The sequence below is a fragment of the Nocardioides sp. NPDC092400 genome (assembly GCF_040684155.1).
In the GTDB taxonomy this organism is placed as follows: Bacteria; Actinomycetota; Actinomycetes; order Propionibacteriales; family Nocardioidaceae; genus Nocardioides.
Window position 1 is genome coordinate 1 of record NZ_JBFBFJ010000007.1, and the last position, 213,233, is coordinate 213,233.

Genomic DNA, 213,233 nt, shown 5'->3' on the forward strand with positions numbered 1-213,233 from the left:
CCCCAACACTCTTTCCCCCCCCCCCGCTCTCCCTATCCCGAGCGCCAGCGAGCCGTCGTCGAGACCCGGCGACCGTCCCCAGCACCGTGGGCACCTCACCGGGTCTCGACGACGCTCGGCGCTGGCGCGCCTCCCTGCTCGACCAGCAGGGCGCGGGGTCAGGCGGGGACGGGGGCGCCGGCGGGGGCGTAGGTGCGACCTCGCTCCTCGCGCACCCACAGCTCGCCGTCGCCGGGCGTGGGGCCCTGGGCGATCAGCTCGCGCTTGACGACCTTGTTGGTGGCGGTGGAGGGCAGGTCGGGGGCGACGCGGACGTAGCGCGGCCAGGCCTTCGGCGAGAGGTCCTGCTGCTCGGCGAGGAACGCCTCGAGCTCGGCCGGGGTCAGCACGGCGTCGTCCTGCAGCACGATCGCGGCCATCACCTGGTCGCCGACGTTGCCGTCGGGGACGGCGTACACCGCGACCCGGTTGAGCTGCGGCAGGCGAAGGAAGATCCGCTCGATCGGGGCGGCGGCGAGGTTCTCGCCGTCGACCCGCATCCAGTCCGCGGTGCGGCCGGCGAGGTAGATCCAGCCGTCGGCGTCGCGGTAGGCCAGGTCCCCCGACCAGAACATCCCGTGGCGCATCCGCTCGTCGTTGGCCGCCTGGTCGTTGTAGTAGCCGGAGAAGTAGCCGGCGCCCTGGGTGTTGACCAGCTCGCCGACGGCCCGGTCGGCGTTGGCCAGCGCGCCGTGCTCGTCGAAGACCGCCGGCTCGCACTCGGTGACGGTCTCGGGGTCGTAGATCGCGACGCCGTCGAAGCCCTTGCCGATCGAGCCCTTGGGCGTCCCCGGCTCGCGGGTGATGATCACCGCGCTCTCGGTGGAGCCGAAGCCGTCCCAGACGGTGCAGCCGAACCGCCGCGAGAACTCCTCGATGTCGCGGTCGCTGGCCTCGTTGCCGAAGGCGACCCGCAGCGGGTTGTCGGCGTCGTCGGACTGCTCGGGCGTCGCGAGGACGTAGGCGAGCGGCTTGCCGACGTAGTTCATGTACGTCGCGCCGTAGTGGCGCACGTCGTCGAGGAAGTGCGAGGCCGAGAACTTCGCCGGCGCCATCGCGGCACCGGACCCGATCGCGACCGACCACCCGGCGAGGACCGCGTTGGAGTGGAACAGCGGCATCGAGAGGTAGCAGGTGTCGTCCGCGGTGACGGCGTACTTGTCGATGAGCGTGATGCCGGCGAAGAGCACCATCAGGTGCGCCACCTGCACGGCCTTGGGGTCACCGCTCGTCCCGGAGGTGAAGATCATCATGAAGGTGTCCATCGCCTCGACCTCGCGGTGCGGCACGAGCGGCCCGGCGCCGGCGACGAGCTCGTCGTACTCCGGCGTGCCCACCTCGAGCACGCGCACGCCGTCGAGGTCGAGCCCCTCGAGCAGCGGCCGGTGCTCGGCGTCGGTGAGCAGCACCTGCGCGTCGCAGCGGCGTACGTCGGCGGCCAGCCCGGCCCCGCGCCGGGTGTTGTTGACCCCGCACAGGACGTAGCCGCCCAGGGCGGCCGCGGCCATCGACCGCAGCATGTCGGGGGTGTTGCCGAGCAGGACCGCCACGTGGACCGGGCGCTCGGGGTCGACGAGCCCCAGCAGCGCCGACGCCTCCGCCGAGGCCTCCGCGACGTGCTCACGCCACGTCCAGGTGCGGTCGCCGTGCTTGACCGCGACCCCGTCGTCCTCGGCCCGCTCCCGCACCAGCTGCTGCACGTTCTCCGCCATTGCCCTCGCCCTCCGGCTCGCTTCTGCTCCCACCGAACTGGAACGTGTTCCAGATCACTCGACGCGCGTCAACATGTCCCCTGGTGTGACGTACGTCAACCGTTTCCGGGCAAAGAGTCCGAACTGTCAACACTGTTGACACCTCGGCGGTGGTGGCTGACGATGCCCGCATGACCAGCCGGTACGCCGACCTCTCGCGCGCCCAGCTCGCGACGCTCGTGCGCGAGCTGCTGCTGATCGGCCAGCTCATCGACCGCTCGGGCATGGCGTGGTGCATCGCCGCGTTCGGCCGCGAGGAGATGGCCCAGATCGCCATCGAGGAGTGGGCGGCGTCCTCGCCGGTCTACACCCGCCGGATGCAGCGGGCGCTGGGGTACGCCGCGGAGCCCGGCGAGGGCGACGTCGTGACGATCTTCAAGGGCCTGCAGCTCGACATCGGCGCTCCCCCGCAGTTCATGGACTTCCGCTACACCGTCCACGACCGGTGGCACGGCGAGTTCCACCTCGACCACTGCGGCGCGCTGATGGACGTCGAGCCGATGGGCCCCGACTACGTCCGCTCGATGTGCCACACGATCGAGGACCCGACCTTCGACGCCACCGCCGTCGCGACGAACCCGCGGGCGCAGGTGCGACCGGTCCACCGGCCCCCGCGGGTCCCCGCCGGGCGCACCCCGCACTGCGCCTGGACGGTGCGGATCGACCCGTCGTACCCGCCGGTCGAGGGCATCCCCGCCCTCGCCCTCGTCGAGCGCTCCCGCGCGGCCACCACGGAGCTGGACCCGGTGGACCCCCTCGACGAGGGGGCGGCCGACTACGCCGGGCCGCTGCTCGCCGACCTCGACCTCACCGCCTTCAGCCGCTCCGCGCTGGTGCGGATCGCCGACGAGGTCTGCCTGCAGATGCACCTGCTGAACCTCGCGTTCCTCCTCGCGCTGCGGGCGCGCACCCGGGACGACGGGGCCGGCGCCGCCCAGCACCGCACCATCGCGACCAAGCAGCTCACCGGCATCGCCGGTGTCGCCGCGGACCGGATCCGGCGCGCGCTCGACCTGCCCGCCGACGCCGACGGCGCCACCGAGGTGCTCCGGCTGCACCCGCTGCTCAACCCGGCGGCGTACGTCGAGGCGTCGGTCGGCACCCGGTCGGTCACCGTCGCCCCGTCGGCCGCGCACGCGGACAGCGCGTGGGTCACGCTGGTCGGCCCGGGCAGCACCGGTCCGCTGCAGGCGGCCGTGCGCGCCGTCAGCCCCTACCTCGACGTCGAGGTCACGGGCACCGCCGAGCACTGGACGGCCACCGTCGTCACCCGCGAGGAGCCGGCCGAGGAGCCCGACGAGGTCGCGGTGACCCGGATCAGCACGGGCGCCTCCTTCGAGTTCCAGCCGCGGCGCTCGCTGCCGATCACCCCGGTCCACCCGGCGCACGCGTGAGCCACCCGGTCTTCGTCCACGAGGACGTCCCCACCGCCGAGGTCGACCGGCTCGAGGCGCTGCACCGGCCGCTCGCCGACAGCGTCCGCGAGCTCGTCGACGCCACCATCCGCACCACCGTCGACGACGAGGAGGTGCACGCGGTCCGCGCGGAGGTCGACGCCCTCGTCGCCCGGTTGCGCGCCCGCCAGCTCGACGGCCCCGCCGGCGTCCGCTACAACTCCGAGGCCCGCAGCTGGAGCTGGGGCAACGCCGTGGTCGGCCAGCGCAACGCGGTCGCGCCGCCGCTGCGGGTCGTCCACGAGCCCGACGGGCTGGCCCACGCCGAGACCGTGCTCGGCGCGGCGTACGAGGGACCGCCCGGCATGGTCCACGGCGGCGTCGCCGCGATGCTGCTCGACCACGTCATGGGCGAGACGGCGAGCGCGTTCAAGCGGGTGACCTTCACCGGGACGCTCACCATGCGCTACGTCCGGAGCACGCCGCTCGGGCCGGTGCGGATCGAGAGCCGCATCGCCCGCGAGGAGGGACGCAAGGTGTTCGTCGTCGCGACGATCGGCGACCCCGACGGGGTGACCGTCGAGGCCGACGGCGTCTTCATCGTCCCCCGCTGGGCCACCTGAGGCTCACCCCCGCAGCGCCTCCTCGACGAGGTCGGGCCGGGCCTCGGCGAGCACCTCGTCGCGGTCCTCGGCGAGGACGAACCCGGCCGCGACCGCGGCGTCGGTCGCCCGCTCGTACGCCGCGAGGTAGCCGGCCACGTCGGGGTACGCCGCCGCCAGCCGCTCGGGCTCGACCGGCAGCGTGCTGCCGAACAGCTCGCAGATGACCGGCGCGCCCGGCTCGGTGTCGCCGGAGAGCACCTCCACGGCCGCGTCGACCGCGGGCGTGCGGACCCCGCCGCGGGCGTTGCCGACCTCGTCGGTCACGAACCGGCCGTCCTCGACCTCGAGCCGCTCGGCCGCGGGTGCGGCCGGTCCGCCGCGCGCCCACGCCTCGAGGTGCCGGACGGCCGCGCGGACGACGTAGGCCTGCTGGCCGCGGTTCACCGGCCGCGGGCAGGCGAGGTACTGCTCGCAGTCGCCGATCTGGAACTTGTCGGCGTGCGCGGTGCCCGCGACCTCCCACAGCCGCACGCGGTCGGCGTCCGGCTGCCGCGCGGGCAGGTAGGCCAGGCGGCCGGTCAGGTCGGTCTCGGTCTGCACCATGACGACCGGCACGTCGAGGTCGTCGCGGACGCGCACCGGCGGGTCGCAGCGGAAGACGCCGATGTCCACCGCGGCGCCCGGCTCCCCCAGCGGCATCGCGGCGCCGCCGCGGGAGTGCACGAGGAACCCGTCGAACCGGCCGGTGAGCGGCTGAAGGCCGTTGGCGTAGGTCGTCAGCGCGTACGCCGACTGCGACTCCCCCACCGCGAGCAGGCAGGTGACCGGGCCGGGCCCGCCGGCGAGGTGGTCCACCAGCGCGCCGGCCACCTCGGTGTAGACGTCGTAGGCGTACGCGTCGCCCGGGTGGTGCAGCGCGGCGTACCGCTCCTGCCCGCGCAGGCCCGCGCTCGGGGCTCCGAGCCCGACCGCGGAGACCCCGCCCATCACGCCGATGTGCTGGGCGGAGACCCCGGCCCAGGCGTGGCCGCGACGGACGACCTCCTCGGCCAGGTAGGTCCAGTCCGGGGCGGCGTCGGTGCCGGAGCTGACGTTGAGCCACTCCACCAGCAGGGTGCCGCTGAACGTCGCCGGGTCGGCCGGCGCGCGCAGCACGACCCGGGTGGCGAAGTCGGCGCGGTCGCGCTCGGCCAGCGCCCACCGTCCGTCCTGGGGCAGCTCGGCCGCGCTCCACGAGCGGGCGGTGCCGCTCGCGACCAGCTCGGACTCGACGTACCCCGCCGCGGCGAGGTCGGGGCCGGGCCGGGCGGCCAGCAGGCCGTGCTCGCCGGGCGGGAGGGGCGTCAGCGTGGTCACCCGGCCGATCCTGCCCGGTCGCGCCGCGCGCGTCCGGCGATCAGACCGACCGCTCCAGGACGACGGTCGTGCCGCTCTCGCTCGGGACCACCCGGACCTCGCCGGCGGCGCTCATCAGCGCGGCGCCGTGGCCCCGGTCCATGCTCGCCCGGCGCTCGCGCCAGCGGCCGAAGTCCTGCACCTCGACGCGGACCCGGCGCTGGACGTCGTCGACCTCGACCCGGACGAGCACGCGGTCGCGCGTCGGCGCCACGGCGTGCTCGACGGAGTTGTTGACCGCCTCGGAGAGGCTGATCAGCACCTCGAACACGTCGCGCTCGGTCAGCCCCGCGGCCAGCAGGCGGGGACCGACCTCGCGCCGCGCGCGGCCGGCGGCCTCGAGCGCCAGCGGGAGGTCGAGCTCGAGCTCCATCGGCACCAGCACCGACTGCGGCGGCGCGCCCGGCGGTCGCTGCAGGACCAGCACCGCGACGTCGTCGGTGCGCTCCCGGCCGGCCACCAGCCCGAGCACGTCGTCGACGATCGCGTGCACGTCGTCCCCCGCCCGGCTCGCGAGCAGCTGCACGAGCCGCTCGGGGCCGCCCTCCAGCTGGGTCGCGCGGTCCTCGACCAGCCCGTCGGTGTAGGCGACCAGGGTCGCGCCGGCCGGCACCTGCGTGCTCCCCGCGGACGGGGCCAGGCCGAAGGCCGCGCCGAGCGGCGGGGTGACCTCGCCGCCGAGCAGCTCCGCGCCGCCGTCGGGGCCGAGCAGCACCGGAGGCGGGTGCCCGGCGTTGCACCAGCTCAGCGTGCCGGAGACGACGTCGAGGTGACCCAGGAACATCGTCGTGAACGACGCACCGGGCATCCGGTCCATCAGCTCGTCGAGGGCGGCGACGCTCTCGGTGGGGCTCAGCCCCTCCAGCGCGTAGGCGCGGACGGCGGTCCGCAGCTGGCCCATGACCAGCGCGCTGGTCAGCCCCTGCCCGGCCACGTCGCCCATGCACAGCGCGACCCGGCCGTCGGGCAGCGCGAGCACGTCGTACCAGTCGCCGCCGACCTGGACCGAGCGCTCGGCGGGGCGGTACGCCGCGGCGAGCCGCAGCCCGGCGACGTCGGGGAGCCGCTCGGGCAGCAGGGCCCGCTGCAGCGTGGAGGCGACGACCACGTCGCGCTCGGCGTGCCAGCCCTCCTCGACGACCGCGGCGAGCACGCGGGTCACCGGCTCCAGGAGGGCCCGGCTCTGCGGGCGCAGCGCCGCCGCGGCGGGCAGCCGGACCTCGAGGGTGCCGAGCCGGTGGTCGCCCCGGCCCCGCACGGTCGCCGACAACAGCTCGGCCGACGCGCTCGGCGCACCGGCGCGGAAGGTCACGTCGGGCCCGCCGTCCTCGGCGGCCAGCGTCAGCACCACCTCGTCGGCCGGGAGCAGCGCCCGGACCTGCTCGACCAGGCTGCCCAGGGCGTCGTCGAGCCGCCGGCCGGAGGTGATCAGCGCCGCGGCGTCGGCCAGCTCGCGCAGCTGCGCGACGTGCTGGGTGCGCTGGCGGGCCAGGCGCAGGGTGGTGCGCAGCCGCGCGAGCAGGTCGGAGCTGGCGAACGGCTTGACGACGTAGTCGTCGGCGCCCAGGTCCAGGCCCTCGGCCGACGCGCCCTCCCCGGCCCGCGCGGAGAGCACGACGATCGGGAGCGTCGCGGTGCGCGGGTCCGCGCGCAGCGCCCGGACCAGCTCGAACCCGTCGAGCCGGGGCATCATCACGTCGGTCAGCAGCAGGTCCGGGACCTCGCGCAGGGCCAGGTCGAGGGCCACCCGGCCGTCGGCCACGGCCGTCACCTCCCACCCCTCGCCCTCCAGGAGCCGGGTGACGTGCTCGCGCATGTCGGCGTTGTCGTCGGCGACCAGGACGCGCGTCCGCTCGCCGGGAGGTACGTCGCCGGCCCGGCCGGCCGGCTCGGCGGACCGCTCGAGCGACACCCACGACTCCGCCTCCTCGACCGCGGCCGCCAGCCGCGGGCCGGACGGGCCGGGCCTGCCGTCCGTGCCGTGCGCACCTCGGGTCGGCGCCGGAGCGGAGCGGACGGGCAGCCGCACGGTGAAGGTCGTGCCGGCGCCGACCCGGCTGTCGACGTCGACCGTGCCGCCGTGCAGCGCCACCAGCTCGCCGACGAGCGCCAGGCCGATGCCCGAGCCCTCGTGGCTGCGGGAGCGGGCGCCGCGGGCGCGGTGGAACCGGTCGAAGAGCCGGGGCAGGTCCTCCTCGGCGACCCCGACGCCGGTGTCGGCCACGACGAGCCGGACCTCCTCCGCGTCGCCCTCGAGCCGGACCGTGATGCCGCCGGTGAAGGTGAACTTCAGCGCGTTGGAGAGCAGGTTCGTCACGATCGTCTCCCAGTGCACCGGGTCGACGAGCGTCGGCGGCAGGGCGGCGCAGGCGACGTCCAGGGTCAGCCCGCCGCGCTCGACCGCGGCCCGGAAGCCGCTGGCGACGTCGGAGGTGAGCGCCGGCAGGTCGACGACCTCGGGCTCGCTCGCGGCGGCCCCCGCCTCGAGGGAGGAGAAGGTGAGCAGGTTGTTGACGAGCTTGAGCAGCCGCCGCGAGGCCCGCAGGGCCGTGCCGACCCGGTCGCGCTGCGCCGGAGCGAGCGGTTCCTCCTGGTCCTCCAGCGCGTCGCCGAGCGGTCCGAGCATCAGCGTCAGCGGGGTGCGGAACTCGTGGCTGACGTTGGTGAAGAACTCGGTCTTCACCCGGTCCAGCTCGGCCAGCGCCTCCGCGCGGGCGCGCTCCTCCTCGTAGGCCAGCGCGTTGCGCAGCGCCGTCCCGACCTGCTGGGCGAGGAGACCGAGGAAGGAGCGGTACAGGTCGTCGAGCGCCCGGCTCGGCGAGACCCCGGCGACCAGGACGCCGAGCGGGGTGCGGGGGTCCGCCGACGGGATCGGGATCGACACCGCCTCGGTGACCGGCTCGGAGAACGCGCCGCCGAGGACCTGCGTGCCGGGCGGCACCGCGACGGTCGTGGCGGCGCCGCGGCCGGCGGCGCCGAGGCCCCACGGGTCGTCGTCCCCGGCCAGGTCGGCCGCCTCGGGCAGGCCGTCGATCGAGGCGGCGACGCGGCGCAGGCGGTCCCCCGAGCGCAGGTAGAGACCGACGAACGGCACGTCGAGGGGCCGCTCCTCGACCGCGGCCAGGATCCGGCCGGCGACCTCGTCGACGGGCACGGTGGTGTCGTCGGCCAGCGTGACGGCCTGGAGCAGGCGCAGCCGCCGCTCGCCGACCACCTGCTCGGTCACCTCCGAGCAGACCGTGAGCACGCCCCGGGTCACGCCCTCGTCGTCCTCGGCCGGTGCGTGGCTGACGCTGAAGTACGCCTCCTCGCGGTAGCCGGCCCGCTCGAGCAGCAGCTGCAGGGCCGGCACCCAGCTCGCGACCCCGGTCGCCATGGCCTCGGCGATGAGCGGGCCGAGGACGGGCCAGCCCTCCGAGAGGGTCACCCGGCAGTCGCCGCCCATCGCGGCGGGGTGGCGGTCGCCGATGAGCGCGGAGTAGGCGTCGTTGTAGATCTGGGTGAACTGCTCGCCCCAGAGGATCAGCATCGGGTAGCGCGAGGACTGCGCCGTGCGCACCAGCACCCGCAGCGTCTCGGGCCAGGTGTCCGGCTCGCCGACCGGTGTCGCGGACCAGTCCGTGCGCGCCATCAGGCGCCCGACGGGGGTGCCCTCGTCGAACAGGTCGCGCCGCTGGCCCACCAGGCCTCCTTCCGCCGTGCCGCGGCGGGAGCCTACGCGACGGGCACGACGCTCATTCCTCCCCGGCGCCCAGCGCGTCGAGGGCGGCCACCAGCGGGCGCCAGGCACCGGTCGCGTCGTGCTCGCCGGCCGCGGCCCGCAGGCGTCGTACGTCGGCGGCGAGGGCCTGCCCGTCCTCGTCGAGCAGGCCGGAGAAGCGGGGGTCGAGCAGCCACCGGGCGTCGTCGGAGGCGCGTGCCGCGACCGCGTCGAGGAAGATCTCGAGGTTCCGGGCCCGCTCCTCGAGCCGCCCGCCCGGGAGCGTCAGCCAGGACAGCTGCCCGCCCCACAGCTGCCCGCGCGCGGCGTCGTCGTCGACGTCGAGCACCGTGCCGACCTCGCCGACGACGCCGTGCTGCTCGCGGTGCACCTGGACCTCCTGGGCCAGCCGGACCACGTTGTCGTCGGTCATCGAGGAGCCGACGACGAGCAGGTGCCGGGTGAGCAGGAGGTTCTGCAGCATCGCCCCCGTCGGCCCCACCTCGGCGGTGAACCGGACGACGTCGCGGCGGGTCAGCACGATGCTCTCGGGGTGGTCGACGTCGCCGTGCAGCTTCAGCACCCAGCCGGCCGCCTCGAGCGGGCTGGCCCACGGCAGCACCGCCACGTCCCCGCCGGCCGCACGCACGGCGGTCTCGTAGAGCCGGTCGTAGTTCGTCGTCACCGTCGCCCGGCACCCCAGGCCGGCCAGCAGCCCGTGGGCCAGCGACCCGCGCTCCGCACCCCCGCACAGCTCCGCGACCCGCTCGCCGAGGTCGGGCACCCGCTGCTCGAGGAGCTGCGCCCGGTCGAGGAGGGTGAGCCGGTCGACCGCCGGGCCGTCGTGCCCGCCGGTGCGCTCGGCGAGCAGCCGCAGCATCCGGCCCCACGACGGCAGGCCGGCCGGGACGCTGACGCCGGCCCCCAGGAACAGCGCGAGGTCCCCGCGACGGGCGAGGGCGCCGAGCCGGTCGGCCTCGGCGGCCAGCCCCTCCTCGAGCGGCGGCGCCGCCAGGCCGGCCCGGACGTGCTGGGCCGCGGCGTGCACCGCGGCGTCCGGGACGACGACGGCGACGTCGAGGTCGACCCGCTGCACGGCGTCGAGCAGCCCGGCCAGCAGCTCCTGGAGCACCTCGCCGCGGTCCCGGTCGTGGCCGCCGCCCTCGAGGCCGAGCACCGGCACCGCGAGCACGGGCTTGACCCGTCCGCCGGCCGGCGGGAGGTCGCTGGCCGCCACCTCCTCGACGACGGCCAGCACGCGGCGTACCAGCTCCGCGGGCGGGACGCCGTCACCGGAGCCGACGCTGACGAACCAGACCGACGGGCCGCCGTCGAGCACGGGGCGCCAGCTGTCGGCGACCTCGCCGGAGTCGTTCGTGGGCACGACGGCGGCGTCGTGGACGACCGTCTCGATGCGGCCGCGGACGAGGAACAGGTGGCCTGGGTACGTCGTCGGCATCTCCGCCGCTCGGTCCCCCGCCCCGGCCGGTCGCAGACCCGGCGGAGCCGTCAGCGGCGTGGCCGGGCCACCCGGGTCAGGTGCCGCAGGGCCGGTCGGAGCCGGCCAGCGCGAGGACGCGGCCGACGTGGGCGGGCAGCAGGTCGACCGGTGCCGCACGGCCGGGGAGCCCGGGGTTCGGCTCGGTGAACCAGCCGGCGATCGCGTCCAGGTCGTAGCCCTGGTCGGCCAGCACCGCGGCCACGGCCTCGACGTCGTCACGTGGCGTCCCCGCGTCGTCGTACCAGAAGGCGGGACGGTCGCGCCGCTCCCCGCGCTCGACGGTCCGCAGCGCGACCGTCCCAGCTCCGCTCGAGGCCAGCCCCATGTCCATGCTCCTACGGTGCCTGCCGGCGCCTGTGACCATGCTCACCCCAGGGGGTGACGCGCGTTGGTGGAGCGGGTACGGGGCCAGACGATGTCCCCCTCCCCCGCCGCCCACCCCTGGCGACGACTGCGGACCGCCTCCTGGGAGCACCCCCGATGGCTCCTGGCGGTCAAGACAGCTCTCGCCGCGGGCGCCGCCTGGCTGCTCGTGCAACCGCTCGACGGCCCGATCGGCGACTACCCCTACTACGCGCCCATGGGCGCCGCCGCCGTGATGTCGACGACGGTCGCCGGCTCCATCCGCACCTCCGTCCAGGCCGTCGGCGCGATCGCGCTCGGCGCCCTCATCGCCGCCGGGGCCGGCCTCCTCGACGCCCCCGGCTGGCTCGCGCTGACCCTGACCATCGCGGTCGCGACGCTGCTCGCCGGGATCCGGCTGCTCGGCGCGATGGGTGGCTGGGTCTTGGTCGCGGCGTTGTTCGTGCTGATCATCGGCGGCCACGACCCGGAGGCGTACGTCGCGGCGTACGTCGGCCTGACGGCGTTCGGCGCCGTCGTGGCGACCGTCGTCAACGCGCTCGTCCCGCAGCTGCCGCTCGCCCCCGTGGCGCGGGCCCAGGCGCGCCTGCGCCACCGGCTCGCCGACGAGCTGGACGGCCTGGCCGACGGCCTGCTCGCCGAGGAGCTGCTCGACACCTCGTTCTGGGAGGAGCAGCGCCGCCGGCTCGAGCCGCACGTCGAGGAGCTGCGGGCGCTCGTCGCCGAGGCCAACGACGCGCGGCGGGCGAACTGGCGCGCCGGCCACTGGACCCAGACCGCGGACCGGCGCTACGACCAGGCGCGGGCGCTGGAACGGCTGGCCGGCTGCGTGGACGAGGTCTCCGCGCTCGTCACCGACCAGCGCGCCGCCGTGCACCGCGACGACGAGCCGTCGCAGGACCTGCGCGACACGATGGCCCGGGCGATGCGCGCCGTGGCGACGATGCTGCGCAGCGCCGAGGAGGACCCGCGCGAGGAGGACGCCGCCACCGTCCCCACCGCCGACGCCGAACGTGCCGTCGAGGAGCTCGGCCTGCTCGTCGCCCGGCTCGCCACCACCGATGACAAGCACCTGTCCGCGGCTGCTGTGTGGGTGAACCTGGAGCGGGCCGTCGAGGCGTGGTCGTGACCGGTCCGGCGGGGCCGGCGGGCGGGTGTCGCGGCATGTAACGCGCTGTTCGGTGATCTACCCACCCGTTGCAACGTGCGGGTAGTGCACCGAACGGCGCGTTACATGAGCCCGTACGCCGCAGCCGCGGTCAGCGGCCCCGCCACACCGGGTCGCGGTGCTCGGCGAAGGCGGCGATGCCCTCGGCGGCGTCCTCGGACATGACCGCGACGGCCGCGAGGTCGCTCTGCCGGGCGAAGGCCTCCTCGGGCGACCAGCCGGGCGACTCGAGCACGATCCGGCGGCTCGCGGCGACCGAGAGCGGGGCGTTGGCGACGATCTCGTCGGCCAGGGCGAGCGCCGTGTCGAGGACGGCGCCGGGCGCGGCCAGCCGGTTGACGAGGCCGAGCTCGGCCATCCGCGTCGCCGGCATCGGGTTGCCGGTGAGCGCGAGCTCCATGGCGACGTTCCGGGGCAGCCGCTCGGCCAGCCGCATGACGCCGCCGGCGGCCGCCACGAGCCCCCGCTTGGGCTCCGGGACGCCGAACTGGGAGTCGTCGGCGGCCACGATCAGGTCGGCGACCAGGGCCAGCTCGCAGCCGCCGGCGAGCGCGTGCCCCTCCACCGCGGCGATGACCGGCTTGCTGATCGGCAGCCCGGCGATGCCGAGCGGCCCGCGCCGGTCGGTCAGCGCGAACGAGCCGCCCGCCGCGGCCTTGAGGTCCATCCCGGCCGAGAACGTCCCGCCCGCCCCGGTCAGCACCGCGACCCGCGCCTCGTCGTCGGCCTCGAAGGCGTCGATGACCCGCTCGAGCAGCTGGGCGGTCTGCAGGTCGATGGCGTTGCGGCGGTGGGGGCGGTTGATCGTGATGACCAGCACCGGGCCGCGGCGCTCGGTCAGCAGCGGCGGCTCCGGCGGCTCGGGCAGCTCGTGGCGCTCGGCGCCGGTGAAGCGCACGTTCTTGGCGTCGGCCACCTCGACCGGGCGGCGCAGCGGGTCGCCGCCCACGACCTGCTTCAGCACCTCGGGCTGTGCGGAGCGCACCAGCACCCGGGAGCCGTCGGGGGTCAGCACGCTGAGGATCGCGTGCTCGGGCGCACCCGACCGGTCGTACTGCGCGGTCGCCGCCTCCACGACGCCCGGACCGGACCAGGTGTCCAGCGCCGGGCGGGAGCGCTCGGGGAGCAGGACCGGGGCGAGCGCGCGGTACGGCGCGCGCGGCGGCGTCGCGGAGTAGATGCCCAGCGCGTGCTTGGTCACGAACCAGCCGAGCGAGGTCGACAGCCCGTAGGCCTCGGGGTCCTCGCGCAGCCGGCCGACGAGCGTCGCGACCGCGTGGGTGCCGTAGTTGTTCCCCGGGCCCCCCGCGAAGGTCAGCCCGCCGGTCACCGACAGCGGCCGCCGCGGGTCGTCGAGCGGGAACCCGAGCTCGCCCGCCGCGATCTGCACCGCCGCCGGGAAGCAGGAGTAGAGGTCGACGTGGTCGACGTCGTCGGGACCGATGCCGGCGTGCGCGAACGCCGCCTCGCCGATCGCCCGGATCGCCGGCGAGGCTGCGAGGTCGCGCCGCTCGGAGACGAACCACTCGTCGTACGCCGCGGCCCCGGCGTGCAGGAAGACCCACTTGTCCTGGGGGATGCCGAGCGCGTCGGCGGCCGCGACGCTGGTGACGACGACGCCGGCGGCGAGGTCGACGGTGAGGTTCGCGCACAGCAGCTTCGGGTAGGGCTCGCTGATCATCCGGTTGCCGCCGCCGGGCGTCGCGAGCTCCTCGGGCGTGAACGCCTTCGGGAGCCAGGCGTGCTCGTTGCCCGCGGCGACCTCGGAGAGGCGCGACCACAGGCCCGTGATGGTGCGCAGGTGCTCCTCGGGGGACTCGCCGGCCTTCGCCCGCACGGCGGACTCCATCAGCGCGTAGGTGTAGACCGGCACGGTCAGGCCGGCCGCCGACTCCGGCCCGTTGTTGGCCTCGCGGTCGCTGCCGATCACCCGGTCGGGCGCCACGTCGGCGGGCTGGGTCGGCCAGTCGAGGTCGATGCCCTGCTTCTGCGCCGCGGCGAGGGTGGCGCCGGCCTCCGCGCCGCAGACCAGCACGACGTCGGCGCGCCCCTCGGCGACCGCCTGGCCGGCGGTGTTGACGAGGACCTGGCCGGCGTCGCCGCCGTACGGCGCGGACATCGCGGTCTCGCCCGGCTCCGCGCCGAGCGCCTCGGCGACCAGGGCAGCGGCGTCGCGGTAGGTCCACGACGCGCTCGCGACGGCGTACACCGCGTCGGCCGCCGCCAGCAGCTCCGAGCCCGCGCCGCTGTCCACGCCCGCGCGGCGCAGCGCCTCGACGGCGAGCGCGACCGGGTCCTCGGGCGCGCCGAGGTCGGGCTCGCGCTGGGCGACCTGCCCCACGCCGACGAGGACCGGCGTGCTGGGGTCGAGGCGGGCGCCGGTGCGCTCGTGGACGACGGTACGGCGCGGGAACCGGCCGCCCGCGGCCACGGCCGGGTCCGCGGCGAGCTCTGCGGCGAGCCCGGCGAACCGGGTCGCGGACTCCGTCAGCGCCTCCTCGACGCTGGCCGCGACCGTCGCGCCGAGCGGGCCCTCGACCGGGTCCCCGCCGATGCCGGCCTCCACCGCGACGCGGACCGACCCGTCGGTGCCGGTGACGCTGGTCCGCAGCCCGAGCACCAGGTCCATCGGGCCGGTGCCCTCGAGGCCGACCAGGCCGTCGTCGGCCGCGACGACGGTCCAGGCGATGTCGGCCGGGATCCCCATCAAGGTGACCTGCTCCTCGAAGGTGTCCCCCACGCTGGCCACCTCCGGCGGCGACCCGCGGAACGACGCGTGCAGGCTCAGCCACGCGGCGTACTGCGAGAGGTCGGCGACCAGGCCCTGCGCCAGGGCGAGCGGCGCGGCGACGTCCGCGGACGCGCGCACCACGCGCGGGTAGCCGGCGGGCTGGGTGGGCAGGTCGGACTCGCTCATGCGGACTCCCGGGGGCAACAAACAGTCAGGCGTGACTGTTTGTTGGGGAGGGTAGCGGAATCCCCGCTCCCTGGCCGCCGATGAGTCCGGCGTCCGGCCACGGTCTCCTCCGGCAGCCACTCACCCCGACCCGCAGGAGACCCCGATGAGCCGCATGATCTTCCTGAACCTCCCCGTCGCCGACGTCCAGCGCGCACGCGACTTCTGGACCGCTCTCGGCCTCACCTTCGACGAGCAGTTCAGCGACGGCAAGGCCGCGTGCCTGGTCCTCAACGAGCAGTGCAGCGCGATGCTGCTGCAGGAGGAGTTCTTCCACTCCTTCCACGGCACCACCTCCGCGGGCGGCACCGAGGTGCTGGTCTGCCTCGCCGCCGGGAGCCGCGAGGAGGTCGACGAGCTGTGCACCCGCGCCGCCGCGGCCGGCGCCACCGACGCCGACGCGCGGACCGGCGAGGGCCCGATGTACGGCGGCTCCTTCCGCGACCCCGACGGCCACGTCTGGGAGGTCATGCACATGGACATGTCCGCGATGGGCTGAGCCGTCCCGGCCGGCGGCGCTCCCCCGGCCACCAGCGACGACGCCGGGCGGGTCAGGCGGGGTCGACGACGACCACGTGCAGGGTGCGCGGGCCGTGGACGCCCTCGACCCGGTCGAGCTCGATGTCGCTGGTGGCCGAGGGGCCGCTGATCCAGGTCATCGGGCGCAGCGGGTCGAGCCGGGCGAGCGCGTCGGGCACGTCGGGCACGACCTGCTCGGCGCGGACGACGCACACGTGCCGGTCGGGCACCAGCGTGACCGCGCGCCGGCCCTGGCCGGGGCCGTGGTCCAGCACGATCGTGCCGGTCTCGGCGACGCCGACCGCCGCCTCGGTGACCACGGCGTCGACCCGGTCGAGCTGCAGGGCGGTGTGGCCCGTGTCGACCACGGCACCCGCCACGTCGAACGACAGGCCCGCCGGCACGACGACCGTGCCGGACCCGCCCGGCAGGTGCCGGGCGAGGGCGGCGGCGACGGTCGCCTCGACGTCGGTGGGGGCGCAGCGCTCGACGACGGCGCGGTAGTGCTCGACGCGGTCGGCGAAGTGCCCGACCAGGTCCGCCACCGGAGTGATCCGCGGCGCCGGGGCCTCGGGCGCCGTCCGGTCCACCCCGTCCAGCGCCGAGCGCACCCGGCCCAGGATCTCGTCGCGTGCGCTGGTCATGAGCGTCCTCCATCGGCCCGGCCACCATCGGCCCGGCCACCATCGGCCCGGCCACCATCGGTCCGCCGCCACCACGCACGGAACGACTCCCGCGGCGGCGCGGGCAGGTCCCGCGCACCGGTCCAGGCGGCGGCACCCGGGCCGGGGATGCGCCCGGCGGCGGAGCGGCCGCCCGGCAGCGTCGTGCGTCCGAAGCGGGTGAGCAGGCGCCCGGCGACGCCGGAGGCCCTCTCGACCCAGCCCAGCCGGCGGCTGTCGCCGAAGGACCAGGCCGCCGCCTTCATCGCCACCGCCTCGGCCTTGGGGACGGTGTCGTCGCGGTGGCTGTCGACCACCTTCGAGCGCAGGTGGACCAGCACCTCCGGGATGTCGATGCGCACGGGGCAGACCTCGAAGCACGCGCCGCACAGCGAGGAGGCGTACGGCAGCGAGTCGGTCTGGGGGTCGCCGGTCCCCTTCATCAGCGGGTTCAGGATCGCGCCGATCGGGCCGGGGTAGACCGAGCCGTAGGCGTGGCCCCCGGTCCGCTCGTAGACCGGGCAGGCGTTCAGGCAGGCCGAGCACCGGATGCAGCGCAGCGCCTGCCGCCCGACGTCGTCGGCCAGCGCCCGGGTGCGCCCGTTGTCGAGCAGCACGACGTGCACCTCCTGCGGCCCGTCGCCGGGCGTGACGCCGGTCCAGGTCGAGGTGTAGGGGTTCATCCGCTCACCGGTCGAGGACCGCGGCAGCAGCCGCAGCAGCGGGTCGAGCTCGGCGAACGTCGGCACGACCTTCTCGATGCCGACGACGCTGATGAGCACCTCGGGCAGGGTCAGGCACATCCGGCCGTTGCCCTCGGACTCCACCACGACCAGCGTGCCGGTCTCGGCGACCGCGAAGTTCGCCCCCGAGACCGCGACCTTGGCGCGCAGGAACTTCTCGCGCAGGTGCTCCCGGGCGGCGCCGGCCAGGACGGCCGGCTCGTCGGTGAGGTCGGCCGGCGCCGGTCGCCCGACCTCGCCCATCGCGCGCAGGAAGATCTCGCGCACCTCGGCCCGGTTGCGGTGGATCGCCGGGACCAGGATGTGGCTGGGCAGGTCGTCGCCGAGCTGCACGATGAGCTCGGCGAGGTCGGTCTCCCACGCGGCGATGCCGTGCTCGGCCAGCGCCTCGTTCAGGCCGATCTCCTGGGTGGCCATCGACTTGACCTTCACGACCTCGTCGGCGCCGTGGTCGCGGGCGACCCGGGCGACGATCTCGTTGGCCTCCGCGGCGTTGCGGGCCCAGTGGACCGTCGCGCCGCGGGCGGTCAGCGACTCCTCGAGCCGCACCAGGTGGGTGTCGAGGTCACGGAGGGCGGCCTCCTTGACCGCCGCGCCCGCGAGCCGCAGCTCCTCCCACTCCTCGACCTCGCCGACGACGGCGGCCCGCTTGGCGCGGATCGTCGAGGTGGCGTGGGCCAGGTTGTGGCGCAGCTGGGTGTCGGCCAGCGCGGACCGCGCGGCGGTCGGGAACGCCGGCATCCCGACGAACGTCGCGCTCACCGCTGCTCCCCCCGTGCCAGCTCGACCTCGGGATGAGCCGAGGCCCCACCAGGCGGTCCGCTCGCGCCCTCCTCGGTCGAGGCGAGGATCTCGGCGAGGTGCACGACGCGTACGCCGGCCTGCTGGCGCGACAGCACGCCGCCGACGTGCATCAGGCAGGAGTTGTCCCCGGCCACCAGCACCTCCGCACCGGTCTCGCGGACGTGGCGCGCCTTGTCCGCGCCCATCGCCACCGAGGTGTCGGCGTTCTTGACCGCGAACGTCCCGCCGAAGCCGCAGCACTGCTCGGCCTGCGGCAGGTCCAGCAGGCGCAGGCCGCGGACGTTCTCCAGCAGCTGCCGGGGCCGGTCGCCGACGCCGAGCATCCGCAGCGAGTGGCAGGTCGGGTGGTAGGTCACGGTGTGCGGGAAGTAGGCGCCCACGTCGACCACGCCGAGCACGTCGACGAGGAACTCGCTCAGCTCGTAGACCTTCGGCGAGGTCTCCGCGACCGCGGCGGCCAGCCCGGCGTCACCGGAGCGGCGCGCCACGAGGCCGTGCTGGTGCCGCGCGGACCCCGCGCACGACCCGCTGGGGGTCACGACGGCGTCGTACCCGGCGAACGCGTCGACGAAGGTCCGCACCACCGGCACGGCCTCGTCGAGGTAGCCGGTGTTGACCATCGGCTGCGCGCAGCAGGTCTGGGCCGCGGGGAACTCCACGTCCACCCCGAGCCGGCGCAGCAGCCGGACGACCGCCTTGCCGGTCTCGGGGAACATCGCGTCGTTGACGCAGGTGACCATCAGTGCGACGCGCATGGCTCCACCCTCGCACTCCCGTGGGGATCCATCAGGTGGTCAGCTTCCTCTCGACGTAGGGGACGAGCCGGACCGGGCCGACGAGGCCGTAGTCCTGCCGCGCTGCGACGCCGTACACCTCGGGCGTGACGGTGCGCAAACGATTGATCAGTGTACTCGCCACCTCGACCTCCACCACGTTGCGACCGGCTCGCAGCGTGTGTCCCAGGTCGACGGTGGTGTCGAGGACGTCGCACGGCGGCAGCGCCCGGCCGTTGACGGTCACCCGGAAGGTGTCGTTGACCTCGCCGAGCTCGAGCAGGGCGCCGTCCTCGGGCCCCCAGGACCTGTCGAGCTCGACCACGGTGCGGTAGCGGCCGACGCCGGAGACGTCCTCCAGCCCCGGGACGCGCGACCACGGTACGAGGGTCGTGAGCTCGGCGCGGCGCAGCGGCCGGACGGTCTCGGTCGCCGTCCGGCCCGGCTGCCAGTCCTCGACGACCAGCTCCCACCTGGCCGGGACGACCGGCTCGTGCACCCGGGCGACCGCGGTGGCCACCTGCCGGCCGCCGGCGAGCGTCGCGGTGTGCCGGCCGGGCGTGGCCGCCCGCAGCAGGAGTCCGCGGTCGTCGCGCCGCACGTCACCGGTCGAGGCGACCACGGCGGGGGTGCGGTCGCCCGGGTGGGGCGCGCCGAGCGCGACGACGGTCGACTGGCCGGGGAGCAGGTCGACGCGGACCCGGACGCGCCGGCCCTGGCGCTCGTGCGCCGCCAGCGGCGTGATCGTCCCGGTCCAGGCGTCGAGGAGGTACGGCACCGCGTCGCCGCGGGTGCTGGTGAGCCAGACGTCCTGGGTGACCCGCACCAGGCGCCGGTTCTCGGCGTGCTTGGCGTTGGCCAGGTAGTACAGGTCGGTGTCCCCGACCACCCGGCGCACGTGCGCCACCGTCGAGCGCTCGTGCTCGACGTCGCGGACCACCCCGAGCGCGGCCAGGGCGAGCGGGATGTCGGCGTCGGTGGCGGCGGCACGCGTGGTCGGGAGGGCGGCGAGCTCGGCGACCAGGCGCCGGACCTCCGCGGTCTCGCCGTCCTGCGGCAGCCCGACCGGCTCGGCGGTCGTCCAGTCCCCGCGGAGCACGACGGGCAGGCCGGCGCGGCCCAGCTCGAGGAGCCGGCGCGCGGTGGCCACGGCGATGGTGCGCTCCTGGCCGCGGAACTGGTCGGGACCCACGACGACGGCCTTGTACGCCGGCCCGTCGGGCGCGAGCACTCCCCCGCGGACCGTGGCCAGCGGGAGGTCGAGCAGCGCCGGGGTGGCGAAGGAGTGGGTCCAGCCGAGCGGGATGCCGTCGTTGGTGGCCCACGGGGCGCCGATTCCGGTGGAGGTCCAGCCCTTCTGCCGCAGGAAGACCACGTCGTACTTCGGCACGCCCGTCTGCAGGACCAGCTGGGTGCGGGCGAGGTACGCCGCGACGTCGGGCACGTGCCGCCACTGCGGGGTCCGCGGGCCCCAGGCCTCGCCGTACCCCACCGCACCGTCGTAGTACGGCGAGAACGCGGCGAAGCCCGGCCAGGTGACGCCCGGGGCGTCGGCGTAGGCGAAGCCGTGCAGGACGGCGGAGTTCACACCGGCGGCGAAGATGCTGTTGAGCGTCTGCAGCGCACGGTCCCACGTGGTGTTGTAGGCCGCGCCGAAGTAGCAGGCCGCCTCGCAGGAGAGCAGCGTGTGGCCGGCCATGTCCCGGCCACCGGCCATGACGCGGTAGTCGTCGAGGTTCTTGAAGCCCAGCGACTCGGTCTCCGGGACGTCGAGCAGGGCGGCGTGCTCGACGGTGTCGGTCTCGAGCCCGTAGGGCTGCACCCGCAGCCCCAGGCCCAGGCTGCGCGCGAACCGCTGCAGCGGCAGCAGGTGGTGGTCGCGGTAGAGGTCGCTGAGCACCTGGTTGAAGTCGTCGCGCACCCGCGTGGTGGCGACGGCGTCGGTGAAGGCGAACAGGTACTTCTCGTGGGCCTCGACGACGGCGGGCAGGTGCGGGAGCAGGTCGTAGCCGGCCCGCTCGCGGAACTCCGCGAGCATGCGCGGCGTCCAGATCGTCGCGTCGGTCTCGATCTCGAGGGAGTCCTCGAAGAGGTAGCCGCCGGCCTCGGCCAGCAGGCGGCGCATCTCCTTGTCGAGGACGCGGTCCTGCCACAGCTCGACGACGGCGTCGGAGCCGGCGGCGCTGAAGTGGTCGACGACCCACGAGCGCGGGTTGGTGTGCGGACCCGCCTCGGGCTCCTGCGCGGAGCCGCGGCGCCAGTACGACAGCACGGTCCAGGCACCGTCGGCGGGCGGGGTCCAGGTGAGCCGCCCGTCGCGGACCTGATCGGTGAGGTCGACCAGCGAGGACCGGTCGAGGGTCGTGACGGCCTTGACCGTGCCGAGGTCCCGGAAGGCCTGGACGGCGACCAGCTCGCGGCGGGTGGCGGCGCTCGCGGCCGGCACAGCCGGCTCGGGGACCGGGCCGTCGTACGACGAGCCGGCCGCGACGTCGGCGCGCCCGTGGGCGAGCTCGGTGCAGGCGGCGTCGTCGTCGGGGGTGATCGTGGGGACGGCGGCGGGCCAGGACGGACCGACGGTGATGTCGATGCGCACGTCGCGCTTCGCGCCCCGCTCGAGCGCGGCCTTGACGCCCGCGACCCACGAGGGGCTCCCCCAGCCGTGGCGCTCGAGGTCGATCTCTATGTCGCGCGCCCGCAGCGAGTGGGTGACGTCGGCGACCTCGAGGATGCCGAAGCCGGCGTCGGCGACCTGGTCGACCTCGCGGGCGACCTCGCGCGGGTCGACGAGGCCGTGCGGCCACCACCAGCGGAAGCCCGCGGCCGTCCCGGTGCCGGGCTCGGCGAACGCGCGGACCAGGTCCCGGGGCAGGGAGCCCGGGTGCGGCTTGCCGGGCGCCGCCGAGGCGGCGGAGGCGAGGGGGTCGGCGAGGGCCGCGACACCGGCGGCCGCGGCGGCGGCACCGAAGAGCGAACGACGGCGGACGGCGAGTGTGGGGGGCTGGCTCATGGTTCTCCGAGAGGTGAGGGGTGGGGGGAGGTGCCCGGCGGGGTCAGGCGCTGGTGACGCGCGCCTCGGCGCCGTCCCAGTCGAGCCCCGGGCGCGGCTCGAAGCGGTGGAGCTCGTGGGTACGCCGCACGAGGTCGCGCATGGCGGCCAGGTCCGGCAGCCCGGCCCCCAGCGAGCGGGCCTGCACCAGCACGTTGCCGAGCGCCGCGGCCTCCGACGGCCCGGCGAGCACCGGCAGGCCGGTGGCGTCGGCGGTGAGCTGGCAGAGCAGGTGGTTCTGCGAGCCGCCGCCGACCACGTGCACGACGGTCGGCGCCCGGCCGGCGAGGTCTGCCGCGACGCGCAGGTGGCGGCGGTAGGCCAGGGCGAGGCTGTCGAGGATGCACCGGGTCACCGCGACCGGCGTGCGCGGGACGGGCTCGCCGGCCTCCTCGGCGAGCCGGGCGATCCGTGCCGGCATGCTCGTGGCGGCGGAGGTGCCGGGGGGCAGCAGGCGCGGGTCGTTGATGTCCACGACGGTGCGCAGGGCCGGGGCGTCGGCGGCGCCGGCCAGCAGGGAGGGCAGGTCGGCGCCGGCGATCCGCTCGTCGGCCCAGGCGCGGACCGACTCCGAGAGCACCCACATGCCCATGACGTTCTTGAGGAACCGCACGGTCCCGTCGACGCCGCCCTCGTTGGTGAAGTCGGCCAGCCGGGCCGCCTCGGTGAGCACCGGCTCGTCCAGCTCCAGCCCGACCAGCGACCATGTGCCGGAGGAGATGTAGGCGAAGTCGTCCTCGGTGGCCGGCACGCCGACGACCGCGGAGGCGGTGTCGTGCGAGCCGACCGCGACCACCGGCAGGTCGGTGGTGGTCCCGAGCTGGGCGGCCACCTCGGGCAGGACCCGGCCGACCAGGTCGCCGGGGTCGCGCAGCGGCGGCAGGACCGCCCACGGCAGGCCGACCCGGGCGGCGAGGTCGGTGGCCCAGCCGCCCGAGCGGACGTCGTACAGCCCGGTGGTGGAGGCGTTGGTGCGCTCGGCGCCGACGTTCCCGGTCAGCCAGTAGCCGAGCAGGTCCGGCAGCAGCAGCAGCGTCTCGGCCGCCTCGAGGGCCGCGGTCCCCCGGGCCGCGACCAGCTGGTAGACGGTGTTGAACGGCAGCTGCTGGAGGCCCGTCGTCGCGTACATCTCCGCCGCGCCCACCTGCTGCAGCACCCGCGCCGCGACACCGTCGGAGCGCGCGTCGCGGTGACTGTAGGGGTTGCCGAGCAGGTGGCCGTCGCGGTCCAGCAGGCCGTAGTCGACCGCCCAGGAGTCGATGCCGATGCCGTCGAGCGGCCCGGTGCGGGCCACCTCCCGGACACCCGCGAGCAGCTCGCGGTGGATGCCGAGCACGTCCCAGAACAGCGAGCCGTGCGCGCGCACTCCCCCGTTGGGGAAGCGGTGCACCTCCTCCAGGTGGAGCGAGCGCGGCCCGACCCGGCCGGCCATCACGCGGCCGCTGGTGGCCCCGAGGTCGACGGCCGCGACGCGCACCGGCCGGGTCGGAGCCGTCACCGCAGGAACGCGGCGGCGACGCCGGCGTCGACCGGCACGTGCAGGCCGGTGGTGTGCGACAGGTCGGAGGTGCACAGGACGAACACCGCGTTGGCGATGTTCTCCGGCAGCACCTCGCGCTTGAGGATGGTGCGCTGGGCGTAGAACTTGCCCAGGTCCTTCTCCTCCACGCCGTAGACCGCGGCCCGGTTGGCTCCCCAGCCGCTGGCGAAGATGCCCGAGCCCTGGACGACGCCGTCGGGGTTGACGCCGTTGACCTTGATCCCGTGGGCGCCCAGCTCGGCGGCGAGCAGGCGCACCTGGTGGGCCTGGTCGGCCTTCGCGGCGGAGTAGGCGATGTTGTTGGGGCCGGCGAAGATCGAGTTCTTGCTGGAGATGTAGACGATGTCGCCGCCCATCTCCTGCTCGACCATCACCCTCGCGGTCGCCTTGGACACCAGGAACGAGCCCTTGGCCATCACGTCGTGCTGCAGGTCCCAGTCGGCCTCGGTCGTGTCGAGCAGCGCCTTGGACAGCGAGAGCCCGGCGTTGTTGACGACCAGGTCGAGACCGCCGAAGGCGAGCACGGCCGCGTCGACCATGGCCTGGACGGCGTCGGCCTTGCTGACGTCCGCGGCGACGCCGACGGCCACGTCCGGGCCGCCGATCTCCGCCGCGGCGGCCTCGGCCTTCTCCAGCGACAGGTCGGCGACGACGACGCAGGCGCCCTCGGCGGCGAGCCGCTTGGCGGTGGCCTTGCCGATGCCGCCGGCGGCACCGGTGACCAGCGCGATCCGGGTGGCGAGCGGCTTGGGCTTCGGCATCCGCTGGAGCTTGGCCTCCTCCAGCGCCCAGTACTCGATGCGGAACTTCTCCGCCTCGTCGATCGGCGCGTACGTCGAGAGGCCCTCGGCCCCGCGCATCACGTTGATGGCGTTGACGTAGAACTCGCCGGCCACGCGCGCGGTCTGCTTGTCCTTGCCGAAGGAGAACATGCCGACGCCGGGCACCAGCACGATCAGCGGGTCCTTGCCGCGGATCGCCGGGCTGTCCGGGGTCGCGTGCCGGTCGTAGTAGGCCTGGTAGTCCTCGCGGTAGGACACCGCGAGCTCCTGGAGCCGGGCGATGCTGTCCTCGACCGAGGCGCCCGCGGGCAGGTCCAGCACGAGCGGCTTGACCTTGGTGCGCAGGAAGTGGTCGGGGCAGGAGGTGCCCAGCGCGGCCAGCCGCGGGTGCTCGGCGTGCGCGAGGAAGTCCAGGACGACGTCGGCGTCGGTGAAGTGGCCGACCATGGGCCGGTCCGCCGAGGCGATGCCCCGGATGGTCGGGGCGAGGGCGGCGGCCTTGGCGCGGCGCTCGGCGTCCGGCAGCGCGGCGTACCCCTCCAGCGCGGGGCCGAACGGCTCGGCCGCGCTGTTCTCGGCGATGTAGTCGGCCGCGGTGTCGATGATCCACAGCGAGCGGGCCTCGGCCTCCTCGCTGGTCTCGCCCCACGCGGTGATGCCGTGGCCGCCGAGGATGCAGCCGACCGCGTTGGGGTTGGCCGCCTTGATCGCGGCGATGTCGAGGCCGAGCTGGAAGCCCGGTCGGCGCCACGGGACCCAGACGACCTTCCCGCCGAAGATCTCCTTGGTGAGCGCCTCGCCGTCGGCGGCGGTCGCGATCGCGATGCCGGAGTCGGGGTGCAGGTGGTCGACGTGCGCGGCGTCGACGAGCCCGTGCATGGCGGTGTCGATCGACGGCGCGGCGCCGCCCTTGCCGTGCAGGCAGTAGTCGAAGGCCGCGACCATCTCGTCCTCGCGGTCGATGCCGGGGTAGACGTCGACGAGGGCGCGCATCCGGTCCAGGCGGAGCACGGCGAGGCCGGGCTCCCGGAGGGTGCCGAGGTCGCCGCCGGAGCCCTTGACCCACAGCAGCTCGACCGGCTCGCCGGTCACCGGGTCGGTCTCGGTGCCCTTGGCGGAGGTGTTGCCGCCCGCGTAGTTGGTGTTCTTGGGGTCCGCGCCGAGGCGGTTGGACCGCTCGATCAGCGCGGCGGCCGCGGGGTTGGTCTGCTTCGCGGTGCTGGAGTCGGTCATGTCCTCAGTTCCATCCTGCCTGCGTGCCGCCGATGCGGTCCGCCTCGATCTGCTGCTGGTGGCCCGACTCGGCGTACGCGCGCATCGGGTTGGCGGGGAGGCCGCGCTGCTCGCGCCAGGCGGCGAGGTCGGCGCGGACGTCGGTGGAGAAGGCGTCCATGAAGATCTCGTTCGCGCCGAGCACGTCACCGGCCTCCTGGGCGACGGTGAGCGCCGCGCGGTCCACGAGCAGCGCGCGCGCCGTCATCTCCTGCACGTTGAGCACCGAGCGGATCTGGCCGGGGATCTTCGCCTCGATGTTGTGGCACTGGTCGAGCATGAACGCGACGTCGCTGTGCCCGTCGGGGTTCGCGGGGCCGTAGCCGCCGCCGCGGATCACCTCGAACAGGATGCGGAAGAGCTGGAAGGGGTCGGCCGACCCGACGATGAGGTCGTCGTCGGCGTAGAAGCGGCTGTTGAAGTCGAAGGAGCCGAGCCGCCCCAGGCGCAGCAGCTGCATGACGATGAACTCGATGTTCGTGCCCGGCGCGTGGTGGCCGGTGTCGAGGCAGACCACGGCGCGGTCGCCGAGAGCCGCGACCTGGACGTACGACGTGCCCCAGTCCGGGACGTCGGTGTGGTAGAAGGCCGGCTCGAAGAACTTGTACTCCAGCACCAGCCGCTGGTCCTCGCCGAGCCGGTCGTAGATCGCCGAGAGCGACTCGTGCAGCCGGTCCTGGCGCCCGCGCAGGTCGGCCTGGCCGGGGTAGTTGCTGCCCTCGGCGAGCCAGATCTTCAGGTCGCGCGATCCGGTGGCGTCCATGACGTCGATGCACTCGAAGTGGTGGTCGATCGCCTTCTGGCGGATCTTGGCGTCGGTGTGGGTCAGGGCGCCGAGCTTGTAGTCGTCGTCCTGGAAGGTGTTGGAGTTGATCGTCCCGAGCCGCACGCCGTGGTCCTCGGCGTACCGGCGCAGCGCGGCGTAGTCGTCGACGAGGTCCCACGGGATGTGGAGGGCGACCGACGGCGCGAGGCCGGTGAAGCGGTGCACGGTCGCGGCGTCGGCGACCTTCTCCTCCACGGTGCGGGCCGTGCCGGGCGAGCCGAACACCTTGAACCGGGTGCCGGAGTTGCCGAACGCCCACGAGGGCAGCTCGATGGCCTGCCCCTCGAGCTGGGGGGCGATCTGGGCGAAGTCAGTCATCTCATCTCCGATTGAAACGTTTCATGCCGAACGGCGCGAAGGCCCGCGGGTGGCGGGCAGGCCACGGGGGCTGCGGGGGTGGTGCGGGCGGAGCGGGGATCAGGCCTCGGGCTCCCCGAGCCGGTCGAGCTGGTCCTCGAGGTGGAAGACCTCCTCGAGCTGCAGGAAGCCCTGGTCGGGCGGGACGCCGTCGAGCTCCTCGAACAGCTCCCCCATCTCGGCCTGCCACCGGGCGTTGACCTCGGTGGCGTCCATGCCGGCCTGGGCCTGCTCCAGCGACGGCGTCTCGAGGTAGCCGACCAGGAGGCCGTCGGGGCGCAGGAAGAGCGAGTAGTTGTGCCAGCCGGTCTCGTGGAGCGCCCGGAGCATGTCGGGCCACACGGCCCGGTGGCGCTCCTTGTACTCCTCGATCCGGTCGGGCTTGACCTGGAGCTGGAAGCACACGCGGTGCACGGCGACTCTCCTCGACTGCTGGCTGGCTGGCGGTTGCTTGCTGCGGGGGCCGCCGGGGCGTGGGTCGCACGCCCCGGCGGACCTCAGGTGCTGCTCGTGGAACGGGTGCTGCCGGTGGTGCCGTCGACCTCGAGGATCAGAAGTCGAAATCGGCGATGTTGGACTTGTCGAAGACGAAGGGCTCGCCGAGGAGCACGACGCCGTCGGCGCCGACCTCGTAGTCGCCCAGCTCGCCGGCGGTGAAGGTGTCGCCCTCCGCGCCCTCGATGTCACCGGAGGCCAGCGCGTCCGCGGCGAAGGCCGCGAGGTAGCCGAGGTCCTCGGGGTTCCACAGGGCGAAGGCGTCGACGGTGCCGTCCTCGACGTACTGGCGCATCTGGTTCGGGGTGCCCAGGCCGGTCAGCTTGACCTTGCCCTTGGCGTCCGAGGTGGACAGGTAGCGCGCGGCGGCCGCGATGCCGACGGTGGTCGGCGAGACGATGCCCTTGAGGTCGGGGTGCGACTCGAGGAGCGCGGCGGTCTTGTCGAACGACGTCTGGTCGTCGTCGTCGCCGTAGACGGTGTCGACGAGCTCGATGTCGGGGTGGTTGGCCTCGAGCTCCTCCTCCATCAGCTTGATCCACTCGTTCTGGTTGGTCGCGTTGGCCGCGGCCGAGAGGACGGCGATCTCGCCCTGGTCACCGATCTGCTCGGCGATCAGGTCGACCTGCGCCTTGGCGATGCCCGCGGCGTCGGCCTGGCTGATGTAGAGGTCGCGGCACTCGGGGTCGGTGTCGGAGTCGAACGTGACGATCTTGGTGCCGGCGCCGCTGGCCTCCTCGAGCGCGTCGCAGATCGCGGTCGGGTCGTTCGCCGAGACGATCAGCGCGTCGACGCCCTGCTGGGCCGCGGTGTTGATGAACGGCACCTGGGCGTCGGGGGTCGCGGTGTCGGGGCCGACCTCCTCGAGGGTGGCGCCGACCTCCTTCGCCGCGGCCTCCGCACCCTTGGTGGAGGTGTCGAAGTAGGGGTTGCCGAGGTTCTTCGGCAGCATCGTGATGGCGACGTCGCCGCCACCACCGCCCGAGCCGGAGCCCGAGCCGGAGTCGCCGTCGTCGCTGCCGCACGCGGTCAGGGAGAGGCTGGCAGCCAGGCCGACCGCCGCAAGGGCGGAGAGCCGTCGGTTGAGGAGCTTCATGCTTGTGCCTTTCGTGGTTCGGTCGCCGACTGCCGGCGCCTGACGAGGGCCCGTGGGCCCCCCTTCCCTCCAGTGCGTGCCGAGACCCAGGAGAGGAGGCTGGTGGACATCACCGAGGCCACCAGGAGGAGGCCGATGACGATGTTGATGACGTTGACCGTCTGGCCCTCCAGGCGCATCGCACTGGAGAGGACACCGATCAGGACGACGCCGGCGACGACGCCGTGGAGCGCGCCGCGGCCGCCGAAGATGGACACCCCGCCGAGGAGCACCGCCGCGATGACCTGCAGCTCCATGCCGGTGGCGTTGTCGCCGCGGGCGCTGCCGTAGCGGAGGGTGAAGTAGATCCCGGCGAGCGCCGAGACCGCCCCGGAGAGGACGAAGAGGATGAGCTTGGTGCGCGCGACGTCGACGCCGGTGAAGTGCGCCGCCTCGTCGTTGAGCCCGATCTCGAAGACGCCGCGGCCGAACGGGGAGAAGTGGAGCAGCAGCGCGAACACCGCGATCAGCACGATGATCGGCAGCAGGACGAGCGGGTAGCTCGACCCCTCCTGGATCCGCTCGGTGGCCAGGTCGGTCCACTTGTCGGGGAAGTCGGTGATCGCCGTCGTGCCCAGCAGGCCGACCGCGATGCCGCGGTAGAGCGCGAGCGTGCCGATGGTGACCGCGAGCGAGGGCAGCCCGACGTACCCGACCAGGAAGCCGTTGAAGGCGCCGCACACCGCGCCCACCACGACGGCGAGCAGCGCGGCGGCCGGCAGCGACATGCCCGCGTCCTGGTGCAGGACGCCGGTGAGCACGCTGGTCAGCCCGACGGTGCTGGCGACCGACAGGTCGATCTCGCCGGTGATGATGATCATCGTCATCGGCAGCGCGATCAGCAGGATCGGCGTGATGTCGAGGAAGAGGTAGTACAGCGTCAGCGGGCCGTCGAAGTTCGGCACCTGCGCGTTGGAGTAGAAGAAGACCACGAGCAGCAGCGCGATGACGGCGAACTCGCGGGTCATCAGGGCGCGGCGCCACAGCGGCTTGGAGTACGCCGCGTAGCTGCGGGTGGGCGCGGGCGTGGCCGCCTCGGCCGGGGTGCGCGTGTCGACGCTCATGCGCTCTTCCTCGCTTCGTCTCGGGCGGCCACCAGCCGGCGCTCGCGTCGGGCGGAGAGGACGCGGTCCAGGACGATGGCGGCGATGATCAGGGCGCCGACGACGGCACGCTGCCAGAAGTCGGAGATGCCGACGATGGGCAGGGCCCGGTTGATGGTGACCAGCAGGAACGCGCCGATGGCCGCGCCCCACACCGTGCCGCTGCCGCCGAAGATCGCGACGCCGCCGATGACGGCCGCACCGACGGCCTGGAGCTCGATGGCGGAGCCGGCCCCGGAGCTGACCGTGCCGTAGCGGGCGGCGTACACGACGCCGGCGAGGCCGGCGAGCGCGCCGCTCACGACGAAGGCGGCGACCACGCGGCGGGTGACGGTGAGGCCGTAGAGCTTGGCGGCGTCGGGGTCGGAGCCGATGGCGTAGAGCTCACGGCCGCCACGGGCGGTGTGCAGGTAGTAGCCGACCGCCGCCAGCACGACGAGCGCGATGATCGTGAGGACCGGGATGGTCAGCACGGTCTTCGTGCCGAGGTCGAGGAACCCTGCGGGCAGGTCGGAGGCGTTGATCCGGTCGCTGCCGGCCCAGCTGAGGAAGACCCCGCGGTAGATGTAGAGCGTGCCCAGCGTGATGACCAGCGCCGGCACCTTGCCGAAGGCCACCAGGACGCCGTTGACCAGCCCGAGCACCGCACCGAAGGCGATCCCGGCGAGGAACACGACCGGGATCGGCAGACCGGGGTTGTCGGAGAACAGCTTGCCGGTGAAGTACGCCGTGAGGCCGAGCACCGAGCCGACGGACAGGTCGACGTTGCGGGTGACGATGACGACGGTCTGCCCGACCGCCAGGAGCAGGAGCAGCGACGGGGTCACCAGCAGGTTGCGCCAGCCGTCGGAGCTGAAGACGAAGCCGGTGCTCTTGACGGTCGTGAACGCGATCAGCGCGAGCAGCACGACGGCCACCGCGATCTCGCGCGAGCGCAGGACCGTGCCGAGGAGGCGGCGACCGCGCGGGACCGAGCTGGGGTTGACGTCGCTCGGGGACGCGCTCGGGGGCGTGAGGACGGCGCTCATGCCGGCACCTCCTGGGAGTCGGGCGTCGCGGACCCGGTGGCCGGGCCGGTCGCGGCGGACGTGGCGTGCGAGGCGGTCGCCGCGCGCATGACGTTCTCGGGCGTCGCCTCGCCGCGGTCGAGCTCGGCGGTGATCCGGCCCTCGCAGACGACGAGGACGCGGTCGGCCATGCCGAGCACCTCGGGCAGCTCGCTGGAGATCATCAGGATCGCCAGGCCCTGGCCGGCCAGCTCGGAGAGCAGGCGGTGCACCTCGGCCTTGGTGCCGACGTCGATGCCGCGGGTGGGCTCGTCGATGATCAGGAGCTTGGGGTCGGTGGCGAGCCACTTGGCGATGACGACCTTCTGCTGGTTGCCGCCGCTCATCGTGGTGGCGTGCATGTCCAGCGCGCTGGTCTTGACCTCGAGCTTGGCGGCCCACGGGCCGGCGGCGCGGTTCTCGGCACCGGAGGTGAGCAGCCCGGCGCGGGTCAGCCCGCGCCGGATCACCCCGGCGACGTTGCGGGCGACCGAGCCCTCGGTGACCAGCCCCTGCTTGCGGCGGTCCTCGGGCACGAACGCCATGCCGGCGCGGATGGCGGCCCGCGGGTTGCGCGGCCTGACCGCCCGGCCGGCCAGGCGCACCGAGCCGGCGTCGTACGCGTCCACGCCGAAGACGGCGCGGGCGATCTCGCTGCGGCCGGCGCCGACGAGGCCGGCGAGACCGACGATCTCCCCCGCCCGGACGGTGAGGCTGACGTCGTGGAAGACGCCGGCGCGCTGCAGGCCCTCGACCTCGAGCACCGGCTCGCCGATGGTGGCTGCGGTCTTGGGGAACAGCTCGGCGACCTCGCGGCCGACCATGCGGGAGACGATCTCGTCGGGCGTGGTCGTGGCGATCGCGTCGGTCGAGACGTACTCGCCGTCGCGCATCACGGTGACGGTGTCGCAGAGGTCGAAGACCTCGTCGAAGCGGTGGGAGATGAAGACCAGCGCCCGACCCTCGTCGCGCAGGCTGCGGGCGACGGCGAAGAGCCGCTCGACCTCGACGCCGCTGAGCGCCGCGGTGGGCTCGTCCATGATCAGCAGGCTGGCGTCGAGCGAGATGGCCTTGGCGATCTCGATGATCTGCTGGTCGGCGATCGAGAGCCCGAGGGCCGGACGGCGCGGGTCGATGTCGACCCCGAGGCGCGCGAACAGCTCGGTGGCCTCGCGGTGCATCGCCGCCCGGTCGATGCGGCCGAGCCGGCCACGCGGCTGGCGGCCCATGAAGATGTTCTCGGTGACCGAGAGGTCCGGGAAGAGCGTCGGCTCCTGGTAGATCACCGCGACGCCGGCGGCCTTGGACTCCGCGGTCGAGCCGAAGTCGACGTCCTTGCCGTGGAGCCGGAAGGTGCCCGAGTCGCGGCGGTGCACGCCGGCGACGATCTTGACCAGCGTCGACTTGCCGGCGCCGTTCTCGCCGACGAGGGCGTGGATGGAGCCGCGCTCGACGACGAGCGTGCCGCTGCGCAGCGCGACCACGGCGCCGAAGGACTTGCCCACGTCGCGCAGCTCGAGGGCCACGCGGGACGACTGCTCGACCACGGAGCCTCCTGTCAGTGAAAGGTTTCAAAAAGCGATGCCGGGAACGTACGTGGCTGTCGTCACAGACGTCAAGCGTTTCCGGAAAGTTTCCGCCCCGTGTCTGATCCGGCGAGACGGCGTGCGGCCCCCGGGGCGGAATGTGTGTACCGTTTCACTCCGCTTTACTTTCCCGGCCGCCGAGGAGGACTCCGATGCCCGTGCGCAGTGCGTCGGTCAAGGACGTCGCGGCCGCGGCCGGCGTCTCCCTCGGCACGGTCTCGAACGTGCTCAATCGCCCCGACCGGGTCAGCCCGGCCACCCGCGAGCGGGTCGAGCGGGTGATGCTGGAGCTGGGGTTCGTCCGCAACGAGTCGGCCCGCCAGCTCCGCGCCGGCGGCAGCCGGACGCTGGCCTACGTGATGCTCGACGCCGGCAACCCGTTCTTCACCGACGTGGCCGCCGGCATCGACGACGCGGCCGACGACGCGGCGCTGTCGCTGTTCCTGTGCAACAGCGCGAACCGGGCCGACCGCGAGGCCGCGCACCTGACCCTCCTCGAGCAGCAGCGGGTCCAGGGCATCCTGATCACCCCCGTCGACGCCGACGCCGCCGCCCTGGAGCAGGTGGCGCGCCGCGGGACGCCGATCGTCGTGGTGGACCGCACGCGCCGGCTCGAGGACTTCTGCACCGTCGCCGTCGACGACGTCCTGGGCGGCCGGCTCGCCGTGGAGCACCTCGTCGACCGCGGGCACCGCCGGGTCGCGGTGGTCGGCGGCCCCGCCTCCATCGGCCAGGTCAGCGACCGGTACGCCGGGGCGCGCGCCGCCTGGGCCGACGCCGGCCTGCCCGCCGAGGACCTCGTGGTGGTCGCGACCGAGGCGATGACCGTCGCGGAGGGCCGCTCGGCCGGCGAGCGGCTGGTCGGGATGCCCTCGAAGCGGCGCCCCACCGCGGCGTTCTGCGTCAACGACCTGCTGGCCCTCGGACTGCTGCAGCAGTCGATCGGCAGCGGACGGTCGGTGCCCGGCGACCTGGCGATCGTGGGCTACGACGACATCGAGTTCGCCGCCGCCGCGGCGGTGCCGCTGACGTCGGTCCGCCAGCCGCGCCACCAGCTCGGCCGCACCGCCGCCGCCCTGGTGCTGGAGGAGTCCACCGACCCCGACCACGTGCACCAGCAGGTCACCTTCACCCCCGAGCTCGTGGCGCGCGCCTCGACCCTCTGAGCACCGCGTCCCCGGCGCTCGCACTCAGCGCGGCGCCCGGGACTCCCGTCGAGCCGTCCACACCGCGCCCGCGCCGGTGAGCGCGAGGCCGGCGAGGAGCACCGTGGCGGCCGCGACCACCTGCGTGGAGACGCGCTCGGGGAAGATCGCCGCGCCCACGCCGAAGAGGAGCCACAGCGGCGTCGCCCCCACGAGCGTCGCGCGCAGCCGGGTGCCGAGCGGGACGCCGGGCGTGGCGCGGCGCCGCAGGTACGCCGTCGCCGGCTGCATCCCGCCCAGCGCGAGCCCGCCCAGGCCCACCCAGAGCATGGCCGTCCAGGCGCCGTCGCGGCCGCTCGAGGTGCGCAGCGGCCCCTCCTGAGTCACGAACGCGACCGGCTCGGCGCCCCAGTAGCGCGCGGTCACCGGCTCGCCGGCGAAGAGGTGGCGCTGCGCCGCCGACCAGTCGTCCTCGTCGGACGTGCCGCGGAAGTCGACCCACGCGGCAGGGAACGCGGGGTCGTCCGGCGCGAAGTGCCAGTCCGGGCTCCGCGCGCCGCGCCCCGAGGACCGGCGTACGTCGTCGACGGCGCCGCCCACCTCGGCCAGGCAGGTCGGGTCCTGCTGCGGCGCGGTCGGCGTGGGCTCGCAGACCGGGGCGTCCGCGATCGCGCTGCTCTCCGCGTACGCCCCCGGCAGCAGCGCCAGCGCGACGACGCCGACGACGGCGCAGAGCACCGAGAACACCCCCATCGCGACCGCTCGCCACCCGCGCAGCGGCGGGGTCTCCCCGGGACGGCTGGGGCGGGTGGTTCGGTCTGCCATGGTCCTCGCGTTGTGCTCGCCCGGGCCGACCCGCAAACCTCCTCTGCCGTGGTCCGCGAACGGGCCTGGCCGCATGTAACGCGCTGTTCGCTGCTCTGTCGGCACGTTGCACCAGGCGGGTAGAGCACCGAACAGCGCGTTACATGGGACGTCGACGCCCGGGAGCGGTCTCAGGCGGCGGTGGCGTGCTCGACGGCGGCCGGGGCTGCCGGGGCGGCCGGAGCGTGCTCGGGGGTCGGCACCGCGGCGACGGCGGGCCGGACGGAGGTCGCCTGGCTGGCGCGGAAGGCCATGAGGACGGCGAGCGACATGCAGACCACCGCGGCGGTGGCCATGCCGCCCAGGAACAGCGCCCAGGTCACCGGGCTCCAGTCGAGCTGCGCGTAGTTGGTGGTCATCGGATCTCCTCGTCCTCGGGTGTGCCACCAGCCTGGCCCGGGCGAGGAGCACGAGGCAGGTCCCGAGGTCCTCCGACCCCGGGACCTTGGTCCTCTCGCTGCGCGGCGTCAGCTGCCGGCGGTCTTGCGCAGCACCTGGTGGTCGGCGTCGAGCTCGACGTCCCACTCGGTGCCGTCGGTGTCGCGGACCTCGACCTCGTAGGCCTCACCGCGGTCGTCGCCGGCGTCGACGTCCAGCACCGTGCCGCCGCCGACGGCCGCCACGGCCGCCTTCTCGGCCGCCCGGCGCTCCGCCGTGCCGAGAGCGCGGTCGTCGGCGTCGGACCCGTCGGTCCCGTCGACGTCGTCCCTGTCATCGGTTTCGTTCGCGTCGTCCACGTCGTCGGCGTCGTCTGCGTCGTCGGCGTCGTCGGCGTCGTCCCGGTCCTCGCTGACGACCTCCAGCGCGTCGTCGAGCGTCACGTCGACCTCGGAGCCGTCCTCGAGGCGGACCTCGACCTCGTAGGCCTCGCCGGGGTCGCCGCTCTTCTCCACGTCGACGGCCTCGCCGCCGCCGACGGCCTCCACGGCCGCGGCGGAGACCCGGTCACGGTCGCCGCCACGGACGTCGTCGTTCGCGGTGGCGGTCCAGACCGTGCCGCCCACGCCGAGGACGGCGACGACGGCGACGGCAGGGACGAGGACGCGCTTCGTGCGGAGCTTGGCGGTGTTCACAGGAGTGCCTTCCGGTTCGGTTGCGGGGTGTGGTCCCACCCTGCGCCCCGGTCGCTGAAGCCCACCTGAACGCACCTGAAGGCGCGTTCAGCCACGCCGTACGGCGCCACCCGGACCGCCGTCCGGACCACCATCGGCGGGGAGCCGGACCACCACCCGCGCGCCGCCGAGCCCGGAGGACGACACGACGACCGAGCCGCCGTGGGCCTCGACGATCTCCCGCACGATCGCCAGCCCGAGACCGCTGCCACCGGTGTCGCGGGCACGCGCCTCGTCGAGGCGCACGAACCGCTCCAGGACGCGTTCGCGGTCCTCCTCGGGGATCCCGGCGCCGTCGTCCTCGACGGCCAGCTCGACCCAGGGACCGTCCTCGCGGAGCGAGACGGCCACGGCCGAGCGCGCGTGCCGGGCGGCGTTGTCGACGAGGTTGCGCACCACCTGCGCAAGCGCCGGAGCGTCACCGCGCACCCGCGCGACCCCCGAGGCCTCGACGTCCAGGCCCGCCCGCCGCACCCGGCGGGCCTCGGCCAGCACCAGGTCGTCGAGGTCGACCTCGTGGTCGCCGCGCGCGAGCGCGCCCTCGTCGGCCCGGGTCAGCACCAGCATCTGCTCGACCAGCCGCTGCATCCGCGCGGACTCCTCGAGCACGGCCTCGGCCAGCTCGCCCTCCGGGAGGGCGCCCGGGTGGGCCCGCGCCACCTCCGCGGTCTGCCGGATGCTCGCCAGCGGGGAGCGCAGCTCGTGGGAGGCGTCGCCCACGAAGCGCTGCTGCCGCTCGCGGGACTCCTGGAGCCGCCCGAGCATGTCGTTCATGGTGCGCGCCAGCCGCCGCACCTCGTCGCGCGACCGCGGCTCCGGCACCCGCCGGTCCAGCCGGTCACCGGTGATCTGCTCGACCTCGCGACGGATCCGCTCGACCGGCGCGAGCGCCCGGCCGGCGACCACCCACGTCGTGCCGCCGACCAGCAGCAGGACGAGCGGCAGCCCGAGCGCGAGCGGCGGGACCAGCGCGTCGGTGGAGTCGTCGACCTCCTCCAGGGACGCGGCGACGACGACGTCGTACGACGCTCCGCCCGCCTGGGCGTCCTCGGTGACCACGAGGTAGGCGTGGTCGGCGCCCGGCAGCCGCACCTCCTCGCCGTCCTCGGCCGGGACGGTCCCGGCGAGGGGCTGGGAGGCAGCCACCACGGTGCCGTCGGCAGCGACCACCTGCCAGACGAGCTCCCCGGGCTCGTCATCGGGCTCGTCGTCGGGCTCGTCGTCCGGCTCGTCATCGGGATCGTCGCCGGCGTCGTCGGGAGCGACCCCGGACGGGCCGGACCTCTCCACCTGGTCGGCCAGCTCGGAGGCGCGCTGCTCGGCGGTGCTCTCCAGCCCGTCGCGCAGCGAGCCGCGGACCAGGGCCACCAGCGCGAACGCCCCGACCAGGAGGGCGACCGCGACCACCAGCACCGCCGCCGCGGTCGTCCGCAGCCGCACCGACGCCCGGCCGCCGCCCACCTCAGCCACCGTCGCTCGCCAGTCGGTACCCAGCGCCGCGGAGGGTCTGGATCGCCTGCCGGTCGAAGGGGCGGTCGAGCTTGTTGCGCAGGTGGCGGACGTAGACCTCGACGATGTTCGGGTCGCCGTCGAAGTCGACGTCCCAGACCGCGTCGAGGATCTGCCGCTTCGAGACCACGTCGCCGGGGTGCCGGGCCAGGAAGGCCAGCAGCGAGAACTCCCGCGCCGTCAGGGCGACCTCCACCTCGCCGCGCCACACGCGCCGGGCGGCCGGGTCGACCCGCAGGTCCCCCACCCGGAGCTCGGTGGGCCGCTCCCGGGCGCCGCGCCTGGCCACCGCGCGCAGCCGCGCCACCAGCACGGGGAACGAGAACGGCTTGGTCAGGTAGTCGTCGGCGCCGGTGTCGAGCCCCTCCACCTGGTCCCACTCGCCGTCCTTGGCCGTCAGCATCAGGATCGGCGTCCAGTCCTCCTCGGCGCGCAGGGTCGCGCAGACCTGGTAGCCGTTGATGCCCGGCAGCATCAGGTCCAGCACGATCGCGTCGTAGGTGTTCTCCCGCGCCAGCCACAGGCCGTCGGTGCCGTCGTGCGCCACGTCGACCGCGAACCCCTCCGCCTCCAGGCCCACCCGCAGGGATCGGGCCAGCCGCCTCTCGTCGTCGACGACGAGCACACGCATGACGGCCTCCGGAGGGTCGGGGACCGCCATTGTCGGGCACCGGACCTGAAGCCCCGCTGAACGCCCGAGCGACCGGCTGCCCCGCTACGCGGCCGCCGCCTGCCGTCCGGCCACGAGCAGCGCCGCGGCGAGCAGGGAGCACCGCGCGGTCACCGACGCGCTCGCGGTGCGCAGGGCGGGGTCGCCGGTCGGGTCGCCTGCGGAGTGCCCGGCGATGTCGATCAGCGCGGCGGCGCACCCGCGGTACGTCGCGTGCGCCTCGGGGGTGACGGCGCCGTCGATCAGCTGGCGCAGGCGGCGGTCGCCGACGTCGAGGAGCACGGTCAGCTCGAGCTGCGCCGTCGGGGTGAGGGCGTGCAGCGCGCCGTCCGCCACCGCGGCGGCGAGGTCCTCGACCAGCTCGCCGATGCGGTCGACGCCGTCGACGAAGGCGCGCTCGCGCTCCAGCTGCGGAGCCGGCACCCAGCGGCGGGCGGTGAGCATGGCGTGGGCGGCGTCGGCGAGCCCTCGTCGCCCCCCGGTGCCGTCTGCCACCTCGCGCGCACCGTCGCGGTCGCCGTCCAGGGTGGCGTGGAGGGTCGCCCGGAAGGCGTCGGCGACGTGGCGCAGCAGGGCATCGACCTCGGCGGTTCTGTTCACGTCCCGAGCCTCTCCCCCGCCGACCCCGGCCGCGGCCGTCCTGACGAGGGCTTGACGCCTGCTGACGCCGACTTGACGCCCCGCTGGGCCGAGCGGTCTGGTTGAGTGCTCGGCGTGAAGCGGCGGACGGCAGGCAGTCTCCTCGGTGCGGTGGGTGGTCTCGTCTTCGTCCTGGTCAACGCCGGCGCCCTGCCCGGTGCGTGGGCGCTGCGCACGGCCGCGGTCGTCGTGCTCGTGGCGGTGGTCGTCGCGGGGCGGCGCCCGACGGTCGACGTCGCTCCTCCCCCACGGTCCGCGGTGCGGACCTACGGCTGGTGCGTGACCCTCATGGTCGTCGCCATCGTGCTCGGGGCGCGGCTGCTCGCCCTCCTCGACTCCTCCGACCTCACGCTCCCCTGGGTGGTGGGCGTGGTGGGCCTGCACTTCTGGCCCTTCGCCCGCGCCTTCGCCGCGCCGGTGTTCGCCCGCCTCGCCGTCGCCCTGGTGGTCGTCGCCCTCGCCGGTGCGGCAGCGGTCCTCGCCGACGTCGGCGACGCCGCCCCGGCGACCGGCGTCGCCGCCGGGTTCGTCCTCCTCGCCGCCGCCCTCGCCGGCGAGGTCACCGCGCCCGTTCCCGCGACGGCCGGAGGGCGCAGGTGACCCGGTAGGGGTCAGCCCCCGGCGGCGGTCACCGCGCCGCCGGACGGCAGGAGACCGACGAGGCCCCCGGAGAGGGTCGTGCCCAGCCCGGAGCCGCTCCCCGAGCCGTCCCGCGCCTGCAGGACCAGCAGCACCACGACCGCGACCAGGGCGAGCGCGGCGAGGACCGCGCACGCGATCTTGACCGCGGAGTACGGCCGGGCGCCGGTGACCTCGCCGGTGCCGGCGTTGACCATCACCTGCCACTGCTTGCCACCGTGGGTGTAGGTCGCCAGCCACAGCGGGAGCAGCACCAGCTTGAACATCACCTGCGCGTAGGCGGTGTCCACCTGGCCGACACGCTGCTCGTCCCCGCCGATGTCGCGGCGTACGTCGTCCTCGATGACCTCCGCCATCTCGGCGCGCGCCGCCTGCGCCCCGTCGTGCGGGTCGACGTCGTAGCGCAGTGCGGAGTACCCCGCGAGGTACTGCGGCTGGTAGGGCACCGCGGTCTCGAGCCGCCACGGCCCCATCTCGTCGAGACGGTCGGCGTCCAGCCGGCCGGTCGCCCGCACGAGCACGTCGTCGAAGTCCCGCGCGACCTGCCCCGACGCCCGGGACCAGCGCGTCTGGCGCTCCTGGTAGGTCTCCGTGCGCGTGCCGCCGTTGCCGTCGGAGACGGTCCGGGTGCGGGTGACGTAGTAGTGGTCGCCGCGCTGGCCGGTGTAGTCGCTCCGGGTCCGGGCGTCGAAGGTCCAGTGCGGCACGTAGGTGCCCTGGAGGGAGTGGGCCGTCCCGACCTCCTTCAGCGAGCCCGGCGCGAACCAGCGCGAGGTGACCCACGTCCTGAACGCCGCCTGGGCGCCCTCCTGCCCCACCGCGAAGGGCACGACCGCCTCGGGCGGGACCAGGCCGTCGGGCGTGGAGAGCACCACGAGGTGGCCGGTGCAGAACTGGCACTTCTGGGCCAGGTCGGCGGTCTCGACCTGCGCGCCGCAGCCCTCGCAGCGCAGCACCTGCCCGCTGAGCGCGCTCACCCGGACGTCCGCGTTCGCGGCGACCCAGGCGTCGAAGGAGTGCTCGTCGACGGTGGTGTCCGCACCGGCCTCGATCTCGCGGGAGGCCCCGCAGGCCCCGCAGGTCACGCTGGCCGTCCCCGGCGCATGGGTGACCTGGGAGCCGCAGGAGCGGCAGGACGCGAACAGCACGTCCGCCGGTGCCGGCCCGCGTGCGGGTCCGGCGTCGGCGAGCGACGTCGGGGGCAGCGGCGGCGGGCCACCGGGCCCGGCCTGCGGGACCGGCGGTGGCGTGCTCGTCATCTCAGGCCTGCGGCGGTAGCGGCGGCGGGGTCGCGGCGAACAGCGACGCGAGGTCGGGGACCTGCGCGGCGGGCTGCCACGCGGCCATCCCGTCGCGCCACACGAGCGTGTCCGCGCCCATCCGCCCCGAGGCGACTTTCTCGGGCAGGCTGGCGACCGCGAAGGGGCCGGCCTGCTGTCCGTCGATGGCGACGTACCACTGGGCGCCCGGCAGCGGCGGCGGCGCGGCACCGGCACCGGCCGCAGGCGCCTGCCCGGCACCCGCGACGGCACCGGCGGCGGCCTGGCCGAGCCCCATCCCGATGACCATGCCGGCCCCGGAGCCGGCGGCCCCGGGGTTGTTCGCAGCGGCCTCGAGGGCGGTCGCGGCCTGGAACTGCGTGTAGGCGCCGAGGTCGCCGACGATGCCCATCCGGCTCCGCTTGTCGAGGGCCTCCTCGACCTCCGGCGGGACGGAGATGTTCTCGATGACGAAGCGCGGCAGCGCGATGCCGTACTCCGCGAGGCTCGCGGACAGCGTCCCGACGAGCTTCTTGGAGATCTCGCCCTGGTTGGCGGCGAGGTCGAGCATCGGGATGCCGGCTCCGGCGAGCGCGGTGGTGACCGCCTCGACGATGACCTGGCGCAGGAACTCCGCGACCTCCCCGGTCACGAAGTCGGGGTCCGTGCCGACGAGCTGCCGCAGCAGGGTCGCGGGGTCGGTCACGCGCAGCGCGTACGTCCCGAACGCGCGGAGCCGCACGAGACCGAACTCCGCGTCCCGGACGGCGAAGGGGTTCTGGGTGCCCCACTTGAGGTCGGTGTACTGGCGCGTACCGACGAAGTAGACCTCGGCCTTGAACGGCGAGCTGAACCCGTACTTCCAGCCCTTGAGCGTGCTGAGGATCGGGATGTTCTCGGTGGTGAGCTCGTAGGTGCCGGGGGTGAAGACGTCGGCGATCTGGCCCTCGTCGACGAACACCGCGACCTGGCCCTCGCGGACGACGAGCTGGGCGCCCATCTTGATCTCGTTGCCTTGGCGCGGGAAGCGCCACACGATCGTGTCCCGGGTGTCGTCGAGGAACTCGACGATGTCGATGAACTGTCCGCGGACCTTGTCCATGAAGCCCATGTGCCGAGCACCCTTCTGTCTCGGCCGCGACAGCCGCCGGTGGGACGCCGCGGGCCAGGTCCGCAGACCTGCGCGCAGCGTGCGTGCCTCGGATGCTACGGCGCATCGGGACGGCCGGCCGGGAATCCGGGAATGCCTGTGGACCCGGTCCAGCCCCCGGCACCGGGGCCCAGAGCGCCTCTGGAATGCCGAACGGCCCGTGGTCTGCGTCTCCGCAGGCCACGGGCCGTTCGCCTTGTAGCGGGGGCAGGATTTGAACCTGCGACCTCTGGGTTATGAGCCCAGCGAGCTACCGAGCTGCTCCACCCCGCGTCGGTGAACCCAACGTTACGACACGGGGTGGAGACCCACCAAATCGGGGTCTACTCGGCGGGCTCCGGCGCCTCCGAGCCCGACCCCGAGGGCGCCTCCGAGGCGCCCCCGCCCGCGCCCGCGTCGCCGCCTCCGCCCGCGGTGGCACCGGACTGCCCGGAGAGCGCAAGCGCCCGGGCCACGGCGTCCTCGGCGATCTCGACCTGCTCCTGGTACGTCGCGAGGTCCTGGTCGGCCAGCGCGTCCTGGGCGGCCGCGAAGGCGTCCTCCGCGGTGGCCAGCAGCTGCGCGATCTGCTCCTGCCGGCTGCCGGTCGGGGCGCCGTCACCGTTGCCGTTCCCGTCGCCGTTTCCACCGTCGCCGCCGCCGGTGCCCCCGGTCGAGGGTCCGCCGGCCTCCGCGCCGAGCAGGTTGCCCAGGGACTCGGTCAGCGTGTTGCCGACGCCGACCTCCTCGCCGTACTTGGTCAGCACGTACTGGAGGATCGGGTAGCTGGCGTCGGAGAGCTCGCGCGTGGTGTACACCGGCTGGACGTAGAGCAGGCCGTCGTCGACCGGCAGCGTCAGCAGGTTGCCGTACACGGGCTTCGCGCCACCGGACTGCAGCGGGAGCAGCGCCTGCCGCACGCCCTCGTCGGAGGTGAAGGCGTTGGCGACCAGGCCGGGGCCGTCGGTCTGCTCGTTGGGCAGCTGGAGCACCCGGATCCGGCCGTAGTCGTCGCTGGTGGCGTCGGCGTTCACCGACACGAACGACGCGAGGTTGTTCTTTCCGAACGGCACGAAGGTCGAGGTGAGCGAGAACGTCTCCTCGGCGTCGCCCGGGTTGCGGACGAAGAGCCGGTACGGCGGCTGGAGCTTGGCAGCAGCGCCGGAGTACGGGTCCTCGGGGACCTGCCAGCGGTTGTTGCCCTGGTAGAAGTCCCGCGGGTCGGTGACGTGGTAGCGGGCGAACTGGTAGCGCTGGACCTTGAACAGGTCCTCGGGGTAGCGCAGGTGCTCCTCGAGCTCCTCGGGGATCTCGCTGCGGGGCTCGACGGTCCCGGGGAAGGCGTTGCTCCACGCTTCGAGGATCGGGTCCTCCTCGTCCCACGCGTAGAGGACGACGTCACCGGTGTAGGCGTCGACGGTCGCCTTCACCGCGTTGCGCATGTAGTTGATCTCGTCGGTCGGGATCGCCCGCAGCGCGCTCGGGGAGTCCAGCGAGTCGTCGGTCATCGTGTCCAGCGACTCGCGCTGCGCCTGCGGGTAGCGGTCGGTGGTCGTGTAGCCGTCGAGGATCCACTGGATCCGCCCGTCGATGATCGCCGGGTAGGCGTCGGCGTCGACCGTCAGCCACGGCGCGACCTTCTGGACGCGCTCGCGCGGCTCGCGGTTGTAGAGGATCTTGCTGTTCTCGTTGACCCGGCCGGAGAGCAGGAAGTTCGGCTCGCCGTACTTCACCGCGTACATCAGCTGGTTGAAGAACCCGCCGATGGCGACGTCGCCGTCGCCGTCGTAGGTCGTCGAGGTGGTGCCGGCCTCGTCCTCGCCGGTGGGCAGGTTCAGCTCCACGTCGGGGTCGTCGCTCTCGGCCTTGCCGACGATGGAGTACTCCGGGCTCTCCTCGCCGTAGTAGACCCGCGTCTCGAACCCGCCGGTCGCGGCGGTGAGCTCCCGCTCGGTGTCGCCCTCGGCCCACTCGATGCCGGCGTCCTCGGCCTCGGTGCCCTCGGCCTCCTCCTGCGCGGAGTTGTCCTGCGGGCGGGCGTTCGCGTACGCCGCGATGATGCCGTTGCCGTGGGTGTAGACCGTGTGCAGGTTGCCCCAGTTGCGGTCGCCCTCGTTGATGCCGGACTGGTCGAGCTCGCGCACGGCGAGCACGAGGGCGCGCTCCTCCTCGTCGATCGGGTAGCGGTCGACGTCGAGGACGTCGGCGACCGAGTAGTACGCGCGGACCTGCTGCTCCTGCTCGAAGGCGGCGCGCACGAGCTGCGGGTCGACGAGCGGGACCGACGAGGTCTGGTCGTCGAGCGCGGCCAGGCTCGTGGAGAGGTCGGCGCTGGCGGTGTAGTCCTCCATCTCGACGTCGGCCACGTCGTACGCCGAGCGGGTGGCGTCGATGTTGGCCTTGAGGTAGCTCTCCTCCTTGTCGGCCTGGGAGGGGTTGACCTGGAACTGCTGGACGATGCCGGGCCAGATCAGGCCGAGCAGGACCGCCGACAGCGCGAGCAGCGCGAGGCCCATCGACGGCAGCAGCCAGGTGCGGCGCCACACGTTGAGGAAGAACAGCACCGCGCAGATGACCGCGATGCCCATGAGGATGTTCTTGGCCGGCAGCACGGCGTGGTCGTCGGTGTAGCTCATGCCGGTGAACAGCTCACCGCTCTGGGTGACCAGGTCGAACCGGTCGAGGTAGTAGTCGACGCCCTTGGCGAGCACGAAGACGCCCAGCAGCACCGAGAGCTGGACCTGCGCCGCGCCCGAGAGCCGGTCCTGGGGGACCTGCAGCCGGATGCCGCCGTACAGGTAGTGCACGACCGCCGCGGCGAGCAGCGCGACGACGACCATCGCCATCGTGAAGTCGACGAGGAAGTGCAGCCAGGGCAGGTCGAAGACGTAGAAGCCGATGTCGCGGCCGAAGTACTCGTCCTCGTCACCGAACGAGGTGCCGTTGCGCCACAGCAGGTAGTTGCGCCACTCCCCCGAGCCGGAGGTGCCCGCGAAGACGCCCATGACCAGCGCGATGCCGGCGAGCAGCCAGGTGCGGACGGGGGTGACCGCCTCGCGGTAGCGGTCCAGGCCGCTCTGCTCGGGCGACGGCATGCGGAAGACCGGCCGGTGGCGGTAGGCCAGCCACATGTTCAGCCCGACGACGATCGCCATGATGGCGCCGAAGACGAGGAAGAGCCCGGCACGCGTCCAGAACAGGGTGGTGAAGACCGACCCGAAGCCCGCGCCGCGGAACCAGAGCCGGTCGGTGTAGAACGACGCGAACGTCGTGAGCCCGAAGAAGGCCAGCACGACGATGACGGCGGTGATGATCAGCGCCCGCGACCGGCGCGGCACCTCCCGTCCGGGGGGCGGGGTGTCCCGCGGATCGTCGTCGAACAGCTCGCTCACGCGTCGTCTCCTGTGTGGTCCATCGGGTTCTCCTGGTCGCTCGGGCCGGGGGTCCCGGCCATCGCGTCGTCGTCCTCCAGCGTCGCGCGCAGCAGCGCGACCAGCCCCGGCACGAGGTCGGCACCGCCGACGACCGAGAGGTCGTCGTCGTGCGCCCTCATCCGCAGCGCGCAGTACGTCGACCCGTCGCGGGTGGCGCCCGCGACGATGCGGACCTCCTGGCGGTCCGGGTGCTCGCGGGCGAAGGCCTCGGCCTCGGCCGGGTCCTCCGGCACCTCGCCGTCGACGCCGGGCGGCAGCACGAGCCGCTCGACGACCGCCGCGCACCCGGCCACGCCGTGCGGCCACAGGATCGTCTCCAGCACCTGCTCCAGCGGTACGTCGGGCGGCAGCTGGTCCTGCTCGACGGCGGTCAGCGAGCCTCGCTCGGAGGACGCGTCCAGGCCCATCTGCGCGGCGAGCGCGGGCTCCTGGCGCACGAGCGTCCCGGTGTCGACCAGCGCGTAGAGGCGCGAGGGCTGGTCCCAGCCGTCGCCGGCCAGGTGCTGCTCGATCTCGAGGACGGCCGCCGCGAGCGCCGGGTCGGTGTCAAGGTCGTCGAGCAGCCCGTCGCCCTCGGCGTCGGTCGCCGGCGCGGGCAGGTCGTCGGCGGGCAGGCCTGCGGTGGTCCGGCCCTCGGTGGGCTCGTCGGGGGTGGGGTCGGTCACTTCACGTCCTCGCAGCTCGGGAGCTTCGCATCCGGGTCCTCGACCCAGTCCTGGATCGCCTCGACGGCGTCGTGCATGGTGTCAGCGCGGACGAGGCGCATGTCCTCGTTGGGGGCGCCGAGGGCGTCCGCGCAGTTGTCGGGCGGCACGAGGAACAGCCGGGCGCCGGCGTCACGGGCGCCGACCACCTTCTGCTGGATGCCGCCGATGGGTCCCACGTTCCCCTCGGGGTCGATCGTGCCGGTGCCGGCGACGACCTCGCCGCCGGTCAGCGAGCCCTCGGTCAGGGTGTCGTAGATCGCCAGGCTGAACATCAGCCCGGCGCTGGGGCCGCCGATGTTCGGGTCGATGTTGACCGAGACGTCGAAGGGGAAGGTGAAGCCGGTTCCGAGCCGGACGCCGACCTGCGGGGAGCCGTCGACCTCCTCCGGCACGACCTGCACGGTGCGCTCCTCCCCCTTGCGCAGCACGCGGAAGGTCACCGGCTCGCCGGGCTCGGTCGCCTGCACGACGTCCACGAGGTCCTGCGGCTCCTCGATCGGGGTGCCGTTCGCGGAGAGGAACACGTCCCGCGCCTGCAGCCGGCCGTCGGCGGGGGTGTCCTCGGTGACGTAGAGGACCTCGACCGCCGGCTCCACGTCGTACCCCAGCTCGGTCAGCGCGATGGCGGTGGCGGCGTCCTGGGAGGTGACCATGTCGACCGCGCCCTCGGTCTCGTTCTCCTCGTCGGTCGTCCCCTCCTCGTAGACCGCGTCGTAGGGGTAGACCGCGTCCTCGTCGCTGAGCCAGTCCTTCATGACCTCGAGCAGCGACACGTCGGCGTTGGGCCGGGAGACGAAGACCGTGGTCATCCGCAGCTGCCCGTCGTCGCGGTAGGTCTGCTCCCCGTCGACCTCGACGATCTCGCCGCCGTCGCTCTCACCGAGGACGTCGACGGTCAGTCCGGGCTCGTAGGTGACGTACGGCAGCGGTTGGGTACCGGCGGCGACGAGGAGCGCCACCACCAGCGGCACCGCCAGGAGGGCGGCGATCGTGCGCTGCGTCATGCCGCCACCTTCTCAAACGCCTGCAACCGCCGCCGCGCTGCCCGGCGGCAGCGGTGGGCGCAGAGCAGGCGGCGGCGTGGGCGGTCGCGAGGTCAGGAGGCGCGGCGCGAGGGCCGCACGGCGACGCCGGTGCTGCGGTCGGGCTCACGCGGCGGGGCGGCGTACGTCGCGCGGTGGCCGCGCTCCATGGCCGCACCCATCCGGCGCACGGCGACCTCCCGGTCGACCTCGCCGCGCCCCTCGCGGCCGAGCCACGACGCCCACGCCATCGCCACGGCCGCGACGACGGCGGGCGGCACGAGCCAGAGCAGGATCTCCACGTCGCCCACGGTAGGCAGCCGGGCGCCCCGCGTCGGGGAGCCACGCCCACGGCGTGCCCGAGAGGGGCTCAGGGAGCGCCGACCCACTCCTCGGTGCCGTCGCCGAAGCGCTGGTGCTTCCAGATCGGCACCTCGGCCTTGAGGGTGTCGATGAGCGCGCGGGAGGCCTCGAAGGCGGTGCCGCGGTGGGAGGAGGCGGTCGCGACGACGACCGCGGCGTCGCCGATGGCGAGCGTCCCCACCCGGTGGACCGCGGCGACGCCGTGCACGTCGTGGTCGGCGGCCACCTGCTCGCAGACGGCGGTGAGCCGGTCGAGCGCGGTCGGGTGGGCGGAGTAGTCCAGCCCGGTCACGCCCTTGCCGCCGTCGTGGTCGCGCACGCGTCCGACGAAGAGGACCAGCCCCCCGGCGGCGTCGTCGTCGAGGGAGCGGAGGACCTCCTCGACGTCGAGGGGCGTCTCGCGCAGGCCGACGAGGCGGACGGCCGGATGGGTCATGGGGCCGACCCTAGCCCTGGACCCGCCGCGTACCGTTGACCCATGACCAACAACCCGTCGGACGGTCCCGACGACGGCCGGGACGACGGCCCGGACCGCGGCCAGAACCCCTTCCAGGGCACGCCCTTCGAGGCGTTCTTCTCCGGTGGCGCCGGCGGCTTCCCGGGTGGCCTGCCGGGTGGCTTCCCCGGCGGCCTGCCGGGCGGGATGCCCGACCTGAACCAGCTGTTCGGCCAGATCCAGGCGATGATGCAGCCCTACGACGGCCCGCTGAACTGGGACCTCGCGCTCGACACCGCCCGCAAGGCCGTCGCGCAGCCCGACCCCTCGCCGACGCAGCGGCAGAAGGACGCCGTCGCCGACACACTCCGGCTCGCCGACCACTGGCTCGACGAGACCACCACCTTCCCCTCCGGCGTCACCTCGACCGCGGCCTGGAGCCGCGCCGAGTGGGTCGTCGGCACCGCCGAGGTCTGGAAGGTGCTCGTCGAGCCCGTCGCGCTCCAGTCCACCCAGGGCATCGCCGACGCGCTTCCGCCCGAGGCCAAGGCCCAGGCGGGGCCGATCCTCGGCATCCTCGGCAAGGCCGTGGGCGCGATGCTTGCCAGCCAGGTCGGCTCCGGGCTCGGCGCCCTCGCCGGGGAGGTGCTGAGCGGCTCCGACGTCGGGGTGCCGCTCACCCGACCGGGACAGGCTGCTCTGCTGCCGGCCAACGTGGCGGCGTTCGCCGAGGGCCTCGACGTCACCGAGGACGACGTCCTGCTCTACCTCGCGCTGCGCGAGGCCGCCCATCAGCGGCTCTTCGCCCACGTGCCGTGGCTGCGCGAGCACGTCATCGCGGCGGTCACCGACTACGCCAAGGGCGTCGAGATCAACGCCGAGGCCATCCAGTCGCGCATCGAGGAGCAGATGCGCGGGATGGACCCGACGAACCCCGAGTCGATGCAGCAGCTGCTCGAGGGCGGGCTGTTCGACCTGCCGCGGTCCCCGCGCCAGGAGGCCGCGCTGCAGCGACTCGAGACCGTGCTCGCGCTCGTGGAGGGCTGGGTCGACGAGGTCGTCGGGCAGGCCACCACCGAGCGGATGCCGGCCGCGGCCAAGATGCAGGAGGCGGTACGCCGCCGCCGGGCCGCCGGCGGTCCGGCCGAGCAGACCTTCGCCACCCTGGTCGGGCTGGAGCTCCGGCCGCGCCGCCTGCGCGACGCCTCCACCCTGTGGGGGTCGCTGCGCAGCCGCCAGGGCATCGAGGGCCGCGACGGGGTTTGGATGCACCCCGACCTGCTGCCCTCGGCCGCCGACCTCGACGACCCGCTGGGCTTCCGCGAGGACGCCGCGGCCCCGGAGTCGCTGAGCGAGGAGGACTTCGACGCCGAGCTCCGCAAGCTGCTCGATCCCGGGTCCTCCGCGGAGTGAGCCTGCACGCCGACGCGCTCGCGCTGCTCGACGGCTGGTCGGCACCGGGGGCGGAGCAGGAGGCGCTGCGCGAGCGGTACGTCGCGCACCTGCGCGCCCGCCCCGACGGGCTGGAGCGCTCGTGCCGGCCCGACCACGTCACGGCCAGCACGCTCGTCCTCGACGGGGCCGGCGAGCGGGTGCTGCTGACCCTCCACGCGAAGGCACGTCAGTGGTTCCAGCTCGGCGGGCACTGCGAAGCAGGTGACACCACGTTGGCCGGCGCCGCGCTGCGCGAGGCCACCGAGGAGTCGGGCATCGCGGGGCTCGTCGTCGACCCGCAGCCGGTGCACCTCTCCGAGCACGCCGTGCCGTTCTGCGGCGGGCCGCTGCCGGACGGCCGGCCGGTCCACCACCTCGACGTGCGGTTCCTGGCCCTCGCGCCCGCGGGCGCGGCGCACGCCGTGAGCGAGGAGTCGGTCGACGTGGCCTGGTGGCCGGTCGACGCGCTGCCGAACCCCGAGCTGGCCGAGCTGGTCGCCCGGGGCCTCGCCCGCGTCCGCCGGGGTCAGTCGACGACCTCGCCCGGCGGTGGGTCGAGCCGGGCGGCGGCCGACCAGCCGAGCAGGTAGCCCTTCGCCCGCTCGGACTGGGGGTAGCGGTCGACCCAGGCCCAGAACCGGGCGTCGTGGCCCGGCTCGATCAGGTGGGCCAGCTCGTGGACGACCACGTAGTCCAGCACCCACGACGGCATCCCCTGCAGCCGCGTCGAGACCCGGATGGTCCGGTCCAGCGGCGTGCACGACCCCCAGCGCGAGGTCTGGTTGTCGACCCAGCGGACCGACTCCGGAGCGGCGATCCCCCCGAGGTAGCGGTCGCTGAGCTGGCGCGCCCGGGCCAGCAGGTCCTCGTCGGTGGGCCGGCGGCGCTGCTCGGAGCGCTCCAGCCGGGCGACCATCTTCTCGACCCAGTCCGCCTCCTCGGTGCGGCTGAGGGTGGCGGGCACGAGGACGACGATCCGCTCGCCGTCACGGTACGCCGAGACGGTGCGGCGCCGCCGCTTGGAGCGACGCACCTCCACGTCCGGCCGGGCACCCATGGCGGGAACCTACTTCGTCGCCCACCCCAGCAGGCGCTCCTTGGGCCACGTGTTGACGATCCGCTCCGGCTCGATCCCGGCGGCGGCGGCCCGCTCCGCGCCGTACCAGAGGAAGTCGAGCTGGCCCGGGGCGTGGGCGTCGCTGTCGATGGAGAAGACGCAGCCGACGTCGCGGGCCAGCTCCAGCAGCTCGGTCGGCGGGTCGCGCCGCTCCGGGCGGGAGTTGATCTCGACCGCCACGTCGTGCTCCGCGCAGGACTCGAAGACCGCCCGGGCGTCGAACTCCGAGGGCGGTCGCGTGCCCCGGCCGCCCGTGACCAGCCGACCGGTGCAGTGCCCCAGCACGTTGACGTGGCGGTTGCGCGTCGCCGCGACCATCCGCCGGGTCATGGCGTCGCGGTCCATCCGCAGCTTGGAGTGGACGCTCGCGACCCGGACGTCGAGCCGGTCGAGCATCTCCTCGGTCTGGTCCAGTCCCCCGTCGTCGAGGATGTCGACCTCGATGCCCTTGAGCAGCGTGAAGGACCCGCCGAGGTGCTCGTTGACGGCCTCGACCACGCCGAGCTGCCGGGTCAGCCGCTCCGCGCTGAGCCCGCGTGCCACCTTCAGCCGCGGCGAGTGGTCGGTCAGCACGAGGTACTCGTGGCCGAGCTCCATCGCGGTCACCGCCATCTCCTCGATCGGCGAGCCGCCGTCGGACCAGTCGGAGTGGGAGTGGCAGTCCCCGCGGAGCGCGGCGTGCAGGTCGTGACCCTCGTCGGTCAGCGGACCGGCGTGCTCGGCCTCGAGCTCGGCCAGCCGGCGCGGGGTCGTGCCGGCCACGGCCTCCGCGATCACCCGCCCCGAGGACTTGCCGACCCCCGGCACGTCGGTCAGCGTGCCGTCCTCGACCATCCGGGCCACCTCGGCGTCCGGCAACGGCAGGATCGCGGCGGCGGCCCCGCGGTAGGCCTTGACCTTGTAGGTGTCCTCCCGCGCCCGCTCCAGCAGGAACGCGATCCGCCGCAGCGCGGCGACCGGCCCCGCGGCGTACGCGCTCCCGATCCCGCCACCCGCTCCGTCGCCCACAGCCCACCTCTCGGAAGTCATTTCCGTCCACAGCCGGTGGACGGACATCGGTGCTGGTCAGACCGGTGCCCACTGCCGGGCCCGGGCGTGTCCTCCACAGGGCTGTCCCGGTGCGCACCGCGTGTCCTCCACGGGTACGACGCCTGCTCCACAGGTCTGTCCACAAGCTTGTCCACAGGCTGGGGGTCGCCGCCGTTGACCGCGTCCCCGCCCGAACCTAGCGTGGAGGCAGACGAGGCCCCCGGGTCCGGCGCACGACATCCGCAAGGGGAAGGCGGGTGTCACGCGGCGGCCGGGGGCCTCGCCACGTCACCCGCCGTCACTCGCCGTCACTCGCCGGTGAAGACCGGCGACCGCTTCTCACGGCTGGCGCGGATCCCCTCCTGCAGGTCGGCCGTCGCCAGCGTGATCGGCTGGGCCATGGCCTCCCACTGGATGCAGGCCTCGAAGTCGCGGTGCCCGCCGTCGAGGAGCGCCAGCTTGGTCAGCCTGCTGGCGATGGGGGCGGTGGCGGCGATGCCGTGCGCGGTCCCGAGCACCTCTTCGAGGAAGCCCTCGGGCTCGATGACGCGGGAGACCATGCCCATGCCCAGCGCCTCCTCGGCGCCGACGACGCGGCCGGTGAGCAGCAGGTCGCGGGCGTGCGCCTCGCCGACCACGTTGGGCAGCAGGTAGGTGCCGGCCATGCCGGCGTGCATCCCGAGCTTCACGAACGGCGCCCCGAGCTTCGCGCCACGCGCGGCGTACCGGATGTCGCAGGCCAGGGCCAGGCACAGCCCGGCCCCGATCGCGGCGCCGTTGACCGCGGCGATCGTGGGGACCTCGAGCCTCCGGATGGACAGCCAGGCCCGGTAGAACGCCATCATCCGCGTGCGCAGGTAGTCCACCGACGCGTCCGGCTCGCTGGCGATCCAGCCGGTGTTGCCGCCCGAGCAGAACGCCGTCCCCTCGCCGGTCACCACGACCGCGCGGACCGACCGGTCGGCCGCGAGCTCGTCGATCGCGGCCACCCAGGAGGCGGTCATCTCGTCGGACATGGCGTTGCGCATGTCGGGGTTGTCCAGGGTCAGGACGGCCACGCCGTCGTCGGTGCGGTCCAGGCGCAGGTGGGTGAGGTCAGCCATGGGCGGCAGGCTACCGACGGCCGGCGCGGGCGCCGCGGAGCGCCTGCGGGCCGGGAACGGCCGCCTGTCGTAGGGTCGAGCCGCCCGGCGGCGACCGCCACCGGGCTCCGGCGGGCCCCCTGCATCCCGTCGCGACGTCCGGAGCGAAGATCAGAAGGAGGCCGTCATGGCGGAGACCTGGAGCGGCGAGTTCTACTGCGTCAAGTGCAAGGAGAAGCGCGAGGCGGAGGGCGAGGTCAAGGTCAACGACAAGGGCACCCGCATGGCCAAGGCCGTGTGCCCCGTCTGCAGCACGAACCTCAACCGCATCCTCGGCAAGGCCTGAGCCGGCCCGACCGACTGCCCACGACTGCCCGGCGGCGTCCCCTCGACGGGGACGCCGCCGGAGTCGTCTCCCGCCCGCGGCCTGTGGATGAGCGGCTGCACGCCGGCGGCCCCCGTGTGACGCTGCTGGACATGAGCCGCACGCTGCGTCCCGGAGTGCTGGTGGTGCGCCGCGACGACGGGCACCTGCAGGTCGGGGTCGACCCGCCCCGCCGGGTGGTGCTGCGCGAGGCCCCGGACGTACGTCGCGTGCTCGCCTCGCTCGTGCGCGGCGAGCCACCAGCCCCCGGCGGGGCCACCGCCCGCGTGGTCGCGGCGCTGACCGCCGCCGACCTGCTGGTCGACCTGCCCGCGCCGCGGCCGCGGGGCTCCTCCCCCGCGACCGGGGCCGCCTGGGCGCGGCACGGCGACGACGCCGCCCGCCGCCTCGCGGCCCGAGCCGCCGCGACCGTGTCGCTCGACGCCCCGCGGGACGTCGCCGACCACCTCGCCCCGCTCCTCGCCGGGTCCGGCCTGCGGGTCACCGGCGCCGGGCAGGGCGACGTCCACCTCGCCGTCAGCCACGGCACGCTCGGCCGCGACCGGTTGGACCCCTGCCTGCGCGCGGGTGTCCCGCACCTCCCGGTCGCCGGCCACGAGGGGGCGTACGTCGTGGGGCCGTTCGTGCTGCCCGGGGTGACCGGGTGCCTGCGGTGCGACGACGCCCGCCGCGCCGAGGCCGACCCCCGCCGAGCGGTGGTGCTCGAGCAGCTCGCCCGAGCGGCCCCGCCGGCCGGGGACCCGGTGCTGCTGGCGCTGGCGCTCGCCTGGGCGGTCCGCGACCTGCTGGCGTGGCTCGAGGGCGACCGGCCGTCGACCTGGGGCGCGGCGTACTCGCTCGGCGCGGGGGACCCCGTGCGCACGCCCGTCCCCCGGCACCCGCACTGCGGGTGCTCCTGGGCGGACCTCGTGCCCGCGTGCGCCGGCTAGTCCGGTCGGGACCTCAGCGGTCGGCAGTCACCAGAACTCGCTGTCGAGCTTGCCCTCCATCGCGCGCAGGTGCTCGCGCGAGCAGCCGTCGCAGAACGTCACCGACCGGCCGCGCTCCACCGCGGTCGTCCAGGCGAGAGTCCGGGCGGGGTCGGACTCCTGCCGACCGCACCAGGCGCAGGTCCGCGCCTGCTGCTCCTCGGACCGGTCACGCTGCTCCATCCGGCGAGGGTAGCCGGGCCGGCGGGAGGAGCGGGCGGCCGGAAGATTCAGCGGCCAGCCGATGGACCTGTCGGTTGGCCGCTGAAGCTTCATCGGCCAACCAGGAGCTCCAGCGGCCAGCCGATGAAGCTCCCGGTGGGCCGCTGGAACGCACGCCACCTCGGGGATCGGCCCGCCGGCGCGAGCGGGACGTGAAGGAGCCCGACACCACTGCTGTGGTGCCGGGCTCCTCCTGCATCACCCGCGATCAGGGTGAGCTCGGGTCCGCCTCAGAGTGCACGGGCCAGGGCGAGACGCGCCTGCTGCGCGGCCCGCTCGGCCTTGCGGCTCAGGCGGAGGGCACGGGCCAGCTCGTGGCCGCGGCGGGACTGTTGCGCCTCTCCCAGGCGCGCGGCCATTTGTGCGCGGGCCAGTTCTTCGTGCATCAGATTCATGTCGGTGCTTCCGTTCGGGGTGTGGGTGGTGGGGCTCGAGGTCTTCATGGGTCGGTGTCCGGTCCTTCGTGTGGGCGGCGTCAGAGCGCTCGGGCGAGGGCGGTCCGGGCCTGCTGCGCGGCCGTCTCGGCCTTGCGGTGCATCCGGATGGAGCGGGCCAGCTGGTGGGACCGGCGGGCCTGCTTCGCCTCGGCCAGGCGCGCGCTCGTGTGCGCGCGGGCGAGATCGACGGTGAGGGTGTTCATCGCGACGTCCTTGTCGTGAGTGATGGAGATGGTCGGTCGTGCTGGTGCTGCTGTGCTGGTCGGGCGCGCGCCGGTCAGGCGGCGTCGTTCTTGCGGGGACGGCCACGGGGCCGCTTGCGGGGGATCACCACTCCCTGGAGGAAGAGCTGTCCGCCCCAGACACCCCAGGGCTCCCGGCGGTCGAGGGCCCCGTCCAGGCACAGGGCCTGGACCGGGCACTCCTGGCAGAGGGCCTTGGCGTGCTCCACGTCGGACGGGGACTCGGCGAACCACAGCTCGGGGTTGTTCGCCCGGCAGGGCAGCAGCTCGTCGTCGACCTGGGCCGCCTGGTCGTGCAGGGAGCCGAGGGTGGACTCCGGTGCCGGACTGCGGTCGAGAACGCTGATGGTCATGTTTCACCTCCTCGGTTTCCTTGATCGCGGGTGTGCGGGAAATCAGAAAGGCCGCGGATCCCGGGTGTCGGGTTCCGCGGCCTGGAGGCTGCCGGTGCTGAGTGGTCTCAGCAGATCGGTGGTCTCCAGGCGGTGGTACCCGGGAAGTAGGCCGTGGTGCGGGTCGTGCGCTTGTCGGCGGCGGCGGCGCGGATCGCGGTGTCGGCCTGCCGATCACGCACGACGACCTCGGTGGCGCCGAGGACGACACCGGTGGCGCGGAACGAGGCGCGGGCGGAGGCGTGGCCGCACATGGGCAGGGCGAAGCCGGACGGGATCTGAGCCGTCGAGATCGTCAGGTTCGTGAACATGCGGGACACCTCCTCGGTGCGTGCGGGCGCCGGTCGTGTCAGGACCGTGGTGCGCGTTGACTGGTGACAGGAAGTTAGCGCCCCCGCTCGGTAAGGGGCAAACCATTTACTGGTCATTTCGCCGATTTCTTTTTCAAGGGCCTGCGGGCGGGCCCGCCGAGCGCCCGGACCGGCCGCCCGCGGTCCTCCGTCGCGACCGGCCCCGACCCGTGCTGACCTGCGAGAACTCAGCCGACGAGGCCGAGGACGTCCTCGCCGTACTTCTCGACCTTGGAGCGGCCTATACCAGCGATGCGCAGCATCGCCTCGGGCGTGCGCGGCTTGTGCTCGGCGATCAGCTGCAGGGTGGCGTCGGTGAAGACGACGAACGCAGGCACCGACTCGGTGTCGGCGCGCTCCTTGCGCCAGGTGCGCAGCCGCTCGAACAGCTCCTCGTCGTACGACGCGGGGCAGTCGTGGCAGCGGCCGCGCTTCTTCTCGACGGCGCTGGTCAGCGGCTTGCCGCACTCCCGGCACCCGGCGACCTTGCGACGCCGCGGCTGGTCCTGCGCCCGGGTCTCCTCGGGCAGCAGCGGGTCGAGGAACCGCGAGGGACGGCGCGACGCCCGGCCACCGGGGTTCCGGGCGGCCGCCCACGACAGCGCGAGGTCGAGCCGCGCGCGGGTCATGCCGACGTAGAGGAGGCGACGCTCCTCCTCCACCGCCGCGGGGGTGTCGGCGTAGGTGATCGGGAGCGTGCCGTCCTGGAGGCCGCAGAGGAACACCGAGTCCCACTCCAGGCCCTTGGCGGCGTGGAACGTCGCGAGCGTGACCCCGTCGGCGACGGGCGCGTGCTGCTCGGAGGCGCGGCGGTCGAGGTCGGCGACGAACGCCTCGAGGTCTCCCCCACCGCCCTCGAACTCGGTCGCCTGGTCGACCAGCGCCTGCCAGGACTCCCACCGGTCCCGGGTCTGGCCGCGGGCGCTGGGCGCCTCGGACGTCCAGCCCATGCCGGCCAGCGTGGCGGTCACGGTGTCGACGACGCCGACGCCCTCGCCGGACCGGGCGGCGCCACGGATACGGGTGACCGCCTCGCGGACCTCGGGCCGGTCGAAGAACCGCGCCGCGCCGCGGACGACGTACGGGATCCGGCGCGCCGACAGCGCCTCCTCGAAGGCCTCGGACTGGGCGTTGATGCGGAACAGGATCGCCACCTCGCCGAGCGGCCGGCCGGCGTCGCGGAGCTTGAGGATCCGGGCGGCGACGTCCTCGGCCTCGGCGACCTCGTCGGGCCGGGCGGAGTAGGTCACCGGAGGGCCGGACGGACGCTGGGCGCGCAGGTCGACGCCCTGGCTGGTGGTCCCGGCGAGCAGGGTGTTGGCGGCGTCGACGACCTGCGGGGTCGAGCGGTAGTTGCGGACCAGCTCCACCGAGGTGGTGCCGGCGTAGCGCTTCGGGAAGTCGCGCAGGTAGTCGGCGTTGGCGCCGGCGAAGGAGTAGATCGTCTGCGCCGGGTCGCCGACGACGCAGAGCTCGTCGCGCCCACCCAGCCACAGGTCGAGCAGGGCCGACTGGAGCGGGGAGACGTCCTGGAACTCGTCGACGACGAACCACTTGTACTGCCGGCGCACCTGCGCCGCGACGCGCTCGTCCTCGGCGAGCATGCCGGCGGTGAGCAGCAGCACGTCCTCCATGTCCATCCGGCCGGACTCGCGCTTGGCGTCCTCGTAGCTGCCGAACAGCCGCCCGACGGTGTCGTGGTCGAGGTTGGTCACGCTGCGGCCGCGGGCCGCCGCGACCCGGGCGTAGTCGTCGGGGTGGACGTTGCTGACCTTCGCCCACTCGACCTCGGAGGCCAGGTCGCGCAGGAGTGCCTGGTCGGCCGAGATCCGCTGCCGGCGGGCGGCGCTGGCCAGCAGGCCGATCTTGGACTCGATCAGCTGGGGCAGCTCGGTGCCGTGGACGTGCGGCCAGAAGTAGCGCAGCTGGCGCAGCGCGGCGGAGTGGAACGTGCGCGCCTGCACGCCGCCGGCGCCCAGAGTGCGCAGCCGGCCGCGCATCTCGCCGGCCGCGCGGGTGGTGAACGTGACCGCGAGGACCTCGGTCGGGGCGTAGGTGCCGGTCGCCACGCCGTACGCGATGCGGTGGGTGATCGCCCGGGTCTTGCCCGTGCCCGCACCGGCCAGCACCCGCACCGGCCCGCGGAGCGCCTCGGCGACCCGGCGCTGCTCCGGGTCGAGGGCGGTGAGCAGGTCGTCGGGGCGGGACATGCGGGGAACAACTCCTGGGGACCGGTGGTTGGATCGGTGACGGTTCCAGACCCTAGACGCCGGAGGCGACAGTCCAGATGAGCGGCCAGTTCACGATGTACACGACCCCGTGGTGCGGCTACTGCCACCGGCTGAAGAGCCAGCTCGACCGTGAGGGGATCGCCTACGACGTCGTCGACATCGAGCAGGTGCCCGAGGCCGCCCAGCTCGTCGAGTCCGCCAACAACGGCAACCAGACCGTCCCCACCCTCGTGTACTCCGACGGGACCGCGCAGACCAACCCCTCGCTGGCCCAGGTCAAGGAGAAGCTGGCGGCGCTGGCCTCCTGAGCCGGCGCCCGCGCCCGGTCACCACTGACCGGGCAGCGGGCCGCCGTACCAGTGCTCGACGAGCGAGCGGCTGATGGAGACGCCTCCGGGCAGCACGAGCCGGCCGGACTCGGCCTGCTCTCGCATCTCGGCGCGGGTGAACCAGCGGGCGTCCTCGATCTCGTCCTCGTCGACGGTGATGTCGGTGGAGGTCGCGCGGGCGACGAAGCCGAGCATCAGGCTCGCCGGCAGCGGCCAGGGCTGGTTGCCGAAGTACTCCACCTCGCCGACCACCACCCCGGTCTCCTCAGCGACCTCGCGACGTACGGCGTCCTCGAGCGTCTCGCCCGGCTCGCAGAAGCCCGCGAGCGTCGAGAAGCGCCCCTCCGGCCAGATCGCCTGCCGGCCGAGCAGGCAGCGTTCGTCCTCCGCCCCGGGCTCCCCCGAGGCCACCACCATGATCACCGCCGGGTCCGTGCGCGGGAACTGCGCCTTGCCGCACTGTGTGCAGACCAGCTCGTGCCCGGAGGCGCGCGCCTCGAGCGTCCCTCCGCAGCGCGGGCAGTAGCGCGTCACGAACAGCCACTCGGCCAGGCCGAGCGCGTGGAAGACCAGCGGCGCGGCCGCCAGGTTGTCGTCCGACAGCGTGGGCAGGAGGCCCCGGAGCGGCAGCCAGTCGCCGCCCGCCTTGGCGACCTCGGGACCGGTGACCACCGCGAACCAGGCGCGGCCGTCGCGCTCCCCCAGCAGGACGCGCAGCCCCTCCGGCGCCTGCGACGGCGCCACCCACTCCACGGCCCCGTCGCGCGGACGGATGCGCGTGCCGGAGACGACCAGCACGCGGCTCTCCTCGTCGGCCCACCGCTGCGCCAGCCAGGCGTCGTCCTTGCGCCGCAGCGCAGCGCGGTCGTGGGCCTCCTGGGCCATCCGGAGGTGCGGCGGGAGCGGGGCGGTGCGGTCGGACGAGGTCACGTCCGGAGGCTAGACGCGGCCTCCTGAGCCGGACCGGCCGGTGCGCCCCGCGGCCGCGCCGACCACCCGCGACGGGACGCGGACTATCCCGGGCCGGTGCCGCGTTGTGCCGGCGTGAGGACGTACGACGCGGTGGTGGTCGGGGCCGGGCAGGCCGGCCTGTCCGCGTCGTACCACCTGCGCCGGCTGGGGCTCGACCACGTCGTCCTCGACGCGGACGCCACCGCGGGCGGTGCCTGGCAGCACCGCTGGGACTCCCTGACGATGCACGACGTCCACGGCGTCGCGGCGCTGCCCGACTCGGCCGCTCCCGCCGGCGACGCCGGCCGCGCCAACGTCGTGGTGCCGGCGTACTTCGCCGCCTACGAGCGCGAGCACGACCTCCCCGTGCTGCGGCCGGTGGCCGTGGAGACGGTCGAGGACGGGCCCGACGACCTGCTGGTCGTGCGGGCCGGGGCCCGGTCCTGGACGGCCCGCACGCTCGTCAACGCCACCGGCACCTGGCGCCGGCCGTTCGTGCCGCGGTACCCCGGCACGGAGACGTTCCGCGGCGAGCAGTGGCACACGGTCGCCTTCCCCGGCCCCGAGCACTTCCGCGGTCGCCGGGTGGTGGTCGTCGGTGGCGGCGCCTCGGCGGTCCAGCACCTCGGCGAGCTTGCGCCCGTCACCGACACCTTCTGGGTGACGCGCCGGGAGCCGGTGTGGCGCAGCGACGACTTCACCCCCGACCGTGGACGCGAGGCCGTCGCGCTGGTCGAGGAGCGGGTACGCCGCGGGCTGCCGCCGGCCAGCGTGGTCAGCGTGACCGGGCTGGCGCTGCGGCCCCAGGAGCAGGAGGCGGCCCGGCTGGGCGCCTACGAGCGGCACCCGATGTTCCTCGCCGTCGAGCCCGACGGCGTGCGGATGCCGGACGGCACCCTCGAGCCGGCCGACGCGATCCTGTGGGCCACCGGCTTCCGGCCGGCCGTCGCCCACCTCGCGCCGCTCCACCTGCGCTCGGAGCTCGGCGGCATCCGCCTGGACGGCACCACCGCCGTGGCCGACCAGCGGGTGCAGCTGGTCGGCTACGGGCCGTCGGCGAGCACCATCGGTGCCAACCGGGCCGGCCGCGTGGCCGCCCGCTCGGTGCAGCGGTACCTCACCTCCGCTCAGAGCCGCAGCAGCGCCGCCAGCTCCTGACGGTCCGGCAGCCCGGCCGGCTCGACGACGCGGCCGCTGCGCACGAAGTAGAAGGCAGCCCGCACCCGCTCGACCGGGAGGTCGTGCAGCTCGGCCCACGCCTGGCGGTATATCGCGAGCTGGAGCGGGTCGGCCTCGCCGGAGCGGCCGGTCTTCCAGTCCACGACGAGGTAGCCCTCCCCCTCCTCGGTGTCCTCGCGGTAGACGGCGTCGATGCGGCCCCGGACCACCTGTCCCTCGACGACCAGCGCGAAGGACGGCTCGACCGCGTGCGGGACCCGCTCCGCGAAGGGGCCCTCCTCGAAGCGCGCGACCAGCTCCTGCAGGTCCGCGTCGTCGTCGATGTCGAGGTCGGCACGGCCCGGCAGCTCGTCGGGGTCGAGGAGCAGCTGCTGGCCGAACCGGGTCTCCACCCAGGCGTGGAACCGGGTGCCGAAGCGCGCCGCCGACGACGGTCGTCGCGGCATCGGCCGGGCCAGGTCGCGGGCCAGCTCCTCGGGGTCGTCCCGGAGCCGGGCCAGCGAGGTCGCCGAGAGGCTGCTGGGCAGCTCGACCTCGACGTGGGGTGAGCGGTCCCGCCGGGCCTCCTCGAGCAGGCGGGCGATCTCGTCGTCCCACTGCTGGACGCGCTCGAGCTCCAGGACGTCCTCGATCCGGTCGTCGAAGCCGCCCTCCAGCTCGGCCGGGGTCACCGGGTCAGCCTCCCGCACCCGGCGCGCCGCCTCGATCCGCCGCTCGACCTCGGCGGTGCGGTGCGAGATGGGCCACGGCAGGTCGGGCGAGGCGTCGGCGTAGGGGTTGGTCTCGCCCTTCGCGACGCAGTCGGCCCACCGGTCCGGCTCGGCGCCCCAGGTCGCCATGGCCTCACGGGTGGCGCAGAGGTACGCCGAGGGCCCGAGGCCGCTCTTGAGGTGCGGCGCCCAGCGCCAGGCCGAGACCCACATCTGGTGACGGGCGCGGGTCCAGGCGACGTACCCGAGCCGGAGCTCCTCGAGCGCCTCGTGGGCCTTGACCGCCTCGCCCAGCGCCTTGATGTCCTCGGGGCCGTGGCCGGCCAGCTGCGGCAGGTCGCGGGCGTCGCCGCGCAGCGCGGTCGGCATCACGAACGGCACGGTCAGCCAGCTCGACCGGGTCCGGTTGGTCGGGAACTTCCGCTCCGTCACCCCGACGAGGAACACCGCGTCCCACTCCAGGCCCTTGGCGCGGTGCACCGTCAGCAGCTTGACCGAGTCGGCCTCCGACGGTGTCGCCACGTCGAGGCCCTGGCCGAACTCGTCCTCCGCCTCGAGCCACGCGAGCAGTGCCGGCAGCGTGACCTGGCCGTCGACGGCCTGGAACTCCGCCACCGCCTGGACGAACAGGTCGAGGTTGTCGCGGCGCGCGGCGGCGGCGGGGCTGACCGAGGAGGCCAGCTCGACGTCGATGCCGGTCGTGTCGACGATGCGTCGCACCAGGTCGAGGATCGGCTCGCCGAGCGCTCCGCGGAGCCGGCGCAGCTCGGTGGCGAGCAGCGCGAACCGCTCGCGCGCCTCGGGTGAGTACTCCAGGTCGCCCGGGTCCTCCAGCGCGTCGCACAGGGAGGCGATCTCGGTGGGGTCGGCGCCCTCGACGGCGGCGGCCAGCTGCTCGCGGACGTCGGTGAACGTCGCCCCGCCCGAGGTGTCGCCGGCGAGCTCCCGGGCCCGCCGGCCGAGCAGCGCGAGGTCGCGCGGCCCGATCGCCCAGCGCGGCCCCGCCAGGAGGGTCAGCAGCGCGGCGTTGGCCGTCACGTCCTGGACCAGGGTCAGCGTCGCGACCACCTCCGAGACCTCGGGCAGGCGGAGCAGGCCCTTGAGACCCACGATCTCGACCGGGACCTCCCGCTCGCTCAGCGCGTCGAAGACGGCTGCGGCGTGGGCGTTGTCGCGGGTGAGGACCCCGATCTCCTTCCAGCACGGACCGTCGGTGGTCGCCGACAGCGCGGCGTGGGTCTCGAGCACCCGGTCCCCCAGCCAGGCCAGCTCGTCGTCCCACGTCTCGTGCACGACCGCTCGGACCTCGCCCGGGTCGGCGCCCGGCTTGGCCTCGAGCGGCAGCAGGTCGGGCCGGCTGGCGTACAGCTCCTCGGCCAGGTGGTTGGCGGTGGCGAGGATGCGGGCGTCGGAGCGGCGGTTGACCGTGAGCGGGTACGTCGTGCCGGGGGCGCCGTCCGCCGTCGGGAACTCGCGGGTGAACTCCAGGATGTTCGAGACCGACGCGCCGCGCCACCCGTAGATCGCCTGGTTCGGGTCGCCGACCGCCATCACCGGGTGGCCGCGACCGGCCCCCGGCTCGGGCCCGGAGAAGAGCCGGCGCAGCATCAGCGCCTGGGCGACCGAGGTGTCCTGGTACTCGTCGAGCAGGACGATCCGGTACTTCGCCCGCTCGGCCTCCCCCACCTCCGGCCGCTCCTCGGCCAGCCGGGCGGCCAGGGCGATCTGGTCGGAGAAGTCCATCAGCCCGTGGTGCCGCTTGAGGGCGCGGTAGGCCTCGACCAGCCCGAGGAGCTCGGCCCGCTTGTCGATCGCGGCGACGGCCTTCTCGTTCAGCGCGCGGTAGGTCTTGCGGTGCTCGGTGGCCATGCCGTCGACCAGCAGCGGGCGCAGCCGCTCGTCGTGGGCCCGGACGTCCGCGGGGCCCACGAGGTGCTCGCTCATCTCCGCGTCGAGCGCGAGGAGGTACTGGACGACGTGGCGCGGGGAGTCGGTCAGCTGCTCGACCGGAGCCGCGTACCGCTGCACGGCGCGGGCCGCCAGCTGGAAGCGGCTGGCGTCGGCGACAAGACGGGTGTCGGGCTCGTGGCCGATGCGCAGCCCGTGCTCGGAGAGCAGCGCCGAGGCGTAGGAGTGGTACGTCGCGACGGTCGGCTCCTCGACCTCCTGCTCCTCCCCGTCCGGCCCGGGGGCGCGGGTGCCGCGCTCGGGCAGGAGGCCGGCCTGGCGCAGGCTCTCGCGGATCCGCGTCTGCAGCTCGGCGGTCGCCTTGGTGGTGAACGTGAGGCCGAGGATCTCGCCGGGCGCCACGCGGCCGGTGGCCACCAGCCAGACGACCCGGGCTGCCATCACCGTCGTCTTGCCGGACCCCGCACCCGCGATCACGACGGCCGGCTCCAAGGGAGCGGTGACCGCGGCGAACTGCTGGTCGCTGAAGGTCCAGTCGACACCCATCAGCTCGCGCAGCTGCTCCGGCGTCGAGATCTCGCGGGCCGGCACCGCGGTCCGGTCGGGCATGGTCGAGGTCATGAGAGCACCGTCCCTGAGGCCTTGGTGGGGCAGATCGCCTGGAAGGCGCAGCGGTCGCAGTGCGAACCCGGCCGCGCCACGAACTCCTCGGCGCGCAGGGCGGCCGCGGCGGCCGCCAGCTGCTGCTCGACCAAGCGGGGCCCGTCGTCCGCGGCGGGCGGCTGGTGCTGCACCTTGGGCAGCACCTCACCGAGCCGGAGCTGGACGAGCTCGGCCCCGCCGGAGACGCCCGGCCCCTCCATGCCCGCCTCGCGCAGGTGCTCGTCCGCGGCGCCGTGGTCGACGGCGAGCTGGTAGAGGCCCAGCTGGGAGTGGCGCTGGACCTCCGGCCCGGTCGGGGCGTACTTGCCGGTCTTGAGGTCCACGACCACGACCCGGCCGTCCTCGTCGAGCTCCAGGCGGTCGGCGTACCCGTGCAGCCGGACGACCTGGCCGTCGGGGAGCTGGACCTCGGCGCGGATCTTCGGCTCCACGGCGAGCACGGTCCGGGCGCCGGGCCGTCGGTGCCAAGTGAGGAAGCGTTCCAGTGCTGCGGCCACGGCCTCCCGCTCGCGGGCACGTGACCACGGGGTCCGGAACTCCATCCGTCCCCAGACCTCGTCGACCAGCGGCATCAGGTCCCGCTCGACGTCGACCTCGTCGATGCCCTCGCCCGAGGCGGCGCCGAGCGAGCCGTTCGCGAGCCGCTCGGCGACCGCGTGGACGACCTTGCCGAAGCCCTGGCCGCTCGAGCTGACGACCTCGCCGCCGGCCTCGCGCTGGAGGAACCACTGGGCCGGGCACGTGAGCAGGCCGTCGAGAGCGCTGGCGGAGAGGGTGAGCGGCTCCTCGCCGGGACGGATCGGGCGCTCGGAGCGGCTGGGCGCCCGCAGCCCCCACCAGGTCGCGGGGTCCGCCTGCGGCGCGACGGGGCGTCCGTGCACGTCGAGCTCGGAGAGCGCGCGCAGCCGGCGCGCCGCTGCGCGGCGCAGCGGCTCGGGCTCGCCGGGGTCGGCGAGCGTGCGGCGCAGCTCCGAGACCAACCCGGCCATCGAGAGCGGCCGGCGGGGCCGGCCGATGCGGTGCACCGGCTCGCGGCCGAGCTCGGAGAGGAACCGCGAGGGCTGCTCGCCCTCGTCGTCGGGCGACTTCACGGCGGTCACGACGAGCCGCTGCTTGGCGCGGGTGGCCGCGACGTAGAACAGCCGGCGCTCCTCGGCCAGCATCGCCCCGCGGGTGAGCGGCGGGAGCAGCCCGTCGCGGCCGATCCGGTCGGCCTGCAGCAGCGAGTCGCGTCGGCGCAGGTCGGGCCAGGCGCCCTCCTGCACGTGCGCGACCACGACCAGGCGCCACTCCAGGCCCTTCGAGCGGTGCGCGGTGAGCAGCCGCACCGCCTCGCCCCGGACGCCGCGGTCGGCGAGGGTGTCGGCGGGGATCTCCTGGGCACGCAGCGTCTCCAGGAAGCTGCGGACGCTGCGGTGGCCCTGCTGCTCCTCGGTCCGGGCGGCGACCTCGAACAGCGCGCAGAGCGCGTCGAGGTCGCGGTGGGCCAGCCGGGCGGCCTGTCCGCCGCCGGCCGTGCCCTGGCGCAGCCGCCGGCCCCAGTCGGTGCCGTCCCAGAGCAGCCAGAGCACCTCCTCGGCGGTCGCCCCGTCGGCGAGCGCCTCCCGGGCAAGCGCCAGCAGGTCGGCCAGCCGCAGCGCCCGGCGCGCCGGCTCCCCGTCGATGCCGGCGAGGACGCCGGGGTCGAGCACCGCGCTGCGGACGAGCTCCCGCGCCGGGGACCCCGGCGCGGCGGCGCGCAGGGCGCGGGTCAGCGAGCGCACGTCGGTCGCGTCGAGACCGCCGAGCGGGGAGGTCAGCAGCGCCTCGGCGCGGTCGGCGCCGACGTGGTCCTCGTCGGCGGGGTCCTCGACCCCGGCGTCGACGACCACCGCGAGCGCCGAGAGCAGCGGCAGCACGGCCGGCTCCCGGACCAGCGGCGTCTCGTCGGCGGCCACCTCCACCGGCACCCCGGCGGCCGCGAGCGACCGGCGCAGCCCGGGGATCGAGGCGCGGCCCGAGCGCACCAGCACGGCCATCTCCGACCACGGCACGCCGTCCTCGAGGTGGGCGCGGCGCAACAGGTCGGCGGTGTGCTCGGTCTCGGCGCGGTGGGTGTCGAAGGTCAGCACCTCGACGCTGCCCGGCCCGTGGGCGTTGTCGGCGGGAACCGGGTTGCGGAACGCGGCGTGCTGCTCGACCGGGATGGAGCCGGTCACGCCGATCGACGCGGCGATCGAGCGGGAGGCGCGCAGCAGCCGGGAGCCGAAGCGGCGGGTGGTGCCGAGCGCGACCACCGGCGCCGGGTCCCCGCCCAGGGTCGGGAACTCCCGGGGGAAGTCGAGGATCCCGCGGACGTCCGCGCCGCGGAAGCCGTAGATCGACTGGTCGGGGTCCCCCACGACCGTGAGGTCGCGTCCGTCGCCGGCGATGGCGCGCAGCAGCGCGACCTGGCTGGGGTCGGTGTCCTGGTACTCGTCGACGAACACGTAGCGCAGCTGGGCGCGCAGCTCGTCGCGGTGCACCTGTGCCTCGATCACGGCCCGTGCCACCAGGTCGGGGTAGTCGATCGCGGACTGGTCGCCCAGGACGTCGAGGTACTGCTCGAGGAACAGCCCGGCCGCCTCCAGCTCCGGCACCCGCTCCGCGCGCCCCAGGGCGGCGAGGTCGACGGGGTCCAGGCCCCGCTCGCGTGCGCGGGACAGCACGGCGTGCACCTCGCGGGCGAACCCGCGGGTGCCGACGGCGGCCTTGAGGTGGTCGGGCCAGCGCACCGACTCCGGGGCGTCGGTCAGCAGCTCCTGCAGCACGACGTCCTGCTCGGGCGCCGACAGCAGCCGCAGCGGAGCGGCGTACAGCTCCGCGGGCGCGTAGCGGCGCACCAGCGCGTAGGCGAAGGAGTGGAACGTCGAGGACAGCCCGGTCGCCATCGTGCGGCCCAGCCGCGCGGTGACCCGGTCGCGCAGCTGCTCGGCGGCCTTGCGCGAGAAGGTCAGCGCGAGCACCTCGTCGGGCCGCGCACCCTCCTCGACACGGCGCACGATCGCCTCGACGAGCGTCGTGGTCTTGCCCGTCCCCGGGCCGGCCAGCACGAGCAGCGGCCCACCGGCGTGGTCGACGACGCGCTGCTGGTGCTCGTCGAGGACCGGGACCGCACCCGCCACCGGACGGCGCGCGAGGCGGTACGTCGTGCCCGGCGTCCTCGCAGCGGTGGTGGTCATGGACCCATCACAACATCGAGCACCGACAGCGCGGGGACGGACACCGGATCCGGCACGGGAAGACGCGCAAGACCAGGGTCGGACGTCACGCGGCGCCGGCCGGCCGGTGCTGCCAGGATGTGGCCCGTGAGCCCGCGGACCGTCGCCATCCTCGCCTTCGACGACATGGAGGTGCTCGACTACGCCGGCCCCTACGAGGTGTTCAACGTGGCCGGCGAGCTCGGCGCCGGGACCCCGTTCGAGGTGCGGTCGGTCGGCCTGACCGGCGCGCCGGTCGTCGGCCGCGGCGGGTTCACCGTCCTGCCGACGCATGCGCTCGAGGAGTGCCCGCCGCCGGACGTCCTCGTGGTCCCGGGCGGGGCCGGGGTCCGCCCGCTGCTCGAGGACGAGCGCCTGCTCGCCTGGCTGCGCGAGCGCGCGGCCGAGGTCGAGCTGCTGATGTCGGTCTGCACCGGTTCGCTGCTGCTGGCCCGTGCCGGGCTGCTCGCGCGCCGGCGCGCGACGACGCACCACACGGCGTTCGACGAGCTGGCCGCGCTGGACCCGACCCTGACGGTCGAGCGGGGCCAGCGCTTCGTCCGCAGCGCCGAGCGGCTGTGGACCTCCGCCGGCGTCTCCGCGGGGGTCGACCTCGCGCTCAAGGCGGTCGACGAGCTGGCCGGCACGGCGACCAAGGACGTCACCGTGGCCGAGATGGAGTGGATGTGGCGGTCCTAGCGGCCTGACCGGGCGCCGGTGCCTGCCCCCGCGCCGGCGGGCAGCGCGGCGTACCAGCCGGCGAGGCGCCCGTCCTGGCTCACCATCCGCAGCCGCTCCTCGATGTCGGGGACGTGGGCGCGGTCGGTCGCCAGCAGGGCGTGGTCGCCGGCGCGCAGCGCGGTCGACGGCGAGGGCACGAACAGCCGCCCGTCGCGCATCAGCAGGGTCACGACCGCACCGGCCGGAAGCCGCAGCTCGGCGACCTCGACCCCCGCCAGCCGGGACTCCGGCGCGACAGTGAACTGCAGGAGGGTGGCGTCGAGGGCCTCCAGCGGCGCCGACTCCAGCTCGACGGCGCGGGGGTTCTCCGCCGCCGTGGCCCCGGTCCGGCGGGCGACCCACGGCAGGGTCGGCCCCTGGACCAGGGTGAAGACCACGACCAGCAGGAACACCACGTCGAAGATCCGCTCCGCCCCCGGCAGGCCGACGCTCATCGGGATCGTGGCCAGCACGATCGGCACGGCTCCGCGCAGGCCCGCCCAGCTGATGAATACCTGGTCGCGGGGCGGCACCCGGAACGGCGTGAGGCAGGCCAGCACCGACAGCGGCCGGGCCACGAGCGTGAGCGCCGCGCCCACCACGATCGCGGTGGGGAGCGCCTCGAGCAGCCGGCCGGGGCTGGCGAGGAGCCCCAGCAGCACGAACAGCCCGATCTGGGCCAGCCAGGCCATGCCCTCCACGAAGCTGCCGGTGGTGGTCCGGTGCGGCAGCTCGGAGTTCCCCAGCACCAGCCCGGCGACGTAGATCGCCATGATCGGGCTCGCGCCGAGCAGGCCGGAGGCCGCGAAGGCGAGGAACGCGATCGCGAGGGTGGCCAGCGGGTAGAGGCCGCTCGCCGGCAACGCGCTGCGGGCCAGCAGCCAGACGCCCGCGAGCGCGACGCCCACCCCGACCAGGATGCCGACGACGAGCTGGTAGCCGATCTGCCCGGCGATCGAGAGGGCGCCCGCGCTCTCCCAGGCATCGCTGGTGACGACCGTGACCAGGATGATCACGGGCGGGTCGTTGAACCCCGACTCCGCCTCCACCAGGGACCGGAGCCGACCGCGCACCGGCATCGACCGCAGCACCGAGAAGACCGCGGCCGCGTCGGTCGAGGACGCGACCGCGCCCAGCACGATCGCCGTGCGCAGGTCGACGTCGAGGACCAGGAGCACCAGCCCGCTGGTCACCGTCACGCTGATGAGGACGCCGACGGTGGCCAGCACGGCCGCCATCGGCGCGACCGGCCGCACCGTGGACCAGCGGGTCGTGAACCCGCCGTCGGCGAGGATCACCGCGAGCGCGACGTTCCCGAGGAGCTGGGTCAGCTCCGCGTCCTCGAACCGCAGCCCCGACCCCGACTCCCCCAGCGCGAGCCCGATGCCGAGGTAGAGCAGGAGGCTGGGCAGCCCGGCGCGCGTCGCCACCCGGACCGCGGCCGCGGCGGCCAGCACGACCAGCGCGCCGATGCCGAGGACGAGGTTCAGGTCATCGGGACCCACGCGCGTGCCCCCGCCCCAGGACGGCGTCCACCTCCACCAGCTCGACCCCGGCGGGCAGCACCGCCGGGAGGCCCTCGACCTCGTCGAGCAGGACCGCGACGTCCCGCGCGCCCACCGCGGCCACGACCCGCTGCTCGACGTACCGCTCGGCCGCGGCGACGGGGTCGACGTACGCCGTGCCGATCAGCGGGGCAGCCAGCCGGGTCCGCAGCTCGGCGAGGACGCGTACGTCGGTCCCGTCGCGGGTGGTGCCGCGCGCGAGGAGCGGCAGCACCACCTCACCCGTCGGCCAGCCGCGCACCTCCTCGAGCACCGGCACGTGCGGCACCGGCCCGCGGTCGCCGACCCGCACGACGCGCCCGCGCCGCAGCACCGCGACGCCCCGGCCGGCGCCCGCCCAGGCGAGGGTCGCCCAGCCGACCAGGCCGACCACGGCCAGGGCGAGGACGAGGCCGACGGGAGTGGTCACGCCTCCAGCGTGACCGGCACGAGGCCCGGACCGAATGGGTGCTGCCACCCATTCTGCGAGGCTGGGTCCGTGCGCGAGCTGCCCCTCTACTGGAAGGTCTGCCTGACCAACGGCGCGGTGTTCCTGGTCGGGACGCTCGTGCTCGCCCTCTCGCCGGCGCGCGTGTCCGAGGACGTGCTGGCCTCCGAGGCCGTCGTGCTCGCCGTCGGCCTCGCGGTCATGCTGGCGGTCAACGCCGCCCTGCTGCGGCTGAGCCTCGCCCCTGTCGACGCGGTGATCCGCGAGATGGCGACCGTCGACCTCGCCCGTCCCGAGCGCCGCCTCCAGCAGCCCTCGTCGGGCCCCGGCGCCCGGCTGGTGGCGGGGTGGGACGCGCTGCTCGACCGGCTGGAGGCCGAGCGCGGCGCCGGTGCGGCGAGGGCGCTCGCCGCCCAGGAGGCCGAGCGCCACCGGATCGCGCAGGAGCTGCACGACGAGGTCGGCCAGAGCCTCACCGTGGTGCTGCTGGGGCTCAAGCGGCTCGAGGACCGGCTGGTGGCGGGTGCCGCGGCGCCGGGTACGGCCGAGGACCTCGCCGAGGAGCTGGCGCTGGTCCGGGAGAGCGCCCGCACCGGGCTCGACGACGTACGCCGTGTGGCCCGACAGCTGCGGCCGGGCGTGCTCGAGGACCTGGGCCTGCACAGCGCGCTCGCGGCCCTGGCCAGCGACGTCGCGGGCCTCGGCGGCGCCCACCTGACCCGGACGACCACCCCGGGGCTGCCGCAGCTCTCGCACGAGGCGGAGCTGGTCGTCTACCGGGTCGCGCAGGAGGCGCTGACCAACGTCGCCCGGCACGCCGGCGCCACCGAGGTGGAGCTGTCGCTGACGCGCGTCGGCGACACGGTGGTGCTCGTCGTCCGCGACGACGGCCGCGGCACCGCGGACCTCGTCCCCGGCTCCGGGGTGCTCGGCATGCGCGAGCGGGCGGCGCTGGTGGGCGGCGAGCTGCACGTCGACAGCGCCCCCGGCGCGGGCACGGTCGTGCGGCTGGTCGTGCCGACGTGAGCGCGACCCGCGGGACGCCCACCCGGATCCTCCTCGTCGACGACCACACGCTGGTGCGGCGCGGCGTCCGCCTCATCCTCGACGCCGAGCCCGACCTGCACGTCGCGGCGGAGGCCGGCGACGGGGCGGAGGCGGTGGAGGCGCTGCGCGACCTCGAGGTGGACCTGGTCGTGCTGGACATCGCGATGCCGCGGATGACCGGGCTGCAGGCCGCGCGGGAGATCTCCCGCCGGCCCGACCCGCCGAAGCTCCTGATGCTCTCCATGCACGACAACGAGCAGTACTTCTTCCAGGCCCTCAAGGCCGGCGCCAGCGGGTACGTCCTGAAGTCGGTGGCCGACGAGGACCTGGTGAGCGCCTGCCGCGCGGCGGTGCGCGGCGAGGCGTTCGTCTACCCCGGCGCCATGCGCACCCTGGTCCGCGACCACCTCGACCGGGTCCGCCGCGGCGAGCGGGTCCCCAACACCGTGCTCACCGCGCGCGAGGACCAGGTGCTCAAGCTGGTCGCCGAGGGCGCCTCGACCCGCGAGATCGCCCGGATGCTGACCATCAGCCCTAAAACCGTCGAGCGGCACCGGGCGAACATCCTGGCCAAGCTCGGGATGAGCGACCGCACCCAGCTGACCCGCTACGCGATCCGCGCGGGCCTGGTCGAGCCCTGAGCCGCCGGCCCGACGGGGCGTCCGGTCAGCGCCCGCCGCCGACGCGCAGCGTCGTGCCGGTGACGTACGACGCCTCCGCCGAGAGCAGCCAGGCCACGGCGTGGGCGACCTCGGCGGGCTCGCCCGCGCGCCCCAGCGGCACGGTCGGGCCCACCCGCGCCAGCCGACCCGGCTCCCCGGCGTCGGCGTGGATCGTGGTCTCGATGATCCCCGGCGCGACGGCAACCACCCGCACCCCGTCCGCGGCGACCTCGTGCGCGAGCCCCACGGTCATCGCCTCCACCCCGGCCTTGGCCGCGGCGTACTGCACGTACTCCCCCGGCGCGCCCGTCGCCGCGGCGACGGAGCCGATGGTCACCAGCACGCCGCCGGAGCCGCCGCGGCTCACCGCCATCGTCCGGACGGCCGCCCGGGCGACGTACAGCGCGGCGGTGAGGTTGAGCTCGACCGTCCGCGCCACGACCTCGACCGGGGTGTCGGCCAGCGGTCCGATGTGCAGGGTGGCGCCGGCGTTCGACACGACGCCGGTCAGCGCACCGGCCGCCGCGAACAGCTCCTCGACCTGGCCCGGGTCGACCACGTCCGCGCGCACCGTCGCGCAGGCGGCGCCGAGGGCCTCGACCTCGGCCCGCGTGCGCGCGGCGGCCTCGTCGTCGGCGCGGTAGGACAGGACCAGGTCGTGGCCCGCCTCGGCGAGGCGGCGGGCGACGGCCGCACCGATGCCGCGGGTGCCGCCGGTGACCAGGGTGCGCGGACGGGTGGTCGGGTTCGTCTCGGTCGTCGGGGCCATGGGCGGCATCCTGCCCTCACCTCCGGGGCCGCAGGACCCCGCTCGCCTGCTGCACCCCGTCGAGGCCGAGGGTCATCATCCCGATCGTGAACGGCGTGCGCCGGACGCGGACCACCGCCGGCATCCCGGCCGGACGGGTCTCCCACAGCCGGGAGCCGTCCGCGGCGTCGGCCGACCGGGCGGCGAAGTCGCGCAGCTCCAGCTCCACCCGGTCCGGTCGCACGTCGGCCCGCAGGTAGTTGGTGAGCCCGAACTGGAAAATCCCGCCGTGCGTCACCTGCACCACCCCGTCGCGCTCGGCGACGGACACGTCGTGCACCTCACCGCACAGGTAGAGGTCGACCCCGAACCGGGCGAAGATCCGCCACAGCGCCGAGCCGGCGCCGCCGCGGACGTGCAGGCCGCTCGACCCGCGCGCCCGGTCGGTCCGCAGGACGGGCGCATGGCCCTGGACCACCACCCACGCGACCCCGTCGCGCCGGGCCCGGCGCAGGACGTCGCGCAGCCAGGCCAGCTGGGCCGGGTCGACCTGGACCCGGGCGCGACCGGGCGTCACGTCGAAGACGTTGATGGTGACGACCTGGAGCTCGGGCGTGGGACGGACGGCGTACGCGCTGAGCTCGTGGCGCGAGCGCCGCGGGCGGTCCGCGAACCGCGGGGAGCCGTCGGCGCGGCGGCCGAACCACCGGCTCCACGCCCGCTCGAACACCGGCGCGAGCGCCCGCTTGCGGCTGGTCCACGGGTCGTCGCCCAGCTCGTGGTCGCCCATCGCCGGAAGGACCGCCAGGCCGCGGGAGCGGAACCGCTGCAGCCACTGGGGGTAGTAGGTGTCCGCCGCCCGGCGCAGGGCCGCCCGCCGCTCGGCCGGCGTGCCGACCGGTCCGAAGGTCCCGGTCCGGCCCGGGTCGGTGCCCCACCAGCCCTCGACCAGGTCTCCGGCCACCAGGACCGAGCCGGGTGCCTCGTCCGCGAAGGCGCCGAGCACGTGGTCGAGCGCCGAGCGGTAGGCGGCGTTGATCGAGTTCGGCGAGCGCCGCGGGTCCCACGCGCCCGGTCCCCGACGCAGGTCCGCGACGTCGCCGTTGAGGAAGTCGGGGCTGGACAGGAAGCGGTACGCCGGCGCCGCCGACGGGCCACCCAGGGAGGTCAGCCGCGGCGCAGCCGCCTGCGCCCGGCCCAGCGTCGCCACCACGCCGACCGCGCGACCCGGCCCCGCGGTCACCTCCAGCGGGGCCCGGAGCACCCGGGGGCCGGGCCGCACCAGGCAGCGCAGCCGCGTCCCGTCGGCGGAGATGCTCGACCGCCGGCGCACGATGGAGCTCGGGACGCAGCCTCGGGGCAGGGCCGTGAAGCGGCCTCCCCGCGCCGACACCCGCAGGACGCCCGCGTCGGGCACCGAGTCCACAGCGACCTGCGCGACCAGGGTGTCCCCGACCGCGACCCGGGCGGGCTCCACGGGCGCGTCGCGCCAGGCCACCGAGACGGCCGGCGCCTCGGCCGTCGCGGGACCGACGTGCCGTGGCGTCGCTGCCGCGGTCACCGGGACCGCCGCCAGCAGGGCGAGCGCAGGGAGCAGCAGGCGGGGGTGGTGCGGCACGGGAGTCTCCATCTCGAGGGGCGACCCCGGTGAGGGGCCGGCTCGTGTGACGCCCGGAGCGGCTTCGCGGTTCGCGGCGGAGCACGCGACGAGGGCCGGCACCCCCCAGGGGCGCCGGCCCTCGTGCTCGTGACGAGCTCGTCAGCGGACCCGGACGGTCACCGAGTCCCGGCTGCCGAGCGCACCGCTGTTCCCGGCGTACGTCGCCCGCAGGGTGTGCACGCCGCGGCGCAGCCGCACCTGGACGACCGCGCGGCCGTCCGCCGCGGCCCTGACCTTGACGGTGCGCAGCGTCCGGCCGCCCTCGGCGAGGACGACCCGCCCGGTGGCGGGCCGGCCGGCGACCTCGAGCGCGACGGTCAGCCGGACCGTGGCCTTGCCGCCGCGGACCACGCCGACCTTGCCGGCGGTCAGCCGCGTGCGCGACTGCTGCGGCGCCTCCACGCCGTCACCGGCCGGAGCGGCCCAGAACAGCCCGCGAGCCGCCTGGGTGAGCCCGCCCTTGGGGTGGGTGCGGAAGAACACCGCGGTGCCGAGGACGAACGCCCGGGCACCGGACGCCGCCTCCGCGGAGACCGCCGAGGGCTGGCCCGCGGCCGCGTCGGGGCCGTCGCCGCCGGTCTCCGTCGGCAGCCAGTGGCCGGCGAGGAACGGCTTCGCGGCGTCGTAGCGCTGCTCGACGGTGACGGCCTCGCCCAGCCCGGTGAACCAGGTGGCCGGGTAGATGAACGAGGTGTCCTGGGCGTACGGCGCGAGCACCCCGGTGGCCGGGGTGTCGACCGCCACGATGCCGTTGGCCGAGCGGTTGCCGGTGACGGCCGTGCCCTCCAGCAGGCCGAACGCCTTGGCCGCGTCGAACCCGGCGGCGCCGCGACCGGCGATCGAGCCGCCCGCGTCGACCCACGCCTGCACCGCGGTGCGGGCGGCGGACCCGACCGCCGGTGCGAAGCTCGAGCCGATCCAGAGCACGTCGACCCCGGCGAGGGCCGAGGCGTCGGTCTCGAGGCCGGCGGCGGTGAGCGCCGTGAGGTCGTCGAAGCCCAGCTCGGTCAGCGAGAGCCGGTCGTCCTGCGTGCCGACGTACCCGACGGTGAGGTCCTCGAGGCCCTTGGCGGTGCGCAGGGCCCGCAGGTCCTTGCGCTCGGCGGCGGCGAAGCGGACACCGGTCTGCTTCGCCACGGCCTTCGCCTCGTCCCAGCCGGCTGCCTCGACGACCGCGGAGCCGTCGGCGAGCATCGAGACCGCGACGTCGTCCTCGAGCAGCGCGTTGAGGGCCTGGAAGTCCGGCACGCCGGCGACGTCGAAGGTCAGCGGCCCGCGGGCGGCCGGCACGCGGCCGGGCAGCGGGAGCGCCTTCAGCGGCGTCACCTTCCCGATCGGGCGGCCGGTCGTGGACCCGACCGGCTCGACCGTCGCGCCCCAGAGCTCGCCGAGGCTCCAGGCGGAGATGTCGTACATCGACGGCACCTTGTCGGAGATGTCGTCACCGACCGCGAGGAGCGCGTTGGCGAGGCCGCGGAGCGGCTGGTGCAGGTCGACGACGTAGGAGCCGCGGGGGTACGTCGTGCCGCCGATCCGCGCGGGCGCGCGCAGCGTGCCGACCTCGATCTCGTGGTCGATCAGGTGCCGCACCAAGCGGGTCGCGTCGCTGGTCGAGCGCTGGCCGGCACCGACCGGGATGACGTAGGCGCGCGGCAGCGAGACGGGCTCCTGGTCGTCGGCGACGTCCCAGTGCTCCTTCCACTGCGAGGGGCCCGGCACGGCGGCGACGTCCTCGGTCGTCAGCGACTCCTTGGCCGCGCCGGTGGTGCCGCGGCGGAAGACCTCGATCTGGTTGCGCAGCATCTCGCGGGCGTTGGTGCCCTCCTCGAGGTAGCCGACGATGCTCTCCATCGTCTGCTGCGCCACCGCCACGTTGACCTTGGCGTTCGCCGGGCTCTGCCGCCCGCCCGGGGCGTTGCGCGACAGCGGCAGCTCGACCGTCGCGGTCGCGGCGCCGTAGTAGGCGGCGTACTGCGCGGTGAAGATCGGCGGGAAGTCGTCCCAGCCGTCGGGGGTGTCGCGGTAGGGGATCTTGATCCTGCCGGTGTTCTCGGTGACCGCGTCGTCGGTGGCGGCGTCGTAGTAGGTGTTGCCGGGGATCTCCGCGGCGACGACGTCCTGCTCGACCTTGAGCGCGAGCGCGTAGTTGTGCGGGAGGTACAGGTCGTACTCGTAGTTCGAGCCGTGCGGCGGGCCGCAGGGCTCCATCTGCAGCACGCCGGTGTAGCCGTGGAAGTCGGCGGCGTAGATCGGCTGGATCGCCTGCGCGGTCCGCACGAACGAGCGGGACTCCGGAGTGGTGCTGGTGATCATGTCGCGGTTGGGGTCGAGGCCGAGCGCGGTGGCGCGGGTGGCCTTCGTGCGGCCGTCGGGGTTCAGCGACGGGGAGAAGTACAGCCGGTGGCTGCTGAGCACGTCGCCGACCTCGGCCAGCGGCGCGGTGGCGAGGTGCTCGATGTACCGCATCGCGGCGTCGGTGCCCTCCCACTCGTTGCCGTGGATGTTGTTGCTGATCCACACCGGCGTCTTGTAGCCGGCGAGCAGCGCCCGGTCGGCCGCCGCCGCGGCTGGGGCCTCCTTGATCTTGCGGCGCCAGGCCGTCTGCTCGGCCGTCTGGGCCGCGGTCTCCGGGGCGGTCAGCGTGACCAGGTACAGGTCGCGGCCCTCGGTGGACTGGCCGACGACCTGGACCGAGATCCGGTCGCTGCGCTCCATCAGCGCCTGGAGCCGGGGGGCCAGGTCGGGGTGGCCCAGCAGCTCGGCGGTGTGCGCGGCGTCGTCGGGGTTGGCGTCGTAGACGCGCAGCTCGGGCTGGAACGGGTACGACGTGGGCATCTGGACCGGCTCGCCGACGGCCGGGGCCGCGGCGGCCGCGCGGGCCACCTGGGCCCGCTCGACCGGACCGACCCGCTTCGCGGTGCCGGGCCCGCGACCGGCGTCGCCGCCGGCCTCGGCGCGGGTGGGGGTGGGGGTGCCGGGCTCCGCCGCGGCGGTGGTGCCCGACCAGGCCAGCACCGTTGCGGCGAGACCGAGACCGGTCGCGCCCGCGACTACGCGTGTGTTCCTCAAGGACGTCCTCTTATCCGGTGGGGGGCGACGCCGCGGAGAGACGGCACCGTGAGGGCTGAATATGGCGCAGATCCGGCCCGAGCGGCAGGGGCCGAACGGACTGTCACCTGCCCGCAACACGTCCGAGGCGGTGCGGTGACCTCTCGAGGGGGCCCGGCGGGAACCCCACGGCCCGCACCGCTCGTTGGTCGGGCGTGACCACCGCAGGAGACGTGTACGTCGTCGGGCTGGAGCGCCACGAGCGGCACCGCTGGCGCCGCCTCGCCGTCGCGGCCTGGTCGCTGGCGAGCGCCGCGACCCTGGGCCATCTCGACGCCCCGTCGGTCGGGCAGTGGGTGGTCCGGAGGCGCGACGACGGCACAGAGGTCCTGCGCGTCGAGGCCGGCGGCGAGGAGGAGGCCGCGATCACGCGCCAGGCCCTCGACGACCAGCTCGCGACCCTCCCCGTCGAGGAGTTCCACGACCGGTGGGGGCTGGGCGCTGCCTGACGGCCGCCCGCACGGCGTCGGTGGCCTCAGGGTCAGGCGTCGGGTGCCCGGTCGTTGTAGACGCCGCTCTGCTCCTGCCCCGACAGGCGCTGCACGGCCGCCATCACCTCGTCGGTGAGCAGCCGCCGCGCCCGCCCGAGGGGTACGCCGTCGTACCGCCCGCGCGGGTCGATCGGCTCGCCGAAGGCGACCGAGACGCGGGCCAGCCGCGGCCAGCGGGCCCCGACCGGCTGCAGCTGCTCGGTGCCCCGGAGCCCGACCGGGACGACCGGGACGCCGGCGGTGAGCGCGAGGTGGGCCGCCCCGGTGCGCCCGCGGTGGAGGCGGCCGTCGCGCGAGCGGGTGCCCTCGGGGTAGATCCCGAACGCCTCGCCGCGGGCCAGCACGCCGAGGGCGACGTCGAGGCTGGCCATCGCGGCCTTGGTGTCGTCCCGGTCGACCGGCAGCATCCCGAGCCCCTCGAACCACGCCCGCTGCAGCCGGCCCCGCACGCCGGTGCCGGTGAAGTAGTCGGACTTGGCGAGGAAGACGACCTTGCGCGGCACCACGACGGGGATCACCACGGAGTCGGCGAAGCTGCGGTGGTTGCTGGCCAGGATGACCGGGCCGGTCTCCGGCACGTGCTCGAGACCCGTGATCGTCGGCCGCCAGACGGCTCGCGCGAGGGGCGGCACGACCGCGTGGAGGACGCCGTACACCGACGGTGTGCTGGGCATGACCGCCAGCATGGCGGTTACCCGCGGGTCAGCCTCATCGGCTCCCGCGGACCGGTCGGCGGGAGCCGGGGCGGGTTCAGCCGTGGTGCAGCACGAGCAGCGCGACGTCGTCCTCGACGTCGTCGCCGACCAGGTCGAGCAGGTGGTCGCAGACCTGCTCGGGGGTGAGGTGGGCGCACCCGGTGAGCTCGGTCTCGAGCCAGTCCAGGCCCTCGGTGATCGGCGCCCCGCGACGCTCGACGAGCCCGTCGGTGTAGAGCACCACGCTGTCGCCCGGCTCGAGCACCGTGCGGTGGTCGGTGCGGTCGGTGGCGTGGTCGATCCCCAGGAGCAGGTCGGGCTTGCGCAGCAGCACCTCCGCGCGGCCCTCGGCGCGGACGTGCACCGGCGGCGGGTGGCCCGCGCTGGACCAGGTGAGCACCAGCCGCTCGCCGTCCCGCTCGGCCTGGACCAGCTGGGCGGTCGCGACCACGTCGAGCGCGAGGCCGTCCATCGTGCTGTCCAGCCGGCGCAGCACCTCCGCGGGCGTTCCGTGGGCCGTCCACCCGATGCCCCGGACCAGGTTGCGCAGCTGCGCCATCGACGCCGCCGCGCCCTCGTCGTGCCCGGCCACGTCGCCCACCGCCACCAGCAGCGACCCGCCGGGCAGCACGAAGGCGTCGTACCAGTCTCCGCCCACCTGCGCGTCGTTGGCGGCCGGCTGGTAGCGCACCGCGACGGTCATGCCGGGCCGCTGCGGCGGGTCCGCGAGCAGGCTGCGCTGCAGGGCTGCGGAGATCGAGCGCTCCGCCTGGATGCGTGCGACCTGCTCGAGCGAGCGGCTCAGCGTCGCACCGACGAGGCGGAGGAAGTCGAGGACCGGCGCACCCAGCGGGACCCGCGGGCTGAGCACCACCTCGAGGACCGACCCGGCGTACGGCGTGCCGGTGCCGATGCCGAGCCGGGCCCGGTGACCGTCCTGGTCCTCCTGCACGACCATGTCGTGCTGGCCCAGCGACTGCCCGGCGCGGGAGCCGGCGCCGCCGTGGGCCGCCACGACCTCGATGCGCACCGCGGCGAGGTCGGCCGTGGCGTCCGCGAGCAGGGCGTGCGCCCGGGAGCGCACCTGGTCGGCGGACTCCACGGTGCCCAGCGCGTCCTTGAGCCGCCCCAGCAGGCGCAGCCGGCGCTCGGCGACCACCTGCCCGGTGGTCTCGCTGACGATGTCGAAGGCCCCTTGCACCCGGCCGTCGGGGCCGTGCACCGGCGAGTAGGAGTAGGTGAAGTGGCACTCCTCGAGGAAGCCGGCCCGGACCAGGGGCAGCGGCTGGTCGCGCACGTACGTCGGGCCCTCGCCGTCCAGCACCGACTGGAGCATCGGCCCGATGACCGACCACGCCTCGGGGAAGACCTCCTGCGCGGGTCGGCCGAGCGCGTCGGGGTGCTTCTGGCCGATCAGCTCGACGTATGCCTCGTTGTAGAGCAGCACCATCTCCGGGCCCCACATCAAAGTGACGGCGTACCGCGTGTTCAGCGCGATGTCGAGCGTCGCGCGCAGCGTCGGCGACCAGCCCGACGGATCGCCCAGCGGCGTCGCCGCCCAGTCCACCGCGTCGTACGTCGCGCGCAACGAGCCCGCGTCGCGGTACGGCAGGTCCTCGAGCACCGTCCCATCCAACCGCACCCGGCGGGCGCGGCCGTGATCGCGGCGGGCGGCGGCCGCTAGCCCGAGCGCTCGGCCGCCTCCTCCTCGTCGGCCTCCTCCTCGGCCGCCCGGTCGCGGTCCCGCCCGATCCGCGACATGACCGGTGTGGCGAGGACCCCGTGGACGAAGACCGAGGCGACCACGGTGAACCCGACGGTCGACCACAGCCAGTCGGTGCCGAGCTCGTCGGCCTCGCCCGCGGCGTAGGCCAGGTAGTAGATCGAGCCGATCCCGCGCACTCCGAAGAAGGCGGCCGCCCACTTCTCGCCCTTGGTCAGGCCGGGCCCCGACGCCGCTCGCCACGCGCCGAGCGACAGGGCCCCCGCGAGCGGGCGGATGACGAAGATCAGGCCCAGGCCGATGGCGACGCCGCGCAGGTCCAGGCTCTCCAGCAGGCCGCGGGTCAGCGCGATGCCCAGCACCAGGAGGACGAAGAGGGTGAGCAGCCGCTCCAGCCGCTCCGCGACGTCGTGCATGGCGGCGTGGTAGTCGTGCGAGCGCTCCGCGGAGCGGAACGTCATGGCGCACGCAAAGACGGCGAGGAAGCCGTAGCCGTGCGCCACCTCCCCCACGCCGTACGCCGCCACCAGCGCCGCCAGCGCCAGCAGCGACTCCCCCCGCTCCGCGACCCGCAGCGAGGCCGACTGCGACCGGAAGGCGAGGTAGGCCAGCACCCGTCCCACCAGGATCCCGGCGGCCACGCCGATCACGATCTTGCCGACCAGGTAGAACCCGACCCAGGTCGGGACCAGCGCCAGGCTGAGCCCCTCGGTGGCGATGAGGATCGCGAGGTAGACGAACGGGAACGCCAGCCCGTCGTTGAGGCCCGCCTCCGAGGTGAGGGTGAACCGCAGCTCGTCCTCCTCGTCGACCTCGTGCTCCTCGCCGGTCCGCGGACCGGCGACCTGCACGTCCGAGGCGAGCACCGGGTCGGTCGGTGCCAGGACGCCGCCGAGCAGGACCGCGGCGGCCAGCGGCAGCCCCGCCCACCACCAGCCCAGCAGCGCGACGCCGGCGATGGACAGCGGCATCCCGATGCCCAGCAGCCGCCAGGTCGGCCCCCACGGCCGCCACGAGCGCACCCGCCGCACGAGCAGCGGGCGGTCGATGGCCAGCCCGACACCCATCAGCGCGACGATCACGACGAGCTCGGTCACGTGCTCGATCACCGCGCGGTTGGCCTGCGGGTCCAGCGGCAGCCCGTCGGGCAGCGACGTCAGCCCGAGGAGCATCCCGACCCCGACCAGCACCATCGGCGAGGAGACCGCCCAGCGGCTCAACAGCTCCGGGAGGACGATCGCCAGGAGCAGGGCCCCGCCGGCGACGACGTAGACGAGATCGGAGGTCACGCCGTCAGGTACCCGGCATCCCCCGATCGCGGACGCTCCGCCCGAGCGCCGGTGAGTACCCGTGCTCAGCGCGGTTGAGCCGTCGTCCCGATCCGGCCGACCCGCCCGCCGCGGTCCGATGGGCGGCATGACCCCGACCGTCCTCGGCACCTGCCCGACCTGCGGCTCGCGCGTGCCGGTCCAGCAGCACGTGCAGCCCGTCCAGCAGCCCGCGCCGCTGCCGACGTACCCCGTCGCTCCCCCGCCGGCCGCCCCCGCACGGCCGGCCCGACCCGCGCGCGGCCTGCCGGTCCCCTCGGTCCCCGCGCTGCTCCTCGGCCTCGGCGCGCTCTGCCTGCTCGTCGCGGCGGTGGCCTTCCTCGCGGTGGCCTGGTCCGCGCTCGGGGTCGGTGGGCGCACGGCGGTGCTGGTCGGGCTGACCGGCGCGACCGCCGCGCTCGGCGCCGTCCTCGCCGGGCGCGGGCTGCGGGTGGCCGGCGAGTCCCTGTCGGTCGTCTCCCTCGGCCTGCTGGTGCTCGACCTGGTCGGTGCCGCCGGCGCCGGCTGGCTGGGCGAGGCCTCCGGTGCGGGCCTCGCGTGCGTCGTCGGCGTCGTGGTCGCCCTGGCCTCGCTCGCGTGGCTGCGCACCAGGCTGGGCGCTCCCCAGCTCGTCGCACCCCTGGGCCTGGGCCTCGCGGCGGTCGCCGCGGTCGAGCTCACCGCCCACCCGCACGTCGTCGCCACCACCGCCACGCTGCTGATGGCCGCCCTCGTCGCGCTCGGCGTCGTCGCCGGCGCGCGCCTGCTGCCCTGGGCCGCGGGCTCCGGCGCCGCGCTGTGCTGGGGCTGGCTCGCGCTGGGCGGGCTGGTCGACGCCGCGTCGTACCCGACCCTGGCCGGGCTGTGGGCCGAGGGCCACGCCCTCCCCCTGCTGACCGCGGCGCTCCTGCTCGCCGCGGTGGCCGTGCTGTGGCGGCCGGCGCTGGCCGGCACGACGAGCATCCTGACGCTCGTCGCGGTGCTGCCCGCGCTCGACGAGGGCGGCACGTCGTTCGGTGCGGCGGCACTCGCCGCCGTGCTCGGGTGGGCGCTCCTGGGGCTGGCGACCCGTTCCGGCGGCGCCACCGTGGTCCGCGTGCCCCTCGCCGCCTCGGCGGTCGCCAGCACCTGCGTCCTGGTGGTGCTGGTCGCCGAGGCCCTGGACCGGCTCCTGCTGGTCGCGGCACCGGGCACCGCCGGCGCCGCGGTCCGCCTGCCGGCCACGACGGCCCTCGCGCACCCCGCGCTCGCGGCCGCCTCGGCGCTCGCGCTCGTGGTGGCGTACGTCGCCGGGACGGGCCGCCCGGTGCCGCCCGCCGCCTGGGTGGCGGCCGGTGTCCTCGGCGCGACCACCACGGCGGCCCTGCTCCCGGTGCCGCTCGCCGTGGTGGTCGCCGTGCTGGCGGCCGCCGGGCTGGTGGGCATCGGGCTGGTGGGCATCGGCTCCCGGCCGGTCGCCGGGGTGCTGCTCCTCGCCGCGGTGCTCGTGGCGCTGCCGAGCCAGGTCCTCACCCTGGGCGCCCTGGTCGCGCTCGTCGGGGGCTGCTGGCTCGTCCGGGACCGCACCGAGGCCGCCGCCGTGCTCCCCGCCGCGCTCGGCGCGTCGGTCTGGACGGCGCTCGCCGTCGCGGACGTCGACCCGGCCGTCCGCGGCGTGCCGGTGCTCCTCGCCCTCGCGGCCCTCGCGCTGCTCCGCCCCCGCCCGGAGCTGGAGGCCGTCGCCGCCGTGACCGGCACCCTCGCCGCGGCCCTCGCGGTCACCGAGCCGACCTCGTTGGCGGTCCACCTCACCGTCGGTGGCGCGCTCGTCACCGTCCACGCCCTGCTGGTGGCGCAGCGACGGGTGGTCGCGTGGGCCGGCGGGCTCCTGCTCGCCGCCGCCACCTGGGTCCGACTGGCCGAGCTCGGCGTCAGCCAGCCCGAGGCCTACACGCTCCCCTCGGCCCTCGCGCTGCTGCTCGTCGGCGTGGCGACGCTGCGCCGCGACCCCGCCGCGCCGACCGGGCCCGCCCTGACCCCCGGCCTCCTGCTCGCGACCGTGCCGACGTTGCTGTGGGTGCTGGCCCTGGACCCGGTGTCCCTGCGAGCGGCCCTCCTCGGGCTGGCGTGCCTGGCGATGGTGCTCGGCGGCACGGCGCTGCGGTGGAGCGCACCGGTCGCCGTCGGCTGGGTCGTCGGTCTCCTGCTCGTGGTCCGCGAGCTCGCGCCGTACGCCGCCGCCACCCCGCAGTGGATCCTCATCGGCGCCGCCGGCACCGCTCTCACCGTCGTGGGCGTCACGTGGGAGCGCCGGCTGGGCGAGCTGCGTCGCGCGCAGGCGTACGTCGGCCGGCTGCGCTGACGTTCGGCCCGGTCGGGGGCACACCCATCGTTCAATTGCTGGGTTGCGACGGTGCGCAAGCGCTTGCCCACCACCGTTTCCGCGCAATTGAACGATTGCGACGGCCCGCGACCACCCGCCGACCCGCCGACCCCGCCGGCTCAGGCGAGCGGCGGCGGCTGGAAGAAGGCCGCGACGATGTCGACGTTCCCCGAGGGACGCAGCGGCGTGCCCTCCTCGAGGTAGGCCTGCCGTGCCTCACCCTGGTGGCTCGGCGGCAGCGAGCCGTCCGCCCGCACGACCCGCCACCAGGGCACCGCGGCACCGTGCTCGGCCATCACGTTGCCGACCCGGCGGGGACCGAACCGGCCCACCGCGTCGGCGACCGCGCCGTACGTCGTGACCCGGCCGCGCGGCACCGACTCGACGCACGCCAGCACCGCCTCGACGTACTCCTCGGGATGCCGCACGGGCCCGACGCTAGCCGCGGACGGCGTCGCGTCGGGCCCGTGGCCCATCCCCACCCCCGAGTCGGTGAGGTCAGGCAGTCAGAGGACCGGCGAGAACGGCTCGGTGCCCTCGACCAGGCGAAGGCCGTCGATGCCGGAGTGCTGCTGGGCGAAGGCGAGCTCCCGGGCGAGGTCGCCGATGTTGTTGGAGGCCGGCAGCGGCGCCAGGCCGAGGGTGGACAGCGTGCCGATCGCCTCGCCGTCCCGGTCGACGAACGCCGAGCCGGAGTCGCCGGGGACGCCCGGGGTCAGCGTGTAGAGCGGGTGGCTCCAGCCGCCGTCGTCCGCGGCGTCGCCGAGGCTGATGCCGGTCTTCGGCGAGAGCAGCTCGACGCCGAAGCGCAGGCTGGAGTTGCCGTAGGAGTAGACCCGCTCGCCGGCGGTGGTGCCGTCGGTGTCGATGCCGGTCGGGCCGCCCCACAGCGGGATCGAGGGGTTGACCTTGCCGGTGTCGGCGGCGTCGACCTGCACCAGCGCGAAGTCGTTGTAGGCGCAGGTGTTCGGGTCGGTCGTGCCGACCTCGTCCATGGCGGCCCACGAGGAGTAGACGAGGGTCCCGCCGCCGACCCGGGTGCCCTCGGAGAGCAGGCTGCCGCCCTCGTTGAACGAGACGCGCGTGCCGAGCGGAAGGGAGTCGGAGAGGCAGCCGTCGGTGTCGGTGGCCGCGCCGGTGCCGGCGCAGTGCGCGGCGTACCCGACGTAGACGTTGCTCGCGGCGTCGGTGAAGACGAAGTTGCTCGTGCACTGGGCGCCCTCGGTGTACATCTGCACGCCCGGGTGGATCGCCGCCTCGCCCGCGGGCGCCCACTGCGGCGCCGCCGAGGCAGGGGCGCTGGTGATCATCGCCGTGCCGAGGACCGCGCTGGCGAGGACGGCGAGCGCGCCGGTGAGCCGTCGGGCGGACCGGACCGTGGTGGGACGAGCCTTCATCGAGTTCTGCCTTTCCGAGAGGGACCGGCGACGCGGGAGGGCGCCGGTGTGACGACAGGCACAACGCGGGTGCAACCGACGGGGTTACGTCGGCATGGCCCGAAATGACCGGACGACCCGAGGTTTTACCTCGGGTCGTCCGGTCGGGACCGGCGGGACGCCGGTCAGGAACGCCTCAGTACGACGGCTGGCTGGGGTCGATCTGGTTGACCCAGGCGACCACGCCGCCGCCCACGTGCACCGCGTCGGCGTACCCCGCGCCCTTGACGATCGCGAGCGTCTCGGCCGAGCGGACGCCCGACTTGCAGTGCATGACGACCTGCTTGTCGGCGGGCAGCTTCTCCAGGGCCGAGCCGTTGAGGAACTCGCCCTTGGGGATCAGCACCGAGCCGGGGATCTTGTTGATCTCGTACTCGTTGGGCTCGCGCACGTCGACGAGGACGAAGTCGCGGGTGCCCTCCTCGCGCTCCTTGAGCATGTGCTCGAGCTGGGTCACCGAGATGGTCGACCCGGCGGCGGCGTCGGCGGCCTCGTCGGAGATCGCGCCGCAGAAGGCGTCGTAGTCGATGAGGCCGGTGACGGTCGGGTTCTCGCCGCAGAGCGCGCACTTGGGGTCCTTGCGGACCTTCAGCTTGCGCCACTCCAGCTCGAGTGCGTCGTAGATGACCAGCTTGCCGATGGCCGGGTCGCCGATGCCGGTGAGCACCTTGATGGCCTCGTTGACCTGGATCGAGCCGATGGCCGCGCACAGCACGCCCAGGACGCCGCCCTCGGCGCAGCTGGGGACCATGCCCGGCGGCGGGGGCTCGGGGTAGAGGCAGCGGTAGCACGGCGCGTCGTCGGCCATGGTCGGCGCGAAGACCGAGGCCTGGCCGTCGAAGCGGTAGATCGAGCCCCACACGTAGGGGATCCCGAGGAAGTACGCCGCGTCGTTGACCATGTAGCGGGTCGCGAAGTTGTCGGTGCCGTCGACGATGAGGTCGTAGCCCCGGAAGACGTCCATGACGTTGTCGTTGTCGAGGCGCTCCTCGTGCAGCACGACCTCGACGTAGGGGTTCGCCTCGGCGATCGACTCCTGGGCCGAGACCGCCTTGGACTTACCGATGTCGGACTGGCCGTGGATGATCTGGCGCTGCAGGTTCGACTCGTCGACCTCGTCGAACTCCGCGATGCCGAGCGTGCCGACACCGGCAGCGGCCAGATAGAGCAGGGCGGGGCTGCCGAGGCCGCCGGCGCCGATGACGAGCACCTTGGCGTTCTTCAGCCGCTTCTGCCCGGTCATGCCCACGTCAGGGATGATCAGGTGGCGGCTGTAGCGCCGTACCTCGTCGATGGTCAGCTCGTCGGCCGGCTCGACCAGCGGGGGAAAGCTCACGTCACGCTCCTCGTAGCGGTTCGTCGATCAGTCCCCGGTCAACACCGGGGCACCTCACGATGTTCCCTCCATGGTCCCTCCGCGACGGCACGGCGCCGGCGCGGCGTCCCGTCATCCGGACCGGGGTGACCGACGGGTAGAGTCCCGGCACGCAGCGCCGGTCCGCCGGTGGGTGCACCGGAGGGACGGGAGGAGAGCGGGATCGTGAGCGCAGGCCAGTACGACGTCGACAACGCTCGGCCCCGGGGCGGGCGGATGCCGCGGCGCGAGCGACGCGCCCAGCTGCTCGAGTCCGCTCTCGAGGTCTTCGTGGCCCAGGGCTACCACGCCGCTGCGATGGACGACATCGCCGACCGCGCGGGCGTCTCCAAGCCGGTGCTGTACCAGCACTTCCCCGGCAAGCTCGACCTCTACCTCGCGCTGCTCGACAGCTCCTGCGACGCGATCATCGACAGCTGCCGCCAGGCGCTGGCCTCCACGCAGGACAACAAGCTCCGCGTCGCCGCCGCGGTCGACGCCTTCTACGCGTACGTCGCGCAGGAGTCCGGGGCGTTCCGCCTGGTGTTCGAGTCCGACCTGACCAACGAGCCGGCCGTGCGCGAGCACGTCGACCGCGTCACCAGCGAGTGCGCCGCGATGATCGCCGAGGTCATCCAGCAGGACACCGGCCTCTCCGACCCCGCCGCCCGCCTGCTCGCCGTCTCGCTCGTGGGAATGGCCCAGGTCAGCTCGCGGTTCTGGCTCTCCGAGGGCGGCGGCATCAGCCGCGCCGACGCCGCGGCACTGGTCTCCGGGCTGGCGTGGCGCGGCATCGGTGGGTACCCGCTCGACCACTGACCCTCGTCCCTGCACCACCTCGTACGACCCGCCCCCGCACCCGCTGCGGGACCTGACTGAAGGAGGACCTCGTGGAGGTCAAGATCGGTGTCCAGCACGCCCCCCGTGAGCTCGTCGTCGACACCAACGAGTCCGCCGACTCCGTCCAGCAGCTCGTCGCCGAGGCCGTCGAGGCCGGTACGGTGCTGACGCTCTCGGACAGCAAGGGCCGCAAGCTCGTCGTCCCGGCCGCGAAGATCGCCTACGTCGAGATCGGTGGCGGCGTCGTCGGCCAGGTGGGCTTCCGGAGCTGAGCTTGCTCACGCTGCTGTGGGCGCTGGTCGGCGGCGCGGTCGTCGGCCTCCTCGGCAAGCTGCTCGCGCCGGGCGACCCCGACGACGTCCCGGTGTGGCTGACGGTGCTGTGCGGCGTCGCCGGGGTCTACCTCGGCGACTGGCTCTACACCCGCGTCTGGGACGCCTACACCCCCGGCCTGGACTGGTGGCGCCACGCCTGGCAGATCGCCGTCGCGGCCGCGCTCGTCGTCGCGGTCGCGAACCTCACCGCCAGTCGGCGCGCGCACTGATCCTCCGCACCCTCGGTCGCTCGCGCCCCGGCACCGGGCACTCCCCGAACAGGAGCGGTCAGGGTCAGTGCGCGAGGCCGAGCTCGGCCATCCGGTCGGCGTGCCGCTCGGTGATCCGGGCGAACATCCGGCCGATGGCAGCGAGGTCCAGACCGGGCCGGTCGACGCCGCCGGCCAGCAGCGCGGAGAGCGCGTCCCGCTCGGCGGCGACCCGCTGGGCCTGGGTGAGCGCCTCCCCCATCAGCCGGCGGCCCCACAGGGCCAGCCGCCCGCCGAGCCGGTGGTCCGCGGCGATCGCGGCGCGGACCCGCTCGACGACGAACGCCGAGTGGCCGGCGTCCTCGAGCGAGGACACGACCAGGTCGCGGGTGGTGGCGTCGAGGTAGGCCGCGATCTCGCGGTAGAAGTCGTTGGCGAGCCCGTCGCCGACGTACGCCTTGACCAGGCTCTCGTACCAGTCGGCGGGCGCCGTGTGCTCGTGGAAGCGGTCGATCGCGGAGCGGAACGGCGCCATCGCGGCGAACGGGTCCGAGCCGAGCTCGGTGATCCGGGCGTGGATGCCGGCGACCTTGCCGAACTCCGCGCTGGCCATCCCGGCGATGGCGACCTTGTCCTCCAGCGAGGGGGCCAGCCCGGCGTCCTCGGCGAGCCGCTCGAAGGCGGAGATCTCGCCGTAGGCGATCGCACCGAGGAGGTCGACGACGGCCTCGCGGTACTCCGGGTCCTGCAGCGCCAGCGGCGCGTCGTCCTCCACCGGTCCGTCCGTCGATGCCGTCACGTGCGCACCCTACCGATAAGGTGAAGGAGTACGAGGCTGCCTCCGGCGCTCGTCCCGCTCGGTCGAGCGCCCCGCCGGCGGCCCGCAGTATGTGCGCGGCTGACCTCCTGACAGCGTCCCCGGACCTCCGTGAGACCGCCGCACTCGAACCTTCTTCGGTCGAACCGGCTGAACTCACGAAAGCGACAAGACTCTGACCACCACCTTCCGAGAGCTCGGGGTGCTTCCCGAGATCTGCGACGCGCTCGAGCGCGCCGGCATCACCACCCCGTTCGCCATCCAGGAGATGACCCTCTCCGTCGCCCTGATGGGCACCGATCTGATCGGGCAGGCCCGCACCGGCACCGGCAAGACCCTCGCCTTCGGCATCCCGGTGCTGCAGCGCAGCGTCGCGCCGAGCGACCCGGCGTACGCCGACCTGCCGCAGGGCAAGCCCCAGGCGCTCATCGTCGCCCCGACCCGCGAGCTGGCCCTCCAGGTCTCCAACGACCTCCACCTGGCCAGCAAGGACGTCGGCCTCCGTGTGCTGACGGTGTACGGCGGCGTGGGGTACGACACCCAGCTCGACGCGCTCGAGGAGGGCGTCGACATCGTCGTCGGCACCCCGGGCCGGCTCATCGACCTGGCCAACCGCAAGGCGCTGGACCTCTCCCACGTGCACGCGCTCGTGCTCGACGAGGCCGACGAGATGCTGGACCTGGGCTTCCTGCCCGACGTCGAGCGGATCCTCAAGCTGACCCCCGAGACCCGGCAGACGATGCTGTTCTCGGCGACGATGCCCTCGGCGATCGTCGCGCTGGCCCGCATGCACATGCGCCACCCGATGAACATCCGCGCCGAGTCGTCCTACGACACCACGATGGTCCCGGCGACCGCGCAGTTCATCTACCAGGCCCACGACCTCGACAAGCCCGAGATCATCGGCCGGATCCTGCAGGCCGAGGACGCCGAGAAGATCATCGTCTTCACCCGCACCAAGCGGCAGTCGCAGCGCGTCGCCGACGACCTGGCCGAGCGCGGCTTCAGCGCCAGCCCGCTGCACGGCGACATGGCCCAGGTGGCCCGCGAGAAGGCGCTCGCGAAGTTCCGCGAGGACAAGATCCGCGTCCTGGTCGCCACCGACGTCGCCGCCCGCGGCATCGACGTCCGCGGTGTCTCGCACGTCATCAACTACACCTGCCCCGAGGACGACAAGACCTACGTCCACCGCATCGGCCGCACCGGCCGCGCGGGCGCGACGGGCACCGCGATCACCTTCGTCGACTGGGCGGACCTGCACCGCTGGAAGATGATCAACAAGACCCTCGACCTGCCCTTCGACGAGCCGGTCGAGACCTACTCCACCTCCGAGCACCTCTTCACCGACCAGGGCATCGCCCCAGGCACCAAGGGCCGCATCGTCGACCCCAAGCCGGTCGAGAAGAAGGAGCGCTCCGACCGCCCCGAGCGCGGCGGTCGCGGGGGCGAGCGCGGGGGCGAGCGTCCCTCGCGGAACCGCAACCGCAGCCGGACGCGCACCCGCAGCGGCGAGACCGTCGCCGAGGGCGCCGAGACCACCGCACCGGCCGCTGCCCCCGCGAGCGGCGAGGGTGACGCGGCACCGAGCCGCAACCGTCGCCGCCGCCGCCGTGGCGGCTCGGGCGGCGGGTCCGGCCAGGGTGCGGGCGAGGGCCAGCCGGCCACCGCCGGCAGCGGCGCCGAGGACTGACCTCCGCTCCCCGGCGCCAGCCGCAGGACCAGCACGACGCAGGGCCGCACGATCTCAGATCGGGCGGCCCTGCGTCGTACCCGGCGCCTCGGGCGGGGGCTCAGCCGGCGACCCGGCCGGTGACCAGGTGCTGCGGGCGCACCTCGTGGCCCGGCGCGACGCCGTGGGCCCGGTCGAGGTCGAGCACGGCGGTGAGCGGGGTGACGGTGACGTCGAGGAGCCCGGCGGCGCGCAGCACGTCGGCTGTGGCGTCGATGCTGCGCGCCTCGGCCAGCGGGAGGGCGGCGACCACGTCGTCGTCGTACGCCGCGGTGAAGGCCTCTCCCCCGGTCGCGACGCCCTCGGGGAACCACGTGCTGTCCACGACCGCCACGACGCCGCCCGGCCGCAGCAGCGCGGCCCAGCGCCGCACGGCGGCCACGGGCTCGCGGAGCGTCCACATCACGTAGCGGCCGGTGACGGCGTCGACGGAGCCGGCCGGCAGGTCGGGGTCGACGGCGTCCCCGCGCAGGAACCGCGGCGGCTGCGCGACGCCCAGGGACGCGGCGTGCTCCCGGGCCCGCTCGAGCATCCCCTCCGCCAGGTCGATCCCGGTCACCCGGTGGCCGAGCGCGGCGAGCAGGCAGGCGACGTGGCCGCTGCCGGTGCCGACGTCGAGCACGTCGGCGGGCGCCGGGGGCAGGGCCGCCGTCCACACGTCGGCCCACGCGGCCCGGTCGAGCTCGCGGCGGTCCGGCCGCTGCTGGTGGTCGTCGTACGCCGGCGCGCGACGCGTCCAGTAGGCGTCGATGCGGTCCTGGACGGACGGGACGGTCATGCGGGCTCCTCGGTCAGGTGGGTGAACGGTTCGAACAGCAGGTGCAGCCGGTCCTCGAGCCGGACCGGGCGGACGCCGATGCCGTAGACCGGCTCGAGCAGGGCCGGGTCGAGGACCTCCTCGGCGGGGCCGGCCGCGACGACGCCGCCGCCGTGGGGACCGCCGCCCAGCAGGACCAGGTCGTCGCAGTACCGGGCGGCGAGGTTGAGGTCGTGCAGGACAACCACGGCGCAGGCCTCGGAGCGGTGGGCCAGGTCAGCGACGAGGCGCAGGACCTCGTGCTGGTAGCGGATGTCGAGGTGGTTGGTGGGCTCGTCGAGCAGCAGGTGCGTCGCCTCCTGCGCGAGCGCGCGGGCGATCAGGACCCGCTGCCGCTCGCCGCCGGAGAGTCCCGCGAAGGACCGTCCGGCCAGGTGCGTCGCGCCCACCCGTTCCAGGCACGCCGCGGCGACGGCGTGGTCGCGCGCCCCGGTGCGCTGGAAGGTGCCCAGGCGCGGGCTGCGGCCGAGCAGGACCATCTCCGCGACCGTCAGGGTGGACTCCCCCGCTCCCTCCTGGACGACGACGGCGAGCCGGCGGCCGGCCTCGCGGGGCCCGAGTCCGACGAGGTCGTCGCCGTCGACGCTGACCCGCCCGCTCCGGCCGCGCAGGGCGCCGTGCAGCAGCCGGAGCAGGGTGGTCTTGCCGCTGCCGTTGGGACCGATCAGGCCCAGGACGCGGCCGGGCTCGGTGCGCAGGTGCACCCCGGCGACGACCGGCGTGGCGCCGTACGACCAGGACACGTCCTCGGCGGTGATCACCGCTCGAGCTCCGCGAGCCGGTCGACGAGGCGCTCGAGACCGGTGACCGACAACGGGGTCGGCGGCTCGGTGAAGTTGAACAGCTGGGTGACGATCCTGCCCTCCCGGACGGCGGTGAGCCGCTCGGCGCCGGGCAGGTCGGTCAGTGCGCGCTCCACCTCGGCGGGGTCGCCGTCGCCGTGGAGCAGGACCAGGACCTCCGGGTCGCGACCGAGCAGCTCCTCCAGCGTCACCTCGAAGACCCGCTCGTCGACGTCGTCGAAGACGTTGACCAGGCCCGCCGCCTCCAGCTGCGGCTGGGCCATGCTGCGGGTGCCGTAGGCGTACGTCGTGCCGCCGCCGACCGTGGGGTAGAGCACCGCGGCGCGCAGACCCGAGCCCTCGCCGACGCGCTCCTCGACGGCCTCGACGCGGTCGCGCAGCGAGGCGACCGCGCGGTCGGCCTCCTCGGTGCGGCCGAAGACCCGGCCGTAGGTGCGCATCTGGTCCTCGACGTCGTCGAAGCCCGGGTCGGCCAGCCCCTCGTCGCAGAGCCCGGGCTCCTCGACCAGCGGGATGCCGACCGCCTCGAGCGAGGCGCGCGAGAGGTTGTCGACCTCGCCTAGCACCAGGTCGGGCTCCTGGCCGATCACGGTCTCCCGCGAGATCTGGAGGTGGCCGCTGGTGTCGGTGCGGTCGGTGAGCAGCGGGATCCCGTCGAGCTCGGCGAGGGTCTCCTCGTCGTAGTAGCCGGGCGGGTACTGCCCGGCGCGGGCGGTCACGCGGTCGAGCACGCCGAGGTCGTGGAGGAACGGCACCGAGGCGCTCTTGAGCAGGACGACCCGCTCGGGCTGCTCGGTGAACGTCACCTCCGCGCCGCAGTTCTCGACCGTGACCGGGTAGGCACCCGCCGCGGCGTCGCCGGCGGCGGCCGGGGTGGCACCCTCGCCGGGGCCGGCACCGCAGGCGGTGAGCAGCAGGACCGGCAGGGCGGCGGGCAGGAGCAGCAGTCGCTTCACGAGGGACTCCTCAGGCGGTGGTGGCGTGGAGGCGGCGGACCAGCAGGAGCAGGAAGGGGGCGCCGACGAGGGAGGTGATGATCCCGATCGGGATCTCCTGCGGCTGGAGCAGCACGCGGGCGACCACGTCGGCCCACACGAGCAGGACCGCGCCCATCAGCGCGGCGACGGGCACGACGCGCACGTGGCGGCCGCCGACGACCCGGCGGGCCAGGTGCGGGACCACGAGGCCGACGAACCCGATGCTGCCGGCGGCCGAGACGAGCACGCCGACGCACAGCGCGACCACGAGGAGCAGCACCGTGCGGAACCGGTCCGGGGACGTCCCGAGGGCGTGGGCCGTCTCGTCGCCCAGCGCGAGGACGTCGAGGCACCGCCCCCACGTGGCCAGGAGCGCGACCGTCGCGAGCACCACGACCGCCACGACGGCCAGCGGTGCGTCCCACTGCGCGAGCCCGAGCGAGCCGAGCAGCCAGAACATCACCGAGCGGGCGCCCTCGGCGGAGCCGGAGGCGAAGATCAGGAAGCTCGTCGTGGCGTAGAGCGCGTAGCCCACCGCGACGCCGGCGAGCAGCAGCCGCACGGAGGTGACCCGGCCCGCGGACCGCGCGACGAGGAAGACCAGCGCCGAGGCGGCCAGCGCCCCGAGGAATGCGCTGACCGGGAGCGCGTGCTGGCCGAGGCCGGACCCCACGCCGAAGAGGATCGCTGCGGCGGCGCCGCTGGAGGCACCGGAGTTGACGCCGAGCAGGTAGGGGTCGGCCAGGACGTTGCGGACCATCGCCTGCAGGGCGACCCCGCACACCGCGAGGCCCGCACCGACCAGCAGCCCGAGGACGACCCTCGGCAGCCGGACCTGCCAGACGATGGCGTCCTGCGGCAGGCTCCAGGTCACCTCGCCGGGCACGCCCAGCAGGTGGTGCCCCAGCACGCGGGCGACGGTCCCCGGCGGCACGCCCACCGCCCCGGCGCCGACCCCGGCCACGACGGTGACGACGAGCAGCGCGGCGAGGCCGACCAGCCAGGCCGACGCGCGACGGGCCTGGGTGCGCTCCGCTGCGGCGAGCCCGCCCGGGGCCACCTGCGTGCTCACCGGTCGGCCTTGTTGCACATCACTCGCAACAACGTATCGGTTGCAGGTGACGGGAGGTGCGCGGGGGCGTCGGAGTCCCCGGTGCACCGGGAACTTCCTCGCTTCCCGGGGCAGATCTGCCCCGGGAAGCGAGGGACTGCCCCGGGAAGCACGCGCCGCCGGACGCACGTCGCCGGCCGTCGCGCGGCGCTCGCGGGTCTGCGTCAGGCGGTGACGACGACGGTGGTGCCGAGCGGGGCGAAGTCCCACAGGGCGATCGCGTCGGCCCGCTTCTGGCGGATGCAGCCGTGCGACCGGGGGCTGCCGAGCTCGTCGACGGTCTGCACCTTCTCGCCGTCGTCGACCGGGATGTCGTGGAAGCCGATCGCGGCCCGCTCGCCCTGGGTGAAGCGGACGAAGTACTTCATCGTGCCGGAGTCGTCGATGCCGTAGGCCTGCTCGGAGCGGGAGTACACCGCGTACGTGCCCGGGTCGAGGTTGTCCTCGACGCTGCCGGAGACGAGGTAGGTGCGCACGACCTTCGCGCGGCCCTCGACGAGCCACACCCGCTGGCGCCCCTCGCTGAAGACGACCCGCTTGCCGCGGCCGGTGCCGGTCGGCAGCGTGGTGTCCTCGCGCGGGTCGACCACGGCGTCCTCGGCGGAGCTGCTGCTGGTCGCCGGCCCGAGCGGGTCGTCCGCCTCGGTGGAGGGGCTGGGGGCGGAGGGGCTGGGGGCGGAGGCGGCCGGGTCGACCGCGACGAGCGTCCCGGAGCCGGCGTCGGCCGGGGTCGCACCGGGCAGCACGCCGGTGCCACCCAGGACCGCGACGACCGTGACGACCACCGAGGCGGCCAGCATCCCGATCCGGCCGTACCTCGGCCGGACCTCCGTGGCGCGGTGGCTGCCCACGTCAGGCATGCCCGCGCGGGCGGGCCGCTCGCCGCACCAGGTTGGCGGCGACCTCGCGGTAGGCCTGCGCGCCCTTGCTGGTGCGGCTGGTGGCGAGGATCGAGCGCCCGGCGGCGGGCGCCTCGGCGAACTTGATCGTCTTGGGGATCGGCGGCTCGACCACGTCGAGGGAGTAGGTCCCGGCGATCGTCTCGAGCACCGTGCGCGAGTGGGTGGTGCGCCCGTCGTACAGCGTCGGCAGCACGCCCCACACCTCGAGCCGCTTGTTGGTGAACCGGCGGACGTCGTGGACGGTGTCGAGCAGCTGGCCCACCCCGCGGTGGGAGAGGGTCTCGCACTGCAGCGGCACGAGCACGCCGTCCGCGGCGGTGAGCGCGGCGACGGTCAGCACCCCCAGCGACGGCGGGCAGTCCAGCAGCACCCAGTCGTAGGTGTCCCCGAGCTCCTCGACGACACCCTTCACCACGTGCTCGCGGCCGGTGCGGGTGAGCAGGTCGGCCTCCGCCCGGGCCAGCTCGATGGTCGCCGGCAGCAGGTCGACGCCGTCCTCGGCCGCGATGACCACCTCGGTGGCGTCGACGCCCCGGGTCAGCACGTGGTGCACCGAGGTCTCGACGTCCTCGGGATCGATGCCGAGGGAGAAGGTCAGGCACGCCTGCGGGTCGAGGTCGACGAGGAGGACCGAGTGGCCCAGCTCGGCGAGCGCGGCACCGAGCGAGGCGACGGTCGTCGTCTTGGCGACGCCGCCCTTCTGGTTGGCGATCGCGAGCGTGGTGGTCATCGCCGTTCATCATGCCCGAGACCCGGCCCGCGATCCTGGCGACACCGCTGTTGCGCCCGGCTGTTTCACTGGTGCCCGTGCCCACCGCCCTCGTCACCGGCGCGACCGCCGGCATCGGCCACTCCTTCGCCCAGCAGCTCGCCGCCCGGGGTGACGACCTCGTGCTCGTCGCCCGCGACGCCGCCCGGCTCGAGGCCGTCGCGGCCGAGCTGACCGCCGCCCACGGCGTGGGCGTCGAGGTCCTGGCCGCCGACCTGGCCGACCGGGACGGCATGGCGCTGGTCGAGGCCCGGCTCGCCGACCGCGACCGCCCGGTCGACCTGCTGGTCAACAACGCCGGCTTCGGCCTCAAGGAGCGGTTCCTCGACAACCCCGTCGACCTCGAGACGGCGATGCTCGACGTGCTCGTGACGGCGGTCCTGCGGCTCACCCACGCCGCGCTCGGACCGATGACCGAGCGGGGCAGCGGCGGCGTCATCAACGTCTCCAGCGTCGCCTCCTACCTCCCGCGCGGGACGTACTCGGCGGCCAAGGCGTGGGTCAACAGCTTCAGCGAGTGGGCGGCCGACGAGTACCGCCCGCAGGGCGTGCGGGTCACCGCGCTGCTGCCCGGCTTCACCCGCACCGAGTTCCACGAGCGGATGGACGTCAGCCGGTCCTCGGCGCCCTCGTTCCTCTGGCTCGACGCCGACGAGCTGGTCCGCACCGCCCTGGCCGACCACGAGGCGGGCAAGGTCTTCTCGATCCCGAGCGCGCGCTACAAGGCCATCGCCACGCTCGCGCGCGTGGTCCCCAGCCCGGTGCTGCAGCGCTTCCAGTCGCTCGGGCGGAAGTAGCACCCGCCGACGGCGCTCAGGGACGGACGACGCCGGGCGGCGTGCGGCCCGCCGCCCGGGCGGTCACCGCAGCGGCCGCCGCCTCAGCGAGGAGCCGGTCGTACTGCTCCGGCGCGGTGGTGTTGCACCCGAGCTCGTGGTCGATCTTGCCGGTGCCGTGGTGGTCGCTGGACCCGGTGACGACGAGGTCGAGGTTCCGGGCGATCGCGCGCAGCTTGTCGCGGCTCGAGGGCGTGTGGTCCTCGTGGTCGACCTCGATGCCGCTCAGCCCGGCCGCCTGCAGCTCGGCCAGCTCCGGCTCGCCGGGCCACTCGCGCTGGGAGCGGCCCCACGGGTGGGCCACGACGGTGACGCCGCCGGCCTCGGTGACGAGCCGGATGGTCTCGGCGAGCGGGGCGGCGTACCGGTCGACGTACGCCGGCCGCCCGGCCCCCAGGTAGCGGTCGAACGCCTCGGTCCGGTCCCGCACCGCGCCGACGGCGACGAGCGCGTCGGCGACGTGGGGCCGGCCGGTCGCGGCGGTGCCGTCGGCGGCCCTGGCCACGTCGGCGTCGGAGACCTCGATCCCGAGCGCGTGCAGGCGCTCGAGCATGTCGGGCACGCGCGCCTGGCGGCCCTCCAGCACGCGGCCGAGCTGCTCGACCAGCGGCGGGTACGTCGGGTCGGGCAGGTAGGCCAGCAGGTGCACGCCGCGGCCCTGGTAGCGCGTGCTCACCTCCATCCCGCGGACCAGCTCGATGCCGACCTCGGTGGCGGCGCGCTCGGCCTCGGCCCAGCCGTCGGCGGTGTCGTGGTCGGTGATCGCGAGCGCGTCCAGCCCGGCGGCCGCGGCCGCGCGGACGAGGTCACCCGGGCGCTGCGTGCCGTCGCTGGCCCGCGAGTGGGTGTGGAGGTCGATGCGCACGGGGCCCAGCCTAGGCACGGGCGCCGTCAGGGCCGCGGGGCGTCCGCACCACCGGCGTTGGTGAGGCAGTCGGGGTTCGTGCACACCCGCTCGTCGACGGTGCTGTCGTTGTCGCCGTGCACGGTCGCGTCGGCGGGGTCCTCGGTGGCCTCGTGCGCGCGCAGGCGCACCTCGGAGCCGCACACGTCGCAGGGTCGATTGTCCTGGTACACGTCCGGCAGGTACCCACTCACCAGGACGGGCGCGGCCCTCCGAAGGCCATCTCGACCAGCGGCGGTCCCACGTCGGAGACGTCGCGCAGGATCCAGTCGTCGCGCAGCAGCAGGATCGCCGAGGCCGGCCGCAGCACGATCCACAGCCACCGGCCCCGCGCCTCCCCGGCGACCACGGAGCGGTCCCACTCCCCCGTCGCGGCGCTCGTGGACACCGGCCACAGCCCGACGGCCTGGTTGTCCAGGCGCACCTTGACCGAGGGCGGGCCCTCGCCGATCTCCGCGCCCGGGTCGAGGTAGGTCGTCCCGGCGCACCGGGCGCCGAGCCCGGTGCCGGCCTCCTCGGTGACCACCAGCACGTCCACCGGCCCGTCGAGCTCGCTGGTGCCCGAGCAGCAGGTCATCGTCGCGCGCACCCGGTCGGGGGCGCTGCCGACGACCCCGAAGTCGGTGACCGACCAGCCGGGACTCATCGGCCACGGGAGGTACGTCGGGAAGCCACTCGCCGCCAGCAGGTGCGCCGCGAACCCGTCGTACGACGCCTCGCCCGGCCGCCACAGCGGCTCGATCGGCCCGTGGTCGGGGCAGGACCACGCGCCGTCGGGTCCCACCGGGCCCACGGGGGTCGGGCAGCGGGGGCAGCCTGCCGTCAACGCCATGGGTCCAGATACGCCGATCAGCCGGGGCTCGTCAAGCGGCTCAGGCGTTCCACCGCTCCACGACCGGCGTCTCCCGCTCCCACCCGAGCGCCGAGACCGTCGCCGTGCCCAGCTTCAGGTGGCGCCCGTCGGTGACCGGCAGCCCCAGCCAGCGCGCGGCGAGCGCGCGCAGGCAGTGCCCGTGGGCGAAGACCAGGGTGCGCCCCTCGACCGCGCGTGCCCGCTCGACGACCCGGTCGAGCCGCTCGGTGACCTGCGCGGCGCTCTCGCCGCCGGGAGAGTCGTGGGTCCAGACCGTCCAGTCCGGCACGGTCTCCCGGATCTCCTCGGTGGTGACGCCCTCGTACTCGCCATAGGCCCACTCCACGAGGTCCTCGTCGACCTCGGCGTCAGGGAACCCGGCGAGCTCGGCGGTACGCCGCGCCCGGCGGCGCGGGCTGGTGCGCACGACCTCGAAGTCGGCCGGGTCGAGCCGGTCGCGCAGCGTGCGCGCCACCTCCTCGCCCTCGGGAAGGAGGGGGAGGTCGGTCACCGAGGTGTGCCGGGAGTCCCGGCTCCATTCTGTCTGCCCGTGCCGGACCAGCCACAGCTCACTCATGCTCGGCCATGTTGCCGATCGGCGCGTGCTTCACTCACGAGGAGTCGTTCGAGCCGCGACGTGGACAGGACGATCGGGATCGGCAGGGTCCGGCACACCCGCCGGCCGCAGCAGGTCGACCAGCTCGGTGACCTGGTGCCGCAGCTCCGCGATCTCCGCCCGCAGCGCCTGCGTCTCGTCCCGGACCCCTGCCTCCTGGGCGGCGTCCTCCCGTGCCACCGCGTGCACGAGCCAGCTCGCCAGGGTCGCGGTCACGCTGCCCAGGAGCGCCAGGCCCGCGATCACCAGCCCAGTCCGACGAGTCGCCCACCAGTGGTGACCGGCACCTCGTCCCCGTACCCGACCGTCGTCATCGTGGTGAACCGGCAGCGAGCCCCGGGTCGAGGATCGGCCACGCGTAGCCAGCGCGGAAGACGATCGCCAGCACGGCGAGCGGGAGCTCGGCCCTTCGTTCCCACCGGGTCATGTCAGCAGTCTCCCAGCGGGCTCCCGCAGACAGTGCGAGAGTCGGTCCCGTGCCACCGACCCGGGCCCGCGCCGCGACCGCGGCCGCCTTCGCGACGCAGGGGCTGGTCTTCATCAGCCTCACCACGCGGCTGCCCGACATCGCCGACCGCTGGGACCTCTCCGAGGTGGCGATCTCGGGGCTGCTGCTCCTGCTCGTCGTCCTGGCCGGCGTCGGCTCGGTCCTGGCCGAGCGGGTGGCCGCACGCCACGACAGCGCGGTGCTGCTGCGCGTCGGGCTGCTGGCCATGGCGGTCGCCCTGCCCGTCCTGGTCCTGGCGGGGTCGCTCGGCGTGCTCGTCATCGGGATCGCCGGCTACGGGCTCGCGCTGGGGCTGGTCGACGCCGCGACGAACATGCAGGGGGTCGCCGTGGAGCAGCGGTACGGCCGGCCGCTGCTCCCCTCGCTGCACGGCTGCTGGACCCTCGGCGGCCTCCTCGGGGCGGCCACCACCCTCGCGACGGCCGGGCTCCCGCTCGGCGCGACCGCGGCGCTGGCCGTGGTGCCGGTGCTGGTGGCGGCGGCGCCGTACCTCCCCCGCACGCAGGGCCCCGCCGGCCCCGGCCCGGCTCCCGAGGCCGTGGCCGTCCCCTGGCGCCCGATCGTCATGGTCGGCGTCGCGATGGTGGTCTTCTACATGGTCGACAGCGCCTCGGCGGCGTGGGGCCCGCTCTACCTCGAGGACGTCGTCGCGGCGCCCGAGCGGCTGGTCGCGCTGGCGACGTTCCCCTACCTGCTGGCGAGCCTGGTCGTGCGGCTCGCCGGCGACCGGCTGGTGGCGGCGTACGGCGCCGTGCGGGTGCTGCGGGTGGGGGCCGTGGTCGCGTCGGTCGCGCTCGGCGTGGTCGTGCTGGCGCCGACCTGGCAGGTCGCGGTCGCCGGCTTCACGCTGCTCGGCGCCGGCGTGGCGGTCATCGCGCCGCTGAGCTTCTCCGCGGCCGCCCGCATCGCCGGCGGCGAACAGGCCCGCGTGGACGCGGTCGTCGCCCGGTTCAACCAGTTCAACTACCTCGGTGCGCTGCTCGGGTCGGTGCTGACCGGCCTCGCCGGTGCCGGGTCGCTGCGCGTCGGGTTCGCGGTGCCCATGGTGCTCGTGCTGGCGCTCGTGCCGCTGGCCCGGACCTTCGCCGCCGCGTCGGCGTCGTCGGGGGCGTCCGCCAGGTCCGGGGTCATTGCACCCCGGCCATCAGCCTCCGGATCGGCTTCGTAGCGACCAGCAGCAGGCCGCCGACCACGATCGCGACGAGGCCGATGACGAGGAAGTAGCCGCCCTCGTCCTCGGGGTCGTAGTACTCCCCCAGCCGCCCGGCCATCGTCGTGCCGAGGGAGACCGAGAGGAAGTACAGCGCGACCATCTGGGTGCGGAACTGGCGTGGCGCGAGCTTCGTCGACAGCGACAGCCCGACCGGGGAGATCAGCAGCTCGGCGACGGTGAAGACCAGCAGGATCCCGGCCAGCGCGAGCAGCGGCACGGAGCCCGCCCCCTGCGGTGTGAGCAGGAAGAGCAGGAACGCCACGCCCATCGTGACGGTGCCGAGGCCGAACTTGACCGGGGTCGAGGGCTGGCGGGGACCCAGCCGCGTCCACAGCGCCGCGAACCCACCGGCCAGCGCGATGATGAAGACCGGGTTGATCGACTGCACCCAGGAGACCGGCATCTCCCAGCCGAACAGGTCCCGGTCCAAGCGCTCGTCGGAGTAGATCGTGACGACGGTGAACTGCTGCTGGTAGAGCGACCAGAAGACCGCGTTGACGACGAAGAGCGGCACGAAGGACCACACCCGGCTGCGCTCGGTCGCGTCGACGCTGCTGCTGGTGAGGATCACGGCGAAGTACGCCACGGCCGCCAGCAGGGTCACCGCGGCGACCCAGTCGTCGAGGTTGTCGACCGTCACCAGCCCGGTGAGCGCGAGGACGGCGACGACGACGACCACACCAGCCGCCGCTGCGGCGTACCGCACCACGAGCGGGCGGGGCAGCGGGTTCGGGACCACCGCGGTCTCGGGAGGCAGCCGGCGCCGGCCCACGGCGTACTGCGCCAGGCCGGCGGCCATGCCGACCGCGGCCAGCCCGAACCCCCAGTGGAAGCCGGCCTCCTCCTGGAGCAGTCCGGTGAGCAGCGGCCCGACCAGCGCGCCGATGTTGATGCCCATGTAGAACAGCGAGAACCCGGCGTCGCGGCGCTCGTCGCCCTCGGCGTAGAGCGCGCCGACCAGGCTGGTCGCGGTGGCCTTGACGCCGCCGCTGCCCAGGGCGATGAGCACGCACCCGATCCCGACGCCGGCGAAGCCCGGCACGAGCGCCAGCGCGACGTGGCCGAGCATCACGACGACCGCCGAGCCGAACAGCGTCCGCTCGGGCCCGAGCACCCGGTCGGCGAGCCAGGCACCGAGGATCGTGGAGAGGTAGACCGAGCCGCCGTACGCGCCGACGATGCCGGTCGCGGTGCCCCGGTCCATGCCGAGGCCGCCGTCGGTGGCGGAGTAGTACAGGTAGATCAGCAGGATCCCCTGCATGCCGTAGAAGCTGAACCGCTCCCACAGCTCCACGCCGAAGAGGTTGGCCAGCGGGCGCGGCTGGCCGAGGAACCCCCGGTCCTCGACCCGTGCGGTCGTGTCCGGCTCGGGGGAAGCGGGAGAAGTCACGGCGGGTCCGGTGCCCCGGACCCGCCGTGGTCAGTCCTGAGCCCTAGGTCACGGGCACCAGGTCACGAGCACCCGGTCGCCCGGTCACCCGGTCACTCGGTGGCGTCGGGGCCGGGCCAGTTCTTGTCCGGCTGCGGGACGGGCCGGCCGGGCTGCTCGCCTCCGCGCGCTTCGAGGTAGCTGTCCTTGGGCACCATCACCTTGCGGCGGAAGATGCACACCACCTTGCCGTCCTGGTTGTAGCCGACGGTCTCGACGTGGACGACGCCGCGGTCGTCCTTCGACGTCGACTCCCACTTGTCCAGCACCCGCGTCTCGCCGTACAGCGTGTCGCCGTGGAAGGTCGGCGCGACGTGGCGCAGCGACTCGATCTCCAGGTTGGCGATCGCCTTGCCGGAGATGTCGGGGACCGACATGCCGAGGAGGATCGAGTAGACGTAGTTGCCGACCACGACGTTCTTGCCGAACTGGGTCGTCTCCTCGGCGTAGTTGCTGTCGAGGTGGAGCGGGTGGTGGTTCATCGTCAGCAGGCAGAACATGTGGTCGTCGAACTCGGTGACCGTCTTGCCGGGCCAGTGCTTGTACGTCGCACCGACCTCGAACTCCTCATAGCTGCGACCGAACTGCACGGGGGCTCCTTGAACGACTCGGGGACGGGACCCGGACATCCTGCCCGGGCGCCGTCCCCTCCGTCACTGCTGCTCCGCGTGGGTCATCTCACGGTAGGTTCACGAACCGCCGCCGCCGGCCTTGCGCCGGTGCATCCTCGGTGCGGAGCCCACCACCTCGGGCCCGTTGGCCTTCGACTTCGCCGGGCGGTCCTTCGGCACCCCGCGGTCGTTGGCCTGCTTGTGCTCCAGCGCCTCCTTCATCCGCGCCTTGAGGTCGTCGTTGCCGTTCGCCGTCATGGATCCTCCGAGGGTCGCGTTGGACCCCCACCGTGACACTCGCCGACTCCGGTGTCGAACGGATTCGGCCCCGGCTCGGCCCGGGGGCGTCGGAGTCCCCGGTCCACCGGTGACTCCCCCGCTTACCGGGGCAGATCTGCCCCGGGAAGCGGGGGACTGCCCCGGGAAGGTGGGCAGCGGTCGCCCCATGGGGGTTTCGACGACGCTCGCTGGCGCTCGCTGCCGACCAGCGAGGGTCGCTGGCGCTCGCTGCTCAACCAGCAACGGTCGCTGGTCTACCAGCAGGCGACCTACGTCGCCATGAACAGGATCATCTCCCGCTCGTACTCCCGGCCGGGGTGCTGCGCGGCGAGGTGGGCCTGCGCCTTCTCGACCAGCTCGTCCTCGTCGGTGCCCTTGACGACCTCGCCGCAGGGGCAGGTGAGTCGTGTCTTCATGTCCGCAACCTAGCCGCCGCGGAGCCCGCGCGTCGCTGGTCCGCACGCTGGACGGTGAGCCCGGCGAGGACGTCGACCGCGGCCGCGAGCCGCTCCTCGGCCGGTACGGCGTCGGGGTCGACGCCGGGGACGGCGACCGGCGCGAGCTCGTCGAGGTCACCGACCACCCGGGCGCCGGTCGCGGCGACCCGGTCGACGACCTCGGCGGAGCGCGCGACCAGCCACGGCGGCGGGGTGAACCCGATCGCTCCTCCGCCACGCCCGGCCATCACCCGCTTGGCCAGGCGGAACTTCACGAGCGTGTGGTAGTCGGCCGCCGACAGCTTGGCGGCCTCCAGCCGGCGGTTCAGGTCGAGCAGCACGAGGGCGGAGGCGGCGTCGAGGGAGGTGTTCGCCGGCTCGACCTCGACCGCGCCGGCGACGTCGATCCCGGCAGCCACGCCGAACCGGTCCCAGAGCAGCCCCGCGGCCGCCCCCGGGGGCGGCACGGTCACCACGGCGGTCCGCTGCGGCCCCACCGCCTCGGCCCAGTTGCGCACGATCCGGCCCATCCCCTGCTGCCGCCAGAACGACCGCGCGGGCTTGCGCTTGCCGTCCAGCCCCGCGACGTACGTCGCCCAGTCGGTCGTGCCGCCGTTCTGCAGGCTCTCCTGCCACATGGCCGGCACCCCGCGGCCGAGGTCGCGCAGCGTCAGCACGACCTCGACAGGTACCTCGCCGAAGGACCCGACGACCTCGGCGACCCGCTCCGGCGGCGCGGGGCCGAGGAACTCCATGCTGACCACCACGACGCCGTCGTACGCCGCCGCCTCGGCGACCAGCGCGGCCCACCGGCCGCGGGCCGCGGGCCCGGCCTGCTTGCGGCCCAGCACGTCGGAGACCGCCAGCACCTGGTCGCGCCAGGTCCCGCCGGGGAAGAGCACGCCCCGCTCGAGCAGGAGCGCGCGGTTGGCGCCGAGCCGCTGCTGGAGGTAGGAGGTGCCGGACTTCATCAGCCCCACGTGCAGGACCACCCGGCTCGCCACGTCCCGAAGGCTATCCGTGGCGGACCGGGTGGTCCGAGGTGGTGCGGGTCCGAGCAGGGTCAGGCCTTGAGCTTGTAGTCCTTGAGCAGGGAGCGGCCGATGATCATCTTCTGGATGTCGGAGGTGCCCTCGCCGATCAGCATGAACGCGGCCTCGCGGTAGAGGCGCTCGATCTCGTACTCCTTGGAGTAGCCGTAGCCGCCGTGGATGCGGAAGGAGTCCTGCACGACCTCGTTGCAGTACTCCGCGGCGAGCATCTTGGCCATGCCGGCCTCGACGTCCATCCGCTTGCCGGAGTCCTTGAGCCGCGCGGCCTTCACCATCATCGCGTGGGAGGCCTCGACCTTGGTCGCCATCTCAGCGAGCCGGAACAGGATCGCCTGGTGGTCGGCGATCTGCTTGCCGAACGTCTCCCGCTGCTGGGCGTAGGCGATGGCCAGCTCGAAGGCGCGCAGCGCGATGCCGCACGCACGGGCCGCGACGTTCACGCGGCCGACCTCGACGCCGTCCATCATCTGGTAGAAGCCCTTGCCGGTCTCCCCGCCCAGGACCTGCTCGGCACCGACCTGGTGGCCCTCGAAGACCGCCTCGGTGGTGTCGACGCCCTTGTAGCCCATCTTGTCGATCTTGCCGGGGATGGTCAGGCCCGGCGCGGTCTCGCCGAAGCCGGGCTCCTTCTCCACCAGGAAGGTCGTCATGTTCTTGTAGACCGAGTCCGCGCCCTCGTCGGTCTTGACCAGCACCGCGATCAGGTTCGAGGTGCCACCGTTGGTCAGCCACATCTTCTGGCCGTCGATGGTGTAGCCGCCGGCGTCGTTCTTGACCGCCTTGGTCTTGATCGCCGAGACGTCCGAGCCCAGGCCCGGCTCGGACATCGAGAACGACCCCCGGATCTCGCCGGTGGCCATCTTCGGCAGGTACTTCTGCTTCTGCTCCTCGGTCCCGTGCCTCATCAGCATGTAGGCCACGATGAAGTGGGTGTTGATGACGCCCGAGACGCTCATCCAGCCGCGCGCGATCTCCTCCACGCACAGAGCGTAGGTCAGCAGCGACTCACCCAGCCCGTCGTACTCCTCGGGGATCATCAGCCCGAAGATGCCGAGCTCCTTGAGCCCGTCGACGATCTCTTGGGGGTACTCATCGGCGTGCTCCAGCTCGGTCGCGACCGGCAGGATCTTCTCGTCGACGAACGTGCGGACCGCCTTGATGATCTCGGTCTGCTCCTCGGTGAGACCCTCGGTCTCGCACAGGCGGCCCATGGACTGCTCCTCGTGTGGTGGGGACGGTACGGCGGGGATGTGTCGGCGAGGTTACCGCCCGGTAGGGAGGCGCGGTATGCCCCGGCTCACACCGCTCACACCGGCGTCACCGCCCGCTCTGCTCCGCCGCCAGACGGACGCGGTGCTCCAGCGGCCCGACGAGCGCCTGCTCGAGCTCGGCGACGATCACGGCCAGCGGGACCTCAAGGGCGGCGTTCTCGGCGACGGCCTCGGCGAGCTCCTCGACCTTCTGCTCCAGTGCCAGCACCTCCTCGACGCCCGTGCCGGCGGCCACCCGGCCGAGCACGTCGGAGCGGCGCGGCAGCCCCCTCACAGCGACTCCCTCACAGCGACCGGGTCCGGTAGGCGTTGAGCGCCTTGGCGGTCACCCGGCCGTCGCTCGAGCGCGGCGGGAGCAGCAGCTCGGTGACCACGTCGGACAGCTCGGCGACGCGCAGCTGGAGCTCGCGGCTGCGCGCGACCTCCTGCTCGAGCTCCGCGATCCGGGCGCGGAGGTCCTCGGCACGGCTCTCGACCCGCGGCGCGGTGATCCGGCGCACGACGCCCTTCCCGAGCGCCACGACCTTGGACTCGTCGGGGTCCCGGGCGAGCGTGGTGCGGGCCGCGTCGCGCTCCCGGGTGCGCTCCCGCACGAGGACGAGCAGCCGGACGATCGTCTCGACCGCGGTCTCGAGCAGCTCGCCGTCGCTGGCCTCCCCGGGCGTCCGCGCCTCGGGGCGGGTGGCGCGCAGGTCCTCGAGGTCGCCGCGCACGTCGTACCCGGCCTCGGCGATCGCCCCGACGGCCGCGTCGGCACGCTGGGTGGCGTCGGCGTACTGCGCGTCGGTCAGGCCGATCGGCTCGCGCCCCAGCTGGGCGAGGATGCCGTGCGCGAGGGTGTCGCGCAGCCACACCGCCTGCTCGCGGTTGCCGGTGATCGGCTCGCGGACCCGCTCGTTGACCCGGCGCAGCAGCTCGGCGGCGACCAGCCCCATCGACTCGTTGGCCCGCTCGACGTCGAGCCGCAGCCCGGCCGGGTCGATCGCGCAGGCGGCGGCGAAGCGGCGCCACAGCTCGTGCTCGTCGCCGGGGGTCGTCGGGACGGTCACCACGTGCACACGCTCGGGCGGCAGCTCGGCGCCCCAGCGGGCGGCGACGCCGGCGGGGTCCATCGTGCGCCAGCCCCACTCGGCGCGGACGCCGGCGGACTCCGGGCGCGGCCGCCACTTCTCCAGCGGGGTCGTGAGCGCGAACTTCAGGCGCTCCTGCCACGCCGACGGCACCGCGCGGCCGAGGTCGCGGGCGGTGATCACCACGTGCACCTCGATGCCGTCGAGGTCGCGCAGCACCCGGGCCACCTGGTCGGCCGAGGCCCCGGCGAACAGCTCGTAGGACAGGATCGCCACCGGTCCCCGCCAGCCGCGGACCTGGGCGACCAGGCGGTCCCAGGCGGTCGACGCGCGGGCGGGCAGCGAGTCGAGCCGCGGGTCCTCGCGCACCACCATCGCGGCGTGGATGCGGTCGAGGTGGGTGTCCCCGACCACGAGGATCCCGGCGTCGGCCAGGGGTCCCCGGTTGGCCTCCAGGATCCGCTGCAGGTACGTCGTGCCGGACTTCGGCGCTCCGACGTGCAGGTAGACGCGCTCGGTCACTGGTCCTCCCTGGTGGGCCACTCGACGATCATCCTCCAGCGTGCCGGCGCTCCCCCGGCGACCGCGGCCGCCGCGTCGAGGAACCCCTCGCGGTGCACGACCCGGCCGCCGGTGCGCACGGCCCGCCCCTCGAGCACGCGCGGGTCGACCGGACGCAGCCGGCCGCCGCCGCGCTCGGCGCGCTGCTCGGCGGCGTCGGCGCGGGAGAGCGCCTGGCCCTCGAGGTACGCCGTGCCGCCGTCGCGCATCGTCATCGACGCGAAGCGCCAGAAGTTCTCCAGGCCGTCGGGCTCGAGGGCCTCGAGCAGGTCGCGGGCGTAGAGCGCCTGGCGGGAGCGTCGCCGGGCGACCAGCGCGCCGCGGGTGAGCACGTCGCGCAGGTCGTAGAGGTTGAGGTGGTCGAACTCCGCCGGCAGCTCCTCGCGGCGCGCGCGGCGGGCCGGGGCCCGCAGGCTCTGGCGGGCGTAGTCGAGGGCCAGCACGGACAGGCCGCGCTCGGCCAGGCGCAGGGCGTCCTCGCCGGTGCCGGCGCCGAGCTCGACGACGCGCAGGTCCGGCTCCTGCGCCAGGCGGTCCACGAGGTGGTCGGCGACCCAGTCGGCGGTGGCCGAGGGCCCGTGCAGGTCGTCCTGGACCAGGTCGGAGAGGTAGCGCTCCCAGTCCCGGCGCTGCCGCATGAGGGAGGAGAACCACCCGTCGAAGCGCTCGGTGACCTCCGGCCCCGGCTCGTGGCGGAAGGAGGGGTCCGGGACGCGCCAGCCCTCGCCGTACGACACGGCGAGCATGGCGTCGGGGTCGGCCGGCGCCGGCAGCATCCGGCCCTCGAAGGACAGCTCGGTGAGCGGGAGGATCGCCTCGCGCGGCACCCGCTGGCGCACGGTGGCGGTCTCGTGGAGCAGGTCGCCGACGTAGAAGCAGGTGTAGACGTCGATGCTCGACATGCCGCCGTCGGGCGAGGTGAAGAGCACGGTGATGAACGCCGCGGACTTGTGCAGCACCCGCAGGTCGTGGCGGCGCAGCGCGCGGGCGATGTCCCACAGCTCGACCGCCATCTCCGCGGGCGTGGTCTTCTCCGAGAGGTAGGCGAGGTCGACGTCCGAGTCATGCCCGATGACCGCGCCCTCGCGGGCGGCGCCGAGCAGCGTGCCGAACGCGATCCAGCCGCGGACGCCGCACTCGGCCTCCATGACGTCGAGGATCCGCTCGGTCATGTCGACCATCTGCTCGATGACGCGGGTGTCGCGCCCGGAGAAGGGGCGCTGCAGCAGCCCCCACTTGTCGATCATGACCGGGATGCCGTCCTTGTCGACGAAGCGCACCCGGCCCTCGCCGCTGCCGAACGACACGTCCCCGGCGTACACCTCGGTGTCCCCGGAGACGACCCGCACGTGGGAGACGCCGTCGAGCCAGCGGGTCATCCGCTTGGGCCACGGCACGAGGGAGGAGCCCGCCTCGGCGGTGAACGACCAGGCGTGGTGGCCGTCGAAGAGCACGTCCCCGGACCCGGCGAACCCGGCGGGCAGGTGCACCCCGGCGTCGTCGACGCGCGGGCGCGCGTCCGTGCCGTCGTCCACCACGAGGGGTGAGGCTACGGCACCGTGACCTGGGTCGTGATGACCGCGTGGTCGGTGATCCGTCGTACCGCGGGACCGGTGTCCATCCGGAACCCGGAGAACTGCACGTCGGGCGTGCCGAAGATCCAGTCCACCCGCATCGGGCGCGGCGGGCGGCAGGCGCCGCTGTGGGAGCCGCCGTTCGCCGCCTGCATGCCGGCCTGGCCGGTGAACCGGCAGAACGCGTCCTCGTGCTCGTTGAAGTCACCCAGGATGAAGACCGGGATGCCGTCCTTCCTCAGGGTGTTGACCGCCGCGACCTCGATCTGCTCGGCCTTGTCCCGCTCGTCCTCGCGGCCCTGCGCGTCCTTGGGCGAGTTGTGGATGTTCAGCACGTAGACCTCCCGACCGGTCGCGACGTGCTGGAGCCGGACGATCGGCTGCGGACGGGTGCCGCCCATGAACGGCACGGTGATGGAGTCCTGGTAGGTCGGGGTCCACACCGAGGAGTCCCACATCAGCGACTGCGGTACGCCCGTCCCGCCCAGCGCGGTGCCGGGCCAGAACGCGAACCGGCCGTCGGTGGCGCGGCCCAGGGCGGCCAGCTGGTCGGCCTGGAGCTCCTGCAGGCCCACGATGCTCGAGCCGTACGACGCCACGAGGGCGGCCGCCCACTCGGTGCGGACCCGTCCTGGGGCGTACTCCGCGGCGGCGCCGCCGGGAGCCGTGTGCTGGCTGCCCAGGATGTTGAAGGTGGTCAGCGTGAAGGAGTACGGCTGCGCGGTGACCAGGTCCTGCACCCGGTTGCGCAGGCGGCCGGCACCGCTGGGCAGCGCTTGCGGGGCGACCTCGCCGCGGTCGAGGAGCGCGGCGTCGGCGACCTCCTGCGGGCTCATCGTCTCCAGCTCCGCGGCCGTGGGCGTGCTCGGCTCCGCTGCGGCCGGTGCCCCGGGAGCCGGGTCGGCGCCCCCGCCGGCACCGCGGGTGAGCAGGTTGGCGCCGACGACGACCAGGACGATCGCGACGACGGCACCGACCGTGGCGAGCGCTGCCCGCCGCTCGCTGCCCTGCTCCTCGGGTGGCCTGCTCACGGGAGTCCCTCCGGCAGCGGTTGGTCGGTGGTGGAGCCGTCGCCCACCTGGCCCACCTCGTTGTTGCCCCAGCAGGCGGTCGCCCCGGTGTCGAGGCCTCCGCACGCGTGGAACCAGCCGGCGTCCAGGGAGAGCCAGGGGCGCTCGCCGGCGACCAGCGTCGGCACCGTCCGGTCCTTGCGGGACCCGTCGCCGACCTGCCCGTAGCGACCGCTCCCCCAGCACCAGGCACTGCCGGTGTTGTCGACGCCGCACGTGGTGGCGTCGCCGGTCGTGATGCTAGTCCAGATCCGCCCGCCGGAGACGGCCTTCGGTGCACGCCGCAGCGTGCGCCCGCCGTCGCCGAGCTGGCCGCGGTCGTTGAGCCCCCAGCACGACGCCTCCCCGCCGACGGTCGTGCCGCAGGTGTGGGCCCAGCCGGCGTCGATCGACGCCCAGGTGGTGCCGGTGCCGACCTGCACCGGGGAGGGCTGCGGGTCGGCGTCGGTGTTGCCCAGCTGGCCGAAGGTGTTCTGGCCCCAGCACCAGGCCGTGCCGCTGGTCCGGGTCGCGCAGGTGAAGAAGCCGCCCGCGCTCACGTCCGCCCAGCCGGTGTCCTTGCCGACCCGGGTCGGGCGGCCCCGGTGGGAGAAGGTGCCGTCCCCGAGCTGGCCGCGGAGGTTCTGCCCCCAGCACCACAGGCTGCCGTTGCCGCGCGTGCCGCAGGTGTGGAACCAGCTGGTGCTCACCGAGGTCCAGGTCGCGTTGGCGCCGACCTGCACCGGCGTGCGGCGTGCCTCGCCGCGCCCGACGCCGAGCTGCCCGAAGTTGTCCAGCCCCCAGCACCACAGGGTGCCGTCGGTGCGCACCCCGCAGGTCGTGGCACCGCTGGTGCTGATCGTCGACCAGTCACCGCCGCCGGCCACGGCGACGGGCCGGGCGCGGTTCGCGGTCGTGCCGTCGCCGAGCTGGCCGAAGCTGTTGCGGCCCCAGCACCAGGCGCTGCCGCCGTCGCGGACCTGGCAGGAGACCTGGCCGCCGGCACTGACCGACGCGGGCCCCGCGGGGACCGTCAGCACGACCACGCCGGTCGCGCCGGCGGTCGCGGGGCTGGTGCCGCGCACGACGTAGGAGATGTTCCAGGTGCCCGGCTCGGTCGGTGTGCCCGCGAGCAGGCCGGAGGCGTCGAGCGTCAGCCCCGGCGGGAGGTTGCGCGGCTCCTGCCAGACCACCCCGCGGGTGGCCGAGGTGGACGCGGCGAGCCGCAGGCTGAACGGCTGGCGCACCGGCGCCGTCGCCACCTGCACCTCGGGGCGCGGCACGGGACGCAGCCGGGCGCTCGCCACGAGACCGGCCGCGACCCGGCGCAGGACGGCTGCGCCGGCGCCGTACGCGTAGGAGCGGTTCTTCTGCAGGGCCTTGGTGGTGGCGATGTTCCGCGGGTCGCAGACCAGGTCGCCGGCGGTGCACACGCTCCAGGCGGCGTACGTCGCGGAGCGGGCCGGCACGTCGCGCACCCGGCCGAGCCGGCGTGCCGCGACACCGCTGCTCCGGCCCGCGGCCGCGGGGGCACCCAGGCGGGTGGCCGCGGTACGGGGCCGCCGGTCGGGGTCGGCGACCAGCGCGGCGCCGACGACGTCGAGGAGGCCGTCGGGGCGGGAGGCGAGCGTCGTGAGGGCCCGGTGGGCGACGGCGGCGCCCTGCGCGTGGCCGGCCAGCACGACCTGCTGGTCGGGGCAGTCGAACGCGTGCTGGTCGAGCAGGGCGAGCATCCGCTGCGTCGCCGTGTCGACCGGGCGCATCCAGGTCCGTGCCCGCGCGACCGTGACGCTGCGCAGCGCCTTGCGCCGGTCCGGGCGCTTCCCCAGGAGGTCGGCGGTCGGCCGCGACGCCATCGGCACGCGCACCTGCTCCACGCTGCGGTCGGCCCGCCGGGCGAGCCGGGTCAGCCTCGCCGCGAAGGCGCCGACCGTGCGGCCGTACGTCGCGCCACCGCTGGGCGCCTCGCCGGCGCCGTCCACGCCGAGCAGCAGCAGGTCGGCGCACTCGTCGACGGTCGCGGCGGTCGCGGCGCCCAGGACGACGCGGCCGCGGTCCTCACCGGGGCCGGGCTCGGAGCCGGTGTGCAGGAGCGCCGCGACCACCGCCACCGAGACGAGCGCGGCGGCGACCAGCAGGAGGGCCTGGCTGCCCCGACGTCGCACGGGGACACGGTAGGCGGCGACGCCGCTCCGCCACGGGAGCCGCGCCGCCGCCTGGGGACCGCGAGGGTCAGTTGACCTGGATGCCCGCGTAGGGGTTGCCGCCGCGCGCCACGAGGGAGCGGCGGGCGAGGAGCGAGCGGGTCTCCATCTGGTCCTGCACCACCGGGTTGTTGGAGTACTTCGGCGGGTGCGCGTAGAGATAGTCGACCCAGTCGGCGTAGTGCTTGCGCACGCCGCCGTCGAAGATCCGCATGACGATCTCGTCGCTGGCCAGCGCGACGCTGGTCCAGTTGGCCGAGCCGTTCCAGGTGACCTGGGCGGCGGTGTTGCCGCGGTAGTGCCCGCTGACCGCCATCGTCTTCATGTGCAGGTAGCGGTCGTAGACCCCGTCGAGGTTGAAGTCCTGGGCGATCTGCTTGATCGGGACCGGGCCGCGGCTGGTGTTGCGGAGGATCTGCAGCACGTTGTTGCCGAAGACGGCGTAGACGATCTTGATGTCGCAGCCGCGCTGCCACATCGTCCGCAGCCGCTCGGCGATGGCCTTGCCGCGGTCGCCGTGCATGGAGGTCTGGGCGATGCGGATCTTCGTCCGGCCGTTGGTCCCGGTCCCGCCGGTGGCGCCGGCGCAGACGATGTCGTCGAGGTCGCGCAGCAGCGGGTCGGCCTCGGTGCCCTTGCCCCGGTAGGGGTAGAAGTACGAGGTGTACTTGCCGTGCTCGTGGGACTCGTAGGCCTGCTTGACCGGCTTGTCCCGGCGCATCTGGTCGAAGACGTGCTCGAACTCGCCGTAGATGCCGGCCTTGCCGGTGATCGTGTAGACGTCGTTCCACTGGCCGTACGCCGCGAGGTCGGTGGCGTTGTTCGAGCCGTAGATCACGACGTTCTTGGCCTTGCCGGCCTTGCTGAACAGGAAGAACTTGGTGTGCGCGATGCCGCCGCGGTTGCGGCACGAGCTCACGCACTTGCGCACGTCGCTCCTCATGGCCGCCGAGCGGTTGGCCTCGTTCTTCTTGAACGCGGCCTGCATCCGGTTGACGCCCTCGTTGACGTTGCTCTTGTTGGCGTTGAGCCGGTCCATGACGACCCGGACCGACACGCCGCGGCGGTGGGCCGCGATGAGGGCGTTGGCGATGTCGTCGCTGCGGACGTTCCAGCTCGCGACCCGGATCTTCTCCTGGCCCGGGACGCTCTGGATGGTGCGGAGCAGGTGGCCGATGATCCGGCGGCGGGCCGCGGCGTCACCGAGGGGGTTGTTGACCCGGACCCCCTGGTCGGGGGTGTAGCGCAGCGGCGCCGGCTTGGGCTTCGCCGCGGGCGCGGCGGCCGTCGCGGCGCGCGCCCGGTCGGGCGCGGCGCTGGCGGAGGTGGGCAGGGCACCGAGCAGGCCGGCGACCAGCAGCAGGCTGGTCGTCAGCACGGTCGCGGCGGAGAGACGACGCACGCGGGTTCACACTCCGGGGATCGAGGAGACGGACGACGGGTGGCGACGATGACCGTCCCGCTCCCGTTCCGGCAGGCTACCCCGCGGCTCGGTCAGCCACCGCACTTGCGCAGGGCGTCCTTGTACGCGGCGTCCTGGAGCAGGCCGCCCTCCGCCTCGCCGATGCGGCCGCCCGGGACGGCCCAGAAGCGGTCGTCGTAGGTGATGAGCGGCTTGCCGAACTCGCAGTAGCGACCGTCGGCCTTCACGCGCTGCCCGTCGGACCAGCACTCCTGGTAGCCGCCGGGGAGCTGCTCGCCCGCGACCCAGACCTCCGCGCAGTCCGGACCGTCGGCGGCCGGCGCGCTGGGGGTGCTCGAGCCGCTCGCGGAGGCACCCGAGCCGGTCGGGGCCGAGGGATCGGTGGCCGTCGCGCCCTCGTCCCCGCCGCAGCCGGCGAGGAGGGCGCCGGTCAGCACCAGCGGCGCGAGCAGGGCTGCGGTCCTCCGTCGGGTCATCCCCGCACCCTACGCCGCAGCAGGCCCCGCCGGCGGGGAGCGGCGCCGGCCTGCGCCAAGAGCCCGGCGGCGACGGCCGCGGGGTCCACGCCCGCCGGCACGGGGGCGTCCGGGTCGGGGTCGTCGGGCCCGCCGACGACCGGCCGCAGCCCGGCGGGATCGCCGTGCACCGGGTGGGCGCTCCGCGCGAGGTCGGCGGTCCAGCGGCCGGTCGCCTCCTCGAGCAGGCCGGCGAGCCGGTACGGCGTCCGCGGCCGGTCCGCGGCGCCGCGGCCGTCCGCGGCGAGCACGCCCTCGGCGTACTCCCGCTTGACCACGCGCAGGTAGGTGTCGCGGTCGAGCCGGCCGGCCAGCTCGCGGTTGACCGCGCGCAGCAGCGCGACCTCCGAGCGGCCGAGCGAGGGGTTGGCCACGGGCACGGCGTCCGCGTCCACGAGGCCGGGGTCGATCCGCGCGGCCGCGGCGAACCGCCGCCACAGCTCGGCGGGCGCGGCGCCCGGCTCGGGGCAGACGACGAGGTGCACGCGGGAGGCGGGGACGGCGGTGGACCAGCGCTCGAGCGCCCAGCCCCAGTCCTGGGCATGCCAGAAGTGCGGGCGCCGCCCGCCGGCGTCCGGCCCGGCGTCGCGGCCGGTGTCGGCCCGCAGCTCGCCGGCCTCGAGCTCGGCGAAGGAGCGGGTGTCGCCGAGCTTGACCTCCTCCTGCCAGTGCGCGGTGGCCTGGCGGCCCAGGTCGCGGGCCGTGACCACGACGTCGACCTCCACCCCGGCCAGCGGCGCGAGCGCGGCCGCGACCTGCTCGGGGGTGGCGCCGGCGAGCACCTCGTGGCCGAGGAGGACCGGCCCGTCGTGGGCGCGGGCGCGATCGCAGAGGGCGGCCCAGGTTCCGGCCACCTGCTGCTCGGCGAGGCCGAACTTGGCGGCGGAGCCGCGCAGCTCGACCGCCGCCTGGAACATCGCGCCGGGCCGTAGGAACGGGTGGAGCACGCCGCCGGCGCGCAGGGCGTCGCGCTGGGTCGCGAGCAGCGACTGGAGGTACGTCGTACCGGTCTTGGGCAACCCGACGTGGAGGACGACGCGCACGGAGCGCATCCTCCCACCGCGCGCCGCCGGGCGCCCGCGCCCTCGGCGAGCCACTAACCTCGCCTCGTGAGCACCACCCCCGCGCGCGTCTACGCAGCCCGACTCGTCGGGCTGCCGATCTTCGACCCGCAGGGCGACCAGGTGGCCAAGGTGCGCGACCTGGTGGCGGCCGTCCGCTCGGAGGTCAACCAGCCGCGGGTCCTCGGCATGGTGGCCGAGGTGTTCGGGCGGCGGCGGATCTTCGTGCCGATGACGCGGGTCACCCACATCGACGCCGGGCAGGTCTACACGACCGGCCTGCTGAACATGCGGCGCTTCGAGCAGCGCTCCACCGAGACGCTCGTGATCGGCGAGATGCTCGACCGCGAGGTCACCATCCCCTCCAGCGGCGTGCGCGGCACCGTCTACGACGTCGCGATGGAGCAGGCGCGCAACCGCGACTGGGTGCTGAGCCGCGTCGCGGTGCAGGAGCCGTCCAAGGGGCTGCGCCGCCGCGGCCAGACCCACGTGGTCGAGTGGCGCGACGTCCTCGGGCTGACCCGCCGCGAGGAGACGCAGGGGGCCACCCACCTGGTGCACGCGCTCAACGAGATGCGCCCGGCCGACGCGGCGAGCATGATCCACGACCTGCCCAAGGAGCGGCGCACGGCCGTGGTGGCCGCGCTGGACGACGAGCGCCTGGCCGACGTCCTCGAGGAGCTGCCGGAGGAGGACCAGGTCGAGATCCTCAGCGACCTCGACTCCGAGCGCGCCGCCGACGTCCTGGAGGAGATGTCGGCCGACGACGCGGCCGACCTGATCGCCGACCTCTCCCCCGAGACCGCCGAGGTGCTGCTGGACCTGATGGAGCCGGCCGAGGCCGAGGACGTGCGCCGCCTGATGTCGTACGTCGAGAACACCGCCGGCGCGATGATGACGCCCGAGCCGGTGATCCTCGGCCCGGACGCGACCATCGCGGACGCGCTGGCGCACGTGCGCAACCCCGAGCTGACCCCGGCCCTGGCCGCGCTGGTCTACGTCTGCCGCCAGCCGCTGGAGACCCCGACCGGCCGGTTCCTCGGCGTCGCCCACATCCAGCGGCTGCTGCGCGAGCCGCCCTCGACGCTGGTCGCCGGCGCCCTCGACGACTCGATGGAGAACCTCAAGCCCGAGGCCACCATCGACCAGGTCGCGGCGCACCTGGCGACGTACAACCTCGTCGCGGCGCCGGTCGTCGACGAGAACGGCCACCTGCTCGGCGCCGTCACGGTCGACGACCTGCTCGACCACATGCTGCCGGAGGGCTGGCGGGACCGGGCGGTGCGCCGTGCCTGAGCAGCGCGCCACCAGCCGGCTGGACACGCCCCGCGAGGTCCGGCGCCGCTCCTTCTTCACCCGGCGCCCGTCGTACGACGCGGACACGTTCGGGGTCTTCGCCGAGCAGTTCGCCCGGTTCATGGGCACCGCCCGGTTCCTCATCTACATGACGGGGTTCGTGATCGCGTGGGTGCTGTGGAACAGCCTGGCGCCCGAGGACTGGCGCTACGACCCCTACGCCTTCATCTTCCTGACGCTGATGCTCAGCCTCCAGGCGTCGTACGCCGCACCGCTGATCCTGCTGGCCCAGAACCGGCAGGAGCAGCGCGACAAGGTGATCGCCGAGCAGGACCGCCAGGCCAACGCCCGCGCGCACGCCGACATGGAGTTCCTCGCCCGCGAGGTCGCCTCGCTGCGGATGTCGGTCGGCGAGATGGCCACCCGCGACTTCCTGCGCTCGGAGCTGCGGGCGCTGCTCCAGGAGCTCGACGAGCGGGCCGAGGCGGGGGCGCTGGACCGTGCCGACGAGCACGCCGACCGGCGCCAGGCGCGTGAGGCTCGTCCCACCCCTGCTCCGGATGACGGGTCCGGCACACCCGCGACCTAGACTCGGACATCATGAGCACCGGGCTTGTCGACAAGGTCAACGCAGCTCTCGCGACGGTCAACGACCCCGAGATCAAGCGGCCGATCACCGAGCTGGGCATGGTCGACTCCGTCGAGGTCGACGGCGCGGGCCTCGCCCGGGTCCACGTCCTCCTCACGGTCGCCGGCTGCCCGCTGAAGGACACCATCAACCGCGACGTCACCGCCGCGGTCGGCCAGGTCCCCGGGATCACCGGCGTGGACCTCTCCCTGGGCGTCATGACGCCCGAGCAGCGCGCCGGCCTCAAGGACGTCCTCAGCGACGGCAAGGCGCAGCGCGAGATCCCCTTCGCCCAGCCCGGCAACCTCACCAAGGTCTTCGCGATCGCCAGCGGCAAGGGCGGCGTCGGCAAGTCCTCAGTGACCGTGAACCTGGCGCTGGCCATGGCCGGCCAGGGCATGAAGGTCGGCATCGTCGACGCCGACATCTACGGCCACTCGGTGCCGGCGATGCTGGGCGTCGCGGACTCGCGACCGACCCAGGTCGAGGACCTGATCATGCCGGTCCCCACCGCCAGCGGCGTCTCGGTCATCTCCATCGGGATGCTCAAGCCGCGCCGCGACCAGGTCGTCGCCTGGCGTGGCCCGATGCTGGACCGCGCCCTGGTCCAGATGCTCGCCGACGTCTACTGGGGCGACCTCGACGTCCTCCTGCTCGACCTGCCGCCGGGCACCGGCGACGTGGCCATCTCGCTGGGCCAGCACCTGCCCGGCGCTGAGGTGGTCGTCGTGACGACCCCGCAGGAGGCCGCCGCCGAGGTCGCCGAGCGCGCCGGCACGATGGCCTCGATGATGCACCAGCGCGTCGTGGGCGTCGTCGAGAACATGAGCTACCTCCCCTGCCCGCACTGCACCCCCGAGGGCAAGGAGCACCGCCTCGAGGTGTTCGGCGCCGGCGGTGGCGACCGGGTGGCCGAGACGCTGTCGTCCCGCTTCGGGTACGACGTGCCCGTGCTGGGCCGGATCCCGCTCGACATCTCGCTGCGCGAGGGCGGTGACGTCGGCAAGCCGATCGTCGAGGCGGACCCGACCGCCCCGGCCGCGCGTCAGCTGCTCCAGGTGGCCTCGACGCTCTCCGGCCGCGGCCGCGGCCTGGCCGGCATGCAGCTGGGGCTCACGCCTGCCGCTAGGTTCTGACCTGTGTTCGGGGTCGGGCTGCCGGAGTTCGCGGTCATCGCGTTCGTCGCTGTGCTCGTGTTCGGCCCCGACCGGCTGCCCGACCTGGCCAAGCAGGCCGGTCAGTTCCTCCGCAAGGCCAAGCAGTTCGCCAACTCCGCGCGTGACGAGCTGCGCAGCGAGCTCGGCCCGGAGTACGCCGACCTCGAGCTGCGCGACCTCGACCCCCGCGCGATCGTGCGCAAGCACGTGATGGAGGCGATGGCCGACGCCGAGGAGGAGGCCGCCCGTCCCAAGCGCCGCGGCCTGCGCCCGCTGGTCGACGGCGAGGTCCCGCCGTACGACGTCGACGCCACCTGACCCCTCCCGGATCAGTCCTCGCGGCTCTGGACCGCGGCGACCGCGGCCGTCGCCACCAGGACCGCGCGCCCGGACGCGCCGGTGCGCACCTCGACGAAGTCGGCGCCGACCCGGCCCAGGGTGCCGTCGTGGCCGGACCCGTCGACCACGCGCACCACGCACCGCTCCCCCGCGTCGGCGAGGCGGCGCAGCGCCGAGGTGATCCCGAGCCGGGACGTGACGGGCCACGCCACCTCCGGGACCGACCGCGCCGAGGCCCCGTGGACCGCGGTCACGGCCGGCAGGTGGACCACCCAGTCCTGGGCGGGTGCCCGCAGGTGGCACCAGCCGGTGCCCACGCGCTCGAGCGTCCCGGCGAGCAGGCCCGCGCCGCGCACCTCGAGGGCGAGGTCGGTGTCGAGGGAGGCGACGAGCCGCGAGGCGAGCGTCACCTGCTGGTACTCCGCCCGGCTGCGGTCGGCCAGCTCGGCGGCGCGCTCGAGGTCGTACGCCGCCTCCGCCTGCTGCTCCAGGTCGTCGAGGACGGCGAACAGCTCGCGCTCCCAGCCCATGCCGGCGCACGTTAGCCGCCCTGCGCACCCGGCGGGCGGAACCGTCCCCTGGGCGCGGGCCGCACGGGCACGCACACACACCGGCGACGCGGCCCCGGAGCCGGGTCCCCGCGCGCGGGCGGAGCGGTGAGCACGGTCACGCGCCACCCGCAGAGGGCTGACCTGCACCGATGCCGGGTACCGGGTCGACACGGCGCTCACCGCGCCTTTCCCCCGCACGGCATTCCCTGCATCGAAGGAGACACCCATGGAGATCGTGGGCATCATCATCGCCGGTCTGATCATCGGCCTGCTCGGCAAGCTCGTCGCCCCCGGCGACAAGGACAACATCCCGCTGTGGCTCACGGTGCTCTGCGGCATCGGCGGCGTCCTGATCGGCCTGGGCGTCTACCAGGCCTTCGGCGGCAACGGCTCCAACGGCATCGACTGGACCCGCTGGATCGTCTCCATCGCGATCGCCGCGGTGCTCGTGGTCCTGGCCTCGACGCTGACCGGTCGCAACAAGACGCACGGCCGCGCCGCGCACCGCTGACCCAGCGCTGCACGAGCAGCACGCACCACGCCGGAGGCGTGGTCACCCCCGGGCTAGTGCTCGGGGCGTGACCACGCCTCCGTCTGCGTGAGGCGGAAGAGGTAGGCCAGCGCCGGCAGCACGATCACCGCCGCGAGGCCCACCGCCACCAGCAGCGCCTGCAGCGTCGCGTCCGCGCCGGCCGCCTCGGCGATGGTGAGCTGGTCGACCAGGATCCACGGGTACTGTCCGACGCCCCAGCCGGAGACCACCGCGGCGACCGCGACGACGGCCGTCACGCGCGCCAGGCCGAACCTGCGGCGCGCCAGCAGCACCAGCGTCGCGATCCCGGCGAGCGCCGAGGCCACTACCAGCGGCGCCGCCTGGGTCTCCAGGCCGTCGGCCAGCGTCGGCGCGTCCCGCTCGAGCGGCACGAGCGCCGCGAGCACCACCGCCCCGGTGACCACGCCGACCCCGATCGTGCGGCGCCGCAGCTGCTCGGCGAGCCGCTCGTGCCCGCCGCGGGCGGCGTCGGAGCACAGGAAGCACCCGGCCAGGAAGGCGCAGGTGCCGATCGCGATCACCCCGCCGAACGCCGAGGTGGGGTTGAGCCAGGAGCTCCACAGGTCGCCGCGCCCCTCGGCCGGCACCCGCCCCGAGGCGATCCCCCCGGCCACGGCCCCCAGGAAGAACGGCGTCACCAGCGAGGAGGTCGCGAAGACCGCGCCGAACAGCCGCGCCTGCGCCAGGGACGCGGCGTACTTGCGGAAGGCGAAGCTGGCGCCGCGCAGGACGATGCCGAGCAGCGCGAGCAGCATCGGCAGGATCAGGGTGTTCATGGCGGCGGCGAAGGACTCCGGGAACGCCGTCCACCACGTCACCAGCACGTAGATCAGCCACACGTGGTTGGCCTCCCACACCGGGCCGATGCTGTGGTCGACCAGCGTCCGCAGCTCCGCCCCGCGACGGCTGCCGCCGGCCGTCAGGTCGTAGAAGCCCGACCCGAAGTCGGCTCCGGCGAACACGGCGTACGCCAGCACGCCGACGAACAGCGCCGCGGCGACGGCCACCTCGAGCATCAGTGCACCGCCCCCGCGGTCGGCGTGCCCGAGTCCTCGGAGCCGGGCGGGTCGGGGGCGTAGGGGCTCGGCAGGTCGTCCTCGCCGGCCCGCCAGCGCCGCGCCATCGAGCGCAGCACGACGACCGCGCCGGTGGTCATCGCGACGTACACCACCGCCGTCGCGCCGAGCAGCCACCACAGCCCCGAGTTGTCCCCCGCGGCCTCGGGCGTGCGCATGAAGCCCTGCACGATCCACGGCTGGCGGCCCACCTCGGTGGCGATCCAGCCGGCCTCCATGGCGACCACCGCCAGGACGCCGCCGGTCGCGGCGAACCGGAGGAACCACCGGTTGTCGAGGAGGTCGCGCCCGCGCCAGCGGGCCACCCAGTAGGCGACGGCCGCCAGCGCGAGCAGGGTCCCGATCGCGACCATGACCTGGAAGGCCCAGTGGGTGAGGTTGACCGGCGGGTGGGTGTCGGCCGGGAAGGCGTCGAGCCCGACGACGGGCTCGGTGAGGGAGTTCCGGGCGATGATCGACCCGAGGTAGGGGATGTCGATGGCCCACTTCACCTCGCCGTCGACGAGGAACCCGCCGAGCCGCAGCGGAGAGGGGCTCTCGGTCTCGGTCGCCAGCTCGAAGGCCGCGAGCTTCGCCGGCTGCCACTCCGCCAGCCGACCGCCGAGCAGGTGGCCCACGACCGGCTGGACGACCGCCGAGACGCTCGCGAAGGCGAACGCCACGGTGAAGCCCAGGCGGTGGCGCCGGTCGCGACGGCCGCGGAGCATGCCCACGGCGTAGACCGCGGCGATGGCGAAGCCGGCGACCATGTACGCCGCCACCCACATGTGCAGGAACTGCCAGAAGCCCGCGGGGTTGAACAGCACCGCCCACGGCTCGATGTCGGTGACCTCGCCGTCGACGACGCGGAAGCCGGTGGGGACGTTCATCCAGGCGTTGACCGCGATCACGCAGTAGGTGCCGACCACGCCGGTCACCGCCATCGGCAGGATCATCAGCAGGTGCTGCTTGGCCGGCATCCGGCCCCAGCCGTAGAGGTAGATGCCGAGGAAGATCGCCTCGAGGAAGAACGCCAGGCCCTCGAAGGCGAACGGGAGGCCGAGCACGTCGCCGTAGGTCCCCATCAGGCCGGGCCAGAGCAGGCCCATCTCGAAGCTCAGCACGGTGCCGGAGACCGCGCCGATGGCGAAGAGCACCGCCGACACCTTCGCCCAGCGCTGGGCGAGGGTCAGCGCGTCCTGGTCGCCCCGGCGCAGGCCGATCAGGTGCATCGTGAAGATGATCGCCGGGAAGGCGACGCCGAAGCAGGCCAGGATGATGTGCCAACCCAGCGAGAGCGCCATCTGCTGGCGGGCGGGCAGGAGCCCGGCGGGGTCGGAAGGCTCGGCCGCGAGGGTCGTCAGCGCGTCGGGCAGGGACTGGAGCACGTCGATGGGCACCACACCTCGACGGTAGGCCGGGAGCGCCGGGGAGCGAAGACTTTGTGAATGTTTTCACGAAGTCCTTCGGCGGGGGCCGAGCGACAGGCCCACGATCGCCGGAACGTGATTTCGGGGGCAGGAGTGACGGATGATGTCCGGGTGACGACGACCCGACGCCGCCCGCTCCTCCTGGCCCTCGCCGGGGGAACCGCAGCCGTCGCCGGCATCGGCACGGCAGCCCGCACCGGGCTGATCGGAGGAGGCGGTGACGACGGGCCGCGCGGCGGCCGGTTGGAGCTGAGCGCCGGCAACATGGGCGTGGAGTCCCTCACGCTGCCGCTGGACGACGAGGTGCTGGTCGAGGGAGCACCGGGCACCTCCCCGACCCCCGGCGCGCCCACGGCCCGCCGCGGCACCGGCAAGCTGGCGACCACGACGTACTCGATGGTCGGCTTCACCTGGACCCGGGGGGCGACCGAGCCGACCCTCGAGCTGAGCGTGCGACGCGGGTCCGCCTGGCAGCCCTGGGCGCGCGCCCCGCAGTCGCACGAGTCCCCGGACCCCGGGACCGGCGAGGTCGGCTCCACGGTCGGCAGCGACCTGGTCTGGGTGGGCCCGACCGACGGCATCCGCGTGCGGGTCGTCGGCGAGCGCCCGGCCGACCTCGCGCTCGTGCTGCTCCACCCGACCCCGCTCCCCGGCGACGAGGCCGCGCTCGACGACGCCGACGACTCCGAGGTCCTGCCGCTCGGCCGCACCTCGGCCCGGGCCGCCGCCGGCGTCCCCCGACCCAACATCCGCAACCGCCAGGCCTGGGGCGCGAACGAGGACCTGCGCGACAAGCCGCCGTCGTACATCTCGACGATCCAGCAGGTGCACGTGCACCACACGGTCAACAGCAACACCTACGGCGAGGGCGAGGTGCCGGCGCTCATCCGCGGGATGTACGCGTACCACACCCAGAGCCTGGGCTGGTCCGACCTCGGCTACAACTTCCTCGTCGACCGCTTCGGCCGGGTCTGGACGGGTCGCGCCGGCGGGGCCTCGAAGAACGTCCGCGGCGCCCACACCCTCGGCTTCAACGCCACCTCGGCCGGCATCTCGGTCATCGGCAACTTCGACCAGGTCAAGCCGCCCCAGGCGGTCATCGACGCCATCGCCCGGGTCGCGGCCTGGAAGCTCGACCAGTACGGGCGCGACCCGCTGGGCAGGACCACCGTGCGCAGCGAGGGCAGCGACAAGTACGGCGCGGGGCGGTCGGTGACGCTGCCGGTCATCGACGGCCACCGCGACACCAACGACACCTCCTGCCCCGGCTCGAACCTCTACGCCGCGCTGCCCGCGATCCGGCAGAAGACGAAGAAGCGCATCGACAACTTCCGCGGGCAGGGCTCCGCCGTCACGATCACGGCGCCGTTCACCAGGTCCGGCAAGGTCGTTTTCGGGACCAAGGTCGAGGTCCGGCCAGGGACGTGGACCCCCGCGGGGGCCACCCCCACCTACACCTGGCTGCGCGACGGCAAGCCCATCGGCGGCGCCCGCGGGTCGGACTACAACATCCGCCGGGCCGACATCGGCTCCCGGATCACCTGCCGCGTCGACGTCGCGGCCGAGGGCGCCGCCACCGCGTCGCAGACGGTCTCGTGGCCGGGGCGGGGTCGTGCCGCCACCTCGCTCACCGTCCGGGCCGCCGGCCGCAAGGGACGCGCGCTCATCACGGTGGTGGCCACGGCCGCCGGGCTCGCCGCCGGGCACCCGGCCACCGAGGTCGTCGTACGGGTCGCCGGGAGGACCCAGACGTTCAGGCTGAAGGACGGCCGCGCCTCCGGGCTCGTCCGCGACCTGCCCGCGGGCCGGCACGACGTCAGCGCGGTCGTCCGGTCCACGGCGACCTCCACCCGCGCCACGGCCAGCGACACGACGGTCGTCAAGCCCACCGGCTGAGCCGCCCGACGCACGCCGCAGGCGCACGCGGCAGACGCACGCGGCAGACGCACGCGGCAGACGCACGACCGCCCCGACCGCAGTGCGGTCGGGGCGGTCGTCGTAGGAGCTCCGTCAGCTGTCGGCGGTGCGCCGCGCGTGCACGTGCTGGGGGTTGAACGCCCACAGCGTGTAGGCGTCCAGCGACCGCAGCCACTCACGCGGCGATCCGAGGCTGATCCGAACGGGGGGCGGGATGAGCATGTCTCTCCAGAGGCAGTAGGTCTTCTCGTCCACCCGGCACAACGACCCACCGGGCGTCCGCATGCCCCGGCGTGCGCCCCGATCGCCGTGATGCCGCCCACGCGACCTGTGGACGGGCGGTTGACGCCTGCGGAAAATCGGCGTTGTGTGGTCCATGCGGACGCAAACGGACGCAAACGCAAGGATCGACGCACGAATGGATCTCGGGAAGGACCACACCACACGCGGCTCCGTGCCGCGCTGCCTCCTGGTGGAGGTCGCCGCGACAGCCGCCCTCACCGGGCTCGCCGCGCTGGCGGTCCCCGCCGCCGGGAGCGTCGCAGGCTCCTCGGAGCGCGCGTTCGACGACCTGCTGGTCGGCGCCTGCGCGGTGGTGGCGCTCGTGGCCGCCTCCTGGCTGTGGCTCGTGACGACCGCGGTCGTGGTCGAGGCCCTCCGGGGCGGCGGCCCCGGGTCGGGCGGCCGGGGCGTCCCGCGGGTCGTCCGCGCAGCGGTCCTGGGTGCCTGCGGCGTCGCCCTCGTGGTGCCGTGCGCACCGGCACTGGCCTCGGCGGACCAGCCGCACCCGCTGCACGGGCTGCCGATGCCGGACCGGGCCACCTCGACGGCCGCCTGGATCTCCGGCGCCCTCGCGCACCCGCAGCCCGCGGCGCGGACCCACGTCGTACGTCCCGGGGACACGCTGTGGGGCATCGCCGCGGCGGACGTCTCCCCCGCTGCCGCCCCCGCCGCGGTCACCCGGCGCTGGCACCGCCTCCACGACCTCAACCGGGCCGTCATCGGCGACGACCCGGACCTCATCCGACCCGGCCAGCGGCTGCTGCTGCCGCCGGCCGCTGACCGAGGAGACCGCTCATGACCACACCGCCCCTCGACGCCCAGCGCCGCAACGTCCTGCGCTTCCCGCGCCCGCCCGAGCCGACGAGCGTCCAGGGCACCCTGGCCCTCGACCTGAGCCCGCGGCTCGACCCGCCGCCGGCCCAGGGCCCCGACGGCGCCACGAGCGCCGGGGTGGTCCCGGTCGACCTCCGCCGCCGCAGGGGTCTCGAGCAGTGGTCGCGCCGGTTCGCCCAGGCCGCCGTCGAGATCGTCGGTGGCGACCGCCCGGTCAGCCAGCTGCTGCGGTGGACCTCACCGGAGGTGTACGCCGACCTCGACCGCCGCGCCTGCCTGGTCGCCCGCGCCGGCGGTCACCGCCCGGGCGCCGGCCGCGCACAGCCGGTCGGCCCCAAGGTGCTCAGCGTGCACAGCTGCTTCGTGTCCGCCGTCGTGGTCGAGACCAGCGTGCACGTGCGGTACGGCGAGCGCTCCCGCGCCCTCGCCGTCCGGTTCGAGGAGCGCGCCGGCAAGGGCACCCCGGCCCGCTGGGTCTGCACCGCTCTCGACTTCGCCTGAGTCGCCTGAGCAGGACCGGCCGAGGAACGAGGCCGGTCCGTCGCGAAGGCGGGTCGAGCGGGGCCCGCGAGCGAGGAACGAGCTCGCGACGGCCGGGTCGAGACCCGGTGAGGTGCGCAGGGCCTCGGGCCACAACACGGTCACGGGGCCTCGCCGACGCTCGTCGACGCGCGATGCCCGACCGACGGAAGCGCACGGACGGCGAACGCCGGCCGGTCCTGGGGGGACCGGCCGGCGTTCGTGGGTGCTGAGGCGCCTCAGCCGTTGACGCGCGCGGCGTGCCCGGTGGGGCCGCCCGGTGCGCCGTGGCACTGCTTGTACTTCTTGCCCGAGCCGCAGGGGCACTTGGTGTTGCGGCCGGTGCCGGCGAACTCGTCCTCGTCCTCCTGCTCGACCCGCGTGGCCACCTCGGCCTCGCCGTCGACGGTGGGGGCGGAGTAGGCCAGCTGCTGCGGGCGCTGCGGCGCGTCCAGGCCCTTGGCCCGGATCTGCGGCGCGTGCTCGACCGGGGCCGCGGCGGCGCCGTCGACCTGGCCGACCGGAGACTGCAGGCCCTCGGCGACCGACAGCGTGGGCGCCGGCTCCTCCTCGACCTGGACGTCGAGGTTGAACAGGAAGCCGACGGCCTCCTCCTTGATCCCGTCCATCATCGCGGCGAACATGTCGAAGCCCTCGCGCTGGTACTCCACCAGCGGGTCGCGCTGCGAGTAGGCCCGCAGGTAGATGCCCTCGCGCAGGTAGTCCATCTCGTACAGGTGCTCGCGCCACTTGCGGTCGAGCACCGAGAGCAGCACGCGGCGCTCGAGCTCGCGCATCACCTCCGCGCCGACCTCCGCCTCGCGATGGTCGTACGCCGCGTGCGCGTCCTCGCGGAGCAGCTTGACCAGGTCGTCGCGGTCCAGCGCGGACTTGCCGCCGGCCTCTTCGACGAGCTTCTCGTGGTCCAGCGAGACCGGCCACAGCTGGCCGAGGTCGGTCCAGAGCTGCTCGAGGTCCCACTCCTCGGCGAAGTCGACCAGCGAGCCGGCGACGTACCCCTCGACGACGTCGTCGATGAAGGTCCGGATCTGCTGCTGCAGGTCGGCGCCCTCGAGGACCGCGCGGCGCTCGCCGTAGATGACCTTGCGCTGGCGGTCCATGACGTCGTCGTACTTCAGGACGTTCTTGCGGGACTCGAAGTTCTGCGACTCGACCTGGCCCTGGGCGTTGGCGATCGCGTTCGTAACCCGCTTGTTCTCGATCGGGACGTCGTCGGGGATCTTGAGGACCTGGAGCACCCGGTCGACCCACTCGGACTTGAACAGCCGCATCAGCTCGTCCTGCAGCGACAGGTAGAACCTGGACTCGCCCGGGTCGCCCTGGCGGCCGGAGCGACCACGCAGCTGGTTGTCGATGCGGCGCGACTCGTGGCGCTCGGTGCCGATGACGTAGAGGCCGCCGAGGTCCTTGACCTCGTCGTGCTCGGTCCCGACCTGGCGCTTGATGCGCTCGATCGTCTCGGGCCACGCCTCGTCGTACGCCTCGCCCGTCTCGCCGCCCGGCTCGAGGCCGCGCTTGCGGAGCTCCTGGTCGGCGAGGAACTCCACCGAGCCACCGAGCATGATGTCGGTGCCTCGACCGGCCATGTTGGTCGCGACGGTGACCGCGCCCTTGTGACCGGCCATCGCGACGATCTTGGCCTCGTCGGCGTGGACCTTCGCGTTCAGCACGGTGTGCGGGATGCCGCGGCGCTTGAGCTTCTCGGAGAGGTGCTCGGACTTCTCGACCGAGACGGTGCCGACCAGGATCGGCTGGCCCTTTTCGTTGCGGGTGGCGATGTCCTCCACGACCGCGTCGTACTTCGCCTCCTCGGTCCGGTAGACGAGGTCGGGCTGGTCGATGCGGGCCATCGGCTTGTTGGTCGGGATCGGGACCACGCCGAGCTTGTAGATCTTGTCGAACTCGCTGGCCTCGGTCATCGCCGTGCCGGTCATGCCGGAGAGCTTGTCGTAGAGGCGGAAGTAGTTCTGCAGCGTGACGGTCGCGAGCGTCTGGTACTCCTCGCGGACCTCGACGCCCTCCTTGGCCTCGATCGCCTGGTGCAGGCCGTCGTTGTAGCGGCGGCCGGCGAGCATGCGGCCGGTGTGCTCGTCGACGATGAGCACCTCGCCGCCCTGCACGACGTACTCCTTGTCGCGCCGGAACAGCTCCTTGGCCTTGATGCAGTTGTTCATGAAGGAGATGAGCGGGGTGTTCACCGAGTCGTAGAGGTTCTCGATGCCGAGGTAGTCCTCGACCTTGGTGATGCCCGGCTCGAGCACCGAGATCGTCCGCTTCTTCTCGTCGACCTCGTAGTCGACGTCCTTCTCCAGGCGGCGCGCGATCTTGGCGAACTCGCCGTACCACTTGACCTCGTCCTGGGTGGGACCGCTGATGATCAGCGGGGTCCGCGCCTCGTCGATGAGGATCGAGTCGACCTCGTCGACCACGGCGAAGTTGTGGCCGCGCTGCACGCAGTCCTCCAGCGAGGAGGCCATGTTGTCGCGCAGGTAGTCGAAGCCGAGCTCGTTGTTGGTGCCGTAGGTGATGTCGCAGGCGTACGCCGCGCGCCGCTCCGCCGGGCGCATCTCCGGCAGGATCACCCCGGTCGTGAGACCGAGGAAGTGGTGGATGCGGCCCATCATCTCGGACTGGTACTTGGCCAGGTAGTCGTTGACGGTGACGACGTGGACGCCCTTGCCGGTCAGCGCGTTGAGGTACGCCGGCAGGGTCGCGACCAGCGTCTTGCCCTCACCGGTCTTCATCTCGGCGATGTTGCCCAGGTGCAGCGCCGCGCCACCCATGAGCTGGACGTCGTAGTGGCGCTGGCCGCTGACGCGCTTGGCGGCCTCGCGGACGGTCGCGAACGCCTCCGGCATCAGGTCGTCGAGGGACTCGCCGTCCTCATGGCGCTGCTTGAGCTCGCCGGTCATCGCCTGGAGCTGCTCGTCGGTCATCGCGACGAAGTCGTCCTCGATGGCGTTGACGGCCTTGGCGATGGTCTCCAGCTGGCGCACGATCTTGCCCTCGCCGATGCGGAGGAGCTTGTCGATGATCACGGGCACGGGGGTACAACTCCTAGCGATGGGAAGCCGGACGGGCGGCGCCGCCACTCTACCCAGCGGGTCGAGGCGGCCCTAACCGGATCGGAGCAGCTCCTCCAGCACCGGCGCCAGGTCGCCCCGGGGCTCCACGACGAGCGGCTCGTCGGCGACGAGCCCGAGCCAGCCGGCCAGCCGGCGCAGCTCGAGGACCAGCTCGGGCGCGGTCTCCGGCGGCGCGCCGGGCTCGGCGTACGCCCCGCGCACGAGGAGCCGCCCCGCCGCCCGGTCGGCCTTGAGGTCGACGCGCGCCACCAGGCGGTCGCCGAGCAGGAACGGCAGCACGTAGTAGCCGTGCACCCGCTTGTCGGCCGGCACGTAGATCTCGATGCGGTAGCGGAACCCGAAGATCCGCTCGGTGCGCTCGCGCTCCCACACGACCGGGTCGAAGGGGCTCAGCAGCGCGCGGGCGTCTACCCGGCGCGGCCGGCGGGCGTCGCGGTGGAGGTAGACCGGCCGGTCCCACCCCTCGACGCGGGCCGGGAGCAGCTCGCCGGCCTCGACCAGCTCAGCGACCGCCCGGCGCGTCTCGTCGACGCCCATCCGGTAGTAGTCGCGCAGGCAGGGGGCGCTGGCGACCCCGTGCGAGCGGGCGGCCCGCCGGACCAGCTCGCGCGCCGCCTCCGCGGGCGTCGGCACGGGGCGTGCGAGCACCTCGGCCGGCAGCACCCGCTCGGGCAGGTCGTAGACCGGCTCGAAGGACGGCGTGCGCGCCGCGACGGCCAGCTCACCGGTCATGAACAACAGGTCCAGCGCCTTGCGCGCCTCCGACCAGTTCCAGCCCCAGTGCTCCTTGCTGCGCGGCCCGTCCGCACCCAGGGCCGGCTCCAGCTCGCGGGCCGTCGACGCGCCGCGTGCGCGCACCTCGGCCAGCACGGAGGCGGTGAGCTCCTCGGGCAGGTCGCGCCACCACTTGCCCCGCCGCTCGCGGTAGTCCGCCATCCGGTGCTGCATGTGCGGCCACAGGTCGACCGGCATGAACGCCTGGACGTGCGCCCAGTACTCCACCACGCGCCGCGGCCGCTGCTCCGCCGCCCGGCGGAGCAGCTCGGTGTCGTACGGCCCCATGCGCGAGTAGAGCGGCACGTAGTGCGCCCGCTGCAGCACGTTGACGGAGTCGACCTGCAGCACGCCGGTGCGCTCCAGGGTGCGGGTGAACGTCCGCATGGTCGGCACGGTGTGGCGCGGGTCCAGGAACCCCTGCGCCGCCAGCGCCACTCGCCGGGCCTGCGCGCGGGACAGGTGCTCGGTCACGCGTTGGAGGGTAGGGCCCGCCGCCGACGCCTGCCTTCCCGGCGCTGCGGGCGCGGTCGCTGGAGTCCCCGGTCAACCGGGGACTCCCTCGCTTACCGGGGTAGATCTGCCCCGGTGAGCAAGGGACTACCCCGGCAAGCAGCCTCCCGGGGGGGGCGCCGCGCCCGCGACCGGGTACGCCGCGTGGGTCGGGGCCGCGGCTCGGCTCACCGGGTCTCGACGACGCTCGCTCGCGCTCGCTGCTCGACCAGCGGCTGCCGCGCGGGTCGGGGCCGGAGGTGGACGACGGGCGGCCAGGCCCGGTCGTGGTCGGGGCTGGCAGCCCGGAGCGAGGCACGAGCGCAGGGCCGGTAGACCGGGCCTGCCCGTCCGGCGGGAACCGCAGCCCCCGGCCCCCACCACCAACGGCCCCGCCGCTCGACCGGCGGGGCCGGTCGGCCTACGGCAGGTCGAGCAGCTTCTCCTTGACCGCGTACATCACGGCCTCCATGCGGGAGTGGAGCTGGAGCTTCTCGAGGATGTTGCGGACGTGGTTCTTGACGGTGTTCTCGGAGATGAAGAGCTGCTTGGCGATCTCGCGGTTGTTCATCCCGCGGGCGACCAGCCGGAGGACCTCCAGCTCGCGCTCGGTGAGCCGCAGGCCGGGGACGTGCTCCCGCTCGGGCCGCGACATCTGCTTGAACTCGTCGATCAGCTTGACCGCCATCGACGGGCTGATCAGCGACTGGCCGTCGGCGACCACGCGGACCGCCTGGGCGACCTCCTCGATCGAGGAGTCCTTGAGCAGGTAGCCGGAGGCGCCGGACTTGACCGCCTCGTAGAGGTCGGCCTCCTCGTCGGAGACGGTGAGCATGATGATCTTGGCCGAGGGCACGGCCTCCTTGATGGCCCGGCACGCCTCGATGCCGGTGCGCTTGGGCATCCGGATGTCCAGCAGCACCACGTCGGGCGCCGCGCTCGTCGCCAGGTTGGTGCCCTCGACGCCGTCGCCGGCCTCACCGACGACCTCGATGCCCTCCTCGACGGTGAGCAGCATGGTCAGTCCGCGGCGGAAGAGCTCCTGGTCGTCGACGACCAGGACCCGGATCGGCTCGGCAGCCCCGCCGGCTGCGGCCGTGCTCTGTCCTGTCACCGGGGCATCATGGCACGCGCAGGGGGCTGGGTGCGCCCGTCCGGCTGGCGGAAGCGCGGCGGCGCCCGGCTCGCGGGCCGGACACGGCGGCGGGGTGGCCCGTGACCGGACCACCCCGCCGTACGTCGCCTCCGACCCGGCTACTCCTGGGCGCCGAGGTCGAGCGCGATCACGCCGTAGTCGTAGCCGCGCCGGCGGTAGACCACCGAGGGCCGCTCGCTGTCCTTGTCGACGAACAGGTAGAAGTCGTGGCCGACCAGCTCCATCTCGTAGAGCGCCTGGTCGAGGGTCATCGGGCTGGCCGGGTGGGTCTTCTCCCGGACCACCAGCGGCCCGTCGCCCACGACGGCGATCGGCCCGACCTTCCGCTCGAGCGGCGCGTCGTCCTCGGGGGCCTCCGCCGCGGCCGCGAGCGCGTCGGCCTCGGCGAGCGCCTGGCCGACCGAGACCGGGGTCTTCTGGCCGCGGTGGACGCGGCGGCGGTCCGCGGCGCGCCGCATCTGCGCCGCCATCTTGTCCACGGCGAGGTCCAGTGCGCCCATCTTGTCGTCGGCGGCGGCCTCGGCACGGATCACCGGGCCCTTGGAGAAGGCCGTCAGCTCCACGTGCACCGCGCGGTCGTGCTGGCGCGGGTTCGCCTCGCAGTCGACCTCGACGTGCACCCGCATGATGCGGTGGTCGTGCTTCTCGAGCCGGGCCAGCTTCTCCGCGGCGTGCTCGCGGTAGCGGTCCGAGATCTCGCAGTTCCGAGCCGTGACGACAACTTCCATGTGAACCTCCTGGTGATCAGTTGGTTTCCTCAGGCCCCACTCGTGCCCACCTGCGGGCAGCACGACACGTACGCCGGAGGGCGCGCACCGGGCGCGCCTGGCGTGACGTGGCGGGGAGGAGTCCGTCCGGCCGACCTGGTCTTCGACCCCACAACCGCCTGCTGGGGCTTCCGCAGCTTCTCCGCCACTACCGGCCCTCTCCCGCCGTCGGCCACATCTGGTGGCCGGGGCGAGGCAGGTCTTACCTCTAAGCCGCACCGTGATCGGCGGGCCCGGGTCTCCCCGGACCGCGCCTTACGTGGACCGTTTCGCCTGCGACTGGCATCGGCTAGCCGCCTGCGCACCGCACCCCGTGTCGAGGCCGGCACCCAGACGGTGCAACCACGGACCCGGACGGACTCCATGTGGAGACGTTAGTCCGTGACCCAAGTCACCGGTAGGGCGCCTCCGCCCGACCGGGTGAGGGCCCCTGCCGCGGCGCGGGGAACCGCCGTCGCGTCGCCGCGACCGCCGCGACGGCGGCCACGTGCAGCCCGACCGCCTCGAGGGCGCGCTGGGCCTCGCGGGCCGTGGAACCGGTGGTCAGCACGTCGTCGCAGACGACGACCGACACGCGGGGCCGGCGGCGGGCGAGCCGCCGGAGCGAGGCGTTGGTGCACGCCATCGAGCCGGTGAGGTTGGCCGACCGCGCGACCGCGTCGAGCCCCGCCTGGTCCACGACGCCGGGCCGGGTGCGCAGCATCCGGACGGCCACCGCGTCGACCCCTGCGGCCCGCAGCCGGGCGGCCGCGCCCGCCGTCACGGCGTACGTCGGGTCGTGGCCGCGCTCGCGGACCGTCGCCGTCCGCGACGGCACCGGCACGAGCGCCACCGAGCCCGCCGGCACCGCACTGCCCACCGCCGCGGACGCCGCGGTGGCCAGCAGGTCGGCCAGCGGTCGCCGGAGTCCCAGCAGCCGGCGCTCCTTCAGCCCCAGGACCAGGCTCCGGACCAGCCCGTCGTACGCCGCCGCGGCCCACGGCTCGACCAGGCCGGCGGGCACCGGGGTCGGCCAGGCGGGGCGCGCCGAGTCCGGCAGGGCGGCCGCGCAGTCCCGGCACAGCACGCGACCCGGTCGCTCGCAGCCGGCGCAGCGGCCACCCAGAAGCAGGTCGGCCGCGGCGTCGAGCACCGTCCGAGCCTCACCGGACCGGCGCGGCCGGGCAACCGGGGCGGGGCCCGCCTGTGGACGAGCCGTCAGCCGACGTACCGCACGGAGGTGACGCCGTCGTCGAGGTCGACGACGTCCCGCATCTGGTTGCTGGCGTCCACGAGGCCGCCCTGGGTGACCGCCCAGACGCTGTCGGTGGTGACCGGGGTCCCGGCCAGCGCGAGGTAGCGGCCCCGCAGCGTCGTGGCCACCGACTCCATCCCGGCCGGAGCGCCGTCGACGGAGAGCGTGCGGACCTCGAAGAGCTCGTCGGCGAGGCGGTGCAGCACCGCGACCGAGGTCGGCGAGCGCCAGGCGAGGTCGCGGATGCGCACGTCGTCCCCGCCCTCCCACACCAGCCGGCGCGCCGGGGTGGCCGAGACGAGGCCCTTCTGGTCGTAGCGGATCCGGCTCACGCGCACCTGGTCGCCGGAGGCGGTCCGCACGACGGCCACCATCCGCGAGCCGTCGCGCGACACGAGGAACGACCGCACGTCCGACCCGCTGATCCCGGGCACCCTCAGCTGGACCGGGGCACCGTCCTCGAGGACGGTCGTGACCCGGGCACCGCCACCGGCCCGGTCGACGACCCACAGCCGGCCGCTGACGTCCCAGGCGGGCGGGAGCAGGTTCGTGGCGCCGCTGAGGACCGGCTCGGCGGTCGCCTCCACCCCGCGCACCGGCGCCCGCAGCAGGGTGCGGCCGCTGTCGGCGACGGCTGCCACGGTGGTCGAGGTGAGGTCGACCGCGAACGACCGGACGCCGAGGTCGCGGGTGCCGAGCGGCCCGTCGGTCGCCTCGAGGGCGTCGGCGTCGCCGGAGACGAGCACGCCCTCGCGCAGCGCGTAGACCAGGTCCGTCGCCTGGTAGCCCGTCGGGTCGTACGCCGACCCCTCGGTGACCTCGAACTCGGTGACACCGCCGGGCAGCTGGACCGGCCGACCGTCGATGGAGACGCGGAACCGCTCGATCGTGGGCACCTGGCGCAGCGTCCAGGCCAGCTGGGCGACGACCAGGCGGACCGCCTCGGGAGTGGGCGCCGGCGCCCCGCCGGAGGCGTCGATCGCGATGTCGACGACGTCGCCGACCGGCACCGACAGCTCGACGCTGGAGCCGGCGGGCAGGAACGTCGTCGCGACCCGCGAGAGCTCCGGGCCCGGCCCGGCGAGCAGCGCCGACACCAGGTTGCTGACCCGCTGGTCCCCGCGCGGCACGAACGCCGGCTCGGGCACGAGCACCCGCGCGTTGGGGTCGAAGAAGTAGAGCGTCACCCGCTGGTAGCGCTGCTCGAACCAGGACTGCGGCACGACCAGCGCGTCCGGCGCCGAGGCGATGCGGTACTGCCCGTCGACCAGCTCCACCGGGAAGGTCAGCGACTCGTCGTACGTCGGCAGGCGGCCGCGCCACCGCCCGCTGCCGTCGAGCCGCTCGCCTCCGACGAGGGTCACCCGGACCTGCGAGCTGCCGCGGGGCGACAGGAAGTCGTCGTAGGTGATGATCCCGTCCTTGGGGCTCCAGGACTCGCGGAACTCCGGCGCGAGGTACTGCCGCGCCACCGACGTGCTGATCGGGAAGGCCGTCATCGCGTCGAGGAACCGGTCGACGATCTCGGCCGGCGAGGCGCCGTCGGGCGGCGGCGGCGGGTCGAAGTAGTACTGGCCGGCCTCCTCGCCGTCGCCGCTGCGCGGACCGGTCTCGACGACCGGGCCGCCCTCGGGCAGCGAGACGCAGCCACCGAGCGCCAGGACGAGCGCGAGGACCGGGGCGAGGACCGCGGCGCGCCGGGCGGTCACGAGCCCGCCCCCTTCCCGGTGGTGGGCCCGGTCGTGGGCCCGGTCGTGGGCCCGGTGGTCGATCCGGCCGGCGGGTCCGTCGGGGTCCCGGTCACCGAGCTGTTCACCGGGCTGTTCACCGAGCCGTTCACCGACTCCGCGCCGGGGCCGGCGGGCGGGCCGGTGAGGCCGGCGCCCACCGCCGCCCCGGCACCACTGGTCCGCTCGCGGGCGTCCATCGGCACGAGCGGCAGCGGGCTCTGCCGCAGCGGGGTGCCTGCCCGACGCGGCAGGGTCAGGCGGAACTGCGCCCCCTCGTCCGGACGGCCCCATGCCTGCAGCCAGCCGCCGTGCAGGTGGGTGTCCTCCAGTGAGATCGACAGGCCCAGGCCGGTACCACCGCTCGTGCGGGCCCGGGCCGGGTCGGCACGCCAGAACCGGTTGAAGACCAGCGCGGACTCCCCCGGTGCCAGGCCGACGCCGTAGTCGCGGACGGCGATGGCGGCGGCGTGGTCGTCCCCGGCGACCTGCACGACCACCCGGGACCGGCCGCGCTCGGGCGGCCCGGCGTGGTCGATGGCGTTGGTGACGAGGTTGCGCACGATGCGCTCGACGCGGCGTACGTCGGCCTCCGCGAGCGCGGGTCGCGCCGGGGCCCGCACGACCAGGGTGACGCCGCGCTGCTCGGCGAGGGCCCGGTTCCGCTCCACGACCCGATGGGCGACGTCGACGAGGTTGACGTCGTCGAGCTCGAGCACCGCGGCCCCCGCGTCGAAGCGGCTGATCTCGAGCAGGTCGACCAGCAGCGTCTCGAACCGGTCCAGCTCGGTCTGCAGCAGCTCGGCGGCCCGCGCGGTGACCGGGTCGAAGTCGGCGCGGGCGTCGAAGAGGACGTCGCCGGCCATCCGCACCGTGGTCAGCGGGGTGCGCAGCTCGTGGGAGACGTCGGAGACGAACCGCCGCTGGACCCGGCTGAGCTCCTCGAGCTGCCGGATCTGGCGCTGCAGGCTGCTGGCCATCTGGTTGAACGACAGCGCGAGGCGCGCCAGGTCGTCCTCGCCGGAGACCCGGACCCGCTCCTGCAGGTGGCCGGCCGCGAGCCGCTCGGCGACGCGGCGGGCGTGCCGGATGGGGGTCACCACCTGGCGGGTCACGAGCCAGGCGAGCCCGGCCACGAGCACGAGGAGGAGCCCGCCGGCGGTGAGCAGGGCCCGGGTCACCAGCGCGAGGGTGTCCTGCTCCTCCTCCAGCGGGAAGAGGAAGTACAGCGTCCACGCCCGCCCGTCGGAGGGCAGCCGCACCTGGGAGCCCACGACGATCCCGGGCTGGGTGGAGGCCACCCGACCGGCCTCGTCGAGGGTGCGGATCGGCGCGTAGGTCCACGCGGTGCCGGAGTCCTCGGCGAAGTGGTCCAGCAGCGACTGCGGCACGCTGGTGGTGTCCAGGCCCGGGGTGTAGACGCTGCCGGCCGCCTCCAGGCCGTCGGTCGAGCTCCCCGGCCCGCCGAGGACGACGTCGAACCCGCGGGACTGGCCGCGGGCGATGATCGGCGTGGCCAGGTCGGAGGCCTGCGCGCTGGCGTCGGTGTCGGCGCCGGGGACGGCGACCAGGCGGGCGACCGCCTCCGCCGACTCGTTGTCGGCCTCGGCGACGACCGCGGCGACGCGGTTCTCCAGCAGGCCGTCGCGGGTCTGCTGGAGCAGGAACCAGCCGACGACGCTGACGACGACCGCGGAGAGGACCAGCGTGGAGGCCACCACGCGGGCCTGGATGGACCGGCGCCAGAACGTCAGGCCGCGCCGGACGGTGGCAGGGACGCTGCGCCGGGCCGACGGGCCGCGCTCAGGCGTTGCCGGCCTTGTACCCGACGCCACGGACGGTCACCACGATCTCAGGGTTCTCGGGGTCGTGCTCGACCTTGGAGCGCAGGCGCTGCACGTGCACGTTGACCAGGCGGGTGTCCGCGGCGTGCCGGTAGCCCCAGACCTGCTCCAGGAGCACCTCGCGGCTGAAGACCTGCCACGGCTTGCGGGCCAGCGCGACGAGCAGGTCGAACTCCAGCGGGGTCAGGCTGATCGGCGCGCCGCCGCGGGTCACCGAGTGGCCGGCCACGTCGATCACCAGGTCACCGATGGTCAGAGTCTCGGCCTGCGACGTCGAGTCGAAGCGGCGTACCCGTGCCCGGATCCGCGCGATCAGCTCCTTGGGCTTGAACGGCTTGACGACGTAGTCGTCGGCGCCGGACTCCAGGCCCACCACCACGTCGACGGTGTCGCCCTTGGCGGTGAGCATCACGATCGGCACCCCGGACTCGGCCCGGATCTCCTTGCACACGTCGATGCCGTCCCGCCCGGGGAGCATCAGATCGAGCAGGACCAGGTCGGGCCGGTAGTCGCGGAAGGCCCCCAGCGCCTCGTCGCCGCGGGTCACCATCGCGCTGTCGAAGCCCTCCTGGCGCAGCACGATGGTGAGCATCTCCGCGAGGGAGGCGTCGTCGTCGACGACGAGGATGCGCCCCTTCGCGGTGAGGTCGTTCCCGGTGCCGGACTGGCTCATGGCACCAATCCTGCCAGCACGACGGAGCAGCCCCCGACTCCTCGAGCCGGGGGCTGCTGCCGTGGTGCTGCTGGGGGTGCTGCTGGTGGCGCTGCCGGGCGGCGCTCAGGCGGCGCCCGGGCTACGCGTCAGTAGCGGTACTGGTCGGACTTGTAGGGGCCCGCCACGTCGACGCCGAGGTAGGAGGCCTGGGAGTCCGACAGGGTGGTGAGCTTGACGCCGAGGGCGTCGAGGTGGAGGCGGGCGACCTCCTCGTCGAGGTGCTTGGGCAGCACGTAGACGCCGACCGGGTACTCCTCGGGCTTGGTGAACAGCTCGATCTGGGCGAGGACCTGGTTGGTGAAGGAGTTCGACATCACGAACGACGGGTGACCGGTCGCGTTGCCGAGGTTCATCAGGCGGCCCTCGGAGAGCACGATGATCGCGTTGCCCTCGCCCTCGGGGAACGTCCAGAGGTCGACCTGCGGCTTGACGTTCTTGCGGACGACGCCGGGGTAGGTCTCGAGGCCGGCCATGTCGATCTCGTTGTCGAAGTGGCCGATGTTGCCGAGGATCGCGTTCTGCTTCATCCGGCGCATCTGGTCCAGCGTCACGACGTCCTTGTTGCCGGTCGCGGTGATGATGATGTCGGCGGTCTCCACGACGTCGTCGAGGGTGGAGACCTGGTAGCCGTCCATGGCCGCCTGCAGCGCGCAGATCGGGTCGATCTCCGTCACGATGACGCGGGCGCCCTGGCCGCGCAGCGACTCCGCGCAGCCCTTGCCGACGTCGCCGTAGCCGCAGACGACGGCGACCTTGCCGCCCATGAGGACGTCGGTCGCGCGGTTGATGCCGTCGATGAGCGAGTGGCGGCAGCCGTACTTGTTGTCGAACTTCGACTTGGTGACCGAGTCGTTGACGTTGATGGCCGGGACGAGGAGCGAGCCCTCGCGCATCATGTCGTAGAGGCGGAGCACACCGGTGGTGGTCTCCTCGGTGACGCCCTTGATCTCCGCCGCGATCTGGGTCCAGCGGTCCTGGCTCTCCGCCAGCGACGTGTTCAGCGCCTCGAAGATGATCCGCTGCTCGGTGCTGGTGGCGGTGGCCGGGTCAGGGGCCTCGCCCTTCTTCTCCGCCTCGACACCGAGGTGGACGAAGAGGGTCGCGTCGCCGCCGTCGTCCAGGATCATGTTGGCGAAGCGCTTCTCGCCGTCCACGTCCGGCCACTGGAGGATCTGCTGGGTGCACCACCAGTACTCCTCGAGCGTCTCGCCCTTCCAGGCGAAGACCGGGACGCCCTGGGGGTCCTCCGGCGTGCCGTTCGGGCCCACCGCGATGGCGGCCGCGGCGTGGTCCTGGGTGGAGAAGATGTTGCAGGAGGCCCAGCGGACCTCGGCGCCGAGCGCGACCAGGGTCTCGATGAGGACCGCGGTCTGGATGGTCATGTGCAGCGAGCCCGCGATCCGCGCGCCGGCGAGCGGCTGCTCCGCGGCGTACCGCTCACGCATGGCCATCAGGCCGGGCATCTCGTGCTCGGCGAGCTGGATCTCGGTGCGGCCGAAGTCGGCCAGGCTGAGGTCGGCGACCTTGTGGTCCATGGGTGCTCCTGGGAGTGCGGCGGACATCCCCTCGAGAGTAGGACGCCCGCGCGCGGAGGCGGCAATCCTCGCGGCACCGCGGTCGAGACCGGTCCGGGCACGGGTCGGGCCACCGCCGGTCGACCAGCCGAGCCCTGGCGAGGCGTCGTCGAGACCCGGTGCAGGTGCCGCCGCTGGTTGAGCAGCCGAGCCCTGGCGAGGCGTCGTCGAGACCCGGTGAGGTGCGCAGGGCCTCAGGCGCTCGCCTCAGGCTGCCTGGCCATGGGTGGTTGCGGTGGGGGCAGCTACGGGAGAGGTACGGCGGGTGGTCGCAGTGGCCTCCCGGGTGCCGGCGGTGCCCTGTTGGTCGAGCAGCGAGCCCTGGCGAGGCGTCGTCGAGACCCGGTGAGGTGCAGGGCGGGCGGGTGGTCGCCGCGGCCTACCGGGCGCCTGGTCTGCCCCCGCCGGTCGAGCAGCCGAGCCCTGGCGAGGCGTCGTCGAGACCCAGTGAGGTGCGCAGGGCCTCGGCCACTCCCATCGGCCGGCGAGAAAGTCACCGAACTTGTCGTCCGCGATGTAGTCTGACCTGGGGAAACAGGCACGGGACTGTCGGTGGTCGGTGCTTGAGTAGACCCATGGCCAAGGACTCCCGACGCAGCGCCCACGTCGTGTGCCGCGCCGTCGCGAAGTCCCGCAAGCAGCTGCGCTCGGCCGCCGAGGTCCACCTGTGGTCGATGTCGGACGACGACGTCACCAACACCCTGGTCGAGGCGTCCCGGTTGCGCGCGCAGGCCGAGGCGCTCGAGCTCCGCCTCGCCGCGGAAGCCGACCGCCGGCACGCCGGCGAACGCGTCGGCGCGACCGACACCGCCGCCTGGTGGGCAGTCGAGACCCGCCAGACGAGGCCCTCGGCGAAGCACCGGATGCGGCTCGCGGAGTCGCTGGACCGTCACGACCTCACCGCGGCAGTCCTCGCCGACGGTGATGTGTCGGTCGACCACGCCCGGGTGATCACCGAGTGCCTCGACAAGCTCCCCACCGACCTCGACGACCCGACCATCCCGCTCCGTGCGGAGCAGCACCTCCTGGCCGAGGCACGGCACCGTGACCCCAAGTCGCTGCGCATCCTGGCCAAGCACGTCCTCACCGTCGTCGCACCCGAGATCGGTGAAGCACGCGACGCCAAGGCCCTCGAAGCCGAGGAGCGCCTGACCCGGGAGACCGCGTGGCTGACGATGAGCCCCGACGGACGCGGGTCGGTGGTCGGGAAGTTCAAGATCCCCGAGCTGCACGGCGCGATGCTGAAGAAGACCCTCCTCGCGTTCGCCGCCCCGAAGCACCAAGCCGCCACCCAGGACCCCTCTGCCGCCGAGCCGGTCGAGCGCCGCCCGTCACCGGAACGGATGGGCGGCGCGTTCTGCGAGCTCCTCGAACGCCTCCCCACCGCCTCGGTCCCGAAGCTCGGCGGCCTCAACGCCACCGTCGTCATCACCATGGACATCGCCTCGCTCACGGGTGGACTCGCACCCGGTGTCCTCGACGACGGCGCCACCATTTCCGCAGCCACCGCACGGAGACTGGCCTGCGAGGCAGGCTTGATTCCCGCCGTCCTCGGGTCGAGGTCCGAGCTGCTCGACCTCGGCCGCACCACCCGTCTCTTCACCGGCGCCCAGCGCCGGGCGCTCAACCTGACCCAACCGACCTGCACCGTAGAATCCTGCGACTGGCCCGCCCACCTCTGCCACGCCCACCACGACCAACCCTGGTCCACCGGCGGCGCCACCGACCTGGTCAACGCCCGGAACCTCTGCCCCAGGCACCACGCCCGGATCCACGACCCGGCCTACGACACCACCCACCTGCCCGGCGGGAAGGTCGCCTTCCACCGCAGGACATAGGCCGACCCGAGCGAGTCCCTCCACCACCGCAACCACAACGGTCGACCCCCGCCGACCGTGACCCGACGAGCAGCCGCGACCAGGACCTCGACCACAGCGGCGCGCAACCACACGACTCAAAAAGAAGCCTCGCGCCGAGCCCACCCGGCGGCCCGGCCACCACCCCGGCGCCCTGCGCACCTCGCCGGGTCTCGACGACGCTCGCCAGCGCTCGCTGCTCGACCAGCAGGGGCCGGCCAGACGACCCCCCGACGCCCTGCCCACCTCACCGGGTCTCGACGACGCTCGCCAGCGCTCGCTGCTCGACCAGCAGGCCCGGGTCTCGACGACGCTCGCCAGGGCTCGCTGCTCGACCAGCGGTTGAGGTCTCGACGACGCTCGCTCGCGCTCGCTGCTCGACCAGCGGCGGGATCAGTGGGCGGCGGCGTGCTCCTGGTCGTCCTTCTTGCCGAAGGGGAGGACGTGCACGACGGCGACGATGATCGCGCCGAGGACCAGGCCGAAGACGGCGGAGCAGGCGGTGTTGACCAGCCAGCCCAGGACACCGCCGAGGGCGCCGGTGGCGTGGTGGACCTCCTCCTCGAGGTGGTGCACGAAGTCGTACGGCGCGTGCCAGCCGAGCTCGTCGAGGCCGACCAGTTCGATGTGGCCGCCGACCCACAGCATGGCGACCGTGCCGACGACCGAGATGACGGTGAGCAGCTTGGGCATGCCGTTGACCAGGCCGCGGCCGATCTTCTGCGCGGCGGCCGAGCTGCGCTGGGCCAGCTTGAGCCCGATGTCGTCCATCTTCACGATGAGCGCGACCACGCCGTACACGGCGACGGTGATGGCGACGGCCACCACGACGAGGATGACCGCGCGGCTCCAGAAGCCCTCGTCGGCGACCTCGTTGAGCGAGATCACCATGATCTCGGCCGAGAGGATGAGGTCGGTCCGGATCGCGCCGCCGACCATCGCCTTCTCCGCGTCGGCGCCCGTGCCGCCCACCGGGGCGGCGTGGGAGTCGTGCCCGCGGATCTTGCCCCAGATCTTCTCGGCACCCTCGAAGCACAGGTAGGCGCCGCCCAGCATGAGGATCGGGGTCAGCAGGAACTCGGCGAACTGGCTCAGGAGCAGCGCCACCGGGAGGATGATCAGCAGCTTGTTGCGGATCGAGCCGATGGCGATCCGCTTGATCATGGGCAGCTCGCGGTCGGCGGTCACGCCGTGGACGTACTGCGGGGTCACCGCGGTGTCGTCGACGACCACGCCGGCGGCCTTGGTCGTCGCCCGCCCGGCAGCGGCACCGACGTCGTCGACCGACGCAGCGGCGAGGCGCGCCAGCGCGGCGACGTCGTCGAGCAGTCCGAAAAGTCCAGCGCTCACGGGGCGGTCACTCCTGCGGTCGTCACGGTTGTCGGCACGGCGCGCGACACGGCCTGAACCCTAGCGGCGGCCCGCCGCCGCCCGGCGGGCCTCGTCCTCGGCGCGCTCCTCGGCGGCCTCCTGGACCGCCCCGGCCAGCACGTCGGCCTCGACGGTCGCGTCGCGCAGCCCGTGGGCGTGGTCGACCCGCTGCTCGGCGAAGCCGAACGGGTCGACCAGGTGCTGCAGCCGCGAGGACACCGGCTCCCAGGCGAGCAGGAGGCTGAGCCCGACGGCAGCCGCCGACGTGACGAGGATGGACAGGGCGTAGTGGTCCACGGCCCACTCGGGGAACCCGGCGTACTCCGCGCCCTTCACGAAGAAGCCGTGGAAGAGGTAGACGACCAGCGTCGCGGCGCCCATCCGGGCGAACCAGCCGCCGACGCGGGGGACGAGCGCGAGGAACGCCCACGCACCCAGGGTGCCCAGGACCAGCAGGCAGGCCCGGGTCAGGAACGCCTGGGAGTCGCTGACGTCGAGGTCCTCGTAGCGGGCCCGGTAGTACAGCCACTCCGTGCCGGCCCAGTCGTCGGTGCGCGAGGTCAGCACCCAGATCGCGGCGAGGACCAGCACGGCGCTCACCCGGACCCAGCGGGCGCGCAGCCGCTCGAGCCGCTCGGGGGTCGCCTTGAGGCCCATCACGAAGAACGGCAGGAGGCCCAGCACCCGGGCCATGTCGAGGGTGTCCCCCGCGTAGAGCCCGGCCACGATGCTGACCGCGACGGCGACCGCGAGCCCGCCCCACATCGGCCGGAACACCGGGGTCAGCAGGCGCCAGAAGAACAGTGCGGCGAGGTACCACATCGGCCAGTGCGGATCGCGCCAGAGGTCCTCGATCTGCTCGCCGCCCACGAGGATCCGGAAGGCCGCGATCGCCGCCTCGAACACGACGTAGGGCACCGCGACCGTGCGGACGAGCTGCCACATGCGCGCGCGGGTGTAGGTGAAGGAGCGCGAGAGGTACCCGGTGACGAAGACGAACGCCGGCACGTGCCAGGCGTAGAGGAAGTCGTAGCCGTGCCCGACGAGGTCGGTGTCGGGCAGCAGCACCCAGGAGTGGCCGAGCACCACCAGGGTGACCAGGGCCATCTTGGCGTTGTCGAACCAGGGATCACGCTGCACCCCGGTGCGGTGCCCGGGGCCCAGCGGCCGTACACGTGACCGACCGGTCACATGCATGCTCAGTCGTCGACGAGCCCGAGCCGGAGGTACTCCGCGGCCCAGGTGCCCTGCAGGAGGAGCGAGGCGTACCGCGCGACGTCACTGGGGGCCTCGGTGGTGAGGGTCTCCACGCGTACGCCGCGCGAGGCGGCGGCGTCCTCGAGCCGGCGCCGGTGCTCGCCGAGGACGGGCTCCTCGTTGCCGTCGTCGAGCACGAGCAGCGTCGGGCGGAGCTCGCCGCCACCCTCGGCGAAGGGGTCGTCGAAGACGTCGCGCGGGCGGGTGGCCTCGATGACCGGCAGCACCTGCTCGACGTCGCCGGCGAGGGCGGTGCGGCCGCTGGCGCGGCGGACCGACTCGGCGACGCGCCGCGCCGCGCGGGCCGCGAGCACCGAGCCGCCCCAGACCAGCGGGTTGGCGTCGGCCAGCGCGATCGCGAGCATCTTGGCGGGGTTGATCGAGAGGTCGCGGTACGGCGAGCAGGCGATCGCGACCTCGTCGAGGGCGGTCGCCACGACCTCGGGGTCGGCGCTCGGACCGAGCGCCACCTGGTCGAGGAAGGAGAGCACGACCGTGGCCGTGGCGAGCTGGTCCCGCGTGGCGATCGGGAAGATCGTGCTCCACCGGCCCGCCGCGTGGTCGGCGACCATCGAGGTGGGCGGGCAGGCGACGACCACCTGGCAGCCGCGGCGCACCGCCTCGGCGACGGCCGACGCGGTCCCGGCGTCGGCGCCGTCGGGGGCCAGCACGACGACGAGGTCCAGCGAGCCCGCCCAGCCCGGCAGCGTCGGCCCGGGCCAGGCGACGAACGGCACCGGGCACCAGGGCTCGAGCACCGCCCGCAGCAGGCGGGAGTCGGGGCCGGCGGCGATGATCGCGCGCGGCCGGGCCTGGCCCTCGAGCCTGCCCACCGCCTCCCGGATCGCGTCCGCGGCGTCGATGCACTCCCGGCGCACGCGCGAGCCGGACTCGGCGAGCGTGCGGAACCGCAGGTCGGCCGCGCCGATCGCGGTCTCGTCGTCCAGGCGGGACTCGTCGAACCAGGTCATGGCCTCAGGGCTTCCGGGCCTCGTCGACGAGCAGGACCGGGATGTCGTCGCGGACGGGGTAGGCGTAGCCGCACTCCCCCTGGCAGACGAGCTCGTCGCCCTGGTCCTGGCCCGGCACCGGGAGCAGGTCCCCGTGGCAGTTCGGGCAGACGATGATGTCCAGCAGCCCCTGGTCGATGTTCATCAGCTCTCCTGGCGGATCGTCGTGAGGACCTCGTCGCGGATCGCGGCCATGGTGGCCTCGTCCCGGCCCTCGGCGTTGAGGCGGAGCAGCGGCTCGGTGTTCGAGGGCCGCACGTTGAAGGTCCAGTCGGCGTGGCTGACGGTCAGCCCGTCGAGCCGGTCGGTCGTGACGCCGTCGCGCGCGGCGTACTGCCGCTCGATGCGGGCGACGGCGGCCTGCTGGTCGGCGACGGTGGAGTTGATCTCGCCGCTGACCGGGTAGCGCTCGTACTCCGCGAGCAGCTCGGACAGGGGGACGTCGGCGCCGGCGAGCGCCGCGAGGGCGTGCAGCGCCGCCAGCATGCCGGAGTCGGCGCGCCAGAAGTCGCGGAAGTAGAAGTGGCCGCTGTGCTCGCCGCCGAAGACCGCGTCGGTCTCGGCCATCCGCGCCTTGATGTAGGAGTGGCCGACCCGGGTCCGGACGGGCGTGCCGCCGAGCTCGGCGACCAGCTCGGGGACCGCCCGGCTGGTGATCAGGTTGTGGATGATCGTCGCGCCGGGCTCCTTGGCCAGCTCGCGCGCCGCGATCAGCGCGGTCAGGGTCGACGGGGAGACGTTGCGCCCGGTCTCGTCGACGAGGAAGCAGCGGTCGGCGTCGCCGTCGAAGGCCAGGCCGATGTCGGCACCGGTCTCGACGACCTTCGCCTGCAGGTCGCGCAGGTTCTCCGCCTCGATCGGGTTCGCCTCGTGGTTCGGGAAGGTGCCGTCGAGCTCGAAGTACATCGGGACGAGCTCGACCCGGTCGCTGCCCAGGCGCTCGAAGACCGCCGGCGCGGTGTGCCCGGCCATGCCGTTGCCGGCGTCGACGACGACCTTCAGCCGTCGGCCGCTCACCGGGGCGAGGGAGAGCAGGTGGTCGGCGTACGCCGCGAGGACGTCCTGCTCGGTCACGGTGCCGGTCCGGGCGCCCTCGGCCGGCGTGGTGGACGGCCCGCCGCCGACCACGAGGTCGCGGATCTCGGCCAGGCCGGTCTCCATGCCGATCGGCTGGGCGTGGGCGCGGCACATCTTGATGCCGTTGTACTGCGCGGGGTTGTGGCTCGCGGTGAACATCGCTCCGGGGACACCGAGGTGCCCGGAGGCGAAGTAGAGCTGGTCGGTCGAGGCGAGCCCGATCATCACCACGTCCGCGCCGGCCGCCGTCGCACCCTCGGCGAAGGACCGGGCCATCCCGGGGCTGCTGGGCCGCATGTCGTGCCCCACGACGACCGTCCCGGCGCCGACGACCTGCACGTAGGCGCGGCCCGTCGCGCGGGCGAGCTCGTCGTCGAGCTGGTCGGGGACGGTGCCGCGCACGTCGTACGCCTTGAAGATCGCGGCGACGTTCGCGGCGTCGAGGGTGTCGGGCATGGGCCAGACAGTAACGAGGTCAGTCGGTGGAGAGCACGCGGAGGTGGCCGCGTCGCCCGCGCTCGCGGACGTTCTCCTCCGCGGGTGGCAGCCGCACCACCTGCTGCACCGGGCGGGCGGCCTCGCGGACCGCGTCGGCGAGGGCGAGCAGGTCGTCGGTCGAGGGCCCCTGGGCCGCCTGGTCGCGCACCAGCCGCAGGACCTCCCAGCCCCGCGGGGCCGAGAGCCGCTCGCTGTGGACCTCGCACAGGTCGTAGGCGTGCGGCTCGGCGTACGTCGCCAGCGGGCCGAGCACGGCGGTCTGGTCGGCGTAGACGTAGGTGAGCGTGCTGGTCGCGGGACGGCCGCACGCGGTGCGCGAACAGCGACGGGCGGGACTCACGAGCAGACCGTACCCCTCGGCCCCGACCGCCCGGCTTAGGCTCGCGGCATGACCGACCGCGCTCCCGGGCCCCGCCGCCGCGACCGGCGCGGGCGCGGCATGCGCGGCCCCGGGGTGCTCCCCCGGACCCCCGGGCGGCCCGAGACGCGCACCCGTCGCGAGCGCTTCGACGACCTGGTGCTCGCCGTGGTCACCGAGGTCGACGCCCAGTGGGCCGACCGCCTCGGCACCGTCGAGTACGCCGTCGAGGACACCCCCGACCTCCCCGACGACTGGGACCCCACGGAGGTCCCCCTCGGCTCCGCCGTCCGCGGCACCGGCGGCGAGCCCTCGCGGGTCGTCGTGTTCCGCCGGCCGATCGAGCGACGCGCGGAGTCCCGCTCCGAGCTCGACGTGCTCGTGCTGACGGTGGTCGTCGAGCAGGTGGCCGACCTGCTCAACGTCGAGCCCCAGGTCATCGACCCCCGCTACGAGTCCGACTAGGGCAGCCCGGGGCGCACGGCGGGCACGAGCCCGGAGCGCACCAGCTCGTGGAGGCGTACGACGCCGGCACCGCCGGTCGCGGCGACGACCGCCCCGACGACCGGTGTGCGGTCGGGGGTGACCGTCAGGTGCACCGCCCGCGCCGGCAGGCCGAGGACGAACCCGCGGTCCGGCGCGACCTCCACCCGCTTCGAGGCCAGCTCCTCCCCCGCGGCGTCCCGGGCGACCACCTCGACCACGCCGGTGGAGGTGGCCCCGGACAGCACCAGCCGCTTGCGGCCCGGCGGCACGACCGCGACGGTCGGCTCCGTGACCGGCTCGGAGGGCACCGCGTGGGCGAGGTCGCCCCCGACGAAGGACCGCAGCGTCGCGGTGACCGGGCCGGTGGCCTCGACGACCAGCCCGAGCGCCCCGTCCCCGACCAGCGGCCCGAGAGTGGCGCCGAGCTGGACGCGCGCGACGCTCTGCGGCGCGATGCGCACCTCCTCGAGCCCTTCCGGTGCGAAGACCGAGCGCTCGTCGACCACCCGGAGCCCGGCCCGGACCTCGGAGTCGCCGTCGTTGGCCAGCACGAGGGTCCGCCTCCCGGACCCGACGGGCAGGCCCAGCAGCGTGAGCGCGGTGGCCGGCTCGGCCTGCGGCGGCAGGAAGTCCTCGGCCCGGGGCCCGGCGCCGAGCTCGTCGACGCGGTCCAGCACCGCGGAGAAGACGCGGCCCCGCTGCGTGGTGACGTGCAGCGAGAGCTCGTCGCGCCGGGGCACCACCTCGCCGAGGTCGAGCCGCACGCTGCTCCCGCCCGGCACCGCGACACCGCGCAGCGCGGGGGCGTCGACGAGGCCGGACCGACCGGTGACGACGACGTCGGCGACGGCCGGGCCGTTGTCGGGGTTGACCAGCTCCAGCACCGAGGAGTGCCCGGTCCCGGCGCCGACACCGGTGAACCACTGCTCGGGCGCGGGGGCGGCGCACTCCGCGACCCGCAGCGGGCGCTCGTCGTACCGCCCGGCCACGAGTCCCGGGGCGAGGTCGTCCTCGGCGCGCACGACGACCGGTTCGTCGTCGGCGCCGGGCGCCGTCGCGACGGCGCCCTCGGCGACGTCCACCTCCTGCTGGCGGCCGTCGGGGCCCAGCCCGACGGTGACCGTGCCGGCGCTGCCGGAGGCCGTCGTGACCAGGGTCGGCGCGGCGGCCGCGGGGCAGACCACCGAGGCCGCACCGAGGGCGGTCTCGGTGGGCGCCGTGTCCGGCTGCGACGGCGCCTCGGTGCGGGTCAGCAGCACCGCCCCGCCGGTCAGCAGCGGGAGCAGCACGGCGAGGACGACGGTGACGTCGAGCGCCACGCGGCGCGAGGCCCCCGGGGTGGACCGGGTGGCCCGGCGCGAGGGCGTGCTCATCGGCGCCTCCGCTCGGTCGCCCGCTCGGTCGTCGGGGCGCACAGGACGAGGACCCACACCAGCCCGACGCCCTGCACGAGGAGCAGCGCGGTGCGCAGCCACGAGCGCGGCCCGTCGAGCGCGTCGTCGGACAGCGGCCGGTCGACCTGCCAGGCCCGGGTGCCGGGGTCGGCCGCGCTGGCCTGGACGAGGCCGCCGGTGGCGTCGAGCAGGGAAGCCACCGAGCCGTCGGCGGGGGCCGGGAGCACGACGTACTCGATCCCGCGGTCCGCGAGCTCGGTCACCAGCGCCGGCGTGGGCCGCGAGGCCAGCTGCTGGACGTCGCGGGTGAGGTCGGTGTCCTCGGGTGCGAGGGCGAGGACCTCGTCCTCGCCGAGCGTGACGCCGTCGCCGCGCCGGACGACCCAGGTCAGCCCGTCCTCGACGGAGCCGCGGACCACCAGGATGCCGTGGTCGTCGCCCTCGGTGGCGGCCTGGACCATGTACGCCGGGATGCCGGACCGTGGGTCCTCGTCGAACGAGGCGTCGGCGCCGGCGACGAACCACACGAGGCCGCCGAGCGGGACGACCGCCGCGACGACGGCGAGCACGGCGGCGAGGCGTCGCGGTGCGCCCTGCCCGCCGAGGACGGCGGCGACGACGAACGCGCCCTGGAGGACGACCACGAGGAAGCCGAGCGCGGGGCCGGTGGAGACCGACGGCAGCGAAAGCGTGACGGTGCCGAGCAGGGCGGCCACCGCGGCGGCCACGGCTGCGACGATCCAGCACACCAGGACCGGGATCCGCGTCGCCCGCGGGACGAGCCCGGCGACGGCGAGGACCGCGACCACGACGCCGAGCCACCACGGCGCCCCGAGGTCGCCGAGCCGGCCGGCGACCAGGTCGAGCGGGTCGACGGTCGGCACGGGGAGCCGGCCGGGCTCGAGGAGCAGCCCCGCGGCCGCGCGCTCGAGCAGGCTCGGCAGCCACCACGGCGCCAGGAGCAGCAGCGGGACGCCGAGCGCCACCAGCGGCGGGGCCCAGACCGAGCGGTCGCGCAGGCCGCCGCGCACGACGGCGTACGACGCGGCCAGGACGACCGCCCCGAGCAGCACCGCGAACGGCCACGCCACCGGGGCGAAGGCAGTGGTCAGCGCGAGCAGCACCCCGGTGCGCCAGGCGGCGCGCCAGCGGCGGTCCGGCTCGGGGTCGGCGAAGCCCAGGGCCGCGTGGGCCAGCCAGGGCAGCACCGCGACGGCGACGACGGGACCGAGCCGGCCGTCGCCCCAGGCGCCGCTGGTCACGGCCACCAGCGACCAGGTCGCCGACCCCCACAGCAGCAGCCAGCGGGGCGCGCCCTGCGGCGAGACGAAGCGCCCGACCACCCGCAGCAGGCGCCACGCGCCCCAGAGCGCGACGGGCGCGGACAGCACGAGCAGCGCGCTGACCGCGGTCGTGGTGCCGAGGACGGTGCCCAGCAGGGCGAGCGGGAGGAGGTACGGCGGGGCCGGCACGCCGGTCCCCTGGCCGAGCGGGTGCCAGTGCTCGACGTGCAGGCGCCACCAGTCCCCGACGGCGGCCGGCACCGGGGAGAGCCCGCCGCCGACGACCGCGCCGTACGCCTCGCGCGCGCCCACGAGCAGGGCGACCACGAGCACGGCGAGCGCGACCGCCACGGGGTTGGTGAGGAAGCGGGCCACCACGCCGGTGTCGGCGTACTCCTCGTCCTCGTCGAGCACCTGGCGGCGCGCGGCCATCGAGGAGGGGTCGTGCCGGGCCTGGGCGGCGCGCCGGCGCTCGGCCACGTCGGCCGCCTGGTTGGTGGCCGCGGCGGCGAGGTCGCTGACGAAGTCCAGGCCGTGCCGGTAGGGCAGCCACGCGGGCGCGAGCAGGCGCCGTACGTCGGCGGGCTCTCGGACTCGCCGCTGCTGCCGCTCGCGGCGGGCGGCGTGGACCTCGCGGGGGCTGGAGACGATGGAGACCAGCGCGGCCAGCTCGTCGAGCGCCTCGCCGACGGAGCGGACGAGCAGGAAGCCGATCACGCGCAGCACGGTCCCGAGCGTGAGCCGCACCAGCTGGAAGGGCAGCGTGCGCGCGCGGGAGTTGGCCAGCAGCGTGTAGAGCGCCGCCCGGCGCTCCTGGTAGTGGGTGTGCCGGCCGGTCAGTGGCGTGCGCCGGATCCCGCGGTGGGCCGCCTCGGCGTGGAAGACGACCGCCTGCGGCACCACGAGGGTGCGGTGGCCGGCGGTCGCGGCCCGCCAGCCGAAGTCCACGTCGTTGCCGAAGATCGGCAGCTGGCGGTCGAACCCGTCGAGCTCCTCCAGCACGCGACGACGCACGAGCATGCCGGCGGTGTTGACCGCGAGCACGGTGCGGACCTCGTCGTGCTGGCCCTGGTCGTACTCGCCGCGCTCGAGGCCGGTCTCGCGCCGGCCCGTGCCCGAGATGGTGACGCCCAGCTCGAGGAGCCGGCGCAGCGAGGGCCACTCGCGCAGCTTGGGACCGAGCACGTCGGACTCGGGATCGGCCGCGGCGGCGGCGAGGAGCGCCTCCAGCGCGCCGGGGTCGGGGTTGCTGTCGTCGTGCAGCAACCAGACCCACTCGGCGTCGGGCGACCGGTCCAGACCGATCCGCACCGCCGCGGGGTACGACGTGGCGCCGGTGACCCGCTCGACCCCGCCGACCAGGAGGTCGCCGAGCGCGGACTCGACCAGGTCGGCGCTGCCGTCCTTGCTGCCGGTGTCGACCGCGACGACCGCGTCGACGGGGCGGGTCTGGCCGCGGAGCCCCTCGAGGACCGCCGGCAGCCACCGCGCTCCGTCGTGGCTGACGAGCAGCGCGACGACCGGACCGGGAGCAGACACGTCGGAAGACCCTACGGGGGTCCCTCCCCCGTTCTCCAATGACGGCGCCCACCGGCGGCGCGGGTGACCGGGCCCGGTGGGCGGTGCGGGAGGTGCTGGAAAAGAAGGACCCCGGCCGTTCCCGACCGGGGTTCCCTTCTCAGACGGCGCTCTTCTTCAGCTTGCGGCGCTCCCTCTCGGAGAGACCGCCCCAGATGCCGAAGCGCTCGTCGTTCATCAGTGCGGACTCCAGACACTCGGTCCGCACCTCGCAGGTGAGGCAGACCTTCTTGGCCTCCCTCGTCGATCCACCCTTCTCGGGGAAGAACGCCTCGGGGTCGGTCTGAGCGCACAGCGCGCGCTCCTGCCAACCCGCATCTTCGGCGTCTCCGTCGAGGAGAAAGAGTTCTCTCACGGCACTCGCCCTTTCGACCCGGTGATGCTGCATGTGTCCCACTCGAACAACACTGTGGGAATTACATGCCTGTCGTACCCCTGCGGTCAAGCCCGCATCTGCTATGGGCGCCGTTCGCGGCCACAATGACCCGAACGGACCACGGGTACCCCGGCGTGTCGCCGCGGAGCGTCCCCCGGCGTGTCGCGGGGCCGGGCGTCCGCGAGCCGGGGCGCGGGCCGGGGGTCGGGGGCGGCACGCGATGATGGCTCCATGATCAGGGACATCACCGTCCTGGCCGGGGGCACCGGCGGGGCCCGGTTCCTCCAGGGCCTCCTCCACGGCATCGAGGCGGGCACGCTCCCGGGCGTCGCGCCCGACGCCGTCGTGACCGTGGTGGCCAACACCGCCGACGACATCTGGGTGCACGGCCTCAAGGTCTGCCCCGACCTCGACACCGTGATGTACACCCTCGGCGACGGCATCGACCCCGTCCGCCGCTGGGGCCGGCGCGAGGAGACGTGGAGCGTCCGGACCGAGCTGGCCGAGTACGGCGTGGAGCCGACCTGGTTCGGGCTCGGCGACCGCGACGTCGCCACCCACCTGGTCCGCACCCAGATGCTCGAGGCCGGCTTCCCGCTCTCGCAGGTCACCACCGCCCTGTGCCGGCGCTGGCTCGCCCCGACGTACGGCGACCGGGTGCGGCTGCTCCCGATGACCGACGACCGGGTCGAGACCCACGTCGCGATCACCGACGAGGAGAGCCCGAGCGGCCGCCGGGTGGTCCACTTCCAGGAGTACTGGGTCCGCCTCCGGGCCTCGGTCCCCGCCGAGACCGTGGTCTTCGTCGGCCTCGAGCAGGCGACCCCTGGCCCGGGTGTCCTCGACGCGATCTCCGGCGCCGACCTGGTCGTGCTCCCGCCGTCGAACCCGGTCGTCTCCGTCGGCACGATCCTCGGCGTGCCCGACGTCCGCGACGTCCTGCGGGTGACGAAGGCCCCCGTCGTCGGGATCTCCCCCATCGTCGGGCCCAGCCACGTCCACGGCATGGCCGAGCAGATGCTGACCTCGATCGGTGTCGAGGTCAGCGCCGCGGCGGTCGGGCTGCACTACGGCGCACGCTCGGCCGGCGGGGTCCTCGACGGCTGGCTGGTCGACGAGGGCGACGCCGACCAGGTCGCCCGGGTGCGCGAGGGCGGCGTCGCCTGCGCCGCGGTGCCGCTGATGATGACCGACCACGACGCCACCGCCGCGATGGCCGCGGCCGCCGTCGGGCTCGTCACCGGGTGAGCGCGTGATCACCGTCGAGGCGCCCGACGGCGTCGGTGAGGTGCGCGCCGGGGACGACCTCGCTGCGCTGGTGCTGCCGCTGGTCGACCTGGCCGACGGCGACGTGCTCGTCGTGACCAGCAAGGTGGTCAGCAAGGCCGAGGGCCGCGTCGTGAGCGGCACGACGCGCGAGGAGCAGCTCGCGGCCGAGACGGTCCGCGTGGTCGCCCGCCGCGGGCCCACCACCATCGTGCGCACCCGGCACGGGCTCACCATGGCCGCCGCCGGGATCGACGCCAGCAACGTCGAGGTCGGCTCGGTCGTGCTGCTCCCGCTCGACCCCGACGCCTCCGCCCGGGCCCTGCGCGCCACGCTCCTGCAGCGGACCGGCCGCAACGTCGGCGTCGTGGTCACCGACACCGCCGGCCGTGCCTGGCGGGAGGGCCAGACCGACATCGCGGTCGGCGCCGCCGGGCTGCTGGTCGCCGAGGACTTCGGTGGCCGGGTCGACGCCCACGGCAACCCGCTGGTGGTGACCGCGCCGGCCGTCGCCGACGAGATCGCCGGCGTGGCCGAGCTGGCCTCGGGCAAGCTCGGCGCCCGGCCCTTCGCGGTCGTCCGCGGCCGCGCCGACCTGGTGCTGCCGCCCGGCGAGGACGGGCCCGGCGCCCGCGCGCTGGTGCGGCCGGAGGGCGGCGACCTGTTCGGGTACGGCGCCCGCGAGGCCGTCGTGCGCGCACTGCTCGGCGACCCGGCCGACCAGGCGCCGTTCGGCGCTCCCGTCGCGGCCGAGGACCTCGCCGACGTGGTCCGTCGCGTGCTCGGCGTCGAGGCGAGGCAGGAAGCCACCGACGAGGCGCAGGTCCTGGTCGTCCGCACCGCGCGCCTCGAGGCGCTGGCCGCGCTCGCCTTCGCCCACGGGTGGGCCCTGGCGCCGGCGACCGCGGCGGGGCCGTCCGGTTCCGCCGCCGAGGCACGGCTGCGCCCAGCGACGACCTAGACTCGGCCGCGCATCCCTGCCCGCCGTACCCACCGCGAGGAAATCCGAACCGTGGCCAAGCCCGCCAAGTCCGACCGCCAAGCGGTCATCGACCAGATCCGCAAGAAGCAGAAGGGCGCCGACAAGCGCCGGGGCTTCGCGATCGTCGGTGTATGCGCGCTGGTCGCCGTCCTGCTCATCGGTGCCGCGGCGTTCAAGCCCGTCAAGGACTGGTGGGACCTGCGCAAGTTCAACGACATCGACGTCGCCTCCATCGGCGCCCCGGCGTCGGCCTGCCAGAAGATCACCACCCAGAAGGCGACCGGCAACCAGGAGCACGTCCCCACCGGCACGCCGGTGGAGTACGACCACGCCCCGCCGGCGTACGGCGCCCACTGGAACGAGGCGAACGTCGCGCCGGACCCGATGGAGCGCAAGCTCTACACCGCCGACGACCGACCCGAGGTCGAGGCGCTCGTGCACAACCTCGAGCACGGCTACACGATCCTCTGGTACGACGAGACCGCCGCCGCGGACGACGCGATGATGGACGACATCCGGGGCCTCGCCACCAAGTTCAAGGGCACCTCGAACCTGCGCCTGAAGTTCAAGGCCGTCCCGTGGACCGAGGAGGACGGCGAGCCGTTCCCCGAGGGCCAGCACATCGCCTACACCCACTGGTCGATCGGCGGCGCCGACAAGGACGTCTCCGACACCTCCACCCAGGTGGGCGTCTGGCAGTACTGCTCCGAGCCGTCCGGCGAGGCGCTCGAGGACTTCATGATCGAGTACCCCTACATGGACTCCCCCGAGCCCAACGCCGGGTGACCTGACCCCGGCGAACCGGCTCCGACGACGACGGGCCGCCCTCCATCACGGAGGGCGGCCCGTCGTCATGAAGGGACTGGGGACGTCAGAGCTTGGACATCCGGGTGAACGGCGCCGGCACCCGGATGTTGGTGGAGCCGAAGTCCACGATCACCGCGGCGGAGTCGACGGCGACCACGCGGCCGAGCCCGTGCGCGTCGTGGGAGACGCGGTCGTCGACGTCGTACTGCTCGACGACCAGCTCGGGCTCGGGCTTGAAGGGGCTGCTGGCGAGATGGCGTGGCCGCGCCCGGTGTGAAGGTGACATCACCGCCAGTATGCGCCCCCGGGGCGTCCCGCGTGGCTTCGCGGTCAGGTTAGGTCGGTGCGCCCGGCCTCGGTGAGGCCCGTGACGACGGCCTTGACGTCCTGCGCGCGGGCCCGCGTGGTGACGAGCAGGGCGTCGGGGGTGTCCACGACGACCACGTCGTCGAGGCCGACCACGGCGACCACGCGCTCCGAGCGCGGGACCACGAGCCCGGTGCTGTCGACGGCACGGACCAGGCCCTCCTCCCCCAGCACGAGCACGCCCCGGTCCCGCTCCCGGGCCTGCCCGTCGGGGTCCCGGAGCGCGTCGAGCAGCGTGGCGAGGGAGTCGAAGTCGCCGATGTCGTCCCACCCGAACGTCGAGGGGACCGTGGCGACGCGGCCGGCGTCGGCCGCGGGCTCGGCGACGGCGTGGTCCAGCGCGATCTTCGGCAGGTCCGGCCACAGCTCGTCGAGCCGCCCCGGCTCGGCGGCGATGGCACGCAGCGCCGCGGCGAACGACGGGTGCCAGGTGGCGAGCAGGTCGAGGAGCACCGTGGGACGCACGACGAACATGCCGGCGTTCCAGCGGTAGCGACCGGTCGCGAGGTACTGCGCGGCCACCTCCGTCGAGGGCTTCTCCACGAACTCGCGCACCGCCGCGACGCCGGGGTGGCCGGGCAGCTCCTCGCCGAGGTGGACGTAGCCGAAGGCGGAGGAAGCGAACGTCGGCTCGATCCCGAGGGTGACCAGCCAGCCCTCCCGCGCGACCCGCACGGCCGTGCGCACGCAGTCCCGGAACGCCTCGGGGTCGGCGATGACGTGGTCGGCCGCGAACGAGCCCATGACGGCGTCGGGGTCCCGCCGCTCGAGGACCGCGGCGGCGAGGCCGATGGCGGCCATCGAGTCCCGGGCCGACGGCTCGGCGATGACGGCCTCCTCGGCCAGCGTCGCCAGCTGCTCGCCCACCGCGTCGCGGTGCGGCCGGCCGGTGACGACCAGGAACCGGTCCTCGGCCAGCGGCTCGAGCCGGTCGTGGGTCTCCTGCAGCAGGGAGCGGCCGCTGCCGGTGAGGTCGCGGAGGAACTTCGGCGAGGTGCGCCGCGACAGCGGCCAGAGGCGGGTCCCGGCGCCGCCGGCGGGGATCACCGCCCAGAAGCCCTCGAGCGCGGACGGGCCGGTGGACGCGGGAGCGGCGGCAGCGGAGCTCATGGGCGTGAGCCTAGGGTCCGGCCCCTGTCTAGGGTGAGGCGCTGTGACGACCTTCGCGACCGTGCTCGCCGACCTGCTCCGCAAGGAGCCGGGCCGGCCCCTGGTGACCTTCTACGACCACGCGACCGGCGAGCGGGTGGAGCTGTCGGTCACGACGTACGCCAACTGGGTCGCGAAGGTCTCCTCACTCCTCGTCGAGGAGCACGACCTGGTACGCGGCGACGCGCTGCGGGTGGACCTCCCCCCGCACTGGCTCGCCCCGGTGTTCCTCGGCGCCGCCTGGAACGCGGGCCTGGTCGTCACCGACGCCGACGACGCGGACGCGGTGGTCTGCGGTCCCGGCGGGCTCGGGCGGTGGGCCGACCGGGCGGGCGACGTGCCCGTCCTGGCCTGCTCGCTGCTGCCGCTGGGGGTGCGGTTCGCCGACCCGCTGCCGGCCGGCGTGCACGACGTCGGGGTGGAGGTGTGGTCCCAGCCGGACTCCTTCATCCCCTGGGACCCGCCGCAGGACGACGACCTCGCGCTGGCGCTCGCCGGCGACGAGGTGACCCAGGCCGGGTTGTGGAGCGCGGCCGCCGCCGGGAGTCTCCTCACCGACGGCGGCCGCCTCCTCTCGGAGGCGGACCCGGCTTCCCCACCGGGCATCGCCACCGTCACCGAGCCGCTCGCGAGGGGCGGCTCGCTGGTCCTGGTGGTCGGCGCCGACCGGGAGCGGCTCGAGGCGACGTACGCCGCCGAGCGCGCCACCGCACGCTTCCCCGCATGACCACCGGGACCAGGTCTCCTGGGGCTGCTCAGGCTGCTCTGCCTGCTCGGCCTGCTCGGCCTGCTCGGGCTGCTCAGCCCACCAGGTCGTAGGCGCTCGCGCCCTCGCCGAGGGGCACGCGGGCGCCGAATCCCGTCGGCGTGCCCGGCAGCAGCCAGAGCCGTCCGTCGGCCCTGCTGCGCGCGACCACGTCGGCGTGCCCGGTCAGCCCCACGTCGCTGACGCCGACCAGCCAGTCGTAGGCCGAGACGGCCATGCCGAGCGCCCGGGGCGAGGTCAGCCCGCCCGGACCGTTGCCCGGGTAGAGCGTGAGCTTGTTCCCCACCCGCAGCAGGCTGTCCGGAGCACCGTCGGCGTCCCAGCGGCCCACCGCGACCTGCTGGGTCGCCGAGACGCGTGAGTGCACGACGTACGACGCGGCGAGGCCCTCGAGGCCGCGCCCCGGGTAGACGCGCATCGCGCCGCCGGCGGGCTGGCCGAGGAGGTCGGGCCACCCGTCGCCGGTCATGTCGCCGGCGGCCGACAGCAGCGAGACGCCGCCGAAGCCGCTGCCGATCGGCACCGCCTTGGAGAAGTGGCCCGTGCCGTCGCCGCGCCGGACCTTGAGCACGCCGGTGGCCTTGGTCCGCACGACCATGTCGCCGAAGCCGTCGCGGTCCCAGTCGCCCACGCTGAGCAGCGCGTCGGCGCCGCGGACCCGGATGCCGGTCGGCACCGGTGCCGCCGTCGACACGGTGCCGGCCTCGTCGGCGACGAGGGGCAGGACGTAGGCCAGGCCGTCGGTCGCGTTCCGGACCAGCAGGTCGGGGTGCGGGGTGCCCACCAGGTCCGACTCGCGCTCGCGGCCGGCCCAGCCGATCTGGTCCTGCGCGGCCAGCGTGCGGATCTTGCCGAGCTTGGCGTAGAGGTATCGGCCCGGGCAGGCGGTCGAGCCCGCGTCGCGGTGCCCGTTGATCGCGCGGAAGGACTTCTTGCCGACGACCTGGCTCGGGGAGGAGGCGTCGACGCCGTGCAGCGACAGCTTCCAGGCGAAGAGCGCGCCGTAGGCCTGGACCATCGCGCTGCTCGGCTGCTTGACGTCGAAGTTGCCGATCGCCGACATGGCGAAGGAGTTCTCGTTGTAGCCGAGGGTGTGCGCGCCGACGACCGGGCGGTCGATGCCGCCGTAGCGGCCCTCCCAGATCCGGCCGAACCGGTCGACCAGGAAGTTGTAGCCCACGTCGGACCAGCCGCGGGACTGGGTGTGGTACGCGTAGATGCTGCGCAGGATGCCCGGCACCTCGTCGCGGGTGTACTCGTTCGCGTTGACCGTGTGGTGCACGAAGCCGGCGTGCACCTCGTAGTACGACGGGGCGGTCGCGCCCCGGAGCTTCTCGTTGGCGCCCCACTGCGCGCGGGAGTAGACGACCGGGCGAGGGGTGTACGCCGCCGCGCTGAGCGCCATCGCGCCGCCGGCCGTGGCGTCCGCGGTTGCCGTGGTTGCCGTGTCCGTCGTGTCCGTGGCGGGCGGAGCCGGGGCGTCGCCGCCGGTCGCGTGCAGCGCGGGCGCCTCGCGGGTCAGGTCGTCGGCCTCGCCGGGGTCGACCACCGCGAGGCGCATGTCGTCCGGAACGCCGGCCTCCGAGCGCACGCGCACCTGCACCCGGTCGACCTCGCCGACGAGCAGCTCGTCGGTGCCGGGCCGGGCGCGCCGCGCCTCGGCGCTGTCAGGGTCGGGCCCGTGCTCGTCGTGGTAGGCCATCGCCGACCAGCCGGTCCAGGCCCCGCCGGTCTCCGTGCGGACCTGGAAGGTGATCGCGTCGTCGGCGACCTCCTCGCCGTGCTGCCAGGTGACGCCGACCGCGCCGTACCCGCGCACCGGCTGCGGCTCGGCGACCACGACGGCCTGCCGGCCCTGCACGCGGGTGCGGGCGTGCAGGGCTCCCCTGGCCAGTCGCCCGTTCGCCGGCGCGCTCAGCGCGTACTCGGTGACGACGGGGTCGACCGGCTCGGCCGGCAGCACCGATTGCTGGGCCTGCTCGGCGGCGTACGCCGAGAGCCGCCCGGTCACCGCCACGCCGTTGCTCTCGCCCAGGCCGAGGGCCGGGGTGCCCGGGGCCTCGTGGACGACGTCGAGGGTGAGGACCCGCGCTGCCGGGGTCAGGACGGCCAGCACCGCACCGAGGGCCAGCAGCTGCTGGCAACCGGTGACGAAACGGTCCTTCGACCTGGACATGACGGCCTGCTCTCGTGCGGGGGAAGTTCACACAAGGCGCAACTTTCACATGCGTCACAGGCCGACGGAAGGGTCCGTGAGTAACTACAAGGCTGTAATTTCCAGTCGACACGCCGGTGGATCGGAGATTTGTCAAGTTCACCGGAACTGGCTCAGACAACCCCGGACCGGGGTCGTCGTGGCGCGCGCGCAGGCCGCCCGGGCGCACCGCAGCGCGTAGGCCGAACGGACAGGACGGACCCCGAAGACCGAGCGGTCAGACGTCCGAGCCGAGCTCGTCGTCCTCTCGGTCCTCCAGGGCCGTGGGCTCGTCCTCCTCGTACTTCACGTACTTGATGCCCGCGTCGACGGGGCCGTCGAAGCCGACCCGGCCGCCCTCGAGGACGATCACCCGGTCGCACATCTTGCGCACCGAGCCCGCCGCGTGGCTGACGTAGACGAGGGTGCGCCCGGACTCGCGGATCTCCTGCATCTTGGCCAGGCACTTGCGCTTGAACGGCCGGTCCCCCACCGCGAGCACCTCGTCGGCGAGGAAGATGTCGGAGTCGACGTGGATGGCGACCGCGAAGCCGAGGCGGGCGAACATGCCGGAGGAGTAGTTGCCGACCGGGGTCTCCAGGAAGCGGCCGATGTCGGCGAACTCCACGATCGAGTCGAACTTGCGCTGCGTCTCGGCCTCGGACATGCCCAGGATCGCGGCGTTGAGGTAGACGTTCTCGCGCCCGGTGAGCTGGGGGTGGAAACCGGCCCCGGTGGCGATCAGGCCGGCGATCCGGCCGCGCGTGAGCACGGTGCCGCTGTCGGGCTTCATCACGCCGTTGATCAGCTTGAGCAGCGTGCTCTTGCCCGAGCCGTTGAGGCCCATCAGGCCGACCGACTCGCCCTGCTGGACCGTGAACGACACGTCGTCGAGCGCCGTGAAGGAGTCGCTGATGTCGCGCCCCTTGACCATCGCGACCGCCATCTGCTTGGCGGTGCGGTGGTAGCGCAGCGTGAAGTCCTTGCTGACGTGGTCGACCACGATCGAGGCGTCAGCCGGGTACGACGAGGGGTCGACGGTCACGACAGGCGCTCCGGGATCTTGTTCTCGAGCCGGCTGAAGAGCAGCTGGGCGAGGAGCAGCAGGACCAGCGAGCCGACCAGCGACCCGAGGCCGTACAGCAGGAGGTGGTCGGGGATCTGCTCGGCGGCGGTCCGCTCCGGGTCGCTGGTGGACCCCACCCAGAACGCGCGCTGCACCAGCAGCACCGCGTCGGCGATCGGGTTGAGCAGGTAGAGCTCGGCGAAGCGGCCGAACCGGTCGTCGACCATCGTGTAGGGGTAGAGCATCGGCACGCCGAAGCGGACGAAGTTGGTGAGGATCGTGACCGCGCTGGCGAAGTCGCGGAAGAACACGTTCGCGGCGCTGAACATCAGGGCCAGCGCGGTGCCGAGCACCGCGATGACCGCGACGGCGAGGACGAAGGCCAGCACGCCCACAGGGTCGGGTGCCCACCCGCAGAAGAGGCACACGATCGTCAGGATCACCACCTGCGGCCCCACGTGGTAGAGCGAGACCAGCATCGAGGCGACCGGGAACATCTCCTTGGGCATCGCCATCTTCCGCACCAGCGCCTTGTTCCGCACGATCGAGCGGGTGCCGGCGTTGAAGGTCTCGGTGAAGAAATGGACGACGACCAGGCCGCAGAAGACGTGCACGGCGTACCGCTCGACGTTCCCGCGGCCGATGATGTAGCCGAAGACGAACCAGTAGATGAACAGCTGCGAGAGCGGGTTGATGTAGGACCACACCAGGCCCAGGAACGACCCCTGGTAGCGCGCACTGATCTCGCGGCGCACGAGCAGCTTGAGCAGGTAGCGGCGTCCGAGGACGTCGATCAGTCCCGCCGCCGGGGCCGGCGACGCCAGCGGCGCGTCGACCACGCGCTGCCGGCCGGCCTCAGTCATCGGATCCCTGCTGCGCGCTCGCCGACGGGGTCGCCCGCGACCCGGTCGGCTCGGTCCGGTCCAGCCACGGGCCGAAGGTCTTCTCCCAGGCCTCGGGCGAGGTGATCTCGCCGAGCGCCTCGCGGTAGTCCTGGGCCAGCCGCGGCCACTCGCGGCGGTAGCGCTCGTGGATCTCGACGGTCCGCTTCACCAGGTCGCGGAACTTGTCGGGGTCGCGTCGGTAGAACGCCGCAGAGGTGCCGTCGTTCATCGAGACGACCGCGGAGTCCAGGGTGCCGAGGCGGTACCACTTGGCGTCCATCGCGCGGATCTCGGCCTCGGGGTGCTCCTGGGCCAGCGGACGCGGCTTCTTCAGCTGGCGCAGCGGCTGGAGACCGGCGCTGACCAGGGTCGAGAGCCGGCCCGGCACCTCCGCGCTGTCCCGGCCCTTGCGCGGCGGCTTGCTGCGGCGCACCGACGGGAAGGCGTCGGGGTCGACCTGGAGCTGGGCGTCGGTGAACTGCTTGCGCAGCGCGTTGACCTCCGCCAACCGGGTCGGCAGCATCTCGTGCAGGCCGTGGGGACCGGCGAGCACGTCCTCCATCGCCAGCAGCCGGAGCTCGGCGGTGGAGTACTGCATCGAGACCAGGTGGGCGACCTGGTGGTTGAGGCTCTCCCGGATCATCCGGCCACCCTTGGGGTAGACCGAGTGCAGCAGCGCCGCCACCAGGCGGTTGCGGTGGTGGAAGTAGGCCTGCCAGTCCAGCGCGTCGTTCTTGTCGGTCCACGGCACGTGCCAGACGGCGGCGCCGGGGAACGTCACGGTCGGGAAGCCGGCCTGCTTGGCCCGCAGGCCGAACTCCGAGTCGTCCCACTTGATGAAGAGCGGCAGCGAGAGGCCGACCTCCTCGAGCACGACCCGCGGGACCAGGCACATGAACCAGCCGTTGTAGTCGACGTCGATCCGCTTGTGCAGCCACCGGCTCGAGCGCAGGTTGCGGCCCGCGAAGTCCCAGTCGGTCTGGGTGTCGGGCGCCGACTGCCACCAGAACCGCCACGGCTGGACGATCTCGCCGAAGCTGTGCATCCGCGAGCGCGAGTAGATGTTGAACATGTGGCCGCCCACGATCGTGGGCCGGCGGGCCAGGTCGCCGAAGGTCACGGCGCGGACGATGCCCTCGGGCTCGCAGACGACGTCGTCGTCCATCATCAGCGCGTACGTCGCGGTGCCCTTGCGCACCGACTCCAGCTGGCCCCGGGCGTAGCCGCCGGAACCGCCGAGGTTGCCCTGCTCGATGACCCGCAGCACGTCCCCGAGGGCCTCCTGCGCCCGCGCGAAGTCCGCCGAGCCGGTGACCTTGTCGGTGCCCTGCTCCATCACCATCACGGTGTCGAGGTAGGGCCGAAGCGCCTCGTCCTCGCCGATCTGGGTCAGCAGCTGGGCGCAGAAGTCGGGCCGGTTCATCGTGGTGATCGCGATGTCGACGGTGCCGTGCTGGGCGCGGTCGGCGGGGACCTCCGCGGTCCACTCGGCCGACTCGACCACCACGTCCTCGTCGCCCGCGATGACGTCGTACCAGTACCAGCCGCCGTCGACGAAGGGCTTGAGGGTGAGGTCGAAGCTGAAGGACTCCGAGCCGGACGAGGTCGTCTCCGCCGCGTCGACGCGCTGGGCGTTGCCGCGTGCCATGGACTTGTAGACGATCACGGTCGCCCCGCTCCCCCGCAGCGTGACGGTGAGCGTCACCTCGGTGACGACCGTCCAGCGGCGCCAGTAGCTGGCGGGGAACGCGTTGAAGTAGGTGCCGAACGAGAGCCGGTCGCCGGACTCCACCCGCAGCGCGGTGCGCGACTCGATCTGGTCGGGGTGCAGGGCGCGGCCGGTGGACGTCGACTGCCGGAGCGCGGCGTTGTTGAGCGCCTTGGCCGAGCGGTTGCCGCCGATCTCGTACTTGTCGGCGTCGAGCTTGGCGTCCTCGGGGTCGACGTACAGCGCCAGGACGTCGGAGTCGCGGTCCAGCGGCAGGATCTGGCGCTGGAGCAGGCGGGTGGCGGTGCCGGCCGTGCCGCTCGTGGCCGTGCCGGTGCTCGTGCTGGTGGTGGTCATGCGTCGACTCCTCCGCTGGTCAGCGGCGTGCCGTCCGCGAAGTGCGGACGCAGCTTGTTCTCGAACATCGACAGGGCCGACCCGATAGCCATGTGCATGTCGAGGTACTTGTAGGTCCCGAGGCGGCCCCCGAAGAGCACCATCGGCTCCTTCTTGGCCAGCTCCCGGTACTTCAGCAGCTTCTCCCGGTCGGCGGCGGTGTTGACCGGGTAGTACGGCTCGTCGCCCTCCTCGGCGAAGCGGCTGTACTCGTGGACCACGATCGACTTGCCCGGCAGGTAGGTGCGCTCGGGGTGCAGGTGCTTGAACTCCAGCACGCGCGTCCACGGGACGTCCTGGTCGTTGGCGTTGACCACGCCGGTGCCCTGGTAGTCGTCGACGTCGACGGTCTCCCGCTCGAGGTCGATGGTGCGCCACGACAGGCGGCCCTCGGAGTTGCCGAAGTACTCGTCGACCGGTCCGGTGTAGACGATCGGGACGGTGCCCCTCCACTCGTCGGCCACGTCGAAGAAGTCGGTCTCGAGCCGGACCTCGATGTTCGGGTGGTCGGCCATCCGGTCGAGCCAGGCGGTGTAGCCGTCGACCGGGAGGCCCTCGTAGGTGTCGTTGAAGTAGCGGTTGTCGAAGGTGTAGCGGACCGGGAGGCGCGTGATGATGTCCGCGCTGAGCTCCGTGGGGTCGGTCTGCCACTGCTTGGCGGTGTAGCCCTTCACGAACGCCTCGTAGAGCGGACGGCCGATGAGGGAGATCGCCTTCTCCTCGAGGTTCGTGGCGTCCGCGGTGGCGATCTCGCTGGCCTGCTCGGCGATCAGCGCGCGCGCCTCGTCGGGCGTGTGGGACTTCCCGAAGAACTGGTTGATCAGGCCCAGGTTCATCGGGAAGGAGTAGACCTGCCCCTGGTACTTGGCGAAGACCCGGTGCTGGTAGTCGGTGAAGTCGGTGAACCTGTTGACGTACTCCCACACCTTGGTGTTGGAGGTGTGGAACAGGTGGGTGCCGTAGACGTGCACCTCGATGCCGGTCTCGGGGTCGATCTCGGAGTAGGCGTTGCCGCCGATGTGGCTGCGGCGCTCGAGGACGAGCACCTTCAGGCCCAGCTCGCTGGCGCAGCGCTCGGCGACGGTCAGGCCGAAGAAGCCGGAGCCGACGACGACCAGGTCGGGTGCGGACGCGGGAGCCGGATCAGGGGAGGACACGGTGGGTCAGTCTACGGAGAGCGGCGGAGGCGTCCGCATCGCACGCGCCGCGACGATGGCCCGGATCACGTTGCCCGCCTCGGCCCGCCCGCCGCGCAGCGGGCTGAGCACGACGACCGCCAGCGCGACGAGCCAGGGCTTGGCCCGGACGAGCGCGTTCTCGCCGTACCGGAAGTGCACGGCGAAGAGGTTCCGGTACATGTAGAACCCCTTCCAGCCGGCCAGGTCGTGCTGCTGGTCGAAGTCGAGCTGGCGCACCAGCACGGCGTCGCGGACCGCCCAGATCCGGAAGCCGGCCCGCCGCGCGCGGACGGCGAAGTCCACGTCGTCGTAGAAGATGAAGTACGACGGGTCGGGCAGCCCGATCCGCTCGACCACGCCGCGGCGGCACATGAAGCCCTCGAAGGCGACGTTCTCCAGCTCGACCCGCTCGGGCATCGCGGGCCGGGTGCCCCAGTCGGTCTCGACCATCGACGTCTTCGGCTTGATCGCCAGCGGGTTGCGGAGGTCGAAGCGGGTGGCGGCCTTCTCGCACAGCCGGCCCGAGGTGTCCTCGCGCACGGCCATCAGGCAGTCCTCGTCCTGGTCGAGCAGCACGTCGAGGCAGTCCGGCGCGGGCACCACGTCGTCGTCCATCAGCCAGATCCGGTCCCAGCCGCCGGCGTGGGCCTGGCGCACGCCGAGGGAGAAGCCGCCGGCGCCGCCGAGGTTCTCCTCGGTCCGCGTCACCCGCAGCCACGGCTCGGTCCGCGCGGCCAGCACCCGGGCGGTGTGGTCGGTGCTGGCGTTGTCGACCACCAGCACCGCGTCGGGCTGGGTGGTCAGCGCGGCCAGGCCGTCGAGCATCCGGTCGAGCAGGTCGGCGCGGTTGTAGGTCACCACGACGACCGCGACGCTCTCGCGACCGGTCACCGCAGGTACCGCCGGTGGCCGGTGAAGTCGCCGCGCAGGGCGGCGACCCACGCCCGGGCGCTGAGCACGAGGCGGCGCGGCCGGGGCCGGGTGACGGTGTAGAACCACAGGGTCTTGGCGACGAACGCGAGGGCGTGCGGCCAGCCGCGGTACTCCCGCAGGTTGAGCAGGTTGTTGCGCGCCATGCAGTAGTGCTTGAGGTCGCTGGGGCTGTGGTTGTACGTCGTCCGGCCGCCCAGCATCGGGGTGCCGAGCTCGCCCACCGAGGGGTGCAGCACCCGGGCGTCGACCACCGTCGCGACCCGTCCTCCGGCACGCTCGGCGCGGAGGCGGTACTCGTGGTCGTCGCCCCAGATGAAGAACTCCTCGCGCGGCAGGCCGACCCGCTCGACCAGCTCCCGCGTCACGAGCACGCCGTTGAACGGGATCACCACGTCGCGGATCAGCCCGTCCCCGTCGGCCGCCGCGGCGACGTCCGCCATCCGGTGCACCACGCGGGTGCCCCCGGGCAGCCGGATCGGGAAGACCAGCCGGCCCGGGTCGTCCTCGTCGACGACCACCGGGCCCCAGAAGTCCAGGTCGCCGCGGTGCTCCAGCAGCGTCTCCAGGCACCCGGCGTCGGGCAGCCCGTCGTCGTCCATCAGCCAGACCAGGTCCGCCCCGCGCTCGACCGCCCAGGCCAGGCCGGCGTGGAACCCGCCGGCGCCGCCGAGGTTCTCGGCCAGCGTCCGCCCCAGCACCGGCGTGCTCGCGTGCTCGTCGGGCATCTCCCGGTCCGTCAGCCCGGCCAGCCACTCCCCCGTGCCGTCAGAGGAGGCGTTGTCGACGACGAGCACCTCGACCAGCGGGCTCCCCTCGCGGGCGCCCACCTCGTCGAGCCGCTCGACCAGCCGCTGCAGCAGCTCGATCCGGTCGTACGTCACGACGACGGCCACCACCCGCGGCGGCGGCACACTGGGGTCGGTCACGGGCGTCACCCTACGAGCCCGGCGGTGGTGGGTGCGGGTGGCGGGGGTGGGCCGTCGGTTTCCCCGGCCCCCCGGGGATTCCGGCGCTTCTCAGGGGACGCATTCCCTGAGAAGCGCTGGTTATCCCTGAGAAGTCGGCGGGTGGAGGAACGATCGGGCCGGGCTGTCATCAGGCCGGCGGAGCCGACACCGCAGCCCGCCTCACCGGGTCTCGACGACGCTCGCTGGCGCTCGCTGCTCGACCAGCGGCTGCCGCGGGCTCGGGGCCGGAGGTGGACGACGGGCGGGTAGGCCCGGTCGTGGTCGGGTCTGGCAGCCCGGAGCGAGGCACGAGCGCAGGGCCGGTGGAGCCGACGCCGCAGCCCGCCTCACCGGGTCTCGACGACGCTCGCTCGCGCTCGCTGCTCGACCAGCGGCTGCCCCGACCCGACCACCGGCAACGCACCCGGCTGGCTGGCGCTCGCTGCTCGACCAGCGGGTGGGGCGATCAGCAGGCGGAGCCGAGGTCCTCGGCCTGGTTCGCGGCGTACCCCTCGGACAGCGAGCCGAGCGACCCGCCGGTGACGGAGTCGGGCGCGGGCTTGGGCTTGGCGCCCCCCGCCTTGGCGGTGGTCCCGCCCTCGGCCCGGTCGATCGCCTGGGCGACCTTGGAGCGGACCAGGTCGATGTCGGGGTCGGCGGTGACGATCATGGGCGGCACCAGCGAGAGCGTCGAGACCTTCTGGCCGCGGGCCTTGAGCGCGAGGTCCATGAAGGTGTCGAGCTCGGAGGCCGGGAGGTTGGTCGAGATCATCTCCGTGGAGGCCGTGGCGATCTTCTCGAAGTTCCGGACCGCGACCTGCGGGCTGACCTGCTGCAGCATCGCGTTCATGACGCACTTCTGCCGCGCCATCCGCGAGTAGTCGTCGGAGCCCTCACGGGCGCGGGCGTACCAGAGCGTGTCGTGGCCGTTCAGCTTGCGCGTGCCCGCCTCGATGTAGTGGAACGTCGACTCGTGCGGCAGGCCGACCGGGATCGGCTGGCGGACGTTGAGGGTGACCCCACCGACCGCGTCGACCAAGTCCTTGAAGCCCTCGAGGTTGACCATCGCCCAGTAGTTGATCCGCAGGTCGGTGATGCCCTCCACGGCCGAGACGGTCGCGTCGATGCCGGGGTTCTCGGAGTCGGGGAAGAGCTCGGTGTGGTCCTGGGCCCAGGTGCTGACGCCGTTGAGGTAGCAGCCGTCGCAGTCGAACCCGTCGGGGAACTCCTTCGCCATCGGCGAGCCCTGCCGGAACGGGAAGGACGCCATGTTGCGCGGGAGGCCGACCAGCACGGTGCGGCCGGTCTCGGCGTCGATCGAGGCGACGGTGAGCGAGTCCGGGCGCAGGCCCCAGCGCCCGGCGCCGGAGTCACCGCCGAGGAGCAGGACGTTGAAGCGGCCGTCGTGCGCACCGACGACCTTGTCGGAGCCGAACATCGTGAGGATGAAGTCGCGCTGGACCCCGACGACGTGCGCGCCGAACAGCATGGTGCCGATGACGGAGAGGCACAGCACGCCGTTCACCCCGACGACGGCCCGGCGGTGCGCCAGGCCGAGGCTCAGCGGCTGACCGATGCGCCAGGCGTCCATGAACAGCGCGGCCCACGCGATCGCCCCGACCACGAGCAGCGCGCGCAGCACCAGCAGCACACCGGTGCTGGAGAAGAGCGTGAACAGCGCCTGGTGGTGCACCAGTCCGACGAGCAGGAGCAGGACGCCGGAGACGACGGCCCCGAACCAGACGACCAGGGCGACGCCGCCGACCCGGCGGTTGCCGGCGACCAGCTGCGCCGAGCCGGGGAGGACGAGGGTCATCACCATCAGCGAGATCGCCCGACGGAAGCGCACGCGTGCCGCGCGCTCCTCGAGGGGGGTGCGCGGCACGCGGCTCGTGCCGTCGAGCAACCCGGGGGAAGAGACGGGTGGCATCGACATGCCTCTTTCTGCTGGGTACTGCCGTGAGTACTGAAGGGGAAGGTCAGTGCTGCCCGGTCAGTATCACCAGTCACAGGCGTCACAGCCGCGCGCGACGCGCCGGTCGCCCGGATCGGGGCGCCGCTCAGGTGTCGCGTGGGCCACGTCGGCCCGACTCGATCTCCTCGCGGCGGGCCAGCCGGTGCGCCCGCCGGATCTCGGCCTCCCGCTGGCGGCGGAGCTCGTCGGGGGCCTCGGGGCGCAGCGACGGCACCGGCCGCGAGCCGCCCTCGGCGGTGATCGCGACGAAGACGAAGTACGCCGAGGCGACGTGCAGCGAGGTGACCGTCGGGTCGTCCCAGGGCTGGGCCTCGATCCGCACGCCGATCTCCATCGACGAGCGTCCGGCCCAGTTCACCTGGGAATAGGTGCGGACGATGTCGCCGACGTGCACGGGCTCGAGGAACGTCATCTCGTCGAGCGCCGCGGTGACCGCCGGTCCCCCGCTGTGCCGCTGGGCGACGACGCCCGCGGCGGAGTCGGCGAGCTTGACGATCTCGCCACCGTGGATGTTGCCGAGCAGGTTGGCCTCGCGGCTGGTGACGACCTGGCCCAGGGCCACCCGCGCGTAGGACGGGGGCCGCGGCTCGAGCGGCCGCTCCGAGGGTTCCGGCATGGCTGCACGGTAGCGTCGGGCCCATGGCAGATCGTCCCCGGAACGGCGGTCCCGAGGACGGGTCCCGAGAGTACGGCTGGCTCTACGGCGGGAAGCAGCCCCGTGAGCCCGGCCCCGAGGAGACCCGCGTCATGCCCGTGCAGCCGCGCGACGGCGGCCGGTCGCGCGCCGTGCCGGGGCAGCCGGCCCAGCCACCCCGACCGGCCCAGCCGGTCGGACGGGACACGCCCCCGGGGGGCCCTGCGACCTCCCGACCTCGGGGCGCGGGCGTCCCGTCGGGCCCCGCGAGCCCCGCGACCCGCGAGCGGCGGGGCTTCCGGTTCCCGCGACCGCGGCTGCGGTGGGTGTTCCTGCTGGTGCTGGCCTGGATCGCCTACCTGGTGATCGTGCCGGTGATGGCGTGGAACGACGTGGACAAGGTCGACTTCGAGCCCGACGGCGACCGCCCGGGCGACCAGCCCGGCACGACGTACCTGATGGTCGGCAGCGACTCGCGCGGCGACCTCTCCCCCGAGGAGCGCAAGCGGCTCGGCACCGGCGGCGCGGAGGGGCAGCGCACCGACACGATCATGCTGCTGCACACCGGCTCCGGGCCGAACCTGCTGATGTCGATCCCGCGCGACTCCAACGTCGAGATCCCCGGGCGCGGGCTCAACAAGATCAACGCCGCCTACGCGTTCGGCGGCCCGAAGCTGCTGGTGCAGACGATCGAGCAGTCCACCGGCATCCGTGTCGACGACTACGTCGAGATCGGCATGGGCGGCCTCGCCGGGGTCGTCGACGCGGTGGGCGGGATCGAGATCTGCCCCGAGAACGCGATGAAGGACCCCCAGGCCAAGCTCGACATCGAGGCCGGCTGCCAGGAGGCCGACGGACCGACGGCGCTGGGCTACGCACGCTCGCGCAAGACCTACACCCGGTTCGGCGACACCCAGCGGGCCCAGGCCCAGCGTGAGGTGGTCTCGGCGGTCGGGAAGAAGGTCGTCTCGCCGTGGACCGTGCTCAACCCGTTCCGCTACTGGGACCTCAACCACTCCGTGCCCGGCTTCTTCGCCTTCGGCGAGGGCACCGGCCCATTGCGCGCCGGCATGTGGGCGATGGCGATGACCCGGGTGAACGGCGAGTCCGGGCTGACCTGCGGCGTCCCCATCTCCGACCTCGCGGTCACCTGGGACCCCGAGCGGTCCGAGCAGATGTTCCAGGCGATCATCGAGGACGACACCGACTCGATCCCGCGCAAGCTGTGCACCCCGACCGGGCTGCCGAAGGAAGTGACCGGATGACCTCCTACGAGACCCTGCTGTGGGACGTCGACGACCACGGCGTCGCGACCCTCACCCTGCACCGACCCGACCAGCTCAACGCCTTCGACGTGACCATGGCCGGCGAGCTGGAGCAGGTGTTCCGCACCGAGGCCCTCTCCGACGACGTCCGCGCCGTCGTGGTGACCGGGTCCGGCCGCGCGTTCTGCGCGGGGATGGACCTCTCGGCCGAGGGCAACGTCTTCGGGCTCGACGAGTCGGTCCGCCCCGACCCGGCGGCGTTCCGCGCGGCGTACGACCAGGCGCCGTACGACGCCGGCGTCCGCGACACCGGCGGGAAGGTGACGCTGGCCGTCCACGCGCTGCCCAAGCCGGTCATCGCCGCGATCAACGGCCCGGCCGTCGGCATCGGCGCGACGATGACGCTCGCGATGGACCTGCGGCTGGCCTCGACGAAGGCGCGGATCGGGTTCGTCTTCGGCCGGCTCGGCATCGTGCCGGAGGCGGCGTCGTCGTACTTCCTGCCCCGGATCGTCGGCATCCAGCAGGCGCTGGAGTGGGTCTACTCCGCGGAGGTCCTGAACGCCGAGCAGGCGCTCGCCGGCCGGCTGCTGCGTTCGGTGCACGAGCCCGACGAGCTGCTGCCGGCCGCCCGGGAGCTGGCCCGGTCCTTCGTGGACGGGCGGTCGCCGGTCGCGCTGGCCCTGGCCAAGCAGCTGCTCCACCGGGGTGCCGCCGCCGCGGACCCGCTCGAGGCGCACCTCAACGACTCGCTGGCGATGTACTGGACCTCCGTCGGCGACGGCAAGGAGGGCGTGGCGGCCTTCCGCGAGAAGCGCGCGCCGGAGTTCACGGGCCGGGCCTCGGACCTGCCGCCGGTCTTCTGACCCTCCCGCGGCCGGTCGGACGTCGCGGACCTGGCCGGCGGGCCCGGGCGTCGGCTCAGGCGGCGAGGCTCTTGCGCAGCCGGGCGAGGATCGAGGTGATCAGCCGGGAGACCTGCTCCTGGGTGACACCGACCTCGTCGCCGATCTGGGTCTGGGTGCGGTTCTCGAAGAAGCGGAGCTCGATGATCCGCCGCTCGCGGTCGGTGAGCTCGGCCATCAGCGGGCGCAGCGCGACCCGGGCCTCGGCCGAGGCGAAGGCGGGGTCGAGGTCGCCCATCGACTCCGTCGGGTCCTCGACGCCGTCGGGCCTAGGCGCGTCGAGGGACACCGGGGTGAAGCACCCCGTGGCGTGGAGCGCGTCGAGCACCAGCTGCAGCGGTACGTCGAGGTGGACCGCGACCTCGGCGGGCCGGGGGGTCCGTCCCAGCTGCTGGGCCAGCTCACCCTCGGCCGCGGTGACCCGCGCCTGCACCTCCTGCACCGACCGCGGCGGGCGGACCGCCCAGCCGGCGTCGCGGAAGTAGCGGCGGATCTCCCCGCGCAGCGTCGGGACCGCGAAGCTGAGGAAGTCCTCCCCCAGCGTCGGGTCGAAGCCCCGAACCGCCTTGACCAGGCCGAGGTAGGCGACCTGGTCGACGTCCTCGGCAGCGATCCCGCGGCCGTGGTAGCGCCGGGCCACGTCCGAGGCGACGGTCATGTTGAGCCGGATCACCTCGTCCTCGTAGCGGGTGCGCAGCTCGCCCTGGCTCGCGCGGGCGCGGGACAGCAGCCGGGCGGTCTCCATCCGGCGCCTGCTGTCGGTCATGCGTGCGCGCTGCGGGGGCACCGTTCGGGACAGCGTCGGGGCGTCCGGTGCGGGAGCGGCGACGGGCGCGGGCGGCTGCGTGCCGACGCTCCACTCCCCCGCGGTCTCCCGCTGGGGTGCTCGCCGCTCGGGCGCGGGCGGCGTGCCGCCGTCGTACGCCCAGTCGCTCTCGGTCCCCACGACCCCGACCTCCGTCATCGGCTGATCCCCCCAGCCAACGGCTGCATGCTCCCACGGGGTGTCGGCCGCTGCCACCGGATCGAGAGAGGCGGTCCAGACACACGACGACCGGGGCGCGGACTCCTCGTCCGCGCCCCGGTCGGGTCGTGCGCTGCGCTGCGTGCCGGTCGTGACCGGCAGTGGATCGGTGTCGGCTCAGCCGGCGGCGCTGGCCGCCTCGGTCTCCGAGGTGGCGCCCGCGGTGCTGAGGTTGCCGCCCTTGTCCTCGAGGTGCGCCCGGACGAACCAGTGGAAGAGCTCGATCTGGTTGGTCTGGGCGATGAACATGTCCTCGGTCACCGGATCGAGCTCACCGAGCTCCTCGATGCCCTTGCGGTAGTCCTCGATCACGCCGGTGTAGACGAGGTCGAGGGCACCGAGGTGCTCCTGGGTCGTCGCGCGACCGATGGAGTACTCGTCCCAGTCGCGGGCCTCGACGAGGCGGCCGGGCGTGCCGACCGGGGACCCGCCCAGGGTCGCGATGCGCTCGGCGAGCTCGTCGGCGAAGCCACGGATCGCCTCGACCTGCGGGTCGAGCATCTCGTGGACGGCGATGAAGTGGGGACCCACGACGTTCCAGTGGATGTGCTTGAGCGTCAGGTGCAGGTCGTTGGTGGCGTTCAGCCGGCCCTGGAGCAGTTCCACGACGCGCTCGGCGTCGGACTCGCTCATGCCGGGAACCGTGTAGCGGAGCTTGGCGTTGGTGGACATGCCGCGCAGGTACCCACCACCCGCTCGGGTGAATCGGGCCGCGGGGCCGGGCGGCAGCTCCGCCGCGGCGCCGGTCAGAACGTCGCGGAGACCGCCAGGTAGGTACCGGTGAGGACGAGCAGCACACTGGTCGCCCGCCGCAGGTCCCCCGCCGGCACGCGGCGCACCAGCAGCAGGCCGACCACCGCGCCGGCCCCCGCCAGCAGCCCGAGCAGGGTGCCGAGCCGTACGTCGACGTACCCCTGCGGCCAGTAGCCGGCGACCGCGAAGGACACGATCGGCAGCTGGACGAGCTGGCCCAGCGCGATGGTCTCGACGAGGTCGACGCCCAGGAGGAGCAGCACGGGGACGAGGAGGACCGGCCCGCCGGTGCCGGTGAGGGCCGACCCCAGGCCGACGGCGGCGCCGATGCCGACGACGACCGGGACGGGCAGGGAGCGCCCGGCCGGCCGCCGCCCCCTGCCCACCAGGTCGTGCAGGCCCGAGCCGAGGGTGACGGCGGCGAGGAGCAGGACGAGGACCGCGCCCGGCACGGCACCGCCGACGACGGCCCCGAGCGCGGCGCCGGGGGCGGCCCCGAGCGCGAGCGGGCCGGCCGTGCGCCACGGGAGCCGGCCGGCGCGGGCCAGGACGACGGCGGCCACGACGCCGGTGAAGAGGAACGCCCACGAGCTGGTGGCGGCCGCCTGGTGCGGGTCCAGCCCTCCGGGCCCGGCCAGGGCGGCCGGCAGGAGGAGGCCGCCGACGCCGACCATCCCAACCAGGACGCCGACGGGCAGCGCGAGGACGAGGGGGACGGCCAGCACCCGCTAACCGTAGCGGGTCGGTCGACTTACTCAGACCCTGCTGGTCGCTCGGCCGCTACCGCCGGACCGTGACCCGCACCGTCCGCCGCGCCGTGCGGGTGGCGCTGTCGCCGAGGTACTTCACCACGACCCGCTTGCTGCCCGCGCCGAGCCTCCAGATCGCCAGGGTGGCCCGGCCGTTCTGCAGGAACCGGCGCGCGACCTGCTTGCCGCCGACGACGGCGACGACCTTTCCGGTCGCCTCCTTCCCGTCCTCGCGGGTCACCTTGGTCCGCACCTTGACGGGCTTGCCCTTGCGCACGGTGTCGCGCACGACGCGGGCGGAGAGCGCCGGCGACTGCTTCGTGACGGTGACGGTGCCGACGACGGGGCCCCGGCCGTCGCTGATCGTGCAGGAGAGGGCGGGGACCAGGTCGGCCAGCGGGGCCGGCAGGCCCAGCGCCCGGAGCTCGAAGGCGCGGGGCAACCTCAGCTCGTAGGTGCCGGGCCTGGCCGGAGCCCGCACGCCCGCCCCGCCGAGCGCGCCGGTCAGGACGGCGACGGGGCCCGGCGGGCCGACCTGCGAGCCGAGGCCGGAGACGGGGACCGGGCGCGCGCCGAGCAGGAGGTCGAAGTCCGTCAGGCTCGTCCCTAGCTGCGTGACCGGGCCGAGCAGCGGGAGGCTGCCGAGGAGCCCGAGCAGCCCGCCGAGCTCGAGCTGCCCGGCCACGGGGAGCCGGCCCAGGCGGCTGTCGGCGAGGAGCTCGGTCGGCAGCGTCTCCGGCGACAGGGTCAGCGGCACCTCGACCGCACCGAGGAGCGGCACGCCGCAGCTGAACGTCGCGGTGCCGGTGCCGGGGGCTGCTGCGCGGGCCGGGGTGGTGGTCGCGCCGACCATCGTCGCCGCTGCGAGCGTGGTGGCGAGCGTGGCGGCGAGGCCGGCGACGGCGGTCATGGGGCTCCTCCCGAGAGCAGGGCGCTGCCGCCTCCCGGCACGCACCAGCGGCCAACCTAGGTGCACGCGGCGCTCGCCGCAGCGGATCGCGCCGGGTCGCCGTACGGCGGGCGCGTGCGGCACGGTGGTTGACTGGCGCCATGACCAGCTGGCAGGACCCCGAGGCGGTCCGGTTCATGCTCGACGACTGCGACACGTGGGCGGTGGTGGGCCTCTCCGGTGACCCGAGCCGCACGGCGTACCACATCGCGCAGCTGCTGCAGGATCGCGGCAAGCGGATCGTGCCGGTCCACCCGTCGGCCGAGACGGTGCTGGGCGAGCAGGGGTACGCCTCGCTGGCCGACGTGCCGTTCCCGATCGACGTCGTCGACGTCTTCCGCCGCTCGGAGGCGGCCGGCGAGTTCGCCGACCAGGCCGTCGCCGTGGGCGCGAAGGCCGTGTGGTTCCAGCTCGGCGTCGTCGACGAGGCGGCCTTCGAGCGGACCACCTCCGCCGGCGTCCCCATGGTCATGGACACCTGTCCCGCCATCGAGTGGCGTCGCCACTGAGCCTCGCCCTCACTGGTCGAGCAGCCGAGCCCTGGCGAGGCGTCGTCGAGACCCAGTGAGGTGCGCAGGGCCTGGGTGCTCGCCTCCGACTGCCGGGCCATGGGTGGTTGCGGTGGGGGCAGCTACGGGAGAGGTACGGCGGGTGGTCGCGGCGGTCTCCCGGCTGCCAGGTCGCCCTGTTGGTCGAGCAGCCGAGCCCTGGCGAGGCGTCGTCGAGACCCGGCGAGGTGCGCAGGGCCTGGGTGCGCGCCTCAGGCTTCCTGGTCATCGGTGGTTGCGGTGGGAGCAGCTACGGGAGAGGTACGGCGGGTGGTCGCGGCGGTCTCCCGGCTGCTGCTGGTCGAGCAGGCGAGCCCTGGCGAGGCGTCGTCGAGACCCGGTGAGGTGCGCAGGGCCTCGGGCGCGCGCCTCAGGCTTCCTGGTCATCGGTGGTTGCGGTGGGGGCAGCTACGGGAGGGGTACGGCGGGTGGTCGCGGCGGTCTCCCGGCTGCCGCTGGTCGAGCAGCCGGGCCCTGGCGAGGCGTCGTCGAGACCCAGTGAGGTGCGCAGGGCATCGAGCACTCGAGTTCCCTGAAGTCGTGGTCCATAATGTGGTCTGACCTGGGGAAACACGCGTCTGACTGTCGGTGGTCGGTGCTTGAGTAGACCCATGGCCAAGGACTCCCGACGCAGCACACACGTGGTGTGCCGCGCTGTCGCGAAGTCCCGCAAGCAGATGCGGTCAGCCGCCGAGGTCCACCTGTGGTCGATGTCGGACGACGACGTCACCGACACGCTCCGCGAGGCCGCGCGGCTCCGTGCACAGGCCGAGGCACTGGAGCTCCGCCTCGCCGCGGAAGCCGACCGCCGGCACGCCGGGGAACGCGTCGGTGCCACCGACACCGCCGCCTGGTGGGCAGTCGAGACTCGCCAGACGAGGCCGGCTGCGAAGCACCGGATGCGGCTCGCGGAGTCTCTGGACCGCCACGACCTCACCGCGGCAGTCCTCGCCGAGGCGAGGTGTCGGTGGACCACGCCCGGGTGATCACCGAGTGCCTCGACCGGCTCCCCGCCGACCTCGACGACCCGACCATCCCCCTTCGTGCGGAGCAGCACCTGCTGGCCGAGGCGCAGCACCGTGACCCCAAGGCGTTGCGGGTCCTGGCCAAGCACGTGCTGACCGTCGTGGCGCCCGAGATCGGCGAAGCCCGCGATGCCCGCGCCCTGGAAGCCGAGGAGCGCCTCGCCCGGGAGACCGCGTGGCTGACGATGAGCCCCGACGGACGCGGGTCAGTGGTCGGGAAGTTCAAGATCCCCGAGCTCCACGGCGCGATGCTGAAGAAGACGCTCCTCGCGTTCGCCGCCCCGAAGCACCAAGCCGCCACCCAGGAACCAGGCGGATCCGAGCCCGTGGAGCGGCGGCCGTCACCGGAGCGGATGGGCGACGCGTTCTGCGAGCTCCTCGAACGGATCCCCGCCGTGTCGATCCCCAAGCTCGGCGGGCTCAACGCCACCGTCGTCGTCACCATGGACATCGCGTCCCTCATGGGTGGCCTCGCGCCGGGTGTGCTCGACGACGGCACCACCATCTCCGCAACCACCGCACGGAGACTGGCCTGCGAAGCAGGACTCATCCCCGCCGTCCTCGGCAGCAAGTCAGAGCTGCTCGACCTCGGCCGCACGACGAGGCTCTTCACCGGAGCCCAACGACGGGCCCTCAACACCACCCAGCTGACCTGCACCGCAGAAGGCTGCGACTGGCCCGCCCACCTCTGCCACGCCCACCACGACCAACCCTGGTCCGCAGGCGGAGCCACCGACCTGACGAACGCCCGGAACCTCTGCCCTAGGCACCACGCCCGGATCCATGACCCGGCGTACGAGACCACGCACCTGCCCGGAGGGGAGGTCGCGTTCTACCGCCGGACCTAGGCCGACCCAACGAATACACCTTGTCCACCGCAACCACAGCGGTCGACCCCCGCCGGCCGTGGGCCGAGAAGCAGGCGCGACCAGGACCTCGACCACAGCGGCGCGCAACCACACGACTCGAGAATTGGACCTGCCCTGGCACCACCCGGCGGCCCGACGACCACCCCGGCGCCCTGCGCACCTCACCGGGTCTCGACGACGCTCGCCAGCGCTCGCTGCTCGACCAGCGGCCGCACCCCGAGGCTCTGCGCACCTCACCGGGTCTCGACGACGCTCGCTGGCGCTCGCTGCTCGACCAACGGTCTCGGGTCTCGACGACGCTCGCTCGCGCTCGCTGGTCGTCGGCGCGCGGGTGGGTACCTCGTCGCCATGGATGCGGACATCACCCTCACCGTCGACGGGCAGGAGCGGACCGTCACGGTCGACACCCGGACGACGTTGCTCGACGCGCTGCGCGAGCGGCTCGGCGTCAACAACCCCAAGAAGGGGTGCGACCACGGGCAGTGCGGGTCGTGCACGGTGCTGCTCGACGGGCGCCGGCACCTGACCTGCCTGGCGCTGGCCGTCGCGCACGACGGTGCCGAGGTGACGACCGCGGGCGGGCTGGCCGGGAGCGACGGCGGGCTGCACCCGGTGCAGCAGGCGTTCCTGGACCAGGACGGCTACCAGTGCGGCTACTGCACGCCCGGGCAGGTCTGCTCGGCCGTCGGCGTCCTCGACGAGATCGAGCAGGGGCACCGCAGCCACGTCACCGACGACCTCGAGGCCGACCCCGAGCTCACCGACGAGGAGGTCCGCGAGCGGATGAGCGGCAACCTGTGCCGCTGCGGCGCGTACGCCGGCATCGTTGCGGCCGTGAAGCAGGCCGGGCAGGCGGGCGCGGCATGAAGGAGCTGACGTACCACCGCGCCACCGACGCGACGGCGGCCGTCGCCCTCGTCTCGGGCGACCCCGACGCGCGCTTCCTCGGCGGCGGCACCAACCTGGTCGACCACCTCAAGCTCGGCGTCACGTCGCCGACGACGCTGGTCGACGTCAGCCGGCTCCCGCTCGACGAGGTCACCGAGCTGCCCGACGGCGGCCTGCGGGTCGGGGCCAACGTCCGCAACAGCGACCTCGCCTCCCACCCGGCGGTACGCCGCGGCTGGCCGGTGGTGACCCGGGCGCTGCTCTCCGGGGCGTCGGGACAGATCCGCAACCAGGCGACGACCGGCGGCAACCTGCTCCAGCGGACCCGCTGCGTGTACTTCCAGGACGTCACCACCCCGTGCAACAAGCGGGAGCCGGGCACGGGGTGCAGCGCGATCGGCGGCTACGGCCGCTACAACGCGATCCTCGGGGCGAGCGGGTCCTGCGTGACCACGCACCCCTCGGACCTCGCCGTCGGCCTGGCCGCCGTGGACGCGACCGTCGTGGTGCTCGGCCCGGACGGCGAGCGCCGGGTCCCCATCGGCGACTTCCACCGGCTGCCCGGGGACCGGCCCGAGCAGGACACCACGCTCGCCCACGGCGAGCTGGTGACCGCGGTGGAGCTGCCGGCCAGCCCGGTGGCGGCGCGCTCGACGTACCGCAAGGCGCGGGACCGGGCGTCGTACGCCTTCGCGCTGGTCTCCGTCGCCGCCGGCGTCGAGCTCGACGGCGGCCGGGTCCGCGACGTGCGGATCGCCTGGGGCGGGGTCGCGCACAAGCCGTGGCGGGCGGAGGTCGCCGAGGAGGCGCTGCGCGGGCAGTACCTCGGCGAGGACGCGGTGCGGCAGGCCGCCGAGGCCGAGCTCGAGGCCGCCGTCACCGACGAGCAGACCGCCTACAAGGTCGCGATGGTCCGCAACCTGACCGCGCTCACCCTGACGAGCCTCGCGGAAGGAGCCGCCCGATGACCGCCAACGAGGTCACGCCCACCCCGGTCGCGCCGAGCTCGATCGGCACCAGCCTGCTGCGCCGCGACGGCGTGGAGAAGGTCACGGGGTCGGCGGCGTACGCCGTCGAGCACCCCGTCACCGGTGCCGGCGGCGAGCCGCCGCTCCAGGCCTGGCTGGTCACCTCGACCGTCGCCCGGGGCCGCGTCGTCTCGATCGACCGGAGCGCCGCCCTGGCGCACCCCGGCGTCGTCGCGGTGGTCGACCACACCGACGCCCCGCGGCTGGCCGAGACCAGTGACCGCGAGCTGGCGATCCTGCAGGACGACGTCGTCGACTTCCGCGGGCAGATCGTCGCGATCGTCCTCGCCGAGACCGCCGAGTCCGCCCGCGAGGGCGCCGCGCTCGTGCGCGTCGAGCAGGAGGCGCAGCCGCACGAGGTGGTCTTCGACGCGGACACCCCGACGTACGCCCCCGAGCAGGTCAACGGCGGCTCGGAGACCGACACCCTCGACGGCGGCCCCGACGAGGCCCTGGCCCGGGCGGTGGTGACCGTCGACGCGACCTACACGACGCCGTACGAGTTCAACAACCCGATGGAGCCGCACGCCGCCACCGCGCTGTGGGACGGCGAGCGGCTGACCCTGCACGACTCCACCCAGGGCCCGCGCCCGGTGCGCGGCACGCTCGCGCCGATGCTCGGGCTCGAGGAGGAGCAGGTGCGGGTGCTCGCGCCGTACGTCGGCGGCGGGTTCGGCTCCAAGGGGCTCCCCCACGCCCCGGAGATGGCGGCCGCGATGGCGGCGATGACCGTCCCGGGCCGGCCGGTCCGGCTGGCGGTGACCCGCCAGCAGATGTTCGCGCTGACCGGCTACCGCACCGCCACGCGCTCCCACGTACGGTTCGGCGCCCACCCCGACGGCCGGATCGAGGCGCTGCGCCACGACACGGTGTCGCAGTCCTCGCGGATCAAGGAGTTCGCCGAGCAGGCCGCCGTCCCGGCTCGCGTGATGTACGCCGCGCCGCACCGCGCGACCACCCACCGGGTCGCGGAGCTCGACGTGGCGGTCCCGTCGTGGATGCGGGCTCCCGGCGAGATGCCCGGGATGTTCGCCCACGAGGTCGCGATGGACGAGCTCGCGCTGCACACCGGTGTCGACCCCGTCGAGCTGCGCGTGCGCAACGAGCCGGACGTCGACCCCGACACCGGCAACCCGTGGGGCAACCGTCGCCTGGTGGAGTGCCTGCGGCGCGGCGCCGAGCGGTTCGGCTGGGCCGACCGGCCCGCCGAGGCCCGCGCGACGGCCGACGGCGAGTGGTGGGTCGGCACCGGCATGGCCGCCTCGACGTACCCGATGCTGTGGATGCCCGGCAACGTCGCCCGGGTCCGCTCCCTCGACGGCGGCCGGTACGGCGTGGCGATCGCCGCCACCGACATCGGCACCGGCGCCCGCACCGTGCTCGTCCAGATCGCGGCCGACGCGCTCGGCTGCCCGCCGGAGGCGATCGACCTCGACATGGCCGACAGCGACCTGCCCTTCGGCTCGGTCGCGGGCGGGTCCTCGGGCACCACCTCGTGGGGCACCGCGATCGTGGCGGCCGCCCAGCAGTTCCGCGCCGACCACGGCGACCACCCCGACCCGGGCGTGGAGACGACGGCGGCCTCGGGGCAGTACGCCGACATGGACGGCCATGCGCTGCACTCCTTCGGCGCCGTCTTCTGCGAGGCGCGGGTGCACCGCTACACCGGCGAGGTCCGCGTGCCCCGGCTGCTCGGCGTGTACTCCGTCGGCCGCGTGGTCAACCCGCGCACGGCCCGGTCGCAGCTGCTCGGCGGCCTGGTGATGGGGCTCTCGGCGGCGCTGTTCGAGGACGGCTGGCGCGACCCGCGCACCGGCCACACGGTCACCCAGGACCTGGCGACCTACCACGTGGCGGCGAACGCCGACGTCAAGCAGATCGAGGCCGAGTGGCTCGACGACGTCGACGAGCTGTCCACGCCGATGGGGTCCCGCGGCATCGGCGAGATCGGGATCGTGGGCACCGCCGCGGCGGTCGCCAACGCGACGTACCACGCCACCGGTGTGCGGGTCCGCGGCCTGCCGCTGACCGCGGACCACTTCCTCGACTAGGACCGCGGCACCGGGTCGGGGCCGACCCAGGGCCGACCCAGGGCCGACTCAGGGCCGACTCAGGCCCGGCTCAGGCTCCGGCGCCGGGTCCGTCGACGGCGGGCAGCACCGCAGTGGGGTCCAGGGCGTCCTGGTCCCCGCTGCCCGTCCCGGCCTCCTCGGCGCCGGCGCCGGCGGGCGGCGGCCCCACCAGGAGCGCGAGCGCGGAGAGCGCGGCCCAGGCGAGGGCGGCGACGACGACGTAGCGGACCGCGGCCGTCTCGACCGGCAGCTCGCCGACGAGCGCCGACCACAGGGCGGGGGCGGTGAGCACGGCGGCGACGCCGAGCACGGGGACGGAGAGCGGCTTCACGAGCCCACCTCGATCATCGCCTCGCCGGAGACCACGCCGACCGAGCGGACCTGCGCGGAGCCGACGAGCTCCTGGTAGGACAGCACCGGCAGCCGGTCGACCTGCTGGTGGACCAACCGGCGCAGCGCCGGCCGGATCTGCGGGGCGCAGACCAGCACCGGGCGCATGTCGGCGTTCTCCGCCTCGATGAGCAGCTGACCCAGCCGGGTCACCACCGACTGGGCGAGCACCGGGTCGAGGAGGAGCACGTTGCCCTCCTCCCCCAGCCGCATCGACTCCAGCATCTGCTGCTCCAGGCGCGGGTCGAGGCTGATCACGTGGACCACCCCCTCGCGCAGGTGCGGTGCGACGACGGCGGGCCCGAGCGCGACCCGGGCCGCCTCGACGAGGGCGTCGTGCTCCTTGCTGTCGGCGGCGCGCAGCGAGAGCGCCTCGTAGATCCGGACCAGGTCGCGGATCGACACCCCCTCGTCGAGGAGCGACTGCAGCACCCGCTGCACCTGGCCGAGGCTGAGCAGCGTCGGGGTCAGCTCGTCGACCACGACCGGGTGCGTCCGCTTGAGCACGTCGGTGAGCAGCCGGACGTCCTCGCGGCCGAGCAGGCGGCTGGCGTGGGTGTTGACCACGTGGGAGAGGTGGGTGGTCATGACGGCGGTCCGCTCGACCACGGTCGCGCCGCCGATCTCGGCCTGGTGGGCGAGCTCGGCGGGGATCCACTTCGCCTCGAGGCCGAAGACCGGCTCCCGGGTGAGCTCGCCGGGCAGCGACGCGAGGTGGTCGCCGATCGCCAGGACCGTGCCGCGCGGCGCCTCGCCGCGGGCGACCTCGATGCCGAAGAGCTTGATGACGTAGGTGCGCAGCGGGAGCTCGAGGTTGTCGCGGGTGCGCACCGGCGGGATCAGCACGCCGGTCTCGAGCGCCACCTTCCGGCGCAGCGCCTTGACCCGCTCCAGCAGGTCGCCGCCGTGCTCGCGGTCGACGAGGTCGATGAGGTCCGCGGAGAGCTCCAGGCTGAGCGGGTCGACCTGGATCTCCGCGGCGAGCAGCTCGGGGGTGTCCCGCGGGGCGGCGGCGAGCTCGGGGGCCTGCTCCGCCGCGGCGTCGCCGGAGGACTCGTCGATCCGGGTGGAGACGAGGAGGAAGGCGCCGCCGGCGAGCAGGAACGGGATCTTCGGCATGCCGGGCACCAGGCACAGGGCGAGGGCGGAGCCGCCCGCCACGCGCAGCGGCGTCCGCTGCCGGGTGAGCTGGCGGATGATGTCGGAGCCCATGTCGCCGTCGCCGACGCCGCGGGTCACCACCAGGCCGGTCGCCACCGAGAGCAGCAGCGCCGGGATCTGGGAGACCAGGCCGTCGCCGACCGAGAGCAGGCTGTAGGTCTGCACCGCGTCGCCGGCCGACATCCCCCGCTGGGCCATGCCCACGGCGAAGCCCCCCAGCAGGTTGACCAGCGTGATCACGATCGCGGCGATCGCGTCGCCCTTGACGAACTTCGAGGCGCCGTCCATGGCGCCGTAGAAGTCCGCCTCGGCGTGCACCTCGGCCCGGCGCCGCCGCGCCTGCTCCTCGTCGATCAGGCCGCTGTTGAGGTCGGCGTCGATGGCCATCTGCTTGCCCGGCATCGCGTCGAGCGTGAACCGCGCGCCGACCTCCGCGACGCGGCCGGCGCCGTTGGTGATCACGACGAACTGGATGACCAGCAGGATCGCGAAGACGATCAGGCCGACGATCAGCGAGCCGCCGACGACGAAGTGGCCGAAGGTCTCGATCACCTTCCCCGCGTCGCCGTGCAGCAGGACCAACCGGGTCGCGCTGACGTTGAGCGCCAGCCGGAACAGCGTCATCACGAGCAGGACCGCGGGGAACGCCGCGAAGTCGAGCGGGCGGCTCACGAACATCGCGGTGAGCAGGATCAGCAGCGCACCGGTGATGTTCAGCGCGATCAGCAGGTCCAGGACGATCGCCGGCAGCGGGATCACCAGCATGACCACGATGAGCACGATGCCGAGCGGCACGCCGAGCTGGGTCAGGCGCTTCAGGGACAACGCGGGTGGCTCCTCGGGGAGGCTGCGGGCGGCGCCGTCCCTGGCGCGGGTGGGGGCCGTCCTGGTCCCCTGCTGCCCACCCCTATCGGCCGGGCAGCGCCGCGGCTGAGGAGTTCCGCGGACGACGACGGCCGCTCGTCACCGCAGGCAGGTCGGCCGTCGCCCGCGGGGTCCGGTGCTCGCCCCCGCGCTGCCCCCGCGCGCGCCGGCTGATCACGAACGCGAGCACCTGCGCGACGGCCGCGAACAGCTCGGCCGGGATCTCCCGGCCGACGTCGGTGGCGGCGTACAGCGCCCGGGCGAGGGGTACGTCGCGCACGAGCGGCACGTCGTTGGCCGCCGCGGTCTCGCGGATCCGCTGGGCGACCAGCCCGGCGCCGCGCGCGACCACGCGCGGGGCCGGCGAGCCCTCGTCGTACCGCAGGGCGACGGCGACGTGCGTGGGGTTGACCAGGACCACGTCGGCGGTCGGCACGTCGGCGAGCATCCGGTTGCGCGACGCCGCGAGCTGGCGCGAGCGGATGGCGCTCTTGACCAGCGGGTCGCCCTCGGTCTGCTTGTGCTCCCTCTTGACCTCGTCCTTGCTCATCCGGGTCTGCTTGCCGATCCGGCGGCGCTGCACCGCGTAGTCGACGACCGCCATCAGCAGCCCGGCGATCGCGATGTTGCGCAGCATGGTGAGCGCCTCGCCGCCGACGATCTCCAGCACGACGCCGACCGGCACGAACCCGCCGAGGACCGGCATCATCGCGTCGACGCCGAGCCAGACCAGGCCGGCGACCAGGGCGCACTTGACCAGCATCTTCGCCCCCTCCCACCAGGCCTGCGGGCCGAAGATCCGCTTGAAGCCCTTGATGGGGTCGAGCTTCTTGAGGTTCGGCGTGACCGTCTTGGTGGCGACGAAGAACCCGCCCTGCGCCAGCGCGCCGGCGACCCCGACGACCATCACGCAGCAGCCGAGCACCACCAGGGTGAGCAGGATGTGCCCGCCGGCCTCGGCGAGCAGCTCGAGCGCCATCGGCACGTCGGCGCCCTCCGCGGAGCTCAGGCACCGCTCGAGCAGGGCCGACAGGGTCTCCAGCTCGTGGCGCAGCAGCGCCGGGACCACCAGCGAGACCAGCAGCAGGGCCGACCACGCGCCGAGCTCCTGGGTGCGCGCGACCTGCCCCTCCTTGCGCGCCTCCTTGCGGCGCTTGGGTGTCGGCTTCTCGGTCTTGTCGTCGCTCACGACGCCCCCACGATCGCGGCCATGGCCTCCAGCGCCGCCTCGACCAGGCGGTCGACCACTCCGGGGAGCACCGGGAAGGACAGCCCGACGAGCAGCAGGGTGAGGCCGATCTTGGCGGGGAACACGACGTTGATCGCGTTCAGCTGCGGGGCCACCTTGGTCAGCAGGGCGAGCCCGAGGTCGGTGATGAACAGGACCGCCGCCATCGGCAGCGCGATCTGGACCGCGGTGATGAAGAACAGCTGGAACACCGAGGTCAGCACCTCCACTCCTCCGGGGAGCTCGGGGCTGCGACCGATCGGGACCGCCGTGAAGGAGCGCAGCAGCCCGCCGACGACGATCAGGTAGCCGCCGCTGACGAACAGCAGGACGGTCGCGAGCCACTGGTGCAGGTTGCCGAGCACGGTGCTGGAGTTCATGCCCAGCGGGTCGAACGCCTGGGCGAGGGAGAAGCCGCCGAAGACGTCGATGAGGGAGCCGGCCGCCGCCACCGCGGTGAAGAGCAGGGAGGTGACGTACCCCATCGCCGCGCCGAGCACCACCTGGGTGACCACGGTCATCAGCAGGCCGATCGTGTCGACCGGGATCCTGCTGTCGCCCAGGGACGGGGAGACCGCGAAGGCCAGCCCCAGGGCCAGCACCACCTTCGCCGCGGACGGGACGGTGCGCGAGGAGAACGGCTGCACGACCGCGAGCCAGGCGATGATCCGCACCGAGGCGACCAGGAACGTCAGCAGCGGCTCGCCGGAGACGGTGAGGGTCATCGCAGGCCCCGGTCAGCCGAGGAGGGCGGGGATCTGGGAGTAGAGCTGCTCGGTGAAGTTCACCAGCGTGTGCAGCATCCAGTTGCCGCTGACCAGCAGCGCGATGCCGACGCCGACGACCTTCGGCACGAACGACAGCGTGAACTCCTGGATCTGCGTCATCGACTGGAACAGCGAGATGGCGAAGCCGATGACCAGCGACGTGACCAGGATCGGGGCGGACAGCTTGAGCGCGACGACCATGGTCTGCATCGCGATCTCGATGATCTCGGTGTCACTCATCGGTCGCTCACCCGTAGCTCCCCACGAGCGCGGTGATGATCAGCGCCCAGCCGTTGACCAGCACGAACAGCAGCAGCTTGAACGGCAGCGACACCATCGCCGGCGGCATCATCATCATGCCCAGCGCCATCAGCGCCCCGCTCACGACGATGTCGATGACGAGGAACGGGATGAAGATGATGAAGCCGATGACGAAGGCCTGCTCGAGCTCGCTGAGGATGAACGCCGGCACGAGCGTCGACATCGCGACGTCCTCGCGGGTCTCCGGCAGCTCGCGGCCTGAGACGTTGGTGAGCAGCTCCAGCTCCTCGTCGTCGGTCTGGGCGAGCATGAAGCCGCGCAGCGGCGCGATCCCGTCCTCCCAGGCCTGGGTGCTCGTCTTGTCGCCGTCGAGGTAGGGCTGGAGGCCGGCGTCGTTGATGTCGGAGAGCACCGGCGCCATGATGAAGAGGCTGAGGAACAGCGCGAGGCCGGCCAGCACCTGGTTCGGCGGGGTCTGCTGCAGGCCGAGCGCGTTGCGGGTCAGGCCCAGCACGATCAGGATCTTCGTGAAGCTGGTGCAGGTCAGCACGATCGCCGGCAGCAGCGAGAGCAGCGTGAGGGTCAGCAGCACCGCGACCGACGTGCCGGGCTTGTCGGTCAGCCCCTCGAGGTCGACGGTGACCGAGCTGTCCCCGCCGTCCGGGCCGTCGGGGCCCTGCGGACCGCCCGGCGGCAGCGCGAGGGCGTGCGGCCCGACCTCCGGCACGTCGCCGGCGACGGCCGCGGCGGAGGCGTGGGCGTGGGCGTGGGCGCCCGCGACGGGCAGGGCGAGCCACAGCCCCGCGGTGACCAGCGCCAGCAGGAGGGCAGCCCCGACGAGCCGTCCCGGCCGGAGCACGGGACGGTGGGCGGCGGCGCTCACGACGCCTGGCCCCGGACCGCCTCGACGGCGCGCCGCCACGTGGCCGGCGACAGCAGCGAGCCGGCCAGCGGGCCGTCGTCCTGCCGGGTGGGCCGGGTGGGCCGGGCCGCGCGTCGTGCGCCGGGGCGGGCCGCCCGGGTCGCAGCGGTCGCACCGGCCGCAGCGGTCGTCCGGGCCAGCTCGGCGGCCTGCTCGTGCAGGACTGCGGCGAAGTACGGCTGGTCGCCCGCCTGGTCGTGTGCCTGCTGTGCCGGACCGTCCGTCGGCTCGCGCTCGACGCCGGGGAGCGCGGTGACCGTCGCGGCCTCGGCGGGGACGAGGTCGGCGCCGTCGAGCTCGGTGATCATCCGGACCTGCTGCTCGGTGACGCCGAGGAGCAGCGTGCGACCGCCCACCGCGACGACGGCGACCGAGGCGTGCCGACCCACGGCCTGGCGGTGGAGCACCGACAGCGGCGCACCGCTGCGGGTGCCGAGGCGGCGCTGGGCGACCCGGGCGACGAGCAGCACCAGCCCCAGGACGACGGCCAGCGAGAAGACCAGCCGCAGGACGAGCTCGAGCACGACGACCTCAGCCCGCGGTCGCGGTCTCGAGGATCTCGGTGACGCGCAGGCCGAAGTCCTCGTCGATGACGACGACCTCACCACGGGCGATGAGGTGGCCGTTGACCAGCAGGTCGGCCGGGCTGCCGGCCGCGCGGTCGAGCTCCAGCACGTTGCCCGGGCTCAGCGCGAGGAGGTCCCGCAGCGTCATCCGGGTGCGCCCGAGCTCGACGGTGACCTCCATGTCGACCTCGTTGAGCATCTCGATGCCGCGGCGCGGCCCCGGGGTGCCGGCGGAGCCGGGTGCGGGCACGGTCAGCGGGTGCGGCGCGGCCGGCGAGCCGGCAGCGGCGGCCACGGGCGCGGCACCGCCGACGGCGGGCAGCGGCACGGGAGTGGGGCCCCCGGCCGCGTGGGCGGCGAGGGTGGGGACCGAGACGAGCAGGGCGGCGGCGATCGTGTCGCCGACGAGCGGCACGACGGCGAAGCCGGCGTCGGTGCCGGCCAGCACGGAGGGGACGACGGCGTCGCGGTCGACCTGGCGCGCGGCCCGCACGGAGGTGCCGAGCACGGCCGCCGCGGCGTCGAGCGCCGGCTGCACCGCTGCCGGGAGGTCCAGGCCGCCGATCGGGCTGGACGCGAGCGCCGAGACCAGGTCGTCGGCGACCAGGAGCCCCAGCACGCCGCCGACGGGACCGCCGAGCTCGGCGACGACGGCGCCGGCGAAGAGCGCGGTCACCTCGGGACCGCCCGGCTGGACGCCACCGGCCTCCAGCTCGTCGGCGGCCGGGATCACCGCGGCAGCCGCCCGGGCGGCGGCGAGCGCGAGCTCGTCGGGGTCGCGGGGCGTACCGGTCGGCATGGTGGTCACGAGAGTTCCTTCGGGGTGGCGACGATGAGGGCGGCCAGGCGCGGGCCCTGGGTGCCGGCGGTGGCGTGGGCGAAGACGGTGCCGTCGACGGCGACGTCGAGGGGCGCGGAGGCCGGGTGGCCCAGGCGGATGACGTCGCCGGGGCGCAGGTCGGCGAAGACCTGGGGGGTCAGCGTGGTCGGCCGGCAGCGGACGGCGACGTCCACCGGCACGTGCTCGAACTGCTGGCGGAGGAGCTCGGCGGCCTGCGCCCGCTGGGCGCGCTCCCGGCCGGAGACCGGAGCGGGCGCCGCGGCGGCCGTCAGGTGCGGCAGCAGCCCGACGAACGGCAGGCACACGGTCATCCGGTGGGCGCGCTCGTCGATGCGGAGCTCGAGGTCCACGACGACGACCACGTCGGAGGCGCCGGCGGCCTGGGCGAACTGCGGGCTGTACTCGACGCCCTCGACCGTCGGCTCGATCGGCACGATCGAGCCCAGCGAGTAGCGCATCTCGCCGAAGAGCCGGTCCATGAGGCCGCTGACGACGCCGCTCTCGATCTCGGTGAGGGGCCGTCGCGGCTGCCGGTCGGACCCGGGCCCGCCGAGCATGTGGTCGATGCAGGCCATGACCGACTCCAGCGGCATCTCGAGGATGCCCCGACCGGCGACCGGGTCGGCACTGAAGAGGGTGAGGTACGTCGTGCTCGGCAGCGACTGGACGTACTCGGCGTACGTGCGCTGGTCGATGCCGCGGAGAGTGACCTGGCAGACGCTGCGCAGCATGGAGGTGAACACCGTGGTCACCTGCCGGCCGAAGCCGTCGAACGCGAGCTGCAGCATCCGCTGGTGCTCGCGGCTGAGCTGGAGCGGCCGGCTGAAGTCGTAGGGCACCGCGACGGCCGAGGCCGAGCGGCCCCGACGGCGCGACCGTACGGCCGAGGGCGCGGCGGTGCGCTCGGCTGCGGACGTCGTCGTGCTCACGGAGGCACCCATCGGTCCTGCGGGCGCGGACCTGAGCACAAACGTGTCGACGGATCTTCAGCTGTCGGGGAGCCCCTCCCCGGTTCCTCCTGTCGGGCCGGTGGTCCCAGCCGTCACTGGGTGACGAACTGGGTGAAGTACACGTCCAGGACCTCCCCGTGGTAGCGGTGGTCCAGCTCGCCCATCAGCTCCTCCTTGAGCTCGTGGCGGTTCTTCGCGCGGACCAGCTCGTCGGCCTCGCGACCGCTGAACAGGTCGATGGTGGCGTCGAGCGCCTTGCTGCCGTCGGCGTGCGCGGCGCCCTCGACCAGCTGCAGCGCGATCCCGACGCTGAGGTAGTGGCCGTCGGCGAGGTTGACCTGCACCGGCTCCATGACCAGCACCTCCCCCGGCACGGGCTCGGCGTCCCCGCCGGGGCGCAGCAGGAACCAGTACGCCGCGGCCGCGGCGACCAGCGCGACGACCAGCAGCAGGACGAGCTTCTTGCGCCCGCCGCCGGACGGCTCCTCCTCGGCGGCAGCGGCGGCCGGGGCCGGCAGCGTGGTGGTGCTCATGAGGGGTCTCCCGAGTCGGTGGTGGGGGGCGTGGGGACGGCAGCGGACGTGGTGCGGGAGGCGTCGCCGTCCGCGAGCCCGGGCAGCAGCTCCCGCACGGCGGCGTCGGCCGGCGAGAGGACGACGATGTCGACGCGCTTGTTGACGACCTGGGAGCCGGGGCGGGCCGGGTCGACCAGCGGTCGGGTCCGTCCGTACGCCGCCACCGAGAGCCGGTCGGTGCGGACCCCGAGCCGCTCCTCGAGGCGGCGCAGCACGGTGACCGCCCGTGCGGAGGAGAGGTCCCAGTCGGTGTCGAAGAAGGCCGGGCTCACGTCGACCTGGTTGGTGTTTCCCGCGATCTCCAGCCGGTCGGGCAGGTCGGCGAGGACGGGACCGACCGCGTCGACGACCCGCTCGCCGCGGGCCGACAGCGTGGCGAGGTCGTTGCGGAACACCACGTGCTTCGAGACCAGGCTGACGACCAGCCCGCGCTCGTCGTACGTCGTCCGCACGTCGCTCTCCAGCCCTCGCCGCCGCAGGGCCGCCCGGACCCGCGCCTCGACCCCGCGCAGCCGGGCGAGCTCGCGCTGCGCGGCGTTGCGGGTGGCGACCGTCCGGTCCACCTGGCTGCCCGGGGCGGCGGCCGGCCGCGGGGTCCGCGGGGCCACCTGCGCGACCGCCTCGGTCCCCGGCTCCTGGAGCAGCGAGGAGCTGCCGTCGAGCACCGCGGACTCCTGGCCGAACCCCATGGCCAGGCTGGCCTTGAGCGCCTTGAACTTCTCCACGTCGGTCTGGCCCATGGCGAAGAGGACGATGAAGAGCACCATGAGCAGCGTGATCATGTCCGCGTAGGTGACCATCCACCGCTCGTGGTTCTCGTGCTCCTCCTCCTCGTGCGGCCGGTGGCGCGACCGGGTGGGCGGGCGGGACACCTCAGGCCGCCTGCGCGGGCTGCTGGTCGGCCGGGAGCAGGGCGACCAGGCGGTGCTGGATGACCCGTGGGTTGGAGCCGGCCTGGATCGCAGCGACGCCCTCGACGATGACCTCCATCCGGGCCACCTCGAGCTCGCTGAGCCGCTTGAGCTTGGTGGCGATGGGCAGCCAGAAGACGTTGGCGGACATGACGCCCCAGAGGGTGGCGATGAACGCGCCGGCGATCGAGTGGCCGAGGGTCTCGGGCTCGGAGAGGTTCTCGAGCACGTGGACCAGGCCCATGACCGTGCCGATGATGCCGATCGTCGGGGCGTACGCGCCGGCGTCGGCGAAGAGCTTCGCGGCCTGCTTGTCGACCTTGCGCTTGGCGGCGACCTCGGCCTCGAGGATGTCGCGGACCTCCTCCGGGTCGTTGCCGTCGATGGCCAGAGTGACGCCCTTGACGAGGAAGGGGTCGTCGATGTCCTTGGTGGCGTCCTCGAGCGCCAGCAGGCCCTCGCGGCGGGCCTTGTCGGCCAGGGAGACGACGGTCGGGACGACGTCGCCCGCGGTCGGGACCTTCGCGGTGAAGGCGCGCTTGGCGGCGCGGACCGACGCCTTGGCGTCGGCGATGGTGCCGCCGGCCATGGAGATGAGCAGGGTGGCGCCGAAGACGAGGAGCATCGGGGGCAGCATCAGCAGGCTCATCGGGCTGCCGCCCTCGAGGATGTTCGCGACGACGATGACGCCGACGGCGCCGCCGACGCCGATGATCGTGGCCTTGTCCATCAGCCCTCCTCCCCCGCGGTCGCGGTCGCGGTCGCGACGGCCGGGTGCGCGGTCACGGTGGCGAGCGGTCGCTCGCGGGCGTCGTCGGCCGGGTGGGCGGTGTCGTCGGCGTCCGGACCGACCCGGACCAGCTCGCTGAGCGCGATGATCTCGGCACGGTGCAGCCGGATCGCGGCGACGACGGCGCGCAGGCTCTCGGACACGACGTACTTCGCGCCGGTGGTCAGCGTGATCACCGTGTCCGGCGTCTTGTCCACGCGCTCGATCAGGTCGGAGTTGAGGACCAGCTCCGCACCCGAGAGACGGGTCAGCGAGATCATGCGTTGCACCATCCTTAGTGCGTCGAGGCGGCAGCCGTCCGTGGCCACCAGGGTCCTGATCGGCACCACCGCGCGGATCCTGAGCGGATCCGCGCGGCGAGGCCGTCGCGGCGGCTCAGCGCTTGAGGTTGACGAGGTCCTCGAGCACCGAGTCCGAGGTCGTGATGACGCGGGAGCTGGCCTGGAAGCCGCGCTGGGCGAGGATCAGGTTGGTGAACTCGGCCGCCAGGTCGACGTTCGACATCTCCAGCGCGCCGGCCATGATCGTGCCCCGGCTGCCCGCGCCGGGGACGCCCGCCTCCGCGGCACCGGAGTTGGCCGAGGCACGGAACGCCGTCTCGCCGACCTTCTCCAGGCCCATCGGGTTGGTGAACGTGGCGATGGCCAGCTGGCCCAGCTGGGTGCTGGTGCCGTTGACGATGCCCATCAGCTTGCCGTCGCTGCCGATGCTCATCGACTCCAGCTCCCCGCCGCCCGGGATGGTGCTGATGTTGATCGGCGCGAGCGCGCCGCCCGCGCCGATGCCCATCACCCGCGCGCCCGACGAGGTGACCAGGTCGCCCGCCTTGTCGAAGGTGAACGCACCGGCCCGGGTGTAGAGCTGCTCGTTGCCGGAGCGGACGACGAAGAAGCCGTCGCCGGAGATCATCACGTCCGTGGCGCGGCCGGTCGTCTGCGCGGAGCCCTGGCCGAGGTTCGTCGCGGTGGCCGCGAGCTGCACGCCGAGGCCGACCTGGATCGGGTTGGTGCCGCCCTGCGCGGCGTTCCCGCCGGAGGCGCCGGTGAGCATCTGGCTCAGCGTGTCCTGGAAGACGGTGGTGCTCGCCTTGAAGCCGGTGGTGTTGGCGTTGGCGATGTTGTTGCCGGTCACGTCGAGCATCGTCTGGTTGACGCGGAGGCCGCTGATGCCAGCGAAGAGGGAGCGCAGCACGGGGGGTTCCTTTCGGGAGGTGGTGCCGAGGGGGTGTGGTGCCGGGGTGGTGCGTCAGTCGGTGGTGTCGGAGGGGGCGGGCGTCGGGGCGGGTGCGCTCGCGGGTGCAGCCGAGTCGCGGACCTGCTGGACCAGGCTCAGCGGGACCTCGGCGCCGTCGACGTCGAGCACCGGGCCGTTCGCGCCGAAGGTGACGCCGGTGACCGTGCCGGTGGCGGTCGTGCCGTCCTCGCGGCCGTAGGTGACCGTGCGGCCGACCATGCCGCTGGCGCCGAAGGCCAGCGAGGCGCCGAGCAGGAGCCCGGTCTGGTCGGCGACGTCCTGCATCTTCTCCAGCGCGGTGAACTGCGCGGTCTGGGAGAGGAACTGCGAGGAGTCGGTGGGGTTCATCGGGTCCTGGTACTTCATCTGCGCGACCATCAGCTGCAGGAACATGTCCTTGTCGGCGGTCGAGCCGGTGCTCGCCGCCGTCTGCGGAGCGAAGACGGACGTGGGGCCGACGCCCTCGGTCGGGGTGATGCTCATGGGTCTCCTCACAGGTCCAGGTCGACGCGCGAGGACGTCCACCCGGTCGGGTCGTGCGGCGCGGTCCGGGAGGTCCCGGACCGGTCGGTCGTGGTCGGCGGGGCGGTCGGTCCCGCGGGGCGGTCGGGTGCGTCCTGGGGCGCCTGGCGGTCGGGACGGTCCTCGCCGCCCGCGGCCCCGCCCGTCTGCTGGCCCGTCTGCTGCTCGGCACCGCCCGTCTGCTGCCCGGCACCGCCCGCGAGGTCACGCACGGTCACCCGGACGTCGGCGGGGCCGGAGGTCTGCAGCAGCCGGAGCAGCTCCTCGGAGCCCTCGCCCAGGGCCTGCAGCGCCTCGTGGCCCGCGGCGAGGTGGACCTGCAGGCCGCCGTCCCGCACGACCAGGTGCACGCGCACCTCGCCGAGCGAGCCGGGGTCGAGGCGCAGCGTCATCCGGTGCGTGCCCTCCCCCGACCGCGCCAGCTGCTGCACGGTGTCGGCGAGCTGCCGGCTGACCGGGGCGGGTGCCGACGCGGGGCCGGAGGCGGTGGCCGCCGGGCCCGCAGGAGCCGCAGCGACGGGCGCGGCGACCGCGGCCGCCTGTCCCGCGGTCACCGTGGTCCCGGACGTCCCGCTCGTCCCGGTGGCAGCGGCGGCTGCCGGCGCCTCGGCCGGCTGTCCCGCCGCGGACGCGTCGCGCTCGCCGGTCGGGGCCGGACCGCCTGCCCCGGCCGGTGCCGCCGCGCTCGTGCCGGCCGGCGGGTCGGCGAGGGCGAGCGGGTGGTCCGCAGCCGGGGCCGGGGCCGGAGCCGGCAGCGCCGCGCCGGGGTCGGTGCCTTCCGGCAGGCCGGCGGCGGGCGCCGGGACGACGCCGTCGCCGGCCACGGCGTCCGCGCTCGTCGCCGCGGGGGTGACCGCCCCCGCCGGCGCAGCCGGCGTCACGACCGGCGTCACGACCGGTCGGACCAGGACGAGGGGTGGCAGGACGAGCGCCGCCTGGAGCGCGACGAGCGCGGCGTCGGTCCGCTCCTCGAGGTCCTCGGCCGGGGCCGGTACCTCGGTGGGAACCGGGACGGTCGCGCCGGTCCCCGCCTCCCCGCCGGCGACGAGCGCGGCGAGCAGGGCGGTGAACTCCGACCCCTCCCCCGCGCCGCCGTCAGTGCCGGGCTGGCCGGCGACGGCGGGGACCGCCGGGGCCGCGGCGCCCGCGCCCGGGAGCGGCACCGGCGTGGCGGTGGCCGGCAGCGCGGTCGTGGTGCTCATGGGGTGCCTCCCACCATGGCCAGGACGGACCTGACGTAGTTCTGGGTCTCCGGGTACGGCGGGATGCCGTCGTAGCGCAGCACCGCGCCCGGCCCGGCGTTGTACGCCGCGAGCGCGAGGTCGGTGCGCCCGAACCGGTCGAGCAGGTCGCGGACCAGCCGGGCCGCGCCGTCGACGGCCTGGGCCGGGTCGAAGCTGTCGGCGACCCCCAGTCCCCGGGCCGTCGCCGGCATCAGCTGCATCAGCCCCTGCGCGCCCACCGGGCTGACCGCGTCGGCGCGGTAGCCGGACTCCTGCCGGGCTATCGCCGAGAGCAGCCCCGCGTCCACGCCGTACGTCGTGGCGGCCCGGTTGAACAGGTCGGCGTACGGCACCGCGGAGACCTGGCCCGCGGCCCGCCCGGAGACGGCCGGGGCCGACTCCGGCAGCACGCGGCGGATCGCCGTGAGGTCGCCGCTGACCTCGGTGACCCGCACCGCGAGACCCGGTCGCGGGGCCTCGATCATCTTGCCGTCGCCGGCGTAGATCGCGATGTGGCTGACCGGGGAGTTGAACGCGAGCAGGTCGCCGGGCTGCGCCTCGGCCAGCGACGCGACCGGACGGCCGGCCTGCGCCTGGTCGCGGGAGACGCGGGGCAGGTCGATGCCGAGGTCGCGGTAGACGAGCTGGACGAGGCCGGAGCAGTCGAGCCCCTTCGCGGGGTCGGTGCCGCCCCACACGTAGGGGACGCCGAGGTACTTCTCGGCCTGCGCGACGACGCGTGCCCCGGCCGGGGAGGCGCCGGGCGCGGGCGCGGCCGGGAGCGCGGTCGCGAGGGCGCCGTCCATCGCCGCGCGGAAGGCACCGGCGGCGGAGGCGGACCGCGCCACGCGGGCGCCCCCGAGCTGGGTGAGCACGCCCTGGATCTCGGCGACGCGGCTGGTCACCGCGGCGACGCTCATCGTCCCTCCTCCGCACGGCGCATGGCGACCGCGCGGCGCAGCCACTGCCGGCCGGCGGCGTCGTCGAGCTCCTTGGCCTCCTCGTGGAGGGCCTCGGCCCGGCGCACGTCGGCCCGCCCCTCGAGCAGTCCTTCGACGGCGGACAGCCGGGTGTGGTCGGAGCGCCAGTGCGCGTCCGCGGCGGCGCGCACGACCTCGGCGGAGTCGAGCCGCCCGCGGGCGCCGCCCACGGCCGCACCGAGCGACTGCAGGGCCGCGCGCCGGGCGACGTACGCCGCGGCGTCGGCGGTGCCGGGGTCCTCGACCCGCGACGCGAGCTCGACCTCGAGGGCGGAGAGGACGAGGGCGTGCTCCTGCTGCTCCTGGAGGGCGCGCTGGAGCCCGAGCCGGCTGTCGCGCTCGCGCACCTCCCGGACGCGCGCGACGGCACGCAGGCCGCGGTCCCGCTCGCGGGCGCTCACGGCGCGACCAGGTCGTGCAGGGCGAGGCGGGTGTCCTCGAGCGGGGTGCTCTCGGACATCGACTGGCGCAGGAAGCCGTCGATGCGGCCCATCCGGGCGATCGCGGCGTCGGCGTCGGGGTCGCTGCCGCCGACGTACGCGCCGATCTCGACCAGCTCCTTGACGTCGCGGTGCGCGGCGAGCATGCGGCGCAGGCGCGTCGCGTCGGCCTGGTGGTCGGCGCTGGTCACCGCGGAGGTGACGCGCGAGATCGACTCGAGCACGTCGATGCTCGGGAAGTGCCCGGAGGTGGCGAGCCGGCGCGAGAGCACGACGTGGCCGTCGAGGATCGACCGGGCGGTGTCGCCGACCGGGTCCTGCAGGTCGTCGCCCTCGACGAGGACGGTGTAGAGGCCGGTGATCGAGCCGGACGGCGAGGTGCCGGCGCGCTCGAGCAGGCGGGGCAGCAGCCCGAAGACGCTGGGCGGGTAGCCGCGGGTCGCCGGCGGCTCCCCCGCGGACAGGCCGATCTCGCGCTGGGCCATGGCGACGCGGGTGAGGCTGTCCATCATCAGCACGACGTGGCGGCCGGCGTCGCGGAACCACTCCGCGATCCGGGTCGCCACGAACGCCGCCCGCAGCCGCTCGACCGGCGGCGCGTCGGAGGTCGCCACCACGACCACCGAGCGGGCCAGGCCCTCGGGACCCAGGTCGTTGTCCAGGAACTCGCGGACCTCGCGGCCGCGCTCGCCGACGAGCGCGATCACGGAGACCTCGGCGTCGGTGCCGCGGGCGATCATCGAGAGCAGGCTGGACTTGCCGACGCCGGACCCGGCCATGATGCCCAGCCGCTGGCCGCGCCCGCAGGGCACGAGCGCGTCGAGCGCGCGAACACCGAGACGCAGCTGCTGGTCGATCCGCGGGCGGGAGAGGGCGTCGGGGGCGTCCTGGTCCACGGTCACCTCGAGCAGGCCGCGCAGGTCCGGCCCGCCGTCGACCGGCCGGCCCAGCCCGTCGAGGACGCGGCCGGTGAGCTGCTCCCCGACCCGGATCCGCAGCGGGCCGCCGGTGTGCCGCACGACGGCGCCGACGCCGAGGCCGCGGGTGTCGCCGAGCGGCAGGCAGGTCAGGCCCTCGGTGCTGCTCGCGCCGACCTCGGCCAGCAGGGGCTGCGGTCCGAGCACCTCGACCAGGTCCCCGACCGCGGCGCGGAGGCCGGTCACCCGCAGGTGCAGGCCGAGCATCTCGTCGACACGACCCAGCACCTCCGGACGCGTGGCGGCGAGCGCGCGGTCGCGCCGGCCCTCCAAGGCGTCGAGGGCGTCCAGGGCGGGCGCGGTCACGACAGCACCTCGCGGACCCGCTCGAGGCGCCGGCTGACGCGCAGGTCGATGACGCTGCCGTCGACCTCGACCATCGCGTCGTCGGGCTCGAGCCGGTCGTCCTCGACGACGCGGACACCCGCCGCGGCCAGCTCGGCGGTCGCCGCGGCGTCCAGCAGGCCGGGGTGGAGCCGCGCGACGACGGGACGGTCGTCCGGGCGCTCGGCCAGCACGCGTCGTACGACGTCGTCGGCCCGGTCCGGCGCGGAGCGGAGCTCGTGGCCGACGAGCGCCTCGGTCAGCTCGCGGGCGAGGGCGACGGCCTGGGCGTGGACGTGCCGCTCGACGTCGCCGGCGCGGGCGGAGAGCTCCGCCGCGGCCCGCCGGAGGCCGGCGAGAGCCTGCTGGTGCTCGGCCTCGCGGCGCTGGTCCTCGGCGGCCCGGTCGGCCTCGCGGCGCAGTGCCGCCTCCCTGGCGACCTCCGCAGCCTCGCGGCGTCCCTCGGCCCAGCCGACGGCGTACCCCTGGGACTGCGCGGCGCGCCGGGCGGTCTCGGCGAGCCCGCTCAGGGTCTCCTCGGTGACCCGGTCGCCGAGCACCGAGCCGGCGCCGAAGCGGGTCCAGGCGCCGGTGCGCAGTTCGGGGGTGCTGGCGACCCGGACGGCCGAGGCCTCCGCGCCGCGCAGCACCGGGGCGTCACTCGACGAACTCATCGTCGCCCCCTCGCCGCACCATGATCTGGCCCTGCTCCTCCAGGTCGCGGATCGTGCGGATGATGGCCTGCTGGGCCTCCTCGACCTGCGCGAGGCGGACCGCGCCGAGCAGCTCGACGTCCTCGACGAGCGTCGCGGACGCACGCTCGGACATGTTGCTCGTGATCTTGTCCCGCACCGCCGTCGCGACGCCCTTGAGCGCCAGGGCCAGCTGGGACCCGTCCACCTGCCGCAGCACCTGCTGCACCGACCGGTCGTCGAGGGTGACGATGTCCTCGAACATGAACATCCGGCTGCGCACCTCGTCGGCCAGCTCGGCGTCGAGCGCCTCGAGGCCCTCGACGATCTGCCGCTCGGTGGCTCGGTCGGAGCGGTTGATGATGTTGACCAGCGGGTCCACGCCACCGACGCGGGAGACCGTGGTCGGCTGCAGCATCGAGGAGAGCTTGCGCTCCAGCGTCGACTCCACGGCCTGGACGATCTCCGGCGACGTGCGGTCCATGACCGCGATCCGGTGGGCGACCTCGGCCTGCTTGTCCGGCTCGAGGCTGGCCAGCAGCATCGAGGCCTTGTCGGCCGTCAGGTGGGCCAGCACCAGCGCGATCACCTGCGGGTGCTCGTCGATGATGAACGAGCGCAGCTGGGCCGGGTCGGCCGCGTGGAGGAACTGGAAGGGCATCTGCACGGCCGCGGCGTTGAGCCGCTCCATGATCTCCGCCGCGCGCTCGGCGCCGAGCGAGTCCTCGAGCAGCTTCTGCGCGTAGCCGAGACCGCCCTGGGCGATGTGGGCGCGCGCGGTCATCAGGTCGCGGAACTCCTCCATCACCGCCTCGCCCTCGGCGCTGCTGATCGAGTCCAGGCGCGCGATCTCGACGGAGATCGCCTCGACCTCCGGCTCGCTGAGCTGCGCGAGGACCTGGGAGGCCTTCTCCTTGCCGACCTGGATCAGCAGCACCGCGGCCTTGCGGGCACCGAGCCCGCTCATCGTCGCGGTCATCAGGGACGCTCCGTGAGCCAGCCGCGCAGCAGCGCGGCGACGTCGTCGGGCTGGCGCTCGATGAGGTCGGTGAGCTCGTCGCGGAGGTCGTCGGCGCGGCTGGCCTCGGACTCCTCCAGCGCGAGGAGGGCCGGCGACGGCTCGAGCGCGGCCTGGGCCTGGCGCCGCTCGCGCAGCTGCTCGACGATGTACGTCGTCTCCTCCTCGCGGCGGCGCGCGCGGCGCCGGCTGCGGAAGGCGAGGAAGACCAGTGCACCGATGACGAGCAGGCCGATGACGGCGTTGCGGATCAGCCGGTTGCGGCTGGCCGCGGCCTCGGCGGCCTTCTCCTCCGCCAGCGCGGCGGCGGCGGCCTCCTCGGCGCTGCGGTCGAAGGGCAGGGACGCGACCGCGAGGCTGTCGCCACGCTGGCGGCTGATGCCGGCGGTGCCCATGACGAGCTGGCGGATGTCGGTCTCGTTGGCCTGCTGCGCCGACATCGAGTCCACGACGACACCGATGCTCAGCTTCTCGATCGCCCCGGGGGTGGACTCGCGGCGCTCGCTGCGGGAGCCCACCGCGTTGTCGCGGGTGGTCTCGGACTTGCGGTAGCTGCCGCTGCCGTCGGCGGCACCGCCCGCAGCGGGGTCCATCTGCCCGTCGGGCCCGACGACCCCGGTCACCCCGCCGGCGGCCGCGCCGTCGTACGTCTCGTCGGTCTCGCTCGAGGACAGCGGCAGCGCCTCGGCCTCCGCGTCGTACTCGACGGTCTCGCTGACCGCCTTGTCGAAGTCGAGCTCCGCGCTGACCTGGACGGTGGAGTTGCCGGGCCCGACCACGCGGTCGAGCATCGACTGGAGGCGGGCGCGGTACTCCTCCTGGACGTCGGCGACCATCTGGGCGCGCGCCGTGCCGTCCGTGCCCGCGGCACCGCCGGGGGTGGAGAGCACCTTGCCGGTGGCGTCGGCGACGGTGACCTGCTCGGGCTCGAGGCCGTCGATGCTCGAGGCGACCAGGTTGACGACCGCCTGCACCTGGCCCGGGTCCAGCGTCGAGCCGGAGCGGGTGTCGACGAGGACCGACGCGGTCGTCGGCACCTGCTCCTCCTCGAAGACCTCCTTCTCGGGGATCGCGAGGTGGACGACGGCGGTCTCGACGCCGTCGATGGACTCGATGGTCGCGGACAGCTCGCCCTCCATCGCCCGCTTGTAGTCCGTGCGCTCCTTGAAGTCCGAGGTGGTCAGGCCCTGGTCGTCGAGCAGCGAGTAGCCGCCGTCGGAGCCGCTGGGCAGGCCCTCGCCGGACATGTCGATGCGGGTGGCGCGGACGAGGTCCCGGGGCACCATGACGGTGGTCCCGTCGCCGGCCAGCTCGTACGGCGTGCCCTGCGCCTCGAGCTGCTCGACCACGGCGCTGGCGTCGGTCGTGGAGAGGTCGTGGTACAGCGGCGCCATGCTGGGCCGGGCCGCCCACTGGAAGACCATGAACCCACCGAGCAGCACCGCGACCGTGCCGATCACGGCCACGACCTTCTGCCCGGTGGTGAAGGCGGCGAAGCCCTGCTGGGCGCGCTGGAGGAACCGGGTGACGTTCTGCTTCATCACACCTGCATCCGCATGATCTCGGTGAAGGCCTCGACCGCCTTGTTCCGCACGGCGACGGTGACCTGCGTGGTCACGGCGGCCTCGGAGGCGGCGATCGTGTAGTCGTGGATGTTCTGCAGGTCGCCGGTGGCGGCCCGCACCGCGAGGTCGTCGGCGGTGCGCTGCACGCCGTCGAGCCGGTCGAGACCGTCGACGAGGAAGCTGGAGAACGACGGCCCGTCGGCCGCCTCGGGGCCCTGCGGCCCGCGGGCACCGGCGACCGAGGTGGTCGGGTCGGTGGAGCGGACCTGGGTGAGGTCGAGCGGCACGAAGCCCTCGATGCCGGCGACGCTCATCAGCGGGCCCCGATCTGCAGCGCGCTGGAGTAGGCGTCCTGGGCGTACTTCGTCGTCTGGACCGACGCCTGGTAGCCGCGCTGGGCGATGATCAGCTGCGACATCTGGCTGGCGAGGTCCGTGGCGGGGGCCCGGACGTAGCCGTCCTCGTCCGCGAGCGGGTTGCCCGGGTCGTGCTCGAGCACGCCCTCGGGGTCGCCCAGCACGATGCCGCGCACGTCGACGCCGCCCGCGGGGTCGGCGCCGGCGACGACCATCTGCGCCTGGAAGGCGTCCTGGTCGGTCGGGACGACGGTGTTGACGTTGGCGATGTTGTGCGCCAGCGCGTCCAACCAGGTCTGGTGCATGCCGAGGCTGGAGCCGGCGATGTGCAGCGTGTCGTAGGCGCCCATCAGGAGGCACCCGCCGCGGTCTTGACCAGGTCGAAGCGGTCGCTCATCGCGCGCGTCATCACCTGGTACTGGTACTGGGTCTGCATGGCGGCCATCGCCTCGTGCCGCAGGTCGACGTTGTTGCCGTCGGCGCCGACCGGGGTCGCGGTCGCGGTGACGCCGAGGTCGATCCCCCGCTCCAGCGAGCGCGCGTCGCCGGACAGGACCGAGGACCGCAGGGCGGTCTCGAAGTCGACGGTGCTGGCCCGGAACCCGGGGGTGTCGACGTTCGCGATGTTGTCCGCGATCACGTCACGCCGCAGCGAGAGTCCGTCCAGGGTGGTGCCGAGCACGGTCGAGACCGCGTCGTGGCCGACGGGCGAAATGGGCACGGCCGTCCTTCCTCAGGTGTGCCATGTGCCAATCCGTCGGCATGGGGGGACGAGCGATCCGTGCTCGCCCTCCTCATCGACCGCCGTCGTCCGCACCTGAGGAGAAACCTCGGACCTCGCGCTCACTCGTCCGCCGCGGCGGGAGCTTCGTCGGCTGGCCGCTGGAACTGTCGCTCGGCCGCTGAAGCTTCATCGTCCCAGCGCCAGGTTCATCGGCTGGCCGCTGAAACGTCCCGGCCCTGGTCGTCCACAGGCGCTCCGCCGGAGCCGTCGCGCGAGCAGGTCAGGTCAGGACGACGGAGAGCCGGCCGCTGCCGTAGCCGGGCACGTCGACCGCGAGGTCCTCGCGGCGCCCGAGGGTGAGGGTGCGGCCGTGCACGTCGCCGGGGAGCGGCAGGCCCGCCGGGTGCAGCGCGTGCAGCTTGAGGTGCGGGGCGTCCGGCACGTTGAACATCGACGCCGCCACGTTGAGCACCTCGTGGAGGTTCTCCGCGAGGGTCTCGTCCAGGCCGCCGGCCTCGAGCGAGGCCTCGGTGGTGGGGAGCGGGAGCAGGGCGATCGCGGCCGCGGCGTACGCCGACAGCGGCAGGTCGCAGACGATCACGGCGCGGACGACGAGCCGGGCGTCGACGTACACCCCGACGCTGGCCGGGCGCTTGCGGCTGACCACCAGGGGCGGGGCGGTGCGCAGCTCGACCTCGCGGCCCAGCAGCCCGCTGAGCAGGTCGCGCACCTCCTTGGGCCCGGGCAGGTGGGTCTCGACCGCCCCGACGGTCACGACGCGACCAGCCCGACGCCGGAGAGCGCCTCGTCGAAGGCCTCGGGGGTGAACGGCTTGGCGATGAGGAACGCCGCGCCGGCCTGCTCGGCCCGCGCGCGCATCTCGTCGGAGCCCTCGGAGGTCACGAAGCCGAACGGCACGGCGTTGCCGGCGCCGCGCAGCGTGAGCAGGGCGTCGATGCCGTTCATCTCGGGCATGTTCCAGTCCGAGAGCACCAGGTCGGGCGCCTCGGTCTGCACCAGCTCGACGGCCTGCCGGCCGTTCTCCGCCTCGACGATGTCGTGGCCGCCGTGGCCGGCCTGGCGCAGGGTGCGGATCACGATCTGGCGCATCACGCGGCTGTCGTCGGCGACGAGGATCTTCATGGGTTCGGCTCCCAGCAGTGGTGGTCGAGCGGTGGTGATCGTGCGGGTGGTCGTGCGGGTGGGTCAGGACGAGGGGGCGGTGAGGACCCGGACGCGGACGGGTGCGCCGCACCAGTCGAGGTGCAGGACGCTGGCCTCGGTCATCTCCGACGGCAGCTCCACCGCTCCTCGCGAGACGACCGGGAGCGAGAGCGAGCTGGGTCCGGGCATGAGGCTCTTGACGTTGCCGCCGACGACGTTGACCAGCTCGCCGACCGCGTCGGTGCACGACGCCGCGTCGGGCTCCTCGTCCTCGCCGAAGCCGAGCATCCCTCGGGTGACGCCGAGGACCGCGGCCTCGGCCAGGTCGACGCTGACCATGCCGCGCCACTCCCCCGTGACGGTCACGGTCGCCGACCACAGCGCCACGTCGTCGGCGGGCGGTCCCGCGGGAAGCAGCAGCTCGGGGGATCCCACGAAGGAGGCCCACATGTCGGTGACGAGGGCCTCGAGGTCGAGGGCGGACGGAGCGAGGGTGCTCATGCGGGGACCTCCTGGTCCAGCAGACCGAGGAGGCCGAGCTTCTCGACGATGGCCTCCGCGGTGAACGGCTTGATGACGTACTCGTGGGCGCCGGCGGCCAGGGCGCGCACGATCTGGCCGTGCTCGCTCTCGGTCGTGACCATCATCAGCGTGACGTCGCGCCAGCGCTGCTCGGCTCGGACCCGCTGGACGAACGTGTAGCCGTCCATGACCGGCATGTTCCAGTCGATGAGGCACAGGTCGGGGACCAGGCCGCCCTCGAGCAGGTCGAGCGCCTCCTGGCCGTCCCCGGCCTCCGCCGTCGTCCAGCCGAGACCGGTGACGATCCGGCGCAGGATCGACCGCATCGCACGGGAGTCGTCGATGATCAGCGCTTGCATGCGGTGCTCCAGGTGCTCGGCGGGGGCAGGTCAGGCAGTCAGGTCAGGCGGTCAGGTCAGGCGGTCAGGTCGATGTAGACGGCGCGCGGCTCGGTCGGGCCGGACGTCCGGCCGACGCTCTCGATCACGGCGCGCTGGCGCAGCGTCGCTGCCATCCGGCAGCGGAGGGTGTCGATCACCGACTGCTGGCGGACGACGAGCTCCTCGGCGCGCTGGCGGAGGTCGGGCGGGAGCGGGCCGTACTTCTCCGGCACCTCCCACGGGTCGGCCTCGGCGACGCGGTCGCCGACGCCCAGCGAGCGCTCCACCCGGACGAGGTCGAGCTCCAACCGGTCGAGCGCGACCTCCCACGCCTCCCGGTCGACGTCGCGGCTGAGGGGCATGCCCCCGCGGTCGACCGGCCCCGCGGTCATCCGGCCGCGGCCACGGCCGGCGCGGGGTGCGCCGACTGCATGGCCGCCTCGCGCCAGGTCGCGGCGAGGTCGGTGGCAAGGACCAGGCACTCCTCGGTGACGGCGGTGTCGCGGCTGGTGTTCGCCGAGATCAGCCGGCGGTGCAGGTAGTCGTAGATCGCGGCCAGGCCCGCCGCGCCGTCCCAGACGTCGAGGCGCAGGCTGGTACGCAGCTCGAGAACGATGTCCTGGGCGTGCAGCAGCTGGGTGCTCGCCTCGTCGTGCACCCCGCGGCGCTGGGCCTCGAGACCGCGGGTCACGTCGAGGACCAGGCGGTCGAGCAGCATGACGAGGAGCCGGGCGGGGTCCGCGGTGGACACGGAGGCGCCGAGGTAGGTGTCGCGTGCGTTGGGCATGGGGTGCCTTCCTTCGGGACCGGGGTCAGCTGCTCGAGGACGAGCCGAGGGCGGAGATCTGGCTGGAGAGCCACGAGGACTGGCTGCTCATCGTGCTGAGGGCGGTCTCGAGCGCGGTGAACTGGCGGGTGAGCGCGGTGCGCCGCAGCTCCAGCCGTCGGTCCCACGCCTCGACGCTGTCGGTGAGCCGCTCGATGCCGGCCTTGCGCCCGGTGATCGCGGCGGTCAGGAGACCGGTGTCCTTGTTGCTGGCCGCGTCGGCCGTCTTCTCCACGCGGCTGGCGAACCCGCTGCTGATCGACGCGGCCGTGCCGGCCGGGTCGGCGGTGTAGGCCTTCTTGAAGTCGGCCTCGTTGAACGTGAACGCGCCGTTGCGGTCGATCTGGATCCCGAGCTTCGCGAGCGACTCGTCGCCGCTGCCGAAGACCGTCCCCCGCAGCTGGGACTGGACCGACCGGACAGTGGAGTCGCCGGCGAGCATCCCCCTGCCGGTGCCGGCCGTGCCCGTGCCGTACGTCGTCAGGCCGGTCATCTCGGTGAGCACGGAGTTGAGGCCGTCGACGAGGTCCTTGACCAGCTTGGTGGCACCGGCCTCGTCGCGGGAGACCGTGACCTCGCTGGTGGTGCCCGCCGAGCCGGCAGCGACGGTCACCGTCACGCCGGGCAGCAGGTCGGTGAACGTGTTGGTCGCCGACGTGGTCGTGATCCCGGCGCCGAGGCTGAGCTCGGCGTCCTGCCCGGCGCGCGCGGTCGCGCCCCCGAGCAGGGCGGAGCCGTCGGCGCCGGTGAGCGCGAAGTCCGACGCCTTGCCGGTGGTGGTCGACTCGACCAGCAGCCGGTAGCCGCCGGTGGTGCTGACCAGGCTCGCCCGGACACCGGTCTCGTTCGCCGGGTCGTTGAGCGCGTCGGCGAGCCCCTGGAGGGTCCCGTCCTTGGTGTCGATCGTCTTCGTGGTGCCGTCGAGCCGGTCGAGCCGGACCTGCGTGCCGCCGGCGACGACGACGTCCGCGCGGGCCGCCGTGGACGCGAAGCCGAGCTGGTGGCTCAGCGCCGTCCTCTCGACCTTGATGCTCAGCGACCCGGGCGAGGCGCTGGCCCCGGCGGTCACGGCGACCTTGGTGTCGGTCGACGTCGCGGAGCGGCCGCCCCACTTGGCGGGGTCGGCGGCGGCCTCGGCCTTGGTGACGAGCGAGGCGATCTTCGAGTTGAGGGTCTGCAGCGCGTTGAGCTGCAGCTGCTCGCCGGACAAGCGGGTCTGCACCCGCTGCTGCGGCACCTTCTCCAGCTGCATGAGCTGGTCGACCAGGCTGGCGGAGTCGAACCCGCCCAGCCCGCTGACGCTGGCCATCTGCCTGTCCTCCGTGGATCGTGGCGCCTGGGGTGGTGCGCGCCCCGGCGGGGCGGTGGGTGACCACCCCGCCGGGGCGCGAGCTGAACGACCCCGGTCACGGCGGCGGTGCCGCCGTGACCAGGGACGGGATCAGCGGAGCAGCGAGAGCACGCCCTGCGGGGCCTGGTTGGCCTGGGCGAGCATCGCGGTGCCGGCCTGCGACAGGATCTGCGAGCGGGTGAAGCTCATCATCTCGCTGGCCATGTCGGTGTCGCGGATCCGGCTCTCGGAGGCCGAGAGGTTCTCCTGCGTCACGTTGAGGTTGTTGATGGTGTGCTCGAACCGGTTCTGCAGCGCACCCAGGTTCGCGCGGGCGGAGGACACCGACTTGATGGCGGCGTCCAGCTTGTCCGTCGAGGCCTTCGCGTTGGTCGCGTTGTTCAGGACCAGGGCGCCGACACCGAGGTCGGTCGAGCCGAAGCCGGCGTTCGCACCCGGCGCGGCGTTCGTCGTGGCCGCGTTCAGGCCGCCACCGACGGTGATGGCGCCGGCCAGGCCGTCCTTCGAGGAGACGACGAGGCCGCCCTTGTCGTCCACCGACGCGGTGTAGTTGGTCTTGAACGCCGCGTCGTTGTTCAGCTCGGTCGCGATGGCGTTGGCGTCCGTCGACGCGGTGAGGGCAGCGGTGGTCGTGACCACGCCGCCGTGCGTGAAGGTGGCCGCCGCGGCGGTCGCCTCCGCGGCGCCGTTGCCCCAGCTGGACTTCGCGCCGCCGGTGCCGGTGGAGGTGATGCTGACCGCGATGGAGTCGGTGGCACCGGTGCCGTAGCCGACCTGGAAGTTCTTGTTGGTGTAGTTGCCGTCCAGGAGCGAGACGTTGTTGAACGTCGTGGACGTCGCGATCCGGTCCAGCTCCTTGGCCAGGGCGTCGTTCTCCGACTGGATGGCGGCGCGGGAGTTGGTGTCGTTGCTGTCGTTCGACGCCTGGACCGACAGGTCGCGCATGCGCTGCAGGATCGAGTGCGTCTCGGTGAGCGCGCCCTCAGCGGTCTGCACGACGCTGATGCCGTCCTGGGTGTTGCGGACGGCGACCTTGAGGCCACCGATCTGCGAGCGCAGGCCCTCGGAGATGGCGAGGCCGGCGGCGTCGTCGGCGGCGCGGTTGATGCGGAAGCCGGAGGACAGCTTCTCGAGGGACTTCGACATCTGGCCCTGCGTGACCGAGAGGTTTCGGTACGAGTTCATGGCGTCGATGTTCTGGTTGATGCGGAGACTCATGGTGGTTCCTTCCTGGGTGAGTCGACCTGCTGGAGCCCGTCCGTGGGCTCCGTCGGACGATTGATCGGCACCCGGCGGTGCCGGATGAGCGATTCGGTGAAAGAAGTTCGGCGGGGCTCCCCACGGAGTGCGAGCCCCGGCCGGACCGACGCTCCGATCGGCACGGCCGCGGGCGACCTGAGCGGAACCGGACGGTCGCAGACGCTTCATCAAGGGATGTCGACGAACGGTCGCTCCCCTGGTGGAGCTCACCCGGGGAGGCGGCGACGTCCCTGCATCCCTGGGTGGACCGCCGGGCACGAACGACGACGCCGCGACCGGCACGAGGGCCGGCCGCGGCGTGCGGCGAGGAGCAGCGAGCGGTCAGGCGGTGGTGTCGAAGACCGGCAGGGTGGCGCGCACGGAGCGCGCGGCGGCGTGCCGCTCGGCGACGGCGGCGACGTACGCGTCGCGGCGGCGGGCGACGCAGCCGTTCGGCTTCGCGTGCGGCTGCAGCCGGTCGGGGTCGAGGGCCGCGTTGAGGGCGTCGCGCAGGAGCACGAGGGCCTCGGCGCGGATCTGGGAGATGCGCGACTCCGTGACCCCGAGCTCGGCGGCGAGCTCGGCCATCGGCCGCTCGTCGATGAAGTAGCCGGTGACCACCGCGCGCAGCCGCTCGGGCAGCTCGACGATCGCCTCCTGGAGGTACTGGAGCCGCTCGGCGACGAGGAGCGCGGCCTCGGGGCCCGGCTCGGTCGAGCTGAGGGAGTCCGCCACGGACCCGTCGGAACCGTCCGGCCCCGCGTTGAGCGACAGCACGCTCGCCCGGGCGACGTCGTCGTCGGAGCGCTGTACCTCGGCCACCTCGAGCCCGAGCGCCTCGGCCACGGCGGCGTCGTCGGGCAGCCGGCCCATGGTCGCGGCCAGCCGCGTCCGCGCCTCCTCGATCTCGCGGCTGCGGCGCCGCACCGAGCGCGACGCCCAGTCGACCGAGCGCAGCTCGTCGAGGATCGCGCCGCGGATGCGCGAGGTGGCGTAGCTGCCGAACGGCACGCCGCGGGCGGGGTCGTAGGACCGCGCCGCCTGGACCAGCGCGGCCAGGCCGGCGGAGCGCAGGTCGTCGCCGTTCACGTGCGACGGGACGCGCGACAGGGTCTCGCGGACGACGTGGGCCACCAGCGGCACGTGGTCGACGGCACGCTGGTCCGCCTCGGCGGTCGTGAGCGCGGGGGTGTGCGCGTCGACGGGGCCGAGGGGCTCGTGGACAAGGGTGGGGGGCGTGATCGGGGGGGTCACGTGGAGGATTCCGTCATACCCAGGGCTCGCCCGCTGGCACTTCCGTCCGTGTCCCCCCGAAATGACCGAGACGGGGGGTGCGTACCACCCGGTACTAGTCCGAACGGGCTATGCGGTGTCGACCGAGAGTCGTGCGGAAGCGGCAATCTCTTTGCCGAACCGCTCAGGACCCCCACCCCCGCGCCGATGGGTCGGCCGTCAGCGGGAAGCCGCCTCCGGCCACGGTCGGCGCGCGGCCCGAGCGAACCAGTGGGGCCCGGCCGGTCAGCCGCGTCGGGCGTGAGGGGCCATGGAGAACCTGTCCGCCACCTTGTGGCACGAGCGCGAGCTGCTGGAGACCCTGCAGTACCACCTCGAGGTGGAGCAGCTGGTCCTCGCCAGTGGCCGCACGACCTGGCTGATGCGCGCCGCGAAGGACGTCGAGAGCGTGCTCGAGCAGCTGCGGACCGCCGAGGTGCTGCGCTCCGCGGAGGCCGACGGCGTCGGCGAGCGTCTCGGCCTCGACCCCGCGCCGACGCTGCAGCAGCTGGTCGACGCGAGCCCCGAGCCGTGGCGGACCATCCTCGCCGAGCACCGCGACGCGCTGACGTCGATGACGCGCGAGATCACCGCGCTCGCCGACAGCAACCGCGACCTGCTCAGCGCCGGCCACCGCTCCGCCCGCGAGACGCTCCTCGCGATCGGCGGCACGACGCTGAGCTACGGCGCCGACGGCAGTGCCGTCACCCAGGTCGACGCCCCCGCCCTCGTGGACAGGACCTTCTGAGATGGCCGGCACCTTCGCCTCGTTCAACACCGGCCTCAGCGCGCTGCGCTACCAGCGCATCGCGATGGACGTGGCCGCCAACAACATCGCCAACGTCACCACCGACGGCTACGTACGCCGCCGCGCGGACGCCGTCTCGACCGGCGCCGCCGTGCAGGCCGCGCTGTGGTCGCGGTCCGACGACACCGCCGGCGGGGTGGCCCTGGGGAGCCTCGACCGGATGGTCGACCCCTTCCTGGACCTGCGCGCGCGCCGCGAGCACGGCAAGCAGGCCTTCCTCGACACCCGGGTGGCCGTGCTGGACCGGGTCGAGAGCGGCATCGGCGAGCCGGGCGACAGCGGCGTGGCCGCGGCGCTCGACGACTTCGCCGCCGCCTGGGCGGACCTCGGCAACCACCCCGAGCGGGAGGCGTCGCGCAGCGCGGTGCTCTCCGCGGGTGCGACGCTCGCCGACGCCGTGCGCGTCCAGGCCGCGAACGTCACCACCGAGATCGAGGACCAGGTCCACCACGCGACCGACCTCGGCGCGGAGATCGACGCGACGGCCGCGAGCCTGGCCGAGGTCAACCGCAGCCTCGCCGCCGCCCAGCTCGACGGCACCGACAGCAACGACCTGCTCGACCGGCGCGACGAGCTCGCGGACCGGCTCTCCACGCTGACCGGCGGCGAGGCGAAGGTCCGCCCCGACGGCGGGATGGACGTGACGGTCAACGGGACCGCCCTCGTCACCGGGTCCACCTCGAGCACCGTCACCGTCAGCGGCGGCAGCGGCGGGGCACCGCTGGTGCTCGGCATCGACGACGGGACCACCACGACGACGGTCCCGACCTCCGCCTGGGGCGGCCGGCTCGGCGCCGTCGCCGAGCTGGTCACCACGACGCTCCCCCAGCACCTCGCCGGGCTGGACGGCGTCGCGGTCACGCTGGCCACGGCGGTCAACACCGCCCACCGGACCGGCTACGGCCTGGACGGCGTCTCGGGTCGTGACTACTTCGCCTACGACCCCGACGGTGCGGCCGGCAGCCTGCGGGTCGCGATCACCTCCCCCGACCAGCTCGGTGTCGCCAAGGTCGCCGGCACCTTCGACGGCTCCAACGCCACGGCCGTCGGCGCGCAGGTCGAGGGCGCCGCGTCGTCGTACCAGCGCCTGGTCAACGGCTTCGGCAGCAGCGTCCAGTCGGCCACCCGCCTGGCGAGCACCCAGCGCCTGGTCACCGCCCAGGTGGAGGGCTCGCGCGAGCAGCTGACCGGCGTCAACCTCGACGAGGAGACGCTCAACCTGGTCGCCGCCCAGCGTGCCTACGAGGCGGCCGCGCGGGTCATCTCGACCGTCGACGCCGTGATCGACACCCTCATCAACCGCACGGGAGTCACCCGATGACGACCTTCCGGGTCACCCAGACCATGCTCGCGAACAGCTCGCTGCGCTCGATGCAGGCCGGGCTCGGCCGGCTGGCCGCCGTCCAGGAGCAGCTCACCACCGGTCGCGTGCTCAACCGGCCCTCGGACTCCCCCACCGACACCACCAGCGCGATGCGCATCCGCTCCTCGCTGGCGCAGGCCGAGCAGCACGCCCGCAACGCCGACGACGCCGAGGGCCGCCTCGGGCTCATCGACACCACCCTGGGCAGCATGACGAGCCAGGTGCGGCGCGCCCGCGAGCTGGTCCAGCAGGGCGTGAACGGCGCGAGCGGTCCCGCCGCCCGCCAGGCGCTGGCCACCGAGATCGACCAGCTGCGGGAGAGCCTGCTCGCCGAGGCGAACACCAGCTACCTGCAGCGGCCGGTCTTCGGCGGCATCACCACCGGGACCGGGGCGTACGACGCGTCCGGGACCTGGGTGGGCACCGCCGGCGCGATCTCCCGGCAGGTCGGCTCCGACGTCACCGTCCGGGTCGACGTGGCCGGCCCGGACGTCTTCGGGGCGGGCGACGACTCGCTCTTCGCGACCCTCGAGGCGGCCTCGACCGCCGTCATCGGCGGCGACCAGGCCGAGATGGACGCGGCCCTGACCAAGCTCGCCGGCCACCTCGACAAGATGGGCGCCACCCAGGCGGTCGTCGGCTCGCGCCAGGCCCAGGTCGAGCGCGCGGTCGTCGCCACCGGCGACGCCAAGCTGGCCCTGACCACGCGCCTCTCCGACGTCGAGAACGTCGACCTGCCCCGGGCCCTCGTCGACCTCAAGCTCCAGGAGGTCGCCTACCAGGCGGCCCTGGGCGCGACGGCGCGCGTGACCCAGCCCAGCCTGCTCGACTTCCTCCGCTGAGCCCGTGGGAGGCTGCTGACATGTCCGACATCCCGGTGATCGAGCTGGTGCACCCCCTGCCGGGCTTCCCCGACGAGCGGCGCTTCACCCTCGTCGAGCTCGACGAGGACGGCGTGCTGTGCGCGCTGCGCTCGCTCGAGGACCCCGAGCTGCGCTTCCTCGTGGCGCCCCCCGGCCCGTTCTTCCCCGACTACGCACCCGTCGTGGACGACGCCGCGGTCGCCGACCTGGAGATCTCCGCGGTCGAGGACGTCGTCGTCCTCCTCGTGCTCACCCCCGGCGGCTCGCTGCAGGAGACCACCGCGAACCTGCGCGCCCCGCTCGTGCTCAACACGAGCACCCGCCGCGCCTGCCAGGTGATCCTCGAGGACACCGCCCTGTCCGTCACCACGCCGCTCGTCGCGTAGCCTGCTGCCGTGCTGGTTCTGAGCCGTCGGGTCGGCGAGAGCGTCGTCATCGGCGACTCCGTGACCGTCACCGTCCTCGACGTCCGTGGCGACGTCGTCCGGATCGGGATCGACGCGCCCCGCTCGGTGTCGGTCAACCGCGCCGAGCTGCTCGCCGAGCTCGAGTCGAGCAACCGGGCCGCGGCCTCCCCGGCCGAGGAGACCGTCTCGGCCCTCGCCGAGCAGCTGCGCAAGCGCCGCTGACCCTCTCCCGCGCAGGAGGCCGCTCAGGCCACGCCGCTGCGGGTCGCCGGCTTCGGACGGTAGATCGAGGAGCGGCCCGCGGGGACGCGCTCCCAGGAGTCGTCGACGCCCGTGGTCATCTCGGCCGCGCCGAGGAACAGGTAGCCGTCGGGCGCCAGCACCCGGCTGACCCGGCGCAGGATGTCGCGCTTGGTCGCCAGGTCGAAGTAGATGAGCACATTGCGCAGCATGACCACGTCGAAGCCGCCCATCGGCGGGAACGGCCGGACCAGGTTGAGGGTCCGGAAGCTCACCCTTGCGGCGACCTGGGGATCCACCCGCCACCCGACGCCGGCGCGCTGGAAGTAGCGCACCAGCGTGGTCGCCGGGAGGCCGCGGTTGACCTCGAGCTGGGAGTACTCCCCCGTCCGCGCGCGCTGCACCATCTCCTCCGACAGGTCGGTCGCGACGATCTCGACGCGGTGCTGGGCGACCGCGGGGGTGTCCTGGACGACCATCGAGACGCTGTACGGCTCCTGCCCGCTCGAGCAGGCGGCGCACCAGACCCGGATGGGCCGGCCGGCGCGGCGTGCGGCCAGCTCGGGCAACACCACCTGCTTGAGGGCGGTGAAGGGCTCGGAGTCGCGGAACCACGACGTCTCGTTGGTGGTGAGCGCCTCGACCACGGCGCGGACCGCCGCCGGCGTACGCCGCCGCTCGAGGTCGCCGACGTAGGCGTCGACGTCCGCGTGACCGCCGGCGCGGGCCAGCGGGAGCAGCCGCGACTCCACGAGGTACTCCTTGCCGGCGGCGAGCACGATCGCGCTCTCGGACCGGACCAGGTCGGCGACGAAGCCGAACGTGCGGGGACTGATGCTCATCGGGTGGCTCCTGCAGCGGGGACGGCGGTGCGCTGCGGGGCGAGCCTGCGCACCACCTCGGGGGCGATGTCGGTGAGGGGCAGCACGAGCTCGGCGAGGCCGGCACCGGCGACGGCGCCCGGCATCCCCCACACGACCGAGCTGGCCTGGTCCTGGGCGAGCACGCTGCCGCCGGCGTCGACGAGGGCGCGTGCGCCGCGGCAGCCGTCCTGGCCCATGCCGGTGAGGACGACCCCGAGGGCCGCGCCCCCGACCACCTCCACCGCGGAGCGGAGGAAGACGTCGACGGCGGGGCGGCAGTAGTTCTCGGGCGGCTCCTGGGAGAGCCGGACAGCCAGCCGGCCGGGACGACCGGTGACGTGCAGGTGGTGGTCACCCGGTGCGATGGTCACGGTGCCGGGGAGCAGCGGCTGGCCGTGCTCGGCCTCCACGACCCGCGCGGCCACGTTGCGGTCCAGCCGCGCGGCGAGCTGGCGGGTGAACAGCGGCGGCATGTGCTGGACGACCACGACGGGCACCGGGAGGAGCGGCAGCGCGGCGAGCAACGTCCCGAGCGCCTCCGGTCCCCCGGTCGAGCTGCCGACGAGGACGACGCGGTGGCCACCCGCCGGGGCGGGCCGGGCCGGGCGCAGTGCCACCGGCCGCACCTCGCTGGCCGGCGCCGGCCGAGGGCCGGCGGCGTCGGGGCGGGCGGAGCGGTGGTGCGGGACCAGGGACTTGATCCGCGGGATGAGCGCGTCGCGGACCTGCTCCATCGACCGGCCGACGCTGCCGACGTTCGCCGGCTTGGCGACGTAGTCGGAGGCGCCCGCGGCCAGCGCGTCGAGGGTCGCGACGGCGCCGCGCTCGGTGAGGGTGCTGAACATGATGACCGGCACCTTGTTGCCGGTGGCGCGGATGCGGCGCACCGCCTCGATGCCGTCCACCTCCGGCATCTCGATGTCCATGGTGACCAGGTCCGGGCGGAGCGCCTCGACCTTCTCGACGCCGGCCCGTCCGTTGACGGCGGTGCCGACCACCTCGATCTCCGGGTCGGCGGCCAGCAGGCCGCTCACCAGCCGTCGGATCACCACCGAGTCGTCGACGACCAGCACCTTGATCACGTCGCACCCGCCCCTTCGCCCGGCCCGGCCGTCGCGGGTCCCCTCCTCCATCGGCCGACGGGCGCCGGACCTGAGGTCGCTAGCCCGTGGCGCGCCGGACGTCCTGCCAGGCGGCGAGCAGCACCTCGGCGTCCGCCTCGTCGAGCAGGTCGACGGCAGTGAGCGCCTGCACGGTGCCGGACACCGCGTTCCAGAGGCCGTACGCCGCGTCGCGGGCGGTGAGGCCGCCGCGCTGGAAGGCGACCGCGGCGGCGAGCTGGGCGTCGGCCGCGACCCGCAGCCGCTCGGTGACCGCCAGCACCCAGGTGGCGCGGTGCATGGCCGGCGCCCACAGCCCCGTCCGGGGCCGGAGCCGGTCGACCACGTTGCGCCAGGCGCGCCGCGCGGCGTCGTCGCTCGCGGCGATCGCGCCGAGGACGTCGTCGACCACCGGCAGCCCGACCGGGACCGTGTGGTCGCGGACGCCGACGCCCGAGCGGAGCAGCGCCGTCACCATCCCCCGCCGCTGCTCCGGCGCCAGCGACTCCTCGAGGTAGCACGCGAGCGCGGCGTCGGCGAGCACGTCGGCGGCTCCGGACGCCGAGGGGTCCTGCACCGCGAGGTCGCCGCTGCGCACCCACGTCCGCTCGAGCGCGTCGTGGCGCAGGAACCGCTCGAGCGCGGCCGCGTCACCGAGCAGCGACGTCTCCAGGCTGCGCAGCGCGACCCCGGCACGGGCGAGCTCGTCGGCCGTGCGCGTGCGTCCGGCCGGGACCGACGCGGCCCCCGCCCACCGGGCTCGCGCCAGGTCGCCGGGATGCCGCGCGGCGAGGGCGGCGAGGTCGGCGTCCGTGCACGCGAGCGCCGTGCGGAGGACCGCTGCGGCGCGTGCCCCGCCCGGCAGCCGGACCAGGTCGAAGCCGAGCGCCGACATGCCCACCAGGGTGTACGGCACCTCTCACCCCTCCTCGTCACGCCGACGGTCTCGAGCGACCCGGTACCCGCACCCGCGGGCCTCGGACGGCCGCCCCTTCCAGGAACGCACCGGGCCGGCCGGACCCCATGGTCCGGCCGGCCCGGTCGTCGTGCCCCCGCCCCGGTCCGGAGCGGGGCCTGCCGCTGCTCAGGCCTTGAAGTAGGCCACCGACCCGCGCAGCTCGGCGGCCATCCGCGAGAGCTCGTCGACGGCGATGCGCGACTGGCTCATCGCCTCGGTGGTCGACACGGCGGCCTGGCTCACTCCGGCGATGTTGGAGGCGATCTCGTTGCCACCCGTCGCAGCCTCAGCCACGTTGCGCGACATCTCGTTCGTCGTCGCCGTCTGCTCCTCCACCGCCGAGGCGATCGTCAGCTGGTAGTCATTGATCGAGGTGAT

At 74.1% G+C, this 213,233-nt stretch carries 205 protein-coding genes, 1 tRNA gene and 1 pseudogene; 50 read left to right on the forward strand and 157 right to left on the reverse strand.

Translation table 11 applies throughout. The features are described from left to right. Positions 1-158 precede the first annotated feature (158 nt). Positions 159-1,751: a fatty-acid--CoA ligase FadD1 gene (fadD1, locus tag AB0N29_RS17710; protein WP_364868722.1), complete on the reverse strand. Its 1,593-nt coding sequence runs from the start codon at positions 1,749-1,751 to the stop codon at positions 159-161. Between the two features lie 170 nt (positions 1,752-1,921). On the opposite strand from fadD1, the gene AB0N29_RS17715 reads away from it, so the two are divergent. Together AB0N29_RS17715 and AB0N29_RS17720 are read left to right on the forward strand one after the other, a co-directional pair. Further along, complete coding sequence (locus AB0N29_RS17715; RefSeq protein ID WP_364868724.1) at positions 1,922-3,184, forward strand: hypothetical protein; 1,263 nt, start codon at positions 1,922-1,924, stop codon at positions 3,182-3,184. Further along, entirely contained in the window at positions 3,181-3,807 is a 627-nt protein-coding gene (locus AB0N29_RS17720) for a PaaI family thioesterase (RefSeq protein ID WP_364868727.1), read from the forward strand. The genes AB0N29_RS17715 and AB0N29_RS17720 overlap by 4 nt, the downstream gene beginning before the upstream one ends. A 3-nt stretch (positions 3,808-3,810) precedes the next feature. Here the strand turns inward: AB0N29_RS17720 and AB0N29_RS17725 are convergent, their stop codons facing one another. The 4 genes from AB0N29_RS17725 to AB0N29_RS17740 form a co-directional block, all read right to left on the reverse strand. Next, entirely contained in the window at positions 3,811-5,145 is a 1,335-nt protein-coding gene (locus tag AB0N29_RS17725) for an alpha/beta hydrolase domain-containing protein (protein WP_364868729.1), read from the reverse strand. A 40-nt stretch (positions 5,146-5,185) separates the two neighbouring features. Then, positions 5,186-8,866: a SpoIIE family protein phosphatase gene (locus AB0N29_RS17730; RefSeq protein WP_364868731.1), complete on the reverse strand. Its 3,681-nt coding sequence runs from the start codon at positions 8,864-8,866 to the stop codon at positions 5,186-5,188. Between the two features lie 52 nt (positions 8,867-8,918). Beyond that, complete coding sequence (locus AB0N29_RS17735; RefSeq protein WP_364868733.1) at positions 8,919-10,343, reverse strand: SIR2 family protein; 1,425 nt, start codon at positions 10,341-10,343, stop codon at positions 8,919-8,921. A gap of 76 nt (positions 10,344-10,419) precedes the next feature. Beyond that, positions 10,420-10,716 carry a hypothetical protein gene (locus tag AB0N29_RS17740; RefSeq protein ID WP_302267520.1) on the reverse strand — a complete coding sequence of 99 codons (297 nt, stop codon included), beginning with the start codon at positions 10,714-10,716 and terminating at the stop codon, positions 10,420-10,422. A gap of 84 nt (positions 10,717-10,800) precedes the next feature. On the opposite strand from AB0N29_RS17740, the gene AB0N29_RS17745 reads away from it, so the two are divergent. After that, positions 10,801-11,877, forward strand: coding sequence for a hypothetical protein (locus tag AB0N29_RS17745; RefSeq protein WP_302267521.1), 1,077 nt, complete (start codon positions 10,801-10,803; stop codon positions 11,875-11,877). A gap of 130 nt (positions 11,878-12,007) precedes the next feature. Here AB0N29_RS17745 and AB0N29_RS17750 read toward each other — a convergent pair whose 3' ends face one another. Beyond that, complete coding sequence (locus tag AB0N29_RS17750; RefSeq protein WP_364868736.1) at positions 12,008-14,833, reverse strand: crotonase/enoyl-CoA hydratase family protein; 2,826 nt, start codon at positions 14,831-14,833, stop codon at positions 12,008-12,010. A gap of 145 nt (positions 14,834-14,978) precedes the next feature. Here AB0N29_RS17750 and AB0N29_RS17755 point away from each other — a divergent pair, with 145 nt between their 5' ends. Further along, positions 14,979-15,371: a VOC family protein gene (locus AB0N29_RS17755; RefSeq protein ID WP_364868739.1), complete on the forward strand. Its 393-nt coding sequence runs from the start codon at positions 14,979-14,981 to the stop codon at positions 15,369-15,371. 52 nt (positions 15,372-15,423) lie between these two features. On the opposite strand, the gene AB0N29_RS17760 is transcribed toward AB0N29_RS17755, so the two are convergent. From AB0N29_RS17760 to AB0N29_RS17815, 12 genes are all read right to left on the reverse strand, one after another. After that, positions 15,424-16,035, reverse strand: a complete 612-nt coding sequence (locus AB0N29_RS17760; protein WP_364868741.1) for a lactate utilization protein C — start codon at positions 16,033-16,035, stop codon at positions 15,424-15,426. Continuing rightward, positions 16,032-17,558 carry a lactate utilization protein B gene (locus AB0N29_RS17765; protein ID WP_364868743.1) on the reverse strand — a complete coding sequence of 509 codons (1,527 nt, stop codon included), beginning with the start codon at positions 17,556-17,558 and terminating at the stop codon, positions 16,032-16,034. The genes AB0N29_RS17760 and AB0N29_RS17765 overlap by 4 nt, the downstream gene beginning before the upstream one ends. Further along, positions 17,555-18,355 (reverse strand): (Fe-S)-binding protein, encoded by an 801-nt coding sequence (locus AB0N29_RS17770; RefSeq protein WP_302267525.1) that lies wholly within the window; start codon positions 18,353-18,355, stop codon positions 17,555-17,557. The genes AB0N29_RS17765 and AB0N29_RS17770 overlap by 4 nt, the downstream gene beginning before the upstream one ends. 31 nt (positions 18,356-18,386) lie before the next feature. After that, on the reverse strand, positions 18,387-21,383 hold the full coding sequence (locus tag AB0N29_RS17775) for a glycosyl hydrolase (RefSeq protein WP_364868746.1): 2,997 nt from the start codon (positions 21,381-21,383) through the stop codon (positions 18,387-18,389). A 43-nt stretch (positions 21,384-21,426) separates the two neighbouring features. Further along, the gene (locus AB0N29_RS17780) at positions 21,427-22,920 is read right to left on the reverse strand and encodes a rhamnulokinase family protein (protein ID WP_364868748.1); all 1,494 of its coding nucleotides are present in this window, start codon (positions 22,918-22,920) and stop codon (positions 21,427-21,429) included. Beyond that, positions 22,917-24,977 (reverse strand): bifunctional aldolase/short-chain dehydrogenase, encoded by a 2,061-nt coding sequence (locus tag AB0N29_RS17785; protein ID WP_364868750.1) that lies wholly within the window; start codon positions 24,975-24,977, stop codon positions 22,917-22,919. The genes AB0N29_RS17780 and AB0N29_RS17785 overlap by 4 nt, the downstream gene beginning before the upstream one ends. Before the next feature lie 4 nt (positions 24,978-24,981). Further along, on the reverse strand, positions 24,982-26,160 hold the full coding sequence (gene rhaI, locus AB0N29_RS17790) for an L-rhamnose isomerase (RefSeq protein WP_364868752.1): 1,179 nt from the start codon (positions 26,158-26,160) through the stop codon (positions 24,982-24,984). Positions 26,161-26,259: 99 nt separating this feature from the next. After that, positions 26,260-26,613 carry an L-rhamnose mutarotase gene (locus tag AB0N29_RS17795; protein WP_302267530.1) on the reverse strand — a complete coding sequence of 118 codons (354 nt, stop codon included), beginning with the start codon at positions 26,611-26,613 and terminating at the stop codon, positions 26,260-26,262. A gap of 136 nt (positions 26,614-26,749) precedes the next feature. Further along, positions 26,750-27,790: a rhamnose ABC transporter substrate-binding protein gene (gene rhaS, locus AB0N29_RS17800; protein ID WP_302267532.1), complete on the reverse strand. Its 1,041-nt coding sequence runs from the start codon at positions 27,788-27,790 to the stop codon at positions 26,750-26,752. Then, a complete protein-coding gene (locus tag AB0N29_RS17805) occupies positions 27,787-28,893 on the reverse strand; it encodes an ABC transporter permease (RefSeq protein ID WP_364868755.1) in 1,107 nt (368 codons plus the stop codon). The genes rhaS and AB0N29_RS17805 overlap by 4 nt, the downstream gene beginning before the upstream one ends. Beyond that, positions 28,890-29,960 carry an ABC transporter permease gene (locus tag AB0N29_RS17810; RefSeq protein WP_364868757.1) on the reverse strand — a complete coding sequence of 357 codons (1,071 nt, stop codon included), beginning with the start codon at positions 29,958-29,960 and terminating at the stop codon, positions 28,890-28,892. Before AB0N29_RS17810 ends, AB0N29_RS17805 begins: the two co-directional genes overlap by 4 nt. Further along, positions 29,957-31,525, reverse strand: coding sequence for a sugar ABC transporter ATP-binding protein (locus AB0N29_RS17815; protein WP_302267535.1), 1,569 nt, complete (start codon positions 31,523-31,525; stop codon positions 29,957-29,959). The genes AB0N29_RS17810 and AB0N29_RS17815 overlap by 4 nt, the downstream gene beginning before the upstream one ends. A gap of 191 nt (positions 31,526-31,716) precedes the next feature. Between AB0N29_RS17815 and AB0N29_RS17820 the strand changes: the two genes are divergently transcribed. After that, the gene (locus AB0N29_RS17820) at positions 31,717-32,730 is read left to right on the forward strand and encodes a LacI family DNA-binding transcriptional regulator (RefSeq protein WP_302267537.1); all 1,014 of its coding nucleotides are present in this window, start codon (positions 31,717-31,719) and stop codon (positions 32,728-32,730) included. 24 nt (positions 32,731-32,754) lie between these two features. Here AB0N29_RS17820 and AB0N29_RS17825 read toward each other — a convergent pair whose 3' ends face one another. The 6 genes from AB0N29_RS17825 to AB0N29_RS17850 all read right to left on the reverse strand — a co-directional run bounded on the left by AB0N29_RS17825 (position 32,755) and on the right by AB0N29_RS17850 (position 37,464). Beyond that, complete coding sequence (locus tag AB0N29_RS17825; protein ID WP_364868760.1) at positions 32,755-33,534, reverse strand: hypothetical protein; 780 nt, start codon at positions 33,532-33,534, stop codon at positions 32,755-32,757. Positions 33,535-33,704: 170 nt separating this feature from the next. Then, complete coding sequence (locus AB0N29_RS17830) at positions 33,705-33,932, reverse strand: hypothetical protein (RefSeq protein ID WP_364868762.1); 228 nt, start codon at positions 33,930-33,932, stop codon at positions 33,705-33,707. 108 nt (positions 33,933-34,040) lie between these two features. Beyond that, positions 34,041-34,646: a hypothetical protein gene (locus AB0N29_RS17835; RefSeq protein ID WP_364868764.1), complete on the reverse strand. Its 606-nt coding sequence runs from the start codon at positions 34,644-34,646 to the stop codon at positions 34,041-34,043. A gap of 87 nt (positions 34,647-34,733) precedes the next feature. After that, positions 34,734-36,155 carry an ATP-binding protein gene (locus tag AB0N29_RS17840; RefSeq protein ID WP_364868766.1) on the reverse strand — a complete coding sequence of 474 codons (1,422 nt, stop codon included), beginning with the start codon at positions 36,153-36,155 and terminating at the stop codon, positions 34,734-34,736. Beyond that, positions 36,148-36,825: a response regulator transcription factor gene (locus tag AB0N29_RS17845; RefSeq protein ID WP_302267544.1), complete on the reverse strand. Its 678-nt coding sequence runs from the start codon at positions 36,823-36,825 to the stop codon at positions 36,148-36,150. Before AB0N29_RS17845 ends, AB0N29_RS17840 begins: the two co-directional genes overlap by 8 nt. Before the next feature lie 84 nt (positions 36,826-36,909). Further along, positions 36,910-37,464 (reverse strand): hypothetical protein, encoded by a 555-nt coding sequence (locus AB0N29_RS17850; protein WP_364868769.1) that lies wholly within the window; start codon positions 37,462-37,464, stop codon positions 36,910-36,912. Between the two features lie 114 nt (positions 37,465-37,578). Between AB0N29_RS17850 and AB0N29_RS17855 the strand changes: the two genes are divergently transcribed. Next, positions 37,579-38,103: a hypothetical protein gene (locus tag AB0N29_RS17855; protein WP_364868771.1), complete on the forward strand. Its 525-nt coding sequence runs from the start codon at positions 37,579-37,581 to the stop codon at positions 38,101-38,103. Positions 38,104-38,114: 11 nt separating this feature from the next. Here the strand turns inward: AB0N29_RS17855 and AB0N29_RS17860 are convergent, their stop codons facing one another. The 8 genes from AB0N29_RS17860 to AB0N29_RS17895 form a co-directional block, all read right to left on the reverse strand. After that, entirely contained in the window at positions 38,115-39,401 is a 1,287-nt protein-coding gene (locus AB0N29_RS17860) for a hypothetical protein (RefSeq protein WP_364868773.1), read from the reverse strand. 1 nt (position 39,402) lies between these two features. Continuing rightward, positions 39,403-40,512: an SPFH domain-containing protein gene (locus tag AB0N29_RS17865; RefSeq protein ID WP_364868775.1), complete on the reverse strand. Its 1,110-nt coding sequence runs from the start codon at positions 40,510-40,512 to the stop codon at positions 39,403-39,405. Positions 40,513-40,750: 238 nt separating this feature from the next. Further along, a tRNA-Met gene (locus AB0N29_RS17870) sits at positions 40,751-40,824 on the reverse strand. A 50-nt stretch (positions 40,825-40,874) separates the two neighbouring features. Continuing rightward, on the reverse strand, positions 40,875-43,922 hold the full coding sequence (locus AB0N29_RS17875) for a UPF0182 family protein (RefSeq protein ID WP_364868777.1): 3,048 nt from the start codon (positions 43,920-43,922) through the stop codon (positions 40,875-40,877). Then, on the reverse strand, positions 43,919-44,629 hold the full coding sequence (locus tag AB0N29_RS17880; protein WP_364868779.1) for a PPA1309 family protein: 711 nt from the start codon (positions 44,627-44,629) through the stop codon (positions 43,919-43,921). The genes AB0N29_RS17875 and AB0N29_RS17880 overlap by 4 nt, the downstream gene beginning before the upstream one ends. Then, on the reverse strand, positions 44,626-45,675 hold the full coding sequence (locus tag AB0N29_RS17885; RefSeq protein WP_364868781.1) for a PDZ domain-containing protein: 1,050 nt from the start codon (positions 45,673-45,675) through the stop codon (positions 44,626-44,628). Before AB0N29_RS17885 ends, AB0N29_RS17880 begins: the two co-directional genes overlap by 4 nt. Before the next feature lie 92 nt (positions 45,676-45,767). After that, positions 45,768-45,995, reverse strand: a complete 228-nt coding sequence (locus AB0N29_RS17890; protein WP_364868783.1) for a hypothetical protein — start codon at positions 45,993-45,995, stop codon at positions 45,768-45,770. 68 nt (positions 45,996-46,063) lie between these two features. After that, positions 46,064-46,492: a molybdenum cofactor biosynthesis protein MoaE gene (locus AB0N29_RS17895; RefSeq protein ID WP_364868785.1), complete on the reverse strand. Its 429-nt coding sequence runs from the start codon at positions 46,490-46,492 to the stop codon at positions 46,064-46,066. Between the two features lie 42 nt (positions 46,493-46,534). Here AB0N29_RS17895 and AB0N29_RS17900 point away from each other — a divergent pair, with 42 nt between their 5' ends. Together AB0N29_RS17900 and AB0N29_RS17905 are read left to right on the forward strand one after the other, a co-directional pair. Then, positions 46,535-47,905: a zinc-dependent metalloprotease gene (locus AB0N29_RS17900; protein ID WP_364868787.1), complete on the forward strand. Its 1,371-nt coding sequence runs from the start codon at positions 46,535-46,537 to the stop codon at positions 47,903-47,905. Then, a complete protein-coding gene (locus AB0N29_RS17905; RefSeq protein WP_364868789.1) occupies positions 47,902-48,516 on the forward strand; it encodes an NUDIX hydrolase in 615 nt (204 codons plus the stop codon). Before AB0N29_RS17900 ends, AB0N29_RS17905 begins: the two co-directional genes overlap by 4 nt. Here the strand turns inward: AB0N29_RS17905 and AB0N29_RS17910 are convergent. The 3 genes from AB0N29_RS17910 to AB0N29_RS17920 form a co-directional block, all read right to left on the reverse strand. Next, positions 48,453-48,983, reverse strand: a complete 531-nt coding sequence (locus tag AB0N29_RS17910; protein ID WP_302267580.1) for a M48 family metallopeptidase — start codon at positions 48,981-48,983, stop codon at positions 48,453-48,455. The genes AB0N29_RS17905 and AB0N29_RS17910 overlap by 64 nt on opposite strands. A 9-nt stretch (positions 48,984-48,992) precedes the next feature. After that, on the reverse strand, positions 48,993-50,051 hold the full coding sequence (locus AB0N29_RS17915) for a PHP domain-containing protein (protein WP_364868792.1): 1,059 nt from the start codon (positions 50,049-50,051) through the stop codon (positions 48,993-48,995). Positions 50,052-50,380: 329 nt separating this feature from the next. After that, entirely contained in the window at positions 50,381-51,175 is a 795-nt protein-coding gene (locus AB0N29_RS17920) for an enoyl-CoA hydratase-related protein (protein ID WP_364868794.1), read from the reverse strand. 166 nt (positions 51,176-51,341) lie between these two features. Between AB0N29_RS17920 and AB0N29_RS17925 the strand changes: the two genes are divergently transcribed. Next, entirely contained in the window at positions 51,342-51,500 is a 159-nt protein-coding gene (locus AB0N29_RS17925) for a DUF5679 domain-containing protein (RefSeq protein WP_091115022.1), read from the forward strand. 131 nt (positions 51,501-51,631) lie between these two features. Further along, positions 51,632-52,468 (forward strand): TOMM precursor leader peptide-binding protein, encoded by an 837-nt coding sequence (locus AB0N29_RS17930; RefSeq protein ID WP_364868797.1) that lies wholly within the window; start codon positions 51,632-51,634, stop codon positions 52,466-52,468. Between the two features lie 27 nt (positions 52,469-52,495). On the opposite strand, the gene AB0N29_RS17935 is transcribed toward AB0N29_RS17930, so the two are convergent. The 6 genes from AB0N29_RS17935 to AB0N29_RS17960 all read right to left on the reverse strand — a co-directional run bounded on the left by AB0N29_RS17935 (position 52,496) and on the right by AB0N29_RS17960 (position 56,360). Next, a complete protein-coding gene (locus AB0N29_RS17935) occupies positions 52,496-52,690 on the reverse strand; it encodes a hypothetical protein (RefSeq protein ID WP_364868799.1) in 195 nt (64 codons plus the stop codon). Between the two features lie 269 nt (positions 52,691-52,959). After that, positions 52,960-53,172, reverse strand: a complete 213-nt coding sequence (locus AB0N29_RS17940; protein ID WP_302267586.1) for a hypothetical protein — start codon at positions 53,170-53,172, stop codon at positions 52,960-52,962. 32 nt (positions 53,173-53,204) lie between these two features. Further along, positions 53,205-53,369 (reverse strand): hypothetical protein, encoded by a 165-nt coding sequence (locus tag AB0N29_RS17945; RefSeq protein ID WP_302267587.1) that lies wholly within the window; start codon positions 53,367-53,369, stop codon positions 53,205-53,207. Positions 53,370-53,443: 74 nt separating this feature from the next. Continuing rightward, positions 53,444-53,761: a WhiB family transcriptional regulator gene (locus AB0N29_RS17950; RefSeq protein ID WP_302267588.1), complete on the reverse strand. Its 318-nt coding sequence runs from the start codon at positions 53,759-53,761 to the stop codon at positions 53,444-53,446. 107 nt (positions 53,762-53,868) lie between these two features. Beyond that, positions 53,869-54,111 carry a hypothetical protein gene (locus AB0N29_RS17955; RefSeq protein WP_364868802.1) on the reverse strand — a complete coding sequence of 81 codons (243 nt, stop codon included), beginning with the start codon at positions 54,109-54,111 and terminating at the stop codon, positions 53,869-53,871. Between the two features lie 227 nt (positions 54,112-54,338). Next, positions 54,339-56,360: an ATP-dependent DNA helicase UvrD2 gene (locus AB0N29_RS17960; protein ID WP_302267591.1), complete on the reverse strand. Its 2,022-nt coding sequence runs from the start codon at positions 56,358-56,360 to the stop codon at positions 54,339-54,341. 77 nt (positions 56,361-56,437) lie between these two features. Here AB0N29_RS17960 and AB0N29_RS17965 point away from each other — a divergent pair, with 77 nt between their 5' ends. Continuing rightward, positions 56,438-56,689 carry a mycoredoxin gene (locus tag AB0N29_RS17965; RefSeq protein ID WP_302267592.1) on the forward strand — a complete coding sequence of 84 codons (252 nt, stop codon included), beginning with the start codon at positions 56,438-56,440 and terminating at the stop codon, positions 56,687-56,689. Positions 56,690-56,707: 18 nt separating this feature from the next. Here AB0N29_RS17965 and nudC read toward each other — a convergent pair whose 3' ends face one another. Next, a complete protein-coding gene (gene nudC / locus AB0N29_RS17970; RefSeq protein ID WP_302267594.1) occupies positions 56,708-57,640 on the reverse strand; it encodes an NAD(+) diphosphatase in 933 nt (310 codons plus the stop codon). A 114-nt stretch (positions 57,641-57,754) separates the two neighbouring features. On the opposite strand from nudC, the gene AB0N29_RS17975 reads away from it, so the two are divergent. Continuing rightward, the gene (locus tag AB0N29_RS17975) at positions 57,755-58,819 is read left to right on the forward strand and encodes an NAD(P)-binding domain-containing protein (protein ID WP_364868806.1); all 1,065 of its coding nucleotides are present in this window, start codon (positions 57,755-57,757) and stop codon (positions 58,817-58,819) included. Here the strand turns inward: AB0N29_RS17975 and AB0N29_RS17980 are convergent. After that, a complete protein-coding gene (locus AB0N29_RS17980; RefSeq protein ID WP_302267597.1) occupies positions 58,789-62,079 on the reverse strand; it encodes an ATP-dependent DNA helicase in 3,291 nt (1,096 codons plus the stop codon). The genes AB0N29_RS17975 and AB0N29_RS17980 overlap by 31 nt on opposite strands. Continuing rightward, a complete protein-coding gene (locus AB0N29_RS17985; RefSeq protein WP_364868809.1) occupies positions 62,076-65,321 on the reverse strand; it encodes an ATP-dependent DNA helicase in 3,246 nt (1,081 codons plus the stop codon). The genes AB0N29_RS17980 and AB0N29_RS17985 overlap by 4 nt, the downstream gene beginning before the upstream one ends. Before the next feature lie 126 nt (positions 65,322-65,447). Between AB0N29_RS17985 and AB0N29_RS17990 the strand changes: the two genes are divergently transcribed. Beyond that, a complete protein-coding gene (locus AB0N29_RS17990; protein ID WP_364868811.1) occupies positions 65,448-66,038 on the forward strand; it encodes a DJ-1/PfpI family protein in 591 nt (196 codons plus the stop codon). On the opposite strand, the gene AB0N29_RS17995 is transcribed toward AB0N29_RS17990, so the two are convergent. Continuing rightward, a complete protein-coding gene (locus AB0N29_RS17995) occupies positions 66,035-67,564 on the reverse strand; it encodes a potassium/proton antiporter (RefSeq protein ID WP_364868814.1) in 1,530 nt (509 codons plus the stop codon). The genes AB0N29_RS17990 and AB0N29_RS17995 overlap by 4 nt on opposite strands. Continuing rightward, on the reverse strand, positions 67,551-68,033 hold the full coding sequence (locus tag AB0N29_RS18000; protein WP_364868816.1) for a hypothetical protein: 483 nt from the start codon (positions 68,031-68,033) through the stop codon (positions 67,551-67,553). The genes AB0N29_RS17995 and AB0N29_RS18000 overlap by 14 nt, the downstream gene beginning before the upstream one ends. Before the next feature lie 69 nt (positions 68,034-68,102). Between AB0N29_RS18000 and AB0N29_RS18005 the strand changes: the two genes are divergently transcribed. Together AB0N29_RS18005 and AB0N29_RS18010 are read left to right on the forward strand one after the other, a co-directional pair. Next, positions 68,103-69,077, forward strand: coding sequence for a sensor histidine kinase (locus tag AB0N29_RS18005; RefSeq protein WP_364868818.1), 975 nt, complete (start codon positions 68,103-68,105; stop codon positions 69,075-69,077). Beyond that, positions 69,074-69,739 carry a response regulator transcription factor gene (locus AB0N29_RS18010; protein WP_364868820.1) on the forward strand — a complete coding sequence of 222 codons (666 nt, stop codon included), beginning with the start codon at positions 69,074-69,076 and terminating at the stop codon, positions 69,737-69,739. The genes AB0N29_RS18005 and AB0N29_RS18010 overlap by 4 nt, the downstream gene beginning before the upstream one ends. Before the next feature lie 25 nt (positions 69,740-69,764). Here the strand turns inward: AB0N29_RS18010 and AB0N29_RS18015 are convergent, their stop codons facing one another. From AB0N29_RS18015 to AB0N29_RS18025, 3 genes are all read right to left on the reverse strand, one after another. Then, entirely contained in the window at positions 69,765-70,529 is a 765-nt protein-coding gene (locus AB0N29_RS18015; RefSeq protein ID WP_364868822.1) for an SDR family oxidoreductase, read from the reverse strand. A gap of 16 nt (positions 70,530-70,545) precedes the next feature. Next, on the reverse strand, positions 70,546-72,126 hold the full coding sequence (locus tag AB0N29_RS18020) for a metallophosphoesterase (protein WP_364868824.1): 1,581 nt from the start codon (positions 72,124-72,126) through the stop codon (positions 70,546-70,548). A gap of 141 nt (positions 72,127-72,267) precedes the next feature. Then, entirely contained in the window at positions 72,268-75,237 is a 2,970-nt protein-coding gene (locus tag AB0N29_RS18025) for a M14 family zinc carboxypeptidase (protein WP_364868826.1), read from the reverse strand. A gap of 194 nt (positions 75,238-75,431) precedes the next feature. Between AB0N29_RS18025 and AB0N29_RS18030 the strand changes: the two genes are divergently transcribed. Then, on the forward strand, positions 75,432-75,725 hold the full coding sequence (locus tag AB0N29_RS18030) for a hypothetical protein (protein WP_302267604.1): 294 nt from the start codon (positions 75,432-75,434) through the stop codon (positions 75,723-75,725). Positions 75,726-75,757: 32 nt separating this feature from the next. Here AB0N29_RS18030 and AB0N29_RS18035 read toward each other — a convergent pair whose 3' ends face one another. From AB0N29_RS18035 to AB0N29_RS18045, 3 genes are all read right to left on the reverse strand, one after another. Then, positions 75,758-76,441 (reverse strand): lysophospholipid acyltransferase family protein, encoded by a 684-nt coding sequence (locus AB0N29_RS18035; protein WP_364868829.1) that lies wholly within the window; start codon positions 76,439-76,441, stop codon positions 75,758-75,760. A 76-nt stretch (positions 76,442-76,517) separates the two neighbouring features. Beyond that, complete coding sequence (locus AB0N29_RS18040; RefSeq protein WP_364868831.1) at positions 76,518-78,086, reverse strand: SpoIIE family protein phosphatase; 1,569 nt, start codon at positions 78,084-78,086, stop codon at positions 76,518-76,520. Between the two features lie 56 nt (positions 78,087-78,142). Further along, a complete protein-coding gene (locus AB0N29_RS18045) occupies positions 78,143-79,474 on the reverse strand; it encodes a cation:proton antiporter (RefSeq protein WP_364868833.1) in 1,332 nt (443 codons plus the stop codon). A 127-nt stretch (positions 79,475-79,601) separates the two neighbouring features. Here AB0N29_RS18045 and AB0N29_RS18050 point away from each other — a divergent pair, with 127 nt between their 5' ends. Continuing rightward, entirely contained in the window at positions 79,602-81,833 is a 2,232-nt protein-coding gene (locus AB0N29_RS18050) for a hypothetical protein (protein ID WP_364868836.1), read from the forward strand. Between the two features lie 140 nt (positions 81,834-81,973). On the opposite strand, the gene AB0N29_RS18055 is transcribed toward AB0N29_RS18050, so the two are convergent. The 3 genes from AB0N29_RS18055 to moeZ all read right to left on the reverse strand — a co-directional run bounded on the left by AB0N29_RS18055 (position 81,974) and on the right by moeZ (position 84,626). Continuing rightward, the gene (locus AB0N29_RS18055; RefSeq protein WP_302267612.1) at positions 81,974-82,282 is read right to left on the reverse strand and encodes an MGMT family protein; all 309 of its coding nucleotides are present in this window, start codon (positions 82,280-82,282) and stop codon (positions 81,974-81,976) included. A gap of 78 nt (positions 82,283-82,360) precedes the next feature. Continuing rightward, positions 82,361-83,251 (reverse strand): hypothetical protein, encoded by an 891-nt coding sequence (locus AB0N29_RS18060; RefSeq protein ID WP_364868838.1) that lies wholly within the window; start codon positions 83,249-83,251, stop codon positions 82,361-82,363. 175 nt (positions 83,252-83,426) lie between these two features. Then, the gene (gene moeZ, locus AB0N29_RS18065) at positions 83,427-84,626 is read right to left on the reverse strand and encodes an adenylyltransferase/sulfurtransferase MoeZ (protein ID WP_364868840.1); all 1,200 of its coding nucleotides are present in this window, start codon (positions 84,624-84,626) and stop codon (positions 83,427-83,429) included. A gap of 255 nt (positions 84,627-84,881) precedes the next feature. Here moeZ and AB0N29_RS18070 point away from each other — a divergent pair, with 255 nt between their 5' ends. The 3 genes from AB0N29_RS18070 (at position 84,882) to AB0N29_RS18080 (ending at position 86,028) form a co-directional block, all read left to right on the forward strand. Beyond that, positions 84,882-85,463, forward strand: a complete 582-nt coding sequence (locus tag AB0N29_RS18070; protein WP_302271701.1) for a TetR/AcrR family transcriptional regulator — start codon at positions 84,882-84,884, stop codon at positions 85,461-85,463. 71 nt (positions 85,464-85,534) lie between these two features. After that, complete coding sequence (locus AB0N29_RS18075) at positions 85,535-85,756, forward strand: DUF3107 domain-containing protein (RefSeq protein ID WP_302267616.1); 222 nt, start codon at positions 85,535-85,537, stop codon at positions 85,754-85,756. Positions 85,757-85,758: 2 nt separating this feature from the next. Then, a complete protein-coding gene (locus AB0N29_RS18080) occupies positions 85,759-86,028 on the forward strand; it encodes a hypothetical protein (RefSeq protein ID WP_364868843.1) in 270 nt (89 codons plus the stop codon). A 64-nt stretch (positions 86,029-86,092) separates the two neighbouring features. Here the strand turns inward: AB0N29_RS18080 and AB0N29_RS18085 are convergent, their stop codons facing one another. Continuing rightward, entirely contained in the window at positions 86,093-86,806 is a 714-nt protein-coding gene (locus AB0N29_RS18085) for a ferritin-like fold-containing protein (RefSeq protein ID WP_302267618.1), read from the reverse strand. 142 nt (positions 86,807-86,948) lie between these two features. Here AB0N29_RS18085 and AB0N29_RS18090 point away from each other — a divergent pair. Continuing rightward, positions 86,949-88,374: pseudogene (locus AB0N29_RS18090) on the forward strand (DEAD/DEAH box helicase); the annotation flags it as partial. Positions 88,375-88,614: 240 nt separating this feature from the next. Here the strand turns inward: AB0N29_RS18090 and AB0N29_RS18095 are convergent. The 6 genes from AB0N29_RS18095 to AB0N29_RS18120 form a co-directional block, all read right to left on the reverse strand. Continuing rightward, positions 88,615-89,331 carry a class I SAM-dependent methyltransferase gene (locus tag AB0N29_RS18095; RefSeq protein ID WP_364868845.1) on the reverse strand — a complete coding sequence of 239 codons (717 nt, stop codon included), beginning with the start codon at positions 89,329-89,331 and terminating at the stop codon, positions 88,615-88,617. Beyond that, the gene (locus AB0N29_RS18100; RefSeq protein ID WP_364868847.1) at positions 89,328-90,131 is read right to left on the reverse strand and encodes an ABC transporter ATP-binding protein; all 804 of its coding nucleotides are present in this window, start codon (positions 90,129-90,131) and stop codon (positions 89,328-89,330) included. Before AB0N29_RS18100 ends, AB0N29_RS18095 begins: the two co-directional genes overlap by 4 nt. Further along, positions 90,128-91,129 carry an ABC transporter substrate-binding protein gene (locus tag AB0N29_RS18105; RefSeq protein WP_364868849.1) on the reverse strand — a complete coding sequence of 334 codons (1,002 nt, stop codon included), beginning with the start codon at positions 91,127-91,129 and terminating at the stop codon, positions 90,128-90,130. Before AB0N29_RS18105 ends, AB0N29_RS18100 begins: the two co-directional genes overlap by 4 nt. Positions 91,130-91,139: 10 nt before the next feature. Beyond that, a complete protein-coding gene (locus AB0N29_RS18110; protein WP_364868852.1) occupies positions 91,140-92,222 on the reverse strand; it encodes an iron ABC transporter permease in 1,083 nt (360 codons plus the stop codon). Between the two features lie 203 nt (positions 92,223-92,425). After that, the gene (locus AB0N29_RS18115) at positions 92,426-93,112 is read right to left on the reverse strand and encodes a L,D-transpeptidase (protein WP_364868854.1); all 687 of its coding nucleotides are present in this window, start codon (positions 93,110-93,112) and stop codon (positions 92,426-92,428) included. Position 93,113: 1 nt separating this feature from the next. After that, positions 93,114-93,893, reverse strand: coding sequence for a ParA family protein (locus tag AB0N29_RS18120; protein WP_364868856.1), 780 nt, complete (start codon positions 93,891-93,893; stop codon positions 93,114-93,116). A 77-nt stretch (positions 93,894-93,970) separates the two neighbouring features. Here AB0N29_RS18120 and AB0N29_RS18125 point away from each other — a divergent pair, with 77 nt between their 5' ends. Then, positions 93,971-94,729: an SDR family oxidoreductase gene (locus tag AB0N29_RS18125; RefSeq protein WP_364868859.1), complete on the forward strand. Its 759-nt coding sequence runs from the start codon at positions 93,971-93,973 to the stop codon at positions 94,727-94,729. Positions 94,730-94,745: 16 nt separating this feature from the next. Here the strand turns inward: AB0N29_RS18125 and AB0N29_RS18130 are convergent, their stop codons facing one another. Genes AB0N29_RS18130 through AB0N29_RS18155 form a run of 6 tightly spaced genes read right to left on the reverse strand, consistent with a single transcriptional unit; the run spans position 94,746 to position 97,560 of the window. After that, positions 94,746-95,633 carry a PHP domain-containing protein gene (locus AB0N29_RS18130; RefSeq protein ID WP_364868862.1) on the reverse strand — a complete coding sequence of 296 codons (888 nt, stop codon included), beginning with the start codon at positions 95,631-95,633 and terminating at the stop codon, positions 94,746-94,748. Positions 95,634-95,659: 26 nt separating this feature from the next. Next, positions 95,660-95,845, reverse strand: a complete 186-nt coding sequence (locus AB0N29_RS18135; protein ID WP_364868865.1) for a hypothetical protein — start codon at positions 95,843-95,845, stop codon at positions 95,660-95,662. 17 nt (positions 95,846-95,862) lie between these two features. Beyond that, positions 95,863-96,504 (reverse strand): DUF6758 family protein, encoded by a 642-nt coding sequence (locus AB0N29_RS18140; RefSeq protein ID WP_364868868.1) that lies wholly within the window; start codon positions 96,502-96,504, stop codon positions 95,863-95,865. A 40-nt stretch (positions 96,505-96,544) separates the two neighbouring features. Next, positions 96,545-97,102, reverse strand: a complete 558-nt coding sequence (locus AB0N29_RS18145) for a histidine phosphatase family protein (protein WP_302267632.1) — start codon at positions 97,100-97,102, stop codon at positions 96,545-96,547. Positions 97,103-97,132: 30 nt separating this feature from the next. Beyond that, positions 97,133-97,387, reverse strand: a complete 255-nt coding sequence (locus AB0N29_RS18150; protein ID WP_364868873.1) for a hypothetical protein — start codon at positions 97,385-97,387, stop codon at positions 97,133-97,135. Further along, positions 97,384-97,560, reverse strand: a complete 177-nt coding sequence (locus AB0N29_RS18155) for a potassium channel family protein (RefSeq protein WP_364868876.1) — start codon at positions 97,558-97,560, stop codon at positions 97,384-97,386. The genes AB0N29_RS18150 and AB0N29_RS18155 overlap by 4 nt, the downstream gene beginning before the upstream one ends. Before the next feature lie 57 nt (positions 97,561-97,617). On the opposite strand from AB0N29_RS18155, the gene AB0N29_RS18160 reads away from it, so the two are divergent. Next, positions 97,618-98,817, forward strand: coding sequence for an MFS transporter (locus AB0N29_RS18160; RefSeq protein WP_364868879.1), 1,200 nt, complete (start codon positions 97,618-97,620; stop codon positions 98,815-98,817). On the opposite strand, the gene AB0N29_RS18165 is transcribed toward AB0N29_RS18160, so the two are convergent. The 14 genes from AB0N29_RS18165 to AB0N29_RS18230 form a co-directional block, all read right to left on the reverse strand. Next, positions 98,777-100,252 (reverse strand): peptide MFS transporter, encoded by a 1,476-nt coding sequence (locus AB0N29_RS18165; protein ID WP_364868882.1) that lies wholly within the window; start codon positions 100,250-100,252, stop codon positions 98,777-98,779. The genes AB0N29_RS18160 and AB0N29_RS18165 overlap by 41 nt on opposite strands. A 92-nt stretch (positions 100,253-100,344) precedes the next feature. Then, a complete protein-coding gene (locus AB0N29_RS18170) occupies positions 100,345-100,881 on the reverse strand; it encodes a MaoC family dehydratase (RefSeq protein ID WP_302267636.1) in 537 nt (178 codons plus the stop codon). 99 nt (positions 100,882-100,980) lie between these two features. Then, positions 100,981-101,160 carry a DUF5302 domain-containing protein gene (locus AB0N29_RS18175; protein ID WP_302267638.1) on the reverse strand — a complete coding sequence of 60 codons (180 nt, stop codon included), beginning with the start codon at positions 101,158-101,160 and terminating at the stop codon, positions 100,981-100,983. Positions 101,161-101,450: 290 nt separating this feature from the next. Beyond that, entirely contained in the window at positions 101,451-101,597 is a 147-nt protein-coding gene (locus AB0N29_RS18180) for a DUF1059 domain-containing protein (protein WP_302267639.1), read from the reverse strand. Then, on the reverse strand, positions 101,594-102,622 hold the full coding sequence (locus AB0N29_RS18185) for a hypothetical protein (RefSeq protein ID WP_364868887.1): 1,029 nt from the start codon (positions 102,620-102,622) through the stop codon (positions 101,594-101,596). Before AB0N29_RS18185 ends, AB0N29_RS18180 begins: the two co-directional genes overlap by 4 nt. 59 nt (positions 102,623-102,681) lie before the next feature. Then, on the reverse strand, positions 102,682-103,881 hold the full coding sequence (locus AB0N29_RS18190; protein ID WP_364868890.1) for an acyl-CoA dehydrogenase family protein: 1,200 nt from the start codon (positions 103,879-103,881) through the stop codon (positions 102,682-102,684). 106 nt (positions 103,882-103,987) lie between these two features. Beyond that, the gene (locus tag AB0N29_RS18195) at positions 103,988-104,215 is read right to left on the reverse strand and encodes a hypothetical protein (RefSeq protein ID WP_364868893.1); all 228 of its coding nucleotides are present in this window, start codon (positions 104,213-104,215) and stop codon (positions 103,988-103,990) included. 10 nt (positions 104,216-104,225) lie between these two features. Further along, on the reverse strand, positions 104,226-105,533 hold the full coding sequence (locus AB0N29_RS18200; RefSeq protein WP_302267643.1) for a DUF6752 domain-containing protein: 1,308 nt from the start codon (positions 105,531-105,533) through the stop codon (positions 104,226-104,228). Beyond that, on the reverse strand, positions 105,530-107,107 hold the full coding sequence (locus AB0N29_RS18205; protein WP_364868897.1) for a class I SAM-dependent methyltransferase: 1,578 nt from the start codon (positions 107,105-107,107) through the stop codon (positions 105,530-105,532). The genes AB0N29_RS18200 and AB0N29_RS18205 overlap by 4 nt, the downstream gene beginning before the upstream one ends. 14 nt (positions 107,108-107,121) lie before the next feature. Then, on the reverse strand, positions 107,122-108,177 hold the full coding sequence (locus AB0N29_RS18210; RefSeq protein ID WP_364868900.1) for an endonuclease/exonuclease/phosphatase family protein: 1,056 nt from the start codon (positions 108,175-108,177) through the stop codon (positions 107,122-107,124). Further along, positions 108,174-110,360, reverse strand: coding sequence for a cutinase family protein (locus AB0N29_RS18215; protein WP_364868902.1), 2,187 nt, complete (start codon positions 110,358-110,360; stop codon positions 108,174-108,176). Before AB0N29_RS18215 ends, AB0N29_RS18210 begins: the two co-directional genes overlap by 4 nt. A 67-nt stretch (positions 110,361-110,427) precedes the next feature. Next, on the reverse strand, positions 110,428-111,801 hold the full coding sequence (locus tag AB0N29_RS18220) for a phospholipase D-like domain-containing protein (RefSeq protein ID WP_364868905.1): 1,374 nt from the start codon (positions 111,799-111,801) through the stop codon (positions 110,428-110,430). A gap of 92 nt (positions 111,802-111,893) precedes the next feature. After that, positions 111,894-112,298 (reverse strand): hypothetical protein, encoded by a 405-nt coding sequence (locus tag AB0N29_RS18225; RefSeq protein WP_302267649.1) that lies wholly within the window; start codon positions 112,296-112,298, stop codon positions 111,894-111,896. After that, on the reverse strand, positions 112,295-113,380 hold the full coding sequence (locus tag AB0N29_RS18230) for a hypothetical protein (RefSeq protein WP_364868909.1): 1,086 nt from the start codon (positions 113,378-113,380) through the stop codon (positions 112,295-112,297). Before AB0N29_RS18230 ends, AB0N29_RS18225 begins: the two co-directional genes overlap by 4 nt. Positions 113,381-113,446: 66 nt before the next feature. Between AB0N29_RS18230 and AB0N29_RS18235 the strand changes: the two genes are divergently transcribed. From AB0N29_RS18235 to AB0N29_RS18250, 4 genes are read left to right on the forward strand one after another with little or no spacing between them, the layout of a single operon-like run. Then, entirely contained in the window at positions 113,447-114,694 is a 1,248-nt protein-coding gene (locus AB0N29_RS18235; protein WP_302267651.1) for a CBS domain-containing protein, read from the forward strand. 19 nt (positions 114,695-114,713) lie between these two features. Continuing rightward, positions 114,714-115,283 carry a DUF1003 domain-containing protein gene (locus AB0N29_RS18240; RefSeq protein ID WP_302271702.1) on the forward strand — a complete coding sequence of 190 codons (570 nt, stop codon included), beginning with the start codon at positions 114,714-114,716 and terminating at the stop codon, positions 115,281-115,283. 11 nt (positions 115,284-115,294) lie between these two features. Further along, positions 115,295-116,458: a P-loop NTPase gene (locus AB0N29_RS18245; protein ID WP_364868914.1), complete on the forward strand. Its 1,164-nt coding sequence runs from the start codon at positions 115,295-115,297 to the stop codon at positions 116,456-116,458. 3 nt (positions 116,459-116,461) lie between these two features. Continuing rightward, the gene (locus AB0N29_RS18250; RefSeq protein WP_302267654.1) at positions 116,462-116,797 is read left to right on the forward strand and encodes a sec-independent translocase; all 336 of its coding nucleotides are present in this window, start codon (positions 116,462-116,464) and stop codon (positions 116,795-116,797) included. 11 nt (positions 116,798-116,808) lie between these two features. On the opposite strand, the gene AB0N29_RS18255 is transcribed toward AB0N29_RS18250, so the two are convergent. Next, positions 116,809-117,348 carry a hypothetical protein gene (locus AB0N29_RS18255; RefSeq protein WP_364868917.1) on the reverse strand — a complete coding sequence of 180 codons (540 nt, stop codon included), beginning with the start codon at positions 117,346-117,348 and terminating at the stop codon, positions 116,809-116,811. A gap of 247 nt (positions 117,349-117,595) precedes the next feature. On the opposite strand from AB0N29_RS18255, the gene AB0N29_RS18260 reads away from it, so the two are divergent. After that, positions 117,596-117,880 carry a GlsB/YeaQ/YmgE family stress response membrane protein gene (locus AB0N29_RS18260; protein ID WP_302267657.1) on the forward strand — a complete coding sequence of 95 codons (285 nt, stop codon included), beginning with the start codon at positions 117,596-117,598 and terminating at the stop codon, positions 117,878-117,880. A gap of 53 nt (positions 117,881-117,933) precedes the next feature. Here AB0N29_RS18260 and AB0N29_RS18265 read toward each other — a convergent pair whose 3' ends face one another. Together AB0N29_RS18265 and AB0N29_RS18270 are read right to left on the reverse strand one after the other, a co-directional pair. Then, positions 117,934-118,938 (reverse strand): cytochrome d ubiquinol oxidase subunit II, encoded by a 1,005-nt coding sequence (locus AB0N29_RS18265; RefSeq protein WP_364868921.1) that lies wholly within the window; start codon positions 118,936-118,938, stop codon positions 117,934-117,936. After that, positions 118,938-120,380 carry a cytochrome ubiquinol oxidase subunit I gene (locus AB0N29_RS18270; RefSeq protein ID WP_364868923.1) on the reverse strand — a complete coding sequence of 481 codons (1,443 nt, stop codon included), beginning with the start codon at positions 120,378-120,380 and terminating at the stop codon, positions 118,938-118,940. Before AB0N29_RS18270 ends, AB0N29_RS18265 begins: the two co-directional genes overlap by 1 nt. A gap of 138 nt (positions 120,381-120,518) precedes the next feature. Between AB0N29_RS18270 and AB0N29_RS18275 the strand changes: the two genes are divergently transcribed. Beyond that, on the forward strand, positions 120,519-122,303 hold the full coding sequence (locus AB0N29_RS18275) for a peptidoglycan recognition protein (RefSeq protein ID WP_364868926.1): 1,785 nt from the start codon (positions 120,519-120,521) through the stop codon (positions 122,301-122,303). 114 nt (positions 122,304-122,417) lie between these two features. On the opposite strand, the gene AB0N29_RS18280 is transcribed toward AB0N29_RS18275, so the two are convergent. Continuing rightward, positions 122,418-122,546, reverse strand: a complete 129-nt coding sequence (locus tag AB0N29_RS18280; RefSeq protein ID WP_302267665.1) for a hypothetical protein — start codon at positions 122,544-122,546, stop codon at positions 122,418-122,420. A 196-nt stretch (positions 122,547-122,742) separates the two neighbouring features. On the opposite strand from AB0N29_RS18280, the gene AB0N29_RS18285 reads away from it, so the two are divergent. Beyond that, the gene (locus AB0N29_RS18285; RefSeq protein WP_364868930.1) at positions 122,743-123,405 is read left to right on the forward strand and encodes a LysM domain-containing protein; all 663 of its coding nucleotides are present in this window, start codon (positions 122,743-122,745) and stop codon (positions 123,403-123,405) included. Then, positions 123,402-123,941, forward strand: a complete 540-nt coding sequence (locus AB0N29_RS18290; protein WP_302267668.1) for an Rv3235 family protein — start codon at positions 123,402-123,404, stop codon at positions 123,939-123,941. The genes AB0N29_RS18285 and AB0N29_RS18290 overlap by 4 nt, the downstream gene beginning before the upstream one ends. 257 nt (positions 123,942-124,198) lie before the next feature. Here AB0N29_RS18290 and secA read toward each other — a convergent pair whose 3' ends face one another. The 9 genes from secA to ahcY form a co-directional block, all read right to left on the reverse strand. After that, positions 124,199-127,024, reverse strand: a complete 2,826-nt coding sequence (secA, locus tag AB0N29_RS18295) for a preprotein translocase subunit SecA (protein WP_364868933.1) — start codon at positions 127,022-127,024, stop codon at positions 124,199-124,201. 72 nt (positions 127,025-127,096) lie between these two features. Continuing rightward, positions 127,097-128,314: a crosslink repair DNA glycosylase YcaQ family protein gene (locus tag AB0N29_RS18300; protein WP_302267670.1), complete on the reverse strand. Its 1,218-nt coding sequence runs from the start codon at positions 128,312-128,314 to the stop codon at positions 127,097-127,099. 439 nt (positions 128,315-128,753) lie between these two features. Beyond that, complete coding sequence (locus AB0N29_RS18305; RefSeq protein WP_302267672.1) at positions 128,754-129,446, reverse strand: response regulator transcription factor; 693 nt, start codon at positions 129,444-129,446, stop codon at positions 128,754-128,756. 140 nt (positions 129,447-129,586) lie between these two features. After that, complete coding sequence (gene raiA / locus AB0N29_RS18310) at positions 129,587-130,216, reverse strand: ribosome-associated translation inhibitor RaiA (protein WP_364868938.1); 630 nt, start codon at positions 130,214-130,216, stop codon at positions 129,587-129,589. 430 nt (positions 130,217-130,646) lie between these two features. Further along, positions 130,647-131,387 (reverse strand): ComF family protein, encoded by a 741-nt coding sequence (locus tag AB0N29_RS18315; protein ID WP_364868941.1) that lies wholly within the window; start codon positions 131,385-131,387, stop codon positions 130,647-130,649. A 65-nt stretch (positions 131,388-131,452) separates the two neighbouring features. Continuing rightward, the gene (locus AB0N29_RS18320) at positions 131,453-133,198 is read right to left on the reverse strand and encodes an LpqB family beta-propeller domain-containing protein (RefSeq protein ID WP_364868944.1); all 1,746 of its coding nucleotides are present in this window, start codon (positions 133,196-133,198) and stop codon (positions 131,453-131,455) included. Further along, positions 133,195-135,051: an MtrAB system histidine kinase MtrB gene (gene mtrB, locus AB0N29_RS18325; RefSeq protein ID WP_364868947.1), complete on the reverse strand. Its 1,857-nt coding sequence runs from the start codon at positions 135,049-135,051 to the stop codon at positions 133,195-133,197. Before mtrB ends, AB0N29_RS18320 begins: the two co-directional genes overlap by 4 nt. Then, positions 135,020-135,733: an MtrAB system response regulator MtrA gene (gene mtrA / locus AB0N29_RS18330; RefSeq protein WP_302267678.1), complete on the reverse strand. Its 714-nt coding sequence runs from the start codon at positions 135,731-135,733 to the stop codon at positions 135,020-135,022. The genes mtrB and mtrA overlap by 32 nt, the downstream gene beginning before the upstream one ends. Positions 135,734-135,861: 128 nt before the next feature. Continuing rightward, the gene (gene ahcY, locus AB0N29_RS18335; protein ID WP_364868952.1) at positions 135,862-137,337 is read right to left on the reverse strand and encodes an adenosylhomocysteinase; all 1,476 of its coding nucleotides are present in this window, start codon (positions 137,335-137,337) and stop codon (positions 135,862-135,864) included. Positions 137,338-137,924: 587 nt separating this feature from the next. On the opposite strand from ahcY, the gene AB0N29_RS18340 reads away from it, so the two are divergent. After that, positions 137,925-139,187, forward strand: a complete 1,263-nt coding sequence (locus AB0N29_RS18340; RefSeq protein ID WP_364868954.1) for a DUF222 domain-containing protein — start codon at positions 137,925-137,927, stop codon at positions 139,185-139,187. 411 nt (positions 139,188-139,598) lie between these two features. Here the strand turns inward: AB0N29_RS18340 and AB0N29_RS18345 are convergent, their stop codons facing one another. From AB0N29_RS18345 to AB0N29_RS18370, 6 genes are read right to left on the reverse strand one after another with little or no spacing between them, the layout of a single operon-like run. Continuing rightward, positions 139,599-140,555 carry a DUF808 domain-containing protein gene (locus tag AB0N29_RS18345; RefSeq protein ID WP_302267681.1) on the reverse strand — a complete coding sequence of 319 codons (957 nt, stop codon included), beginning with the start codon at positions 140,553-140,555 and terminating at the stop codon, positions 139,599-139,601. A 60-nt stretch (positions 140,556-140,615) separates the two neighbouring features. Further along, positions 140,616-141,716, reverse strand: a complete 1,101-nt coding sequence (locus tag AB0N29_RS18350; RefSeq protein WP_302267682.1) for an acyltransferase family protein — start codon at positions 141,714-141,716, stop codon at positions 140,616-140,618. A 59-nt stretch (positions 141,717-141,775) separates the two neighbouring features. Next, positions 141,776-142,804 (reverse strand): SIS domain-containing protein, encoded by a 1,029-nt coding sequence (locus tag AB0N29_RS18355; protein ID WP_364868957.1) that lies wholly within the window; start codon positions 142,802-142,804, stop codon positions 141,776-141,778. 4 nt (positions 142,805-142,808) lie between these two features. Beyond that, a complete protein-coding gene (locus AB0N29_RS18360; protein WP_302267684.1) occupies positions 142,809-142,988 on the reverse strand; it encodes a Trm112 family protein in 180 nt (59 codons plus the stop codon). Next, complete coding sequence (locus tag AB0N29_RS18365; protein ID WP_364868962.1) at positions 142,988-144,376, reverse strand: phosphomannomutase/phosphoglucomutase; 1,389 nt, start codon at positions 144,374-144,376, stop codon at positions 142,988-142,990. The genes AB0N29_RS18360 and AB0N29_RS18365 overlap by 1 nt, the downstream gene beginning before the upstream one ends. Before the next feature lie 19 nt (positions 144,377-144,395). Then, positions 144,396-144,758: a DUF3499 domain-containing protein gene (locus AB0N29_RS18370; protein ID WP_302267686.1), complete on the reverse strand. Its 363-nt coding sequence runs from the start codon at positions 144,756-144,758 to the stop codon at positions 144,396-144,398. Positions 144,759-144,806: 48 nt separating this feature from the next. Between AB0N29_RS18370 and AB0N29_RS18375 the strand changes: the two genes are divergently transcribed. Further along, positions 144,807-145,241: a metallopeptidase family protein gene (locus tag AB0N29_RS18375; protein ID WP_364868965.1), complete on the forward strand. Its 435-nt coding sequence runs from the start codon at positions 144,807-144,809 to the stop codon at positions 145,239-145,241. Here AB0N29_RS18375 and AB0N29_RS18380 read toward each other — a convergent pair. The 3 genes from AB0N29_RS18380 to AB0N29_RS18390 form a co-directional block, all read right to left on the reverse strand. Further along, on the reverse strand, positions 145,238-146,635 hold the full coding sequence (locus tag AB0N29_RS18380) for a DUF5719 family protein (protein WP_364868968.1): 1,398 nt from the start codon (positions 146,633-146,635) through the stop codon (positions 145,238-145,240). The genes AB0N29_RS18375 and AB0N29_RS18380 overlap by 4 nt on opposite strands. Further along, positions 146,632-149,478 (reverse strand): glycosyltransferase family 2 protein, encoded by a 2,847-nt coding sequence (locus AB0N29_RS18385; protein ID WP_364868971.1) that lies wholly within the window; start codon positions 149,476-149,478, stop codon positions 146,632-146,634. Before AB0N29_RS18385 ends, AB0N29_RS18380 begins: the two co-directional genes overlap by 4 nt. Before the next feature lie 139 nt (positions 149,479-149,617). Then, positions 149,618-149,905, reverse strand: a complete 288-nt coding sequence (locus tag AB0N29_RS18390) for a WhiB family transcriptional regulator (protein ID WP_302267690.1) — start codon at positions 149,903-149,905, stop codon at positions 149,618-149,620. 219 nt (positions 149,906-150,124) lie between these two features. Between AB0N29_RS18390 and cofD the strand changes: the two genes are divergently transcribed. From cofD to AB0N29_RS18405, 3 genes are read left to right on the forward strand one after another with little or no spacing between them, the layout of a single operon-like run. Beyond that, positions 150,125-151,141 (forward strand): 2-phospho-L-lactate transferase, encoded by a 1,017-nt coding sequence (gene cofD / locus AB0N29_RS18395; protein ID WP_364868975.1) that lies wholly within the window; start codon positions 150,125-150,127, stop codon positions 151,139-151,141. A gap of 4 nt (positions 151,142-151,145) precedes the next feature. Next, positions 151,146-152,120 (forward strand): coenzyme F420-0:L-glutamate ligase, encoded by a 975-nt coding sequence (gene cofE / locus AB0N29_RS18400; RefSeq protein ID WP_364868979.1) that lies wholly within the window; start codon positions 151,146-151,148, stop codon positions 152,118-152,120. 51 nt (positions 152,121-152,171) lie between these two features. Further along, the gene (locus AB0N29_RS18405) at positions 152,172-152,927 is read left to right on the forward strand and encodes a DUF3105 domain-containing protein (protein ID WP_302267695.1); all 756 of its coding nucleotides are present in this window, start codon (positions 152,172-152,174) and stop codon (positions 152,925-152,927) included. A gap of 85 nt (positions 152,928-153,012) precedes the next feature. On the opposite strand, the gene AB0N29_RS18410 is transcribed toward AB0N29_RS18405, so the two are convergent. Continuing rightward, the gene (locus tag AB0N29_RS18410; RefSeq protein WP_302267697.1) at positions 153,013-153,234 is read right to left on the reverse strand and encodes a hypothetical protein; all 222 of its coding nucleotides are present in this window, start codon (positions 153,232-153,234) and stop codon (positions 153,013-153,015) included. A gap of 44 nt (positions 153,235-153,278) precedes the next feature. Beyond that, positions 153,279-154,424, reverse strand: a complete 1,146-nt coding sequence (locus tag AB0N29_RS18415) for a mannose-1-phosphate guanylyltransferase (protein ID WP_302267698.1) — start codon at positions 154,422-154,424, stop codon at positions 153,279-153,281. Positions 154,425-154,467: 43 nt separating this feature from the next. Between AB0N29_RS18415 and AB0N29_RS18420 the strand changes: the two genes are divergently transcribed. Continuing rightward, positions 154,468-155,190 (forward strand): TIGR03089 family protein, encoded by a 723-nt coding sequence (locus AB0N29_RS18420; RefSeq protein WP_364868984.1) that lies wholly within the window; start codon positions 154,468-154,470, stop codon positions 155,188-155,190. 73 nt (positions 155,191-155,263) lie between these two features. Here the strand turns inward: AB0N29_RS18420 and AB0N29_RS18425 are convergent, their stop codons facing one another. From AB0N29_RS18425 to AB0N29_RS18465, 9 genes are all read right to left on the reverse strand, one after another. Beyond that, the gene (locus AB0N29_RS18425; protein ID WP_364868987.1) at positions 155,264-157,405 is read right to left on the reverse strand and encodes an N-acetylmuramoyl-L-alanine amidase; all 2,142 of its coding nucleotides are present in this window, start codon (positions 157,403-157,405) and stop codon (positions 155,264-155,266) included. Between the two features lie 256 nt (positions 157,406-157,661). After that, on the reverse strand, positions 157,662-158,468 hold the full coding sequence (locus tag AB0N29_RS18430; protein ID WP_302267703.1) for an ABC transporter ATP-binding protein: 807 nt from the start codon (positions 158,466-158,468) through the stop codon (positions 157,662-157,664). Further along, positions 158,465-159,352 carry an ABC transporter permease gene (locus AB0N29_RS18435; protein WP_364868991.1) on the reverse strand — a complete coding sequence of 296 codons (888 nt, stop codon included), beginning with the start codon at positions 159,350-159,352 and terminating at the stop codon, positions 158,465-158,467. The genes AB0N29_RS18430 and AB0N29_RS18435 overlap by 4 nt, the downstream gene beginning before the upstream one ends. After that, on the reverse strand, positions 159,345-161,438 hold the full coding sequence (locus tag AB0N29_RS18440; RefSeq protein WP_364868994.1) for a glycosyltransferase: 2,094 nt from the start codon (positions 161,436-161,438) through the stop codon (positions 159,345-159,347). The genes AB0N29_RS18435 and AB0N29_RS18440 overlap by 8 nt, the downstream gene beginning before the upstream one ends. After that, positions 161,435-162,634: a UDP-galactopyranose mutase gene (glf, locus tag AB0N29_RS18445; RefSeq protein WP_302267709.1), complete on the reverse strand. Its 1,200-nt coding sequence runs from the start codon at positions 162,632-162,634 to the stop codon at positions 161,435-161,437. The genes AB0N29_RS18440 and glf overlap by 4 nt, the downstream gene beginning before the upstream one ends. A gap of 6 nt (positions 162,635-162,640) precedes the next feature. After that, the gene (locus AB0N29_RS18450) at positions 162,641-163,546 is read right to left on the reverse strand and encodes a glycosyltransferase family 2 protein (protein WP_364868998.1); all 906 of its coding nucleotides are present in this window, start codon (positions 163,544-163,546) and stop codon (positions 162,641-162,643) included. Then, positions 163,543-164,514, reverse strand: a complete 972-nt coding sequence (locus AB0N29_RS18455) for a glycosyltransferase family 2 protein (protein ID WP_364869001.1) — start codon at positions 164,512-164,514, stop codon at positions 163,543-163,545. Before AB0N29_RS18455 ends, AB0N29_RS18450 begins: the two co-directional genes overlap by 4 nt. 487 nt (positions 164,515-165,001) lie before the next feature. Beyond that, on the reverse strand, positions 165,002-166,420 hold the full coding sequence (locus tag AB0N29_RS18460) for an LCP family protein (protein WP_364869004.1): 1,419 nt from the start codon (positions 166,418-166,420) through the stop codon (positions 165,002-165,004). A gap of 175 nt (positions 166,421-166,595) precedes the next feature. Continuing rightward, positions 166,596-167,126, reverse strand: a complete 531-nt coding sequence (locus AB0N29_RS18465; RefSeq protein ID WP_364869007.1) for an acyl-CoA thioesterase — start codon at positions 167,124-167,126, stop codon at positions 166,596-166,598. A 23-nt stretch (positions 167,127-167,149) separates the two neighbouring features. Here AB0N29_RS18465 and AB0N29_RS18470 point away from each other — a divergent pair, with 23 nt between their 5' ends. Both AB0N29_RS18470 and AB0N29_RS18475 read left to right on the forward strand, forming a co-directional pair. Next, positions 167,150-168,409: an LCP family protein gene (locus AB0N29_RS18470; protein WP_364869010.1), complete on the forward strand. Its 1,260-nt coding sequence runs from the start codon at positions 167,150-167,152 to the stop codon at positions 168,407-168,409. Further along, positions 168,406-169,275, forward strand: a complete 870-nt coding sequence (locus AB0N29_RS18475) for a crotonase/enoyl-CoA hydratase family protein (protein WP_302267721.1) — start codon at positions 168,406-168,408, stop codon at positions 169,273-169,275. The genes AB0N29_RS18470 and AB0N29_RS18475 overlap by 4 nt, the downstream gene beginning before the upstream one ends. Positions 169,276-169,330: 55 nt before the next feature. On the opposite strand, the gene AB0N29_RS18480 is transcribed toward AB0N29_RS18475, so the two are convergent. From AB0N29_RS18480 to AB0N29_RS18495, 4 genes are all read right to left on the reverse strand, one after another. After that, positions 169,331-170,278 carry a sigma-70 family RNA polymerase sigma factor gene (locus AB0N29_RS18480; RefSeq protein WP_364869014.1) on the reverse strand — a complete coding sequence of 316 codons (948 nt, stop codon included), beginning with the start codon at positions 170,276-170,278 and terminating at the stop codon, positions 169,331-169,333. 177 nt (positions 170,279-170,455) lie between these two features. Further along, entirely contained in the window at positions 170,456-170,971 is a 516-nt protein-coding gene (locus AB0N29_RS18485; protein ID WP_364869017.1) for a DNA starvation/stationary phase protection protein, read from the reverse strand. 113 nt (positions 170,972-171,084) lie between these two features. Then, a complete protein-coding gene (locus tag AB0N29_RS18490) occupies positions 171,085-171,816 on the reverse strand; it encodes a TSUP family transporter (RefSeq protein WP_364869020.1) in 732 nt (243 codons plus the stop codon). A gap of 55 nt (positions 171,817-171,871) precedes the next feature. Continuing rightward, positions 171,872-172,750: an Ig-like domain repeat protein gene (locus AB0N29_RS18495; protein WP_364869023.1), complete on the reverse strand. Its 879-nt coding sequence runs from the start codon at positions 172,748-172,750 to the stop codon at positions 171,872-171,874. Positions 172,751-172,890: 140 nt separating this feature from the next. On the opposite strand from AB0N29_RS18495, the gene AB0N29_RS18500 reads away from it, so the two are divergent. The 6 genes from AB0N29_RS18500 to AB0N29_RS18525 all read left to right on the forward strand — a co-directional run bounded on the left by AB0N29_RS18500 (position 172,891) and on the right by AB0N29_RS18525 (position 179,198). Then, entirely contained in the window at positions 172,891-173,298 is a 408-nt protein-coding gene (locus AB0N29_RS18500) for a CoA-binding protein (RefSeq protein WP_364869026.1), read from the forward strand. A gap of 650 nt (positions 173,299-173,948) precedes the next feature. Then, positions 173,949-174,323: a hypothetical protein gene (locus AB0N29_RS18505; RefSeq protein WP_364869029.1), complete on the forward strand. Its 375-nt coding sequence runs from the start codon at positions 173,949-173,951 to the stop codon at positions 174,321-174,323. Further along, positions 174,305-175,210: a DUF222 domain-containing protein gene (locus AB0N29_RS18510; RefSeq protein ID WP_364869032.1), complete on the forward strand. Its 906-nt coding sequence runs from the start codon at positions 174,305-174,307 to the stop codon at positions 175,208-175,210. Before AB0N29_RS18505 ends, AB0N29_RS18510 begins: the two co-directional genes overlap by 19 nt. A gap of 369 nt (positions 175,211-175,579) precedes the next feature. Then, complete coding sequence (locus AB0N29_RS18515; RefSeq protein ID WP_302267733.1) at positions 175,580-176,098, forward strand: 2Fe-2S iron-sulfur cluster-binding protein; 519 nt, start codon at positions 175,580-175,582, stop codon at positions 176,096-176,098. Further along, the gene (locus AB0N29_RS18520) at positions 176,095-177,087 is read left to right on the forward strand and encodes a xanthine dehydrogenase family protein subunit M (RefSeq protein ID WP_302267735.1); all 993 of its coding nucleotides are present in this window, start codon (positions 176,095-176,097) and stop codon (positions 177,085-177,087) included. The genes AB0N29_RS18515 and AB0N29_RS18520 overlap by 4 nt, the downstream gene beginning before the upstream one ends. Next, positions 177,084-179,198 carry a xanthine dehydrogenase family protein molybdopterin-binding subunit gene (locus AB0N29_RS18525; RefSeq protein ID WP_364869037.1) on the forward strand — a complete coding sequence of 705 codons (2,115 nt, stop codon included), beginning with the start codon at positions 177,084-177,086 and terminating at the stop codon, positions 179,196-179,198. Before AB0N29_RS18520 ends, AB0N29_RS18525 begins: the two co-directional genes overlap by 4 nt. 70 nt (positions 179,199-179,268) lie before the next feature. Here AB0N29_RS18525 and AB0N29_RS18530 read toward each other — a convergent pair whose 3' ends face one another. The 34 genes from AB0N29_RS18530 to AB0N29_RS18695 all read right to left on the reverse strand — a co-directional run bounded on the left by AB0N29_RS18530 (position 179,269) and on the right by AB0N29_RS18695 (position 206,235). Beyond that, on the reverse strand, positions 179,269-179,550 hold the full coding sequence (locus AB0N29_RS18530) for a hypothetical protein (RefSeq protein ID WP_302267738.1): 282 nt from the start codon (positions 179,548-179,550) through the stop codon (positions 179,269-179,271). Then, positions 179,547-181,595: a flagellar biosynthesis protein FlhA gene (gene flhA, locus AB0N29_RS18535; RefSeq protein ID WP_364869041.1), complete on the reverse strand. Its 2,049-nt coding sequence runs from the start codon at positions 181,593-181,595 to the stop codon at positions 179,547-179,549. The genes AB0N29_RS18530 and flhA overlap by 4 nt, the downstream gene beginning before the upstream one ends. Before the next feature lie 82 nt (positions 181,596-181,677). Beyond that, positions 181,678-182,823 (reverse strand): EscU/YscU/HrcU family type III secretion system export apparatus switch protein, encoded by a 1,146-nt coding sequence (locus AB0N29_RS18540; protein WP_364869044.1) that lies wholly within the window; start codon positions 182,821-182,823, stop codon positions 181,678-181,680. Next, positions 182,820-183,587, reverse strand: a complete 768-nt coding sequence (locus AB0N29_RS18545) for a flagellar biosynthetic protein FliR (RefSeq protein WP_364869047.1) — start codon at positions 183,585-183,587, stop codon at positions 182,820-182,822. Before AB0N29_RS18545 ends, AB0N29_RS18540 begins: the two co-directional genes overlap by 4 nt. Before the next feature lie 12 nt (positions 183,588-183,599). After that, positions 183,600-183,869, reverse strand: a complete 270-nt coding sequence (gene fliQ, locus AB0N29_RS18550) for a flagellar biosynthesis protein FliQ (protein WP_302267744.1) — start codon at positions 183,867-183,869, stop codon at positions 183,600-183,602. A 7-nt stretch (positions 183,870-183,876) separates the two neighbouring features. Continuing rightward, positions 183,877-184,773 carry a flagellar type III secretion system pore protein FliP gene (gene fliP / locus AB0N29_RS18555; RefSeq protein WP_364869051.1) on the reverse strand — a complete coding sequence of 299 codons (897 nt, stop codon included), beginning with the start codon at positions 184,771-184,773 and terminating at the stop codon, positions 183,877-183,879. Continuing rightward, on the reverse strand, positions 184,770-185,336 hold the full coding sequence (locus AB0N29_RS18560; RefSeq protein ID WP_364869054.1) for a flagellar biosynthetic protein FliO: 567 nt from the start codon (positions 185,334-185,336) through the stop codon (positions 184,770-184,772). Before AB0N29_RS18560 ends, fliP begins: the two co-directional genes overlap by 4 nt. A 7-nt stretch (positions 185,337-185,343) precedes the next feature. Then, the gene (fliN, locus tag AB0N29_RS18565) at positions 185,344-186,177 is read right to left on the reverse strand and encodes a flagellar motor switch protein FliN (protein WP_364869134.1); all 834 of its coding nucleotides are present in this window, start codon (positions 186,175-186,177) and stop codon (positions 185,344-185,346) included. 5 nt (positions 186,178-186,182) lie between these two features. Further along, positions 186,183-187,148, reverse strand: a complete 966-nt coding sequence (locus AB0N29_RS18570; RefSeq protein ID WP_364869057.1) for a flagellar motor switch protein FliM — start codon at positions 187,146-187,148, stop codon at positions 186,183-186,185. A 113-nt stretch (positions 187,149-187,261) separates the two neighbouring features. Further along, a complete protein-coding gene (locus AB0N29_RS18575) occupies positions 187,262-187,702 on the reverse strand; it encodes a flagellar basal body-associated FliL family protein (RefSeq protein WP_302267750.1) in 441 nt (146 codons plus the stop codon). Further along, entirely contained in the window at positions 187,699-188,616 is a 918-nt protein-coding gene (locus AB0N29_RS18580) for a flagellar motor protein MotB (protein WP_364869061.1), read from the reverse strand. Before AB0N29_RS18580 ends, AB0N29_RS18575 begins: the two co-directional genes overlap by 4 nt. Position 188,617: 1 nt before the next feature. Beyond that, entirely contained in the window at positions 188,618-189,385 is a 768-nt protein-coding gene (locus tag AB0N29_RS18585) for a MotA/TolQ/ExbB proton channel family protein (protein WP_302267752.1), read from the reverse strand. Next, the gene (locus tag AB0N29_RS18590; protein ID WP_302267754.1) at positions 189,385-189,705 is read right to left on the reverse strand and encodes a flagellar FlbD family protein; all 321 of its coding nucleotides are present in this window, start codon (positions 189,703-189,705) and stop codon (positions 189,385-189,387) included. The genes AB0N29_RS18585 and AB0N29_RS18590 overlap by 1 nt, the downstream gene beginning before the upstream one ends. A gap of 115 nt (positions 189,706-189,820) precedes the next feature. Next, positions 189,821-190,636, reverse strand: coding sequence for a flagellar hook-basal body complex protein (locus AB0N29_RS18595; RefSeq protein WP_302267756.1), 816 nt, complete (start codon positions 190,634-190,636; stop codon positions 189,821-189,823). 54 nt (positions 190,637-190,690) lie between these two features. After that, on the reverse strand, positions 190,691-191,161 hold the full coding sequence (locus AB0N29_RS18600) for a flagellar hook capping FlgD N-terminal domain-containing protein (protein ID WP_364869067.1): 471 nt from the start codon (positions 191,159-191,161) through the stop codon (positions 190,691-190,693). A gap of 8 nt (positions 191,162-191,169) precedes the next feature. After that, positions 191,170-192,402 (reverse strand): flagellar hook-length control protein FliK, encoded by a 1,233-nt coding sequence (locus AB0N29_RS18605; protein WP_364869070.1) that lies wholly within the window; start codon positions 192,400-192,402, stop codon positions 191,170-191,172. After that, positions 192,399-193,343 (reverse strand): transglycosylase SLT domain-containing protein, encoded by a 945-nt coding sequence (locus AB0N29_RS18610; protein WP_364869073.1) that lies wholly within the window; start codon positions 193,341-193,343, stop codon positions 192,399-192,401. The genes AB0N29_RS18605 and AB0N29_RS18610 overlap by 4 nt, the downstream gene beginning before the upstream one ends. Then, positions 193,340-193,804, reverse strand: a complete 465-nt coding sequence (locus tag AB0N29_RS18615; RefSeq protein ID WP_364869076.1) for a flagellar FliJ family protein — start codon at positions 193,802-193,804, stop codon at positions 193,340-193,342. The genes AB0N29_RS18610 and AB0N29_RS18615 overlap by 4 nt, the downstream gene beginning before the upstream one ends. After that, positions 193,801-195,126 (reverse strand): FliI/YscN family ATPase, encoded by a 1,326-nt coding sequence (locus AB0N29_RS18620; RefSeq protein ID WP_364869078.1) that lies wholly within the window; start codon positions 195,124-195,126, stop codon positions 193,801-193,803. The genes AB0N29_RS18615 and AB0N29_RS18620 overlap by 4 nt, the downstream gene beginning before the upstream one ends. Next, the gene (locus AB0N29_RS18625; RefSeq protein WP_364869081.1) at positions 195,123-195,818 is read right to left on the reverse strand and encodes a FliH/SctL family protein; all 696 of its coding nucleotides are present in this window, start codon (positions 195,816-195,818) and stop codon (positions 195,123-195,125) included. The genes AB0N29_RS18620 and AB0N29_RS18625 overlap by 4 nt, the downstream gene beginning before the upstream one ends. After that, positions 195,802-196,815, reverse strand: a complete 1,014-nt coding sequence (fliG, locus tag AB0N29_RS18630; protein ID WP_302267769.1) for a flagellar motor switch protein FliG — start codon at positions 196,813-196,815, stop codon at positions 195,802-195,804. Before fliG ends, AB0N29_RS18625 begins: the two co-directional genes overlap by 17 nt. Further along, positions 196,815-198,395: a flagellar basal-body MS-ring/collar protein FliF gene (gene fliF, locus AB0N29_RS18635; RefSeq protein WP_364869085.1), complete on the reverse strand. Its 1,581-nt coding sequence runs from the start codon at positions 198,393-198,395 to the stop codon at positions 196,815-196,817. The genes fliG and fliF overlap by 1 nt, the downstream gene beginning before the upstream one ends. Then, entirely contained in the window at positions 198,395-198,733 is a 339-nt protein-coding gene (gene fliE, locus AB0N29_RS18640; RefSeq protein ID WP_364869088.1) for a flagellar hook-basal body complex protein FliE, read from the reverse strand. The genes fliF and fliE overlap by 1 nt, the downstream gene beginning before the upstream one ends. Continuing rightward, positions 198,733-199,125, reverse strand: coding sequence for a flagellar basal body rod C-terminal domain-containing protein (locus AB0N29_RS18645; RefSeq protein WP_302267773.1), 393 nt, complete (start codon positions 199,123-199,125; stop codon positions 198,733-198,735). Before AB0N29_RS18645 ends, fliE begins: the two co-directional genes overlap by 1 nt. Then, a complete protein-coding gene (gene flgB, locus AB0N29_RS18650) occupies positions 199,125-199,496 on the reverse strand; it encodes a flagellar basal body rod protein FlgB (RefSeq protein WP_302267774.1) in 372 nt (123 codons plus the stop codon). The genes AB0N29_RS18645 and flgB overlap by 1 nt, the downstream gene beginning before the upstream one ends. A 283-nt stretch (positions 199,497-199,779) precedes the next feature. Beyond that, on the reverse strand, positions 199,780-200,274 hold the full coding sequence (locus tag AB0N29_RS18655) for a hypothetical protein (protein WP_302267775.1): 495 nt from the start codon (positions 200,272-200,274) through the stop codon (positions 199,780-199,782). Then, positions 200,271-200,642, reverse strand: a complete 372-nt coding sequence (locus AB0N29_RS18660) for a response regulator (protein WP_364869094.1) — start codon at positions 200,640-200,642, stop codon at positions 200,271-200,273. The genes AB0N29_RS18655 and AB0N29_RS18660 overlap by 4 nt, the downstream gene beginning before the upstream one ends. 63 nt (positions 200,643-200,705) lie before the next feature. After that, positions 200,706-201,164: a chemotaxis protein CheX gene (locus AB0N29_RS18665; protein WP_364869097.1), complete on the reverse strand. Its 459-nt coding sequence runs from the start codon at positions 201,162-201,164 to the stop codon at positions 200,706-200,708. Beyond that, positions 201,161-201,544 carry a response regulator gene (locus tag AB0N29_RS18670; RefSeq protein WP_302267778.1) on the reverse strand — a complete coding sequence of 128 codons (384 nt, stop codon included), beginning with the start codon at positions 201,542-201,544 and terminating at the stop codon, positions 201,161-201,163. The genes AB0N29_RS18665 and AB0N29_RS18670 overlap by 4 nt, the downstream gene beginning before the upstream one ends. A gap of 56 nt (positions 201,545-201,600) precedes the next feature. Next, positions 201,601-201,927 (reverse strand): hypothetical protein, encoded by a 327-nt coding sequence (locus tag AB0N29_RS18675; RefSeq protein ID WP_302267779.1) that lies wholly within the window; start codon positions 201,925-201,927, stop codon positions 201,601-201,603. Between the two features lie 26 nt (positions 201,928-201,953). Further along, positions 201,954-202,352 carry a flagellar export chaperone FliS gene (fliS, locus tag AB0N29_RS18680; RefSeq protein WP_302267780.1) on the reverse strand — a complete coding sequence of 133 codons (399 nt, stop codon included), beginning with the start codon at positions 202,350-202,352 and terminating at the stop codon, positions 201,954-201,956. Between the two features lie 25 nt (positions 202,353-202,377). After that, complete coding sequence (gene fliD, locus AB0N29_RS18685; protein WP_364869104.1) at positions 202,378-203,700, reverse strand: flagellar filament capping protein FliD; 1,323 nt, start codon at positions 203,698-203,700, stop codon at positions 202,378-202,380. A gap of 132 nt (positions 203,701-203,832) precedes the next feature. Next, positions 203,833-204,960, reverse strand: coding sequence for a flagellin (locus AB0N29_RS18690; RefSeq protein ID WP_302267782.1), 1,128 nt, complete (start codon positions 204,958-204,960; stop codon positions 203,833-203,835). 363 nt (positions 204,961-205,323) lie between these two features. Continuing rightward, complete coding sequence (locus AB0N29_RS18695) at positions 205,324-206,235, reverse strand: sigma-70 family RNA polymerase sigma factor (protein ID WP_364869109.1); 912 nt, start codon at positions 206,233-206,235, stop codon at positions 205,324-205,326. A 289-nt stretch (positions 206,236-206,524) separates the two neighbouring features. On the opposite strand from AB0N29_RS18695, the gene AB0N29_RS18700 reads away from it, so the two are divergent. Genes AB0N29_RS18700 through csrA form a run of 5 tightly spaced genes read left to right on the forward strand, consistent with a single transcriptional unit; the run spans position 206,525 to position 209,916 of the window. Continuing rightward, positions 206,525-207,001, forward strand: a complete 477-nt coding sequence (locus tag AB0N29_RS18700; protein WP_302267784.1) for a flagellar protein FlgN — start codon at positions 206,525-206,527, stop codon at positions 206,999-207,001. 1 nt (position 207,002) lies between these two features. Further along, positions 207,003-208,382 (forward strand): flagellar hook-associated protein FlgK, encoded by a 1,380-nt coding sequence (gene flgK, locus AB0N29_RS18705; RefSeq protein ID WP_302267785.1) that lies wholly within the window; start codon positions 207,003-207,005, stop codon positions 208,380-208,382. Beyond that, positions 208,379-209,266, forward strand: a complete 888-nt coding sequence (gene flgL, locus AB0N29_RS18710; protein WP_364869115.1) for a flagellar hook-associated protein FlgL — start codon at positions 208,379-208,381, stop codon at positions 209,264-209,266. Before flgK ends, flgL begins: the two co-directional genes overlap by 4 nt. A gap of 20 nt (positions 209,267-209,286) precedes the next feature. Continuing rightward, positions 209,287-209,673 carry a flagellar assembly protein FliW gene (locus AB0N29_RS18715; RefSeq protein ID WP_364869117.1) on the forward strand — a complete coding sequence of 129 codons (387 nt, stop codon included), beginning with the start codon at positions 209,287-209,289 and terminating at the stop codon, positions 209,671-209,673. A gap of 9 nt (positions 209,674-209,682) precedes the next feature. Next, the gene (csrA, locus tag AB0N29_RS18720; RefSeq protein ID WP_364869120.1) at positions 209,683-209,916 is read left to right on the forward strand and encodes a carbon storage regulator CsrA; all 234 of its coding nucleotides are present in this window, start codon (positions 209,683-209,685) and stop codon (positions 209,914-209,916) included. A 23-nt stretch (positions 209,917-209,939) separates the two neighbouring features. On the opposite strand, the gene AB0N29_RS18725 is transcribed toward csrA, so the two are convergent. The 4 genes from AB0N29_RS18725 to AB0N29_RS18740 form a co-directional block, all read right to left on the reverse strand. Continuing rightward, a complete protein-coding gene (locus tag AB0N29_RS18725; protein WP_302267789.1) occupies positions 209,940-210,776 on the reverse strand; it encodes a protein-glutamate O-methyltransferase CheR in 837 nt (278 codons plus the stop codon). Further along, positions 210,773-211,930 (reverse strand): chemotaxis response regulator protein-glutamate methylesterase, encoded by a 1,158-nt coding sequence (locus AB0N29_RS18730; RefSeq protein WP_364869124.1) that lies wholly within the window; start codon positions 211,928-211,930, stop codon positions 210,773-210,775. The genes AB0N29_RS18725 and AB0N29_RS18730 overlap by 4 nt, the downstream gene beginning before the upstream one ends. Before the next feature lie 28 nt (positions 211,931-211,958). Beyond that, positions 211,959-212,813, reverse strand: a complete 855-nt coding sequence (locus AB0N29_RS18735; protein WP_364869127.1) for a hypothetical protein — start codon at positions 212,811-212,813, stop codon at positions 211,959-211,961. A 168-nt stretch (positions 212,814-212,981) separates the two neighbouring features. Further along, on the reverse strand, positions 212,982-213,233 hold a 252-nt coding region (locus AB0N29_RS18740), incomplete at its 5' end, for a methyl-accepting chemotaxis protein (RefSeq protein ID WP_364869130.1).

Excerpts from the sequence above, each read along its gene's own strand:
- AB0N29_RS18175 (WP_302267638.1), bottom strand. The coding sequence starts at position 101,160 with ATGACGGCGAACGGCAACGACGACCTCAAGGCGCGGATGAAGGAGGCG.
- fliD (WP_364869104.1), bottom strand. The coding sequence starts at position 203,700 with ATGGCCAGCGTCAGCGGGCTGGGCGGGTTCGACTCCGCCAGCCTGGTC.
- AB0N29_RS17865 (WP_364868775.1), bottom strand. The coding sequence starts at position 40,512 with ATGGGCTTCATGGACAAGGTCCGCGGACAGTTCATCGACATCGTCGAG.
- AB0N29_RS17785 (WP_364868750.1), bottom strand. The coding sequence starts at position 24,977 with ATGACCGACTCCAGCACCGCGAAGCAGACCAACCCCGCGGCCGCCGCG.
- AB0N29_RS17895 (WP_364868785.1), bottom strand. The coding sequence starts at position 46,492 with ATGACCCATCCGGCCGTCCGCCTCGTCGGCCTGCGCGAGACGCCCCTC.
- AB0N29_RS17755 (WP_364868739.1), top strand. The coding sequence starts at position 14,979 with ATGAGCCGCATGATCTTCCTGAACCTCCCCGTCGCCGACGTCCAGCGC.
- AB0N29_RS18690 (WP_302267782.1), bottom strand. The coding sequence starts at position 204,960 with ATGAGTCTCCGCATCAACCAGAACATCGACGCCATGAACTCGTACCGA.
- AB0N29_RS17770 (WP_302267525.1), bottom strand. The coding sequence starts at position 18,355 with ATGCGCGTCGCACTGATGGTCACCTGCGTCAACGACGCGATGTTCCCC.
- AB0N29_RS17900 (WP_364868787.1), top strand. The coding sequence starts at position 46,535 with ATGACCAACAACCCGTCGGACGGTCCCGACGACGGCCGGGACGACGGC.
- AB0N29_RS18475 (WP_302267721.1), top strand. The coding sequence starts at position 168,406 with ATGACCTCCTACGAGACCCTGCTGTGGGACGTCGACGACCACGGCGTC.
- AB0N29_RS18260 (WP_302267657.1), top strand. The coding sequence starts at position 117,596 with ATGGAGATCGTGGGCATCATCATCGCCGGTCTGATCATCGGCCTGCTC.
- fliF (WP_364869085.1), bottom strand. The coding sequence starts at position 198,395 with ATGAAGCAGAACGTCACCCGGTTCCTCCAGCGCGCCCAGCAGGGCTTC.
- AB0N29_RS18495 (WP_364869023.1), bottom strand. The coding sequence starts at position 172,750 with ATGACCGCCGTCGCCGGCCTCGCCGCCACGCTCGCCACCACGCTCGCA.
- AB0N29_RS17715 (WP_364868724.1), top strand. The coding sequence starts at position 1,922 with ATGACCAGCCGGTACGCCGACCTCTCGCGCGCCCAGCTCGCGACGCTC.
- fliQ (WP_302267744.1), bottom strand. The coding sequence starts at position 183,869 with ATGAGTGACACCGAGATCATCGAGATCGCGATGCAGACCATGGTCGTC.
- fliN (WP_364869134.1), bottom strand. The coding sequence starts at position 186,177 with ATGCCGACCGGTACGCCCCGCGACCCCGACGAGCTCGCGCTCGCCGCC.
- AB0N29_RS17945 (WP_302267587.1), bottom strand. The coding sequence starts at position 53,369 with ATGAACACCCTCACCGTCGATCTCGCCCGCGCGCACACGAGCGCGCGC.
- AB0N29_RS18700 (WP_302267784.1), top strand. The coding sequence starts at position 206,525 with ATGGAGAACCTGTCCGCCACCTTGTGGCACGAGCGCGAGCTGCTGGAG.
- AB0N29_RS18290 (WP_302267668.1), top strand. The coding sequence starts at position 123,402 with ATGACCACACCGCCCCTCGACGCCCAGCGCCGCAACGTCCTGCGCTTC.
- AB0N29_RS18340 (WP_364868954.1), top strand. The coding sequence starts at position 137,925 with ATGGCCAAGGACTCCCGACGCAGCGCCCACGTCGTGTGCCGCGCCGTC.
- AB0N29_RS18145 (WP_302267632.1), bottom strand. The coding sequence starts at position 97,102 with ATGAGTGAGCTGTGGCTGGTCCGGCACGGGCAGACAGAATGGAGCCGG.
- AB0N29_RS18665 (WP_364869097.1), bottom strand. The coding sequence starts at position 201,164 with ATGAGCACCCTCGCTCCGTCCGCCCTCGACCTCGAGGCCCTCGTCACC.
- AB0N29_RS18645 (WP_302267773.1), bottom strand. The coding sequence starts at position 199,125 with ATGGGCGCCTACGACACGCTGCACATCGCCGGCTCCAGCCTCGGCATG.
- cofD (WP_364868975.1), top strand. The coding sequence starts at position 150,125 with ATGATCAGGGACATCACCGTCCTGGCCGGGGGCACCGGCGGGGCCCGG.
- AB0N29_RS17860 (WP_364868773.1), bottom strand. The coding sequence starts at position 39,401 with ATGACGAGCACGCCACCGCCGGTCCCGCAGGCCGGGCCCGGTGGCCCG.
- flgK (WP_302267785.1), top strand. The coding sequence starts at position 207,003 with ATGGCCGGCACCTTCGCCTCGTTCAACACCGGCCTCAGCGCGCTGCGC.
- AB0N29_RS17960 (WP_302267591.1), bottom strand. The coding sequence starts at position 56,360 with ATGTCCCGCCCCGACGACCTGCTCACCGCCCTCGACCCGGAGCAGCGC.
- AB0N29_RS18140 (WP_364868868.1), bottom strand. The coding sequence starts at position 96,504 with ATGGCGTTGACGGCAGGCTGCCCCCGCTGCCCGACCCCCGTGGGCCCG.
- AB0N29_RS18060 (WP_364868838.1), bottom strand. The coding sequence starts at position 83,251 with ATGAAGGCTCGTCCCACCACGGTCCGGTCCGCCCGACGGCTCACCGGC.
- AB0N29_RS17930 (WP_364868797.1), top strand. The coding sequence starts at position 51,632 with ATGAGCCGCACGCTGCGTCCCGGAGTGCTGGTGGTGCGCCGCGACGAC.
- fliG (WP_302267769.1), bottom strand. The coding sequence starts at position 196,815 with ATGACCGCGACGATGAGCGGGCTCGGTGCCCGCAAGGCCGCGGTGCTG.
- AB0N29_RS17740 (WP_302267520.1), bottom strand. The coding sequence starts at position 10,716 with ATGGACATGGGGCTGGCCTCGAGCGGAGCTGGGACGGTCGCGCTGCGG.
- AB0N29_RS17910 (WP_302267580.1), bottom strand. The coding sequence starts at position 48,983 with ATGGGTGCCCGGCCGGACGTGGAGGTGCGTCGCTCCAAGCGGCGGCGC.
- AB0N29_RS18435 (WP_364868991.1), bottom strand. The coding sequence starts at position 159,352 with ATGACTGAGGCCGGCCGGCAGCGCGTGGTCGACGCGCCGCTGGCGTCG.
- AB0N29_RS18355 (WP_364868957.1), bottom strand. The coding sequence starts at position 142,804 with ATGACCTGGTTCGACGAGTCCCGCCTGGACGACGAGACCGCGATCGGC.
- AB0N29_RS17750 (WP_364868736.1), bottom strand. The coding sequence starts at position 14,833 with ATGAGCGAGTCCGACCTGCCCACCCAGCCCGCCGGCTACCCGCGCGTG.
- AB0N29_RS18575 (WP_302267750.1), bottom strand. The coding sequence starts at position 187,702 with ATGAGCACCACCACGCTGCCGGCCCCGGCCGCCGCTGCCGCCGAGGAG.
- AB0N29_RS18265 (WP_364868921.1), bottom strand. The coding sequence starts at position 118,938 with ATGCTCGAGGTGGCCGTCGCCGCGGCGCTGTTCGTCGGCGTGCTGGCG.
- AB0N29_RS18675 (WP_302267779.1), bottom strand. The coding sequence starts at position 201,927 with ATGCCCCTCAGCCGCGACGTCGACCGGGAGGCGTGGGAGGTCGCGCTC.
- fliE (WP_364869088.1), bottom strand. The coding sequence starts at position 198,733 with ATGAGCGTCGCCGGCATCGAGGGCTTCGTGCCGCTCGACCTCACCCAG.
- AB0N29_RS18670 (WP_302267778.1), bottom strand. The coding sequence starts at position 201,544 with ATGCAAGCGCTGATCATCGACGACTCCCGTGCGATGCGGTCGATCCTG.
- AB0N29_RS18410 (WP_302267697.1), bottom strand. The coding sequence starts at position 153,234 with ATGTCACCTTCACACCGGGCGCGGCCACGCCATCTCGCCAGCAGCCCC.
- AB0N29_RS17845 (WP_302267544.1), bottom strand. The coding sequence starts at position 36,825 with ATGCGTGTGCTCGTCGTCGACGACGAGAGGCGGCTGGCCCGATCCCTG.
- AB0N29_RS17805 (WP_364868755.1), bottom strand. The coding sequence starts at position 28,893 with ATGAGCGTCGACACGCGCACCCCGGCCGAGGCGGCCACGCCCGCGCCC.
- AB0N29_RS17745 (WP_302267521.1), top strand. The coding sequence starts at position 10,801 with ATGTCCCCCTCCCCCGCCGCCCACCCCTGGCGACGACTGCGGACCGCC.
- AB0N29_RS17940 (WP_302267586.1), bottom strand. The coding sequence starts at position 53,172 with ATGAAGACCTCGAGCCCCACCACCCACACCCCGAACGGAAGCACCGAC.
- AB0N29_RS18485 (WP_364869017.1), bottom strand. The coding sequence starts at position 170,971 with ATGAGCGAGTCCGACGCCGAGCGCGTCGTGGAACTGCTCCAGGGCCGG.
- AB0N29_RS18255 (WP_364868917.1), bottom strand. The coding sequence starts at position 117,348 with ATGGGCTGGGAGCGCGAGCTGTTCGCCGTCCTCGACGACCTGGAGCAG.
- AB0N29_RS17955 (WP_364868802.1), bottom strand. The coding sequence starts at position 54,111 with ATGTTCACGAACCTGACGATCTCGACGGCTCAGATCCCGTCCGGCTTC.
- AB0N29_RS18050 (WP_364868836.1), top strand. The coding sequence starts at position 79,602 with ATGACCCCGACCGTCCTCGGCACCTGCCCGACCTGCGGCTCGCGCGTG.
- flgL (WP_364869115.1), top strand. The coding sequence starts at position 208,379 with ATGACGACCTTCCGGGTCACCCAGACCATGCTCGCGAACAGCTCGCTG.
- fliS (WP_302267780.1), bottom strand. The coding sequence starts at position 202,352 with ATGCCCAACGCACGCGACACCTACCTCGGCGCCTCCGTGTCCACCGCG.
- AB0N29_RS18365 (WP_364868962.1), bottom strand. The coding sequence starts at position 144,376 with ATGCCCGACACCCTCGACGCCGCGAACGTCGCCGCGATCTTCAAGGCG.
- AB0N29_RS17885 (WP_364868781.1), bottom strand. The coding sequence starts at position 45,675 with ATGACGCAGCGCACGATCGCCGCCCTCCTGGCGGTGCCGCTGGTGGTG.
- AB0N29_RS18465 (WP_364869007.1), bottom strand. The coding sequence starts at position 167,126 with ATGCCGGAACCCTCGGAGCGGCCGCTCGAGCCGCGGCCCCCGTCCTAC.
- AB0N29_RS18515 (WP_302267733.1), top strand. The coding sequence starts at position 175,580 with ATGGATGCGGACATCACCCTCACCGTCGACGGGCAGGAGCGGACCGTC.
- AB0N29_RS18610 (WP_364869073.1), bottom strand. The coding sequence starts at position 193,343 with ATGAGCGTCGCCGCGGTGACCAGCCGCGTCGCCGAGATCCAGGGCGTG.
- AB0N29_RS17810 (WP_364868757.1), bottom strand. The coding sequence starts at position 29,960 with ATGAGCGCCGTCCTCACGCCCCCGAGCGCGTCCCCGAGCGACGTCAAC.
- AB0N29_RS18225 (WP_302267649.1), bottom strand. The coding sequence starts at position 112,298 with ATGACCCGACGGAGGACCGCAGCCCTGCTCGCGCCGCTGGTGCTGACC.
- AB0N29_RS18520 (WP_302267735.1), top strand. The coding sequence starts at position 176,095 with ATGAAGGAGCTGACGTACCACCGCGCCACCGACGCGACGGCGGCCGTC.
- AB0N29_RS17925 (WP_091115022.1), top strand. The coding sequence starts at position 51,342 with ATGGCGGAGACCTGGAGCGGCGAGTTCTACTGCGTCAAGTGCAAGGAG.
- AB0N29_RS17820 (WP_302267537.1), top strand. The coding sequence starts at position 31,717 with ATGCCCGTGCGCAGTGCGTCGGTCAAGGACGTCGCGGCCGCGGCCGGC.
- AB0N29_RS18095 (WP_364868845.1), bottom strand. The coding sequence starts at position 89,331 with ATGACCGTCCCGTCCGTCCAGGACCGCATCGACGCCTACTGGACGCGT.
- AB0N29_RS18500 (WP_364869026.1), top strand. The coding sequence starts at position 172,891 with ATGACCAGCTGGCAGGACCCCGAGGCGGTCCGGTTCATGCTCGACGAC.
- rhaS (WP_302267532.1), bottom strand. The coding sequence starts at position 27,790 with ATGAAGCTCCTCAACCGACGGCTCTCCGCCCTTGCGGCGGTCGGCCTG.
- raiA (WP_364868938.1), bottom strand. The coding sequence starts at position 130,216 with ATGGAAGTTGTCGTCACGGCTCGGAACTGCGAGATCTCGGACCGCTAC.
- AB0N29_RS18190 (WP_364868890.1), bottom strand. The coding sequence starts at position 103,881 with ATGGGCCGCCTGTGCGAGACCGAGGGTCTCACCGAGGAGCAGACCGAG.
- AB0N29_RS18605 (WP_364869070.1), bottom strand. The coding sequence starts at position 192,402 with ATGAGCACCACGACCGCGCTGCCGGCCACCGCCACGCCGGTGCCGCTC.
- rhaI (WP_364868752.1), bottom strand. The coding sequence starts at position 26,160 with ATGACTGACTTCGCCCAGATCGCCCCCCAGCTCGAGGGGCAGGCCATC.
- AB0N29_RS18285 (WP_364868930.1), top strand. The coding sequence starts at position 122,743 with ATGGATCTCGGGAAGGACCACACCACACGCGGCTCCGTGCCGCGCTGC.
- AB0N29_RS18280 (WP_302267665.1), bottom strand. The coding sequence starts at position 122,546 with ATGCTCATCCCGCCCCCCGTTCGGATCAGCCTCGGATCGCCGCGTGAG.
- AB0N29_RS18380 (WP_364868968.1), bottom strand. The coding sequence starts at position 146,635 with ATGAGCACGCCCTCGCGCCGGGCCACCCGGTCCACCCCGGGGGCCTCG.
- AB0N29_RS17950 (WP_302267588.1), bottom strand. The coding sequence starts at position 53,761 with ATGACCATCAGCGTTCTCGACCGCAGTCCGGCACCGGAGTCCACCCTC.
- AB0N29_RS18545 (WP_364869047.1), bottom strand. The coding sequence starts at position 183,587 with ATGACCCTCACCGTCTCCGGCGAGCCGCTGCTGACGTTCCTGGTCGCC.
- ahcY (WP_364868952.1), bottom strand. The coding sequence starts at position 137,337 with ATGTCCGCCGCACTCCCAGGAGCACCCATGGACCACAAGGTCGCCGAC.
- AB0N29_RS17825 (WP_364868760.1), bottom strand. The coding sequence starts at position 33,534 with ATGGCAGACCGAACCACCCGCCCCAGCCGTCCCGGGGAGACCCCGCCG.
- AB0N29_RS18415 (WP_302267698.1), bottom strand. The coding sequence starts at position 154,424 with ATGAGCTCCGCTGCCGCCGCTCCCGCGTCCACCGGCCCGTCCGCGCTC.
- AB0N29_RS17775 (WP_364868746.1), bottom strand. The coding sequence starts at position 21,383 with ATGAGCCAGCCCCCCACACTCGCCGTCCGCCGTCGTTCGCTCTTCGGT.
- AB0N29_RS17935 (WP_364868799.1), bottom strand. The coding sequence starts at position 52,690 with ATGGAGCAGCGTGACCGGTCCGAGGAGCAGCAGGCGCGGACCTGCGCC.
- AB0N29_RS18245 (WP_364868914.1), top strand. The coding sequence starts at position 115,295 with ATGAGCACCGGGCTTGTCGACAAGGTCAACGCAGCTCTCGCGACGGTC.
- AB0N29_RS17965 (WP_302267592.1), top strand. The coding sequence starts at position 56,438 with ATGAGCGGCCAGTTCACGATGTACACGACCCCGTGGTGCGGCTACTGC.
- AB0N29_RS18730 (WP_364869124.1), bottom strand. The coding sequence starts at position 211,930 with ATGGAGGAGGGGACCCGCGACGGCCGGGCCGGGCGAAGGGGCGGGTGC.
- AB0N29_RS18070 (WP_302271701.1), top strand. The coding sequence starts at position 84,882 with ATGCCGCGGCGCGAGCGACGCGCCCAGCTGCTCGAGTCCGCTCTCGAG.
- AB0N29_RS17980 (WP_302267597.1), bottom strand. The coding sequence starts at position 62,079 with ATGACCTCGACCATGCCCGACCGGACCGCGGTGCCGGCCCGCGAGATC.
- AB0N29_RS17985 (WP_364868809.1), bottom strand. The coding sequence starts at position 65,321 with ATGACCACCACCGCTGCGAGGACGCCGGGCACGACGTACCGCCTCGCG.
- AB0N29_RS17920 (WP_364868794.1), bottom strand. The coding sequence starts at position 51,175 with ATGGCTGACCTCACCCACCTGCGCCTGGACCGCACCGACGACGGCGTG.
- AB0N29_RS17735 (WP_364868733.1), bottom strand. The coding sequence starts at position 10,343 with ATGCCGACGACGTACCCAGGCCACCTGTTCCTCGTCCGCGGCCGCATC.
- AB0N29_RS18505 (WP_364869029.1), top strand. The coding sequence starts at position 173,949 with ATGGCCAAGGACTCCCGACGCAGCACACACGTGGTGTGCCGCGCTGTC.
- AB0N29_RS18035 (WP_364868829.1), bottom strand. The coding sequence starts at position 76,441 with ATGCCCAGCACACCGTCGGTGTACGGCGTCCTCCACGCGGTCGTGCCG.
- AB0N29_RS18625 (WP_364869081.1), bottom strand. The coding sequence starts at position 195,818 with ATGAGTTCGTCGAGTGACGCCCCGGTGCTGCGCGGCGCGGAGGCCTCG.
- AB0N29_RS18440 (WP_364868994.1), bottom strand. The coding sequence starts at position 161,438 with ATGACCACCACCAGCACGAGCACCGGCACGGCCACGAGCGGCACGGCC.
- AB0N29_RS18585 (WP_302267752.1), bottom strand. The coding sequence starts at position 189,385 with ATGGACAAGGCCACGATCATCGGCGTCGGCGGCGCCGTCGGCGTCATC.
- AB0N29_RS18180 (WP_302267639.1), bottom strand. The coding sequence starts at position 101,597 with ATGAAGACACGACTCACCTGCCCCTGCGGCGAGGTCGTCAAGGGCACC.
- AB0N29_RS18015 (WP_364868822.1), bottom strand. The coding sequence starts at position 70,529 with ATGGCCCCGACGACCGAGACGAACCCGACCACCCGTCCGCGCACCCTG.
- fadD1 (WP_364868722.1), bottom strand. The coding sequence starts at position 1,751 with ATGGCGGAGAACGTGCAGCAGCTGGTGCGGGAGCGGGCCGAGGACGAC.
- AB0N29_RS18390 (WP_302267690.1), bottom strand. The coding sequence starts at position 149,905 with ATGCAGCATCACCGGGTCGAAAGGGCGAGTGCCGTGAGAGAACTCTTT.
- AB0N29_RS18470 (WP_364869010.1), top strand. The coding sequence starts at position 167,150 with ATGGCAGATCGTCCCCGGAACGGCGGTCCCGAGGACGGGTCCCGAGAG.
- AB0N29_RS18660 (WP_364869094.1), bottom strand. The coding sequence starts at position 200,642 with ATGAAGATCCTCGTCGCCGACGACAGCCGCGTGATGCGCCAGATCGTG.
- AB0N29_RS18590 (WP_302267754.1), bottom strand. The coding sequence starts at position 189,705 with ATGATCTCGCTGACCCGTCTCTCGGGTGCGGAGCTGGTCCTCAACTCC.
- AB0N29_RS18715 (WP_364869117.1), top strand. The coding sequence starts at position 209,287 with ATGTCCGACATCCCGGTGATCGAGCTGGTGCACCCCCTGCCGGGCTTC.
- AB0N29_RS18725 (WP_302267789.1), bottom strand. The coding sequence starts at position 210,776 with ATGAGCATCAGTCCCCGCACGTTCGGCTTCGTCGCCGACCTGGTCCGG.
- AB0N29_RS18120 (WP_364868856.1), bottom strand. The coding sequence starts at position 93,893 with ATGACCACCACGCTCGCGATCGCCAACCAGAAGGGCGGCGTCGCCAAG.
- AB0N29_RS18425 (WP_364868987.1), bottom strand. The coding sequence starts at position 157,405 with ATGTCCAGGTCGAAGGACCGTTTCGTCACCGGTTGCCAGCAGCTGCTG.
- AB0N29_RS18480 (WP_364869014.1), bottom strand. The coding sequence starts at position 170,278 with ATGACGGAGGTCGGGGTCGTGGGGACCGAGAGCGACTGGGCGTACGAC.
- AB0N29_RS18360 (WP_302267684.1), bottom strand. The coding sequence starts at position 142,988 with ATGAACATCGACCAGGGGCTGCTGGACATCATCGTCTGCCCGAACTGC.
- AB0N29_RS17760 (WP_364868741.1), bottom strand. The coding sequence starts at position 16,035 with ATGACCAGCGCACGCGACGAGATCCTGGGCCGGGTGCGCTCGGCGCTG.
- AB0N29_RS17830 (WP_364868762.1), bottom strand. The coding sequence starts at position 33,932 with ATGACCACCAACTACGCGCAGCTCGACTGGAGCCCGGTGACCTGGGCG.
- AB0N29_RS18600 (WP_364869067.1), bottom strand. The coding sequence starts at position 191,161 with ATGAGCATCACCCCGACCGAGGGCGTCGGCCCCACGTCCGTCTTCGCT.
- mtrA (WP_302267678.1), bottom strand. The coding sequence starts at position 135,733 with ATGAGCCAGTCCGGCACCGGGAACGACCTCACCGCGAAGGGGCGCATC.
- AB0N29_RS18375 (WP_364868965.1), top strand. The coding sequence starts at position 144,807 with ATGACCGACCGCGCTCCCGGGCCCCGCCGCCGCGACCGGCGCGGGCGC.
- AB0N29_RS18525 (WP_364869037.1), top strand. The coding sequence starts at position 177,084 with ATGACCGCCAACGAGGTCACGCCCACCCCGGTCGCGCCGAGCTCGATC.